We start from the raw sequence: 230,686 nt of genomic DNA on the forward strand, positions 1-230,686 counted from the left end.
GAAGCCGACGGTCTCCTCCTTCAGCGCCTCGAGCATGCCGTTGAACATGTCGAAGCCCTCCCGCTGGTACTCGATCAGCGGGTCGCGCTGGGCCATCGCCCGCAGGCCGATGCCCTCCTTGAGGTAGTCCATCTCGTAGAGGTGCTCACGCCACTTGCGGTCCAGGACGGAGAGCAGGACGCGGCGCTCCAGCTCGCGCATGGCGCCCGGGCCGACCCGGCCGTCGATGTCCGCCTCACGCGCCTCGTAGGCGGCCAGGCCGTCGGCCTGCAGCTTCGCCTTCAGGGACTCGCGGGTGACGTCGTCCTCTTCCTCGAGCACCTTCTTCGGGTCGAGGGTGATCGGGTACAGCGTCTTGAGCGCCGTCCACAGCTGGTCGAGGTCCCAGTCCTCGGCGTAGCCGTCGGCCGTCGCGCCGTCGACGTACGCGCCGACCACGCTGGTGATCATGTGCTCGACCTGCTCGCGCAGGTCCTCGCCGTCGAGGACGCGGCGGCGCTCGGCGTAGATCACCTTGCGCTGCTCGTTCATGACCTCGTCGTACTTGAGGACGTTCTTGCGGATCTCGAAGTTCTGCTGCTCGACCTGCGTCTGCGCGCTGCGGATGGCCCGGGTGACCATCTTGTGCTCGATCGGCACGTCGTCCGGCACCTTCAGCCGGGTCATGACGGTCTCGACCATCGCCGCGTTGAAGCGGCGCATCAGCTCGTCCTTCAACGACAGGTAGAACCGCGACTCGCCGGGGTCGCCCTGACGGCCGGAACGACCGCGCAGCTGGTTGTCGATGCGCCGCGACTCGTGCCGCTCGGTGCCCAGCACGTACAGGCCGCCGGCCGCGCGGACCTCCTCCGACTCGGCCTTGACCTCCTCGGTGATCTCCTCGATCAGCTTCGCCCAGGCGGCTTCGTACTCCTCCGGGTTGTCCACCGGGTCGAGGCCGCGTTCGCGCAGCTCGTGGTCGGCGATGATGTCCGGGTTGCCGCCCAGCACGATGTCCGTGCCTCGGCCGGCCATGTTGGTGGCCACCGTGACGGCGCCCTTGCGGCCGGCCTTCGCGATGATCAGCGCCTCGCGGTCGTGGTGCTTGGCGTTGAGGACCTCGTGCGGGATGCCCTTCTGGATGAGCAGCTTCGACAGGTACTCCGAGCGCTCGACGCTCGTCGTGCCGACCAGCACCGGCTGGCCCTTCTCGTGCCGCTCGGCGATGTCGTCGGCGACCGCGTCGAACTTGGCCTCCTCGGTCTTGTAGACGAGGTCGGCCTGGTCGGAGCGCTGCATCGGGCGGTTCGTCGGGATGGGCACGACGCCGAGCTTGTAGGTCTGGTGGAACTCCGCCGCCTCGGTCTCGGCGGTGCCGGTCATGCCGCCGAGCTTCTCGTAGAGGCGGAAGTAGTTCTGGAGGGTGATCGTGGCGAGCGTCTGGTTCTCCGCCTTGATCTCGACGCCTTCCTTGGCCTCGATCGCCTGGTGCATGCCCTCGTTGTAGCGGCGACCGGACAGCACGCGGCCGGTGAACTCGTCGACGATCATGACCTCGCCGTTGCGGACGATGTAGTCCTTGTCCTTGGCGAAGAGCTCCTTGGCCTTGATCGAGTTCTGGAAGTAGCCGACGAGCGGGGTGTTCGTCGAGTCGTACAGGTTGTCGATGCCGAGCTGGTCCTCGACGTACTGCACGCCCGCCTCGGTGACGCCGACGGTGCGCTTGCGCTCGTCCACCTCGTAGTGGGTGTCGCGGCGCATCTTCGTGGCGAGCCGCGCGAACTCGACGTACCAGCGCGAGGACTGGTCGGCCGGGCCGGAGATGATCAGCGGCGTGCGGGCCTCGTCGATCAGGATCGAGTCGACCTCGTCGACCAGCGCGAAGAAGTGGCCGCGCTGGACCATCTCGTCACGGCTCCAGGCCATGTTGTCGCGCAGGTAGTCGAAGCCGAACTCGTTGTTCGTGCCGTAGGTGATGTCGGCGTTGTAGGCGACGCGGCGCTGCTCGGGCGTCATCTCCGACAGGATCGCGCCGACGGTCAGGCCGAGGAACCGGTGGATGCGGCCCATCCACTCGGCGTCACGTTTGGCCAGGTAGTCGTTGGTCGTGACGACGTGCACGCCCTCGCCCGCGATCGCGTTCAGGTAGGCGGGCAGCACGGAGGTCAGGGTCTTGCCCTCACCGGTGCGCATCTCGGCGATCTGACCGAGGTGCAGCGCCGCGCCGCCCATCAGCTGGACGTCGAAGTGGCGCTGGCCGAGGGTGCGCTTGGCGCCCTCGCGGACGACCGCGAACGCCTCCGGCAGCAGCTCGTCCAGCGACTCGCCGTCGGCGTAGCGCTTGCGGAACTCCTCGGTCTTCGCGCGCAGCTCCGCATCGGAGAGGTCGACGACGTCGTCTTCGAGGTTGTTGATGTGCGCTGCGATGTTGCGCAGGCGCTTGAGCATCTTGCCCTCGCCAGCGCGGAGCAGTCGGGACAGCACCATCCGGGTCGACCTCATTACCTCATCGCGACGCGCCCAGGGGACGGGCGCCTTCCACAGGGGCTCACCACGGCCATGGCGAGCCTTCACCACCGACCATCGTAGGCAAGTCGTGAAGGTGTGTGCACAGACACAGGTAGGAAGCCTTTCCGGAGGGCCCCGCGGGGCGTCCCGGAGACGTCCGGTTCGACCGCTTCGCGAGGGCTCAAGATCGCGTTCCGTGACCGGGGCGGGTCCGCCGCCACCCGGACGGACGCAAGGCCGCCCGCTCCACCCGGCGCACGCGCCGGGATCAGGCCATTCACCTGAATTGGAGAGAAATCCCACGCCGTCGAACCCGACGTCCGCCCACCATCCCGCGCGGTGACCTGTTCGCCGGGTCACACCGAACGTTCGTGACACATTTTCCGACGATCACGGTTCGGCTCACGGTCCCGATCACGAAATGCGGTCCGCGCACGACGGCCCCCGGCGCACAGGAGCGCCGGGGGCCGCGCGAAGTCGAGTGAGGGGACCGTGGTCAGGTGGCTCTCAGGCCAACCTGATCACGCCGTAGTCGAACCCCTTCCGGCGGTAGACGACGCTCGGACGTCCGCTGTCGGCGTCGGAGAACAGGTAGAAGTCGTGGCCGACCAGTTCCATCTCGTAGAGGGCTTGGTCGACGGTCATCGGCTTGGCCGTGTGCTCTTTCTCGCGCACGATCTGGCCGGGCAGGTTGTCCTCTAGGCCGTCTTCCCAGCGCTGCGCGGGCACTTCCGCCATGCCCTCGCGCGAAGGTTGCGGCTCGGCTGCTTCCAGCACCGCGGTGTGGCCCAGCCACATGCCCTGCGCCTGGCCGCCGTCGCTGTCGGTGCGGAGGGGGAGCGACTCCCCGAGTCCGCTGGTCGCCTCGGCGACCGATGCCGGGGCGCGTCGCCCGTGGTGCACGCGCCTGCGGTCGTGCGAGCGCCGCAGCCGGTTCTCGAGCTTGCTCACCGCGGCGTCCAGGGCGGCGTAGAAGTCGCCCGCACATGCTTCGGAACGAACCACCGGACCGCGTCCCTTGCCGGTGATCTCGACCCGCTGGCAGTTCTTCGACTGCCTGCGGTTCGGTTCGTGGAACAGCTCTACGTCGAAGCGGATGACCTTGCGGTCGTAACGCTCAAGCCTGGCCAGCTTTTCGGCGACGTGAACCCTGTAGTGATCGGGCACCTCGACGTTGCGGCCCTTAACGACGATGTCCATACACGACCTCCCTCGCTTTGCTGCGAGCAATGGCTTTGGATCGCTTGGGCGCCGGATTCGCGATCATGTTCGCGGAGTTGGTCGCTGAGGGTGGTCCCTCAACGCCCCACCGGCGCCAGGGTCATGGGCTGTTCGCCTCCTCCCCGCGTGCCGGGAACGCTGATAGCGGTGCACGTTAGCCCGGTATTCGCCGCTGCGACAGCCCCTGGGGCGGGCGAACTCCAAGATTTTCTTGTCGTGACGCAGAGCGACGAAAAATTGCCGCCGGCGGCACGCCACGCGGGCGCGCCGAGACGCCACACCGACGACCGCTCACCCGAACGGCCGAGGCCGGCACAGGCACCCGTCGGCAGAGTGGTTGCGTCGAACGGCCTCTGCGCGGGCGTCATATCCGGCCAACGGGCGAGCGTCCCGGGAGGTTCCCGGTCGGATTCACCCGTGTGGGTGGGTTCTGCGTGCGGTGGTCAGCGTGAGGACTGCGGGTACCCCGTATCCGGCCGCTTTCAACACCGAAACGCAGGCGCGTGCCGTCGATCCGGTCGTCACCACGTCATCCAGCAGGACGAGCGGTGCGCCCGGTGGTGGCAGGCGATCGGGGACGAGCCGGACGCGGCCGGCCAGGTTCGCCCGGCGGGACGCGGCGTCGAGGCGCACCGAGTCGCGGACACCGGGGGTGAAGGCGAGCGCGGGCGCGGTGGAGAAACCGGAGGCCCGTGCCACTCTCAGCACGTGGGAGCCGCCGCGGGCGCGGGCGGCCGACGCGCGCGACGGCGCGGGCACCAGCCAGGGTTCGGGCCCGACGCCGGGCAGCCGGGGCACGGCGGCGGCGACCAGGGCGCCGAACACGGCCGCCAGCTCACGGCGCCCGCGCTCCTTGAACGCGAGCACCAGCTCACGCGCCGCGCCCCCGTACGCGGCCAGCGCGAACACCGGCGGGCCTGCGCCGGGCACGCGCTTCGGCATCCCGAACAGGGCCAGGCAACGGGCGCACAGCCGCACGCCCCACGTCCCGCAGCCGGGACACCGGGGTGGGAACAGCAGGTTGATCAGCACGGCCTCGACGATGCCGGCGGCCACCGACAACCAGGGCCCCTCCGCCGAGGTGCGGGCCGTTCCCGATCGGGTGAAGATGGCTCCGCAGGAGACGACGGCGTCAGCCCGGGTAGAAGGCCTGGGTGCCCGCTTCCGCCTTCGTCGTCGACGCGCGCCACACGTCGCCCACGTCGTTCGCGCTCCACAGCCCGCTCTGGTCCACCGCCAGCACGTTGCGGCCCGGCGCGGCGGTCACGGACGCCACCGGCACGGTCAGGTTCGACGTGTTGTAGCGCTCGACCCGCACCCCGTCGATGTTGACCTTCGCGATCGGCCACGCGGCCAGCGACGTGCTCACCACCAGCACGTCCTGCGCCAGCCAGTCCAGCGACATCGCGCTGGTGCCCAGCTGGGAGGGCTGGAGGTGGCGCGGCGACCGCAGCGACACCGCCGAGTCCTGACCGCGCACGACGGCCGCCACCACCAGCCTGCCGTCCACCACGGCCGCCACCCGGGTGCCGTCGCGCGAGAGCCGCAGCTCGGTGATGCGCCCCAGCTCGGCCAGCTCGGAGGCGTTGACCGCGCTCGCCGTCCACCCGCGGTCGGTGTCGATCACGCGCACCACGTTCGCGCCGTCGGCGACCGTCCACACCTCGGTGCCCGGCTCGCCCTGACGGCCGCTGAGCAGCCACGTCGGCCGGGTCATGGTCGAGGCGCGCAGGTCGACCTCGGCCAGCTGCTCCTGCGCCGGCCCGACCCGCAGCCGCACGGCGTCGCCCGCCACCCGGCTCACCACGGCCAGCCGGCTGCCGTCCAGCGACTGCGCCGCGCCGAGCACCTGGTAGTCGCCGGAGCCGGCGGGGCCGGGCACCGCGTCGCCGTTGACCTGCTTGACCCGCCCGTTGGCGACCAGCATCCCGTTCAGGCCGGCGTTCGGCGTGGCCAGCTCCTCGCCGGTCTGCACGTCGGCCGGCCGCCACTCGAGCTGGTCGGCGATGATCGGCTGACCCTCGACCAGCACCCGGATGCGGCTGCTGGAGACCCCCGCGAGCGACTTCACCACCTGCGCCACGATCTGCTTGCCGGCCTGCACCGTGATGTCGCCGACCTTCGTCAGGTCGACCTCCAGCGCGCCGTCGTCGGCCTCGGAGGTGTTCTTGCGCTGCGCCGCGCCGTTCGGGACGGCCGTGGCCAGCGCGCCGCGCATCCCCACCGACGGTCCCTTGAGCAGCAGGCTCGTCACCCGGCTCGGGATCGACGTGGACGGCGCGATGACCACCCAGCGCGGGTCGGGCACGAGCACGCTGAAGTCCGGGCTGTAGAAGAACAGCGTGACCCGCCGGTAGTTCTGCTGGAACCCGCCCAGCGGCACGTAGACGCCGTCCGGCGGCGCGGAGATGCGCCACTGGCTCTCCGCGTCGCGCTCGATCCCGATCGGGGTGTCGAGGGGGCCGATGAGCTGGATGAACGAGTTGTCCTCCAGCTGCAACCGGCCGACGTTGCGCCCTTGGAGCAGCACGGTGCGGTTCTTGTCGTCGGCCGTCACGCCCGGCGTCGGCACGGTGTTGAACGTGGTGTCGATGATCGTCGGCGTGCCCTTGGTGTTCCACGCCTTCTTCGCGTCGTCGGTCAGGTAGGCCTTGGCCGCCGCGTAGTCGCCCTCCGGGTTGGCCGAGGCGTTGACGAACTCCCGGACCAGCGTCAGCGGGTCGATGTCCTTGACCGGCTCGGGCGCGGCGGCCTCGCTGGCGTTGCCCGCCGACGGGTTCACCGCGATCGGGGACGTCTCGGTGGGGATCGCGGCGCAGCCCGCGGCCACGAGCACGGCCAGGAGCACCGCGAGGAGCCTCACCGGACCTCCTCGCGTTCGCCGGTGACCGGTTGCGCGGGCTGCCACGTGATCTCCTCCTCGGTCAGCTCGACCTCCTCCACCGGCTCCGGCGCACCCGGCTCGGGCTCGACCACGGGCGGCAGGTCGGGCGGCACGAGCGGCAGCGGGCTGGAGGTCAGCTCGTGGCCGTGGCGGCACGGGATGGTGAGCCGGAACACCGCGCCGAGGCCGCGTTCACCCCACGCCTCCAGCCAGCCGCCGTGCAGCCGCGCGTCCTCCAGGCTGATCGACAGGCCGAGGCCGGTGCCGCCGGTGCGGCGGTTGCGGGACGGGTCGGCGCGCCAGAACCGGTTGAACACCAGGTCCGCCTCGCCGGGCCGCAGGCCGACGCCGTGGTCCCGGACGGTCACCGCGACCGCTTCGCCGTCGCTGCGCAGCGTCAGCTCGACCGGCAGGCCCTCGCCGTGGTCGATGGCGTTGGCCAGCAGGTTGCGCAGGATGCGCTCGACGCGGCGGGAGTCCAGCTCGGCGGTGACCTCGTGGTCGGGCAGGTCCATCACGATCGTGGTGTCGCTGCTGTTGGCGATGGCGCGCACGGCGTCGTGGGCGCGCCTGGCCAGCACCCGGATGTCGACGAGCTCGGCGGCCAGCTCCTCCACGCCCGCGTCGAGCCTGCTGATCTCCAGCAGGTCGCCGAGCAGCGACTCGAACCGGTCCAGCTCGTCCACCAGCAGCTCGGTCGAGCGGGCCAGGCCGCCGGGGAACTGCTCGCGCGAGGCGTGCAGCACGTCCGCGGCCATCCGCACGGTCGTCAGCGGCGTGCGCAGCTCGTGCGAGACGTCGGAGGTGAACCGGCGTTGCAGCTGGCCGAACTCCTCCAGCTGGTGGATCTGCCGCTGGATGCTGGCGGCCATCTCGTTGTACGACTCGGCCAGCCGCGCCACGTCGTCCTCGCCGACCACGGGCATCCGCTGGTCGAGGCTGCCGTCGGCGAACCGCTCGGCGATCTCGGCGGCCTGCCGCACGGGCCGGACGACCTGTCGCGTGACCAGGTTCGCGATGAGGGCGAGCAGCACGAGCAGCACGACGCCGCCGATCACCAGCGTGCTCTGCACGACGTCGGCGGTGGCCTGTTCGCTGGTCAGCGGGAACAGCAGGTACAGGTGCATGGCGCGGGCGGAGCTGTTCACCGGTTTGCCGACGACCAGCAGCGTGGTGGGTCCGGTCTCCCGTTCCACGGTGGTGATCTGGTAGCCGACGCTGCCCCGTTCGAGCATCTTGAACAGCCCGTCGGGCACGTCCTCGTACTCGCCGACGGCGACCGGCAGGCCGTCGGAGCCGGTGCCGACGGGGTCGCGGAGCACCGCCTCGAACGCGCCCGCGCCGGAACTGGTCGGGTCGAGGTCCACCCCCGACGTGTTGATCTTGTTCAGGGCGGTGGTGAACCGGGTCTTCACGCTGTCGGGGCCGGGGTTGAGGCCCGCGAGGTCGGGCTGGATCGCCGCCGCGCTCGCCTCGGTCTGCCGGACCGCCGCCTCGATCTTGGTCTCCAGCAGCTGGCCGGTGATCTGCACCTGGAGCACCATGCCGAGCACGAACACCACGGCCGACGACAGCGCGAGCGTGCTCACCACCACGCGCAGCTGCAACGAGCGCCGCCACAGCTCGCCGAACGACAGCGCCTGCCTGCGCGCGCGTTCGACCACGCGGCGCGCTTCACGCACCACGAGGTCGAACCAACGCCGAGTCATGTCCAGCGCGTCCCGATCACGGAGGTCCGGCCTTGTACCCGACGCCGCGCACGGTCAGCACCACCTCGGGGTGCTCCGGGTCGCGCTCGACCTTGGAGCGCAGCCGCTGCACGTGGACGTTCACCAGCCGCGTGTCCGCCGCGTGCCGGTAGCCCCACACCTGCTCCAGCAGCACCTCGCGGGTGAACACCTGGCGCGGCTTGCGGGCCAGGGCCACGAGCAGGTCGAACTCCAGCGGCGTCAGCTGGATCGGCTTGCCCTCGCGCAGCACCTCGTGGCCGGGCACGTCGATGGTCAGGTCGCCGATCTGGAGCACCTCGGCGGGCTCGGCCTCGGTGCGGCGCAGGCGGGCGCGGATGCGCGCCACCAGCTCCTTCGGCTTGAACGGCTTGACCACGTAGTCGTCGGCGCCCGACTCCAGGCCGAGCACCACGTCGACCGTGTCGCTCTTCGCGGTCAGCATCACGATCGGTACGCCCGACTCGGACCTGATCGCCTTGCAGACGTCGATGCCGTTCATCCCGGGCAGCATCAGGTCCAGGAGGACCAGGTCGGGCTTCAACTCGCGCAGCGCGGGCAGCGCGCGGGCGCCGTCGGCGACCACAGCGGTGTCGAAGCCCTCGCCCCGCAGCACGATGGTCAGCATCTCCGCCAGAGCGGGGTCGTCGTCCACGACGAGCACGCGTGCCTTCATGCTCAACATCGTCCCACTAGTGGTCGGGAGTCCACGCACCGCCCAGCGGTCATCGCTGCTGGTCGTCGTGCGCGTCCACTCCGTAGCCAGTCTCTGCCGCCGATCCACGTGCCCACCTCGTCCCGCCGAAACGCGAATCCTCTGCGACTCATCGGCGAACTGGTGACGTTTTGTTACTTTGTTACACTAATGGGTGAACCACCGGTCGAGGATCGCCTCGATCCGCAGGTCAGCGGTGCCGTCCAGCACCTCCCACGGCGACAACCACCCGGCGGCGGCCAACCCGTCGTACACGGCGGCGCAGCGCGCCTGGAGGCCGCCGTCCGACTCGTACAGGTCCCGCCCCCTGGCCTCCTCCACCTCGCGGTGGGCCGCGCGGTCCGCCGCGACGCCCGCGGGCACGCGCAGCAGCAGGTGCAGGTCGGGGATCGGCAACCCGAAGCGCTCCACCTCCAGCGACCGCAGCCACCCGACGAACTCGCCGTCCGCGCCCTGGTGCAGCCGGGCCGCGCCGTAGGCCGCGTTGGACGCGACGTACCGGTCGAGCAGCACCACGTCGTACTGGTCCAGGTCGGCCCGGATCCGGTCGGCCGCGCCGCGCCGGTCCAGCGCGTAGAGGACCGACATGCCGTACACCGAATCCGTCAGGTCACCCAGCCTGCCGTGCAGCGCGTCGCGCACCAGGTCGGCGTGCACGTCCTCGTCGTAACGGGGGAACGCGCCCGTGGCGACCTTCGCGCCCCGCGCGTCCAGCGCGTCGGTCAACGCCTTGGCCAGGGTGCGCTTGCCGGCGCCGTCCAAGCCCTCGATCACGACGAGTTTGCCCACGCGGAACACCCTAAGGGGCACCCCCGTCCACGATCGGCCGCATGACATCGCCCAGTCGGGTGATGAGAGATCCTTTGCGTCACCAGATTGAGTGACTACGGTGAACCCCATTTCCGGTTGCGCGAAAGGGTGGTGCCGCGGTGACCGCGGATTCCGGGCACGCCAGACCGGTTGAGGACCAGGCCACCCACCCCTCCGGGAACCTGCCCGGCGGCCTCGCCGAGACCCTGCGGTACGGCCCGTTCCACCGGGCGCTGCACGACGCCATCGCGCACCGCGGCCTGTCCCTGGCCCGGCTGCGGGCCCACCTGGAGCAGCTCGGCGTGCAGGTCGGGCAGTCGACGCTCAGCTACTGGCAGCGTGGTCTGCGGCACCCCGAAGTGCCCCGCGCCATCGCCACCGTGCGCGCGTTGGAGACCGTGCTGAAGCTGCCGCCGGAGTCGCTGGTGGCGCTCGTCGGCAACCGGCCGCAACCCCGGCTGACCAGGCCCGGCGGCTGGGTGGCGCCCGTGCCGGTGCTCTCGGAGTTCGAGGCCGTCGGCGACGTCGGCGCGAACACCGACATCGAGGTGCTGTCCGTGCACGACACCGTCTTGATCGGGCCGGAACGGGAGCAGCGGTCGATCAGCACCCGGCTGGTGGTGCGCGCGGCGAAGGCCGGGCCGGACCGGTACCTGGCCGTGCACCAGGGCGACGAGGGGTGCCTGATCGACAACGCGCTCGTGCGGCCCGGCGAGGGGTGCCGGCTCGGTCGGCTGCGCCGGCAGCTGGCCACCCGCGGGCTCGCGTTCGAGCTGCTCTTCGACCGCAGGCTCGCCGAGGGCGAGGAGCACGTGTTCAGCTTCACCGTGGTGGACGACACGGGCGGGCCGACCCCGGGCCACCGGCGGGCGTTCCGCGAACCGTGCCGCGGGTACCTGCTGCAACTGGCGTTCAACCGCCGCGCGCTGCCCGCCCGGTGCACCAAGCAGTTCCGGGTCGACGCCGACGCCGTGCCGGTCGACCTGGAGGAGCTGGTCTGCGGGCTGGGCGGGTTCGCCAGCGCCTACTTCGAGGACATCGGCCCCGGCGTCGCCGGGATCAGCGTCGAGTGGACTTGAGCGGGACGGCCGGGACCCGAGGGCCCCGGCCGTCCACCGCCGACGTCAGTACCGGTAGTGCTCGGGCTTGTACGGGCCCTCGACGTCCACGTCGATGTACTCGGCCTGGTCCTTCGACAGCTTGGTGAGCTTGCCGCCCAGCGCCTCGAGGTGGATGCGGGCGACCTTCTCGTCCAGCACCTTCGGCAGGCGGTACACCTCCTTGTCGTACTCCTGGTGCTTGGTGAACAGCTCGACCTGGGCGATCACCTGGTTGGAGAACGAGTTGGACATCACGAAGCTGGGGTGACCGGTGGCGTTGCCCAGGTTGAGCAGGCGGCCCTCCGACAGCACCAGGATCGAGTGGCCGTCCGGGAACACCCACTCGTCGACCTGCGGCTTGATGTTGATCCGCCGGATGCCGGGGAAGCGGGCGAGGCCGGCCATGTCGATCTCGTTGTCGAAGTGGCCGATGTTGCCCACGATCGCCTGGTGCTTCATCTCCGCCATGTGCTCGATGCGCACGACGTCCTTGTTGCCGGTCGTGGTGATCACGATGTCGGCGCGGCCGATCACGTCTTCCAGCGTCGAGACCTCGTAGCCGTCCATCGCCGCCTGCAGGGCGCAGATCGGGTCGATCTCGGTGACGACGATCCGGGCTCCCTGGCCGCGCAGCGACTCCGCCGCGCCCTTGCCGACGTCGCCGTAACCGCAGATCACGGCCACCTTGCCGCCCATGAGCACGTCGGTGCCCCGGTTGATGCCGTCGATCAGCGAGTGCCGGATGCCGTACCGGTTGTCGAACTTCGACTTGGTCACCGCGTCGTTGACGTTGATCGCCGGGAACAGCAGCTCACCGGCGGCGGCCAGCTGGTACAGCCGCATGACGCCGGTGGTGGTCTCCTCGGTGACGCCGCGGATGCCCTCGGCGATCTTGGTCCACTTCCCGCTGTCCGCCGCGAGCGAGGCGCGCAGCGTGCCCAGGAAGACCTGCCACTCCTCCGAGTCGTCCGCCTCGGGCTGCGGCACGACACCGGCCTTCTCGTACTGCAAGCCCTTGTGGACGAGCATGGTGGCGTCGCCGCCGTCGTCCAGGATCATGTTCGGGCCGCCGCCGTCCGGCCAGGTCAGCATGGACTCGGCGGTCCACCAGTACTCCTCCAGCGTCTCGCCCTTCCAGGCGAAGCACGGGATGCCCTTCGGCTCCTCCTCGGTGCCGTGCGGGCCGACCACGACCGCGGCGGCGGCGTGGTCCTGCGTGGAGAAGATGTTGCACGACGCCCAGCGGACCTCGGCGCCCAGGGCGACCAGGGTCTCGATCAGGACGGCCGTCTGCACGGTCATGTGCAGTGAGCCGGAGATCCGCGCGCCCTTGAGCGGGTAGACCTCCGAGTACTCGCGGCGCAACGCCATGAGGCCGGGCATCTCGTGCTCGGCCAGCCGGATCTCTTTGCGGCCGAACTCGGCCAGGGAGAGGTCCGCCACGGCGAAGTCGATGCCGTTGCGGGTCTGGAGCCTCTCGGCGGTCATCGCGGGTTCCTCCATCTTCGGGTAGGACGAGCCCGACACTACCGCCCGCCACGCCGGGCCACGGAGGTCGGCGGCATCTGCGCGCCGATGGACCAGTATGGCGGGGCTCAAGTGATGTTCGCGGGGAGGACCTGTGCTGATTCCCGGCCCCGACACGCGGGTGGTCGAACTGCGGGTGCACGGTGTCCAGGGCACCACCCCGCAGTCGCTGGTCGACGCGGTGGCGGCGGTGGACGTGGCGGGCGACGGGCTCGGCCGCGTCGTCCGCCCGGCCGACCGGCTCCGCAGGCCCGCGCCCGGCCCCGTGCTGCAAGCCGCCGGCCGGCCCGTCACGCGGGTGGTCGAGGGCTACGTCTGGGGCGCGATGACCTCGGGCGGCTGGGCCAAGGCGACGTGGGCGCTGCTGTTCCCGTTCTCCCTGGCGAACGTGGCGCACTGGATGCTGCCGCCCGCGCCGACCGGCTCCGTGCCCGCGCACCTGCTGGGCATCGCGCTGCGCGCGTTGCTCAGGTTGGCCGCGCTGCTGCTGACCGTGCTGCTGGTCGCCCAGCTGGAGGTGATCAGCCTCGACCTGGTGGCCGCCCAGTGCCTCGCGCCCGGCTCGACGTGCCTGTGGGGTCCGTCGTGGCTGAGCACGACGCCGTGGGTGCGCGCCGCGGTGGGCCTGGCGCCGATCGCGCTGGCCGTGCTGGTGCTGCACCGGATGTCCAGTGTGGACTGGCGGATCGAGCGCAAGGAGGTGCCGGCGGCCGAGGGCGTGCGGTCCGGGCTGCCCGGCGCGCACGTGGCCACCGACCCGGACACGCCCGCGCTGCGGGTGCTGCACGTGGTCGCGGGCCTGGGCGCGGCCGTGGTGGTCGCCCTGGGCGGTCCGGCCGGTCCGCTGCTCGCGCCCGGCTGGCACGGCGCCGCGATCACGGCGTGCTGGGCGCTCGGGCTGGCGCTGGTCGCGGTGGCGGCGCTGGGCGCGATGCTGCTGGACGACCCGACCGGCGGCGCGCCGCACCGGGGCGGGCGGTGGCTGCGGGCGGCGTTGGGGCGGCGGCCGAGGCGCATGCTGCAGACCGCGGCGTGGCTGTCGCTGCTGGTCGCGGTAGCGTTGCTGGACCGGCTGCCGGTGCGGCTGCCCGGCGCGGACCTGGCCGTGCAGATGGTGGCCGCGATGGAAGCGCTGGTGTGCGTGGGGATCGCGGTGCTGCTGGCGCCCGCCGCGTTGCTGGCCCGGCGCACGTGGTCGGCGCAGCCGCGCGAGCTGCGGCCGTGGGCGGGCGGGTGGATGGCCGCGCCGGTGGTGGCGGTGGCCGCGCTGCTCGGCGGCGGGTTCGGCGCGGGCGTGGCGCTGACCTTGCAGCGGGTGCTCGGGCACGGCGTCCTGCCGCGCGGGTACGACTACATCGCGCTGCTGTGGGGCGTGGCCGGGGTGCTGGCGTTCCTCGCGGGCGTGGCGATGGCGGCGGCCACCGGGATGATGCGGTGGAGCTCGCTGCGTCGGGACAAGGAGTGGGCGCGTGAGGCGTCCTTGTTGCACGCGGGGCGCGCACGGGACGCGAAGCGCGCTGCGCGGGCGTGGTGGTGGGCGCGGTGGCAGCGGCGGCACAGCCACCACGTGGTGCTGATCATGTCGTCGGTGCTGGCGGTCGGCGCGGTGCCGGCGGCGTTCCTGCGGCTGCGCGAGGTCGACCCGCCCACCTGGGCGCGGCCGGTCGTCGGGCTGGGCGTGGTCGTGCTGGGCGTGCTGGCGTTGTCGCTGCTCCGGGCGGTGTACCTGGCGGCACGGCGGCCGGACAAGGCGCGGCAGGTCGGCGTGCTGGCGGACCTGGCGGCGTTCTGGCCGCGCGAGGCGCACCCCGTGGTGCCGCCGTGCTACGCGTTGAAGGTGGTGCCGGAGCTGGTGGCGCGGGTGCGGGAGCACCTGGCCGACCCCGGCACGCGCGTCGTGCTGGCCGGGCACAGCCAGGGCAGCCTGCTCGCGGCGGTGGCGGCGGCCCGGCTGCTGGAGGAGCTGCCACCGCACGAGGCGGAACGGGTGGGCCTGGTCACGGCGGGCTCGCAGCTGCAGTGGGCGTACCCGCGGGCGTTCCCGGCGGTGGTGCCGCACAGCTCGTTGGAGACGCTGGCCGGCGGGCTGGCCGGGCGGTGGCGCGCGCTGTGCCGCGGCACGGACCCGTTGGGCGGCGCGGTGATGACGTGGGACCGGCAGGTGTTCGACGGGATGCTGCTCGGCGCGGGGTTCCGGCCGGACGGCACGTCGGGCGCGTTGCCGCCGGCGCTGCGCGGTCCCACGGGCGCGCTCGTCCTCGGCGGCGACCACTGGCTGCCGGACCCGCAGCGCGGCCCGTTCACGGGTCGCCGGTGGGCGGCGGGCGTGAACCGGCACGCCGACTACACCTCCGACCCGGAGTGGGACCGGGCCGTCGCCATCGCGGCCGGCCTGGAGACCACGGACCCGCCCGCGCCGCCCGTGCTGCCGACCGCGCGGCAGGCGCCGGTCAGGTCGCCGTCGACCGAACCGAAGTGAGCAGCCGGTCGGCCGCGTCCGCGTGGCCGGCCTCGGCGAGCAGGCCGGCCGGGGCCAGCACGTGGTCGCGGTCGACCGCGACGGCCGCCGTGCGCAGGACCGGGCGCAGGACGGGGTCGGCGCGCAGCACGCGTTCGACCTCGTCGGTCGAGTCGGCGTGCCGGAAGACGCCGCCGGACAGCACGAGCAGGCCCACGCCCTGCGGTCCGAGCCGGCCCTCGACGAGCCCGAGGTGGCGGCGGACGGCCAGCACGGCGGCGAGCGCGGCGAGCCGCCGGTCGACGGTCGGGTCGTCGGGCAGGCCGCCCACGTCGGCGGCCCGCGCGTCGGCTTCCCGCCGCAGCGCGAGGGCCTCGGCCTTGTCGATCAGCTTCTCCGCGAGCGCTTCGGCCACCACGCCCGGCGCGGACCAGCGGACCCCGAGGTCGCCCTCGACGGTGCGGCGGTCCGGCGGCAGCGCCACCGCCCGCTCCGGCCCTTCCACAGTGGACACGGCCGAGTAGACGTCCGTGGTGGCGCCGCCGACGTCCACCACGAGCACCGCGCCTTCCCGGTCCTGCATGGCCAGCCGGGACACGCCGCTCAGCACGGCGTCCGGCGTGACCGCGCGCACGAGCCCGCGGAACCTCCGGCCCCGGGACAGGCCCTTGCCGCCGATCACGTGCCGCAGGAACACCTCGCGGATCGCCGCGCGGGCCGGTCCCGGGGCGAGCTCGCCCACGTCCGGCAGCACGTTCGCGGTCCGCACCACGGTCCGCGCGGCGAGCAGGCCGGCGGCCTCCGGCTGGGCCTCGGCGTTGCCCGCCAGCACGATCGGGCACGCGACCCGGCTCAGCCTGGCCGCGTTGTGCAGGAGCACCGACGCGTCGCCGCCGTCCGTGCCGCCCACCAGGAGCACCAGGTCCGGCGCGGAGGCGCGCAACGCCCGGACGCCCGCGGCGTCGAGCGGACCGGCCGAGACGTGCACCACCTTCGCGCCCGCCGACAGCGCCACCCGGTAGCCGGCCTCGGCGCTGATCAACCGCTCCTGCCCGACGACCGCGAGCCGCAGGCCGCCGCCCGCCGAGGAGCAGGCGAGCGTCCGCCCGGCCGGACCCAGGGCACTGGTGACGGCGTCGATGCCTCGAAGCACCTCCGGCGGGGTAGTCGTGTGCTGTGCGGTGCCGAGCAACTCACCGGTGTGCGACACGAGGGCGCCCTTGGTCCACGTCGAGCCGACGTCCAGGCAGAGCACTGTCATGGGCGGAAACTACCGGTGCGGCCGAATGTCGGCACCCACCTCTAGGCTGAACGGACCAACCTGACGACCAGGCCGCGGAACGCGTCGGAGCAGCGGCGATCAAACGAGGAGGGACCACCGTGCCGGGCAACGGGCTGTGGCGCACGAAGTCGGTCGAGCAGTCGATCGCGGACACCGACGAGCCGGACACCAGACTCCGCAAGGACCTCACCGCGTGGGACCTGACGGTCTTCGGCGTCGCGGTCGTGATCGGCGCGGGCATCTTCACGCTCACCGCGTCCACCGCGGGCAACCTCGCCGGGCCGTCGGTGTCGTTGGCCTTCGTGCTGGCGGCGGTGGCGTGCGCGCTGGCCGCGCTGTGCTACGCGGAGTTCGCGTCCACCGTGCCGGTGGCCGGCAGCGCGTACACGTTCTCGTACGCGACGTTCGGCGAGTTCGCGGCGTGGATCATCGGCTGGGACCTGGTGCTGGAGTTCGCCGTCGGCGCGGCGGCGGTGGCCAAGGGCTGGTCGCTGTACCTGCAGACGGTGCTGGGGCAGTTCGGCGTGGCGGTGAAGACCACCGCGCCGGTCGCCGGCGTCGACGTCGACTGGGGCTCGTTGCTGCTGATCGCGGTGCTCACGACGCTGCTGGTGATCGGCACGAAGCTGTCGTCCCGGGTCAGCGCGGTGATCACGGCGGTGAAGGTGGCCGTGGTGCTGCTCGTGGTCGTGCTCGGGATCGCGTACATCAACACGGCGAACTACCACCCGTTCATCCCGCCCGCCGAGTCCGGCGGCACCGCCGGGTCCGGGTTGGAGCAGTCGCTGTTCTCGCTGCTCACGGGCTTCGAGGGCAGCACTTACGGCGTGCTGGGGCTGCTGGCCGCCGCGTCGCTGGTGTTCTTCGCGTTCATCGGCTTCGACGTGGTCGCCACGACCGCCGAGGAGACCCGCGACCCGCAGCGCGCCGTGCCGCGCGGCATCCTCGCGTCGCTGGCGATCGTGACCGTGCTGTACGTGGCGGTGTCGCTGGTGATCACCGGGATGCTGCCCTACGACCAGCTCAGGACCCAGCCCGACGGCACGCGGGCCACGTTGGCCACGGCGTTCTCGGCCAACGGCGTCGACTGGGCGGCCACGGTGATCTCGGTGGGCGCGCTGGCCGGTCTGACCACGGTGGTGATGGTGCTGATGCTGGGCCAGTCGCGGGTGCTGTTCGCGATGTCGCGCGACGGCCTGCTGCCGCGCGGGCTGGCCCGCACCGGCAAGCGCGGCACGCCGTTCCGGATCACCGCGGTCATCGGTGTGCTGGTCGCCGTGGCGGCGGGCTTCTTCCCGGCGAGCAGGCTGGAGGAGATGGTGAACGTGGGCACGCTGTTCGCGTTCATCCTGGTCTCGGCGGGCGTCCTGGTGCTGCGCAGGACCCGGCCCGACCTGCCGCGCGGCTTCCGCGTCCCCCTCGTGCCGCTGGTGCCGGTGCTGGCGATCCTGGCGTGCCTGTGGCTGATGCTGAACCTGACCGCGTTGACCTGGGTGCGGTTCCTGGTGTGGATGGCCGTGGGCGTCGTCGTGTACTTCGCCTACAGCCGGCGGCACTCCGCCCTGGCCCGCAGGGGGACCACCGCCGTGCCCGTGGTGGAGCACGACGAGATCCCGTGACCGGTGCAGCGGCTCGGCCCCGGGACCGGGGCCGAGCCGCTGCGCGAGGTGGTCACCACCGGCCGAACTTCTGCAGCGCCACCAGGTCGGGCACCAGCACGTCACGCCGCAGGTGGCTGACCACCACCCCCGCCTTGCGCAGGTCGGAGAACGCCTTCTCGGCCGTCCTGGGCTTCATCCCGGCGATCGAGGCCAGTTCCACCTTCGTCAGCGGTATCCCCAACGTCCACCCCTGCGCCTCCTCCCGGCCGTAGGTGAGGACCAGTTCGGCCAGCACCCGGGCGACCCGCTCGGCGGCGGTGTGGGACAGGTAGTCCCGGCGGCGCTGGTTCGCCCAGCGCAACCGGTCGTTGATCATCGCGATCAGCTCGACGAACACGTCGTTGTGCCGGTGCAGGAAGCCCATCAGCTCACCGCTGGTGATCAGCTTCGCGACCACGTCGCCGCACGTGACGACGGTGGCCGAGCGCGGCTTCCGGTCCAGCGCCGCCATCTCGCCGACCAGGTCGCCCGCGACCCGGATCGCGAGCAGCGCCGTGTCACCCGTCTCGTCCGTGGCCTGCACCTTCACCACGCCGTCCAGCAGGAGCAACGCGTGGGTGTCCGTCGCGTCCTGCTCCATGATCTCGCGGTCCGGGCCGTAGCGCACGACCGTGCCGATGTTCAGCAGGGCCTGCCGGGTGTTGTCCCGGAGGCGGCCCAGGAGGCTGTGCCCGGGCCAGCCCGGGGTCGCCTGGGTCACCGCGGCCGCCATCGCCGCGAGCCCGTGCGCCGGTCCGGTCGGGCGCGAGTACCCGACCCTGCGCCGGTCCGGGGTCGGCGTCGCGCCGAGCGCGAACGACTCCCGTGCCGGGAACGCCGCCAGGGCCTGCCGGTTGACCCGGCTCACGATGCCTTCGACCACTTCACGGGGGGCGCGGTCGCGAAGGCCGACCGCGTCGTCCGCGCCGAACGAGGACTCCTCGACGAGGTGCTCGACAGCCGTGGGCTGGTTGGCCACCCGTTCAGACATTGTCACCTCCGCCCCTCGCCGGTCGACCGGTGTTGCGCCGGTGCCTCTCCAGGGCTCCCTTGATCACGCCGTGGGTGGTGTTCAACAGCTCCGCTACTTCTCCGAGGGTGTAGCCGGCTTCCGACAGGATCAACGCCGACTTGGTGTACTCGCTCGGGATGTCGGCGAGCCCGCGCTTGATCTCCAACTTGGTGACCACCACGTCACCCGGGTCGGGTGCGGGGGAAGCGACGTCCGCCAACTCGTCGACGCTCGATAATCGGAAGTGCTCGGCGTCCCGGTGGCGGCGCTCGTTGCTCCACTTGCGGTAGACGTTGGGGAAGGCGAGCACGCAGGCAGTCGCGAAGTACGTCTTCAGGCTCGCCCCGCCGGCCGGGTCCCACCCGCCGGCCAGCAGCGCGTTGCGCCGGAAGTCGCCGATCGCCCGGACCACCGTGTCACCGGCGAGGCTGACCAGGTCGTCGTGTTCCCAGTAGGGCGGCGCCACGCCGACCGGGCGGCCCTTCTCCCGGCACAGGGTGAAGATCAGGCCCGACCTCAGCCACCCCATCATCGAGGCGAAGCCGTACTCGCTGAGCACCCTGGTGAACCGCCGCCACTCGGGCCCTTCGCACCTCTCGGCCACGAGCGCGTCGCGGATCTTGGCGTCAGCCCGGTGTCGATCATCATTGCCAACCAATCGCGGCCCCCTCGGACGCGGCTCATCCGAACGACGGGGTTCTAGGTCGCCGCGGACGACCGGCGGCACGCGTCGACGCCGAACGTGGCGACCACCACTCGGACGGCCCGGCCGGGCGCCGCCGCGGACCGCACCACGACGGAGGGCGACGAGCCGGGAGGCTCGCCGCCCTCTGGGCGTCGGGAGGTCCCTACGACTTGGCGGTCAGCGACCGGTCCAGGTCGGGTTCCAGGTAGATCAGCCGGGCGGCCGGGACCTTGGCCCGGACCCGCTGCTCGGCGGCGTCGATGGCGGCGGCCACCTCGTTGATCGACAAGCCCGGGTTCAGCGCGATCTTCGCCGCCACCAGCAGCTCGTCCGGCCCGATGTACTGCGTCTTGATGTGGATCACGCGCTGCACCTGGTCCGACACCAGCTCGTCGGTGATCACGTCCAGCTCCGCCGGCGCCGCGCCCTCGCCGATCAGCAGCGACTTCATCTCCACGATCAGGATGACCGCGATGACGCCCAGCAGCGCGCCGATGCAGATCGTGCCGATGGCGTCCCACACCGGGTCACCGGTCAACGTCGACAGGCCCACCCCGAGCAGCGCCAGGACCAGGCCGAACAGCGCGCCCGCGTCCTCCAGCAGCACGACCGGCAGCTCCGGCACCTTCGACTGCCGGATGAACTGCCACCACGTGGCGTTGCCCTTGATCGTCCTGGACTCCACGATCGCGGTGCGGAAGCTGTAGGACTCCAGGCCGATCGCGACGAGCAGGATGACCACCGCGACGATCGGGCTGCTCAGCTCCTCGTGCGACTCCAGCTTGTGGATGCCCTCGTACAGGGCGAACACCGAGCCGAGGCTGAACAGCATCAGCGCCACGATGAACGAGTAGAAGTACCGGTCCCGACCGAACCCGAACGGGTGGTTCAGGGTGGCCTTGCGCCGGGCGGTCTTCTGCCCGAGCAGCAGCAGCCCCTGGTTGGACGTGTCCGCCACCGAGTGCACCGACTCGGCCAGCATCGACGACGACCCCGTGATCAGGAAGCCGACGAACTTGGCCACCGCGATCCCGGCATTGGCCACCAGTGCGGCGATGATCGCCTTGGTCCCGCCCCCTGCTGACACGGTTGCTCCCTTTGCGCCCAAGTCCGATTTGTCGGTGTGACCCTACTCAACGCCCGGCGTCGCGCGGAAAAGCTGGGTCTCGACGTCCGCCGAGACCACCACCGCCGGGTCACGCGCGGGTAGCCACACGGACTGGCCGCAAAACACCTCGACGGCCTCCTCGCCGCACGTCAACCGCGCCCGGCCGCGCGTGCAGAGCAGGATCTGGGGCCCGCTGTGGTCCACCCTGACCTCGACCGACGGCCCGACCTCGATCCGCGACAGCTCGAACTCCGGGCACGGCGTCCGGTAGGCCCACAGCCCCGGCGACGTCTCCGCGCCGGTCTGCACGGGCATGTCGCCGCACCCGAAGTCCAGCACGCGCATCAGCTCGGGCACGTCCACGTGCTTGGGCGTCAACCCGCAGCGCAGCACGTTGTCGGAGTTCGCGAGGATCTCCACGCCGGTGCCGTGCAGGTAGGCGTGCAGGTTGCCGGCGGGCAGGTAGATCGCCTCGCCGGGCCGCAGCACGAGCCGGTTGAGCAGCAGCGCCGCCAGCACGCCCGCGTCGCCGGGGTACGCCTCCCCCAGCTCCAGGATCGTGCGGCACTCCAGGTCGAACTCGCCGTGCTCCTTCACGTGCAGCACGCACGCGTCCAGCACCTGCGGCAGCAGCATGTCCAGCGTGGTCTGCGGCAGCGTGATGAGGGTGGTGAACAGGGCGCGCAGCCCGTCGGCGTCCGGCTGGGCGGCCAGCAGCTCGGCGTACGGCGCGAAGTCCGGCGCGTCCAGCGACCGCAGCAACGCGACCGTGCGCGCGGGCTCGCGGAACCCGGCCAGGGCGTGGAACTCGGTCAACGCGCAGATCAGCTCGGGCTTCGCCGACGGGTCCTTGTAGTTGCGGGTCGGCGAGTCCATCGGCACGCCCGCCGCGTCCTCCGCGGCGAACCCGTTCGCCGCCTGCTCGGCCGACGGGTGCGCCTGCAGGCTCAACGGCTCGTCCGCGGCCAGCACCTTGAGCAGGAACGGGAGCCTGCTGCCCCACCGGTCGGCGTGGACGGCGCCGAGCTGGCCGTCCGGGTCGTCGGCGAGCAGGTCGAGCAGCGACCGCGCTTCACCGTCCGGTCCCACCACCCGGGACGGGTCGCCCGGGTGGGCGCCCATCCACAGCTCGGCCTCGGGGTGCGGCGTCGGCACCTCCCTCCCGAGCAGCTCGGCGATGGCGGTGCGTGATCCCCACGCGTACGCGCGCACCGCGTTGTGCAGCAGATCCACAGTCATCCCCTCACACGGCCGGCGCGTACAGCCCGGGCCCGCCCAGCGTGCCCGCCGCCAGACCCAGGTACAGCGCGGCCAGCTCGAACCGCAGGGCGAGCAGCGCGGCGCACAGGGCCTCGCCGCCGCTCACCTCCTCGGCCGGTTCGAGCACGTCGGCCCCGGACAAGGTCTCCATCGCGACCCGCCGGGAGAAGTCGGCCTGCGGGCCGCGCCGCACGGCCACCAGCAGCACGCGGACCAGGCCTTCGTGCTCGTCGTCCGGGTCGGCGAACAGGTCGGCGCCGGACGTGCCGCGCACCGCCCGCCGGTGCAGCACCGACCGGGTCAGGGCCTGGGGGTAGCCGGCCACGTCGCTCACGACGCCCGCGTACGTCGCGAGCACGCCCGCGCCGTGCGCCGCCACCGCGGTGGCCAGGTCGTCCAGGCCCCACAGCAGCGGGGTGCGGTCGGCGATCCGCAACGCGAGCGTCTTGGCCGGGTTGACGAACGACTCGTGCATCGGGTGGCACCGCTCGGCCTCGCGGTCCAGCTCGTCCGCGATGGCCTGCACGTCCGCGTCGAGCAGTCCCAACGACTTCAGCGCCACCACCCACGCGGCGAACCCGCGGGCGAAGCCGAAGCCCTGCGGCACCGGCACGCGCGGCGGGATGAGCAGCGCGTGCTGCGCGGCGGACGCGGCCACCGGGCCGTCCGGCTCGGCGGTCAGCAGCACCCGCGCGCCGCGCCGGGCCGCCCGGTCGATCGACTCGGCCATCCGGACGTCGCCGGGGTCCTCGGTGTGCGCGAGGACCACGTCCAGCGCGCCCACCCACGTCGGCACGTCGTCGGCGACCACGACCGGCACGGGGCAGCGCACGCCGAGCAGCGCGGACACCACCCCGGCGATGGCCTGGCCGACACCGGGCCGCGTGACCAGCACCAACGCCCGCGGGCGTTCCTGGAACGTCCTCGCGACGCCGAGTTCGTCGGCCGCCTCGGCGGTGGCCCGGACCTGCGCGCCCGCCCGTGCCACGGCGCGCAGCAACCCTTCCCGGTCGGCGTCGGTGAGCCGGGACTGGTCGTCGAGGAGGCTGTCGTCAAGCACCCGAGCTCACCCGGCCGTCGGCTCGACAGCCTCGTCCAGGAGCAGCACCGGGATGCCGTCCCGGACCGGGAACGACCGGCCGCACGAGGTGCAGGTCAGGTAGTCCGCGAGCGGGTCGGACGCGGTGCCGGCCCTCAGCGGCGCGTGCTCGGGGCACGGGCAGGCCAGGATCTCCAGCAACTGCGGGTCCAGTCGGACGGCCACGGCGCTCATCCCCTCACGATCGCCAGGACCTCGTCGCGCAGCGCCGCGACGGAGGCCGCGTCGGCGGCTTCGACGTTGAGCCGGAGCAGCGGCTCGGTGTTGGACGCACGGAGGTTGAACCAGGCGCCGTCCGGCAGGTTCACCGTGAGGCCGTCCAGCTCGTCGAGCTCGACGCCCTCGCGACCGCCGAACTCGGCCTTGATCGCGGCCAGCCTGCCCTGCTGGTCCGCCACCGTCGAGTTGATCTCGCCGGAGGCCGCGTAACGCGAGTAGTCGCTGGTCAGAGCGGACAGCGGACCGTCCTGCTCGCCCAGCGCGGCCAGCACGTGCAGCGCGGCCAGCATGCCCGTGTCGGCACGCCAGAAGTCGCGGAAGTAGTAGTGCGCGGAGTGCTCGCCGCCGAAGATGGCGCCGGTCTTGGCCATCTCCTCCTTGATGAACGAGTGCCCCACGCGGGTGCGCACCGGCACGCCGCCGTGCTCGCGGACGATCTCCGGCACGCCGTGCGAGGTGATCAGGTTGTGGATGATCGTGCTGCCCGGGTCCTTGGCCAGCTCGCGCACCGCGACCAGGGCGGTGATGGCGGACGGCGACACCGGCTCGCCGCGCTCGTCGACCACGAAGCAGCGGTCCGCGTCGCCGTCGAACGCCACCCCGGCGTCCGCGCCCTCGGCCCGGACCCGTTCCTGCAGGTCCACGATGTTCTTCGGGTCCAGCGGGTTGGCTTCGTGGTTCGGGAAGTCGCCGTCCAGCTCGAAGTACATGGGCACGATCTCGATGGGCAGGCCCTCGAACACCTTCGGCACGGTGTGGCCGCCCATGCCGTTGCCCGCGTCCACCACGACCTTCAACGGCCGGCTGCCGCTCAGGTCGACCAGTTCCCGCAGGTAGGCGGCGTAGTCGACGAGCATGTCCTGCTCGGTGACGGAGCCCTTCGCGACGCCCTCGGCGTCCGGCACGCCCTGCTCGGCGTCCTCGCGGATCTGCCCGAGGCCGCTGTCCTGGCCGACCGGCGCGGCGCCGGGGCGGCACAGCTTGATGCCGTTGTACTTGGCCGGGTTGTGGCTCGCGGTGAACATGGCGCCGGGCAGGTCGAGCTTGCCGGAGGCGAAGTACAGCATGTCGGTGCTGGCCAGGCCGATGTTGATGACGTCGACGCCCTGCGCGGTGACACCCTCGGCGAACGCCGCGGCCAAGCCGGGCGAGGAGTCGCGCATGTCGTGCCCGATGACCACGGCCGTGCCGCCGACCAGGCGGGCGAACGCCGCGCCGAAGTCGCGCACGACGTCGGCGTCGAGCTGTTCGCCGACGACACCGCGGATGTCGTAAGCCTTGACGATGCCGGACAGATCGCGCACGGCCACACTCCCAAGTTGGCTCTTGACACTGCCTTGGGAAGCCTACCGGCGCGCGCGTGAGCGCCGTGTCCGGTCGAGGTGTCTTCGTTCAGTCTTCGTTCGGATCGGGCAGAACGCGCAGGTGGCCGCGCCGGATCGTGCCCGCGGGCAGCTCCGGCAGCTCGACCTGCGGTGTGGCCCGGCCCGCCTCCCGGACGGCCTCGGCCAACGCGGTCAGGTCGTCCACGGTGGGCTCGGGGGCCCGGAACTCGCCCTGGTGGCGGACGACCTCCCAGCCGCGCGGCGCGGTGAGGCGCAGGGCGTGCTCTTCGCAGAGGTCGTAGGAGTGCGGTTCGGAGTACGTCGCCAGGGGGCCCACGACGGCGGTGGAGTCCGCATAGGCGTACGTGAGCGTGGCGACTGCCGGGTTCGCGCACCCGGTTCGCGAGCACCGTCTCACGCTCCGCACGGCGGGGACGATATCGCGTCCCGCGCGGCGTGTGTTGGATTACCTCCGGCGCGGCGCTGGCGGTGGTGCCGCACTTCGGCAAGTTGCCTGGTGGCGGAGGTCCGGCTGTACGGGCTCCACGGGTGGACAACTACCCTCTACCTCGTGGTGATGGCTCGGGGTTCACGGCGGCAGGGCGCTCCGCGGCGACGCAACCGCGACCGGCACGGTCGGGGGCTGCGCGGTCCGCTCTACCCGGCCACGTTGCCGGCGGCCCGCAGCCGGGCGGAGCGGTTCGACGCGCTGGTGCTGGAGGCGTTGGAGCCGATCGAGGCGCGGTGGCGGACGGAGCTCACGCAGCTGGACGTCGCGGTGGACGACGTGCCGGACGTCCAGTCGGGCGACGACGGCGACGTGGTCGAGGACGGCAACGTGCCCCTGGCCCGGCTCGTGCCGGCGGGCGCCGACCGCCGGGCGCGGATCGTGCTCTACCGGCGGCCGCTGGAGGCGCGGGCCAAGGACGGCGCCGACCTGTCCGACCTGGTGCACGACGTGCTGGTCGAGCAGGTCGCCAACTACCTGGGCCTGGACCCGGACGTCATCGACGGCGACTGACCCGCCTCCCGAGCGCTCGACTCGGGGTGCCGCGACGCAGGACTCCCGCGAGAGTCGTACCTTCGCGTCGCGCGTGTCCTACGTCCGGAACAGGCGTGTCCTGCGTTCGGAACACCCGAGTTGAACGCTCAGCCGCGGCGGCGGGACGGGATCGCGGTCAGCGCGGTGAAGAGCGCGGCGGCGGCCTGGAGCATCAGCAGGAGCTCGCGCAGCGTCGAGGACACCTCCACGCGGACCTCCGAGCCCGTGGTGGGCACCGTCACACCGACCAGGTGGCCCCACGCCCGCACGATCGTCACCTCGCGGCCGTTCACCCACGCCCGCCAGCCCGGCTCCTCCTCCGCCGCCAGCACCAGCAGCCGCCCCTCCGGCCCCTCGGACACCTGGACGCCGACGTCCGGCGGCGCGGCCTCGACCGGGGCGATGCCGGGCGCGCCCAGCTCCACCGGCGGGTTCCCGCCCGTCCGGGCCCGCCGCGCCAGCTCCGGCGACAGCAGCACGGCGTTGCCCGCCGCCAACTGCACCCGCAGCACCGGCCGCCCGTCCGACATCGCCGGCGTCACGGCTACCAGGTCGCCCACCGCGTCACGCACCCGCTGCGCCGTGCCCAGGTCCGGCACCACGACGAACGCCACCCCCGAAGCCGCCGCCTGCGCCAGCGCCACCCGCGCCGCCTCCGACGACCCGCCGGTCAGGTCGCGCGACCACCGCTCCAGCCGCGTGACGGCCGTCGGCACGGGCACGAGGTCGTCGTCGCCGAACGCGGGCAGCCGCCCCGCCACCAGCCGCGTCGGCGTTCCCAGCACCAGCACCGACCGCCCGGTCCGCGGCAGCTCCTGGGCCAACGTCGACGGCAGCCGCGCGCCGTCCGCCGTCAACGCGCCCGACCGCAGCCCGACGAACCCGGCGCACGCCAGCCCGACCACCGACAGCACCCCGACCACCGACACGACCCGCCGCACCGGCACCGTGCCGGCGTCCCGCCGGAACGCCGACAGCACCACCCACAGCAGCCCCCACCCGACCAGCACCAACGGCCCGCCGGTCCACCCGGGCGACGCGTCGCCGCCGGGCAGCGGCGCCACCGGCACGGTCCGCAGCACGATCACCGCGAACCCGCCGAGCACCACCACCGCGAACCCCGCCAGCATCGACCGCGACGGCCGCAGCACCGCCGCCACCAGGGCGAACCCCACCACCAGCAACCCGACGAACGGCAACGCGCCCGTCCCGCCCGGCCGCAGCGACAGCAGGTCCAGCAGCCCGGCGGCCGGCGTCTGCACGAACGCGCCGACCCCGTGCAGCACGACGGTCGGGTGTTGCAGCACCACCGCCGGCCACGGCAACAGCAACGCCATCGGCAGCAGCACGACCATGAACAGCGACGCCACCCGCCGCCGGCCGTCGCCGTGCCGGCCGGGCACCACCACGAACCCGACCAGCGCCGCCAACGCCACCAGCGCGTGCACGAACGGCGAGAACGCGCCCACCGCCGCCACCGCCAACGCCGTCCCCGACGCCACCGGCAGCCACGACGCGCCCGCACCGCCCCGCAGCACGGACGCCACCCCGGCGAACACCACCGGGGCGAGGACGTGCACCACGACGACGTCCAGCCGCCCCTGGCTCACCGCCGACGTCGCCGCCGGCAGCAGCGCGTAGGCCGCCGCGACCACCGCGCGCACGGGCCGCCGCACGGGCACCCGCCGTGACGCCGCGTACGCCAGCAGGCCGGCCAGCGGGGCGTCGCCGAGGAACAGCAACGCCACCAGCGCGGCGGGCGACCCGACCAGCACGCCGACGGTCCCCAGCACGGCCAGCGCCGCCGGCGCGGGCGCGGTCGTCCCGCCCGCCACCGGGTGCCACGGGGCCAGGTAGGACGACCACGTGCTCGCCAAGTCGCCCACCGGCAGCAGCCGGCCGCCGCTCAGGTCGAGCCCGATCCGGGACGCGTTGGCCAGCACGCCGAACACCGCCAGCCCCACGACCAGCAACAACGGCGGTCCGAGCACCAACGACCACAGCACCCGCGCCCGGTCGACCTCCACGAACACGACCCCCGGCGAGCCCGGACCTCGCGGCACCGGCGAAGGACGTGGCCGAGGCGAGGGGCGGGGGCCGGTCGACGCCTCCACCGGCACCGTCACCGCGGGTCGGCGCAGCCCGCCGGTCGCCCGCACGGGACGCCGCCGGGACAGCACGCCGGCCGGCAGCGCCGCCGGGCCGACCGCGGGACGCTCCACTTCGGACGGTAGCGACCACGTGCGGGGCCGCGCGTCGTCCTCGGGCAGCCGCCCCAGCGCCAGGTCCGCCTCCACGCGCCGCCGGACCAGCGCGGCCGACGCGCTGCGGATCGCGTTGCGCAAGCGGGTGACCCGGCTGGTGAACAGCCCGCGCACCACCCCGTGCGCCGGCCGTTCGGCACGTCCGGCCAGCAGCCGCGCCCGTCCGCTCAGCAGGTACCGCAGCGCGCCCAGCTCCGCGCGCGCGTCGGCGAACCGGCGCAGCACCAGGAAGCCGAGGGCGCGCAGGACCGCGAGCACGGCGATCCGCGGCAGCCCGAGGACGAACGACACCGCGCCGCAGTTGACCAGGAACGTGCGCAGCCCGTGCGCCCGGTCCACACCCCGCGACGCCGGTCCCGGCCGGGCCGCCGTCGCGTCCGACCGCCGCACGCCGCGGCCCATCGCGCGCGCGTGCCGCATCCGCGCCACCGGGACGGACAGCACGAGGTGCCCGGCCAGGTTGGCGCGCCAGCCGAAGTCGATGTCGTCGCGCAGCAACGGCATCGTGCGGTCGTAGCCGCCGAGCGACTCCCACGCCGTGCGGCGGATCAGCGACCCGGCCGACGGCACCGCCAACGCCTCGGTGCTCTGCTGGAACGACCCGGCCAGCTCGACCCGGCCCATGCCGGTCTGCCGGTGGCCGGACGCGTCGGTCGACAGCCCCGCCTCCACCACCAGCCGCGGGTCGGCCCAGTCCAGGCTCAGCGGACCGAGCACGGCCGCCGACGGCGACACCTCGGCCGCGGTCAGCAGCGCGGACAGGCAGTCCGGTTCGGGCGCGCAGTCGTCGTGCAGCAGCCACAGCCACGCGCCCGGATCGCCCCACCGCTGCACGGCGTGCTCCACGGCGGCCTGCACGGCCGCGCCGAACCCCGTGCCGCGAGGCAGCGTCAACACACCGTCGATCACCCGATCGGGACCTTCGGCGGCATCGGCCAACAGCTTCGCGGTGCCGTCCAGGGATCCCGTGTCGACCGCGATCACGTGCCGCGGCCGGGGCTGCTGGCGGCGCAGCGACGACAGCGCCGTGCCCAGCCACCGGTCGCCGTCGTGGCACACCAGCACCGCCAGCACGGGCGCGGTGCGCAGCCGCGGAGTGGCCCCGCTCGTCAAGTGCCGCTCCTAGGTTGCTCCGACTACGCCGTGGGACGACCACGGTAAGCCAGAGCGAACGCGCAAGCGATCACCCGTGCGCCTCGGTCACACCGCGCGCTTTTTGAGCTTCCTCCGCTCACGCTCGGACAGCCCGCCCCAAATGCCGAAGCGCTCGTCGTGCTGCAAGGCGTACTCCAGGCATTCGGAGCGAACCTCACAACCGAGGCAGATGCGCTTGGCCTCCCTGGTCGAGCCCCCCTTCTCCGGGAAGAACGCCTCGGGGTCGGTCTGCGCGCACAGGGCGCGCTCCTGCCAGTCCTGCTCATCGGCCGCGTCGAACAGGTCGAGTACGACCGGCTCCGGTGCCGGGACGTCCCCGTCCACGATGCGACCCCCGTCGAATTCCTGCATAGTCCGCCTCCTCGCCTTCCGCTCTCCCCGGTTGGCGGACACCACTCGCCGTCCCCACAACGACGAATGACACCGATGTGATTACACCTGTGTCACAACACGCGGTCAAGCGGAGTCCACAGGACGGGGGATATTCCCGCAGATGGCGCGAAAAGCCTTGACTAGCAGCACAGACGGTGATTGAGGCGGTGCGCCGAGCGATGACCGCTGCGCGGATGGCCTACCGGACGGGCTGTCAGGCACCCGCGCGGAGAGGCCACACTGGAAGGGTGAAGCGATCAGCGGTGCGTCCGAGTCCACTGTTCCTCAGCCTGCTCGCGGTGACGGTGGCAGGCGCCGTGCTGACCCTGTTCGACGACTCCGCGGCTGCGCTGACGGCCGGCACCGTGCTGTTCGTGCTCGGCGGCTGGGCGGTTTCGCTGTGCCTGCACGAGTTCGGCCACGCGATCGTGGCCTACCGCGGCGGCGACCACGCCGTGCGGGCCAAGGGCTACCTGACGCTCGACATCCGCCGCTACACCGACCCGGTCTTCAGCATCGTGCTGCCGTTGGTGCTGCTGGCGTTCGGCGGCATCCCGCTGCCCGGCGGCGCGGTGTGGATCAACCACCACGCCTTGCGCGACAAGCGGGTCGAGTCGATGGTGTCGCTGGCCGGACCGCTGAGCAACCTCGCACTGGGCGTGCTGCTGTCCCTGTCGGTGATCCTTTTCACCCCGCCGGTGGGTTTGGCCGCCGCTTTGTCGTATTTGGCGGCCGTGCAGATCCTCGCGTTCGTGCTCAACATCCTGCCGATCCCCGGGCTGGACGGCTGGGGCGCGATCGAGCCGTACATGTCGTACTCGGCGCGGCAGTTCGGCGCGAAGGCCCGGATGTGGGCGCCGTTCGTGCTCTTCGCGGTGCTGATCGGCTTCCCGACCATCGGCCGGATGTTCTTCGAGGCCGGCTACACCGTGTTCGAGTTGATCGGCGGCGACCGGTGGCTCGCCGGGCGCGGGCAGGGCACCTTCCTGTTCTGGCGCTGAGCACCGGGTGGGAGGATGGCGACTCGTGAAGGTCGTCGCACTGGTTGGCGGAGTTGGCGGGGCGCGGTTCCTGGTCGGGCTGAAGAGCCTGCTGACCGGTCCGGAGCACGAGATCACGGCCGTGGTGAACACGGGTGACGACGTGTGGATGCACGGGTTGCGGATCTGTCCCGACCTGGACACCTGCATGTACACCCTCGGTGACGGGATCGACGCCGAGCGCGGGTGGGGGCGCGCCGGCGAGACGTGGTCGGTCAAGGAGGAGCTGGCCGCCTACGGCGCCGACCCGACGTGGTTCGGGCTGGGCGACCGGGACATCGCGACGCACCTGGTGCGCACCCGGATGCTGCGCGCGGGCTACCCGCTGTCGGCCGTGACGGAGGCGCTGTGCCACCGCTGGGAGCCGGGCGTGCGGCTGCTGCCGATGTCCGACGACCGGGTCGAGACGCACGTGGTGGTGACCACCGACGAGGGCGAGCAGGCGATCCACTTCCAGGAGTGGTGGGTCAAGCACCGGGCCGGGCTGCCCGCGCGGTCGTTCGCGTCGGTCGGGGTGGAGACGGCGACGCCCGCCCCCGGTGTGCTGGACGCCCTGCGCGACGCCGACGCGGTGCTGATCGCGCCGTCCAACCCGGTGGTGAGCGTGAACACGATCCTCGGCGTGCCGGGCGTGCGCGACGCGTTGCGCAAGACCGAGGCCGGTGTCGTGGGGCTGTCGCCGATCATCGGCGGCAAGCCGCTGCGCGGGATGGCGGACGCGTGCCTGTCCGCGATCGGCGTGGAGACCTCCGCGGAGGCCGTCGGCCGGTACTACGGGTCGCGCCGGACCACCGACAGGGGCGTGCTCGACGGTTGGCTCGTGCACACCGGCGACCGGTCCGACGTGCCGGGGGTGGCGGTGCGCGCGGTGCCGCTGCTGATGTCCGATGTGGACGCGACGGCGGCGATGGCGCGGGCGGCGCTGGAACTGGCCGGTGTCGACGTTGGCTGACCACGCGGCCCCGGACGACCACGCGGCGGCGTCCTCGATCACGGTGACGCCGGTGACCGGGCTGCCGGAGTTCCGGCCCGGTGACGACCTCGCGGCCGCCATCGCCGCGGCCGCGCCCTGGTTGGCGGACGGGGACATCGTCGTCGTGACGTCCAAGGTGCTGTCCAAAGTGGAAGGTCGGCTGGTGTCCGTGCCCGCCGACCCCGAGGCGCGCGACGCCGTGCGGCGGCAGTGGGTCGAGGCCGAGTCGGTGCGCGTGCTGGCGCGGCGCGGGCGGACGTTGATCACCGAGAACAAGCTGGGGATCGTGCAGGCGGCGTCCGGTGTGGACGCGTCGAACGTGAACGGCGACGAGATCGCGTTGCTGCCGGTCGACCCGGACGGGTCGGCGGCGGCGCTGCGGGCGGCGCTGGCGCAGCGGTCGGGCGTGTCGGTGGCGGTCGTGGTGACCGACACCATGGGCCGGGCCTGGCGGGTGGGCCAGACGGACGCCGCCATCGGGTCGTCCGGCCTGGCGGTGCTGCACCGGTACGGCGGCTCGGTCGACCGGCACGGCAACCCCCTGGTGGTGACCGAGGTCGCGGTGGCCGACGAGATCGCGGCGGCGGCCGACCTGGTGAAGGGCAAGCTGGGCGCGGTGCCCGTGGCGGTGGTGCGCGGGCTGCCGTTCGCGGACGACGGCTCCACCGCGCGCGACCTGGCCCGGCCCGTGGCGGACGACCTGTTCCGGTTGGGCACGGCCGAGGCGGTGGCGCAGGGGCGGGCCGAGGCGGTGCTGCTGCGCCGTTCGGTCCGGTCGTTCTCCCCGGACCCGGTGCCGGTGGACGCGGTGCGGCGGGCCGTGGCGGCGGCGTTGACCGCGCCCGCGCCGCACCACACGCGGCCCGTGCGGTTCGTGCGGCTGACCGCCCGGCGGGACGCGCTGCTGGACGCGATGGCCGACCGGTGGCGCGCGGACCTGCGTGGCGACGGGTGGTCGGAGGAGCGGATCGCGGCCCGCGTGGGGCGGGGCGACATCCTGCGCGCCGCGCCGGAGGTCCTCGTGCCGTTCCTGGTGCGGTCGGGTGCGCACTCGTACCCGGACGAGCGGCGGGCGACGGCGGAACGGACGATGTTCACCATCGCGGGTGGCGCGGCGGTGCAGGGGCTGCTGGTGGCGCTGGCCGCCGAGGGGCTCGGGTCGTGCTGGGTGTCGTCCACGATCTTCTGCGCGGACGTGGTGCGCGACGTGCTGGGGCTGCCGCGGGAGTGGGAGCCGTTGGGCGCGGTGGCGGTCGGGCGCCCGGAGGCGGAGCTGACGCCGCGGGCCGCGGGCGACTTGGACGAGAGGTACCTGGACCTGTGAGCTCCGCTCTGCACGCCGACGCGGTGGCCACCCTGGGCGCGTGGCGTCCCGCCGACCCGGCGCAGGAGTCGCTGCGGCAGGCCTACCTGGGGTTCCTGGCGGCCCGGGAGGACGCGTGCCGGCGTTCGTGCGAGCCGGGGCACCTCACGGCGTCGGCCCTGGTGGTGTCCGCCGCCGGGGACGCGACGCTGCTCACCCTGCACCCGCGCGTGGGGCGTTGGCTGCAGCTGGGCGGGCACTGCGAGGCTTCGGACACGACGCTGGCGAGTGCGGCGCTGCGTGAGGCGACGGAGGAGTCGGGCATCGAGGGCCTGCGCATCTCACCGGAGCCGATCCACCTCGACGTGCACCCGATCACGTGCTCGCTGGGCAAGCCGACCCGTCACTTCGACGTCCGCTTCCTGGTCCGCGCCCCGGCGGACGCGCAGCCCTCCCGCAGCTCCGAGTCCCTGGACCTGCGCTGGTGGCCGCTGACCGCCCTGCCTCCCGACACCGACGACCTGCACCCCCTCCTCTCCACCCTCCCCTAACCGCGAGAGTCGTACCTCCACGCGGCGTGAGTCCAACGCTCAGGAGCCGAGAGTCCTACGTTCAGGACACCTGAATTCAACACTCAGCCACTCGGCGCAAGTGGTGAGCGTTGAACTCGGGGTGCGTGAACGTAGGACTCTCGCGCTCCGAACGTTGGACTCACGCGGCGTGAAGGTACGACTCACGCGAGGGGTCAGGTGTCGCCGTTCAGGCGTTGGGAGAGGCCCGGGGGGTGTTGGGGCTGGCCGCCGGAGAGGCGTTGGGACAGGGACGGGCGCGAGGTCGGGACCTGTTGGACGGTCGGGACCGGGCCGGGGGCCACCCGCAGCTCCGGTTCGGGTTCCGGGGCCGACTGGGGTGGCGGCGGGGGCGGTGGCGCGGGCTGACCTGCGGCGATGTGCGCGGCCAGGACCATGGTCGAGTCCGGGTCGCCGCCGCGCGGGTCGATCGCGTTGACCATCGCTCGCGGGATCTGCTGGGTCGCCGACGAGTCCATGGGCGACGTCATGTTGTCCGGCGTCACGACGTGGCGGCCACGTGCACGAGCACGGGCCAGCGCCGCGTCGGCCCGAGCGCGGGGGTCCATCCGGATCTCTCCTGCGTGTGCCTTGGGCCGGCTGGGGTGACGCCGGCGTGCCGATCGATGACGCTCGCCGACACGGACCACCGCCCGTGCCGCCTGAGTGCTCATGCCAGAGTATTCGCAAACTACAGGTGGAAGTAAGCGGAGGAGGAAAAACGGCATGTCGGAGCTGCAAGGCGCCGAGGCAGTGGTTCTGGTCGGGGGCAAGGGAACCCGGCTGCGACCACTGACCCTGTCCGCGCCCAAGCCCATGCTGCCGACCGCCGGGGTGCCGTTCCTCACCCACTTGCTGTCGCGGATCCGGGAAGCCGGCATGACGCACGTCGTGCTCGGCACGTCCTACAAGGCCGAGGTCTTCCAGGAGCACTTCGGCGACGGCGCGGCGCTCGGCCTCGAGCTGGAGTACGTGGTCGAGGACGTGCCGCTGGACACGGCGGGCGCGATCCGCAACGTCGCGCACAAGCTGCGCGAACGCGACGTGGTGGTCTTCAACGGCGACATCCTGTCGGGCGTCGACCTGCGCGCCGTGGTCGACACGCACCGCAAGGCCGAAGCCGACGTGACGCTGCACCTGGTCCGGGTGGACGACCCGCGCCGGTTCGGCTGCGTGCCGACCGACGAGGACGGGCGCGTCACGGCGTTCCTGGAGAAGACGGAGAACCCGCCGACGAACCAGATCAACGCGGGCTGCTACGTGTTCCGGCGCGAGGTGATCGAGGGCATTCCCGCAGGTCGGCCGGTGTCGGTGGAGCGGGAGACGTTCCCGGGGCTGCTGGCGGCGGGCGCGCGCGTGCAGGGGTACGTCGACGCGTCGTACTGGCTGGACCTCGGCACGCCGGCCGCGTTCGTGCAGGGCTCGGCGGACCTGGTGCGCGGGATCGCCCCGACCGCCGCGCTCGCGCTCCAGGGTGACGCGGTGATCCTCGACGGGGCGCAGGTGGACGAGACCGCGGTGGTCACGGGCGGTGCGACGATCGGCGCGAACTGCACGGTCGCGGCCGGCGCGGTGGTGGACGGCTCGGTGCTGTTCGACGGCGCGGTGGTCGGCGAGGGTGCGCGCGTGGAGCGCAGCGTGCTCGGGGCGAGCTCGCTGGTGCAGGCGGGCGCGGTCGTGTCGGACGCGGTGATCGGTGACAACGCGGTCGTGGGCGCGCGGTGCGAGCTGATCAACGGGGCCCGGGTGTGGCCGGGTGTCGTGCTGCCCGAGGGAGGGGTGCGGTTCTCCGCGGATGTCTGATGGTCGGTGACGCCCGGTGATGCTCAGCAGGACGTGGGCGCCGACGTTCCCGCTGGACGTCGGCGCGCTGCTGATGCCGTTGCGGCGGGGTGCGGGCGATCCGACGTTCCGCGCCGGCGCCGACGGCGTCTGGCTGGCCGCCACCACGCCGACCGGTCCGGGCACCCTGCGCGTCCGCGTCACCGGCGTGGTGGAGGCGGACGCGTGGGGTGAGGGCGCGGAGTGGCTGCTGGACGGCCTGCCGGCGTTGCTGGGGGCCGAGGACGACGACTCGGCGTTCGAGTGCCACCACCCGTTGGTCGCGGAGACGCGCCGGCGACGTCCCGGTATCCGGCTGGGCACGACGAGCCGGGTGTGGGACGCGGTGCTGCCGTCGATCCTGGAGCAGAAGGTGACGGGCACCGAGGCGTTCCGGTCGTACCGGGAGCTGACGCGGAGGTTCGGCGCGCCGGCGCCGGGACCGGCCGGCCTGTACGTGCCGCCGACGCCGAGGGCGGTCTTGGGCATCACGGACTGGGAGTGGCACAGGGCGGGCGTGGACGGTGGCCGTCGCCGTGCCCTGATCGCGGCGGCCCAGGTGGCGCACCGGCTGGAACGGGCGTGCGAGCTGCGCGGCCAGGAAGGCCGCGACCTGCTGCGGAAGGTGCCGGGCATCGGTGTCTGGACGGCGGCGGAGGTCGCGCAGCGGGCGTGGGGCGACCCGGACGCGGTCAGCTTCGGCGACTACCACCTGGCCGGCGTCGTCGGCTGGGCGCTGGTGGGTGAAGCCGTGGACGACGACCGCATGGCCGACCTCCTCGCCCCCTACACCCCTCAGCGCCATCGCGCCGTCCGCTACATCCTCGCCTCGGGCGTCACCAAACCCCGCCGGGGCCCCCGCTTCTCCCCCCGCGACTACCGGGCGATGTGATTCTCCGACCCGACCCGACCCGACCCGACCCCGACCGCAACGCCCGCCGGAGACGGCAGCGCGGTCGCGGTCAGCGGGTCATCAGGCGCAGGCGCAAGGACAGGCCCAGGCGCACGGCGAGCATCACGGGTGCCCACAGCGGGCCCCGGTGGCGGTCGGCGAGGTAGCGGTAGGCGCTGGAGTGGTGGGCGGCGAGCATGCGCTTCGACGCGCGCTTGGTCGAGTGGCCGCCGATGTGCACGACGTCCGCCTCCGGCACGTACACGTTCAGCCAGCCCGCGCGGCCGAGGCGGTCGCCGAGGTCCACGTCCTCGAAGTACATGAAGTACCGGGGGTCGAAGCCGTCGACCGAGTCGAACGCCTCCCGGCGCATCAGCAGGCACGAGCCGGACAGCCAGCCGGCCGTCCGCTCCTCCGGCGTGGCCGCCGCCTGCCGGTACTCGCGCGACCACGGGTTGGCCGGCCACACGACCGCGAACAGCGCGTGCCCCAGGCCCCGACCCATCGACGGCAGCAGCCGCGCCGACGGGTACACCGCGCCGGACGGCTCCCGGATCAACGGCCCGAACGCCCCGCCGCGGGGCCACCGCTTGGCGGCTTCCAGCAGCTTGTCGAGGCTCCCGACGCCCCAGGACAGGTCCGGGTTGGCGATCACCACCCACCCGACCGACGACGGCAGCGAGGCGACGCCGCGGTTGGCGCCGCCGCCGTAGCCGAGGTTGCCCCCGGTCGGCACGAACGTCACGTGCGGGTGCTCGGCGGCGGCGCGCTCGGGCACGCCGTCGGTGGACCCGTTGTCCGCGAGCACCACCGACACCGGCCGCGTGGTCGCCGCCGACAACGTGGACAGGAAGGTGTCCAGGGTTTCACCGGGCGAGTAGGTGACGGTCACCACCGCCAGCTCGTCTCCGTAACGCGTCACGCCGGCCACCCTAGTGGTGGTGCGCGTGGTGCACGACGGCGTGCCCCTTGCCGCGCGAGATGAGCCACCGGTTCACCGGCACGGTCAGCACGAACGCCACCGCCAACGAGAACGCCAGCGCGCCCCAGAACAGCAGGCCGGCCAGGCCCGCCTCCATCGCGCCCGGCACCAGCAGCATGACCGCGTTGTCGACGACCTCCATCACCGCGATGGACACGGTGTCCGCCGCCAGCGCCACCTTCAGCGCCGCGCCGAAGGCCAGACCGGTCTTCAGCACGCCCCGCAGGGTCAGGGCGTAGCCGAAGACGAACGCGAGCGCCACGGCGAGCACGACGGTGCCCCAGCCGGGCAGCCCGATCGCGGTGCCGATCACCATGCCGAGCACTTCGCCGATGGCGCAGCCGGTGAGGCAGTGCAGCGTCGCCGACACCGCCGTCGACCAGGATGTCTTCATGCCGCGAACTATACCCCTAGGGGGTATCCAGAACGCAAGGGGGAAGAGCGGGTGGGAAGGATCCGGGCTCAACCCCGCCGGTGCGACCGCGCGGCGCGCTCGTAGGCCAACCGGTGCCGGGCCGCCGACGTGGACCAGGAGAAGTCCTTCGCCCGCACGACCGCCGCCGCCGACAGCTCGGCCCGCCGGGCCGGGTCGTCCAGCAGCTCGCCGAGGGCCGCCGCGATGTCACCCGCGCCGACCCCGCAGTACGCCACCGCGTCGCCGCCCACCTCGGGCAGGCTCAGCCGCCGGGTCGTCAGCACGGCCGCGCCGCAGGCCATCGCCTCCAGCACCGGCAGCCCGAACCCCTCGCCCAGCGACGGGTACGCCACCAGCTCCGCGCCGCCGAGGAACCCGGCCAGCGACGGGAACGGCAGGTAGCCGGCCCGGATCACGCGGACCCGGTGCGGCACGGCGTCCAGCGCCCGTTCCACCTGGCTGTCCCAGCCGGGCTGGCCGGCGAGCACGAGCGCGGGCGGGTTCGGCCGGTCGCGGCACGCCTGCGCGAACCCGCGGATCAGCGCCGGCACGTTCTTGCGCGGCTCCAGCGCGCCCAGGAACGCCACGTAGGGCGCGTCACCGAGGGACAGCATCCGCCGGACCTCGGCCACCTGCTCGGGCGTCGGCGGGTGGAACCGCTCGTTCTCCACGCCGTGCTGGGCGATGTGCAGCAGCCGCCGGTCCGCGCCCGCCACCCGGGCCAGCTCGTCGGCGGTCGCCCGCGACGGCACGATGCACAGCGCGGCCCGCCGCAGCGAGGCCCTGGTCCAGGCCCGGAAGAAGCGGGCCTTGACCGACGAGTGCAGCACCGCGTCGGTGAAGAACGTCGCGTCGTGCAGCGTGACCACGGACGCCGCCCGGTTCGCCAGCGGCACGGTGTAGTGCGGCGAGTGCACGACCGCCACGCCGAGCCGGTTCGCCAGCCTCGGCAGGGTCGTCTGCTCCCACGTCAGCCGCGCGGTCCGGGTCGCCACCGCGTCCGCCGCCGGGATGACCCGCGAGCCGGGTGCCAGGGACGTGTAGAGCGCGGCGTCCCGGGGTTGGCACACCACGCTGAGCCGTGCGCCGTCCGCGTCCAGCGCGGCCACCAGGGAGTCCACGTACCGTCCGACGCCACCTCGGTCGGTTGGGACGGCGGTGGCGTCGATCAGCACGCTGGGTTCGACGGGTGACACGCGGTGAAGGGTACGGCCGGCAGCGGACAGGTTGACCGGGAATGGCGCAAACGGTTCATCGACGACACAGCCCCAGGTGGATCGCCCACACCGAACGCGCGGCGTTTTCCCAGGTGAACGCCTCGGCCCGGCGCCGGCCCGCGGCGATCAGACCTTCGGCCGCACCGGGATCGGCCAGCACCGACCGAAGTCCTGTGACGAGCGCCGCACTCTCGCCGCGCGCCACGGTCACCCCGGCGCCGCCGGCGACCTCCACCAGCGCGGGCGCGTCGGAGTGGACCACCGGCACGCCGGCCGCCATCGCCTCCACCACCGGCAGCCCGAACCCCTCGGCCAGGCTCGGCGCGGCCAGCACCGCCGCCCGCCGCAGCACGAACGCCAACTGCGCGTCGCTCAGTCGTCCCAGCAAGTGGACGTGCGGCGCGCGCAGGTCCACCCCGCCCCACCCCTGCGGCCCGACCACGACCAGCGGCACGCCCAGCTCGGCGGTCGCCGCCGCCAGCAGGTCGAAACCCTTGCGCGGCTCGATGGTGCCGATCGCCAGCACGTACCGGGGCGGCACGGCCACCGGCTCCTCCGCCGGGAACGCCGTCACCCCGTTGCCCACCACGTGGACGGGAGCGGGACCGGGCGCGCACCGCCGCAGCTCCTCCCCCACCGCCGACGTCGGCACCACGATCGCGCCCGCGCGCGCCGTCGCGCGGCTGATCACGCGCTGGTGCCAGGCCACGCCGCGCGGCGTCAAGGTCGACGGGTGCGTCCACGGCACCGTGTCGTGCACGGTCACCACCACCCGCCCGCGCGGCGGCGCGAACGGCGTGAACGCGTGCACCGAGTCACCGCCCGGCCAGTACGGCACGCCCCTCTCCCACGCCGCGATCAGCGCACGTCGGGGCAGCGGCAGCACGCGCGGACCCCGCACACCGGGGATCACCGCGGCCGACACGTCCGCGTGCCTGCTCACCGCCCCCGTCACGGTCCACCCGGCGGGCGCGGTGGCGGCCAGCGCGGCGGCCAGCTCGCGCGTGTACCGGCCGGTGCCGCCGGGCACCGGCGCCAGCAACTGCTCGGTCAGCACAACGAGGTCGGGCACGTCGCGTACCGTCTCACGCCGTGTCGATCCCCAGCACGACGGTGGTCGTGGTGACGTGGCGTGGCCGCGAGCACATCACCGCCTGCCTCGACGCCCTCGCCCGTCAGCGTCCACACCGGACGCTGGTGGTCGACAACGCCTCCGACGACGGCACCGCCGACCTCGTCGCCGCGCACCCGAGCCGACCGGAGACCCTGCGCCTGCCGGTGAACCGCGGTTACGCGGGCGGGCTCGCGGCGGCGTTGCCGGGGATCACCACGGAGTACGTGGCCTGGCTCAACGACGACGCGGCCCCCGACGACGGCTGGCTCGCCGCGCTCGAAGACGCCCTGGACGCCGCGCCCGACGCCGCCGCCGCGACCCCGTCCCTGCTGCTGGCCGACGGCTCGACCCAGTCGGTCGGCGTCAGGCTCACCGCCGACGGGCACGGGGCCGACCTGGTGCTGGCCGGTCGCGAGGTGTTCGGCTTCTGCGGCGGCGCGGCGCTGCTGCGGCGGGCGGCGCTGGAACGCGCGGGCGGTGTCCCGGCCGGGTTCTTCTGCTACTACGAGGACACCGACACGGCGTGGCGGCTGCGGCTGGCCGGGCACCGGGTGCTGTCGGTCGGCCCGGCCCGCGTCCACCACCGGCACGGCGCGAGCACCAACCCCGGCTCCCGCCCGTTCCACCGCTGGAACGAGCGCAACCGGCTGCTGATGCTCCTGCGCTGCGCGCCCGCGGGCGCCGCCCTGCGCGAACTGGCCAGGTTCGCGGCCATCACCGCCCTGCTGCCGGTCCGCCGGGGCGCGCCGGACGCGGCCAACTTCCACGTGCCGCTGCGCCTGCGCGTGCTGCTGGAGGTGCTGGTGAGGCTGCCGACCACGCTGGCGCAGCGGTGGCGGATCGGCCGACGTGCGACAGTGGGCCGTCGCGTGGTGTGGCGGGAGTGGGCGGGCCGTTGAGGGAGCCCGGGTGGTCGGACGGGCGCCGGCGCGGATGGTCCGCGGCGAGGAGCCGGTCGGGGTCGGCTTCGCCGCCTCCGCCGACCTGGAAGGGAGAACCGTGACCGAGTACGTCGAGGTGCGCACGGAGGACGGCGACCTGGTGCCGTTCGAGCTGGACGAGGAGTACGACGGCCCGGTGCGCGCGGGCCGCTGGAACCCGGTCGAGCGCGCCGAGGAGACGCTGGAGAACGGCATCGAGCGGGCCAGGAAGGTGGCCAGGTCGGTGGCCGCGAAGATCGGCAGCATGCCGTCGCCGCGGCCGGACAAGGTGGCCGTGGAGATCGGCCTGAAGGTCAGCTCCAGCGCCGCGCTGGCCATCGCCAAGTCCTCCGCCGAGGCCCACGTCAAGATCACCGTCGAGTGGCACCGCGACAGCCTGCCCGCCGAGGCCCCGCCGGAGGAGGCCGACTCGCGGCCGGACGAGGCGAAGCCCGACCGGCAGGCCGACGCCGAGGCGTAGGGCACCTTGGCCGAACGCTGCGGAGCGTGATGAGGCAGAGTTGGCCCGTGGAGCACGGAACCCTGCCTGACGTGTCGGTGGTCGTCGTCAACTACCGCGGCGCCGACGACACCGTCACCTGCCTGCGCGCGCTGTTCGGCGACCTCGACTACCCGGCGGAGAAACTCCAGGTCATCGTGGTCGACAACGCCTCGGGCGACGGCAGCGCGGAGCGCATCCGGGCCGCCGCGCCCGACGCGGAGGTCGTCGAGGCGCCGACCAACCTCGGCTTCGCGGGCGGCTGCAACCTCGGTGTGCGCGCGGCGCGCGGCTCGGTGGTCGCGTTCCTCAACAACGACGCCCGCCCGGACCCGGAGTGGCTGCGCGAGGCGGTGCGGGTGCTGCGCGCCGAGCCCACCGTCGGCGCGGTGGCGAGCAAGGTGCTCGACTGGGACGGCCGCGGGATCGACTTCGTCGACGGCGGCCTCACGTGGTTCGGCATGGGCTACAAGCGGCACGCGGGCCAACCGGACGACGGCTCCCACGACACACCGCGCGACGTGCTGTTCGGCACCGGCTCGGCGCTCGTCGCCCGCACCGCGGTGTTCCGCGAGCTGGGCGGCTTCGACGAGCGGTTCTTCATGTTCTACGAGGACGTCGACCTCGGCTGGCGGATGAACCTGCGCGGCTGGCGCGTCCGCTACGTGCCGACGTCCCTGACCTACCACAAGCACCACGCCTCGATGTCCACTGTGGACACCAGCCGTGAGCTGTACCTGTTGGAGCGCAACGCCCTCGCCGCGCTCTACAAGAACTTCTCCGACGAGACGCTGGCCAAGGTGCTGCCGGCCGCGCTGGCCCTGGTGGTCCGCCGGGCCACCGCGCGCGGCGAGCTGGACGCCACCCAGCTGGAGATCACCCGCCGTCCCGAGAACCCGGCCGACGACCGCGCGCCGGTGCCGGTGTCGCGGCAGGCGCTGGCCGGGTTCCTCGCGATCGACCAGTTCGTGGAGCTGCTGCCGTCGCTGGCCGAGTCGCGCAAGGCCGAGCAGGCCGCGCGGCGGGTGACGGACACCGACCTGGCGCCGTTGATGCGCAAGGCGATGGAACCCGCCTACCCCCTGCCCCGCTACCTGGCCGCGCACGACGTGCTGGTCGAGGTGTTCGGGCTGGAGGAGGTGTTCGGCCGGCCGCGCCGGGTGCTGGTGGTCACCGGTGACGCGCTCGCCGACCGGATGGCCGGCCCCGCGATCCGGGCCTGGAACATGGCCGACGTGCTCTCCGGCGAGCACGACGTCCGGCTCGTCACGATCAACGCGCTGTGCGACCCGCCCGAGTCGTCGTTCCCGGTGAGCCGCGCCACGCCGCGCGAACTGGTCGAGCACGCCGAGTGGGCCGACATCATCGTGCTCCAGGGCCACGTGCTGGAGAACGTCGGCTTCCTGAAGGAGCCGGGAAACACGAAGATCGTCGTCTGCGACATCTACGACCCGATGCACCTCGAACTGCTGGAGCAGGGCAAGGACTCGACCGACGAGCAGCGCTCCCTCGACCTGGTCGGCGTCACCCGGATCATCGACAACCAGCTGCGGCGCGGCGACTTCTTCCTGTGCGCCTCCGAGCGGCAGCGGCACTTCTGGCTGGGCCACCTGACCGCGATCGGCCGCCTCACGCCCGCCCTGTACGACAACGACCCCACCGTGCGCTCGCTGCTGGCCGAGGCGCCGTTCGGGCTGCCGGGCAAGCCGCCGCAGCGCACCGGGCCGGGGCTGCGCTCGACGTTGGGCATCGACGAGTCGGACAAGGTCGTGCTGTGGGCGGGCGGCGTCTACAGCTGGTTCGACCCGCTGACCCTGCTGCACGCGGTGGACCGGCTGCGGACCCGCCGGTCGGACGCGCGGCTGGTGTTCCTCGGCATGAAGCACCCCAACCCCGAGGTGCCGGACATGGACATCGCGGGGCAGACCCGCGCGCTGGCCAAGCGGCTGGACCTCGTGGGCTCGCACGTGTTCTTCAACGAGACCTGGGTGCCCTACCACGACCGGCAGAACTGGCTGCTCGACGCGAACGCCGGCGTGACCACGCACTACGAGCACGTGGAGACGACGTTCGCGTTCCGGACGCGGGTGCTGGACTACCTGTGGGCCGGGCTGCCGATCGTGACCACCGACGGCGACTCGTTCGCCGACCTGGTGCGCCGGGAGAACCTGGGCGTGGTGGTGCCGTCGGAGGACCCGGACGCGTTGGCCGACGCGTTGGAGAAGGTCATGTACGACACCGCGTTCGCCGCCGGGTGCGTCGAGCGGATCGCCGCCGTGCGGGAGCGGTTCACCTGGGAGAACGTGCTCGCGCCGCTGACCGGGTTCTGCCGCAACCCCCGGCCCGCCGCCGACCGGCTGACCGGCACGTCGTTCATGGTGCCCAACCGGGCGCTCGGCCGGCTGGAGAAGGTGCAGCGGGACGTCTCGCTGGTCAAGGAGTACATGACCGCCGGCGGCGCGGGCGAAGTGGCCCGACGGGCGACCGGCCGGGTGCTGAAGAAGTTGCGCGGCCGTGGCTAGGCCGCTGCGGGTGCTGATCGACGGCACCCCGCTGCTCGGGCAGCGGACCGGGATCGGCCGCTACACGGCGGCGTTGGCCGAGGAGCTGGCGTCGATGCTGGACGAGGTCGACGTGCGCGCGGTCGCGTTCACGTTGCGCGGGTGGCGCGCGCTGCGGACCGTGCTGCCGCACGACGTGGTGGCGCGCGGGCTGCCGGTGTCGGCGCGGCTGCTGCGGCAGTTCTGGCTGCGGATGCCGTTCCCGCCGGTGGAGTTCCTGGCCGGGCCGACGGACGTCATGCACGCGACGAACTTCGTCCTGCCGCCCGCGCTGCGGGCCGGCGGCGTGACGACCATCCACGACCTGGCGTTCCTCGACACGCCCGGCGACCTGCCGCCGTCGGACCGCCGGCTGCCCGAGCTGGTGCAGAGGTCGGCCACCCGCGCGGACGTCGTGTGCACGCCGACCCGCGCGGTGGCCGAGGTCGTGATGGAACGCCTCGGCGTGCCCGAGTCGAAGATCGTGGTGACGCCGCTGGGCGTCGACCCGGCGTGGTTCGCGGCCCGGCCGCCGTCGCCCGGGCTGCGCGCCCGGCTCGGGTTGCCGTCGGAGTACCTGCTGTTCGTCGGCGCCGGCGGGCCCCGCAAGGGCCTGGGCACGTTGCTGACCGCGCACGCCGCCCGACCGTCGTTGCCGCCGCTGGTGCTCGCCGGGCCGCACGTGGTCAGCTCGGACGACCGGGTGGTGCGGACCGGGTACCTCAACGACGTCGACCTGCGGAGCGTCGTGGCGGGCGCGGCGGCGTTGGTGCTGCCCTCGCGCGACGAGGGGTTCGGGCTGCCGGTGCTGGAGGCGTTGGCGTGCAACGTGCCCGTGGTGTGCTCGGACGTGGCGGCGTTGCGCGAAGTCGCCGGCGGGCACGCGACGCACGTGCCGGTGGGTGACGTGGAGGCGTTGGCCGCGGCCATGGTGGCCGCGGTCGAGGCCCCGCCCACACCCGCCGACCAGGCGGCGCGGCGGACCCACGCGGCGGAGTTCACGTGGCGGCGGACGGCCGAGAAGACGCTGACGGCCTACCGGCGCGCCGCGGGGCGGTAGCCGGAGCCAGGAATCCGACTGCGGCTACGACGGCGGTGACCGCGGCGGTGGCACGGGCGCGACCCACCACCCCGCCGGCACGCCGTTCACGGTGAAAGGAGCGACCGGTGCAGCACATCCTCCTCCCCGCGGTGCTCACGCTCGGCGGCGTGGTCGTCGGCCTCGCCGGCTACCTCGGCCTGACCGAACGGTTGCCGCGCAACCGCTTCGTCGGCCTGCGCACCCCGACCACCATGCGCGGTGACGCGGCGTTCCGGGCCGCCAACAAGGCGGCAGGCGCGCCGACGCTCCTCGGCGGGGCCATCGCCGTGGCAGGCGGAACAGCGGCGTGGTTCATCCCGACCGACGGCGCACTGCTCGCGGTGGTCATCGGCACCTCGGTCGCGATGCTGCCCCCGATCCTCGTGGGCGTGCTGCGAGGCGTCGACGCCGCGAAGGCCGCCGAGCGGGAGGACTGACCCGTCAGGAGTGCCCGGGTTGCCGGTCGACTTGGGCCGGCTTGAGGACGCTCCACGAGATCTGCCGTGAACCGGTCACGGCACAGACGCGACGCAGGAACCGCTGCCGCTCGCCGTCAGGACGAGGTGCGGTTGCTTCAGGGGATCGCCCGAGCGCGGACATGGCGGAAAGGTTCTCGCACCGCTCGATCGCAAAACCAGTGCGATAAACCTACTCCACCCCAACGGCCCAACCGACCCCTCCGGTGGTCACTCAGCGCGTCCACTGCGATGATGCCGGCCATGAGCTTCACGGCTGTGTGGCCGATCGTGAAAGAGCAGGACGCCGACGCGGCCGACGAGATGACCGTCGACACGCCGGAGGACGTCGACACCCTCCTCACGCGCCTGGCGGAGCCCGGCGCGGGACCCGCCGTGGTCGAGCACCAGGACCGCGAGCTGATCACGGACACCGAGGGCCTGCTCGGCGCGCCCGGCACCACCAAGATCCCCGACCACGACGTGGCCGTCACCCTCCACCAGGGCTACGGCTACCTCACCTACGCCGACCCGGAGCACGACTACTCGACGCTGCAGGGCGACCCGGCCTCGCCCGAGTACCGCTCCGAGTACGTCGACTACCCGGCCGGCGCGGGCGTGCCGGTGGAGGTCCTGGCGACGGCGTTGAAGGAGTTCCTGGCCACCGCGAAGCGGCCCACCGGAGTCGATTGGCAGGCCGCGTAGGCACGTCGGGGTGGAGGTTGGTGCGGCGTCAGGGGTCGCGGGTCAGGCGTCGCGGCGGCGGTCCCGTACCTCGGGGAGTGCCCGGAAACCCGCGGACTCGTAGGTGGCGACGGCGCCCACGTTGGAGCTCGGGGTGCACACCAGCGCGCTGGACGAGCCCAGGTCCCGCAGCGCGGCCGCGGCGGCGATCGTGACGGCCTTGCCGTAGCCGTGGCCGCGGTGGTCCGAGTGCACGCCCATCGGCTCGATCAACCCCGGCCTGCCCGGACCGGCCGACCACACCGTCACGGCCGCCACGGCGTGGTCCTGCTCGTCGTGCGCGACCAGGCAGCGAGCGTCGGCGTAAGGCGTTCCGCCGGCCATAGCGTGCCAGCGCTCGACGGTGAACGTGGAACCGCTGAACGACGCCCGCTGCACGGCGGCCCGCACGGGAGCCCGCTCCGGTCCGACCACCTCGACCCGCACACCCGGGTCCTCCACCGGCTCCGCCAGGTCACGGCGCAGCGGCGTCCACGGGTCGTCGGTGTCCCAGCCGGCCCCGGCCAGCAGGTCCTGGACCACCGCGGTCCTCGGCGCCTCGACGTAGACCTCGCCCGCGACCAGCACACCGCGTTCCGGATCCCGCACGTCCTCGACCACCCGCCCGGCCAGCTCCTCGTCCTGGTGGACGTCCGGCGCGAACGTCATCCGCAGCAGGTCGGGCGAGTCCAGCAGCCCGACGGCGAGGATCCGGCCGTTCCGGCTCCAGGTCCGCACGGCCGCCGCCGTCGCCTCCGCGCCGTACCGCCAGAACCAGCCCAGGTCGCCCGGGTGCAGCTGCATCGGCGCGCCGTCGTGCTGCCACTCCCGCAGCGCGCCGACCGCCTCGTCGAGCCCGTCGACTCCCGGCCTGCCCAATTCGATCACCATTCCCCGATCACACACCACGGCGCCGGTCGGGTGCACATCGGTTTCGGGGGGTGAGGCGGCGGGGTGAGGGGTATGGGGGCGGGGTGAGGGGCGAGGGGCGGGGCGGCTCGATTTGACATGGGGCCCTTACGGGCACTCCAGGCTGGCCAAAGCCGGGCAGGCCTGGCGGGAAGAGCGTCCGCCAAGCCTGCCCGGCTTCGACCAGCCTAAAGCACCCGAACCCATGTCAAATCGGGCCTGGGTGGGGTGGGGGCGGGTCCGTCGGGGTCAGGGGAGGGCGTTGGTTTTGATGGCGGTGGTCAGGGCTTCCTGCCAGTGCCGCAAGGGGGTCAGGCCGGCGTCGGTCCAGGCTTTGTTGGAGAGGACGGAGTAGGCCGGGCGGGGGGCCGGGCGGGGGAAGTCGGCGGTGGTGCAGGGGTGCACGCGGGTCGGGTCGAGGCCCAGTTCGGTGAAGATGGCGCGGGCGAAGCCGCACCAGGTGGTCTCGCCGCCGCCGGTCGCGTGCAGCACCCGGGCCGGGGTGCCGCCCCCGGAGACGGTGGTGGCCAGTTCCAGGAGGCCGTGCGCCAGGTCGAGCGACCACGTCGGCGAGCCGACCTGGTCGTCCACAACGGACAGTGTGTCGTTGGCGCCGGCCAGGCGGGCCATGGTCTTGACGAAGTTGTTGCCGTGCTCGCCGTAGACCCAGGCGGTGCGGACGATCCAGGAACGGTCCCAAGTGGACAGGACGCGCTGTTCGCCGTCGAGCTTGGTGCGCCCGTAGACCGACTTCGGGGCGGTCTCGTCGGTCGGCTCGTACGGGCGCGTGCCGTCGCCGGGGAACACGTAGTCGGTCGACACGTGGATCAGCGGCACGTCGTGGTCGCGGCAGCTCGCGGCCAGGTGCTCCGGCCCGGTGGCGTTGACCTCGGCCGCCCGGTCGGCGTCGGTCTCCGCGGCGTCGACCGCCGTGTAGGCCGCCGTGTTCACGACCACCGGCCGGAAACCGGTGTCGCGGGCGCTGGCGGCGAACACGGCCACCGCGTCCGCCACCGCCGAGGCGTCGGTCAGGTCCAGTTCGGCTGACGACGGCGCGTGCACGAGGCCGTCGTCGGGGGCCGCCGCGACCACGTCCTGCCCGAGCTGGCCGCGGCCGCCGGGCACCAGGAGTGCGAGCGCCATCAGCCCGCCAGGGCCGCGCGCTGCTTGAGCGGCTCCCACCACGACCGGTTGTCCCGGTACCACTGCACGGTCGAGGCCAGGCCCTCGGCGAAGTCGACGCGCGGCGCGTAGCCCAGCTCGGTGCTGATCTTGGTGATGTCCACCGAGTAGCGCCGGTCGTGGCCCTTGCGGTCGGTGACGGGCTCCACGAACGAGTCCCAGTCACGCCCGGTGGCCGCCAGCAGGCGCTCGGTCAGGTCGCGGTTGGTCAGCTCGGTGCCGCCGCCGATGTTGTAGATCTCACCGCCGCGCCCGCCTTCGAGGACGAGCTGGATGCCCCGGCAGTGGTCGTCCACGTGCAGCCAGTCGCGGACGTTGAGGCCGTCGCCGTACAGCGGCACCTTCTTGCCGTCGACCAGGTTGGTGACGAACAGGGGGATGACCTTCTCGGGGAACTGGTACGGACCGTAGTTGTTCGAGCACCGGGTGATGCACACCGGCAACCCGTGGGTGCGGAAGAACGACCTCGCCAGCAGGTCCGACGACGCCTTGGACGCCGAGTAGGGCGAGTTCGGCTCCAGGACGTGGTCCTCGGTCCAGGAACCCTCGTCGATCGTGCCGTAGACCTCGTCGGTCGAGACGTGCACGAACTTGGCCACCCCCGCCTCCAGCGCGCCCTGCAGCAGCGTCTGGGTGCCGAGCACGTTGGTCAGCACGAAGTCGGCCGAACCGGAGATCGAGCGGTCCACATGGGACTCGGCGGCGAAGTGCACCACCACGTCCGTCCGGCTCATCAGGTCCGCGACCAGCTCGCGGTCGCAGATGTCGCCGCGGACGAAGGTCAGCCTCGGATCGTTCGCGACCGGCGCCAGGTTCGCCTCGTTGCCGGCGTAGGTGAGCTTGTCCAGCACCACCACCTCGGCATCGGCGTAGGCCGGGTACGCGCCGGCCACCATCTCCCGCACGTAGTGCGAACCGATGAACCCGGCCCCACCCGTTACCAGTACCCGCATGCTCAGTGTCCTCCTGGAAGCGGTTGCTCATCGCAGTCTGTCACGAGTGCCTTTCGTGCAACCCACCTGGTTGTTACAGCGTCTCCCGTATAAGAGGTATGTCCGGTGCGGTTCCGCACCGCGCCACAGGTCCGGGGGAGGCAGGCAGTGGACTCCAGTCCGCCACGAACAGCCGGTGGATCGGCTGCTCTGCGTGCGCTCGCGCTCACCGCGCGTTCACTGCTGGCATTGGTCTCGGCGGCTGTGCTCGTCGTCACGTGGTACGGCTGGTACTACCTCAGCGACATCGACGACGACATCACCACGACCGACGTCATCGCGTCCTCGGTGACGCAGGACTCCGACGGCGTGGCCCGCAAGCCGCTCGACGGGGCGGTCGACATCCTCCTCGTCGGCGTCGACAGCCGCACCGACGCGCAGGGCAACCCGCTGTCGGACGAGGTGTTGGCGCTGCTCAACGGCGGTGTGGCGGACGGCACGCAGAACACCGACACGATGATCCTGGTGCACATCCCGCAGGACGGCACGCGCGCGGTGGCCATCTCGTTCCCGCGCGACTCGCACGTGGAGATCGCCGACGGGTTCGGCAAGCACAAGCTGAACTCCGCCCTGGCCCGGCAGAAGAACGAGACGGCGCAGGAGCTGCGCGAGCAGGGCGTGACCGACGAGGCCCGCATCGAGCTCCAGTCGACGCTGGCCGGCCGCAAGACGTTGATCAAGACGATCGAAGGGCTGACCGGCGGGTCCGTCACCGTCGACCGGTACGCCGAAGTCAACCTGGCCAGCTTCTACGAGGTGACGAAGGCGCTCGGCGGCGTCGAGGTGTGCCTGAACCAGGCCACCAGCGACCACGACTCGGGCGCGGACTTCCCGGCCGGGCGGCAGACCATCGAGGGCGCGAAGGCGCTGTCGTTCGTCCGCCAGCGCGGCGGGCTGCCCGGCGGGGACCTGGACCGGATCGTGCGGCAGCAGGTGTTCATCGGCGCGCTGGCCCGCAAGGTGCTGTCCACCGGCACGTTGACCGACTTCGACCAGCTCAACCAGCTCGTGACGGCGGTGAAGAAGTCCGTCGTGCTGAGCGAGGGGTGGAACATCACCGAGTTCGCCACGCAGATGCAGGGCCTGGTGGGCGGCAACATCCAGTTCCGCACGATCCCGGTGGGCGACCCGACGGACACGTGGAGCGACGGCAACGTGCTGCCGGTCGACCCGGCCCGGGTGCGGCAGTTCATCAAGGGCCTGGCGAGCGACAACGACCCGTCGAAGGCCCCCGCCACGACCACGACGCCGTCCGGGCCGCCGCCCTCGGCGATCACCGTGCACGTCTACAACTCCGCGGGCGTGAACCGATTGGCGGCGAGCGTGCTGGACGCGTTGGTGGAGAAGGGTTTCCGGCGCGGCCTCGCGGACTCCGGGCCGTACGCGGACACCACGTCCGTGCGGTACGCGCCGGGTGAGCGGGGCAGTGCCGAGAGGGTGATCTCCGCCCTGGGCGGTAACGCCGAGGCCGTCGAGGACGACTCCGTGCCCAGAGGGCAGGTTCTGGTGTACGCCGGCGCCGACTACGAGCCGCCGGACCAGTCCGACCCGGCGTCGGTCGACGTCACCGGCACGGGGAGCGCGCCCTCGACCAGCTCCACCCCGCCGATCACCGCCGACGGTGTGGTCTGCGTCAACTGACACACCCACCTACCGGTGAACCCGGGCGTCCGACCGGCCGAAGGTGGTTAGCCTGGTCGGACACCCACTTGTAGGAGGAACGCCGGTGAGGGCTGCGGTGATCGCCGGACGCGTGCTCGTCGCGCTGCTGTCCGCGGCCGTGCTGGCGGCTGCCGGGTACGGCTGGTCGACGTTGCAGCGCGTGCAGGAGAGCGTGAACACGACGGACGTGCTGACGGCGTTGTCGGACGTGCCGAACGCGCCGCCCGTGGCCGACGGCGCGACGGACATCCTGCTGGTCGGCAGCGACAGCCGCACCGACGCCCAGGGCGTGCAGCTGCCGGACCACGTGCTGCGGAAGCTGCGCACGGAGGCGACGGACACGCTCAACACGGACACGATCATCGTGATGCGCGTGCCGCACGACGGCAGCAAGGCGCACGCCGTGTCGATCCCGCGGGACACCTACGTGCCCATCCCCGGGATCGGCGAGGAGAAGATCAACTCGGCGTACGGGCTGACCAAGTTCTTCACCATGGAGCGGCTGGCCGCGGCCGGCACGTCGGACCTGACCGAGCGCGCCAAGGCGGGCGACCAGGCAGGGCGGCGGGCGCTGGTGCAGGTGGTGCAGGAGCTGACCGGCGTGCGGGTGGACCACTACGCGGAGATCAACCTGTACGGGTTCTACCTGCTCACCGAGGTCATCGGCGGCGTGGAGGTGTGCCTGAAGCAGGGCACGTCGGACCCGGACTCGGGCGCGGACTTCCGCGCGGGCGTGCAGACGATCGCCGGTGGCGACGCGCTGGCGTTCGTGCGGCAGCGCAAGGGCATCCCCGGCGGCGACCTCGGGCGGATCACCCGGCAGCAGGTGTTCATGTCGGCGGCGATGTCGAAGCTGCTGTCGGCGGGCACGCTGGCGGACCCGACGCGGCTGTCCGGGCTGCTGGACGCGGTGAACAAGTCGATCGTGGTGGACGACAACCTGGACCTGGCGACGTTCGCGGGGCAGGCGCGCGGGCTGGCCGGCGGGAACGTCGAGTTCGCCACCATCCCGGTGACCGGCGTGGGCGAGCGCAACGAGCGCGGCCAGAGCGTCGTGACCGTGGACCCGGCGCAGGTGAAGGCGTTCGTGGCGGAGCTGCTGGGCGACAAGACGCCCGCGCCCGTCGCGCCCACGACCACGGCGCCCCCGACTTCGGCTTCGCCGACCCAGCGCTTCGCCGCCGACCGCCCGGTGAGCCTCGACGGCCCGCGCCGGCGTGCCGCCCAGGCCGGCCCGGTCTGCGTCGACTGACGTCCGAAACGTTCAAGACGCGCCGGTGGCCGCGGTGCCACGATCGGCGGCATGGACCACGCCGCCCTCGCCCGCGCACACGCGTTCCTGGACACGCACGCCCGACTGCTCGAACGGCGGCTCGCCCGGCTGTGGTCGCAGCCGGACCCGGTCCCGGCGGTCGCGGTCGTGGACGCGCTCGCGGGCTACCGCAACGCCGACGGCGGGCTGGGTCACGCGCTGGAACCGGACGTGCGCGCGCCGCACAGCCAGCCGCTGGCCGTCGACTTCGCGCTCGGCGTCCTCGGGCAGGTGCTGGACTCGCCCGCGGGCGGCGACGCGGTGGTGCGGCGGACGGTCACCGGGTTCGCCGGGAGCCTGGTGCCGTACCTCGAATCGGTGACGTCACCCGACGGCGGGCTGCCGATCGTGCTGCCGGACATCGCCGACCACGCCCGGGCCGAGCACTGGGGCGACGGCCGGTTCCCGGTCGGGCTCAACCCGACGGCGGGCATCGTCGCGGGCCTGCGGAAGGCCGGCGTGTCCGCCGACTGGCTCGACACGGCCGACGGGTTCTGCCGGGCGCGGATCGAGGACCTGCCCGACATCGTCGACGCGCACACGGGGCTCAACGTGCTGCACTACCTGGCGAGCACCCCGGACCGGGAATGGGCCGGCCGGCACGGGCTGTCGGTCTCGGACCTGACCCTGTTCCACCTCCACCCGGGCGAGGGGTACGGCCTGACCCCGCTCGACTTCGCGCCGTCGCCGACCGACCCGCTGCGCGCCCTGTTCCCGGCCGACGCGATCACCGCGCACCTGGACGCGCTGGTGTCGGCGCAGGGCGACGACGGCGGCTGGTCGGTGCCGTGGCAGCCGCCGGGCCCGGCGGCGGCGCTGGAGTGGCGCGGCGTCGTGACCGCCAACGCCGTGCGCCTCCTGACCACCAACCGCGTGTCCTACACCCGGAACGCGCGTGTCCTGCGTTCCGGTACCCCGAGTTGAGCGCTCAGGACGCCCGGCACGTGGGCTGAGCGTTCAACTCGGGTATCGGGAACGTAGGACACGCGCGTTCCGGACGTAGGACACGCGCGTTCTGGAGGTAGGACACGCGCGTTCTGGAGGTAGGACACGCGGGGGTCGGGGTGGTGGGCGCGGCCGGACGTGGCAAGGTTGGCCCATGACCGTCACGGATGCCCTGTTCGCGCCCCTGTTCGCGGCGAATCCCGGCCGTCCCCTGATCACGCACTACGACGACGCGGCGGGCACCCGGGTCGAGCTGTCGCGCGCCACCATCCGGAACTGGGCGGCCAAGACGGCGAACTGGCTCCGTGACGAGCACGACGTCGAGCCCGGCGACCCGGTGGCCGTGCTGCTGCCCGCGCACTGGCAGACGGCCGGCGTGCTGCTGGGCGCGTGGTGGTGCGGCGCGGCGGTGACGGACGACCCGGCCGGCGCGAAGGTGGCCGTCGTGGCGCCCGGCGGCGAAGCGCCCGGAGCGCTGGTGACGGCCGTGGCGTCGTTGCACCCCATGGGGTTGGGCAGCGGCGCGCCCGTGGACTACAACGACGACGTGCGCGTGTTCGGCGACGACTTCGCGCCGTGGGAGCCCGTTCCCGGCGCCACGCCCGCCCTGCTGAAGTCCACTGTGGACGAGGTGGTGGAGGAGGCGCACCAGCGGGCGGCGACGTTGGGCATCACCACGGCTACCCGCGTGCTGTCCACTGTGGAGTGGGGTCTGCCGGACGGTCTGCTGAACGGTTTCCTGGCCGTGCTGGCGGGCGGAGGCTCGCTGGTGCAGTGCAGCAACGCCGCACCGGACCTGCTGGCCGCGCGCCGCGCCGGCGAGCAGACGACCCTCGACCTGGTCGGCTGACCCCCAGACCGGCTGCTCGGCCCCGCGCCCCCTGGTCAACCTGGCGACGGACAGCGACCCGCCGTTGAACCCGACCGCGAGGGCGGCCACCCCGAGCGCGAGGACCGGCGCGCCGAGCATGTCCAGCGCCGGCAGCACGCCGACGACCGGCGCCGCGACGCCGAGGACCAGCAGCTCGGCGACCTCCTGCCAGGCGTGGGCGGTGAAGACCGCTCCCACGCCGAGCCCGGCCGAAGCTGTCAACCACTTCTCCGGCGTCCGGGACCGGTTGACAGCGACTCGACGGCGGCGTAGAAAACCGGTCAGTTAGATAACCAAGTGGTTAGGTAGCCATGGCGGACGATCCCCTGAGCATCACCTTCGCGGCCCTGGCCGACCCGACGCGCCGGGCCATCCTGGCGCGGCTCGCGAACGGCGCGGCGACCGTGAAGGAACTCTCCGAGCCGTTCGCGATGAGCGGGCCGGCGGTGTCCAAGCACCTGCGCGTGCTGGAACGGGCCGGGCTCATCACGCGCGGCCGTGACGCGCAGTGGCGGCCGTGCGCGCTCGACGCGACCCCGTTGCGCGAGGTCACCGAGTGGGCCGACGGTTTCCGCCGCTTCTGGGACGACAGCTACCGCCGCCTGGACTCCTACCTCGAACGCATGAAGGAGCAGGACGATGACGACTGACACCACCGTGTCGTGGACCACGCCGTCCCCGGTGGAGGTGGCGCTGACCAGGACGTTCGACGCGCCGCAGCAGCTGGTGTTCGAGGCGTTCACCGAGCCGGAGCACGTCGCGCGCTGGATGCTCGGCCCCGAGGGGTGGACGATGCCCGTGTGCGAGATCGACCTGCGGCCGGGCGGGCGGTGGCACATGGTGTGGCGGCGGACCGACGGCAGCGAGATGGCGATGACCGGCGAGTACCTCGAGGTCACGCCCTGGTCGAAGACGGTGCAGACCGAGTCGTGGGGCCCCGGGTGGGCCTCGACGGTCAACACGACCCGGTTCATCGCGGACGGTGACCGCACGACGGTCGTGCAGACGATGGAGTTCCCCTCCCAGGCGGACCGCGACCGCGCCCTCGGGACGGGGATGAAGGACGGGGCCGAGGTCAGCTACGAGCGGCTGGCGGCGCACCTGGCCGCCGCGGGCTGAGCCGGCACGTCCGTTCGGCGGCAACGTTCCCCGATCGGGTTTGGCGTTCACGCGTTGGGGTTACTGAGCGGTTGACCCGCGACCGTGGGACCGCTGAACCGGATCGGTGGAGATGCTCAGTTCGTACCTGGAGTCGATTCGGACCGGCTTCGCGGCGTTCGTCGGCGTCGGCGTGCTCGTCCTGCTGCCGTTGATCGCGTTGCACTACTACCGGTTCGGGCGGGTGGAGCCGCGTCGGGCGGTGGTGCTGTACGGGCTGCTGGCGTACGGGCTGGTGGCGTTGGCGCTGATCTTCCTGCCGTTCCCGTCGTCACTGGTGTGCGACGGCGAGACGATGCTGTCCACCAGGCCGTTCCAGTGGGTGACGGACATGCGCCACAACCTGGCGGCGAACGGGCGCTCCGGGTTGGGGGCCGTGGTCACGTCGACCGCGTTCCTGCAGCAGGCGTTCAACGTCGCGCTGTTCGTGCCGCTGGGCGTGGTGCTGCGGAAGTCGTACGGGCGCGGCGCGTTCGCCGTGGTCGCGATCGGCCTGGGGATCTCGCTGGCGGTCGAGGTGGTGCAGTACACCGGGAACCTGGGCGTGTACCCGTGCCCGTACCGCATCGCCGACGTCGACGACCTGATCTCGAACACCACCGGCGCCCTCGTCGGGTGGATGCTCGCCCCGGTAGCGCTGGTCGTCCCCGCCGTGCCGCACCCGGACGCGTCCACCGCCCCACCGCACACCGTGACCGTGCCGCGCAGGTTCGCCGCGCTGATGGTGGACGTGGTGATCCTGATCGTGGGCACCCACCTGGTCTTCGGCGACAACCTGTGGTGGCTGGTCGCCCTGACCGTGGCGATCCGGGTGGTGCTGCCGTCCGCGACCGGCCGGACGCCGGGCGGGTGGCTGCTGCGCTACCGACTCGGCCGCGCGGACGGCGGCCGGGCCAATCCCCTGCGGGTCTTCCTGCGCGAGCTGCTGGGCGTGACGGGCCTGGTCACCTACGCCGCCGTCGCGCCCAGCGAGTGGTGGTTCGCCCTGGACCTGTGCGTGCTGGCGTTCGTCGTCCTGGGCGCGTTCGCCGTCCCGGTCTTCCGCCGGGACCAGCGGGGCTGGCCGGACCTGCTCGCCGGCACCCGCGCGGTGCCGGCGGCCGGCCGATCCCGGACAGCCCCGCTCGCACCCGTACCGCGGTAGGAGCAGTCCTCCACACCGGTTCCGGGCACGGGGCCACCGGTTCCCGATCAGAAGCAGATACCGGTGTACGCGAGCGCCGAGGCCAGGATGTAACCGTCGCCGAAGTGGGTGTTGCTCTGGTCGTAGAGGTTGCCGTAGTACCAGCTGCCCGACGGGTTGGGCACGTTGAACTTGTCGCCGACGAACGCGTACGCCTTGACCGACCCGCCGGGCGAGTGGCGGAGGGTCGCGTTGCTCGCCAGCACGTACTGCCGGGTGCACTGGATGCCGATCTCACCGGCCGCGGCCTCGACCGGGGCGGCCACCGCCACACCGCCGGACACCGTGAGGCCGACACCCATCGCGAGTGCCACGACAGCGGTCTTGGTCCTGTTCATGAGGCCTGCTCCCATTTTTGCGTCGCCCGCGGCTCGTTCGGCCGAACCGGGACGCAACGGTAGGGGCAGGGAACACCGAACACACTCGACCATCGGAGTAACGCCCCACTACGGCCCGTGATACTCCACCGGGAACCGTGCGGACACCCGCAGGGAAGACCGAAGGCGGCCTGATCACGAAGAACAGACGCTGTCGCTCGGCGACGAGGAGATCCACTGCGCCCGCTGCGGCGGAGGGTGGGGTCAGGCCGACCGGCCGCGGCTGGTGATCGACCTCGACGGCCTGCGCTGCTTCACGTGCCTGCTCCGGGCTGGGCACGACTTCACCGCGGGACTCACCGCGCGCCGACTGCCCGACCCAGAGGAGTTCCGGTCCGCGGTCCGCAGCATGAACACCGACGGCCCAGCAGGAGACGAGGCATCTCGTAACAGCAGCAAGCACCGAACCGACCCATCACTTAGCAACCTCCCGCTTTAGGAGTCCACCGTGTCCGAGCCACAGCCCGGCCCGTTCCAGCCGTTCGTCTCCGTGTACCAGGGCACGCCCGGCACCGGCGCGAACTGGAAGCATCACTTCGCCCAGGCGTCGCTGCACCGCATCCGGAACAGCGCGTCTGTCGAGGAGGCGCAGGCGCAGGCAACGACGGAGGCCGTGGTTCTGTTGCACTCGATCCGCCGCATCCTCATCTGGACCCTGGTGATCGTGCCGCTTGTGCTGGTCGCCGTCGGTGTCGTGGTGATCGTGATGGCCCCGGGCCCGGACAGCAACAGCCTGTACTGAGGCACGACGAAACGCCCCCGCTCCACCGGCTCGGAGGCTGACAGAGCGGGGGCGTCCGTTCACCCGCGCGCAGGTAGGTGCGCCGAGCGACGCAGGGCGTCACGCGATTTGGGGGCGTTCAAATAAGGTTGTCGACGCGCCCCTTCATCATCACGAACGGCGGCATCAACGGGTCGCGGAAGCGGTAGCGGAACCGCCGGGTGGTGCCGATTCGCTTGAGGATGCCACCCCGCCCCTCCGAGGATGAGAAATCCTTGAGGTGCGCGTGAAGGGTGCCCAGGATATCCCGTGGTGCGGGGAGAACGGGCGCATTCGCAATAAGCGGTGGGGAGTCGGCAAGCGCTACCTCGCGGTCTGGCACGACCCCGAAGGGAACGAGCGGACCAAGGCGTTCGCCAAGAAGACACCGGCGGACCTGCACTGGCAGGCGCAGGAGACCGATGTCGAGCGTGGCGACTACCGCGACCCGAAGGCGGGCCGGGAGAAGTTCGCCGAGGTCGCCGAGCGGTGGTTCACGTCCCGCAAGGTCGACCCGTCGAGCGCGATCAAGTACGAGTCCGTCTACCGCTTGCACGTCGAGCCGGTGTTCGGGCGCAAGTCGGTGAAGGCCATCCGGCCGTCCGACGTGTCGACGTTTCAGACGCAGCTCGGCGAGCGGTTCGGTCCGTCGACCGTGGCCGCCGCGCGCCTGGTCATCGTCGGGGTGCTGGACCTGGCGCTAGCCGACGACCTGATCAAGAAGAACCCGGCGACGAACAAGGTCGTCCAGAGCATCGACACGGAGCCCGCGGGCAAGGTCGTCGCCTGGTCCGACGACGTGGTGTTCACCGTCATCGACGCGCACCCGGACCTGCTCCGCGCCATGCCCACACTCGCCGCCACCTGCGGCCTACGAGAGGGCGAACTGTTCGGCATCGCCGAGGAGGACGTCGACTTCGAGGCCGGTGTGGTCCACGTCCGGCGGCAGCTCAAGAAGCTCGGCCGCGACCACGTGTTCGGCTGCCCAAGAACGACTCGGAGCGCACGGTGCCGCTCCCGAAGGGCACGGCGCAGGTGCTCCGCGAGCACATCCGCAAGCACCCACCGCAGCCGCTCACGCTGCCCTGGGAGAAGCCGACCGGCACGCCAGTGACGCACCGGCTCCTGTTCCGCTGGCTCGATGGCGGACACCTCAAGCCGCGCGCCTACTCGGAGACGGTGTGGAAGCCGGCCATCGCTGCGGCCGGCGTCATCCCGGAGCCGACGAAGGACAACCGGGGGCGGAGGCGGTACGTCACCACACGCAAGGAGGGGACGCACCAGCTGCGCCACTACTTCGCGTCGGTGATGCTCGCTGACGGGGTGAACGTCAAGGAGCTCGCCGAGTACATGGGCCACCACGATGCGGCGTACACGCTGAAGAAGTACGTGCACCTGCTGCCGGACTCGCACGACCGCGCCCGATCGGCGATGGACGCCCGCATGTTCCGGCCGCGCGCCGTGGGCTGACGACCGGGTGTCAGGACACCCGGTCAAGCGGTCGGGTTCCGTGGTTCGACGGAGCGGGACGGAATATGGACGGAACACGCGGGGAAACCATGATCGGCACGGTGCGAGGCGACGACCGGTGTCAGACACCAGCCGTCGCTTCTGACCTGCTCGAACTCAGCGGTTCAGGAGTGCGCGGCTCATGACCACGCGCTGGATCTGGTTCGTGCCCTCGTAGATCTGGGTGATCTTGGCGTCGCGCATCATGCGCTCGACCGGGAAGTCGCGGGTGTAGCCGGCGCCGCCGAACAGCTGCACGGCGTCCGTCGTGACCTCCATCGCCACGTCCGACGCGAAGCACTTGGCCGCCGCCGTGATGAAGCCGATGTTCGGCTCGCCCCGCTCGGCCTTCGCCGCGGCCACGTAGACCATGTGCCGGGCGGCTTCGATCTTCATGGCCATGTCGGCCAGCATGAACTGGACGCCCTGGAACTCGGAGATCGACTTGCCGAACTGCTTGCGGTCCTTGACGTAGGCCACGGCGGCTTCCAGGGCGCCCTGGGCGATGCCCACGGCCTGCGCGCCGATGGTCGGGCGCGTGTGGTCCAGGGTGCGCAGCGCGGTCTTCAGGCCGGTGCCCGGTTCGCCGATGACGCGGTCCGCCGGGATCGTGCAGTTCTCGAAGTGGATCTCGCGGGTGGGCGAGCCCTTGATGCCGAGCTTGCGCTCCTTCGAGCCCACGACGAAACCCGGGTCGTCCTTGTGCACCACGAACGCCGAGATGCCCTGCGACTTCTTCGGCGCGTCGGGGTCCGTCACCGCCATGACCGTGTACCAGGTCGACTCGCCGGCGTTGGTGATCCAGCACTTGGTGCCGTTGAGCACCCAGTGGTCGCCGTCGAGCCTGGCCCGCGTGCGCATCGACGCCGTGTCCGAACCGGCCTCCCGCTCGGACAACGCGTAGGACGCCATCGCCTCACCCGCCGCGATGGACGGCAGGACCTGCTGCTTGAGCGACTCCGACGCCGACAGCAGGATCGGCATCGTGCCCAGCTTGTTCACCGCCGGGATCAGGGACGAGGACGCGCACACGCGCGCCACCTCCTCGATCACGATGCACGTGGCCACCGAGTCGGCGCCCTGGCCGTCGTAGTCCTCCGGCACGTGCACGGCCGCGAAACCGGCCTTGACCAGCGCGTTCAACGCCTCGACCGGGAAGCGCTCCTGCTCGTCCACGTCCGCCGCGTGCGGGGCGATCTCCTTGTCGGCCAGCGACCGGACCGCCTCGCGCAGCGCCTCGTGCTCCTCGGCGAGCTGGTAGGTACCGAAGCTCGGGTCCACGTTAAGTTACCTCCCGGTAGGGCGTCCTACCCGGATGTTAGCGCGCGTTCACTCAGTTCGCCGCTGTGCCGTCCGCAACAGCCCGCAGCGCGGCGTCCTTCTCCAGCACCAGGTCCGACAGCGACGCCTGGAACGCCTCCATCCGCTTGCGCAGCTCGTCGTCCCCCGCCGCCAGCACGCGCACGGCCAGCAGCCCGGCGTTGCGCGCCCCGCCCACGGACACCGTGGCCACCGGCACGCCCGCCGGCATCTGCACGATCGACAGCAGCGAGTCCATCCCGTCCAGGTACTTCAACGGCACCGGCACGCCGATCACCGGCAACGCGGTCGCCGACGCCACCATGCCCGGCAGGTGGGCGGCGCCGCCGGCGCCGGCGATGATCACCCGCAGCCCGCGGGACGCGGCCGTGGCGGCGTAGTCCAGCATCCGCTGCGGCGTGCGGTGCGCCGAGTACACGCCCACCTCGTAGGTGACGTCGAACTCCGCCAGCGCCTCGGCCGCGGCCTTCATCACCGGCCAGTCCGAGTCGCTGCCCATGATCACGCCGACGTGCGTCACTGCTGTCCTCCGTGGATGTCGTACCCGTCCAGCCACACGCCGTCGGACAGCCAGTGCGCCGCGAGCCCCGCCCGCTGCCGCACGTCGTCCATCCGCTCACCGAGCAGCGTCACGTGGCCGATCTTGCGCCCCGGCCGCTCCGCCTTGCCGTACAGGTGCACGTGCGCGTCGGGGAACCGGGCGAACAGGTGGTGCAGCCGCTCGTCCGGCCCCATCTCGGGCGCGTCCGCCGCGCCGAGGACGTTCGCCATGACGACGGCGGGCGCGACGAGGTCCGTCGCGCCGAGCGGGTAGTCCAGCACGGCCCGCAGGTGCTGCTCGAACTGCGAGGTGCGGGCGCCCTCGATGGTCCAGTGACCGGAGTTGTGGGGTCGCATGGCGAGCTCGTTGACGACCAGCCCGCCGTCGGTCTCGAACAGCTCCACGGCCAGCAGCCCGACCACGTCCAGCTCGGCGGCGATCTTCAGCGCCAGCTCCTGCGCCTGCTCGGCGAGCGCCGGGTCCACGTCCGGGGCGGGCGCCAGCACCTCGACGCAGATGCCCTCCCGCTGCACGGTCTGCACCAGCGGCCACGCCGCGCCCTGGCCGAACGGGGAGCGCGCGACCAGCGCGGCCAGCTCCCGGCGCATCGGCACGCACTGCTCGACCATCAACGGCGTGCCGGCGGCCAGCAGCTCGGGCACGACCCGCTGCGCGCTCTGCGGCGTGTTGAGCATCCACACACCGCGGCCGTCGTAACCGCCGCGCACCGCCTTCAGCACGCACGGCCAGCCGTGCTCGGCGCCGAACCTGAGCACGTCCGACGCGTCCAGCACGGCGGTGAACGGCGGCACGGGCGCGCCCGTCGCCGCCAGCCGCTCGCGCATGACCAGCTTGTCCTGCGCGTGCACCAGGGCGTCGGGTCCGGGGAGCACCTTCACGCCGTCGGCGACCAGCGCGTGCAGGTGCTCCTGCGGCACGTGCTCGTGGTCGAACGTGATGACGTCGCACGACTTGGCGAACGCGCGCAACGCGTCCAGGTCGGTGTGCTTGCCCAGTTCCACGTCGCGCGCGACGAGCGCGGCCGGGTCGGAGTCCGACTCGGCGAGCACCCGCAGCGACTGGCCGAGCGGGATGGCGGCCTGGTGCGTCATGCGGGCGAGCTGGCCGCCGCCGATCATGCCGACGACGGGGAGACGGGTTCGGGAGTCCACGGTTTCGTGATTCTACCTGCACAAACACCGTGCTCCGGACCGGGTGCGGAAGCCCCGCGCGCCCCGAGGCGCGCGGGACCCCCACGGCAGGGCCGCCGCCGGGTGGAGGCGGCGAGCCCGGTCGGTGGCGACGCCCGGATCAGACCCGGCGGGTCCGGCTCACCCGCGCGAAGGCCAGCGCGAACAGGGCGGCGGCGAGCACGGCGAAGATCGCGAACTCGTACAGCTGGAACGCGCCGAACCGCTCCGCCGGGTGGTAGTCGGTGAAGAACCGCACGTCGCTGTCCTCCATGCACTTCACGTAGGCCGCGCTGTCCTGGATGTCCGCGCACGTCCCCGGGAACGGGATCTCGTTGCCCGCCGCGTCGGCGAAACCGCTGTTCACCGTCCACGAATCCGGGGCCGGACCGTCCCACGAGCTCTGGTAGGCGTCGTACGACTCCACCACGCGCACCGGGTCCTGGAAGTACGGCCGCCACAGCCCCATCACGAGGCCGCGCACCGCGATGAACGAGCCGAGGGCGAGCCCCATCGACAGGACCGTGCGCCGGGTGACCGCGCTGAGCGCCAGGCCGAGCGCGAAGCCGAACGCCGAGTACCCGGCCTGCATCAACGGCGTCACGTCGAACGCGGGCGGCTCGAACGGGCCGAACGGGAGGTACCGGCTCGAGACGGCGTTGACGCTGTTCATCAGCTTGATCGAGGCCAGCCCGAGGCCGACGGACAGGACCACCGCGGGCACGCCGAGCAGCACGACCTTGCCGGTCAGCCAGCGGGCCGGGGTGACGTCCTGGCTCCACACCACGAGGTGCGTGCGCTGCTCGTACTCGCGCGACAGCAGCGGCGCGGCCCAGAACACGGCGACGGCCAGGCCGATCGTCATCGGCGCCAGCAGCAGCACCTGGGCGACGCCGAGGATCCGCCAGCGGCCGAACAGCTCGCCCGCCCGGCCGGCGGCGTCGACGTGCCAGGCGATGCCGAGCGCCGCCACGACGGCCAGCAGGACGGCGACGAGCAGGCCGACGATCGCCCACCGGTGCTGCCGCCAGGTCAGCCACGCCAGGTCACCCCACCCGATGCGAGCGCGTCGGGTCGCGGGCGCGGCTCCGGGAACGGCGTCGGTCGCGGTGGCGGTCATCCGCGGGCCCCCTTCCGGGTGGCTTCGAGCTGGGCGAGCACGTAGTCCTCCAACGTCGGCGGGCGCTCGACCCACGGGCCCGCCACCACCGGCCGCGGCTGCCCCTCGGGCAGCTCGACCAGGAACGTCGACTGGTTGCCGGTGTGCCGCGCCTCCACGATCCCGCCCAGCGCGGGCGGCACGTCCGAGCGCGGACCGGTGTAGCTGACGTGCCGTTCGAGCAGCTCGTCCAGGTCGCCACCGGCCAGCAGCCGGCCGTGGGCGAGCAGCAGCAGGTAGTCGGCGACGCCGGACAGCTCGGCCACCACGTGCGTGGACAGCAGCACGGTCATGCCGGTCTCGCCGACCTCGCCCAGCAGCTCGGCGGTCACCTCGCGACGGGCCAGCGGGTCGAGGTCGGCCAGCGGCTCGTCCAGCATGAGCACGTCCGGTCGCGAGCCGATGGCCAGCGCGAACGCCACCTGCGACGCCTGGCCGCCGGACAGCTTGCCGCACGCCCGGTCCAGCGGGACCTCGAAGCGGGCCAGCCAGCGGCGGGCGCGCGCCTCGTCCCAGACGACGTTGAGCCGCGCGCCGAGGCGCAGCATGTCGGCCGCCGTGAAGTGCCGGTAGACCGGCTTCTCCTGCGACACGAACGCCACCCGGCCCGCCGCGCCCGCCGACCCCTCGTCGGCGTCGAGGAGTCCGGCCAGGACGGTCATCAACGTCGTCTTGCCGGCGCCGTTCGCGCCGACCAGTGCCGCCACGCGGCCCGCGGGCAGCTCGAACGTGCACTCGCGCAACGCCCACTTGGAACGGTAGCGCTTGCCGAGCGCCTGCGCGCGCAGCGCCACCCCGGCCCCTCCGGTGGACTCGACCGCGGTGCTCACCGGATCGCCACCCCCTCCCCTGCCGTTGCCTGGTCGTCGTTGCCGTCGGCGGCGAGGACCGAGCGCACCAGCGCGTCGACGTCCTCGTCGTCCAACCCCGCCGCACGGGCCTCGCGGACCCACGCGGCGAGCCGCGTTCTCAGCGCTTCCATCACCCTGGGGTCGGTCGAGCCGAGACCGGCCTTGACGAACGTCCCCGAGCCCTGACGCCCCTCGACCAGGCCGGACAGCTCCAGTTCGCGGTAGGCCTTGAGCACCGTGTTCGCGTTCACACCACTCCTCGCGACGACGTCGCGGACGGTCGGCAGCCGGTCTCCCGGCCCCAGCCAGCCCAGGCGCAGCGCCTCCCGCACCTGGCGCACGAGCTGGAGGTATGCGGGGAGGCCGCTGGACCGGTCGATGCGGAACTCCACCCGGCGCCTCCGAATTGTGTCACTCGACTAAGACACTGGCACACCGTCCACGAAACGCCCGGGAGTTGTCAAGGGGGTCACCCGCGCGCCCACCGCGCCGCGCACGGTGGGGTGTCGCACATCCCCCGTCCGTGACCGGCACGGCGCCGGAACCGACCGGACCGGGTTGTTCATCACCACCATGGTTGTTCTCGCCGCTCGAAGATCCCCGTCGGCGCTTCTACTGGACGGCGCACCTGATCCGAGCCCGGAAGGAATGCGAATGAAGTTCGGACGAATCCTCGCCGCCGTCGTCGCGGCCGCCTCGGCGCTGCTCGTCGCACCGATCGCCGATGCCGCCCAGCCCGACACGCGACAGGACGAGTGGGTGATCGAGAGCTACACCCGGCCGGGTGATGTGTGGGACCAGACCAACTGGGCGTGGGACCCCGACTACCCGGTCATCCCCCACCCGTACCACGGAGAGGACAACCAGAAGTGGTTCATCTCCGATGACAACACCATCACCGACAAGCGGTACGGGTGGTGCGTCACCGCGATCGGCGACAAGGTCGCGGGCCGGGACTGCGAGGGCGCCGACAGCCAGCGGTGGGTGGGCGCGTCCTACGACGACTACCACACCTGGTTGTTCGAACTGAGGGACACCGGCCTCTGCATCACGCACAACGGCGTCTACAAGGAACTGATCCTCACGGCGTGCGACCCGGAGCGCTCCGACCAGCGCTGGGAGATCCACAAGTAACCGGACGGGAGTGAGGAGCCCGGCGCGCCGGGGAGGCAGGCGCCGGGCTCCTGGGGGGGGAGGGGTGCGCCGGACGCCGGACAGGGGTTCGGCGCCCGGTGTCTCAGCGGCCGAGCCCGGCGATCAGCGCCAGGGCGTCCTCGCAGGTCGGGGGCAGTTCCTCCAGCCAGACCTCGACCGGGCCGGTCGGCGCGACGTGCGGGTCCACGGCCAGCCGGTCCGCGGTGAGCACGCGCAGGTTGCCCACGGCCCGTGCCAGGTGCCGGTCGCGGCGGAGCAGCACGCACGCCACCGAGGACCCGATCGAGGCCACCGTCTCACCGCCGTCGAACACCTCCTTCAGCGCGTCGGCCAGCAGGGTCATCGCCACCACGCGGGACCACCCGGACGTGCGGGTCAGGTCGAGCCCCACGAACACCAGCACGTGCTCCCGGCGACCGGACGCCCGTGCCTCCCCGTACACCTCGCGCAGCCTCGTGCGCAGGTACGCGCACGTGGCCAGGCCGGTCAGCGGGTCCTCCGCGGCGCAGGTCGACGCGCGCGTGCTCATCACCTCGCCCCACCCCAGCGCGGTGGACCGCAGCATCGGCGCCGGGACCGCGTCCGCGCTCGGCGACACGATCCCCGTCGACCCCGGCGGCTCCGCCAGGACCGCGTGCAGCGCCGCCAGGTCGAGCAGCGTCTCCCCCAGCTCGGCGCCCGCCTCGGCACGGGCCGCGCCGAGCCGGTACAGCGCCGCGTCCGCCGCGTCCTCGTCCTCCTCCAGCACCGCCCGGCAGACGTCGTCCACCTCTGCCAACGGCCAGTCCGCCGGGAACGCCCAGCCCGCGGCCATCGTGGCGGTGCGCCACCTCGACCGCAGTGCCCGCGACCCGTCAGCGCCGGAGCGCCGTGTGACCGCTTCCCGAACACCCACCCGGATGCCTCCTCGACGTCGGTTCCACCTACGAGACGTCGCCGCGCTTCAGCCATGACGGCAATAACTCCACCCAGTCGGGGGGTTCCGGGTGACGGTGTGCGACTCCGTACGTCACACTGGCGCCGCGCGAGGAGGGAAGAACACGTGGCGACCGTTCCTGCCGAAGTCCAGGGACCCGGCGACGCGGAGCTGATCGACTCCGTTCGCGCGGGGGACACCGAGGCCTACGGGCAGCTCTACGAACGCCACGTGTCCGCCGCGTACAACCTGGCCCGCCAGCTCGCCAGGTCGTCCGCCGAGGCCGACGACCTGGTCTCCGACGCGTTCGCGAAGGTCCTCGACGCGCTGCGGGCAGGCCGCGGGCCCGACTCGGCGTTCCGCGCCTACCTGCTCACCGCGCTGCGCCACACCGCCTACGACAAGACTCGCCGGGACCGCAAGCTCGAACTGGCCGACGACGTGGCCGAGGTCGCGCCCGAGGCGACCAGCGTGCCGTTCAAGGACACCGCCGTGGCCGGGTTGGAGCGGTCGATGGCGGCGCGGGCGTTCGCCCGGCTGCCCGAGCGCTGGCAGACCGTGCTGTGGCACACCGAGATCGAGGGCCAGTCGCCCGCCGAGGTCGCGCCGCTGCTCGGCCTGACCGCCAACGGCGTGTCCGCCCTGGCCTACCGCGCCCGCGAGGGCCTCAAGCAGGCCTACCTCCAGGTGCACCTGGCCGAGACGCAGACCGAGCGCTGCCGCGCCACCGTGGAGCGGCTCGGCGCGTGGACGCGCGGCGGGCTGTCCAAGCGGGAGACCACGCAGGTCGAGGCTCACCTGGACGAGTGCACGGGCTCCTGCCGGGCGCTGGCCGCCGAGCTGGCCGACGTCAACGGCGCGCTGCGCGGGATCATCGCCCCGCTGGTGCTCGGCGTCGGCGCGTCCGGCTACCTCGCCGCGGCCGGCGCGGGCACCGCCAAGGCGGTCACGGTCGCCGCCGCCGCGGGCACGGGTGGCGCGGCCGGAGCCGCCGCGTCCGTGCCGCGCCAGTTCTTCGTGGCCGCCGCCTCGGCCGCCGCCCTGGTGGTCGCGGTGGCGATCGCCTGGCGTCGGGCGGCGAGCAGGAGGTGCCCGCCGCGCAGACCGCGCCGGTGGCCACCACCCGACCCGCCCAGCCGACGCGGCCGGCGCAGCCGCCGGCGTCCGACCCGCCGCCCGCCACCGTGCCGTCGCCGTCGCCGGCCCCCGCGACGACCACCGAGCCGACGACCACCGAACCCACGACCGCCCCGACCTCGGACCCCACGACGACATCACGGGCCGAACCGGCGCCCGAACCCGCGCCCGAGCCGCCGCCTCCCCCGACGCCGCCGAACTTCGTGCCGGTGGTGCCGAGCGGGTTCGTGCTGACCCCCGGCGAGGACCCGGTCGACCTGCCGATCACCGTGCGCAACTCCGGTGAGTCGGGGTCCGAGCCGGCCAGCGCCGTGCTCGCCCTGCCGCCCGGCGTCCGGTCCGTCGGCCCCGCCTCGTCCTTCGCGGGCGGGCGGCTCCTGCGCCTGGACGGCGCGGCCGACCAGACCGTCGCCTGCCCGGCGGGCACCGGCGCGGTGACGTGCGCCACCACGCAGGGCATCGCGCCCGGCGGCACGGCGACGTTCGTGTTCCGCGTGCAGGCCGACCCGGAGGCGGTGACCGGCCTGATCACCGGCACGGTCAGCGCGGGCGTGTCCCTGAGCGTGGCGATCGCGGTCGACGTGGAGGTGCGCCCGGCGCGGGACGACCTGGAGCTGCTGGTCCACAAGTGGCAGCACGGGTTCTGGGACCCGAGGCTGGACGTCCAGGTCACCAACACCGGCGGCCGGGCGGGCGGGCTGCGCCTGGTCGTGGAGGCCGACGAGCACATCGCGCTGGTCACGCTGTGGCCCGGCTGCGAGCGCTCCTGGAGCCGGGTGGTGTGCGAGGTGCCGCTGGCGCGCGGCGCGTCGTTCCGGCTGGCCGTCTGGGCGATCGGGTCACCGCACCGCGGCGGCGCGGTCCGGGTCTCGGCGACCCTCGGCGACGCCTCCGAGCAGGTCGAGGTGCCGCTCTCCCCGCGTCCCGGCGAACCGCACCAGCCGGAGCCGCCGGTCGACACGCCGCCGACCACCACGCGTGCGACGCCGCCGACCACCACCACCGGCCCGACCACGCCGACGACCACGCCACCACCGACGACGGTTCCGACCGGCCCGACGACCACCCCGACCGAGCCGTCCACCGAGCCTCCCCCGCCGGTCACGACCACGCGCACCTCGGACCCGACGACCGCGCCGACCACGACCACGCCGCCGCCCGCCCGAGACGAGCCGTGCCGCCCGCTGCTGCCCTGGTTGCCGCCGCTGGTGGACGACCTGTTCCCCGGGCACTGCCGCACCCCTTCGTGACCGTCCGATCACGCGGGTGGGTAGCCTGCCCCGGTGCTGCCACTCGTGCGCAGGGTCTTGGGGCTCCTGCCGGAACCGATCCGCTTCCTGATCAACAAGCACCGTGAGCTGATCCGGTTCGCCGTGGTCGGCGGCACGACGTTCCTGATCGACAACGGCGTCTGGTACGCCCTGAAGCTGACCGTGCTGGCGGACAAGGTCGTCACCGCGAAGGCCATCGCGGTGCTGGTGGCGGTCATCTCGTCCTACGTGCTCAGCCGCGAGTGGTCGTTCCACACCCGCGGCGGCCGCGAGCGGCACCACGAGGCCGCGCTGTTCTTCCTCGTCAGCGGCATCGGCATCGGCGTGAACCTGCTGCCGCTGTACGTCTCGCGGCACGTGTTCGACCTGCACTCGGAGGTCGCCGACTTCGCCGCCGGCTCGGTGATCGGCATGCTCCTGGCCACCGGCTTCAAGTACTGGGCGATGCGGAAGTTCGTCTTCCCCCAGGCCGACGCGCGGCCGTCGGTCCAGCCGCTGCACCCCGTGACCGAAACCCGCGAAGTCGCCTGAACAGGCCTTTCACCCGGCTTTCCGTAGACTGCCCGGGTGTCCGCAGTCGAGAACGTCGTCCTCCGCCTGCCCGAACCGCTGCGCTCCCTGGCGCTCAAGCACCGGGAGCTGCTGAAGTTCGCGGTGGTCGGCGGCACCTGCTTCGTGATCGACACGGTGCTCTTCTTCGGGCTCAAGACGCTCGTGCTGAGCGAGAACCCGGTCACCGCGAAGATCGTGGCGACGCTGGTGGCCACGATCGTGTCGTACGTGCTCAACCGCGAGTGGTCGTTCAAGACCAGGGGCGGCCGTGAGCGCCACCACGAGGCCGCGCTGTTCTTCCTCGTCAACGGCATCGGCATCGCGCTCAACTCGCTGCCGCTGTGGGTGTCGCGGTACCTGCTGCACTTCCAGGAGCCGCACGTGAGCCGGATCGGCGAGGAGGTCGCCGACTTCCTCAGCGCGCAGGTCGTCGGCACCCTGATCGCGATGGTGTTCCGCTGGTGGGGCTACAAGAAGTGGGTCTTCCCCGAGGCGGACTTCCGGCCGCGTCGCGTGACGCGGGCCTACGACCGCCCGAAGCAGGACGAGCAGCCGCCCGGCCACCCCTGACCGGCGGTCAGCGGCCGGCGGCCAGCACCTCCAGCGCCGTGTCGTGCAGGTGCCCGTTGCTGGTCAGCACGCTGCCGCCGGTGAAGCTCGCCGCGCCGCCCAGGTCGGTGAACCGGCCACCGGCCTCCGTGACCAGGACCTGGAACGGGGCCACGTCCCAGGCGTTCACGATCGGCTCCGCGGCCAGGTCGATCGCGCCCTCCGCGACCAGGCAGTGCTGCCAGAAGTCGCCGAACGCCCGGTTCTCCCAGCACGCGTCGACCAGCGCCAGGTACGCCTCGCGCGAGTGGTGCTCGACCCACGTGCCCAGGTGGGTGGTGGACAGGTAGGCGTCGGACAGGTCGCGCACCGCCGACACCGAGATCTCCCGCACCCCCGACGCGTCCGACGTGTGCGCGCCGCCGCCCGCCGCGGCCCACCACCGGCGGCCCAACGCGGGCGCGCTCACCACGCCGACCACCGGCACGCCGTCCACGACCAGCGCGATCAGGGTCGCCCAGACGGGTACACCGCGCAGGAAGTTCTTGGTGCCGTCGATCGGGTCGAGCACCCAGGCCCGGCCGTCGCCCGCCGTGCCGCCGCGCTCCTCGCCGGCGACCTGGTCGGCCGGCGCCTCGACCGCGAGCACCGCGCGGATCGCGTCCTCGACCGCCACGTCGGCGTCCGTCACCGGTGTGCGGTCGGGTTTGCGCTCCACCACGAGGTCGCGCGCGCGGAACCGGGCGGTGGTGATCTTGTCGGCCTCGTCCGCCAGTCGGAGGGCCAGGGACAGATCTGCGCGAAGGTCGGACACGCACGCGATCGTGCCACGCCTACGCTGGGTGGTGTGAGCGTGGTCTTGTTGGCCGAGGACGACCCGGCGATCGCCGAACCGCTGTCCCGCGCGTTGCAGCGGGAGGGCTACCAGGTGCAGGTCGTCACCGACGGTCCGAGCGCCTTGGAGGCCGCCGCGCACAGCGGCATCGACCTGCTGGTGCTCGACCTCGGCCTGCCCGGGATGGACGGGCTGGAGGTGTGCCGCCGGCTGCGCGCGGGCGGGCGCGGCCTGCCCGTGCTGATGCTCACCGCGCGCTCCGACGAGGTCGACTTCGTCGTGGGCCTGGACGCGGGCGCGGACGACTACGTGGCCAAGCCGTTCCGGCTGGCCGAGCTGATGGCCCGCATCCGCGCCCTGCTCCGCCGCCGCGCGCCCGGCACGCTGGAGGTCAACGGCGTGCGCATGGACCTCGCCGCCCGGCGCGTCACCGTGGACGGGTTGGAGGTGCAGCTGGCGAACAAGGAGTTCGAGCTGCTGCGCGTGCTGATCCAGCGCGCGGGCCAGGTGGTGCACCGCGACGAGATCCTGTCCGAGGTCTGGAACGACCCGGAGCTCAAGAGCAGCAAGACCCTCGACATGCACATGTCGTGGCTGCGCCGGAAGCTCGGCGACGTGCGCTCGGTGGAGCGGCGCATCGCCACCGTCCGCGGTGTCGGCTTCCGCTTCAACACCGCGGACTGATGCGCAGCCGGATCCTGCGGGCCATCCTGCTCGCCGTCGCGGTCACCGGGTTCGTGCTCGGCCTGCCGCTCGGCTACACGGCGCTGCGGCTGGTGGAGGACGGCGCCCGGACCGACCTGGCGGCGCGGGCCCAGCGGATAGCGGCGTCCATCGACGACCAGATCGCCGGCGGCCGGGAGATCGACCTGGGGCCGGTGGAGGTCGGCGTGCCGGAGGGCGGCCACCTCGTGGTCAGGTCGGCCACCGCGGTCCGCGAGTTCGGCCACCAGCCCGGCGTGGACCCGTTGTCGGTGGAGGTGCCGATCGCGCAGCAGGGCACCGTGCGGCTGGAGGTGTCGTCCGCGCCGATGCGCACGGCGCAGTACCAGGTGGCGGCGCTGGTGGTGCTGCTGGTCGTGCTGTCGGTGAGCACCGGCACGGTGGTGGCCACGGTCACCGCCCGCCGGCTCGCCCAGCCGTTGCGGCACGTGGCGGCGCGCGCGGCCCGGTTGGGCGCCGGCGACTTCCGGCGGGACGACCGGCGGCACGGCGTGCCGGAGCTGGACCTGGTGGCCGAGGCGCTGGACCGGTCGGCGGGCGCGTTGGCGCAGCTCGTGCAGCGGGAGCGGGAGCTGGTCGGCGACGTCTCGCACCAGCTGCGCAGCAGGCTGACCGCGTTGCAGCTGCGGTTGGAGGCGTTGTCGCTGCACCCGGAGCCGGACACGGCGGTCGAGGCGCGGGCCGCGTTGGAGCAGGCCGAACGGCTGGCCGAGGTGCTCAACGAGATGCTGGCCGCGGCACGGGCCGCCCGCGCGGTCGGCGCGGAACCGCTCGACCTCCGCACGGAGTTGACGGCCATCGCCGAGGAGTGGCGCGAGCCGCTGCGGCGGGCCGGGCGCGCGCTGCGGGTGCGGGTGCCGGAGGGCCTGCTGGCGCGTGCCACGCCCGCACGGCTGCGTGAGGCGATCGGCGTGCTGCTGGACAACGCGCTGCGGCACGGTGAAGGCCCGGTCGTCGTCTCCGCGCGCAGCGACGACGGCACGGTGGTCGTGGAGGTGGCCGACGGCGGCGCGGGCGTGCCGGACGAGTTGGCGCACCACATCTTCGAGCGCGGTGTGTCCGGCGGCGGGTCCACCGGGGTGGGGCTGGCGCTGGCGCGGGCCCTGGTGGACGCCGACGGCGGGCGGCTGGAGCTGTCGACCGCCCGGCCGGCGACGTTCGCGCTGTTCCTGCCCGTGCCGAAGGCGGAGGACGTGGTCGGCGTGACCTGGCGGACCGACCTCACGCCTCGCTAGGCGCGGCTTCCCGGGGCTTCGCTTCCCCGGCCCCTGCCTCCTGCGGCTGCGCGGGTTCGACCGCCTGGTCCTCGGGCCGCCGGGGCAGCACGCCGACCGCGCCGCGCACGACCTGCGCCCACACCAGGCGGCCGAACAGGTAGTGGCAGGCGACGTCCTCGCTGGTGAACGCGGCCCAGTCGTACCGGTTTCCCTGCTCGCGCCAGAAGACCTCGACACCCTCGTCGGTCGGCAGCAGGCACCACGTGTTGTCGGCCTCCGCGCCGATCGACACGACCTCGGCCGGCACGCCGACCGCCAGCAGCCAGCCCTGGATCGACTCCGCGTTCATGCCATCTCCTCCAGGTAGCCCAGCGCGACCAGGTCGGCGACCGGGTAGGTGGCGCGGAAGCGGACGCCCCCGCCGGGCTGGCCGAACCACTCGGCGGACAGGGTGAACCACACCGGCAGCACCTGGACCACGCGGTAGCGGTGGTAGCCCGCAGCCACCAGCGCGGGCGGCAGGGAGCGCTCGGCGTAGGCGGTGCCGAGCTGGGACAGCACCCGGCCCTCCGGCCCGCCGAACCGGTCCAGCTCGACGCCGACCGCGAGCACGCCGGGCTGGCCCGCCTCGTAGCCGCCCTCGGGGAACAGCTCGCCGGGCGGCCAGGCGTACTCGGGCGGGTCGGCGCGGACCAGGAACCGGCGGTCCCAGTCGCGTTCGTGCAGGCCCGCCAACGCGTCGTAGCCCTCCAGCAGCACGGGATCGGGCGCGACACCGGGCGTGAGGGCCAGGCGGGGCCGGTTGACCGCGGGCACCGGGTCGGTCGACACCGGACCGGTCAGCTCCGCGCCGGAGAGCCGCGACCGCAGCGCGTCCTGGCTCACCGCGCGCAGGTCGAGGCCGAACCGGGCGGAGGCGTCCACCAGGTGGCCGTCGGGGTGGCCCTGCGGCTCGAAGCGCAGGCCCGCCGCGAACGTCTCGTCCTCCGACGGCGGCGGCAGCTGGCGCGCGGGCGCCGTGCTCGGTGGCGGGAGCGTGCCGCCGGGGAACATGTGCAGCAGGAACAAGGCCGCCGCTTCGGTGGTCGGCTGCGCGGTCCGCGCGGCCGGCACCCGCGCGGCGGGCGGGGTGTCGTCCGGTTCGGTCGGCAGGAGCGCGGACGTGGTCCCGGTCGGGAGCGGCGGCGCGGTGGTGTCGCGACCGCCGAGCGGGACGGGGACGATCGCGAACGCGAGGTCGCCGTCCCGCACCTGCTCCCCGACGGCGGCCAAGGCGTCCTTGAGGTCCTTCTGGACGTCCTTGAGCTCGGGCTTGGCCGAGCCGTCGGCCTTCGCCTGCGCCTCGTTCTTCGGCTGACCCTCGCCCTTCGGCTGGGCCTCGGCCTTGGCCTGGCCCTCGGCCTTCGCGGCGGCTTCGCCCTTGGCCGGCGCGCCCTGGTTCTGGTTCTGGCCCTGGCCCGCTTGCCCCTGGCCGGAGCCCGACTGGCCTTGCGCCTGACCCTGACCCGCCGGGCCCTGGCCGGGCTGCGGCTGACCGGGTTGGGACTGACCGGGTTGGGGCTGGCCCGGTTGCGGCTGACCGGGCTGGGGCTGGACGGCTTGGGCGGCCCGCGCCTCGGCCTTCGCCGCCGGCGATCCCGCCTGCGCGGCCTGCTGGCCCGGGGCCTGGGTGTTCGCGGCGGCGTTCGCGGCCGGGCCCTGCGCGACGGCTGCGGCTGCCGCTGCCGCCGGAGCCGCCGAGGGAGCGCCGCCGACGGACGGACCGCTGAACGACGGTCCCTGCGGCCCGGCCTGGTTCGCGGCCGGGGCCGCGGGCTGGCCCGCGGCGTGCGGCGCTTCGGCGTGCGGGAGCAGCGGACGGTCCAGGACCGCCGCCGCCGACTGGGTGACCGTGCCCTCCGGGCGGGTCACCGCGTCCACGACCGGCCCCGCGGCGCCGAGCACGGGGTTCACCACGTTGCCGACCAGGTTGCCGACCGCGTTGCCCTGACCGGGCACGGCGCCGGACCGGTCGGGGCCGTTGTCCTGGCCCGGGGTCACGGCGCCGGCCAGGCCCTGGGCCGTGTCCGCCGCGCCCTGGACGGTGCGGCCCACGGTGTCGTCCACCGCGCCGCCGGCGGTGTGGACGGCCTCGCCCGCCTTGTCCAACACCGGTTCCACCACGGCGGCGAGCGGCGGCGCGACGGTCTCCACGAGCCCGACGACCGGCTCGGTCACCACGTTCACCGTGTCGGTCACCACGCCGAGGAGACCACCGACCGGACCGGTCGCCTGGCCGTTGCCCGGAGCCGCGCCGGCGCCACCGACCGGCGGTCCTCCGGCGGACCCGGGCGGCTGGGCGCCCGGAGCAGCGCCCTCGGACCCGCCGGGCAGCAGACCGTCGAGCAGACCCCGCCCGCCGCCCGCAGGCAGACCGCCCTGGGGCTGACCGGCGCCGGGACCCTGACCCGGGCCCGCGTCGGGCGCGTGCACGCCGGGGTTGGCGGCGACCGGGGGCTGGTGCCCGCCGATCTGCACGCCGCTGTCCAACCGCACCGCGCTGGTCAGCGCGTCGGTCAGGTGGGCGACGTTCGCCGCCGCGCCGCGCACCGCCGCGTCCAGCCCCAGCAACGCGGTCGGGTGCCCGGCGTTCGCGGCCTGCTGCGCGGCGTCGTTGTTCTTCGCCAGGTTCACCAGCTCGCGCACCAGCTCGACCTTGGCCGCGCCGATCTGCTCGGCCGCGTGGTCCAACCGGTCGGCGGCGGCGTGGCAGCCGCGCAGCACGGAGTTCAGCGTGCCGTCCGGCGCGGTGAACTTGTTCCAGTGCCCTCGGGCCGCGTCACCGGTCGACCCGGTCATCGCGGTCAGCGCCTTGCCCGCGGACCCGTCGGACTCCCCCGCCAACGTGGACAGCTTCGTGCCCGCCTCGCGCCACGCGGTGGCGGACGCGCGCAGCTTGTCCTCGTCGGCCTGGGGCCACGACACCCCCGCTTTCGCGGCGACCTCGGCCAACTCGGCCGGCAGCTCGATCCCCATCACGGCCCCCTGAGTCAGATCGCGCCGAGCGCGGTGCGGTTGCCCTCTTCGACTTCGCGGTACGTGCGGGCCGTGTCGGCGAAGCGCTCGCCGACACCGCCGAACCCGGCGCTCAGCCCGGTCAGCCCGGCCAGCGCCTCGCCGGACGGCCGCACGTGGCTCGCCGCGAAGCTCTGCCCGATCGCGTCACCGCCCCAGCAGTCGCCGAGCGAGCCGAGCACGCCGCCCAGCTCGCCAGCGATCTTCCCGGCCCGCTCGGCGAACGCGGCGAAGTCGTCGGCCCCCTCGGCGAGTCGGGCGAGGTCGGTCTCGAAGCCGGTCATCTCGTTCTCCTCGGAGCCTTGGCGTCGACGTCGGTCATCCACTCGCGCTGCTCGAAGTCCTCGTCGTCGGCGGCGGCGGGACGCCTCCGGGTCGGCTGCGGCGGCTGGAGCCCGTCCGCGCCGATCTCCTCCGGCCGCAGGTCGGCCGTGCCGCGCAACAACGCCTCGGGGTCCGTGCCGGGCGGCAGCACCGGGCTCAACGTCCGGTAGGCGCCCTCGGCGGCCCTGGCCACGGCTTCCCGCGTGGTGCCCACGATCAGCTGGGCGAGCTGCGCCGGCCGCAGCCGGTACGCGTCGTCGCGCAGCTCCAGGTCGGTGAGCGTGCCCCTGGCGTCGACCACGGCGGTCACCGAGCCGTCGGGACTGGTGGCCGAACCGGAGATCCGGGCCAGGTCGCGCTGCACGGACGCCAACTGGTCGCGGCTGCGCCGGTAGTCGGCCAGCAACTCGTCCACCTGGGCGCGGTGATCGGTCGTCACGGCCACCTCCGGTCTTCAGCCGTCGCCGGGCATGGTCGTCGGTCGCGCGTTGGACGTTACGACCCCGACCCCGGTTCCCGACCGCTCCGACGAAATCCCGCTGCGCACGGCGCGGTGCACCGTCCGGGCCAACGCCGAGCCGATCACCGACCGCGGCCCGCCGTAGGGCTCGACCGGGCCGTCCAGCGGGCACAGCAGCACGACCGCGTCGGTGACCGTCCCGGTGCCCGGCACGTCCTCCTCCCCCAACGCCTGCGCCTTGGCCTCGGCGACGGTCGCGACCGCGTTCACCAGAGCCGCGTCCGCCAGCCGAACCGGCAGCACGCACACCGCGTTGATGGTGCCGACGCCCGGCAGTTCCCCGGCGGTCGCGCCGACGGGCGGTCCGGCGGCCCACGTGGGGTGCGCGCCGATCCCGGTCGTCACCCAGGACCGCACGCCGCCGTCGGCCTCCAGCACCACGTCCCGCACGTCGACGGCGGTGAGCAGCCCGGTGCCGGGGCCGCCCAACCCCAGGTCGGCCGCGATCTCGGCGACGTGCGCGTCCGGGTCGGGGCGGGCGTAGTCCTTGGGCACGGTCGCGTTCAACGCCCAGTGCCGCACGCCGAGCCCGCCGCCGTGCGGGCCGGACGAGATCGCCAGCACCGGCTTCGACAGCCGCCACACCAGGACGCCGGGGTGCCGTTCGATCACGGCGCGAGCCGCACGAGCGCCCGGTTCGCGCCCCGGCGCTCCACCAGCTCGAACCCCGCGTCGGTGAACATGCCCAGCGTGCCGTGGTAGAGGTCGCCGGAGGTCTTCTTCGCGCCGCCGGTGTCCACGGGGTAGCCCTCGACGGACCGCGCGCCGTGCTCCCGCGCGTACCCGACGGCGTGCTCCAGCAGCACCGCGCCCAAACCGCGACGGCGTGCCGCGCGGTGGATGAAGAAGCACGTCACCGACCACACGTCGGTCGAGTCGCCGGGCGGGTCCCCGGCCGCCGGCGCGGCCACCTGGGCGCGCGCCAACCTCGGGTAGCCCGGCCGGGGCGCGACCGCGACCCACCCGACCGGCCGATCGTCGTCGTCGATCGCCACCAACCCGACCGGGACACCGGACCGGACGCGGGAGCGCAGCAGCTCCTTGTTGCCCGCCGAACCGTTGGCCCGCACCTCGGCGTTGGTCTGGAAGAACCAGGTGCACCAGCACCCGCCCTGCGCGCCGTTGGGCCCGAACAGCTCCTCCAGCGACGGCCAGGTCCCCGGTGTCAGCTCGACCACCCGCACCGCACTACCCCCGCAACGCCCGGACCACCCGCGACGGGCTCGGCCGGCCGAGCCGCTCGGCCATCCACGCGCTGGTGTCGGCGAGCTTGTCCAGGTCGACGCCGTGCTCGACGCCCAGCCCGTCCAGCATCCACACCAGGTCCTCGGTCGCCAGGTTGCCGGTCGCGGACTCCGCGTACGGGCAGCCGCCGAGCCCGCCCGCCGACGAGTCGATCGTGCGCACGCCCGACCGCATCGCGGCCAGCGTGTTCGCCAACGCCTGCCCGTAGGTGTCGTGGAAGTGCACGGCGAGCCGGTCGACGCCGTCGAAACCGGCCAGCAGCGCGGTCACCTGGCCCGGCGTGGCCACGCCGATCGTGTCGCCCAGCGAGAGCTGGTCGCAGCCCATGTCCAGCAGCCGCTTGCCGACGCCGACGACCTGCTCGCGCGGCACGGCGCCCTCCCACGGGTCGCCGAAGCACATCGAGACGTACCCGCGCACCGCCAGGCCCTCGGCCCTGGCCCGGGACACGACCGGCTCGAACATCGCGAACTGCTCGTCCAACGACCGGTTGAGGTTGCGCCGGGCGAAGGTCTCGGTGGCGCTGGCGAAGATCGCGACGTGGTCCACGCCCGCCCGCAGCGCCCGCTCCAGCCCGCGCTCGTTGGGCACCAGCACCGGGTAGCTCACGCCGGGGCGCTTGACCAGGCCGGCCAGCAGCTCTTCGGCGTCGGCCAACTGCGGCACCCACTTGGGGTGCACGAAGCTCGTCGCCTCCAGCACCGTGCCGCCCGCGTCGGCGAGCCGGTCCAGGAACTCCAGCTTGGTGCCGACCGGCACCACCTCGGACTCGTTCTGCAGGCCGTCGCGCGGCCCGACCTCCCAGATCGTCACGCGATCCGGCAGGCCGTCCGCGCCGACCGTGTCCGGCAGACCGACCTCACGTGCGCCCATCTGCGACCCTGTCCTCCGTCCGGTGGTCGTCGGCCGGGTTGTCGTTGATCTCCCGGTACAGCAGCGAGTGCACCTTCTCCACCCCCGGGATGTCGTCGAACTCCAACGGCTCGTCCGAGGCCGACTCGATGATCAGCGTGCCGCAGCCCAGCATCCGGTCCAGCAGGGTGTGCTCGAAGCGGACGCTGTCCACGCGGCCGAGCGGGATGTCCAGGCCGGTGCGCTTGAGCACGCCGATCCGGTACATCACGCGCTCGCTGGTGATGATGAAGTGCGTGGTGCGCCAGCGGACGAGCGGCGCCAGGGTCAGCCAGGCGACCAGCACCGCGCCGACCACCGCGAGCGCGATCCACGCCGCCGACGCCCAGCCGAAGTCGGACACCAGCACCGCGAGGTAGGCGCCGCCGCCGACCGCGACGAGGAGCACGAGCACCGGGACGACCAGCGTCTTCCAGTGCGGGTGCCGGTGGATCACGACGTGCTCTCCGGTGGTGAGCAGGTCGTCCGGGTAGGCCACGGCGGTCCTTTCGGTGGCTCGGCTCGCCTCGGGTGCGGCTCGCCTCACCGTACCCGGAGGTGCACCACGTCCCCGGCGGAAACCGAGTGGTCGTCGCCCGTGTAGTCGCGCACCACCAGCGTGCCGTCGGTCTCCAGGTACCGGGCCGTGCCGAGCAGGAACTCGCCGCCGGCCAGCTCCACCCGCACCTGGCTGCCGAGCGTCACGCAGTGCCGGCGGTACTCCTCGCGCAACGACGGCTCGTCGCCGCCCGCCCGGCGCCACCGCTCCTCCAGCGCGGCCAGCTCGCGGAGCAGCGCGATCGCCACCTCGGTGCGGTCCAGCGGTCCGGCGTGGTCCTCCAGGCTGGTCGGCCGCAGACCGCCCGCGCCGGGCTCGACGTCGTCGGGCAGCTTCGCCACGTTGACCCCGATGCCGAGGACCACCGCCTGCGCCACGCCCGCGGTCGTCTCGGCCAGCACGCCCGCCGCCTTGGCGTCGCCGACGAGGAGGTCGTTCGGCCACTTCAGGGAAGCCTCGACGCCGACACCCCGGGCCGTGCGGACCAGCGCCACGCCCGCGAGCAGCGTCACCCACGGCAGCCGGGCCGGCGGCACGTTGGTCGGGCGGAACAGCACGCTCAGGTAGAGGCCGCCGGACGGCGACGTCCAGCCCCGGCCCCGGCGCCCCTGGCCGGCCGTCTGCCGATCGGCGATGAGGACGGTGCGGTCGTGCGCGCCCCGGTTCGCCGCGTCGCGCAGGTCGTTGTTCGTGGAACCGGTCTCGGCGACGACGTCGACCGTCGCGTAGGGGCCGACGAGGGCGGCGCGGAGGGCGGTGGCATCCAAGGTCACGGCACGCACCTTAGGAGCGGCGGCGCCGCGCCGCACGGTCCGCCGCGGTGGTCGCGACCCGCCCCGCGCGCTTGTCGGAGCGGTGTGGATCGCGGGGCGGATCGCGTGCCCAAGCTTGCAACCTCCACCGCGCTGGAGGTCAACTTCCCGTCCAGTGACCTGGGCTACTACGCCCGGCCGCACCGGGGCGGACTGGTTAGGCTCCCCGGTCATGAGCAGTGCGACCGCCCCCAATGGCGAGGAGCCGGACGTCCGCACCACGGCCGGGAAGCTGGCCGACCTGCACCGGCGCAACGAGGAGGCCGTGCACGCCGGTTCGGCGCGCATGGTGGAGAAGCAGCACGCCAAGGGCAAGAAGACCGCCCGCGAGCGCATCGAACTGCTGCTGGACCCCGGCTCGTTCGTGGAGCTGGACGAGCTGGCGCGGCACCGCTCGACGAACTTCGGGCAGGAGCGCAACCGGCCCTACGGCGACGGCGTGGTGACCGGCTACGGCACCGTCGACGGCCGCCCGGTGTGCGTGTTCAGCCAGGACGTCACGATCTTCGGCGGCTCGCTCGGCGAGGTGTACGGCGAGAAGATCGTCAAGGTCATGGACCTGGCGATCAAGACCGGCCGACCGATCGTGGGCATCAACGAGGGCGGCGGCGCACGCATCCAGGAAGGCGTCGTCTCGCTCGGCCTCTACGGCGAGATCTTCCGCCGCAACGTGGCCGCGTCCGGCGTCGTGCCGCAGATCTCGCTGATCATGGGCGCGAACGCGGGCGGCCACGTCTACTCGCCCGCGCTGACCGACTTCGTGGTCATGGTCGACCAGACCTCGCACATGTTCATCACCGGCCCGGACGTGATCAAGACCGTCACCGGCGAGGACGTCGGCTTCGAGGAGCTCGGCGGCGGGCGCACGCACAACACCAAGTCGGGCAACGCGCACTACCTCGGCGACAACGAGGAGGACGCCATCTCCTACGTCAAGGAGCTGCTGTCCTACCTGCCCGCCAACAACATGTCCGAGCCGCCCGTCTTCGACGCGCCGGACGACGTGGTGCACGGCTCGGTCGAGGAGTCGGTCACCGACGCCGACCGCGAGCTGGACACCCTGATCCCGGACTCGGCGAACCAGCCCTACGACATGCACGAGGTCATCACCCGCGTGCTGGACGAGGGCGAGTTCCTGGAGGTCCAGCCGCTGTTCGCGCCGAACATCCTGGTCGGCTTCGGCCGGGTCGACGGGCACTCGGTCGGCGTCGTGGCCAACCAGCCGACCCAGTTCGCGGGCTGCCTGGACATCGACGCCTCGGAGAAGGCCGCGCGGTTCGTGCGCACCTGCGACGCGTTCAACATCCCGGTGCTGACGTTCGTGGACGTGCCCGGCTTCCTGCCCGGCACCGACCAGGAGTGGAACGGCATCATCCGGCGCGGCGCGAAGCTGATCTACGCCTACGCCGAGGCGACCGTGCCGCTGGTCACCGTGATCACCCGGAAGGCCTACGGCGGCGCGTACGACGTGATGGGTTCCAAGCACCTGGGCGCGGACATCAACCTGGCGTGGCCGACGGCGCAGATCGCGGTCATGGGCGCGCAGGGCGCGGCCAACATCGTGCACCGCAAGGCGTTGGCGAGCGCGCTGGCCGACGGCGAGGACGTGGACGCGCTGCGGGCCCGTTTGCAGCAAGAGTACGAAGACACCCTCTGCAACCCGTACGTCGCGGCCGAACGCGGTTATGTTGACAGTGTGATCCCTCCCTCTTTCACGCGATCGCACGTCGCCAGGGCGCTGGCGATGCTGCGCGACAAGCGCGAGGTGCTGCCGCCCAAGAAGCACGGGAACATCCCGCTGTGAGCGCGGCGCCGCACCTCCGGGTGGTCCGGGGCAACCCGGACGACGTCGAGTTGGCCGCCGTGACGGCGGTCGTGGTCGGCCTGGCAACGGCCGGCGGTCCCGTCGAGAACGCACCGCGCCGCTCGGCGTGGTCGGACAAGTCGCGGCAGGTGCGGCGCCCGTTGCCGCACGGCCCCGGCGCGTGGCGGACCTCCGGCCTGCCGCACTGAATTGCCGCTGGATTGAATTGCCGCTGCTCCGCAGACGGCGGCTCGGACGCCTGGAAGTCGGTCGTTCGCGCCCTGATTTCCGACGATCGAAGGGCGTGATCGTCGGAAATGAGGACGCGAACGACCGACGCGTCCTCGCGGGGGTCCAAGCGGGGTGGTCCAAGCGGGGTGGTCCAAGCGGGTGGGGCCTCGCGGGGGTCCAAGCGGGGGGTCTGGCGGGTGGGGCCTGGCAGTGGTGGTCAGCAGTCCACTCGACGGGAGTGGACCTGGACGCCGTCGCCCAGCACGGACACCTCGCGGCAGCGCGTCCCGTCCGGCACGCGCACGCGCAACCTCAGCCAGACGGCGCCCGCGCCGACCCGCGCGTCCAGGACCTCGATGCCCTGGGCGACCAGCGCCGAGGGCACCGCGTCGAGCCGCCGCAAGGTCCGCGCGACGGACGTCACCTGGTCCATCACCCGGTGCTCGACGCGGTCGCTGCCGTTCGCGAACGGCCAGAACGGCACGCCGTACCCGACCGGGTCGGTCGACACGACCCGGCCCGTCAGGGCGAGGACCAGGACGGCCGGCGCCACCAAGAGCCACCGGTACCGGCGTCGACCCCGGTCGTGCCGGCGGACCACCAGAGCCAAACGCTGCACACTGCGAGGTTGCCGAACGCCGTCACGGGGCGCATCGGTAGTTCTACGCACCGCCCGCGCGACGGTGTCCCGAAGTCTCCTGAACAGGACTTCCCCCTGCGGCTTCACGCACGGGTCGCGAGTCGACGCCCACCCGGCCGCCGCCCGTTCGGGTGGGCACCGGCCACGCCCTAGGCTGCACGGCGTGCGCTTCGTCCTGGCCTCCCAGTCCCCCGCCCGCCTGGCCGTGCTGCGTGCCGCCGGTGTCGAACCCGTCGTCCGCGTGTCCGGCGTCGACGAGGACGCGCTGGCCGCCTCCCTCGCCGACCCGACCCCGGAAGAGCTGGTCACGGCCCTGGCCACGGCGAAGGCCGAGGCGATCGCCCGGGACGAGGACGACGACGCGGTGATCGTCGGCTGCGACTCGATGCTGCGCACCGCCGACGGCGAGGTGCACGGCAAGCCCGGCACGGTCGAGGTCGCGCGGCAGCGGTGGCAGAAGATGGCCGGCACCACCGGCGCCCTGCTGACCGGGCACGCCGTGCTGCGGGTGCGCGGCGGGCAGGTGGTGGCCCGCGCCGTCGGGCACGAGTCCACGCTGGTCCGGTTCGGCCGGCCCGCCGAGGACGAGCTGGAGGCCTACCTCGCCACCGGCGAGCCGTTGCAGGTCGCGGGGGCGTTCACGCTCGACGGCCTGGGCGGCTGGTTCGTCGAGGGCATCGACGGCGACCCGTCCAGCGTCATCGGCATCAGCCTGCCGCTCACGCGCCGGCTGCTGCGCCAAGTGGACGTCGCCGTGTCCGACATCTGGTAGCCATTGTCACACTTTCCCTGATCCGGGAAGCTCTACGAAGGGCTTTCGGGTTGGGGGAGCTGTGGGTGAACTGCTGACGCGCCGCCGTCACATCGACTTCGGGCGCAGGACGAACACGGGCTGTCGCGGCTGACGCCGCCCCCGTCGTCCACCCCTGCGCAGCCACTCCGGAGCAGTCGTGTCGTTCATCCGCAGTTATACGAAGCCGAAGGTGTTCGGCTTCACCGTCCTCGCCGCCCTCGTCCTCGGCGCCCTGGCCGGGTACGTCGCCAAGAGCACCGACCAGGCGTGGCTCACCACCACCCTCGAGTCCATCGGCGACGTCTTCACCAGCCTCCTGCAGTTCACCGTCATCCCCCTGGTCTTCACCGCCATCGTGGTGGGCATCACGAGCCTGCGCCGCCTCGGCAGCTCGCGCGCCGCGCGCCTGGGCGGCAAGACCCTGCTGTGGTTCGCCGCCACGTCCCTGATCGCCGTGCTGATCGGCCTCGCCATCGGGTTGGTCGTCAAGCCGGGCGCGGGCGTGCAGGTCGAGCCGTCGCAGGCGGCCGTGGAGAAGCTCGCCGCCCGTGACCAGGGCTCCTGGGGCACGCTGCTGGAGACCCTGATCCCGTCGAACCTGTTCAGCGCCTTCACCGAGGGCGAAGTGCTCCAGGTCGTGTTCATCTCGGTGCTCGTCGGCTTCGCCGCGTACGCGCTCGGCGAGAAGGCCACGCCGTTCGTCACGCTGACCCGCTCGGCGTTCGACCTCATCCAGAAGATCGTCGGCTGGATCGTGCTGCTCGCCCCGATCGGCGTGTTCGGCCTGATCGGCACCGCGTTCGCGACGTACGGCAACTCGTTCGTCCGGCCGCTGTTCTCGCTGATCGCGTCGGTCTACGGCGGGTCGCTGCTGGTGCTGTTCGTGGTGTACCCGCTGCTGCTGCGGTTCGTCGGCCGGGTGTCGCCGGTCACGTTCTTCGCGAAGGCGTGGACCGCGATCCAGTTCGCCTTCGTGTCCCGCTCGTCCGGCGCGACGCTGCCGCTGAGCAGGCAGACCGCCGCCAACCTCGGCGTGGACAACGACTACGCGTCCTTCGCCGTGCCGCTGGGCACGACCACGAAGATGGACGGTTGCGCCGCGGTGTACCCGGCCATCGCCACGGTGTTCATCGCGAACCTGTTCGGCGTGCAGCTGGGCGTGTGGCAGTACGTGGCGATCGTCGCGGTCGCCGTGTTCGGCGCGCTGGCCACCGCCGGCACCACCGGCTGGTTCACCATGCTGACGCTGACCCTGGGCGCGGTGAACATGCCGCCGGAGGTCATCGCCACCGGTGTCGCGGTCGTCTACGCGATCGACCCGATCCTGGACATGGTCCGCACGGCCACCAACGTGACCGGCCAGATCACCGTCCCGGTCCTGGTCGCCCGCTCCGAGGGCCTGCTGGACGACGAGATCCTCAACGCCCCGAGCGAGCCCCCGCTGCTGACCACCCCGGCCCGCGAGCCGATCCCCGCCTGAGCGTCCACCCCGCCCGACCTGGACGTAGGACACGCGCGTTCCGAACGTAGGACACGCGCGAGAGTCCTACGTCCAGGTCGCGCGTGTCCTACGTCCGGAACAGGCGTGTCCTACGTCCGGAACACCCGAGTTGAACGCTCGGAACGTCACGCACCGCAGTGACGCAGGTCGGACGGGTCCGGCGTGACGGTCGGCCACCCCGGCAACGACTCCGCCTCGGGCACGACCGGCGTGCACCCCAGCTCACCGCCGCCGCTCGCCGGCGAGAACACCTGCGCGAACCACCGCGAGCAGTCCGCCTCCGCCTGGCACGCCCGCTGCACGGCCACCACGTCCGCGACCCCGTCCCGGTCCACGTCGTGCAGCGCGAGGTACGCCCCGCTCGCCACGTACGGCACCTGTGCCCGCGACCACGCGCCGGACCGGCGCACCAGCACCTCGCCGAGGACCTCGCCGCGCACCTCGCCCCGCACCAGGCACACCGCGACCTCGGCGTTCAGGCACTGCAACGACGATTCGTCGATCCGGGCACCCGAAGAGGCGATGGTCAGCTCGAAGATGTTCGGTCCCGAAGCGCCGCTGGTCCGGATCCGGCCCACTCCCTCGCCGACGACCAATTCCACTGAATCGACCCCGACCACCTGTTTCACCACCGAACGGCACGCCGTCGCCCCGCACCGCAATTCGTCCTGGGGCGCCACGGCGGCGGGGTCGCCGACTGCGGGAGGACGCAGTGACCAGGCGGTGACCAGTCCCGCGATAGTGATGATCACAGCTGCGCAAGCTGTCAGAAGCGCGGCGGTGGGCGGGCGTGTCACGATTCCCCATTGTTCCACTCGAGCGTGAGCTGTCTCTCGGTCTCCGAGTACTGACAGGTCACTAAACTCCCCGACCATTGCCGCTCCAGTCCCAGGGTTGCCAGGAGGTAGGACGTCGTGTCGCTGCGCAAGGTCCTCGTCGCCAACCGGGGCGAGATCGCCGTCCGGGTCATCCGCGCCTGCCGGGACGCCGGTCTGGCCAGCGTCGCCGTGTACGCCGACCCCGACCGGGACGCCCCGTTCGTCCGGCTGGCGGACGAGGCGTTCGCCCTGGGCGGCAGCACGCCCGGTGACAGCTACCTGTCCATCGACAAGCTGCTCGACGTGGCCAAGCGCGCGGGCGCGGACTCGGTGCACCCCGGCTACGGCTTCCTGTCCGAGAACGCCGACTTCGCGCAGGCCGTGCTGGACGCGGGCCTGACCTGGATCGGGCCGACCCCGCAGGCGATCCGCGACCTGGGCGACAAGGTCACCGCGCGGCACATCGCGATGCGCGCGGGCGCGCCGCTGGTCCCCGGCACGAAGGACCCGGTCGCCGGCCCGGACGAGATCATCGCGTTCGCCGAGGAGCACGGCCTGCCGGTCGCGATCAAGGCGGCGTTCGGCGGCGGCGGGCGCGGCCTCAAGGTGGCCCGGACGCTGGAGGAGATCCCCGAGCTGTTCGACAGCGCGGTGCGGGAGGCCGTCACGGCGTTCGGCCGCGGCGAGTGCTTCGTCGAGCGGTACCTGGACAAGCCGCGGCACGTCGAGGCGCAGGTGCTGGCCGACCAGCACGGCAACGTGATCGTCGTCGGCACCCGCGACTGCTCGTTGCAGCGCCGCCACCAGAAGCTGGTCGAGGAGGCGCCCGCGCCGTTCCTGACCGACGAGCAGCGGGCCGAGATCCACCGGTCGGCGCGCGCGATCTGCAAGGAGGCCGGCTACCACGGCGCCGGCACGGTCGAGTACCTGGTCGCGGTGGACGGCACCATCTCGTTCCTGGAGGTCAACACCCGCCTTCAGGTCGAGCACCCGGTCAGCGAGGAGACCTCGGGCCTGGACCTGGTGCGCGAGCAGTTCCGGATCGCCGCCGGCGAGGTGCTGCGGCTCACCGAGGACCCGACCCCGCGCGGCCACTCGATCGAGTTCCGCATCAACGGCGAGGACGCGGGCCGCAACTTCCTGCCCGCGCCGGGCGCGGTCACCACGTTCACCTCGCCGTCCGGCCCCGGTGTCCGGGTGGACGCGGGCGTGGAGAGCGGCACGGTCATCGGCGGCCAGTTCGACTCGTTGCTGGCCAAGCTGATCGTCACCGGCGAGGACCGGGCGCAGGCCCTGGAACGGGCCCGGCGCGCGTTGGACGAGATGGTGGTGGAGGGCATGGCGACCGTGCTGCCGTTCCACCGGGCGATCGTGCGCGACCCGGCGTTCGTCGGGTCCGAGGACGGCTTCACCGTGCACACGCGGTGGATCGAGACCGAGTTCGACAACACCATCGCGCCGTTCACCGACAGCGCGGAGGCCGAGGAGGACGAGCCGCGCCAGACCCTCGTGGTCGAGGTCGGCGGGCGTCGGCTGGAGGTCTCGCTGCCCGGTGACCTGGCGATCGGCGGCGGTGGCGGCGGCGGGGCCAAGGCGGGTGTGAAGGCCAAGCCGCGCAAGCGCGCCGGCGGCAAGGGCGGCGCGGCGGTCTCCGGCGACGCGGTGGCCGCGCCCATGCAGGGCACGATCGTCAAGGTCGCGGTCGAGGACGGGCAGCAGGTCGAGGCGGGCGAGCTGATCGTCGTGCTGGAGGCCATGAAGATGGAGAACCCGGTCACCGCGCACAAGTCCGGCGTCGTCACCGGGCTGGCCGCCGAGCCGGGCGCGGCGGTCACCCAGGGCACGGTCATCTGCGAGATCAAGGAATAGGCTCACCCGTGTGAGCGAGCGGGACATCCGGATCGGCGACGCCGAGCGTGAGCACGCGCTCGAACTGCTCGGCACGCACCTGGGCGAGGGGCGGTTGACCGTGGACGAGTACGGCGACCGCTCCGCCCGGGTGACCACCGCGAAGACCCGCGGTGACCTGTACGCGCTGTTCGCCGACCTGCCCGCGCCCCGGCCGCGGTTCACCTGGGTGGAGCCGCCGGTGACGCCACCGGCGGTGGCCGCCCGGCGCGGCTTCCCGCTGGAGTTCCGGGTCAGCACCGCGGCCGTCACGGCGGTCGCGATCGTCAGCGTGGTGTTGTTCTTCCTGGCCAAGACGCCGCTGGTGTTCCTGCTGATCCCCGCCGTGATGCTGCTGATCGGCCGGATGGGCAGGCGTTGAGCGCGCCGTCGCTGCTGCTGCTCGACCTGGACGGCGTGCTGCGGCGGTTCCCCCCGGACGGGCCGGTCGAGGACGCCTTCGACCTGCCGCGCGGCACGCTGGCGCGGGTGTCGTTCTCCCTGGCCGGTCCCGCGGTCGCCGGCCGGGCCACGGACGGGGCATGGCGCGCGGCCGTGCGGGAGCAGTTGGTCGCCGAAGGGCTGTCGCCGGCACGCGCGGCCGACGCGGTGGCGGCGTGGACGCGGGTCGGCGAGGTGATCCCCGAAGCGCTGGACCTGGTGCGGCGGGTGCGCGAGCGGTGCCGGGTGGCGCTGCTGTCCAACGCGACCGACCGGCTCCCGCGCGACCTGGCCGAGCTGGGGCTGGACCGCGAGGTGGACGCGGTCGTGTCGTCCGCGCGGCTCGGGGTGGCCAAGCCGGCGCCCGAGGCCTTCCGGCGCGCGCTGCGGGTGCTCCAGCACTCGCCTTCGGGGACGTTGTTCTGCGACGACAACCCGGTGAACGCCGACGCGGCGCGGACCATCGGCATCGACGCCGTGCACACGCCCGACTTCCCCGCGCTGCGCGAGGCGTTGTCGTCGCGGGGCTTGCTCGACGACGGCGCCGGCGCCGGACCGTCCGGGACCACCGGTCCGTTGTTGCTGGTCCTGCACGACCGCGCCGACGCGGAAGAAGCCGCGGACGAGCTGGGGGCGGCCGGCTGGTCGCCGTGCGCGGTGCACAAGGACGTGCTGGCCGGCGAGGACGACCTGGAGGACGCCGACTGGGTGGTGGAGCTGGCCACCGGTCCCGACGACCGGCCCGCCTCCGCGCACCGCGGGCTGCTCGAAGAGCTGGCCGGGCGCTACGACGGGTTCGTCACGCACTAGTCTCCCGGCGCATGGAGGCCGTCGAGATCAACGCGGGTGAGTTCTACCTGCGCCAACTCCGCGCGGACGACCGCGTCGACGACCGGCCGGCGCTGGTCGGCGGCGGCCTGTGCCCCGACTTCGACGCGGCCGGCGCGCACATCGCCGAACGCGCCGACCAGTGGCACACCGGAGAAGCCTGTTCCTGGGCCGTGTGCGACCAGCTCACCGGAACGGCCGTCGGCGAGATCTCCCTGACCCGCTCCGGCGACCTGCACTGCTGGACCACACCCGACCTGCGCGGCAACGGCATCGCGACCCACGCGACCGGCGCCGTGCTGCGGTTCGGCTTCGGGTTCCTCGACCTACCGCTGATCACCGCCAGACCCCCGGACGACGCGGCCAGACGGGTGGCCGCCAAGTGCGGCTTCACAGCCGAGGGTCCACTTGGCGTGTGGACCCGGCTACGGTAGGTGTCCATGAGGGGTGCTCGGGTGCTCACCGCCACGCTCTGCGCGATGGCGATGGCCTCCTGCACGCCCGCACCGGACAAGAAGGCCGACGGCCGGGTCGACGAACCGCTGCCGGCCACGACCACCACCATGTCGCCGTTGCCTCCCAGGCCGCTTGAGCTGCGGTTGGACGACGCCGACCCGTGCGAGGTGCTCTCACCCGAACAGCGCATCGCGCTGAGCCTGGACAACCCGCCGAGCGCATATGTGGAAGCGGGCTTCGGCAACGCGAAGGCGTGCACCATGCGCAGCAACATCAGCGGGAACGTCGTGCGCCTCGCGCTCGTCACAGCAGAGGGCGTCGGCGTGTGGCTCAGCGAGAACGCCCAGGTCCGCGCCGAGCAGACCGCGGTGGCCGGTTTCCCCGGCCTGACCGTGCGGACGCCCGGCATGGACAACGTGTGCAACGTCGAGGTGGACGTCGCGGAGGGGCAGTTCCTCGACGTGATGTTCCGCGACGGCGGTAACGAAAAGGCGGCCAAGCAAGACGTTCTGTGCCAAGGAGCGCAACGGGTGGCAGAAGCGGCGGTAGTCGGTTTGCGGCAACGGCGCTGATCCACGCGGGGGATGTGGGCTCCACCCACTCCCCGCTGTCGTACCGGGTGGCTAGAGTGACCTTGCGCGAGAACGCGATGCGTGACGGGAACGAGGAAGGCGGGAGGTTGCCCATGCCGTCGGAAGACCGCGGCCACGGCGCTGACACGGGCTCACCACCGCCCCTGTCGCACACGTTGAACGTCGAACCCAGCGCGATCCCCAGCCTGCGCAGCGCGTTCGCAGGCGCGTTGTCGAAGCTGGACGAGCAGATCGAGCAGGCCATCACCGAGGTCAGGGTCCGTCCCTGGGCGGGCGACCCGGTGAGCCAGGACGCCGCGGAGCGGTTCAACGAGCGGTCGCTCGAGTCGGGAGACTCGGCGCTGATCGCGTTGGAGAACTACCAGCGGCAGCTCAAGTCGGCCATGGACGCGCTCACCCTGGTCGAGCAGCAGTACCAGTCCATCGAAGAAGACAACACCGGGTTGATGGGACAGCAGGGCAGCCGCTGAGCGCCCGGCGCAGGCAAGGGGAGCGTTCATGCCCGATGGACACCGCTGGAGCGGGTACAGCCACGAAGAGCTGTACGAGCAGATCAACTCGGGGCCGGGGCCCAAGGCCTCGCACGCCTCGATGGAGCGGTGGCAGGGCGTCTCCGCCGCGTTGACCGAGATCAACGCCGACCTGCACGCCGGCGTGCTGAAGTCCGGCGCGTCCTGGGAGGGATCGGCCGCGGACAAGGCGCGCACCGGCATCAACCCGCTGGCCGCGTGGGCGGACGACGCCCGCGCCGGCGCGGAGATCATGCGCGTCTCGGCCGAGCGGCAGGCCGACTACATCGCCAAGGCGCGCGCGGACATGCCGCCGCCGGTGAAGGTGACCGCGGAACAGCCGAACCTGCTCGTCAGCGCGTTGACCGCCCTGGTCGGCGGGCAGACGGACTACGAGAAGCAGGAGAAGGCGCAGAACGCGGCCGAGCAGCGGGCGCGCGAGGTCATGACGACCTACGCCTCCAGCACCACGTCCAACACCAGCACGCTGGGGCAGTTCCACCAGCCGCCGCAGCTGGTGATCAACGCGCCCGACCTGGCGCGCAACGACTCGGCGGGGGTGTCCGGGCCCGGTTGGGGCTACGGCGGCCCGCGCGGGTGGCGCGGCGGCGGCGGTCGGGGCGGGTGGCGCGGCGGTCGCGGCGGCAGCAGCGGTCGGGGCGGCTACCCGGCTCCGCGTCCCGTGACGCAGCCCTCGTTCGGCGGGTCGACGGGCACCTCGTCGGCGGGCACGTCCGGATCCACCCGGGCCTCGTCAGCCGCCTTACCGCCGTCGACGTCGAGCACGGGCGCGTTCGGGCCCGGCGGCGTGATCGGCGGCACGGGTGGTCAGCAGGACAAGGACCGGCGCAAGGCCGGCTCGTCCTCTTCTTCGTCCTCGGGCGCCGGCTCGGCCTCCGACACGACCAGCGGGCAGCACGCCGCCGGCGCCAACCAGCACCTGCTGCCCGGCGCGGGCGGTGGGCCGCTGCCCAGCGGCACGACGTCGGTCAGCTCGGTGGAGATCGGGGCGTTCGCGGCCAGCACGCAGCACGCGGCGACGGCGGGACCGGGCGCGGCGACGGGCGCGATGCCCGGCGCCGCCGGTCAGGCCGGCGGCGGCGACACCGTGCACAAGCGCAGCGTCGCGGCGCCGGTGCAGCCCGCGTTCGACCCGTTCGGCGGTCTGGGCGGGCCTCGTGGCGCGGAAGAGGAAGAAGACGCCACGCACGACGCCGCCGACTACCTTCGGGAGACGGACGACATCTACGGCATCGGCGGGATCATCTCGCCTCCGGTGATCGGGGAGAGCACCACCCACTGATGACGACGTTCGGCTTGGACTTGGGCAGCAACGACCTGCGCGAACCCGTGACGATCTCGGCGCTCGAGTTCGACGTGCTGTGGGAGCACCTGCGGCTGGAAACCATGCCGCTGGTGCTCAAGGTGCCGTCACCGGGCAAGACGCACGCCGAACGGGCCGAGCTGGAACAGCAGGCGTGGAGCGGGCTGGACCGGCGCGGCCTGGGTCGACCGGTGTCGTTGGACCCGGTGCTGGAAGACCTGCTGCACCTGCTGAACCGGCCGCAGCAGGAGGTGGACGGCCGGCTGTGGCTCGGGCACAGCGTCCGGGTGCTGGCCGCCGCCAAGGGCCAGTCCGGCGTGCTGGCGGTGCTCGCCCACGACCAGCTGACCCTGCGGCCGGCGTCCGCCGAGGGCCTGCCCCGCGAGGCGCTCTCCGTGCTGCCGCCGCTCGGCGCGGGCCCCGGCCACTCCGTGACGCTGCCCAGCGCGGACCTGGACGCCGCCGCCGCGGGGGCGAACACCCCGGACGACCTGTACCAGGGCCTGCTGGCGCGCGGCATCCGCCAGGAGGACGCCCGCACGTTGGCCGACATGTTCCAGGACGCGGACAACCGGGGCCAGTTCGGCGCCGCGAGCCGTGACAAGTGGGGCAAGCGCGTGCGCCAGGACCGCGTCGTGTCGTTCTTCGACAACCCCCACGGCCGCTACGTGCAGCTCCGCCGTGCCACCGCGGGCCAGGAACCGTGGAGCACCGTCTCCCCCGTCGACACCCGCCGCCTGATCCACCACCTGGAATCCCTCACCACCCCGTGAGTCCAACCTTCACGTCGCGTGAGTCGTACGTTCAGAGCACCTGAATTCAACGCTCACGTACCGCGATGGCCCACGATCAGGTGAACCGTGTACGGGATCGGGGGTCTCGCCACTCGGTTATGCATGATCCAACTGCCTCCTGGCCTGCACGGCGCCTACCCCCGCACGCGGCTGCACGACCGCATCGGCGCCCCAGCGGTGAGCCGAGCCATCCGCGACGGCCACCTGATCAACTACAGCCGCACGGTCGTCATCCAGCGGCAACGCATGACCGACCTGCGCACCCGAGCCGCCGCCGCGCTGCTCATGGCCGGGCCGGACGCCGTGCTGACCGACCACACCGCGGCCTGGCTGCACGGCTGCACGGCCGCCGAGACCAACCGGGTGCACCTCCTCCTGGACTACGACCGCAGGGTCCGACCCCGCCGTGACGTCGCCGTCCACTACCACCAGTACGACCCGGCCGACGTGATCCAGGTCGAGGGCCTGCGCTGCATGGTCCTCGACTACGCCATCGCCGACCTGCTCTGCCGGGCCCGTCACCGCTCCACCGCTCTGGCCTGCGCGGATCAGGCACTCGGCGCCCTCCAGCCGGAGCAGCGGGCCGCGTTCAAGGCCGACCTCGCCGTGCGCCTGGCGACCCGTCGTGATCACCGGGGCCGACGGCAGGGCGCGTTCCTCCTGGACCTCGCCACGGGCCTGCCCGAGTCACCGTCGGAGAGCACGCTCCTGCTCACCATCGCCGAAGCCGGTTTTCCGCTGCCCGAACTCCAGTACTCCGTCCGCGACCTGGACGACCGCGAGGTCTGGCGACTGGACTTCGCCTGGCCGGACGCACGCGTGGCACTGGAGTACGACGGCTACGCGGCGCACGTCGACAAGGCCGAGGCCGACCAGGCCCGTGACGAGGACCTGCGACGGCGCGGCTGGAAGGTGCTCCACGCCGACGCCTCGGACCTGCGCATCCCCACCCGGCTGTTCCGACAGCTGAGTGTTGAACTCGGGGGTCCTGAACGTAGGACTCACGCGTTCTGGGTGTAGGACTCACGCGCCGTGAAGGTTGGACTCTCGCGCGGGGGTCAGGGGCCGATGCCTTGGCACGGGCGGGTGCGGAGGTCGGAGACGTAGTCGTCCGGGGCGCCTGCGGCTTCGGCGGCGTCGGCGACGACGCCGATGTAGCGGGCGGAGGGCAGACCCCCCTCGTAGGCGTCCAGGACGTAGAGCCAGGCGGTCACCGAACCTTCCAGGGTCTGGACGCGCAGGCGGATCTTCTTGTAGAGACCGAGGGCGCCTTCCCAGCGGTCGAGGCGGGACTCGTCACGCGGGCTCACGTCGTAGAGCACGCAGAACACCTGTGAGTCCGGGTCCTCGACGATGGTGGCGAGCGCGCCCTCCCAGCCCAGGTCCTCGCCACCGAACGTCAGACGCCATCCGGCGAGCCACCCGGTCCCCGCCATGGGGGAGTAGGGGGCTCGCTCCATCATCTGGTTCGGGTCCATGTTGGACCCGTACGCGGCATAGAGCGGCACGACGACAGCCTAGCGACCTCGCGATCACCGCGAGGTACCAGAAGACCGGACGACACACCCCGACACCCGACCGCGTACGGTTACCAACGGCCGCGAGCGGCGCAAACAGCGCGAAAAGACGTTGGAGAAGAGCGGTGCGAACAGCGCCGAGACCACGAGGAGGACGTGTCGTGACCCGCATCGTCATCATGGGCGGTGGCCCCGCAGGTTACGAGGCGGCACTGGTCGCGGCCCAGCACGGGGCCGACGTGACCATCGTGGAACGCGAGGGCGTCGGTGGCGCCTGCGTGCTCTACGACTGCGTGCCGTCGAAGACGTTCATCGCCTCCGCGGGTGGCCGCAGCGCCTTCCGCAACGCCGGTGAGCTGGGCATTCGCACGAACAACGCGGAAGCGGCGGTCGAGCTGCCGGTCGTCCACGGACGAGTGAAGGGCCTTGCGCTCGCCCAGTCCGCCGACGTCCGGGCCCGCCTGCAGCGCGAGGGCGTGCGGATCGTCAACGGCATCGGCAAGTTCTGCGACAACGCCCGCGGGCTCGCCCAGCACGAGGTCGTGGCCATCGCCGAGGACGGCACGAAGGAGGTCCTGCCGGCCGACGTGGTGCTGATCGCGACGGGCGCGACCCCGCGGGTGCTGCCCGGCGCCGAGCCGGACGGCAAGCGGATCCTGACGTGGCGGCAGATCTACGAGCTCCCGGAGTTGCCGGAGCACCTGGCCGTCATCGGGTCGGGTGTCACCGGTGTGGAGTTCGCCTCCGCGTACACGGAACTCGGCGTGAAGGTGACCATGGTCTCCAGCCGCGACCGGGTGCTTCCGCACGAGGACGCCGACGCGGCCGTGGTGCTGGAGGACGTGTTCGCCGAACGCGGCACGGCGGTGGTCAAGCACGCCCGCGCGGACCGGGTCGAGAACGTCGGCGACGGTGTCCTGATTCACCTGGAAGACGGTCGCACGATCGAGGCGAGTCATGCGTTGATGACGGTCGGCTCCGTCCCGAACACCACCGACATCGGCCTGGACAAGATCGGTATCGAGCTGGGCCGCGGCGGGTACATCCCGGTCGACCGGGTGTCGCGGACGAACGTCGCCGGCGTCTACGCGGCGGGCGACTGCACGGGCCTGCTGCTGCTCGCGTCCGTCGCCGCCATGCAGGGCCGCATCGCCATGTGGCACGCGCTGGGCCAGGGGGTGAGCCCGATCAGGCTCAAGACGGTCGCGGCGAACGTGTTCACCAACCCGGAGATCGCGTCCGTCGGCATCAGCCAGCAGGCGATCGACTCCGGCGAGGTGCCGGCGCGCACGATCATGCTGCCGCTGGCCACCAACCCGCGGGCCAAGATGGAAGGCCTGCGCCGCGGTTTCGTGAAGCTCTTCTGCCGGCCCGCGACCGGTGTGGTCATCGGCGGCGTCGTCGTCGCGCCCAACGCCAGCGAGCTGATCCTGTCGATCACGCTGGCCGTGCAGAACCAGCTCACGGTGGACGACCTGGCCACCACGTTCTCGGTGTACCCGTCGCTCACCGGGTCGATCACCGAGGCCGGCCGCCAGCTCATGCGCCACGACGACCTGGACTGAGCCGGAGGGGCGCCGCCCGGGGTGGAGCGGCGCCCCGAGGATCACTCGACCCAGTCGAAGGTCCTGGTCACGGCCTTCTTCCACTGCGCGTAAGTGGCCGCGCGGGTGTCGTCGTCCATGGCCGGGTCCCACTGCTTGTCCTGCGCCCAGTTCTGCCGGATGTCGTCCTCCGACGCCCAGAACCCGACCGCCAGGCCCGCCGCGTAGGCGGCGCCGAGCGCGGTGGTCTCGTTGACCACCGGCCGGATCACCGGCACGCCCAGGACGTCCGCCTGGAACTGCATCAGCAGCTCGTTCACGACCATGCCGCCGTCGACCTTCAACGACTTCAGCGGCACGCCCGAGTCGGCGTTCATCGCGTCGATCACCTCACGGGTCTGGAACGCCGTCGCCTCCAGCACCGCGCGGGCCAAGTGGCCCTTGTTCACGAACCGGGTCAGGCCGACGATCGCGCCACGCGCGTCCGACCGCCAGTAGGGCGCGAACAGGCCCGAGAACGCGGGCACGAAGTACGCGCCGCCGTTGTCCTCCACGGTCCGGGCGTGCTCCTCGATCTCGGCGGCCGACGAGATCATCCCGAGGTTGTCGCGCAGCCACTGCACGAGCGAGCCCGTGACCGCGATCGAACCTTCGAGCGCGTACACCGGGGCCTGCGAGCCGATCTTGTAGCAGACCGTGGTGAGCAGGCCGTTCTCGCTCATCACCTTGTCCGTGCCGGTGTTGAGCAGCACGAAGTTGCCGGTGCCGTAGGTGTTCTTGGCCTCGCCCGGCGACAGGCACGCCTGCCCGAACGTCGCGGCCTGCTGGTCGCCCAGGATGCCCGCGATCGGCACACCGGCCAGCGCGCCGCGGGCCCGGACCTTGCCGTACTCCTCGGACGAGGACCGGATCTCCGGCAGCATCGACAGCGGCACGCCCATGTCGGCCGCGATGCCCTCGTCCCAGCTCAGCGTGTCGAGGTCCATCAGCAGCGTGCGGGACGCGTTGGTGGGGTCGGTGACGTGCACGCCGCCGTCCACCCCGCCGGTCATGTTCCACAGCACCCAGGTGTCCATGTTGCCGAACAGCAGGTCGCCGGCCTCGGCCTTCTCCCGCGCGCCCTCGACGTTGTCGAGCACCCAGCGGATCTTCGGGCCGGAGAAGTACGTGGCCAGCGGCAGGCCGGTCTTGTCCCGGTACCGCTCCTGGCCGCTCTGCCCGTCCTCCCGGCTGAGCGCCGCCAGGTCCTGGCAGATCTTGTCGGTGCGGGTGTCCTGCCAGACGATCGCGTTGTACACCGGCTGCCCGGTGGTCCTGTCCCAGACGAGCGCGGTCTCGCGCTGGTTGGTGATGCCGACGGCGACGATGTCGGCGGTGGTCAGGTCGGCCTTCGCCAACGCGCCGGCGGCCACCTGCCTGACGTTGGTCCAGATCTCGTTCGCGTCGTGCTCGACCCACCCGGCCTTGGGGAAGATCTGCTCGTGCTCCTTCTGGTCGACGGCGACCACGCGGCCCGAGTGGTCGAAGATCATGCACCGGGTCGACGTCGTGCCCTGGTCGATCGCGGCCACGTACTTCGTCATGCGCTGGAGTCCTTTCAGACCGGGAGAACCAGGTACAGGAGACCGGCGAGCAGGCCGCCGACCAGCGGGCCGACCACCGGCACCCAGGCGTAGCCCCACTCGGCGCTGCCCTTGTCGCGGATGGGCAGGATCGCGTAGGCGATGCGCGGCGCGAGGTCGCGGGCCGGGTTGATGGCGTAGCCCGTCGGCCCGCCGAGCGAGGCGCCGATGCCGATGACGACGAACGCGACGCCGGCGTAGCCGAGGGCGGAGTTGCCCAGCTGCGGCACGCCGTCCGCGGTCTCCTTCGCGGCGGGGCTCAGCAGGACCCAGGCGACCAGCACGAACGTGCCGATGACCTCGGTGACGACGTTCCAGCCTGCCTTGGGGATGGTCGGGCCGGTGCAGAAGATGCCGCGCGTGCCCGCCGGGTCGTCGTGCGCGTCGAACTGCGCCTTGTAGGCCAGCCACGCGAGCACGGCGCCGATGAACGCGCCGACCATCTGACCGGCGAAGTAGATGGGGACCTGGTCCCACGGGGTCTTGTCCGCGACGGCCAGGCCCAGGGTCACCGCGGGGTTGAGGTGCGCGCCGCTCGGCGCGGCGATGCTGGCGCCCGCGAAGACCGCGAAACCCCAGCCGATGTTGATCAGGAGCCATCCGCCGGTGTTGCCCAACGTGTCCTTGAGGACCACGTTGGCGACGACACCCGCACCCAACAGGATCAGGATCGCGGTGCCCAGCATCTCCCACACGAAGATCGAGCCACTGCTCACTCGCCGACCTCCTCGCCTTGACAGGAGGCAGCACGGTCCGGGTCCGGCGGCGCTGCCCACCCCACAATGGGGCTTGACGCTAGTTCCGGCCTGATCAGTTGTCCACGGGTGGCGTACCGGCGGGTAACGTGGTCGAGTCAGTCCTGGTCCGCCCGGTCGGTTCGAGCATCAGGGAGGCGTCAGTGGTCACTCGCAAGCAGTACCCCGCCACCGCGGGCCGGCTGGGACCGCTCGAACGCGCGGAGTCCTGGGACCGGCTCGGCTCGGAGACGTTCGACCTGGTGATCATCGGTGGTGGCGTGGTCGGCGTCGGCTCCGCGCTGGACGCCGCGACCCGCGGCCTGCGGGTGGCGCTGGTCGAGGCGCGTGACCTGGCCTCGGGCACGTCCAGCCGCTCGTCGAAGCTGTTCCACGGCGGGTTGCGGTACCTGGAGCAACTGGAGTTCGGGCTGGTGCGCGAGGCGCTGCGGGAACGCGAACTCATGCTGACCCGGCTGGCTCCGCACCTGGTCAAGCCGGTGCCGTTCCTGTACCCGCTGACGCGCCGCGGGTGGGAGCGGCCGTACACCGCGGCCGGGCTGCTCATGTACGACACGATGGGCGGCGCGCGGTCCGTGCCCGGGCAGAAGCACCTGACCAGGGCCGGCGCGCTGCGGCTGGTGCCGGCGTTGAAGCCGTCCGCGCTGATCGGCGGCATCCGGTACTACGACGCCCAGGCGGACGACGCGCGGCACACCATGATGGTCGGCCGCACGGCGGCGCACTACGGGGCGGTCGTGCGGACGTCCACGCAGGTCGTGGGCTTCCTGCGGGAAGCGGACCGGGTGTCCGGCGTGCGGGTGCGCGACGTGGAGGACGGGCGGGAGACGTCCGTGCGGGCGCACGCGGTGATCAACGCGACCGGCGTGTGGACCGACGAGCTGCAGCGGCTGTCCGGCAGTCGCGGCCGGTTCCGGGTGCGCGCGTCGAAGGGCGTGCACATCGTCGTGCCGCGGGACCGGATCGTGTCCGAGTCGGGGTTGATCCTGCGCACGGAGAAGTCGGTGCTGTTCGTGATCCCCTGGCGGAATCACTGGATCGTGGGAACGACCGACACCGACTGGAACCTCGACCTGGCGCACCCGGCGGCGACCCGGTCGGACATCGACTACATCCTGGAGCACGTCAACGCGGTCCTGGCGACGCCGTTGACGCACGACGACATCGAGGGCGTCTACGCGGGGCTGCGGCCGTTGCTGGCCGGGGAGAGCGAGTCGACGTCGAAGCTGTCCCGCGAGCACGCGGTGGCCCGGGTGGCGCCCGGGTTGGTCGCCATCGCCGGCGGGAAGTACACGACGTACCGGGTGATGGGCGCCGACGCGGTGGACGCGGCCTCGGTCGACCTGCCGGGGCGGCTCCAGCCGTCGATCACGGACAAGGTGCCGTTGATCGGGGCGGACGGCTACCACGCGCTGGTGAACCAGGCGGACCAACTGGCCGCGCGCTACGGCCTGCACCCCTACCGGGTGCGCCACCTGCTGGACCGCTACGGGTCCCTGGTGCACGAGGTGCTGGGGTCGGCGGACGCGGAACTGCTCAAGCCCGTGCCCGGCGCGCCCGACTACCTCCAGGTGGAGGTGGTCTACGCGGCGTCGCACGAGGGCGCCCTCCACCTCGAGGACGTCCTCACCCGCCGCACCCGCATCTCGATCGAATACCCCCACCGGGGCGTCGAGTGCGCCCTCCCCGTCGCCCGCCTCATGGCCACCGTGCACAACTGGGACGACGCCACGATCGCCCACGAAGTCGCCGTCTACACCGCCCGCGTCGACGCCGAACGCGCCTCCCAAACCGAACCGGACGACCAGGCTGCCGACGCCGTCCGCTCTTCGGCCCCGGAAGCCCGCCCGGAAATCGTCGAGCCCGTCAGCTGACCGACAGCCCCACCAGCGCGCGCCGCAGGTGCCGCTGGTGGTCGCGGAACGCCGTCCGCGAGTGCAGCATTCGCCAGTTGTCCCAGATCAGCAAGGCGTTGGTCTCGACCTTGACGGCCACGTGGTGCTGGTCGAAGAAGCGCACCCCTTCGGCAACATACCGCTGCGACAACTCGTCACGGACCTGGAGGTCCATCGTGCTGAACCGGAGCACCAGACCGTCGGGGTGGTGCTGCAACACCGGGCGCTCCGCGCGTCGGTCCACGCGCTCCGGTGTCCGCCCGGGGTCCGTGCGCCACTCGTAGGCGTTGACGGCCAAGGCCTCCTGCTCGGCTGGTGAGAACGACGCCACCAGTTCGTACCCGTCGGCGAGGGTGGTCTCGCCACCCGGTCCTTCGGCCGCGTGCACCGCCCAGATGGCGACGTAGCGCGGCGGCAGTTCGGGGAACTCGTACCACTCGGTGTGCGGACGCAGTTCCTTGGTGTTGTAGGGGGTGAACTGCTCGTCGTCGAACTCGGAGCTCGGCTTGATGTCGCGCACGAGTTCGCCGGCGTACTGCGGCAGCAGCGGACCGAGCCTGCCGACCTCGGCCGCGTAGTCGACGTCGCGGTCCGACGGAGGAACTACGTGTGCGTAACCCCGCTCCTTCAGAGACTCGCTGATCCTGTCCAAGTCCAGTAAACCCTGCGCCACATCTCCTCCTGTGTGATCACCGCTTCAGACCGCGGGCGGTACGAACGTGAATTGGTAGAGGCCTCCGGAGCTGCCGATGCAGAAGGCCTCTCCATCGGGGAACCACGCCACCGCGTTGGCCCGGCCGTTGGTCCGCATCGCGGCGCCCAACTGCCAGGTCACCGACTCCCAGACGCGGACCGCGACCTCGTGGCTGCTGACCGCGAGCCAGCGGCCATCCGGAGAGAACGCACAACCGGACGCGCCCTGCGTCGAGGGGAGCACCACGGCCTCCGACCAGTCCCCGGTGCTCCACACGCGCACCAGCGCGTCTGTGCCGACCGTGGCCAGCCAAGCGCCGTCTGGGGAGAACGCACCGCAGGTCGCATCGCCGGGATGGGCAACCAGCCTGGTCACCGGCTCCCACGTGCGCGTGTTCCAGACGACGAGCTCACCGCTCGCCGCGCCGGTCGCCAACCACACACCGTCGGGCGAGAACAGGCACCACTTCATGCCCGCGCCGACGGTGGCGACCGCCCGTCCACCTTCGGCGTCCCAGATCCTCAGCCGACCGTCGTCGGTCACTCCGGCGAGCACCGTGTTGTCCGGCGAGAACCCGCAGGACACGAGTGGCGCGGTGCGCTCCAGCAGCAACGGCCCGCCCTTCCAGGTCGGCGCGCGCCACTCGTGGAGCACACCGTCACCGCCCGCGGTCAGCAGGCGTGTGCCGTCCGAGGAGAGCGCGAAGCACGTCACGGCCCCCCGGTGCACGGCGACCACCTCGCGCCGGACCGGCGCGTGGCTCGCCCACACGCACACCACACCGTCGCCGCCCGCGGCCACCAGCCAGGTGCCGTCCGAGGAGACGAGGCACTGGTCGACAGCGCGGTTCTGCTCGTAGCGACCACCGCGCGGGCCGTCCGCGGACAGGTCCCACACCCTGACGCTGTGGTCGTCGCCTGCGGAGGCCAACCACCGCCCGCCGGGCGCGAAGACGCACGAGGTGACCTGTTCGGTGTGCCCGCGCATCACCACTTCCTCCGCCCACGACGCGGTGTTCCAGACCCGTATGGTCCGGTCCGCGCCGGTTGTCACCAGCCGTACCCCGTCGGGGGCGAATGCGCAGCCGGTGATCCGCCCCGCGTGGTTGGCGAGCAGCCGGTCGTCGGTCCAGGTGTCCACGCTCCACACCTGACCGCCCGACTCGCCGAACGCGACCAGCCAGCGACCATCCGGTGAGAATTCGCAGCCCCACATGGGCCCGGCGCCGCGCAGCACGACGGCGTCGGTCCAGTCGGTGTCCCACACCCGCACCGAGCCGTCCACCCCTGTGGACGCCAAGCGCCTGCCGTCGGGAGAGAACGCACAGCCCGTGATGGCACCCACGTGGTCTTCGAGCACCGCGTGCCCGGTCCAGTCCCCGGCTTGCCAGACGTGCACCTGGTCACCACCCGCGGCGGCCAGCCAACGACCGTCCGGCGACCACACGCAGTCCAGCACCGCGGCGGCGTGCCCGCGCAGCGCACCGACCTCGCTCCACGTCAGCGTGTCCCACACGCGCACCACCCCGTCGGCACCCGCGGTTGCGAGCCACCTGCCGTCGGCGGAGAACGCACAACTCTGCGCAGTTCCTCCGGTGCTCTGCAAAGCCACGTGGCCCACCCAGGAGTCGGTGCGCCACACCTGAACGCCACCCGCTCCGGTGACGGCGAGCAGGCGACCGTCCGGCGACACGGCGCAGCGGGATGTGCCGTCGGTCCGCGCGGGCAGCACGCGCAGCAGCGCCGGGTCCACGGCCGGGATGGGCCAGCGGTTGGCGATGCGCGCGACGTTGGTCGACAGCCGGGTGGCGAAGTCCGCCACGACCTGCCGCAGTTCCGGCACGGAACCGAGCCTGCTGACCAACAGGTCGTCGTGCGAGTGCACCGGCTCGATCGCCCCGAGCAGGTGGCCCTTGCGCACGAGTGCGAGCCGCATGGCGGTAGCGGTCGGGTCGTCCACGCGTACCAGGTCGGCCTCCAGCGCGGGAAGGCCCAGCGCCCGGATCTTCTCCGCGCCCCAGCGCAGGTCGCACACCAGGTTGCGCAGTTGCTCGAACTGTCGCGCTTCGGTGAGGTGGTAGGCCAGTTGGCGCCGCAGGTAGCCGGCTGAGGGCGGCAGGTTCCACCACTCGTCGCCGGAGATCGAGTACACCGATCGCAGGGCCTTGAGGAACGTGGAGTTCACCTCGGCGAGGTCGTCGCCGAGTTCGTGGCGGAGGTGGTCGCGGATGACGTCGTGCAGCTGGAGCGTGGCGGAGCCGCGCTCGTAGGCGCGGATCAGCGACAAGTTCGCCAAGTCCTCGCACAGCTGCCTGGTCTCGGCGGCGGTCTCGCCCCACAACACCGACAGGATGGACAGCGGGATGTCGGTGTCCTCGGCGAAGATGCCCAGCTGGAGGTAGCACTTCCGCTGCCAGGGTGTGAGCAGCCGCAGGCTGGCGGCCACCGTGAGCCGCACGGCGTGGTCACGGCTGGCTCCGATGCGCACGTCCAGCACAGAGGGACCCTCGACCTCGAGCTGCTGGGCCAGCAGCGCAGCCGCGTCGGCGGGCGCCGAGCCGTCGCGGACGTGACCGAGGATGGCGCCGTTGACCATGGCCAGCAGCAGCGGCCAGTTGCCCGTGACGTGCAGGAGTCGATCGGTGATCCCCGCCGGCAGGTCGACCAGACCGCGGGAGAGCAATTCGACCGACTCGGCACTGGCCATCTCGTCGATGCGCAGCATGCGGGCGCCGGCGGGCAGGCAGCCGACGTTGCGGGTGGTGACCAGCCTCGTCGTGGTCGAACCGCCGTAGGAGAACGCCTTGTACTGCTCGGCGGTCCAGACGTCGTCCAGGACGAGCAGGATGTTCGCACGCTCATCGAGCAGCCGCCCCAGGTGCAACCCGGCCTGCTCCGGGTCGGAGAACTGAGGCCGCTCCCCGGTGAGCTGAGCCGACAGGTCGTTGACGATGGAAGCGAGTTCGGCGCCATGGCGCTCCTCGCCGACCGTGGCCCACAACAGACCCCCGGTGAAGATCTTGCGCACCTCCGGCCTGCCACAGACCTGCACCGCCAGCGTGGTCTTGCCGAACCCGCCCGCGCCCTGCAGCGCGGTCAGCCCGATGAGCTCGTGCCGGTTCGACACGAGCATCCGCACCAGCGCGTTGCGCAGGGCGGGCCGGTCGACCGACTCGTCGAGCTTGGGCAGCATCCACACCTGAGGTGAGTGCTTGTGGCCCCGCACCGCCCCTACGCTCGAGCCCACGTACTCGAGCGCCACCCACAGGAATCCGAGCAGGAGAACCCCAGCTCCGAGGATCCACCTCAGCGAGCCGCTCACCAGGCCGCCGGTCGCGAGGTTCAGCAATGCCGCGACCACAATGCTGATCATGACCATAACCGCGGCCCGAACCTGGGGTTTGTCGAACATGGCGTCATGATGCCGTTTCCGCCTACCGGGGACTAGAAAGTAACTGAATCGGGACGAGAAGACGCGGTCGACCCCACCCGATCGGGCTACGGAAGCACCTACAAGAGTTGCCTCACACCGCAATCTTGCGGCCTGTTACCTTTACCGTACGGAACAATTCGAAGCCGACTCGAATCACTCACCCGCGCACCGCGAACCACGCTCGGACCGCCGAATCCCGGACCTACCCCGTATGACGGAGAGACACTCGGACGCGCCCGGAGTAAGTTGACCTACGGCTGCGCTTTTGCTTCGTGTCGGCACTCACAACGGGAGGAGATGTCGACCGTGACGGACGGACTTGACGACGCCGAGGGAACCATCGATCCGCCCTTCACCCTCGGGCCGTACTCACCGGCCACCAGGGCGGGCAACCTGGTATTCGCGTCCGCGCAGTCAGGCGTCGACCCGGCGACCAACGAGGTGCCACCCGGCGGGTTCGAAGCCGAGTGTCGACAGGCGTTCGCGAACTTGTCCCGCACCCTCAAGGCGGCCGGGGCGGAGTTGGACGAGGTCGTGAAGGTGACCGTGCTCTACACCGACCTGTCCTACTTGCCTGTCATCAACGAAATATTCACCGAAGTCTTCCCGAACCACCCGCCGGCTCGCACCGCCGCAGTGGTGCGATTGGCGGGCGATCGCCGCATCGCGATCGACGCCATTGCGGCCACCTCCTGACCGGCACACCCGAACACAACGGGAATCCAGTGACACTCATCTCGATCAACGACGTGCGCGAGGCGGCGGAACGCATCCGCCCGGTCGCTCGGCGCACTCCGGTGCTACCCGGCCCGACGGGCATCGGCCGCGATCTGCTGCTCAAGCCGGAAAACCTCCAGACCACTGGCTCATTCAAGATCCGCGGTGCTTGCAACGCGGTCGAATCCATGTCGCCGCACCAGCGCAAGCTCGGTGTGATCACCTATTCGTCGGGCAACCACGCGCAGGCGTTGGCCTACGCCGCCCGCACCCACGGGGTGAAGTGCACGGTCGTCATGCCGGATGACGCGAAACCGGTGAAGGTCGCCGCCACCAAGGCTCTGGGCGCCGATGTGGTGACGGTGCCCCCGGCGGACCGCAAAGCCCACGCCGAGCGGCTCGCCAGCGAGAACGGGTACGCGCTTGTGCCGCCCTACGACCACCCGTTGGTGATCGCGGGCCAGGGCACGGTCGGATTGGAAATCGTCGAGGACGTCCCGGACGTCGACGTCGTCCTAGTTCCCGTCGGTGGTGGCGCGCTGGCCGCCGGTGTGGCCAGCGCGGTCAAATCGCTCCGTCCGACCGCGCGGGTCATCGGCGTGGAGCCGGAGTTGGCTGCCGATGCCGCCGAGGGACTGAGCTCGGGCCGGCGCGCCGAGTGGTCGATGACCCAGACCGGCCGCACGGTGGCCGACGGGCTGCGAACCAACCTGTCGGAGCTGACCTTCGCCCACCTCCAAGCGCACCTGGACGGCATCGTCACCGTTGCCGAGCACGAGTTGCTCGACGCGGTGCGCACCTTGGCCACGGGCGCACACCTGGTGGTGGAGCCGAGCGGCGCGGCCACGGTGGCCGCGTTCCTGCACCACGCCGACCAGTTGCCCACCGGGCGCACGGTGGCCGTGTTGTCCGGTGGCAACGTGGACACATCACTGCTGGCCGACGTGCTGGCGGGGTGAGACTCACGCCTTCCCGTACGGCCGACCGCCGTACGGGAAGGCGGCAGCTCAGGCGAGAGCGGCCAGCGCGGCGTGCACGAGGACCCTCACACCCACCAGCAGAGCGCGCTCGTCCAGGTCGAACGACGACTGGTGCAGGTCGAGCTTCGGACCGTGACCCGGCCACACGCCGAGCCGACCGAACGAGCCGGGCACCTGCTCCAGGTACCAGCCGAAGTCCTCGCCCGCCGAGGACTGCTCGGTACCGGCGAGGGCGTCCTCGCCCAAGGCCGCCTCGACACCGGCCCGCAGCAGCATGGTGCTGTCGCGGTCGTTGACCACCGGCGGCACACCGCGGCGGTGCAGCAGGTCGAAGCCGACGCCAGTGGGCGCCAGCAGCGCGTTGACGAGATCGTGGACCAAGCCGTCCAGCTCGCTCCACACTTCCCGCGTGCCGGTTCGCAACGTGCCGCGGAGGACGCCGTCCCGAGGCACGACGTTCGGCGCCTCGCCGGCGTGCACCGCGCCCCACACCAGGACCGTGCCGGATCGCGGGTCCACGCGCCGGGACAGCAGCACCGGCAGGCCGGTGATGACCGTGCCGAGGGCGTGCACGAGGTCTGCGGTCAGATGCGGCCGTGACGTGTGGCCACCGGGCGAGGTCAGGCGCAGTTCGAGCATGTCGCTCGCGGAGGTGATGGCACCGACCCTGGTACCGACCCGGCCCACCTGCAACCTCGGGTCGCAGTGGAGGCCGAAGATCCGCTCGACCCCGTCCAGGCCTCCCGCCGCGATGACGTCGAGGGCGCCGCCGGGCATGACCTCCTCAGCGGGCTGGAAGATCAGCCGGATGCGACCGGGCAGCTCGGTAGCCGAGGCGAGTGCGAGGGCTGCACCGAGCAGAACCGTGGTGTGCCCATCGTGCCCACAGGCATGGCTGACCTGGTCGACCGTGGAGCGGTACGGCAGGTCGGTCGCTTCGGGCAGCGGCAGCGCGTCCAGGTCGGCCCGCAGCGCCACACAGCGCGGGCCGGTGCCGATGTCGCAGATCAGGCCGACGCCGGTGGGCAGCAGGCGCGGCTTCAACCCGGCGGAGACCAGCAGGTCGTGGACCAGGCGCGTGGTCTCGTGCTCCTGGCGGGACAGCTCCGGGTGGGCGTGAATGTGGCGGCGCCAGCGGACGACCTCGGAGGCGTTGCGCTTGAGCCAGTCGTCCAGCCACCCCGGTCCCCGACCGACTCCCAGGTCCTCTACGGAAATTTCGTCCACGGGGGAGAGCGTGACCCCGTCGAGAGCCGCGAGCACGTTGGTTTCTCCGTTCGGCCGGTCGGGCGAGAGCCCTACACCGGGATCGATGGCGGTCATCAGGCTTCCCCAAAGTGGTTCGAAACGCGGGAGAGGAGCCGAGTTCGCTGCTCCGCACTCGTCGCCGCGTCGATTATGGTCCAGGCGAGTGCGAGCGCCCCGTCGAGGACGGCTCGGTCGGCCGAGGCCGACGCACAGGCGGTCGCGAACTCGATTTGGTGGTTCACCGCGTCTCCGCAGTCGATGGCGATGGTCGGGTGGATGGCCGGCAGCGCACGGGTGATGTTGCCCATGTCGGTGCTGCCGATCTTCTCCTTGAGCTCCTCCTCGGGGCTCAACGGATGCCTGCCCAGCTCGATCGCGGCACGCCGGTAGGCGTCCGCGAGCCACGGGTCCGGGGTCAGCTCGGCGTACACCGGGGAGACCTTCACGACCTCGTGGGTGCAGCCGGTGGCGACGGCGCCGGCCTCGAAGCAGCGGTTCATCCGCTCCTCCAGCCGGCGCAGCGAGTCGAGGTCGTCGGCGCGCAGGTCGAACATCGCCGACGTGCGCGCGGGCACGATGTTGGGCACGGTGCCGCCGCGGGTGACGATGCCGCTGACCATCTGGCCCGGCTCCAGGTGCTGGCGGGCGAGCCCGATGGCGACCTGGGCGACCGTGATCGCGTCGGCGGCGTTCACCCCCAGGTGGGGCGCGGCGGCGGCGTGCGAGGGCTTGCCGGTGTAGTGCACCTCGACGTCGGTGATCGCGAGCGAACGCGCGGCCACGGCCTCGTAGGGGGCCGGGTGCACCATCATCGAGAACGCCACGTCGTCGAATACCCCGCGTTCGAGCATCAGCACCTTGCCGCCGCCGACCTCCTCGGCGGGGGTGCCGATCACCCGGATGGTGAGGCCCAGCTCGTCGGCCAGGTCGCGCAGCGCGAGCGCCGCCCCGGTCGACGCGGCGGCGATGACGTTGTGCCCGCACGCGTGGCCGATCTCGGGCAGCGCGTCGTACTCCGCGCACAGCCCCAGCACCAGCTCGCCGGAGCCGAACGAGGCGGTGAACGCCGTCTCCAGGTCCGCGACGCCGCGGTCCACCTCGAAGCCCTCGGCGGCCAGCAGGTCGGCGACCTTGGCCGCGCTGCGGTGCTCGGCGAACGCCGGCTCGGGCTCCGCGTGGATGCTGCGGGAGAGGCCCACCAGCGCATCCGAGTACCGCTCGACGGCGGAGCGTGTGCTCATCTTGATGTCGGTACCCATTGCGTCCATCCTGCATCACGGTCCGGCGGGCACGTCGCACCCCTGGTTGATCAACCGGCAACCGGTCGCGGCGATGCGCCGAGCGGTGCGCGATTTTCGGTCAGACCGATCACGTCCGCGCGGCCGTGCGCGCTCACGCAGGCCATGCTAAGAGGCGACCACCTGCCGCCTCAGTGTTCCCACTGGCTGGGAATCACCCGGACTTGCGCCCGGCCTTCCACTTCGACCACCGCTTCTTGTTGCGCCAGTACACGAGGGCGAACAGCAGCACCGCGATACCGCCGATCCACAGCTTCCGCCGGGTCTCGTCGCCGGAGGTGGGCTGCTGCTCCTGGGGCGCGTCGAGGTCCGGGCCGGGCGGCACGGTGCCCTCCGGCTGGACGGTGGCACCGGGCTCGAGGGTCTGCGTCGGCTGGGCCGCGAAGTGGGGCGCCGGCGTCTCGGCTACGCCTGTGCCCGACACGGTGAAGACACCGGCCAGCACGAACAGGCACACCGCGAGCACAGATCGCCACATGAACGCCAAGCCTAGCCACCGCCTTTCGTGGTTACCACTGTCGGTGGTCATCCAAACCGGGATTCGTTCACGTGCGGTGAGCGAAAGAACTCGTTCCGTCCCTGCTCCGGGCCCTTATGCCTGCGCGCGGAACGCGGCCAGGATCCGTTCGGCGGCCAGCGTGGCGGTCAGCTCGCCGGCGCGCACCTGCCGTTCCACCTCGGGCACGACCGAGCGCACCCCGGGCGCCGCGCGCAGGCTCGTGAGCAGCTGGTCGTGCACCATGGCCCAGGTCCAGTCGACCTGCTGGCGGCGGCGCCGCTCGGCCAGCCCGCCGTCCTGCTCCAGGGTGTCCCGGTGCCGGGTGACCTGCTCCCACACGGTGTCGAGCCCGGAGCCGTCCAGCCCGCTGCACGTGAGCACGGGCGGGTGCCACGGCGCGTCCGGCGGGCGCAGCAGCCGCAGAGCGCCGGCCAGCTCGCGGGCGGCCTTGCGGGCGTCCGGCTCGTGCGGGCCGTCGGCCTTGTTGACCGCGATCACGTCGGCCAGCTCCAGCACGCCCTTCTTGATGCCCTGGAGCTGGTCGCCGGTGCGGGCGAGGGCGAGCAGCAGCGAGCAGTCGGTCATGTCGGCCACGGCGACCTCGGACTGGCCCACGCCGACCGTCTCGACGAGCACCACGTCGTAGCCCGCGGCTTCGACCAGCACGATCGACTCGCGGGTCGCCTTGGCCACGCCGCCGAGCGTGCCGGAGGTCGGCGACGGCCGGATGAACGCCGCCTCGTCGACCGCGAGCCGCGCCATCCGGGTCTTGTCGCCGAGGATCGAGCCGCCGGTGCGGGTGGACGACGGGTCGACCGCCAGCACCGCCACCCGGTGGCCCCGGGCGGTCAGCATCGACCCGAACGCGTCGATGAACGTCGACTTGCCCACGCCGGGCACGCCGGTGATGCCGACGCGGTGCGCGCGGCCCGAGTGCGGGAGCAGTTCGACCAGCAGCTCCTGCGCCGACGCGCGGTGGTCCGGGCGGGTCGACTCGACCAGCGTGATGGCCCGCGCCAGCGTGCCGCGGTTGCCGGCGAGCACGCCCTCGGCGTACTCGCCGACGTCGACCGGCCTAGCCATCTCGTCCCGGCAGGTCGTCGTGGCCCAGCTGCTCGGCGAGCCTGCGCAGCAGGTCGCCCGCCGCGTCGGCGATGACCGTGCCGGGCGGGAAGATCGCCGACGCGCCCGCCTCGCGCAGCGCGTCGAAGTCCTGGGGCGGGATCACGCCGCCGACCACGATCATGATGTCCTCGCGGTCCAGCTCCGCCAGCGCCGAGCGCAGCGCGGGCACCAGCGTGAGGTGCCCGGCGGCCAGCGACGACACCCCGACGATGTGCACGTCGGCCTCGACGGCCTGGCGCGCGACCTCCTCCGGGGTCTGGAACAGCGGGCCGACGTCCACGTCGAAGCCGAGGTCGGCGAACGCGGTCGCGATCACCTTCTGGCCGCGGTCGTGCCCGTCCTGGCCCATCTTGGCGACCAGGATGCGCGGCCGGCGCCCCTCGGCCTCGGCGAACGCCTCCACCACCTCGCGCGTCGCCTCCACGTCGGACACCGAACCGGCCTCCTCCCGGTACACCCCGGTGATGGTGCGGATCTGCGCGGAGTGCCTGCCCCACACCTTGCCCAGCGCCTCGGAGATCTCGCCGACGGTGGCCTTGGCGCGGGCCGCGGCGATGGCCAGCTCCAGCAGGTTGCCGTCCGAGCCCGCCGCTTCGGTCAGCGCGGTCAGCGCGGAGTCCACACCGGACTGGTCGCGCTCTGCGCGCAACCGGGCCAGCTTCGCCAGCTGCTGGGCGCGCACCCCGGCGTTGTCGACCTTGAGCACGTCGATCTTCTCGTCGAACTCGACCTGGTACTTGTTCACGCCGATCACGGGCTGCCGGCCGGAGTCGATGCGCGCCTGGGTGCGCGCGGCGGCTTCCTCGATGCGCAGCTTCGGGATGCCCGCGTCGATGGCCTGCGCCATCCCGCCCGCGGCCTCGACCTCGGTGATGTGCGACCACGCGCGGCGCGCCAGGTCGTGCGTGAGGCGTTCCACGAACGCGCTGCCGCCCCACGGGTCGATCACCCGCGTGGTGCCGGACTCCTGCTGGAGCAGCAGCTGGGTGTTGCGGGCGATGCGCGCGGAGAAGTCCGTGGGCAGGGCCAGCGCCTCGTCCAGCGCGTTGGTGTGCAACGACTGCGTGTGCCCCTGGGTGGCGGCCATCGCCTCGACGCACGTGCGGGCGACGTTGTTGAACACGTCCTGCGCGGTGAGCGACCAGCCGGACGTCTGGCAGTGCGTGCGCAGCGACAGCGACTTCGGCGACTTGGGGTCGAAGCCCTTCACGAGCTTCGCCCACAGCAGCCGGGCGGCGCGCATCTTGGCGACTTCCATGAAGAAGTTCATGCCGACCGCCCAGAAGAACGACAGCCGGGGCGCGAACGCGTCGATGTCCAGCCCCGCGTCGCGGCCCGCCCGCAGGTACTCCACGCCGTCGGCGAGCGTGTAGGCCAGCTCCAGGTCGGCCGTCGCGCCGGCTTCCTGCATGTGGTAGCCGGAGATGGAGATCGAGTTGAACTTCGGCATCCGCCGCGAGGTGAACGCGAAGATGTCCGAGATGATCCGCATGGACGGCTTCGGCGGGTAGATGTAGGTGTTGCGGACCATGAACTCCTTGAGGATGTCGTTCTGGATGGTCCCGGCGAGCTGCTCGGGCGCCACCCCCTGCTCCTCGGCGGCGACGACGTACAGCGCCAGGATCGGCAGCACCGCGCCGTTCATGGTCATCGACACGCTCATCCGGTCCAGCGGGATGCCGTCGAACAGCTGCCGCATGTCGTAGATCGAGTCGATGGCCACGCCCGCCATGCCGACGTCGCCCGCCACGCGGGGGTGGTCGGAGTCGTAGCCGCGGTGGGTGGCCAGGTCGAACGCGACGGAGAGCCCCTTCTGGCCGGCCGCGAGGTTGCGGCGGTAGAAGGCGTTGGACTCCTCGGCGGTGGAGAACCCGGCGTACTGCCGGATGGTCCACGGCTGGTTGACGTACATCGTCGGGTAGGGGCCGCGCAGGAACGGCGCGATGCCGGGGTAGGTCCCGAGGAAGTCGAGGCCCTCGGTGTCGGCGGCCGTGTAGACGGGTTTGACGCCGATGCCCTCGGGCGTCTCCCACGCCAACGCGTCCGCGCCCTTGCCGGTCGCCTCCTGGAGCGCGGCGTGCCACTGCGCGGCGTCGGCGGTGGCGGCGGGCTGGCCCAGCTCGACGTCGGCGAAGTTCGGGATCATCGCTGGACTCCAAGGGATTCGAACGTGCGCTCCAGCACGTCCAGCGCCGGGCAGCCGGTGAAGACGTGCTCGTCGACTTCCGCGCCCGCGTCGGAGGACGCGGAGGCCTTCCCGGCCAACAGGATCCGCTCCGCGCCCGCTTCGCGCAGCGCGCGCGCCACCGGCGCGGCCAGTTCGGCGTAGCCGGCGTCGCTGCCGCACAGGCACGCGACCCGGGCGCCGCTCTCGCGGAACCTGGCGACCACGTCCCGCACCGTCTCGGTGGGGCCGGCGCTCGGCGTGTCGATGCCGCCCGCCTGGAACAGGTTCGCCGCGAACGTGGCCCGCGCGGTGTGCGCGGCGACCGGGCCGAGGGTGGCGAGGAAGACCTTCGGGCGTTCGGGGCTCGCGTCGGCCGCGTCGCGCAGCGCCTCGAAGTCCTGGGCGTAGCGGATGCGCGGCAGCGGCCGGTGCTCGGGCCCCGGAATTGTCGGACCCCTCTGGGAGGATGGATCCAGGGGACCCCCTGGCGGGGACTCCTGCGGAGCACGTCCTGCCGGAGACTCCCGCGGGGCGCGCCGGTCGCCCGGTTCCGCGGGGGCGGGCGGGCGGATCACCGGCTGCTCGGCCAGGTTCGGGAACTCGCTGACGCCGGTCAGCGCGTCGGTCCGGTCGGCCAGGTTCGCCCGGCGGCGCTCCCAGGTGGCCGCGATCCGGTCGGCGACCAGGTCGAACGCGGCGGGCAGGCCGCCGGCGGCCTCGATCTCGCGGAACCAGGCCCACGCGGCGCGCGCGAGGTCGTCGGTGAGCCGTTCCACGTACCAGGAGCCGCCCGCCGGGTCGATCACGCCGGCCAGCTTCGACTCCTCCAGCAGCAGCGACTGCGTGTTGCGGGCGATGCGGCGGGCGAAGTCGTCGGACAGGCCGATCGCGTGGTCGAACGGCAGCACGGTCACCGCGTCCGCGCCGCCCAGGCCCGCGCCGAAGCAGGCCACGGTGGTGCGCAGCATGTTCACCCACGGGTCGCGGCGGGTCATCATCGCGGGCGAGGTGACGGCGTGCTGGAGCTGCGGGCTCGGCGCGCCGGCGACCTCGGTGACCCGGGCCCAGAGCCGCCGGGCGGCCCGGAACTTGGCGATGGTGAGGAACTGGTCGGCGGTCGCCGCGTACCGGAACTCCAGCAGCCGCGCCGCTTCGGCGACGTCCAGGCCGGCCTCGGTCAGGTGCCGCAGGTACGCCACCCCGGCGGCGAGGGAGGCGCCCAGCTCCTGCGCGTCCGAGCCACCGGCCTCGTGGAACGGCAGGCCGTCCACGACGAGCAGCCGCAGCCCGGGGAACCGGCGGGTCCGGTCGAGCAGGTCGGTCACGGCGGCGAAGTCGGCCGGCTGCCCGGTGCGGGCCCGGACGCCCAGCGGGTCCGCGCCGACGTTGCCCCGCACCTCGTCGGCGAGCACCGGCCGCTCCTCCCAGACCCGCAGCACGGCGCGCCCGGCTTCGAGGAAGTCCGGGCCCGCGTCCACGACCACCGGCGCGAGGTCCAGGTAGACGTCGGCCAGCACGTCGTCGTAGGTCGACGGGTCGAGCCCCTTGAGCCACAGCGACGTGACGCCGTTCTCCAGGTCGGCCGCCACCGCCTCGCGGTCGGGGGCCCGGTGCTGCTGGCGCACGTCCCAGCCCTCGACCGCGCCCTGCGGCCGACCGCCCCGGGTGAACGGGGCCAGGCCGGGGAAACCGGGGTCCGGCGCCTGGTCGGCGGCGGTGTAGAGCGGCTGCACGGCGATGCCGTCGTAGGTGGTGGTGACCAGCGACCCGAAGTCGGCGCCGGACTTGCGCAGCACCCCTCGGACCAGGTCCAGCCACTGCTCGCGGTCAGGGCTGGTGAATTCGGCGGCCAACGCCAACTCGCCTGACGGCTCCATCATGCTCCGCAGTGTTACTCACCAGTAGTGCGACGGCTATGTGAGGTTCACCGCCGTGAACGATGCAGACGCCAGTCTTCCACGCTGGTGAATGATGGCCCAGTGGAATCCGAGCGACTGATCGCCGGCCGCTACCGCCTGCGGCACGTCCTGGGGCGTGGCTCGATGGGCACCGTCTGGGCCGCGCACGACGAGGTGCTGCGGCGGGACGTCGCGGTCAAGGAGATCCTGCGCCCGGCGGGCGGCCCGGACGACGAGGATGAAGTCCTTCGGGAACGCACGCTGCGCGAAGCCCGGTCCGCGGCGGCCCTCGCCCACCCCAACCTGGTGACGTTGTACGACGTGGTGCAGGTCGACGGCGACCCGTACGTGGTGATGGAGCTGGTGCCGTCGTCGTCGCTGGCGGAGGTCGTGCGGCAGCGCGGTCCGCTGACCGACGTGCAGGGCGCGGTGGTGGCGGACGCGGTGGCCGCCGCGCTGGAGGCCGCGCACCGGGCCGGGATCACGCACCGCGACGTGAAGCCGGGCAACGTGCTGGTCGCCGACGACGGCCGGGTGAAGCTGACCGACTTCGGCATCGCCCGCAACGTCGCCGAGGCCACCCTGACCAGCCGCGGGATCACGTTGGGCACGCCCGCGTTCATCGCGCCGGAGGTGGCGGCGGGCGCGGCGGTGTCGTTCGCCGCGGACCAGTGGTCGTTGGGCGCGACGCTGTTCGCCGCGATGACCGGGCAGCAGCCGTACGAGGGCGCGAACGTGCTGCAGACGATCAACCAGGTGGTGCACGGCGACGTGCCGTCGGCGTCGGCCTGCGGCGAGCTGGAGGCGGTGGTCGCGGGGCTGATGGTGAAGGCGCCGGACGAGCGGATGGCGTTGGCCGAGGTGCGGCGGCTGGTCCGGCCGCTGCTGCCCGAACCGGGCACGGACGTGTTCCCGGTGACGGCGGCCACCCGACCGGTGGTGGAGGTGGTGCGGCCGGCGCCGGTCAAGGCGCCGGTGCCGCCGGAGACGCCGCTGGCCGCCGACCCCGGTCCGCTGCCGTTCGCGGTGGCGCACGCCCCGACGCGCGAGCTGACCCGCCGGCCGGGGTTCTCCGCGCTGGTGGCGTTGTCGGCGGCGGTGCTGTTCGCGATCGGCAGCGCGTCCGGCTTCGCCCTGACCAGGACGGTCGCCGGTGCGTCGCTGCTGCCGCCGCCGACCGTGGAGGCCACGTCACCGCCCGCGGTCACCGAGACGCCGTCGTTGCTGCCGACCACGGCGTCGGCCGCGGCGGCGAAGGGCGAGCAGGGCGCGGAGTTCACCATCGAGGTGGGGCCCGACTGGACCAGCTTCCTGGAGCAGCGGACGAACAACGGGCTCGGCCCGAGCACGGCGGTGCACCTGGTCTCGCCGAACGGGTGGTACGAGGTGACCGTGCAGCGGTTCCCGGACTACTACGAGCGCAACGTGATCGACGACTACCTGCGGCTGGTGCGGTCGAGGTGGGCGGAGGACCAGTACTTCGGCGAGACCCTGGAACCGACCGACCCCCTGCCGCCGGGCGGGAAGGAGGCGGCCGTCCAGTACAGCTACCGGACCGTGGAGCGGGCCACCCCGCTGTCCCGCGGCACCGTCTCCCCCGGCCCCGACCTGCGCCGCAGCCGCTACTCGCGGGTGCTGCCCCGCGGCAACGACCTGTGGGTGGTCGAGGTCGTCGTGCCGACCGAGCAGGAGGAGACGGGTCGCAGCCGGCTGTTCGACACGATCGCGCCCACGTTCCGGGTGAACGACTAGGCCCGGCCCACTCCAGCGGCGGGCGGGCGGTTCGAGCACCACGGACGTTCACCGGGATCGACCGCCTGGAGGCCGCGACCCCGGAGCCGGCGGACCGCCGACCGCCCGTCGTCCCGGTGGTCGCGGCACTGCGGGCAACGGGGACAGGCGGCGATTAGGCTCGCGGCGTGACCGGTATCAGTGAGAACACCACCCCCGAGGCCCTGGCCACCGACGCGGCCAAGGCGTTGGCCGAGCGGACCGGGGTCGACAGGCACGACATCGCCGTCGTCCTCGGGTCGGGGTGGCGCCCCGCCGCCGACCTCATCGGCGAGCCCACCGCCGAGGTGCCCATGGGCGAGCTGCCCGGGTTCGAGGCGCCCACCGCCGTCGGCCACGGCGGCACCGTGCGGTCGGTGCGCGTCGGCGACAAGAACGTGCTGGTCATGCTCGGCCGGACCCACGGGTACGAGGGCAAGGGCGTGGCCAAGGTCGTGCACGGCGTGCGCACGGCCGCCGCGGCGGGCGTCGGCACGGTCGTGCTGACCAACGCGGCGGGCGGGCTGCGGCAGGGCATGGCGGTCGGCCAGCCGGTGCTGATCAACGACCACCTGAACCTGACCGCGTCGTCACCGCTGGTCGGCGCGCGGTTCGTGGACCTCACCGACCTCTACTCCCCTCGCCTGCGCGACCTCGCCCGGGAGATCGACCCGTCGTTGGAGGAAGGCGTCTACGCGGGCCTGCCGGGACCGCACTTCGAGACGCCCGCCGAGATCCGGATGCTGCGCACGATGGGCGCGGACCTGGTCGGCATGTCCACCGTGCTGGAGGCCATCGCGGCCCGCGCGGAGGGGGTGGAGGTGTTCGGCCTGTCGCTGGTGACGAACCTGGCCGCGGGCATCACCGGCGAGCCGCTCAACCACGAAGAGGTGCTGGAGGCGGGCCAGGCGGCGGCGAGCCGGATGGGCGCGCTGCTGCGGGAGCTGGTGACGCGGGCATGACCCTCGCCCCGGCACTGCGCGACGCCGCGTTCCGCTGGATCGCCGACGACCCCGACCCGGCGACGCGCCTGGAGCTCCAGACCGTCGTGGCGCGGGCGATGGGCGGCGACGCCGCCGCGGCCGACGAGGTGGCCGACCGGATGGCGGGCCCGCTGACGTTCGGCACGGCGGGGCTGCGCGGCCCCGTGCGGGCCGGGCCGAACGGGATGAACCGGGCCGTGGTCGTCCGCACCACGGCCGGCCTCGCCGCGTGGCTCAAGGCGCACGGGCACGTCGGCACGGTGTTCGTCGGCCGGGACGCGCGGCACGGGTCGGAGGACTTCGCGGCGGCGGCGGCCGGTGTGCTGGCGGGCGCCGGGTTCACCGTGCGGGTGCTGCCGGGGCCGTTGCCGACGCCGGTGCTGGCGTTCCTGGTCAAGCGGCACGGCGCGGTGGCGGGCGTGCAGATCACCGCGTCGCACAACCCGCCCGCGGACAACGGCTACAAGCTGTACCTGGCCGGTGGCGGCCAGATCGTGCCGCCGGAGGACCGCGAGATCGAGGCGGCGATCCGGGGCGTGCCCGCGGCCGTGTCGGTGCCGCTGTCGGACGACCACCTGCCGGTGTCGGACGCCGAGGTGGACGAGTACCTGGAGCGGGTCGCGTCGCTGCCGCGCGGCGTGCACCGCGACCTGCGGGTGGCGCTGACGCCGATGCACGGCGTCGGCGGCGCGACGGCGGTCGACGCGTTGCGGCGCGCCGGGTTCACCGACGTGCGGGTGGTGCGCGAGCAGGCCGTGCCCGACCCGGAGTTCCCGACCGTGGCGTTCCCGAACCCGGAGGAGCCGGGCGCGGCGGACCGGTTGCTCGCGCTGGCGGCGGCGGAGGACGCCGACCTGGCCATCGCCCTGGACCCCGACGCCGACCGGTGCGCGCTGGGCGTCCGCGAGCGGGACGGGTCGTGGCGGATGCTGCGCGGCGACGAGACCGGCGTGCTCCTCGGCTCCCTGGTGCTGTCCACAGTGGAGACCCCGGACCCGTTGGTGGCCACCACGATCGTGTCGTCGTCGTTGCTGAAGTCGATCGCGCGGGCGCACGGCGCGCGTTACGCGGAGACGTTGACCGGGTTCAAGTGGCTGGTGCGCGCGGGCGACGGCCTGGTGTTCGCCTACGAGGAGGCGTTGGGCAACTGCGTCGACCCCGCGCACGTCAACGACAAGGACGGCATCTCGGCGGCCGTGGTCGCGTGCGACCTGGCGGCCGGGCTGAAGGCGTCCGGCCGCACCCTGCTGGACGCGCTGGACCAGCTCGCCGTCGACCACGGCCTGCACCTGACCGACCAGGTGTCGCTGCGGTTCACCGACCTGAGCCGGATCGGCGCGTTGATGGCCCGGTTGCGCGCCGCGCCGCCCGCGGGCTACGCGTTCGAGGACCTGCTGCCCGGGGCCGACGTGGTCCGGCTGACCGGTGAAGGCGTGCGGGTGGTCGTGCGGCCGTCCGGCACCGAACCGAAGCTGAAGGCGTACCTGGAGGTCGTGGAACCGGTGTCCGACGACCTGCCGGCCGCCCGCGCGCGGGCCCGGGACCGGCTGGCCGCGCTGCGGGCTCAGGTGTCCGAGCTGCTCGTGGACTGAGCGGTCACGACGCCAGGGCGATCAGCAGGCACAGCACGGCGACGGCGAGCGCACCGCCCGCCACCAGGTAAGGGCGCCTGGTCGGCGGGCTCACCGGGCGCGACCTGTGCTGCGTGACGGCGGCCACCGAGATGCGGCCGGAGATGTAGCTGGCGGTGCAGAGCGCGACGCCGGTCGCGAGGATCATCGTGTTGACGTCCCACGGGCTGTGGTCGACCCCCGGCCACAGGGCGATGAAGACCAGCGGCAGGCCGATCAACCCCACCCCGATCCCGACCCCCGCGCCCCAGGTGATCCGCCGGTTCCGCTTCATCGTGGCGATGCTGCGAGTTTCCATGACTCCCTCCCGGTCACTACCCACTGTAAGACGTGCGACGGCCCCGCCGGTTCCGCGCACCGCTTGTCGATCTTGCTACGCCGACCGCCGCGCCCGTCACCCGGCCACTCGCCCACCGCGTTGACCAGGTGGAACGGCTCGCCGGACGTGATCGGCGACGCCGAGCGGTTGCCGCGCCGTGCCGATCGCGGCAACCTGGGCCGCGTGCCCCGCCTGCTGATCGTGCACCACACACCGTCGCCCGCCATGCAGGAGCTGTTCGAGGCGGTGCTGGAGGGGGCGACCGACCCCGAGATCGAGGACGTCGAGGTCATCCGGCGGCCCGCGCTCTCGGCCACCGCGTCCGACGTGCTCGAAGCCGACGGCTACCTGCTCGGCACACCCGCCAACATCGGCTACATCAGCGGCGCGCTCAAGCACTTCTTCGACACGATCTACTACCCCTGCCTGGACGCCACGCGCGGTCGGCCGTTCGGGGCCTACGTGCACGGCAACCTGGGCGCGGAGGGCGCGCTGAAGGCGTTGCGGGACATCACGGCCGGGTTGGGGTGGCGGCCGGTGGCGGAGACGCTGAGCCTCGCCGGCGCGCCGGACGCCGACGCCCGGGAGCGGTGCCGGGAACTGGGCGCCACGGTCGCCGCGACGTTGACGTGATCACCGACGGCCCGGTCCACGACACCCCGATGTGATCGGTAACGCCCGGCCTCCCTCCTCCGACAGACTGCCGCGACGAGATGTGGAGGCAGTCGATGACCCAGCCAGTCGGTCCACCGCCGATGTGCGGTTCCTGCGGCGCGTACTTGCAGCCGCCGAGCGTCAACTGCGCCGTGTGCGGTGCGACGCAGTGGCCCGTGACGCAGGCCCCGCCCCCGGTGCACCAGCCCGTGCACCCGCTCGCGCACCCGGCGCCGCACGGGATGCACATGGGCGGTGTGGTCACCGCCAAGAACCCCGGCATCGCGGTGCTGCTGTCCCTGCTGTGGCTCGGGGCGGGCAACCTCTACGCGGGTCAGACGGCGCTCGGCGTGGTTCTGCTGCTGGTCAACTTCCCGCTGATCCTGCTGGCCATGACGGTGCTCGGGCTGATCGTCGCGTTCCCGGTGTGGGTCGTGCTGGTGGTCGTGTCGATCGTGCTGGCCATGCAGGGCGCGAAGGACTTCAACCGGCGCAACGGCATCGTGGTGCGGTAGCGGCGGCGGCTACCGGCCCGGCGTCGGCAGCACCTCGGTCGGGTAGCGGTCGCCGGCGACCGAGCCGGCGGGCACGGCGGCGGCGATGCGGGCCGACTGCGCCTCGGTGAGCTCCAGGTCCGCGGCGGCGGCGTTCTCCTCCACGTACTTCACCCGCTTGGTGCCGGGGATCGGCACCGCGCCCTGGTGGTGGACCCACGCCAGCGCGATCTGCGCCGCCGTCACGTCGTGCTCCCGCGCCACCTCGCGCAGCGACTCGACCAGCGCCAGGTTCCGGTCGAAGTTCCCCGCCGCGAACCGGGGCTGGCCGACCAGGCGGAAGTCACCGGCCGCGAAGTCGTCCTTCGACGTGTAGCGGCCGGTGAGGAAGCCCCGGCCCAGCGGCGAGTAGGCGACGACGCCGATGCCCAGCTCGCGGCACGTGGGCACGACCTCGTCCTCGATGTCGCGCGACCACAGCGACCACTCGGTCTGCACGGCCGCGACGGGGTGCACGGCGTGCGCGCGCCGGATCGTGTCCGCGCCCGCCTCGGACAGGCCGATGTGCCGGACCTTGCCCTGCTCGACCAGCTCGGCCATCGCGCCCACGGTCTCCTCGATCGGCACCTCCGGGTCGACGCGGTGCTGGTAGTACAGGTCGACGTGGTCCGTGCCCAGGCGGCGCAGCGAGGCGTCGGCGGCCTGCCTGACGTACTCCGGGTCACCCCGCAGGCCCCACTCCGACCGGGGCTGCCCGGGTTCGCGGACGACGGCGAACTTCGTCGCCAGCACCACCTCGTCCCGGCGGCCCCGGATCGCCCGGCCGACCAGCTCCTCGTTGGTGAACGGCCCGTACATGTCGGCCGTGTCGAGGAACGTGACGCCCAGGTCCAGGGCGCGGTGGATGGTGGCGGCGGACTCGGCCTCGTCGCCGGGGCCGTAGAAGTCGCTCATGCCCATGCAGCCCAAGCCCTGCGCGCTCACCTCGAGCGCGCCCAACCGGCGCTTCTCCACGGTCGTCCTCCTCAGCTCACTTGTTCGACAGCGCCAGGAACTCCGGCGGGTACCGGTCGCCCGCCACGGTGGGCGCGGCGGCCTCGATCGCGCGGAGCTCGTCCGCGCTCAGCTCCAGGTCGGCGGCGGCGACGTTCTCCTCCAGGTACCCCACCCGCTTGGTGCCCGGGATCGGGACGACGTGCTCACCCCGGTGGTGTACCCACGCCAGCGCCAGTTGCCCGGCCGTGACGCCGCGTTCGGCGGCCAGCGCGCGCAGGGCGTCCACGATGGCTGTGTTGCGGGCGAGGTTCTCCTCGGCGAACCGGGGCAGGCCGCGGCGCATGTCGTCCTCGGCCAGGTCGGCGACGGACGTGACCCGGCCGGTCAGGAAGCCGCGGCCCAGCGGCGAGAACGGCACGATGCCGATGCCCAGCTCGCGGCACGTCGGCGCGACCTCGGCCTCCACGTCGCGCGTCCACAGCGACCACTCGCTCTGCAGGGCGCTGATCGGGTGCACGGCGTGCGCGCGGCGGATCGTCGCGGCGCCCGCCTCGGACAGGCCGAGGTGCCGGACCTTGCCCTCGGCGACCAGCTCGGCCATCGCGCCCACGGTCTCCTCGATCGGCACGTCCGGGTCGACGCGGTGCTGGTAGTACAGGTCCACGTGGTCCGTGCCCAGGCGGCGCAACGACGCCTCGACGGCCCGCTTGACGTAGGCGGCGTCACCGCGCGGCCTGCGGTCCGGGTCGCCGAGCCCGAACTTGGTCGCGAGCACGACCTCGTCCCGGCGGCCCTTGATCGCCCGCCCCACCAGCTCCTCGTTCGCGCCCGCGCCGTAGACGTCCGCGGTGTCGAGGAGCGTGACGCCCAGGTCCAGGGCGCGGTGGACAGTGGCGACCGACTCGGCCTCGTCACCGGCGCCGTAGGACTGGCTCATGCCCATGCAGCCCAGGCCCTGGTCGCCGACCAGGAGCCCGCCCAGCGACCTCACGCGGTCATCCCCTCGATGAACGTGTGCTCGATCTGCTCGTAGTGCGTGATCTTGTACTCGATCACCTCCAGGCACGACTGGAGCTCGGCGACGCGCGCGCGGACCGAGGCGCGGTGCTCGAACAGCATCTGCTTGCGGCGCCCGGCGGTGGCCGCGCCGCTGTGCCTGAGCTGCGCGTACTCGCGCATCATCCGGATGGGCATGCCGGTGGTGCGCAGCCGGGTCAGGAAGACCAGCCAGCCGAGGTCGTCGTCGCTGTAGCTGCGCCGCCCGCCGGAGTCCCGGGCGGGCGGGTCGACCAGGCCGATCCGTTCGTAGTAGCGCAGGGTGTCGATCGACAACCCACTGCGCTCGGCCGCTTGAGCGATCGAGTAAGTCACGGTGTGACCGTAGGAGCTGGAGTGCACTCCAGGTCAACCCGGTTCGGGGTATCCGGCGCCGTCACCCGGTCGTGGGGGCCGGTCGGTCACTCGTCCTTGGGCGTTCCCCATGCTTCCAGGTGGGCGGCCATGCCGCCGACGTCGATCTGCTCCCGGCCGAGCGCGCGCACCAGGTCGAGGGCTTCGTCCTCCTCCGCGTCGACCCACCAGCCGTTGATGTCGCACAAGGTCACGGCGGCGACCCAGCCCAGCCGCCAGTTGCCCTCGGCCAACGGGCGCGTGCGGACGATGGAGTCGAGCAACGCGGAAGCTTTGAGCCAGAGCGTGTCGTACGCCTCGACCCCCAGCACTGTGGCCCTGGGGCGGTGGGCTGCGGAGTCGAGGAGACCTAAGTCGCGCACGACCAGATCCCCGCCGGTGACGGCGGTCGCCAGCACGAGCAAGTCGCCGGCGTCGAGGTAGTTGACCACTGCTTGACGCGCTCCCTGTCCTGAGCGGTGGCGACTCCGGCACGACCACGCCGCGATCTGGGCGTGTTTCGTCCCATCACCCACCCCCTCAGGTCCGTTTCGCCTCCCCGCCCCGCGGGCGGTGAGGATGCTGTCGGCCGCGTTGTGCGCCGAAGCGCAACCTGGACGCAGCCCGATCTTCAACGGCGCACCATACCGGTGTGCTTCGGACCACCGTGGACGTTCACAGAGGTAGAGGGGTGAACGTCCTATGCCGCGCCGGTTGAGCTGCATGGATCGATCTTATCGAACATATGTTCGAACGGCGAGCGCGTGCGGGGGTGTCACCCGAAGGTGTGGCAGTGGGTAATCGGTCGGGCGCCCTCGGTACGGGATCCCGCAATCAGGAGGGACCGGATCAGGCGGAGCCGAGGCGGTCGAGGAGTCCTCGGTACTTGGGGAGCACGCGTCCGAGGACCTCGGAGAGTTGCTCCTCCTTCTGCAGCCGGGCCCACCGCTCGGCCAACGCCAAGCGCACGACCTCCTGCTTCGAACGGCCCTCGGCTGCGGCGAGTTCGTCGAGCCGCCGGTTCTCCTCGTCGCTCAGACGCAGAGTCATCGCCATGGGAAACGACGGTACCAACTTGATACCACGATGGCCAGGCCGCGAATTATAACAGTGTTGCGATACGATGCCCCGGTGCCACGACCGAAGACACACGACGATGCGCTCCGCGGCCGGCTGCTCGAGCGGGCGGGCGAACTGCTGTCCACCGAAGGCCCTGGAGCTCTGAGCTTGCGCAGGCTCGCGGCGGATGTCAACACCTCGACCACGGCCGTGTACTCGCTGTTCGGCGGCAAACCGGCGCTGCTGAACGCCGTGTACGAGGAGGCGTTCCGCCGATTCGGTGAACGCATCGCGACCGTGCCGCAGACCGACGACCCGGTGGAGGACCTCGTCCAGATCGGCCTGGCGTACCGCCAGAGCGCGCTGGCCGACCCGCAGTTCTACCTGGTGATGTTCAGCAAGGTCGTGCCGAACTTCGAGCCGTCCGACGAGACGAAGGAAGCGGCCGTGCAGACGTTCCTGCCGGTGGTGCGGGACGTCGGCCGCGCGGTCGAGTCGGGCGCGTTCACCCAGGAGCCGCCGGAGCGGATCGCGTTGGCGATGTGGGGCATGGTGCACGGCCTCGTCAGCCTGGAGCTCAACGGCAACCTGCCGCCGGGGGTCGAGATCGCCCCGGTCTACGAGCGCGCCCTGCGCGCGCAGGCGGACGGCTGGCGCGTCGTGAAGTAGGTGGGGCCCGGGGAGGTGGCCGCCGCGAAACCTCCCCGGACCCCGTGGACCGTCCCGTCAGGACAGTCCGCTGGTGAGCGCCTTGATCAGCTCGCCGTCGGCGGTGTCGCCGTCGAGCGACCAGATCATCGCGCCGCCAAGGCGCCGGTCGGCCACGTAGCGCCCCTTGCGCTTCATCTCGACCGGGTCGTCCCAGGTCCAGAACGTGGCGCCGTCGAACAACCACGCGTGACCGGCCTTGGCATCCCGGTGCACGGTGAACTTCGCCAGCTGCGCCTTGAGGATCCGGTAGTCCTCGTACCCGGCCTCGTAGGTCGCGGGCGCGGGGCCGGCGGCGGGCTGGAACAGGCCGTCGCCCTCGTTCCGCACGCCGGTCCAGCCCCGGCTGTAGAACGGCACGCCCATCACGACCTTGCTCTTCGGCGCGCCGTTGCGCAGGTAGTGGTCGATCGCGACCTGCGAGCTGAACGGCGGCGCCGTCGGGTCCGCGGCGGGGGTGCGGATCGCCGACTGCTGGTTGGTCACCGGCTCCCAGGCGCCGTGGTAGTCGTAGCCCTGGATCGTGCCGAACGTCAGCAGCTCGAAGACCTTCCGGACCTCGAAGCCCCGGTCGACCTGCGCGGGGTTGGCGGGCAGGAACGCGGTGAGGTCGTAGCGCTCGCCGGTGCGCCGGGTCAGCCTGCCCAGCTGCTCGCGGTACTCCACGAGCAGCGCGGTGAAGTTCCGCTTGTCCTCGGGCCGCACGACGTTGCCGGGCGCGGCCTCGGACGACGGCCACTCCCAGTCGAGGTCGACGCCGTCGAACACACCGGCCGCCGCACCGGGGGCGGCGTCGGGCAGGTTGCCCTTGAGCCACATGTCGAGGCAGGACGCCACGTGCGCGGCGCGCGACTCGGGGGTGAGGGCGGCGTTGGAGAAGTACTTCGACCCGGTCCAGCCGCCGAGCGAGATGTTGATCCGCAGCTTCGGGTACTTGGCCTTGAGCTGCTTGAGCTGGTTGAGGTTGCCCGACAGCGGCTGGCCCGCGACGTCGGCCTTGCCGTTGACGCTCTGCTCGGCGGCGAAGGGCCGCTGGTAGTCCGCCCACGGGTCGGCGCTGACGCACTTGCCGGACTCGTCGAGGAAGCCGAAGGCGTAGTTGAGGTGGGTGAGCCGCGGCGCGGTGCCGTTGGCCACGAGGTCGCGCACCAGGAAGTTGCGGTCGTAGCCGCTCCACTGGGTGTAGTACCCGACGACGCGCTCGCTCCTGCCGTGCCCGTCGCGGCCGTCGTGCCGGTCGTGGGCGACGGCCTGCGGCGCCAGGGACACGGTCATCGCCGTGGCCAGGAGGGCGGGGAGCACCCATCTCCTGCTCGACATGCTTCTCCTCGCGTGACTCCGGGTGTGGTCCAGACCACGGTAGTGATGAGGTCTAGACCACCTCTACGGCCGTTCGGCCGAATCCGGTAATGCGAATTGTTCTCACGTGCGTTGCAAACTTTTGCATGTGCGAGGTCGGTGGTGACCGCGCTAGCTTCGGCGTTGCTCAAGTTTGAACACTACGACCGCAGGGGGAAGTTGTGACGATCCTGGTCACCGGGGCGACGGGCACGACCGGAGGCGCGGTGGTGCGGCAGCTGGCGGCGGCGGGCGTGCCGGTGAAGGCGTTGACGCGCAACCCGGCACGGGCCGCGGTGCCCGAGGGCGTGGAGGTGGTGGGAGGCGACCTGACGCGGCCGGCCGAGCTGCCGTTGGCGGGCGTGACAGGGGTGTTCCTGTTGGCGGCGATCGAGTCGGACGACGCGGTGGCCCACGCGCGGGCGTTCCTGGACCGCGCGCCGGACTTGCGGCGGGTGGTGTTCCTGTCGAGCAGCGCGGTGACCGTCCGGCGGCCGGGCAGCTACGAGCTGCACCACGACGTGGAGCGGGTGGTCGAGGCGTCCGGCGTGGCGTGGACCCACGTGCGGCCGGGCGAGTTCATGGCGAACAAGATGGTGTGGGCGCGGACGATCCGGGAGGAAGGCGTGGTGCGGGCGCCGTTCCCGGAGTCGGTCGGGGCGCCGGTGCACGAGGACGACGTGGCCGAGGTGGCGGTGCACGCGCTGCTGCGCGACGGGCACGCCGGCAAGGCGTACACGTTGAGCGGCCCGGAAGCCCTGACGCACGTCGAACAAGCCGCGGCGATCGGTCGCGGCCTGGGCCGCCCGATCCGCTTCGAACGCCTGACCTACGGCCAGGCCCGCGCGACCCTCATCCGCGACGAGGGCCTGCCCTACGACGTCGCCGAGTACCTGCTCGGCTACATGGCCCAGCACAACGAGGAACCGGCTTCCGTGACCCCCGACTTCACCACCGTCACGGGCCACCCGGGCCGCACCCTCTCCACCTGGGCCGCCGACCACTCCACCACCCTGACCCTCCCTTAACCCCGAGAGTCCAACCTCCAGCTCCCGCGTGTCCTACGTTCGCGTCGCGCGTGTCCTACATTCGGAACACCCGAGTTGAACGCTCAGAACAGTCGATCTTGTCCTGAGCGTTCAACTCGGGGTACCGGAACGTAGGACACGCGCGTTCCGAACGTAGGACACGCGGGGTCAGTGGACGGCGCCGTATTGGCGGTCGCCGGCGTCGCCCAGGCCGGGGACGATGAAGCCCGAGTCGTTGAGGCGCTCGTCGATGCTGGCGGTGACCAGGCGGATCGGGTGGGCCGAGTCTTCGAGGTGCTTGATGCCCTCGGGGGCGGCCAGGGCGCAGATCGCCGTCACGTCGGTCGCGCCCCGGTCGGTCAGCAGGCGGATCGTGTAGGCCATGGAGCCGCCGGTGGCGAGCATCGGGTCCAGCACGAAGACGGGACGGCCGGCCAGCGAGTCCGGCAGCGACTCCATGTACGGCGTCGGCTGGAGGGTCTCCTCGTCCCGCGCCAGGCCGACGAAGCCCATCTGCGCGTCCGGGATCAGCTTGTGCGCCTGGTCCGCCATGCCGAGGCCGGCCCGCAGCACCGGCACCAGCAGCGGCGGGTTGGCCAGGCGGTAGCCGGTGGTCCGGGCGACCGGCGTGTGCACCCGCTCCTCGGCCACGGGCAGGTCGCGCGTGGCCTCGTACACCAGCATCACGGTCAGCTCGTGCAGCGCGGCGCGGAACGCCGCGTTGTCCGTGCGGGCGTCACGCATGGTGGTCAGCCGCGCCCTGGCCAGTGGGTGATCGACAACGAGGACGTCCATGGTCGAACAGTATGTGGTACCTCTGACCGGTGCCCGACGGCTCGTCGCCCCGGCTCGGTGGTCCGCTTCGAGGACGCGGCGGGCCGAACCGCCGGGGCGGGAACGGCAGGCGGTGGGCCGGTTCGGTTCGGGGTTGACGGAGTGCTGCCGGGGGTAACGAACTGACATGGCCGACCACGTGCGGATCGGGGTTCTTGGGGCGGCGCGGATCGTGCCGGCGGCGTTGGTCCGGCCGGGGCGGTCCGTGGCGTCGGTGGAGGTGGCGGCGATCGCGGCGCGGGAGGTCGGGCGGGCGCAGGAGTTCGCTGACCGGTTCGGCATTCCCCAGGTCCACGGGAGCTACGACGAGCTGTTGGACGACCCGAACGTGGACGCGGTCTACGTGCCGCTGCCCAACGGGTTGCACGGGAAGTGGACGTTGGCGGCGTTGGCGGCCGGGAAGCACGTGCTGTGCGAGAAGCCGTTCGCGGCCAACGCGGACGAGGCGGCGGAGGTCGCGGCGGCGGCGAAGAGCAGCGGGCTGGTGGTGATGGAGGCGTTCCACTACCGGTACCACCCGTTGGCGCTGCGGTTGGCGGAAGTGGTCGCGGAGTTGGGCGAGCTGCGGCACGTGGAGGCGCGCCTGGCGTTCCCGATGCCGAAGTTCAAGGACATCCGGTACTCGCTGGACCTGGCCGGCGGGGCGTTGATGGACGCCGGGTGCTACGCGGTGAACATGGTGCGGTACCTGGGCGGTGACGAGCCGGAGGTGAAGTCGGCGCGGGCGTTGCTGAAGGGCGAGGGCGTCGACCGGGCGATGCGGGCGGAGCTGAAGTTCCCCGCCGGGCACACCGGGACCGTGGTGACGTCGATGTGGTCGCGGTCGTTGCTGAGGCTCTCGGCGAAGGTGTTGGGCGCCAACGGCGAGCTGCGCGTGTTCAACCCGTTCTCGCCGCAGCACGGGCACCGGCTCACGGTGAAGCTGGACGGCCACCGGCGGGTCGAGCGGTTCGACCGGCGGCCGTCGTACGAGTACCAGCTGGAGGCGTTCGCCGACGCCGTGCTGCACGGCAAGCCGTTCCCCACGACGGCGGACGACGCGGTGGCCACGATGCGGGTCGTGGACGACATCTACCGGGCCGCCGGCCTGCCGGTCCGTCAGCCGAGCTGACCAGGTCGCCGGTGCGCGTCGCCGGCCTGGCGGGAACCGCGGCGGCCATGCGTTCCTCCAAGGGGAGTACCGCCTGGCGAAGGCCACTGCCCCGAGGAGCACCGGATGGACGTCACGCGAACGAGCAGCCGTTCCCGTCCGCTGCGGTGGCTCGTCGTCCTCGTCGCGGCCGTGGCGTTGGTCGGGTGCCAGGACCGGGCCGAACCGGCGGCGAAGTCCGGGACCGGGGAGCTGCGGACCGACCCGGAACCGCTCGTCGAGCGCTTCCCGGTGCTCGCGGCGCTGGAAGGCGCGCGGTGGATGTCCGGCACGTTCGGCCGTGCCGACGTGCCCGGACCGTCGACCTACTGGATCGACGCGGTCGTGACGCTGCCGGCGGCCGAGGTCGAGCGGGTGCGGTCGGCTTGCGCGCCGGCCGACGAGGGCCGGGCGCCGGACGTGGTGGCAGGCCTGCGCGCCGAGTTGCCGGGCGGGCCGTTCCTGACCGGGGACGCGCTGGACGCGGCGTTCGACCACGAACGCTGGCACGTGTCGGCCTTCCTCGACCCGAAATCCGCCCGACTCGTGCTCATCGCGACAGGAACGTGAGCATCCTCTCCTAGACTCACCCGTGTGAGCGACGAGCTGGTGCCGGACCCCCGTCAGATGCGTGCCTCGGACGCCGACCGCGAGAAGGTGGCCCAGGTGCTCCAGCAGGCGCACGGCGAAGGCAGGCTCGACCTGCACGAGCTGGACGAACGCCTGGCGGCGGTGTACTCGGCCAAGACCTACGGCGAGCTGGTGCCGCTGACCGCCGACCTGGGCGTGCCCGCGCCGTCGGTGATGCCCCTGCCGATGACGCAGAACGCGCCCGCGTCGCGCATCGGCGGCACGCCCGGCTCCACGGTCTCGTTCGCGTTCTGGTCGGGTGTGGAGCGGCGCGGCGAGTGGGTCGTGCCGCCGACGCACACGGCGGTGGCGGTCATGGGCGGTGTCGAGCTGGACCTGACCCGGGCCCGCTTCTCGCAGGGCGAGACGACCATCAACGCCTACGCGCTCATGGGCGCGGTGGAGATCATCGTGCCGGAGGACGTCACCGTCCGCGTGTCCGGCATCGGCTTCATGGGCGCGTTCGAGGACGCCACGCACAAGGGCGCGCCGACTATCCCCGGCGGCCCGATCGTGAACATCACCGGGTTCGCGATGATGGGCGCGGTCGAGGTGAAGCGGCCGAAGAAGAAGAAACTCAAGGGTCGCTCCCACGACGAGCTGGAGGGCTAGCCCGAGCGTGCGGGTGAGGTGGCCGAGCCCTGCTTTTGCCCGCCTGACCTGCCCGAAGTCGCTCACTTAGGACGGCCGTCCCATTCCGCCTAGACTCGGCGGCATGGCTGCTCCATCGACAACGCCGTCGCTGCCCCCGGCGCTCGCGGACGCCGTCCGTGACGACGCGTCGCTGCGCCGGTTCCTGCACGGACTGCCCGGTGTGGACCAGGTCGGCGTCGAACAGCGCGCGGCCGGTCTGGGCACTCGCAGCATCAAGAAGGCCGCCAAGATGTGGGCCATCGACACCGCCATCGGCATGGTCGACCTGACCACGCTGGAAGGCGCGGACACGCACGGCAAGGTGCGGTCGCTCGCGGCGAAGGCGCGGCGGCCCGACCCGGACGACCCGGACGTGCCGAAGGTCGCCGCCGTCTGCGTGTACCCGGACATGGTGGAGACGGCCGTCGAGGAGCTGCGGGGCACCGGGGTCGGCGTCGCCAGCGTCGCGACCGCGTTCCCGTCCGGCCGGTCGAGCCTGAAGGTGAAGCTGGAGGACACCGCCTACGCCGTCGACGCGGGCGCCACCGAGATCGACATGGTGATCGACCGGGGCGCGTTCCTGTCCGGCCGGTACGGGCAGGTGTTCGACGAGATCGCGCAGGTCAAGCGGGCCTGCGGGGACGCGCACCTGAAGGTGATCCTGGAGACCGGCGAGCTCGCGACCTACGACAACGTGCGCCGCGCGTCCTGGCTCGGCCTGCTCGCGGGCGGCGACTTCATCAAGACGTCGACCGGCAAGGTCTCCCCCGCCGCGACGCTGCCGGTCACGCACGTGATGTTGCAGGCCGTCCGCGACTGGCACGCCCAGACCGGCGAGCTCAGGGGTGTGAAGCCCGCCGGCGGCATCCGCACGACCAAGGACGCGATCAAGTACCTGGTCGCGGTGCACGAGGTCGCGGGACCGGAGTGGCTGACCCCGACCCTGTTCCGCTTCGGTGCCTCCACGCTGCTCAACGACCTGCTGATGCAGCGGCGCACCCAGTTGGCCGGCCACTACAGCGGCCCCGATTACGTGACGGTGGACTGACATGTGGGAATACGCGCCCGCGCCCGAATCACGGGACATCGCGAACCTCAAGCCGAACTACCGGATGTTCATCGACGGCCAGTTCGTCGAAGGCGCCGGTGAGCCGCTGAAGACCGTCAACCCCGGCACGGAGGAGGTGCTGGCCGAGGTCTCCACGGCCGCGCCGGCGGACGTCGACAAGGCCGTGAAGGCCGCGCGCCGCGCCTACGACCGGGTCTGGGGCCGGATGCCCGGCGCCGAGCGCGCCAAGTACATCTTCCGCATCGCCCGCCTGATCCAGGAGCGGTCGCGGGAGCTGGCGGTGCTGGAGTCGCTGGACAACGGCAAGCCCATCAAGGAATCACGTGACGTGGACGTGCCGACGGCCGCCGCGCACTTCTTCTACCACGCGGGCTGGGCGGACAAGCTCGGCTACGCGGGCCTCGGCCCCGACCCGCGCCCGCTCGGCGTGGCGGGCCAGGTCATCCCGTGGAACTTCCCGCTGATGATGGCGGCGTGGAAGATCGCGCCCGCGCTGGCGACCGGCAACACGGTGGTGATCAAGCCCGCCGAGACGACGCCGCTGAGCGCGCTGGTGCTGGCCGAGATCATCCAGCAGGCCGACCTGCCGCCCGGGGTGGTGAACATCCTCGCCGGCGCGGGTGACGTCGGCTCGGCCGTCGTGTCGCACCCGGACGTGGACAAGGTGGCGTTCACCGGGTCGACCGAGGTCGGCAAGCTCATCCAGCGGCAGCTGGCCGGCACCGGCCGCAAGCTCACCCTGGAGCTGGGCGGCAAGGCGGCGAACATCGTGTTCGACGACGCGCCGCTGGACCAGGCGGTCGAGGGCATCGTCAACGGCATCTTCTTCAACCAGGGCCACGTGTGCTGCGCGGGCTCGCGGCTGCTGGTGCAGGAGTCGGTGGCCGACGAGCTGCTGGAGAAGCTGCACGCCCGCGTGTCCACGTTGCGCGTCGGCGACCCGCTGGACAAGAACACCGACGTCGGCGCGATCAACTCGCGCGAGCAGCTGACGAAGATCCAGGAACTGGTCGAGACGGGCGAAGCCGAGGGCGCGCAGCGGTGGACGTCCGCGTGCCCGTTGCCGGACAAGGGCTTCTACTTCGCGCCGACGGTGTTCTCCAACGTGTCGCAGGCGATGCGGATCGCGCGCGAGGAGATCTTCGGCCCGGTGCTGTCGGTGCTCACGTTCCGCACGCCGGACGAGGCCGTGGCCAAGGCGAACAACACGCCCTACGGGCTGTCGGCCGGCATCTGGACCGAGAAGGGGTCGCGCATCCTGTGGGCGGCGCAGAGGATGCGCGCCGGCGTGGTGTGGGCCAACACGTTCAACCGCTTCGACCCGACCGCCCCGTTCGGCGGCTACCAGGAGTCGGGCTTCGGCCGCGAAGGCGGTCGCACCGGGCTGGAGGCGTACCTCGATGTCTGAGAACCGGATCGCGGTCACGAAGACGTACAAGCTCTACATCGGCGGCGCGTTCCCCCGGTCGGAGTCCGGCCGGTCCTACCCGGTGGTGGACGCGAAGGGCGCGTTCCTGGCGAACGCGGCGCAGGGTTCGCGCAAGGACGCCCGGGACGCGGTCGCGGCGGCGCGCAAGGCGTTCCCCGGCTGGGCGGGCGCCACGGCGTACAACCGGGGGCAGGTGCTGTTCCGGGTGGCCGAGGTGCTGGAGGGCCGGCGGGAGCAGTTCACCGCCGAGGTCGCCGCGTGCGAGGGCGTCGCGGTGAAGAAGGCGCAGTCGCTGGTGGACGCGGCCATCGACCGGTGGGTCTGGTACGCGGGGTGGACCGACAAGGTCGCCACGGTGCTCGGCGCGTCGAACCCGGTGGCCGGGCCGTACTTCTCGTTCTCCGTGCCGGAGCCGACGGGCGTGGTCGCGGTGCTCGCGCCGCAGCAGTCGTCGCTGCTGGGGCTGATCAGCGCGGTGGCGCCGGTGATCGCGACCGGCAACACGGCGGTGGTCGTGACGTCGCAGGACCGGCCGTTGCCCGCGGTGACGTTGTCGGAGGTGCTGGCGACCTCCGACCTGCCCGGTGGTGTGGTGAACGTGCTGACCGGGCGCACGGCGGAGATCGCGCCGTGGCTGGCGTCGCACGCGGACGTGAACGCGCTGGACCTGACCGGCGCCCCGGAGTCGACGCGGGCCGACCTGGAGCGCGCGGCGGCGGGCACGGTGAAGCGCGTGCTGCGGGCGCGCCCGTCGGAGGACTTCACCCGCGAGCCGGACCTGGCCCGGCTGCGGGCGTTCCTGGAGATGAAGACGGTCTGGCACCCGATCGGCGTTTAGCGCCGGCAGCCGAACCAGCTGTAGGCGAGCAGGCCGGTGCAGCCGAGCACGACCGCGGTGACGGTGGCCGAGGTGGTGCCGGCCGGTTGCACCGGCCAGGTCAGCAGGCGGCTGAGCCAGTGGTCGTCGAAGGACGGGACGACGAGCGTCACGCCGGTCCAGCCGATCGGCAACGCCCACGCGGCGCGGGCGCCGAGCAGCAGCGCGCCGAGCGCGGCCGAGCCGCCCAGGCCGACGACGTCGCGGACCACCAACGCGTCCGGGGCGATCGGGGCGGTGACCCGGCCCGCGGCCAGCAGCAGCGCGACGACGAACGCGCCGCCCAGCAGCAGGTGCGCGGCCCGGCGGGGCGGCCAGCCGAACGCGGCGGTGCGGTCGAGCGCCCGGTCGTGCCCGTCGAGACCGGTCGAGACGGCGGCCACCCCGAGGGCCGCGCCGAACGCGGCGAGCCGCGGGCTGCCGTCGGTCTCGGCGAGGGCGGCCAGCGCCGCCACGCCGACCGCCACGACCGCCGCCGACACCGGGACCCCTCGGGAGCGGGCGTAGAGCGCCACCCACCGCGTCACGTGGTGCCCGCCATCAGGGTGGTGAGGGCGTCGCCCGCGCAGGCCGCCTGCGTGTCGCGCGCCGCCTGGACGCGGGCCGCCTGGTCGGGTCCGGGCAGGGAGCGCAGGTGCTCCCACGCCTCGGCGGCCAGGCCGTCGGTCTCCCTGCTCACCCACGACCGGTACATCGGCAGTGGCTCGAAGCGGCCGGTCAGCCACGCCGTCATCACCGTGCGGGCGGCCAGCTCCCGGGCGCCCGCGGCCGGGACGTACTGGCCGTAGCAGGAGCGCGTGCCCGCGCCCGCGACCAGGTACGCCGTCACCTGCTCGGCCGTCGGCGGCACGCGGCGGAAGTACGTGAACTCGTCCAGGTGCACCCACACCGCCTCCGCCGGCTCGGGACCGCGCCCGTCCACCGGGCGGACGGGCGCGGCCACCTCGCGCACCGACGTCGGCGGGGAGGGCAGCTTCGCCAGCGCCCGCAGCGCCTCCCGCGCGGGCCCCGTCAACGCGGGCCGCTCGTCCTCGTGCGCCCGGGTCAGGCACAGCCCTTCGTGGCAGACCAGCTCCGCGGCCGCCGCGTCGGGCGTCCACACCCCCTCCGGCGCGGAGGGCAGCAACGGCACCGCCACGGCGCCCGCCATCAGCAGCGGCAGCACGCCCGGCCACGCCCGCCGCAGCGCCACCAGCAGGAACCCCGCCGCCGCCACCCCGGCGAACCACACCGCCTGCACCGCGGTCACCGACCACGCCACCGACGCGAACACCGTCACCGGCGACGGCAGCGAAGGCAGCAGCAGCGTCCAGCGGAACGCGCCGGCGGCGGGCTCCAGCCCGAGCACCATCAGCGCGAACCCGGCGACCGCCAGCGCGGGCGGCGTCAACGGCGAGGGCGCCAGCCTGCCCACACCCATGCCCAGCCACGCGCCCCCGACCAGGGCCAGCACGCCGACCAGCGCCACCGGCAGCCACCCGAGGTGGAAGTAGTCCGTCGCCGACGCCACCTGCACCGCGCCGACGGCGGACACCACCGCGTAGCCCGCGGTCAGCGCGACGGCCACCGCGCCGAACGTCCACGCCACCCGCTGCGCGCGGGGCCGCGGCGTGGAGCCGAACAGCTCCTCCACCCCCGACCGCCGGTCCCGCAGCCCCTGCAACCCGCCCGCGCCGAGCGCCAGCGGCCACACGAACAGGAACGTCAGCCTGATGAACTCGGCCGACGTCGTCCACTGCCGCGTCCACGCCGTGCTGTTCTTCATCGACGGGCCCCAGTGCAGCAGCCCCACCATGACCAGCACCGCCAGCACGCCGAGCACCGGCGCCGCGGTGCGCCTCAGCTCGATCCCGAGGATCCTCACCACGCACCGCCCAGCAGCGACGAGTAGCCGCGCTCGATGGGGCTGTCGCCGACGTCGTCCGGCCCGCCCGCCGCCGCCAGCTCGGCGGGCGTGCCCTGGAAGACCAGCTTGCCCGCGGCGACCAGCACGACGTCCGTGCAAGCCGCCGCGACGTCCTCGACCAGGTGCGTGGACACGACCACGCACGAGTCGGCGCCCAGTTCCTGCACCAGCTCCCGGAACCGGACCCGTTGACCGGGGTCCAGGCCGGCGGTCGGCTCGTCGAGCAGCAGCACCTCGGGGTCGTTCACGATCGCCTGCGCGATGCCCGCCCGCCGCACCATGCCGCCGGACAGCGACTTGAGCCGGTCGTCCGCGCGGTCGGCCAGCCCGACCCGTTCGACGGCCCGCTGCACCGCGCCGGGGACCTCGCGCTTCGGCATCTCCTTGAGCCAGGCCACGTACTCGACGAACTCGCGGACCGTGAACCGCTTGTAGTAGCCGAAGTCCTGCGGCAGGTAGCCGAGCGCGCGGCGCACCCGGCGCAGGTCCAGCCGCCCGGACACCGGCGTGCCCAACACCTCCAACGTGCCCGACACGGGCCGCAGCACGGTCGCCAGCGACCGGATCAGCGTGGTCTTGCCCGCGCCGTTCGGCCCGAGCAGCCCGTGCACGCCACGGCCGAGCCGCAGGTCCAGCCCGTCCACCGCCATCGTCCGGCCCGCGCGCACGCGCAGCCCCCTCGCCTCGACCTGCCAGGCGTACCCCGTCGGCGCGACTTCCGCCGCGCTCACCGCACGTGCCACGAGCCTTCCCTCCATCACAGCCGCCCGTAGGCCGCGGACCTCAAGAACACGGCGGCGGCGCCCCCGACGAGCACCGCCGCCCACACCGGCGCCGCGCCCGGCGCGAGCACACCGGGCACGTCGCCGACGACCACCGCCGGACCGATCACCAGCACCGCCCACGCGGACGCGGCGGCGACACCGGCCCGGCGCACCCCGATCAGGCCGCCGAGCGCGAGCGTCACCGCCGTGACGGCGAGGCACGGCAGCAGCCAGTACGCCGGTGACGCGCCGGCCAGCCAACCGCCGGCCAGCAGCACCGGCAGCACGGCCACGAGCACCGCGAACGTGCGGCGCAGCACCAGTTGCAGCCCGGCCCGGGGCGTGGACACGACCAGTTCGTGGGCCGGGTCCATCCCCCGCGACCACGCCGCCGCGACGCCGAGGACGGGCACGATCGGCGCGAGCAGCAGCACGCCGGACGACGCCGAGCCGCCCGGCAGCAGCCCGTCGAGCGACAGCGCCGCCAGCACCGCGAACGCCGTCATGGCCAGCCAGGGCGGCAGCGACGGCGTGGCCCACCGCGCGAGCCGGTGCCGTTGGCGGGCCGTTGTCCCGGTCGGCTCCAGCCCCGCCCACACGGCCGCGGTCAACGCCGTGACCTGCGGTGGGGCCACGTCGGCCAGGCGCAACCGGCACGTCTCGCACGTCTCCAGGTGGGCCTCGACCGCCCACAGCACGTCGGCGGGCAGGTCGTCGCCGGCCGCGTACCGGGCGATCGAGTCGGCGCTCGGGTGCTCGGTCATGACAGTGCCTCCCGCATCGCGATCCGGGCCCGCCGGGCGCGGGTCTTCACGGTGCCCTCGGGCACCCCGAGCAGCACCGCGGTCTCGCGCACGGTCAGCCCGTCCAGCACCATCGCCTGCAGCACCTGCCGCAGCTCGGGCGCCAGGTCGCGCAACGCGCCGCCGACGTCGTCGCCCAGCGCGCCCGCCAGCGCCTCGTCCTCGGCGGCGGGCGCGGTGCCGGCCGCCGGCAGCGGCAGCGCCTGGTGCGCGCGCCGGCGGAACGCGTCGACCAGCCGCCGGGCCGCGATCGTCCACAGCCAGCCGACCGCCGTGCCGTCGACCGCCGCGCCCGCGAAGGACCCCGCCGCCCGCCACACCGCCAGGTACGTCTCCTGCATGACCTCGGCCACGACCTGCTCGTCGGCGCACCGGCGGCGCAGTCGCACGGCCAGCCACGGCGACGTGCGGCGGTAGAGCTCTTCGAAGGCCGCGCGGTCGCCGCGGGCCACCGCGCGCACCAACTGCTCCTCGTTCACACCCGGCAAGACGCCCCGACCGCGGAAAAGGTTCTCACCGGTGAGTGACCTGGGTCACATCAGTACCAGGTGTTCTGGTCCTTGGCGGCGCTCACGTCGGCTTCGGCGGTGGCCCGGTGCGCCAGGGCCGCCACCGCCTCCTCCAACTCCCGCCGCACGTCACCGGGGTCGTCGGTCTCGACGGCGATCACCACCTCGCTGTGGCCCGCGCCGTCGTCGACGACGTCCAGCTCACCCCGGTAGCCGCCCTCCTCCCAGGAGACGCGGCGGCGGTCGTGGTCGATGCGCGGGGTCGCGCCGGACAACCCGGGCAGGTGCTGGGGCAGGCTCTGCGGGCGGGCGAGGAACTCGAACAGCTCCCGCGCGGCCATCTCGACCGGCGCCCGGTACTCGTAGCTGGTCATGGCCACGGGTACCCGGTCAGGCCGGGCTCATGACGATGTCGAACAGGTCGCGCAACGAGTCGTTCGACCTGATCAGGCTCTGCTCGCACGCGTCGATGAACGCGGCCCGGTCCAGCGCGTGCACGGCGACCCGCCAGCCCGCCTCGCGCGCCAGCTGGCGGAAGAACGCCCGCTGCGCGCGCCCGTTGCCCTCGCGGAACGGGTGCACGGCGTTGACCTCGGCGAAGTAGTGCGTGAACCGGTCGAGGAACGCGTCACGGGGCAGCCCGCGCAGGTAGCGCTCCTTCTTCAGGTCGTCGAACACGCCGGCCGAGTAGGGCTCGATCTGCCGCCACGCGGCGAACGACGCGGACTTGGCGATGTCGACCCGCCGGACCTCGCCGGCCCACGGGTAGAGGTCGCCGAAGATGCGGCGGTGGAAGGCACGCAGGTGGGCCAGGTCGTACAGGCCGGGCAGGGGTGACAGGGCGAGCTGCTCGACGCGCACCGTGCTCAGCCGCGCCTCGGCGACGGCGCACTCCAGCGGGTCCGTCAGGCCCAGGTTGTTGCGCAGCACCCCGGACGCCGGGTCCAGGTAGGGGTCTTCGTCCACTACCGGCGCAGCGCCTCGATCTCCCGCGCGATCGCCTCGTCCGCGGTCAGCTCGCCCGCCGCGACGGCCCGCATGGTGGCCACCACGTCGTCCGGGACGGCCAGGCCCTCCAGCCGGGCGCTGCCGACGGCCTCCTCGACGGCCTCCTCGGGACCGCTGGTCAACCGGCGGAAGTAGCGGGCCATCACCTCGTGCGAGAGCGGCGCGCTGCTCGGCTGGGACTCGGCCAGCTCGCCCCGGGCGGCCCGCCACGGTTCCTCGTCGTGCGCCATGTCGCTCAGCTCGTGCCTGCTGAAGTGCGCGTACCGCTCGACCACGGAGCTGACGACCGCGCTTTCCGGCTCGGTGAGCCGGCGCGGGTCGCCCTCTTCCCACGCGCCGACCTCGGACCGGCCTTCGTGGCGGACGTAGACCTCGGGCACCACGGGACCTCGCCGCCACGCCTCGATCCGGGCGTCGAACAGGGGCTCGCCGTGCTCGGCCAGGTACCACGCCTGGGCGTAGTAGAGGAGCTTCTGCAGCTTCATGGGCGACTCGGGCCCGGTGGCGTCGAGAACGGCTGCGGCCACGTCGTGGACGTCCGCCATGCCACCTCCAGCGAGTGCTCTGAGCTGCGACTACTCAGTCTACCGGAGATCGTGGCGCCGAGGGCCGCGCCGGTCGCGCAGCCTGGTCAGGGCCAACGCGGTCGCCCCGGAGAGGAGCAGCAGGCCGCCGAGCGCCGACAGGCCCCGGACCGGGGCGCCGGTGGCGGCCAGGTCGTCGTCCGGGTGGACGGCCGCCGGGTGGCTCGTGGTCCCGGGGGTGGGGGCCGCGGTCGTGGTCGGTTCGGTGGCGGTCGGTCCGGTGGTGCCCGCGGTGGTGGTCGTCGGCTCGGTGGTGGTCGGCCCGGGGGTGGTCGGCTCGGTGGTGGTCGTGGGAGTGGTGGCGCAGTCGGTGAGGACGTCGGCGAAGGGCGCGCTGTGGATCTCGCCGCCGCTGCCGCTCGTCGCGCCGCCCTGCACGAGGGACTTCACGATCACCGCGCCCTCGACGTTGGCCGCGCTGTCGTCGACCAGGGTGGCGTTCGGCGCGTAGACGGTGCCCCACACGGTGCCCGAGTCCGGCGGGAGCGTGATGGTGCCGGAGGTGGTGAAGTTCCACAGCACGTGCCGCGACGGGTCGGTGCCCTGCCAGCTCACGTTCGGCACCGGCCAGGTGTAGTCGCCGGTCACGTCGACGTTGACGATCAACCAGGCCTCGTCGCCGGGTTGCAGCGCGCCGGCGAGCGGGTTGACGGTGTCGAGCGCGGCCATCCGCGCGGCGTCGAGGGTGAGCACGTTCTGGCCCGGTCGCAAGCCGAGCGTGGCGACGGGGTCGGTGCCGTTCCACGGTTCCCCGCCGTTCTGGTCCCTCAACGTCACGGTCGACGCGCACGCGGACATGTCCGCGTTGATCTGCCGGTAGAGCGCGAACAACGAGGCGAAGTCGAAGCCGCTCGGGCCGCCGACCGACTCGGCGGGCTGCGAGGTCTGGACCGCCAGGGCCGGTCGGGTGTTCACGTCGCCGCCGGTGGGCACGACGAACGTCACCCCGCCCGAGGGCAGCACGGTCGCGTTGCCCAGCTCGCCGACCTTGGCGTAGGACTGGTTGAGGACGCCGAGCGTGCCCGTGCCGCTCCGGTCGAAGTCGAGGCCGCCGCCGACGACGAAGCTGGTCGGCCGGTCGTCACCGGGCAGGGTGTACGTGCCGGGGTTGTTGAGGCCCGCGTTGTACAGCCGGAACCTGACGTCGCCGCCGATGGCCATCGGCCCCTCGGTCTCGTTCTCGTACAGCGCCGCGTCGCCCTCCACCAGCACGAGGAACCCGTGGCTCGGGTCGGCGTCGACGTCGTCCGGCGCGACCGGCCGCACCGGGTTCACCGCCGCGAGCCTCGGCTGGGCGCCCGGCGCCCACCCGATCGCGAGGACGGCGACGGCGACCGCCAGACCGACGGCTCCGCTGCGGCTGATCTGCATGTCCGGCTCCCGTGGAGGTCGACTCCCTCCTCGCAGCCAACGTCACGGCGCCCGCTTCAGCGCGCCGACGAGCCGAGGTTTCACCCGCCAGTGTGACCACCCGCGTGTCCTGCGTTCAGCACGCGCGTGTCCTACGTCCAGGACCCCCGAGTTGAACGCCCACGACGAACGGTTCACTAGTTCGTGAACCAGCCCAACCGGCCGTCCGTCGTCACCAGCGGCTCGCAGTGACCGAGCCGGCCGCGGTGCTCCAGGGCCGTGGCGACCTGGTCCAGCATCTCGTCCAGGCTCGTCCACTCCGGTTTGAGCATCTCGCCCGCCTCGCGGTCCCACTCGACCACGCACCCCGACAGCACGCCCGGCCGCAGGTCGACCGCCAGCGCGTCACCGCACCCGTCGAACGCGATCGGCAGCCACATCGGGTGGAACCCGGTCGTCGGCGTGCCCGCCTCGGTGTCGAGGTCCGCGGGCCAGAACCGCTCCTTCAACCGCCACGAGCGCAACGCGTTGGACGGACCGAGCGGCGTGTAGAACGGCGGCAGCACCTCGGCGAACGCCAAGTCGGCGGTGCCGCCGCACACCGCCCACCACGCGCGCAGGTCGGCGGGCGGCTCGAGGCCGCTCGCGACCGCCAACGCCTCGACCGCGGCGCCGTCCTCGGGGGGCACGAACGCCGATCCGGTCAAGGGGGCGTGGTGGTCAAGCCACGCCACTATCCGTTCCCAATGGCGTAAAACACCCACACACACATGATCAGGTGACGACAACAGCCGTGGTACCGCTCATCGGGGCAGGATCTCGCCGAACGCCGCACAACCCGCCGGCGGATGGGGCAGGATCGCGGTCGCACGGCACCAGAAGGGGGACGATGGTGGAGCGGGGTTTCGGCGTCGACACCGCGGCGCTGGCGGCGTACGGCGGCACGGCGGCCGGTCTGGCGGGCGAGGTCGGCGAGGTGGGCACGTCCACGCTGGCGGGCACGACGTCGTTGGCCGCGGGCAGCTTCGGCGCGCTCGGCGACGAGGTCGGTCTCGGCGCGGCCTTCCAGCAGGCGGCACAGGCCCAAGTGGACGGTGTGGCAGCCGCCTCGGCGGGGCTGTCGGCGTTCGCCTCGGAGGTCGCGAAGACCGGCCGGGCGTACACCGGGCAGGAGGCGCGCACCAGCGCCGACCTCGACCGGGCCGCGCAGGTCTGACGTGGACGTCGGCGGCTTCCTGGCGGCTCTGGTCCAGCCGATGAAGGACCACTTGGCCAAGCTGGAGGGCGACACCGGCGGCGCGACGGCCGCGGCCGAGTCGTTCGGCCGGGCGTCCTCGGCGCTGACCGAGCTCGACGGCAGGCACACGGGCGCGGCGAACGCCGCGATGAGCGAGTGGTACGGCGAGAAGGCGACCGCGTTCCAGACGCGCGTCGCCGCGTTCTCCGGTGGCGTCGGCGCGTTGGCGCGCAACGCGACGACCACCCGGCAGGCCGCCACCGCGGCGGTGGACGCGGTGACCTCCGGCAAGTCCGCGATCCAGGGCCTGATCGACGAGTTCACCGGCTGGGCGTGGCCCCGGTTGGCGGCGGCGGTCGCGGCGGGCGCGTTCGGCGGCATCGGCGCGGTGCTCGCGGTGGCGGCGGAGGTCACCGCGAAGGCCCGCGACTACGAGGGCAAGACCGGTCAGGAGCTGGCGAAGGTCCGCACGCAGCTGACCGACGTCGTCACGCAGCTGCGCGGCTTGCCGCACCCGGACTTCGCCGGGATCGGCGACCCGTTGGGCGTGGAGAGCGGCGGCACGACGTCGACGTCGTCGGCGGGTGACACCGGCGGGTCGTCCTCTTCGTCCGACGGCGGCTCCCGCGGTGGCTCCGACGGCGGGTCGGGAAGCGGGTCCGGCGGTGGTTCGGGCGGTGGGTCCGGCGGAGGCAGTGGCGGCGGAGGCGGCGGAGGTCCCACCGGGCCGCGCCTGCCGGTGGCCATCCCGCCGCAGCCCGGCACCGGCGTCGGCGTGAACCTGCCGGACGGCAGCTCCGCCGAAGCGCCCAACGAGACCGCGGCGCGCGCCGTGCGCAACGCGTTGTCCGCCCTGGGCACCCCTTACGTGTGGGGCGGCGCGAACCCGCCGCAGGGCACGGACTGCAGCGGCCTGACCCAGTGGGCGTACGGCGGCGCCGGGTTCGACATCCCGCGCCCCGCGTCGTCGCAGGCGATGGGCGCGTCCGTGCCGGCCGACCAGCTGCTGCCCGGCGACCTGGTGGTGTGGGACGGGCACGTGGCCATGGTCATCGGCAACGGGCAGATGGTGGAGGCGGGCGACCCGGTTCAGGTCAGCCCGATCCGCACGAGCAACAGCGGCATGGGCTTCATGGGCTTCTACCGACCGACCGGCTGAGACGGGCTGAGGACGTGGACGAGACGCAGCGGGCGGCCCAGCGGGTCGCCGACACCGGGCGACGGGTCGCCGAGCACGTGGCGCGCACCGGTCCGGTGCGCGGCCGGGCGTCGTCACCCGACGGCGCGGTCACGGTCGTCACGACGCCCGGCGGACCGCCGCAGGAGGTGCGGGTCTCGCCGTCGGCGTTGAACATGGGACCGCGGGCGTTGGCGGACGAGATCCTGCGCGTGTCGGCGCGGGCGTCCCGTGACGCGGCGTCGCGCGTGCACCGGGCGCTGGAGCGCGTGGCCGACCCGGCGGCGGTGCGGGCGTTGGCCGAGATCGGTTTCGAACGCGGTCCGGACGACGACGACGGGTTCGGCGGCGCGCACCCGAGGGAGTCCCGGTGACGCAGGAACAACGGCTCGCGGCGGCCGAAGGCCTGACCGAAGTGCTGGCCCGCACCACGGGCAGCGCCGAGCACCCCACCCGGCTGGCCCGCGCCACGGCGACCGCGTCGGGTGAGCTGAAGGCGCTCGACCTGCACCCGAACGCGTTGGCGCAGGGTCCGGACGCGGTCGGCAGGCTGGTCGTGGAGACGGCGCGGCTGGCGACGGACGCGGCGGTGCAGAAGAGCTACAACGAGTTGGCGAAGTCGTTGGGCGACGGCCTGGCGATGGCGGTGGAGGCGTTCGCCGGTCCGCCGCCGCTGCGGACGGCGCAGACCCCGCCCGTGCCCGCCGAACCGCAGGTCACGCCACCGGCGGCGCTCCGGCCGAGGACGGCGGGGCCCACCGCGCCGCCGTGGGCCGGGCAGGTCGGGAGCCGTCCCGCGGCCCGTCCCCAACCGGAGGAAACGGACGACGACGACTACTTCGCGGACCCTTTCCGTGGTCAACGGCAGTAGCGCGTGATCGACCCCGTACTCTTGCCCCCGCATCGCAAAGGGGCATGGCGTGACCGGGAGGTCGGATGGCACAGGACATCGTCCCGATCGAGCTGGGGCTCACCCAGGGTGATGTCGTCACCCTGTGGGCCCCGCGCTGGCGGGAAGAGGGCGAGGAGTGGGAAGCCTTCCTCGGCCACGAGGAGGACCTGTACGCGTTCCCCGATGCCGCGCACTTGGCGGCGTTCGTGCGCAAGGCCGAAGAGCACGACCTGACCGACCACCCGGCGTGGCACGTCGTGCCCGCGCTGTCGGTCGGTGAGCTGTCGCCGGACGACAACCACCAGTTCGACCTGGTCGGCGTGCCCGAGCTGGTCTCCGAGGAGCCCGACACCTGGGTCATCGGCGAGCTCGCCGACGTGATCTCCATCGTGCGGTCGCTGGCGGACGTCTGCGAGCTGGAGAAGGTGCACGAGATCCTCGACTCGGCGGAGGGCTTCGCGCTGCTCCCGCAGGGCACGCTGCCGTTCACCGGCCGCGAGGGTCAGGCGTTGTGGACCGAGATCTCCGAGGTCGTCGCGGAGAAGTGGGACGAGGTGCTGGACGCGATCGACGAGGTCGTGGCCACGCCGGAGGTCGACGAGACCGCGCTCAAGGCCGCGCAGGACGAACTGGCCGAGTTCGAGGAGGCCAACGCCGCCGCGGCGGCCGCCGCGGACGAGGACGAAGAGGACGGCGACGAGCCGGTCGGCTTCTGGGGCGAGGTCGGCATCGACCCGATCAAGATCATCAGTGGCGCGGGCGAGTACTACACGCTGCGCTGCTACCTGGACGACCACCCGGTCTTCCTCGGCCGCAAGGGCCGCATCGACGTGTTCGGCTCGCCGCGCGCGCTGGCCCGGTTCATCGTCGAGGCCGACGACAACGACCTGGCCGAGGTGTCGACCTGGGGCGAGCTGGTCACCAAAGCCACCGGCGGCGACCTGGACGTCGAGGTCGACCCGGACAACGTCTACGTGCTCACCGGCCTGGACGAGGACATCGCCGACGGCCCGGACGCGATCGACCCGACGCAGCTCGACCTCGTGGTCGAACTGCTGGAGGACGCGGGCGAGTGGGCCAACGACGACACCGTGAAGGTGGCGCTGAACCAGTCCGAGCGGCTGGGGTGGCTGGTGTCCTACGTGCTCAAGCCGGACCCGACGCGACTGGCGCCCAGCGCGCCGTTCGACGACGAGCAGGTGGCGTGGCGGACGCTCGTGGCGGCGTTCGAGGACCGGCTCAAGGTGCACTAGAGCACGCTGAAGAGCGGTGCTGAGCAGCAGAGGTCGCGGGCAGCCATCGGAGCCCGCGACCTCTGCTGCTTCGTGCGGTCCGCGTTACTTCGCCAGGGCGGCGTACGCCGGCTCGATCACGTCCTGGATCAGCGCGCGGCGCTCGTCGTGCGAGATGAACGCGGCCTTGGCGGCGTTGACGGTGAACTTGCGCAGGTCCTCCCAGCCGAAGCCGAACTGCTCGACCACGGTGGCGAACTCGCCGGTCATCGACACGTCGCTCATCAGGCGGTTGTCGGTGTTCACGGTGACCCGGAAGCCGAGGTCGGCCATCCGCTTGATCGGGTGCTCGGCCAGCGACGCCACCGCGCCGGTGTGCACGTTCGACGTCGGGCACATCTCCAGCGCGATGCGCCGGTCGCGCACGTAGGCGGCCAGCGGGCCGACCTCGTCGCCCTGGATGTCCTCGGCCAGCCGCACGCCGTGGCCCAACCGCTCCGCGCCCGCGAGCTGCACGGCCTCCCACGCCGACTCCGCGCCGGAGGCCTCGGCCGCGTGGATGGTGAAGTGCGCGTTCTGCTGCCGCAGGTACTCGAACGCGGACAGCTCCTTGCTCGGCGGGAACCCGGCCTCGGGGCCCGCGATGTCGAAGCCGACGACGCCCGCGTCCCGGTAGCGGACGACCAGGTCGGCGATGCGCTGCCAGCCGTCGTTCTGGCGCATCGCGCACAGCAGCGTGCCGACCCTGATGCGGCCGCCGGACGCGGCCTCGCCCTGGCGGAAGCCCTCCTGCACCGCCTCGACCGCCTGCTCCATGCTCAGGCCCTTGTCGGTGAACAGCTCGGGCGCGTAGCGGATCTCGGCGTAGACGACACCGTCGGCGGCGAGGTCCTGCACGGCCTCGGAGGCGACGCGCACCAGCGAGGACTCGTCCTGCATGACGCCGCACGTGTGCGCGAAGCCCTCCAGGTAGCGGACCAGCGAGCCGGAGTTGGCGTTGTCGCGGAACCACGCGCCCAGCGCGACCGGGTCCGTGGTGGGCAAGCCCTGGTGGCCGCAGGCCTCGGCGAGTTCGATCACCGTCTGCGGGCGGAGGCCACCGTCGAGGTGGTCGTGCAGGAGCACCTTCGGCGCGCGGCGAAGGTCTTCCTGGGTCAGCGGGGTCGGCATGGGCGTCACCGTATACCGGTGACACGCCGTGTCGTTCCGGTCCGCGTTGATCATCAACCGGTATGATCACCCCGGCGTTACCGGGTGTGTTCATAACCACTCGATCAGGTGCCGCTTTCGCTGCACTGAACCTGTTGTGCACTCGTGATGCAGAACTTTCCGCTACCGCTGACCGGGCTTTAGTCACTCACACGGCGGATGCTTACCGGGAGCAGTCACAAGCACGCTGCCGGTTACCTTGGGGTAAGGTCGGCGACGGTCACTCCAACGGAGTACACGCTAGGTCGATCCAGGCGGTCCCGGTCGGGGGGCGCTACTGCCCACCGCCCCAACCTGGTTAGGCTCCCGGAGGTCTCCCCTCCCCTGGACGAAGGCACCCGAGCCGTGAACGAGAACAACAACTCCACGATGTCCTTCGATCGGATGCGCAACATGCTCACGCGCGCCGCGGAGATCCGTGAGAGCGAACAGCAGCAGATCTTCGACGCACTGGACGAGATCCACGCGCGGATGTCCCCGCTCGAGTCGCTGGGTTCCGTTCGCAAGCGCCTGTCCGAGCTGCCCGACCGGACCGAGGTCAGCGTGCTGGCCGAGCGGCTGGACGAGGCGCTGGCCAAGCTGGAGGCGCAGGACAACGCGGTGCAGGGCATCGGCCGGGCCGTCGAGGGCCTGGTCGACAAGCTCGCCAAGCCGTTCGCGCAGCTCGACGGTCGGCTCGACGGGGTGACGGGCCGGTTCGAGGGTGTCGCCGGGCGGATGGACGGCCTGGAGGACAAGCTCTCCCACATCCACAAGCGCCTCGACGACCTCGACGGCCACCTGGACAAGCAGGACGGCAAGGTCGAGCAGGTGCCGGGCGCGGTGACCGGGCCGTTGCGGGAGCGGATCGAGGCGTTGGAGGCCGCGCTGCGCGGTCGCCTGGACGAGGTCGACGAGGGCGTGCACGAGCACCTCGACGGCACGCGCGAGGCGTTGCAGCGGTCCGTCACGGAGTCGGCGAACGGCCTGAACGGCAAGCTGGACGAGGCCCGGGACAACCTCACCAGCACCCGGGACGGGCTGCACGCGTCGTTGACCGAGACGCGCGAGTCGCTCGTGGCGTCGTTGGCGGACACGCGCAGCACGATGACGGGCAAGCTGGACGAGGCCCGCGAGGCGCTGCACGCGGCGCTGGACGAGACGCGCGACCAGGTCGACGCGACGGACCGGCTGGAGGCGCTGGCGCAGCGCCTGGAGCAGGTGACGTCCCGGCTCGACACCATGGCGACCCGGCTCGACTCGGTGGAGGACGACTTCGCGTCGCGGCTCGGCGAGCTGTCCGGCGTGGTGGAGCAGGGCATCGCCAAGGTCGAGGGCACGCTGTCGACCCGGCCCGACGCCGACTCGCTGGCAGGCCTGGTGCGCAAGAGCAACCAGGAGTCGGAGCTGCGCATCGGCGGCCAGCTGGACGAGGCGATGGCGACCTTCGCCGAGCTGATCCTCGGCGGCGGCTCCCCGACCCCGCCCCCGCCGCCCACCGCCCTGCCGCGGCCTCAGCGGCGGACCCGGAAGAACGGGACCAAGCCCGGCGAGAACCGGAACCTGGACGACGACGACCTGACCGCCGAGGGCGCCTGACCGTGCTGCCCGACGAGGCCCGGTCCGCATCGAGCGGACCGGGCCTCGTCTCGTGCGTGGAGCGCTCGGTTGTCGGCGCTGACAAGGCCCGGTCCGCTCGACGCGGGTCCGGGCCTTGTCGTCGTGCGGCGCTCAGCCCCGGATCGTGTCGATGACCAGGGGTGTCGCGGCAGGTGCGGCGGGACCGATGTCGTAGCCGCCGGACAGCGAGTCCAGGGCGGCGGGGATGGCGTCCGGGGTGTCGGTGCGCAGCAGCAGGAGCGGTTGGCCCTCGGCGAGCCGGTCGCCCGGTTTGGCCAGGCACAGGACGCCGGCGCCCGGTTGGACCGGGTCCTCCTTGCGGGCGCGGCCGGCGCCCAGTCGCCAGGCCGCGACGCCCACGGCGTAGGCGTCCAGCTTGGTCAGGTAGCCGTCCGAAGGTGCCGTGACGACGTGCTCGTGGCGGGCGAGCGGGAGCGGGGCGTCCGGGTCGCCGCCCTGGGCCCTGATCATCCTGGCCCACGTCTCGTAGGCCTCGCCGGAGGCCAGGACCTCGCGCGGTGACGCGGAGATGCCCGCGCGGGACAGCATCTCCTCGGCCAGGGCGACGGTCAGGTCCACCACGTCGGACGGGCCGCCGCCGCGCAGGACCTCGATCGACTCGGCGACCTCGACCGCGTTGCCCACGGCACGGCCCAGTGGCACGGACATGTCGGTCAGCAGGGCCGACACGCGCAGTCCGTGGTCGACGCCGATCGACACCAGCGCCGTGGCCAGCGCACGGGCCTGGTCGAGGGACTTCATGAACGCGCCGGAGCCGACCTTGACGTCCAGGACCAGCGCCTCGGCGCCCTCGGCGATCTTCTTCGACATGATGGACGAGGCGATCAGCGGGATCGCCTCGACGGTCCCGGTCACGTCGCGCAGCGCGTACAGCTTCTTGTCGGCCGGGGCGAGGCCGGAGGTCGCGGCGCAGATGACGGCGCCCACCGAGCGCAGTTGCGCGACGACCTCGTCGACCGAGAGCTGCGCCCGCCAGCCGGGGATGGCTTCGAGCTTGTCGAGCGTGCCGCCGGTGTGGCCGAGGCCGCGGCCGGAGAGCTGGGGCACGGCGGCGCCGCAGGCGGCGACCAGGGGCGCGAGGGGCAGGGTGATCTTGTCGCCCACCCCGCCCGTGGAGTGCTTGTCCACGGTGGGGCGGCCGACGTCCAGCGTCAGCTTCTCCCCGGAGTTGATCATGGCGTGGGTCCACCGGGCGGTCTCGGCGGAGTCCATGCCGTTCAGGAAGATCGCCATGGCCAGCGCCGACATCTGCTCGTCGGCCACCACGCCCCGGGTGTAGGCGTCCACGACCCAGTCGATCTGGGCGTCGGTCAGGCGGTCGCCGTCACGCTTGGCCCGGATCACGTCGACAGCGGTGTGGGTCATGGCAAATCCTCCGGGCCGAACGCGTCGGGCAGCACCCTGCTCATCGGCAGCACCCCGGACGGGGTGTCGATCAGGCACGGCGCGCCGCCCAGCTCGTAGATCACCTGGCGGCACCGGCCGCACGGCATCAGCAGCTCACCCGTGCCGCTGCGGCACGCGAGGGCGACGAGCTTGCCGCCGCCGCTGAGCACGAACTGGCCGGCCAACGTGCACTCGGCGCACAGGCCCACGCCGTAGGCGGCGTTCTCCACGTTGCAGCCGACCACGATGCGGCCGTCGTCGCACAGGGCCGCCGCGCCCACCTGGAGCCCGGAGTAGGGGCAGTAGGCGGACTGCGCGGCCTCGACGGCACGGGTCCGCAGGACGTCCCAGTCGAGGTCAACCACGGCGGTACACCACCCCGTCCGCCGCGGGCATGCGCAATCGCTGGGAGGCGACCGCGAGGACGACCAGCGTCACCAGGTGGGGCGCGTAGGTGGTCAGCTCGCTCGGCACCTCGTCCACCGAGTAGTACACGGCGTAGAGCAGGCCGGCGGCCAGGATGCCGAACGCGGCGGCGAACCAGCGGCGGCGGACCAGCTGCCAGATGACGATCACCACGAGCAGCAGCACCGCGCCGTAGATCAGCGCGAGGAACGTCTTGCCGCCCGACCGCAGCTGCAACCCGTCGGCGTAGCCGAACAGGGCCGCGCCGCCGAGCAGGCCGCCGGGCCGCCAGTTGCCGAAGATCATCGCGGCGAGGCCGATGAACCCGCGGCCGTTGGTCTGGCCCTCGAGGTAGCCGGGTTGGCCGGGGTTGAGCACGAGGGCCGCGCCGCCGATGCCGGCGAGCGCGCCCGAGGAGATCACCGCGACGTACTTGTAGAGGTAGACGTTGACGCCGAGGGACTCCGCGGCCACCGGGTTCTCGCCGCACGACCGCAGCCGCAGGCCGAACCGGGTCCGCCACAGCACCAGGTAGCTGCCGATCACCAGCAGGATCGCCAGCATGGTCAGCGGGGACACACCGGTGACGAGGCCGCGCAGGATGCCGGCGACGTCGGACAGGCCCACTCGCTGCTGCGCCTCGAGCTCGCCGAGCCACTCGGACAGCCCCGACGCGGAGTAGGTGTCGAACTTCGGCACGGCGGGCGACTCGCGCGGGTTGTTCGACAGCGGGAAGAAGATCAGCGTGGAGAGGTACTTGGTCAGGCCCGCGCCGAGCAGGTTGATCGCCACACCGGACACGATGTGGTTGACCCCGAACGTCACCGTGGCGATGGCGTGCAGGAGACCGCCCAGCGCGCCGAACACGGCCGCCGACACCAGCGCCGCCCACGGGCCCCACTGGTAGCCGGCCCACGCCGCACCCCACGTGCCCATGATCATCATGCCTTCGAGGCCGATGTTCACCACGCCCGCGCGTTCCGCCCACAGGCCGCCGAGGGCCGCCAGGAGGATCGGCAGCGCCAACCGCACCGCGGTCTGGATGGTGCCGGTGGACGTCAGCTGCGGCACACCCGTCAGGTACGACGTGGTGGACAGCAGCACGACCGCGCCCGCCACGCCCAGCGCGCCGACGGCCCAGCCGGGGATCCGCCGCGCCTTGCGCGGCGGCGGGACGGTGGAAGGGGCCTCGGACGGGTTCATCAAGGAAGTGCTCATGCCGCATCCACCGTTCCGAGCTGCCGGCCGACCTGCCGCTGCTGCGCGGCCAGTTCGAACCGGCGGACCACCTCGTACGCGACGACGACCGACAGCACGATCGCCCCTTGCATGATCGTCACGATCTCGCGGGGCACGCCCACGTTGTCCAGCGCCAGGCCCGACTTGTCCAGGAACGCCCACAGCAGCGCGCCGAACGCGATGCCGCCGGGGTGGTTGCGCCCGAGCAGCGCGATCGCGATGCCGGAGAAGCCGATGCCCGCCGGGAAGTTCAGGTTGTAGGTGTGGTCGCGGCCCAGGATCTCCGGCATGGAGACGAGGCCCGCGATGCCGCCCGAGAGCAGCATGGCGATCAGCACCATCTTCTTGGCGTTCACGCCACCCGCGGCGGCGGCCGTGGACGACTCACCCGAGGCCCGCAGCTCGAAGCCGAACCGGGTGCGGTTCATCATCACCCAGTAGCCGATGCCCAGCAGCGCGGCCAGGAACACCAGGCCGAACACGGTGCCGGACGAGCCGAGCGGAATGCCGGGCACCCAGCCGCTCTCCGGGATCTCCGGCGTGCGGATGTTGTTGCCGCGCAGCTCGCCGAACACGTCCGCGCCGATCAGGTACGCGGCCAGGCCGAGCGCCAGGCCGTTCATCATGATCGTGGAGATGACCTCGTTGACACCGCGGGTCACCTTGAGGATCGCCGGGATCGCGGCCCACAGCGCGCCCGCGACGGCGGCCGTCAGGATGATCACCAGGGCGTGCAGGCCGGGCGGCAGGGCGATCGAGCCGCCGACCACGGCCGCGACGACCGCCGCGACCCGGTACTGGCCCTCGACGCCGATGTTGAACAGGTTCATCTGGAACCCGATCGCCACCGCCAGCGCCGCGATGTAGTAGGTGCCGGTGCTGTTGACGATGTCGACGGCCGTGGTGCCCTCGCCGACCTGCGCGAACATCGCCCCGAACGCCCGCAGCGGGTTCGCGCCGGACACGACCAGCGCGATACCGCACAGCAGGGCGGAGAACAGGATCGCCAGCACGGGCGGCAGCAGTTTGCCGCGCAGAATTCCCATTACTCGCCTTCCGATTCCGACGCCTGGTCGGCGGCGGCGGCGCTCGTGGCGCCGGTGCCCGCGCCGGTCATGGCGCTGCCGAGGTCTTCCGGGGTGACCGTGGCCGGGTCGGCGTCCGCGACGAGCCGGCCGCGCAGCATCACCCGGATGGTGTCGGACAGGCCGATCAGCTCGTCCAGGTCCGCCGAGATCAGCAGCACGGCGAGGCCGCGGGCGCGGGCGGCGCGGATCTCGTCCCAGATCAAGGCCTGCGCGCCGACGTCGACGCCGCGCGTGGGGTGCGACGCGATGAGCAGCACGGGGTCGCCGGACAGCTCACGGCCGACCACGAGCTTCTGCTGGTTGCCGCCGGACAGCGCGACGGCGGCCACGTCGATGCCCGGCGTCCGCACGTCGAAGTCCTCGACGATGCGCTCGGTGTCCTGCTTCGCGCCCGCGAGGTCGAGCCACTGGCCCTTCGACACGGGGCGGCGGGTCTGGTGGCCGAGGATGCGGTTGGCCCACAGCGGCTGGGTGAGCAGCAGGCCCTGGCGGTGCCGGTCCTCGGGGATGTAGCCGATGCCCGCTTCGCGGCGGGCGAGCGTGCCGAGCCTGGTGAGGTCGCGGTCGCCGAGCAGCACCCGGCCGTGGTGCGCCTTGCGCATGCCCATGATCGTCTCGACCAGCTCGGTCTGCCCGTTGCCCTCGACGCCCGCGATGCCGACGATCTCGCCCGCGCGCACGACCAGGTCGATGTCGTCGAGCACGGGCCGGGTGCCCTCCGCCGCGACCAGGCCCAGGTTCTCCACCTGGAGCACGACGCGGTCGGTGACGGTCGATTCGCGCGTCTCCGGGCTGGGCAGCTCGCTGCCGACCATCATCTCGGCCAGCTGGCGCGAGCTGACGGCCTTCGGGTCGGCGGTGCCGACGGTCGTGCCGCGGCGGATGATCGTGACGGAGTCGGCGATCGAGCGGACCTCGTCGAGCTTGTGCGAGATGAACAGGAACGTGAACCCCTGCCGCTGCATGCCGCGCAGGGTGGCGAACAGCTCGTCCACCTCCTGCGGCACGAGCACCGCGGTCGGCTCGTCCAGGATGATGACCTTGGCGCCCCGGTAGAGCACCTTGAGGATCTCGACCCGCTGCCGGTCGGCCACGCCGAGGCGTTCGACGAGCACGCCGGGGTCGACGGTCAGGCCGGTGGCCTCGGCCAGCTCCAGGATCCGCTTGCGCGCCCTGCCGCCGATGCCGTGCAGCGATTCCGCGCCGAGGACGACGTTCTCCTGCACGGTCAGGTTGTCGGCGAGCATGAAGTGCTGGTGCACCATGCCGATGCCGGCCTTGATCGCGTCGGCGGGGGTGCGGAACCGGACCTGCTCGCCCGCCACCTCGATGGTGCCCTCGTCGGGCTGCTGCATCCCGTACAGGATCTTCATCAGGGTGGACTTGCCGGCGCCGTTCTCGCCGCACAGCGCGTGCACCTCGCCGACCTGCACGCTGAGGTGGACGTCGCTGTTGGCGACGACCCCCGGGAAGCGCTTGGTGATGCCCGACAGGACGACGGCAGGGGTTGTGACGCTCATGGAAGCTCCGTCTGATCTCCGGCTGCGCCGGGGTTAACCACGCACTGGGCCCCGCGAGGGTGCTCGCAGGGCCCAGTGCGCCGGAGGCCGGGTGGTGTCGTTACGGCGTGGACTCGACCTTGATCTTGCCCTCGATGATCTGGGCCTTGTAGCCCTCGAGGACCGCCTTCAGGTTGTCGTCGATCTTGCCGCCGGAGGTGGAGTAGCCGACGCCGTCCACGGACAGGTCGAACACCTTCGGCAGGCTCGCCAGGTCGTTCTGGGCGACCGCCTTGACGAAGTCGTACACCGCGACGTCGACCCGCTTGAGCATGGACGAGACGATGACGTCCTTGGACTCCTCGACCGTCTTCTGGTTGTACTGGTCGGAGTCGACGCCGATGGCGAGCGCGTTGCCCGACTTCGCGGCGGAGAACACGCCCTTACCGGAGGCGCCGGCGGCGTGGTAGAGCACGTCCGCGCCCGCCTCGACCTGGCCGGTCGCGGCCTCCTGGCCCTTGGCCGGGTCCTGGAAACCGGTGAAGTCGCCGGCCGGGGTCAGGTACTTCTTCTCGATCTTGATGTCGGGGGCGGCGGTCTTGGCGCCCTGGGCGAAGCCCGCGTCGAACTTCTGGATCAGCGGGATCTCCACACCGCCGACGAAGCCCACGTGGCAGGCCTTCGACTTGTAGGCGGCGATGACGCCGGCCAGGAAGGAGCCCTGCTCCTCGGCGAACAGCAGCGGCGTGACGTTCGCCGCGCCCTCGACCGCGCCGTCGACGATCGCGAACTTGACGGCCGGGAACTCCGGCGCGACGACCTTCAGCGACTCGGCGTAGGCGAAGCCGACCCCGATGATCGGGTTGAAGCCCTCGCTCGCGAGCTGGCGCAGCCGGGTCTGCTTGGCGTCCTCCGGCTCGTTCGGCGCGGCGGTCAGCTCCTTGACCTCGGCGATGCCGAAGTCCGCCTTGGCCTTGTCCAGGCCCGCCGCCGCGGAGTCGTTGAACGACGCGTCGCCCCGACCGCCGATGTCGTAGGCCAGGCCCACCTTGAGCGCGCTGCCGTCGACCTTCTCGCCCGACGCGGCGCTGCTGGAGGTCGCGGTGGCGGCCGGCGGCTTGTCAGCCAGCTTGCAGCCCTCGGCGGTGTTGGTGGACCCGGTACCGGTGTTGTTGCCACCGGTGTCCTTGGCGCAGGCGGCCATCGTGAGAACGCTGGTCAGCGCGATCGCGGCCACCGCGAGGCCACGCATTCGACGACGCACGGCTCGTCTCCCTCCCTGCTCCGGCTAGGAGCAGACAAATCCCGACGGCGGGGCCGTCAGGGCTTCCGAGTGGCGAACCGTACCCCGTAGTAATGACCCCCGCGCACGCACCGGTCCGCACGTGACCTAATCGTTGGTGCCATCGGGCGACTCCGCCACTCGTAGTGATAGCGCGACTTCCCCGCGTTGTAGCCGATTACTCAGTGTCAATACGCGGACCGGGTGAGGTGGCCGGTCGGTGACCGCGGGCCGACCGGGGTTCGGAGCCCCGCAGGGTTGACCCGTTGGTGAGGCGTTGGAGCGGCGTTGGCGGGCTCCGGTGCACTCCACCCTGCACCGATATCCCCCCCAGGAGGTTGACTTGGACCCCCAGCAGTGGCTCGACAACTTCGAGGCAAAGCTGGCCGATCTCCAGCGGAAGTCGGCCGACCTCCAGGAGAACTTCGAGAACTCGCAGGCCACGGCGTCGAGCCCGGACGGCGCGGTGACCATCACCGTCGGCCCGAACGGCGGCCTGCTGAACATCCAGCTCGGCCACCGGGCGACCGAGCTCGGCTCCGCCCGCCTCACCGCCCTGATCATGCAGACGGCCAAGGTCGCGCAGAAGCAGGCCGCGCAGCAGGTGATGGCGGCGTTCGAGCCGCTCGGCGAGGGCACCGAGGCCATGCGGATGGTCAGCGACGCCATCCCGACCGACGAGGTCGACGACGACGACGATCGCGACGACTACGCCGCGCCCGAGGCCGAGCCCGCGCCGCCGGCCCCGACGGCGACCCACGCCCCGACCCCGGCCCCGTACAGCGGTCAGCCGCAGACCCCGTACGGCGGCCAGCCGCAGACCCCGTCGCGCCCGGCGCGCCCCTCGCGCCCCGGTGACGACGAGGACGACGACAACCAGCCCTGGTGACGAGGAGACCCTGAGCGATGACCGCCCCCGACACCCCGATCGCCTCGCCGCCGGGCATGGAGATCACCGAGCAGAACAAGTTCAAGGGCTCGCTGTTCATCTCGGCCTGGGACGAGATGATCACCACCATCGGCAAGGACGCGGAGACCGAGACCGAGAAGGCGCTGGACATCACGTTCGCCGCGATCGGCACGGCGTCGTCCATGGCCATGCTGGCGGTCGACCCGTTCGGCACGATCCTGGGTGCGGGCATCGGCTGGCTGATCGAGCACGTGTCGTTCCTGAAGGAACCGCTCGACCAGCTCATGGGCGACCCTGACGAGATCAACGCCAACGTCGAGGCGACCAAGAAGCAGGCCGCCGAGCTGCGCGTGCTGGCCGAGGACCACCGGCGCGAGCTGGCCACGTTCGACGGGTGGACCGGCGCGTCGTCCGAGGCGTTCCAGAAGAACATGGAGTCGATGGGCCAGGAGCTGGACGCGCTGGCCAACGCCGTCGAGCAGAAGGCCAAGATCGTCGCCATCTGCGGCGTGCTGGTGTCGGTGCTGCGCGACATCGTGCGCGACCTGATCGCCCAGCTGCTCGGGTCGCTGCTGGCGGGCGCGCTGATCGCCGCCGCCACCGCGGTCATCACCTTCGGCGCGTCGATCGCCGCCTACATCGGCTTCGCGGTCGGCAAGGCCGTGGCGCTGGGCGTGAACATCGCGTCCCGGATCGCTCGGCTCACCGCCGCGCTCGGCAGGCAGATGGGCCGGATCAAGAACCTCGACGACATCACCGAGAGCGTCGGCAAGGGCTGGAACCGGTTCGAGAACATCGCCGACGTGGCCGAGGTCGGCTACGAGTCGTGGAAGGCGCAGAAGGGCGTCGACCGCGAGATCGACAAGGCGTTGGCCAAGGACGTGCAGGACGACAAGGTCAGCGACGCCAACAAGAAGGCCGAGGAGGCCAACGACCGGTACAGCAAGGCCAAGGAGGACGAGGCCAAGGCCGCCGAGGAGGCCAAGAAGGCCAACGAGGACGTGAACGCGGCGGCCACGAAGGCGAGCGAGGCCAACGCCAAGGCCAACTCGTACGTCGAAGAGGCCAACGCCGCCGCCGCGCGCGGTGACCAGGCGGGCCGGGACGCGGCGATGGCCAAGTACGAGGCGGCCAAGGTCGAGGCGGACGCGGCGCGCGGCGAGGCCGCCCAGGCGGCGGAGAAGGCGGCGAAGGAAGCCCGCGACGTGGCCGACGCGGCCAAGGCGAGCAACCAGGCGCTGACCGACGCGAAGCCCTCCGACGAGGCCGCGAAGGCCGCGTACGAGGAGTACAAGCGCAACAACCCGGGCCAGGACGACCCGGCGCGCACGTCCGCCGAGAGCGACATGTCGACCAAGAACGACGCGGCGAAGGCGGCGAACGCCACGTACGAGCAGGCGAACGTGGACTTCGCGGCGGCCAACGCGGCGGCGGCCGAGGCCAATGCCAAGGCGTTCGCCTCCGGCAGCGAGGCCGACATCAAGGCCGCCGAGGAGGCGTCGCGCAAGGCCGAGCAGGCGGGCACGAACGTCGAGCGGGCGGCGGGCGACGCGAAGTCGGCGGGCGAGGCGGCGAAGTCGAGCTACGACTCCTACCAGTCGAAGTTCGCGCAGCCCTCGTCGAGCGAGACGTCAACAAGTTCCGTCCAGGTCTGATCGAAGAACTCCGGAGAACCAGCCATGGCACGCGGTGGTGGCGTCGACGCAAACCCGACCCCGGGCTCCTCGGGCAACCCGTCGTCGCCACCACCGTCCGCGCCACCGCCGCCCGCGGGCGGGCCGACCGGCAACTCCGGCTTCGGCATGAACGAGTCGTCCATGGACGGCTTGCAGAAGCGCGCCGGTGACCTCCAGTCCCGGTTGGCGGCCATCTCCGGCGGATTGCAGGGGCTCAAGCTCGCGCCCAACGCCCTCGGTCCGATCGGGATCGTCGCCGTGCCGGCGTTGAACAGCTCCAACGACGCCTCGGTGAAGCAGGCGAACAACGCGTCGAGCGCCATGGGCAACGTGCAGTCGGGCTTGAAGGCCACGATGCAGACGCACGTGCAGAACGACCAGTTCGCCCGCGACCAGTTCACCAAGATCGACCCGAACTCGAACGCCCAGCGGCCGCCCGGCTCGCCCGGCAACGGACCGCTCGGGGTGAAGGGCCCCGGCGGGCCTTCCGTCACGCCGGTGACCAACGTGCCGGGCGCGTCGGGGCCGAACGGCGCCGGCGGGACCAAGGGCGCGGGCGGGCCTTCCGTCACGCCGGTGAAGAACGTGCCCGGTGCGACCGGCCCGAACGGCACCGGTGGCACGAAGGGCGCGGGCGGGCCCGCGGTCGGACCGGTGAAGAACCTGCCCGGCGCGACCGGGCCGACCGTGCCCGGTGGGGCCAAGGGGCCCGGCGGACCCGCGGTCGGGCCGATCAAGAACCTGCCCGGCGCGACCGGGCCGACCGTGCCCGGTGGGGCCAAGGGGCCAGGTGGACCCGCGGTCGGGCCGATCAAGAACCTGCCCGGCGCGCCCGGCGTGACGCCGCCCGGTGGCTCGCGCGGCACCGGCGGACCGGCCGTGGGGCCGATCACGAACGTCCCCGGCGCGTCCGGACCGAACTCGGGCGGGTCGACCAAGTCGCCCGGCGGACCGGCGGTCGGGCCGGTCAAGAACCTCCCCGGCGCGCCCGGCGTGACGCCGCCCGGCGGACCGCGCGGCACGGGCGGACCGTCCGTGGGGCCGATCTCCGGTGTTCCGGGTGCTCCGGCGTCGACGGGTGGCCCGCGCGGCGGAGGTGTGCCCGGTGGCGGTGTGCCCGGCGGTGGCGTGCCCGGCGTGACGCCGCCTGGTTCGACGCCGTCCGGTGGACCGGCGGTCAAGGGCGGCCCGACGCCGGGCGCAGGCCCGGTGACCGGCGCCACCACGCCGGGCGGGAGCACGGCGGCCCGCACCATCGGCGGCGCGCTGTCCGGCGCGCCCGGTGCGACGCCTCCCCCGATGGCCGGCGCCCCGATGGCCCCTGGCGGCGCTCCGGGTGCGGCGGGCGGGTCGGACCGTTCGAGCAAGTTCACCGGCGGGCCCGGCAAGGGCGTCTTCGACGCACCCAAACCGCCCACCGGCGACGGCAACATCACCAAAGCCCCGACCGGCTCGTCCTCCACGCCGCCGCCCGCGCCGAAGCCGACCATCAGCGCACCCGGCGGCGGCCTCCCGGCCACGCCCACCGCCTCGGCACCCACCACCACCGGGCCAACCACCACCGCGCCCGGCAGCGGCGTACCCGGCAGCGGCGCTCCGAGCACCGCGACGGCCCCTCCCGCGACCGGCCCGAAGCCGACCTCGGGTGCCGCGCCCTCGGTGAGCGCTCCGGCCGTGCCCCCGGTGGCCGGCGCCCCGATGGCCCCTGGCGGCGCTCCCGGTGCCGCGGGCGGGTCGGACCGTTCGAGCAAGTTCACCGGCGGACCCGGCAAGGGCGTCTTCGACGCACCCAAGCCCCCGACCGGCGACGGCAACATCACCAAAGCCCCGACCGCCTCGCCCTCCACGCCGCCGCCCGCGCCGAAGCCGACCATCAGCACGCCTGCGCCCAGCACCCCGGCGGTGGTCGCCCCGACCCCGACCGCGGGCACACCGAACAGCTCCCCGACCACCACGGCTCCGCCCACCACGGCCCAGCCCACCACGGCCCCGCCCGCCGCAGGTCCGGCCACCACCGCTCCGTCCACGACCGGCCCGAAGCCGTCCCCGGCGGTCACACCTCCGGTGAGCGCACCGGCGGCGCCACCGGTCGCCACGCCGCCACCCGCGGCGGCTCCGAGCGCGAGCCCGGCACCGGACCGCCCGAGCAAGGTCCCGGTCGGGTCGGACAAGGGCGTCTTCGACACGCCGAAGCCCCCGACCGGCGACGGCAACATCACCAAGGCCCCGGCCACTTCACCTTCCACACCGCCGCCCGCGCCGAAGCCGACCATCAGCACCCCACCGGCCCCGAGCACGGTCACCACCCCACCCCCGGTCGCCACCCCACCGGTCGCCACTCCGCCAGCCAACCCGGCTGCCACCACACCCCCGGCCACCACACCTCGCGTCACCCCACCCCCCGTCTCCGCACCACCGATCGCAACCCCACCGGTCGCAACCCCGCCGGTCACCGCACCACCGGTCGCGGCCCCGCCGGCTGCCACCACACCCCCGGCCACCACACCTCGCGTCACCCCACCTCCGGTCGCCGCGCCACCAGTCCCGACGCCAACGGTGAACACCCCGCCAGCCGCCAACCCCCCGGTCAGCGCGCCCCCGGTCACCACCCCACCGATCACTGCCCCGCCGGTCACCACCCCACCGGTCACTGCCCCGCCGGTCGCCGGCCCACCAACCAGCACTCCGCCGGCCGGCACGCCGCCAGTCACCACGCCGCCGGTCTCCAGCCCGCCTGCCGCCGCACCGCCGGCCACGCGACCGGCACCCCCTGTCGACACCGCACCGCCGGCCGCAACCCCGCCGGCGCCAACACCACCGGCACCTACACCACCGACGACCCGCCCCGCACCACCCGCCGACACCACACCGCCGGTCGCGACGCCACCTGCCGCGAACGCACCAGCCGCCAACCCGCCGGCCACGCGGCCGGCACCGGCCGCTGACCCCACGACGCCCGGGCAGCAGACCAACCCGCCCGCACCGCCGCCTCCCCCACCACCGCCCGGGTCCGGGGCGGTCGTGCCGCCGCCTCCGCCGCCACCGGGGTTCGGCGCAGCCGTGCCGCCGCCTCCGCCGCCGCCCGGGTTCGGTGCTGCGGTGCCGCCGCCTCCGCCACCACCGGGATTCGGCGCAGCGGTGCCCCCGCCGCCGCCGGGGCCCGGGACCCAGGTGCCGCCGCCCCCGCCGGTGTTCGGGATCCCGGTCCCGCCGCCGCCCGGTGCGCCCGGCGCGCAGACCAGTGCGCCCACCCCGCCGGCCGGACCGTTCTCGCCCCGGCGGGACGCGGCGCTGAAGAACGGCACGCTGAGCCGGCTGCCGGCCGAGTTCCCGTCCGTGCCGCTGACGGTCACCGACGTCGAGATCAACCTCGGGCAGGTGCAGGCCGGGTTCGACGCGATGTTCGGCACCCTGCGCGCCGACCACGGCATCACGACCGTCCCCGACGTGAACCCCGACCTGGTCGTGCAGTTCGACGAGCAGACGTTCGCCAAGCACTTCGCCCTGCAGCAGGAACTGGACACGGCGCTGCACTCCGCCGCCCCCGGCGAGCCGGCCGTCATCCAGCTGCCCAACGGCCAGAGCATCGACGTCCGCCAGGTCCGCGCCGACATCGTGGCCGGCGACTTCATGCACCGCCTCGGCAACGGCGACCGCGCCACCACCGACCGCCTCGACACCCTGCTGGACCAGGTCGTCCAAGCCAAGGTCGGCCCCAACGGCGACGTCGACGCGGCCCGTGACGCGCTGGTCGAGAGCACCCGCACCAACCCGGCCCGCTCGATCAACGGCCACGTGCTGCTCAACACCGGTCACCTCGACGGCCTCACCACCGACCCGACCCGCAAGGCCGACGCGATCCGGCACCTGCTCGTCCACGAGTTCATGCACGTCCACTCGGTCGGCAGCGACATCACCTTCGCCCACCGCGACGGTCAGGGCGGCGTCTACAGCACGAACGTCAACCCCGACGAAGCCGTCACCGAGACGCTCGCCCGCAACGTCACCGACGCCCTGTCCACGCGCCTCGGCGAGACCAGCCAGTACAACCAGGACGAGAACGGCGACAACCGCTACCAGAAGAACGTCGAGTCGCTCAACAAGGAGTTCGACAAGACCCGCGGCAGGTGGGCCGCGCCGTTCGACCCCGACGCCACGTTCCAGGACATGCTCGACGACTACTTCAAGGGCGTCGACCCCGCCGGCCCGACCCAGTCGCGTTCCGCGCCACCGGCCGACGTCGACGCGCCGCCGACGGCCGACCCGGACGTGCCGCCCGCCAAGGACGGCGCGGACGGCAAGGTCGTCAAGGACGTCGCCGCGGACGAGTCCTGGCGGCACAGCACGGCGAGCACCGCGGACTGGTTCGCGCCGAAGGACCCGCAGCCCTCGGCGCAGTGGGACTCGGTGCGGGACAAGGCTCCCGTGCGCACGGTCGACACCGAAGTCGCCGACGTGCAGCGGTCGAGCACGCCGGGCAACGTCGACTCCATCACCGGTCTCGTCCGGCACGACGTGCGCCGGATGGAGGTGGCGCCCGGGAACTGGGTGAAGGAGTACACCCTCAAGGTGCACCTCAAGCCCGGTGAAGGCGTCCCGCAGTCCGATGTGGACGCGGTGGCCCAGAAGACCACCGACGGCGTGAACCGGTTGCTGAACCAGGGTTACCGGCTGCCCTCGGGCGACCAGTTCCACGCCAGGGTCGAGTTCGTCACCGACCCCGCGCAGGCGCACACGACCGTCGACGTGACGACGGCGAAGGCGGCGGACCAGCTCAACTGGGGCACGCAGACCTCGGAGAACGTGCTCGCCCACGAGGTGGCGCACTACTTCGGCCTGCCTGACGAGTACAAGGACGCGGCCGGTCCGAGCGCCCGCATCTTCAACAGCGACGGCAAACCGCTGCCGCCCGGGCACACCCAGTCGAACCTGGTGGTGAACGACGACGGGCTGATGGGCGCGGGCGTGCACGCCGACCCGTCGATCAAGCCGCGCCACCTGTGGACGATCGAGCGCACCACCGACAGCCAGGTGATGGTGCCCGACGCCGACCACGCCACGCTGCACGACCCGGACTCGCCCCGCCAGTCCCCGCCCGCACGTCCGTCGGACCACGGCACCCAGCCGGACTTCCAGACCCGGCCCGTCGGCGACACGGACAGCGACACCGAGGCCGACGCCCAACCCGCCGGTCCGCCCCCGCCACCTCCGCCGCCGCCCCCGCCGGGCGCCACCGCCGCGCAACAGTCGACGCCGCCGCCACCGCCACCGCCGCCACCCGCGCCGACGTTCGGGTCGCAGGCACCGCCGCCACCGCCGCCCCCTCCTGCGCCTGCGCCGACGTTCGGATCGCAAGCGCCCCCGCCGCCCCCGCCACCGGGAGCGCCGCGCGGTCCGCAGGCGCCCCCGCCGCCCGGCCCCCAAGCGCCGCCGCCGCCACCCGGATCCGGCGTGCCCCCGGCGTCGACGAGCACCGCACCGGCGGGCCCGTACTCGAACGTGCGGGACGCGGACCTGAAGAACGGCGTCCTCACCAGGCTGCCCGCCCAGATCACCCCGGTGCCGCTGGACGTCGCGGGCGTCCAGGTCGACCTCGGGCAGGTCAAGGCCGGGTTCGACGCGTTGGCCAGCAAACTCGGCGAGTTCGGCATCACGACCACGCCCGACGTGAACCCCGACCTGGTCGTGCAGCTCGACCAGCAGACGTTCGCCAAGCACTTCGCCGTCCAGCAGGAGCTGGACACGGCGCTGAAGACCACCGACCGCGGCGATTCCGACATCACCGCCGACCAGCTCAACGGGCAGGGCATCGACCCGCGGCAGGTCCGCGACGAGATCCTGGCCGGCGACTTCATGCGCCGGCTCAACGACGGCGACCCGGCCGCCGCGGCCCGCCTCGACACCCTGCTGGACCAGGTCGCCCGGGCCAAGGTCGGCCCGAACGGTGACGTGGACGCCCAGCGGAACGCGCTGGTCGAGAGCACCCTCACCAACCCGGCCCGCTCCATCAACGGCCACGTGCTGCTCAACACCGACCACCTCGACGGCCTCACCACCGACCCCACCCGCAAGGCCGACGCGATCCGGCACCTGCTCGTCCACGAGTTCATGCACGTCCACTCGGTCGGCAGCGACACCACCTTCGCCCACCGCGAAGGACAAGGCGGCGTCTACAACAAGAACCTCAACCCCGACGAGGCCACGACCGAGCTGCTGGCCCGCAACATCACCGACGCGCTCGCCGAACGCCTCGGGCAGTCCAGCCAGTACAACCAGTTCCCCGACGGCAGCGCCCGCTACCAGGCCAACATCGACGCGCTGAACCGGGAGTTCGACCGGCCGCGGTCCAAGTGGGACAGCTTCGACGCCACCACCACGTTCCAGTCCATGCTCGGCGACTACTTCGTCGGCCCGACGCCTCCCACCAACCCGGCCGGCTCGCGTCCCGCCCCGCCGAACCCGGCGCCGACCACGCGCCCCGCCCCGCCGGACACCGCAGCGACCACGCGAGGCGTCGGCAACGACGTCCAGCCGCGGAACGCGCCGTTCCGCAACCCGTTCCGCGCCGCCCCCGCACCGTCCCGGCCGCCGATCTCCGCGCCGATCCCGATGGTCGGCCTGACCAACCCGGCGGCCCCCAACACCACCTCGACCACCCCCAACACCACCGCCAACGCCACCGCCAACACCGCCGCCGCGCCCGCCCCGGGAGCACCGGCGCCCGCGCCCAACCCCACGCCGGGGCCGGTCCTCGGGACGCGGAACCTGCCGGACTTCTTCCAGCAGGGCAAGGCGCTGGGCACGATCGCGCCCACCGACGTGCGCGGCGCGCAGCACGTCACCGGCACGATGACCGGCATCACGCCGGCCGACGCCGCCGTCATCGAGAGCGCGCTGAAGAACAACTTCGAGTCGTTCCTCGGCCAGGGCCGCGACTTCCAGGTCAAGATCGACGGCACCTGGTACGAGGCCAACGTGAAGGCCGTGATGCTGCCGCCGGCCGACGTCGCCGCGGCCACCAGCACGCCGTCCACCACCACCAAGGTGGACATGGCCGCCCAGTCCGCGGCCAACACGGGCACCGCCACGAACCTCACCACCGCCAACGACGTGGGCCTGGCCGCGGCGGCGAGCGCGGGCGTCGGCCCGTACGGCTCGCTGGCCGGCAAGGGGCAGCTCGCCACCCCCGCCACCACGCTGAACACGTCCTCCGGCACGGTGGACCAGCGGTTCATCCGGGGCGGCGAGAGCTCGACCAACGTCGACGTCCCGGTCTCCTTCCAGGTCACGCTGACCGCCGCGAACGGCACCGCGCGCCCGACGCAGGCGGTCAACGGCGGCGTCACCCTCGCCGTGCCGAACGACCTGGAGACGATCGCCAACTCCGGCAACGCCCAACCGGCCGCGGCCCTGCCGCCGGGCTGGGGCGCCAAGCTGGAGCACCCGACGCCGGAAGCGGTCACGGACTTCGACGCGAAGCAGGCGTTCACCGACGTCGCCGCGAAGATGCACCCGTCGATCACCAAGATCGGCGCGCCCGGCCGCACCGCGCTGCAGGACTTCCTCAACCCGACCACCATCCGCGACAACCTCGGCGCGATGCTGGGCGGCTGGGTCACCTCGCCCGACCTGGTCAGCCCGCACGGCAGCAAGGCCAACGCCGTGCAGATGAAGGCCACCCTGCTCAGCGCCGAGCTGGTGGGCACGACCGACGCCGCCCAGCTCCGGCTGCACGAGTCCCAGGCCACCGGCAGCTCCGTGGCCGCCACCACGAAGACCGGTTTCGACATCGCGGCCGGCGTCGGCGGCGGGGTGGGGCTGCCCGGCGTGGTCGGCGGCGCGGCCGGTGTCACCGGCGGGTACTCGGCCCGCACCTCGGAGACCTCGAACGCGGGCACGACCAGCAGCACCCGCACCGGCATCCAGCTCAAGGGCGACACCGGCCTGTACAAGGTGACCGCGAACGTCCACATCCGCACGCCCAACGGCGCGGACGTCGTCATGCCGGTCACCACCTACATGCGGGTCGGGCTGCCCGAGGCCGCCTCGCTGACCCTGCCGGTGCCGCCGGGCACCGACGCCGGGCTGACCAAGCCCGGCACGGCGGGCACCAAGTACCTCCCGCCCTACCTGGCCGCGGACCTGGCGGCGGGCAACGTCAAGGTCGGCGAGTTCGGCCCCGGCGCGCAGGTCCAGGCGCAGGTCCAGGCCACGTTGCGCGACCTGCCCGGCTTCGACAAGTTCCTGCCGGGCTGGAACGACCCGGCCACCGGCAACCGGCGGGGCCAGAGCCTGGCCGACGTCGCGGAGGCCATGGCCAACCAGCGCAAGCTCGACGCGGAGCTGTCGCCGACCGCGCTGAAGACCAAGATGGACAGCCTGCTCGGCCCCGGTGTGCAGGTGCAGCTCAAGAAGCGCGGCCTGGCCACCAACGAGTACGTCAACATCACCGTCCGGGCGCGGCCGGCGGCGGGCGGCCGGCACCTCGGCCAGGTCGACTCGCGCAACGTGCGCGGCTCGGCGAACACCGCGCCGAAGCTCGACAGCACCACCGCGACGCAGAAGTCGGTCTCCGTCGGCGTCGAGGGCAAGGCGGTGTTCCCGGTCAAGACCGGGGCCGCGTCGCTCAGCCCGACGCCGCAGGTGGGCGCGAAGTACACCTACGGGCGGGGCAGCAAGAACACCGGCGGACCGACGGTCACCAGCACCGGCCTCAACGTCGGCAGCCCGAACGCCCAGGTGTTCTCGCAGGACCTGGAGTTCGTCGTCGAGATCACCACGTTCAGCCGCAACCGGTCGTGGGTGAAGCGGGTCACGCCCGGCTCGCCGATCCTCCAGGTGCCCGACCCCAAGCCGGTCGCCAGGACCGGCGGCCCCAACGCGCCCGGCGTGGTGAGCCTGCCGCAGATCTCCGGCCCGGTGCACCTGTGGGTGGCGGACAGCTCGTCGATGGACAACGACCCGTCCGGCTTCGCGCCCGGCAAGCCGGTGGCCACCAGGCTGGACCACCCGCCGTCGATCAAGGAGCTGCTCAACCCGTCGACGCCGCGGCCGGCCGCGCCGGACTTCCTGCACGTCGAGGCCGTCGTCAACACCGAGACGGTGCGCGACCAGGCCATCGAGGCGCTCAACCTGGCCGCGCGGGGCGACTCGTCGCTGACCGTGCCGGGCACGGAGGCGCGCAACCAGATCGACAAGCTGTTCAGCCCGGAGAGCATCAAGGCGAACCTCCGCAAGCTCACCGAGACCGGCATGCAGGAGGGTGGCCTGAAGTACGGCCGCCGGGTCACCGACCGCACCGGCGCCATCGGCATGGCGATCGAGCTGGGCAACCCGAAGCTGGTGTCGATCTCCGACAACACCGGCACGGAGAACGCGGCCACCGGCGGCTACAAGGCCGGTGACGCGCGGACCAGCAGCCACACCGTCGACCTCACCGCCGGCGTCAACCTGCCGGTCAAGCCGAACGTGGCGCCGCCACCCGCGGGCGAGCCGAAGCCCGCGTCGGGTTCGGGCGGTGTCGCCGTGGCGGGCAAGATCACGCCGTACTCGTCGTCCAAGACGAGCGCGACCGAGGTCACCGGCAGCGTCGACCGCAACTTCGTCACCCCGCCCAGCGCGCGGACCGTGCTGATCCAGCTCGACGCGGACGTCACCGTGGTCGGCGAGAGCCGGTCGGGCAACGTCGTCTACGGCGGCACGCCGCGCGTCGAAGGCGCCAAGGTCACGCTGCCCGGTGGCGTGTTCGTGCGGGTCAGCGAGGACGTGGCGCGCGAGCTGGGCGTGCTGCCGAAGGTGCAGCCGAAGACCCCGCCGCCCGCGTTCGGCACGATGGCGCCGCCGGCCACGCTGACCCAGGACCAGCCCAGCTCGCTCGGCCTGAGCACGCTGGACACGGCGCCGAACCTGTCGGGCATGGTCTCCGGGCTGATCACCGACCTGAACGAGCAGACCAGCGGTCGGTTCAAGAGCGACCTGGTGCCGGACTCGGTGCTCAAGGACTCGATGAACAACTTCCAGCGGCTGGTCGACTTCACCTCGCCGACGAGCGTCAAGGCGATGATCGACAGCGCGCTGGACGGCGGCGTGCCGCTGCTGCTGCACCAGCCGGGCACGTTCGGCAAGGACACCTACCAGGTCACGCTCAAGGCGCGGATCACGGACGCGCCGAGCTTCGCCGGCGTCGTCAACGACGGCGTCGACATGGAGCACACCATCGCGGGCGCCCGGAAGGTGACCGACGGCCTCGGCCGGTCGACCGGCTGGGGCGTGGGCCTCAAGTCGCCCGGTCTCGCCCAGCCCGGCAGCGCGAACCCGAACGTGTCCGGCGGCGTCGGCGTGATCGCCGCCGCGAACGTCGGCCAGCAGCACAGCAGCAACATCACCAAGGCCACCACCGAGCAGTTCGGCCACCTGCGCGCCGGCGGCGGACCGGCCGCGAAGTACACCGTGCCCATCGAGTTCGAGCTGGTGGTGGAGAAGGGCGACCAGGTCGTCACCAGCGCCACCGCCCCGCCGCAGGACGTCGTGGTGCGGCTGCACGCGGACAACCAGAAGGTGTTCACCCCGGCCGCCACGCCACCGGCCGGCTACTCGTCGACCACGACCGCGCAGCCGGCCGCGCAGGGCACGCCGCAGGCCGCGGCCGCCTGGCAGCAGAGCGGCGCGCCGGCCACGTTGCCGCCCAAGGCGTCGGTGGAGAACCTGCGCGGCGCCCGGGACCTGCGGGCCGCGGCGATCCAGGCGCTGACCGCGGCGGGCGCGAACCAGGGCATCACCGGCAAGGGCACCGGCCCGCTGAACACCCTGCTGTCGACGCTCAGCTCGGAGAACCTCCAGCCGAGCCTGCCGGGGATGCTGGACGGCCCCTTGGACGTGCCGGGGCTGCACGAGGCCGCGCTCGCGTTCGGCCGGCACGCCGACGTGAAGGTCTACGCCAAGCTGGTCAACCCGAGGCTGGGCGGCCTGAGCGACGGCGTGAACCTGGAGAACCCGAAGACGTCGGTCACCACGACCTCCGGCGAGGCCAAGCACAGCGAGACCGGCGACGTGTCGGCGGGCTGGGCCACCGGCAGCGCCTCGGTCGCGCCGACCCAGGACCCGAAGGACACCGCGAGCTTCGCCACCGGCGGCGTCGAGACCCGGCACGCCGCCGAGGACGCCGAGGCGCTGTCCGGCGGCTCGGCGACCAACAAGGCCAACAACCTCAAGCCCCAGGGCCGCACCGGCCTGGTCGACTTCGACGTGGAGTACCGCGTGGTCGCCACGGTCGGCGGCCGGACCAGCGTGGTCGACCTGGCCGTGCCGGGCTCGGCCTCGGTGCGGATGCCGGCGGCGGAAGCCGAGACGGTGCTCGGGCGTGACTTCGACGCCGGGTTGAGCGACGCGCAGACCGCGGTGAAGGACACCGCCAAGGCGTGGCGCGACGCGGAGCTGGAGGTGGACAAGGCGCGGCACGACGCGCAGGCCGTGATCAACCGGGTGGCCGCCGACGTCGCCCGGCTCCAGAACGACCTGACTACCTCGCAGGTCGGCCACAACACCGCCATCGGCGCCGAGCTCACCGAAGCGGGCCGCGTGCCCGCCCTGGAGCAGGCCGTCCAGGACGCGCAGACCCGGCGCGACACCGTGAACGACGTGGTCACGGACCTGCGCGACCGGATCCCGGGCCTCGACGCGGCCCACCGGGACGCGCAGGCCGCGCTGTCCGACGCCGACGCCGCCGTGCTGGCCACCGGGCGCGACCTGGCGGACGCGAACGCGGAGCTGGACGCGGCACGGGTCAGGCTGGACGACGCGCAGGCGGCGTTGGACGTCGCCCAGGGCGACCTCGACGCGCACCTCGACCACCGTCCCGACGACGCGCCGCCGATCGCCGAGGACAAGGTCGCCAAGGACCTGGTCGGCAAGGTGGACGACGCCCGCGCCGCGCGCGACACCCGGGCGACCGAGGTCGACGCGGCGGTCGAGGTCGCCGAGGCGGCGCAGGTCGCCGACACCAAGGCGATCGAGGCGCAGGGCGCCGCGCGGACCAAGGCCGAGCAGGCCCGGACCGCCGCCGAGCAGGCGCGGACCGATCTCGGCCGGGCCGACGGCGACCTGGACACCGCGCAGGGCGCGCTGGAGACCGCCGAGACCGACCTGGACAACGGCCGTGACGCGGCCCAGCGCGCGGCGGACGCCCGTCAGCACGCGCTGACCGCGCAGCAGCAGGTCGAGAACACCATCGCGGCCCTGGAAGCGGAGATCACCGCCGCCGAGGTGGAGCTGGACAACCGCCGCACCGCCGCCGACGCCCGCCAGCGCGACTGGTGGAACGCCCGCATCGAGGTGGACCAGCGGATCGCCGACTACAACCGCCCGACCCCGCCTCCGCCGCCGCCCGGCGGCACGCCGGTCATCACCATCACCCCGCCGACCGACTCGACGACCAACGGCACCCATCCGGCCGCGTCCACGACGAACGGCACCCAGCCGGCCGCGTCCACGAGGGACGCGACCGCACCACCGCCACCCCTCCCGCCGGCCCCCACCCCGCCCTCCGGCATCCACACCACCACCCCTGCCCCTGCCCCTGTCGCTGTCGCCGTGCCCGGACCGTCCACTTCGCACACGTTCGCCGCGCAGCCACCCCAAGGGCCGGCTCCCGCGCCCCTGCCCCCGCCGCCGGCGACGAGCCCGATGAGCCCGGTGGCCCCGGAGCTCGTCAACGAGGCCCTGACCCACCTCCGGTTCACCGCGAACGACCTCCTGCCCTCCGCCCCGCCACCGGCCCCGGGAGGCCTGTACGCGGCGGTCGCGCAGGTCGCCAACATCCCGCCGGTGGCGCTCCGGCAGGAGGTGGTGACCTCCGCCGCGGGCGTCGCGCAGCACGTCGCGGACTTCACCACCGCCCACCCGATGCGCAAGACCCACCTGTACGGCGCGCTGGTGGAGAACCTGAACTGGTCGCTGCGGGACCAGGCGGAGAACGCCAGGGCGGGCAACGCCCGCGACCTCGCCGGACGGCTCATCGCGACCCGCCTCGGTGTGAACCTGGTCATCCACCTGCCCGGCGTGCCGCAGCCGGTGTGGCTGTCGCCGTTCACCGGACCGGTGCAGCCGGAGGTCCACGTCGACCTGGCCGTGGTGCACGGGGTGGCCACCTACCGACCGCGCTGACCAGCGGACGAGGTCCGCAGTGGACGGTGTCGGTCACCCATCGGGGTGACCGACATCGCACAGTCGGGCGCCCCACCGTGTGAGGCGAATCGATCCAGTGACCACCCGGTGTCTCGTCGCTCACAGACGGGTCGGGCTGTTGGGTCGGGTGGCTCCAGCGGGACTAGCATCCGGGGGTCAAGGTCCGAGTACGCAGGTACCGGAGACCAGTCCACCACTGACGCTGGAGGCCGTTGCGCATGGCCGGCACCACCGCACCCGAGCGGGCGGGCACCTCTAAAGGGGGCGGAACGCTCTACCGCGGCGACCTGGGGATGTGGTCCTGGGTCGCGCACCGCATCACCGGAGTGCTGACGTTCTTCTTCCTGTTCGCGCACGTCCTGGACACCGCGCTGGTGCGGGTGTCGCCGGACGCGTACGACAAGGTCATCGAGACCTACAAGAACCCGATCGTCAACCTGTTCGAGGTCGGCCTGGTCGGCGCGGTCCTCTACCACGCGCTCAACGGCATCCGCGTGATGCTCGTCGACTTCTGGGAGAAGGGCGCGCGCTTCCAGAAGCAGATGCTGTGGGTGGTGCTCGGCGTCTGGGTGCTGGTGATGGTCCCCGGCACCTACTTCATGATGGTCCGCACGGTTACCGACCTGCTCGGTGGGGGTCACTGATCATGAGCGAACTGACCCTGGCCAAGCCGCGCGCACCGCGCCGCCCCGCCGCCCGCCGCAGCAACTTCGAGCTGTACAGCTGGCTGTTCATGCGCATCTCGGGTGTCGCGCTGGTGGTGCTGGTGCTCGGGCACCTGTTCATCATGAACATCCTCGACGGCGGTGTGCACCGCATCAACTTCGGCTTCGTCGCCGGCCGCTGGGCCTCGCCGTTCTGGCAGATGTGGGACCTGGCCATGCTGTGGCTGGCCCAGATCCACGGCGGCAACGGCCTGCGCACCGTGATCAACGACTACGCCCGCAAGGACGCGACCCGGTTCTGGCTCAAGGTGCTGCTCTACGTCTCGATGGTGCTGATCATCGCCCTCGGCACGTACGTGATCTTCACCTTCGACCCGAACATCACCGACTGACCCGCTGCGGGGAGTGCTCAGAGCCATGCAGTTCCACAAGTACGACGTCGTCATCATCGGCGCGGGTGGCGCCGGGATGCGCGCGGCGATCGAGTCCGGCCAGCGCGCCCGCACGGCCGTGCTCACCAAGCTCTACCCCACGCGTTCCCACACGGGCGCCGCGCAGGGCGGCATGTGCGCCGCGCTGGCGAACGTGGAGGAGGACAACTGGGAGTGGCACACCTTCGACACGATCAAGGGCGGTGACTACCTGGTCGACCAGGACGCCGCCGAGATCATGGCGAAGGAGGCCATCGACGCGGTCCTCGACCTGGAGAAGATGGGCCTGCCGTTCAACCGCACGCCCGAGGGCAAGATCGACCAGCGGCGGTTCGGCGGCCACACCCGCAACCACGGCGAGGCGGCCGTGCGCCGGGCGTGCTACGCGGCCGACCGCACCGGCCACATGATCCTGCAGACGCTGTACCAGAACTGCGTCAAGCACGGCATCGAGTTCTTCAACGAGTACTACGTGCTCGACATCTGCATGACCGAGACCGCCGACGGCCCGGTGTGCACCGGCGCGGTGGCCTACGAGCTGGCGACCGGCGAGATCCACGTGTTCCAGGCCAAGTCCGTGGTGTTCGCCACCGGCGGCTTCGGCAAGGTCTTCAAGACCACGTCCAACGCGCACACGCTCACCGGCGACGGCATGGGCATCGTGTTCCGCAAGGGCCTGCCGCTGGAGGACATGGAGTTCTACCAGTTCCACCCGACCGGTCTGGCGGGCCTGGGCATCCTGTTGACCGAGGGCGCGCGCGGTGAGGGCGCGATCCTCCGCAACGGCTCCGGCGAGCGGTTCATGGAGCGCTACGCGCCGACCATCAAGGACCTCGCGCCGCGCGACATCGTGGCCCGGTCCATGGCGCTGGAGGTGCTCGAAGGCCGCGGCGCCGGTCCGAACAAGGACTACGTGCTGCTGGACTGCACCCACCTGGGCGCGGAGGTGCTGGAGACGAAGCTCCCCGACATCACCGAGTTCGCCCGCACGTACCTCGCGGTCGACCCGGTGACCGAGCCGGTGCCGGTCTACCCGACCGCGCACTACGCGATGGGTGGCATCCCGACCAACGTGCACGGCGAGGTGTTGCGGGACAACGACAACGTCGTGCCCGGCCTCTACGCCGCCGGCGAGTGCGCGTGCGTGTCCGTCCACGGCGCGAACCGGCTCGGCACGAACTCGTTGCTGGACATCAACGTGTTCGGCCGCCGCGCGGGCATCGCCGCCGCCGAGTACGCGTTGGCGCACGACCACGTCGACCTGCCCGAGAACCCCGCGGCGCAGGTCGAGGCGCAGGTGGCGCTGGTGCTGTCCGAGCACGGCCAGGAGCGCGTGGCGGACATCCGCACCGAGCTGCAGGCCACCATGGACGCCAACGCGTCGGTGTACCGCACCGAGGACACGCTCAAGACGGCGCTGCACGACGTGCAGGCGTTGAAGGAGCGGTACCAGCGGATCACCGTGCAGGACAAGGGGAAGCGGTTCAACACCGACCTCCTGGAAGCCGTCGAGCTGGGCTTCCTCCTGGAGCTGGCCGAGGTTCTCGTCGTGGGCGCGCTGGCGCGCAAGGAGTCCCGCGGCGGTCACGCGCGCGAGGACTACCCGAACCGCGACGACACGAACTTCATGCGCCACAGCATGTACTACAAGCAGGGCGACGGCTTGGCGGCCGACATCCGGCTCGACTACAAGCCCGTGACGTTCACCCGGTACCAGCCGATGGAGCGCAAGTACTGATGACCGCTACCGCTGAAGTGTCCACCGGCTCGCGCGGCGACCAGCCCCCCGTGCCGGACGGCGCGATCACCGTCACCCTGAAGGTGCGCCGGTTCAACCCCGAGTTCGACGACGAGCCGCGCTGGGACTCGTTCGAGATCCCGGCCCTGCCGTCGGACCGCGTGCTGAACCTGCTGCACTACGTGAAGTGGTACCTCGACGGGACGCTGACGTTCCGCCGGTCGTGCGCGCACGGCATCTGCGGGTCGGACGCGATGCGCATCAACGGCGTGAACCGGCTGGCGTGCAAGGTGCTGCTGAAGGACCTGCTGGCGTCCGGTGGCAAGCCCACCACGATCACCATCGAGCCCATCAAGGGCCTGCCGGTGCACAAGGACCTGCTGGTCGACATGGAGCCGTTCTTCGAGGCGTTCAAGGCGGTCAAGCCGTACCTCATCACGTACGGCAACGAGCCGACGCGTGAGCGGGTCCAGTCCATCGCCGACCGCGAGCGGTTCGACGACACCACCAAGTGCATCCTGTGCGCGGCGTGCACCACGTCGTGCCCGGTGTACTGGACCGAGGGCTCGTACTTCGGCCCGGCGGCGATCGTGAACGCGCACCGGTTCATCTTCGACAGCCGGGACGAGGGCGCCGAGGAGCGGCTGGACATCCTGAACGACGTGGACGGCGTGTGGCGCTGCCGGACGACGTTCAACTGCACCGACGCCTGCCCCCGCGGCATCCAGGTCACCAAGGCCATCCAGGAAGTCAAGCGCGCCCTCCTTTTCAAGCGCACCTGACCCCCGCGCGTGTCCTACGTTCGGAACACGCGTGTCCTACGTTCGTGCACCCCATGTTGAACGCTCAGCACACCGGCTCGGTGTTCTGAGCGTTCAACATGCCTGTTCTGAACGTAGGACACGCGTGACGCGAACGTAGGACACGCGGGTTAGAGGGATTGTTGGCGGGCGCGGGCGGCGCGGGCGGCCTTGGCGCGGCGGTTGCGCAGGTACATCACCAGGCCCAGGAGCAGGCCCAGGCCGGCGACGGCGGTGATCGGGCCGCCGACGTTGCCGAACGCGGTCTCCATGGCGGAGGGCTGGGTGCCGTCCGGCGTGGTGTTGGCGACCTCGCCCACACCCGCGCTGGTCGGCGTCGGCCGGGCCTCGGTGGTCTTCCTCTTGGCCTGCGGCGCGCCCTCGACCAGCCGGCCGACCGGGTTGCCGGACGCGGCCGGTTCCAGGGCGAAGCCGTAGTCGAGCAGGCGGGCGGCCTGGTCGGTCATCCGGATCGGCTGCTGCTGGCCGCGCAGCAGCACGACGACGAGCCGCTTGCCGCCGCGCTCGGCCGCGCCCACGTAGGTGTGCTGCGCGTCGTCGGTGAAGCCGGACTTGCCGCCCAACGCCCCCTCGTACGTGGTCAGCAGCCGGTTGTCGTTGACGACCGGCACGGTCCCGCCGCCGTTGGGCGCCGGGAAGTCGATGCGCTGCGTCATCACGGCCTTGACGAAGTCCGGGTACTTCATCGCCTCGCGGTAGATCAGCGCCACGTCGTAGGCCGAGGTCGACGTGCCCGGCGCGTCCAGCCCGGACGGCGTCACGGCCCGCGTGTCCAGCGCGCCCAGCTCGGCCGCCAGGGCGTTCATCTTCCGGATCGCCGACGGCACCCCGCCCAGCCGACGGGCCAGCGCGTGCGCCACGTCGTTGCCCGAGGCCATCACCAGCGCGTGCAGCATCTGCTCGACGGTGTACTCGGCGCCGCTGCGCAGACCCACGCAGGTGCACTCCTGCGCCAGGTCCTCCGGGGTGGCCGTGACCGTGGCGTCGGGCGGCAGCTCCTTGGCCACCACCATCGCCAGCAGCACCTTGATCACCGACGCGGGCCGCTGCCGGCCGTGCGGGTCGAGGGCCGCCAGCACGGCGCCGCTGTTCATGTCGGCCAGCAGCCAGCTCTCGGCGGTGATGCCGTCCGGGGGCACGGGCGCGTTCGGTGGCAGCACGAGGCCGCACTCACCGAGGCGCTGTCCCCCGATCGGGCTCTCCGGTACCTCGATCGGCGGTGGGGGCTTCTCGCCTGGCGCCACCTGTTCGGACGTGTCCACCGGCGGGGGCGGTGACACCTTGTTCTCGCAGGCCGGCTGTGCCGACGCGACCGGTGCGGCCACGAACGACGCGCCGGCCATCAGCGCGCAAGCAGCCAGGACCAGGGCAACGGGCCGTCGGAACGCGGAGGAACGCACCTGCCCAGGCTAGCCACCCCGGATGAGTGACCTGCACCCGCCACGTCGGATACTGCTCCGGTGAAGCTCTCCCGAGGCATGTCCGTCTTCCTGTCCGCCTTCGGGGTGTGGTCCTGGGTGATCTGGCCGACCTTCCTGCGCAACATCTGGAAGGACCCCCGTTCGTGGGACGGCGGCCCGACCGCGTTCTTCACCGTCCACCTGCTGCTCGTCGTCGCGTCGCTCACGTTCGGCACGGTCATCGGCGTGTTGGGCGTGCGCGGGCTGCGGGCGGCCGGCAGCGCCAAGAGCGAGTAACCCACCACACCTGGAGGCTCCGCCGTGGAGTTCGTGCGCCTACTGCTGGTGTTCCTGCACCTGCTCGGCATGGGCATGCTGATCGCGATGTTCTTCGTCCAGCGCCGGGTGGGGGCCGACGCGCCGCTGAACAAGGGCTGGCTGCACGGCAGCGCGTTGCAGCTGCTCACCGGCGTGGCGCTGATGGGCCTGGCCCCGCTGACCGACCAGGACTACAACAACATCAAGATCGGGGTGAAGCTGCTGGTCCTGGTCGTCATCGCGGCGCTGGTCGCGGTCAACCTGAAGAAGAAGCCCGCCGCCTGGCTCGCGCCCGTCCTGGCCGGCCTGGTCGTGCTGAACGTCGGCATCGCCGTCTTCTGGACCTGAGCCGCCCACTGGGCCTGGGCCGACCGGCTGGGCCTGGGCCGACCGGCGCTCAACGCCGCCGGAACAACGCGCCCAGCAGCAGCCCCGCGCCGACCAGTCCGACGGCGGCGCGGGGGCTGGGACCGGACCGCACCTCCACCACCGGCCGGATCACCGCGGGCGGCGGCGGCACGATCGGGTCGCGCAGCAGGTTCTCCCGCGCGGTGGCCGTCCAGGCGGTGATGAACAGCAGCGACTGGGCCACCAGGTTCGCGAAGAACAGCACACCGATGATCGGGCCGAACGCCGCGCCCGCCGGTGACGAGGTGACCGTGCTCAGGTAGAGCGTCCCGCCCTGCTTGAGCACCTCGAACACGAACGCCGCGGCGGCCGCGCCCTTGGCCGCGCTGCGCAGGCTGAACGGCTTGCGCGGCAGCTTGGCCAGCACCCACAGGAACACCAGCCAGTTCGCCACCAGGCCGAGCACGATCGTGCCGATCTTCAGCAGCGCCTCGGCCCACCAGACGCCGTCCAGGCCGACCCACCGCAGCACCAGCTCGGCCAGTCCGCTGCCCGCCGCCGTCAGACCGAACGACACCACCAGCGCCGCACCCAGGCTGACCAGCGCCAACAGGTCTTTCACCATGGTCTTGAAGAACGGCAGGTCCTCCTTGGCGTGGCCCCACTGCGCGGTCAGGGCGTCACGCAGGTTGCTCATCCACCCCAGGCCGGAGTAGGCGGCGGTGAGCAGGCCGAGCACGCCGACCGTGCCCTTGGAGTCGATGGCCTGCTGCACCACTTCGTTGATGGTGTCGCCGAGCGCGCCCGGCACCGCCTCGGCGATGGAGACCTCCAGCTCGTCGAGCAGCTCGGGCTGCGAGGCGAGCACGAAACCGGCGACCGCGAACCCGATCATGAGCATGGGCACGAGCGACAGCACGCTGAAGTAGGTCACGGCCGCCGCGTAGTGCGCCCCGTAGCTCTCGCTGTACCGGTCGGCGGCGCGGAGCAGGTGGTCCAGCCACGGCTTGCGCCGGCGCAGCCGGTCGAGCTTCGACTCGTCGGTCCCACCCTTTTCCGCCACACGGAAAAGTTAGTGCGTCAGGTGATCAGTCGCCACTCGACAGGAACCCGATCCGGTCGTAGGCCCGCGCCAACGTCTTCGCGGCCACCGCGCGCGCCCGTTCCGCGCCCCGGGCCAGCACCTTGTCCAGCTCGGCGGTGTCGTCCAGGTACTCGGCCACCCGCGCCTGGACGGGCGTGACGAACTCGGTGAACACCTCGCCGAGGTCCTTCTTCAGGTCCCCGTAGCCCTTGCCGTCGTAGTCGGCGACCAGCGACTCGACCGTGCGCCCGGTCAACGCGGAGTAGATCACCAGCAGGTTGCTCACGCCGGCCTTGCGCTCCGGGTCGTACACGATCTCGCGGCCGGTGTCCGTGACCGCCGACCGGATCTTCTTGGCCGACCGCTTCGGGTCCTCCAGCAGCTCGACCACGCCCGCCGGCACGGACTTCGACATCTTCGACGTCGGGTCCTGCAGGTCGTAGATCTTGGCCGTGTCCTTGACGATGTAGGGCTCGGGCAGCCGGAACGTCTTGCCGTAGCGGGTGTTGAACCGCTGCGCCAGGTCGCGGGTCAGCTCCAGGTGCTGCCGCTGGTCCTCGCCGACCGGCACGTGGTGCGCCTGGTAGAGCAGGATGTCCGCGGCCTGCAGGATCGGGTACGTGAACAGGCCGACGCCGATGGCCGCTGTCGTCTGATCGCCGGCTCCGCCCGCGGTCTGCCGCGCGGACTTGTCCTTGAACTGGGTCATCCGGCTGGCCTCGCCGAAGCCGGTCAGGCACTGCATGACCCACGCGAGCTGCGCGTGCTCGGGGACGTGCGACTGCACGAACAGCGACGAGCGGTCCGGGTCGATGCCGAGCGCGAGCAGCTGCGCGGCGGACACGCGGGTGTTGCGGCGCAGCACCTTGGGGTCCTGCTCGACGGTGATGGCGTGCAGGTCGACCACGCAGTAGAACGCCTCGTGCGTCTCCTGCAGCGCCACCCACTGGCGCAGCGCGCCGAGGTAGTTGCCGAGGTGGAACGAGCCCGCGGTCGGCTGGATGCCGGACAGCACGCGGGGGCGGCTCACCGGGGCCTGAGCCGGAGCCGGGTTCTCGGCAGGCAGGCCTGCGACCTCGCCCGCGGTGTTCTCCACAGAGTTTTCGACAGCCACGGGAGGATTCTCCCAGGCCGATCAGACCCCGGTGGTGGCGGGCCGCACGTCGGTCGCGTCGCCGCCGTCGACGACCGGGGTGATGACGACGGGCTGGTTCGCCGCCGTGCGCACCACCGCCGTCCGGCGACGCCGGACCAGGCCGGCCACCAGGCCGATCGCGCCGAACGCCACCGCGGCGATGCCGACCGGCGCCTCGAGGGAGACCGGAGCCGCCACCGCGCCGTCGGCCGCGACCGCGACACCTTCGACGACCAGGGACGACGCCACGCCCAGGACCAGACCCAGGACCGCACCGCGACCGCGCACCGCCCAGCCTCCTCACCAACACCGTGCCACTCCACCGAGGAGTGAACCTGGTTGACGGACGGCCGCGAACCTACCGAAGCTGTTGGACTGGTGTGTCCGGCTCGGGTAAACGCGACCGGCGGCAGACTAACCACAACCGCTCCCGCGCGTCCCCGCAGGGGGTTACCTCACGGCGTCGACTCGGCCATATGTCGTAGTGCGCTGCCGGGCCGGGCGGCCCGCCAGCGCGGCGGTGGCGTGCAGCTCGCCGGCCGTGCGGGCGGAGCCGTGCTCGGAGCCCGCCATGCGGCTGATGGTCTCCTCCATGAGCGTGCCGCCGAGGTCGTTGGCGCCGCCCCGGAGCACCTCGGCGGTGCCCTCGTCGCCCAGCTTGACCCACGAGCACTGGACGTTGTCCACGCGGCCGTGCAGGGCGAGCCGGGCGAACGCGTGCACGGCCCGGTTGTCGCGCCGCGTGGGGCCGGGACGGGCCACGCCCGCCAGGTAGATCGGCGCGTTGCGGTGCACGAACGGCAGGCCGACGAACTCGGTCAGGCCGCCGGTGCGGTCCTGCAGCGCCGCCAGCGCCCGGAAGTGCCCCAGCCAGTGGCCGGGGTGGTCGACGTGGCCGTACATCATCGTGGACGACGAGCGCAGGCCCACCTCGTGCGCGGTGGCGACCACGTCCAGCCAGGTCGCGGCGGGCAGCTTGCCCTTGGTCAGCACCCAGCGCACGTCGTCGTCGAGGATCTCGGCGGCCGTGCCGGGGATGGTGTCCAGGCCCGCGGCGCGCAGCTCGGTCAGCCACTCGCGCACGCTCACGCCCGCCTTGGCCGCCGCGCTGACGATCTCCATCGGGCTGAACGCGTGCACGTGCATGCCCGGCACCCTGGTCTTGATCGCGCGCACGACGTCGGCGTAGTACGTGACCGGCAGCTTCGGGTCGATGCCGCCCTGCATGCAGACCTCGGTGGCGCCCGCGTCCCACGCCTCCTGCGCGCGGTCGGCGACCTCGGCCACGGACAGCCGGAACGCGTCGGCGTCGCGCTCGCGCTGGGCGAACGCGCAGAACCGGCAGCCGACGTAGCAGACGTTCGAGAAGTTGATGTTCCGGTTGACCACGTAGGTGACGTCGTCGCCGACCACCTCGGCGCGCAGCTCGTCGGCGAGCCTGGCCATGGTCTCCAGCGCCGCGCCGTCGGCGGTGAGCAGCGCCATGGCGGCGTCCGTGTCGTCCAGCAGCTTCCCGGGGCTGTCCGCGGCGAGCCTGAGGGCGCGGGCGGTGTCCTCGGGCAGCCGTTCGACCGCCTTGGGGACGGTCAGCGACGCCCAGTCGCCGTAGACGCTGTCGAAGTCGCCGCGCCGGTCCTCCGTGCGGCCCTCGGTGTCGATGGCGGTGTTCAGGTCGGCCCGGCCGTAGGTGTCCAGGCCGCCGTCGGGCTCCTGCCACTCGCGGCCGACGACCGGCGCGTCCGGCTCGGCCAGGCCGTCCTCCCGGGCCAGCGCGGACACGTGCGCGGTGAGGCGGGTGTCGATCCACTGCCCGGCGGTCGCGGTCACGTAGCGCGGGTACACGGCCAGGCGCTCGCGCAGCTCGAACCCGGCCGCGCGGGTGTGCTCGGCCAGCACGTCGACCTGGGGCCACGGCCGCTCGGGGTTGACGTGGTCGGGCGTCACGGGCGAGACGCCGCCCCAGTCGTCGATGCCCGCGCGGAGCATCAGCCCGAACTCGCCGCCGACCAGGTTCGGCGGCGCCTGCACGCTCGTGGACGACGGCATGACCAGCCGCGCCACCGCGATCGTGGCGGCCAGCTCGTGCAGGTCGGCGTCGGGCATGCCGCGCATCGCGGTGTCGGGCTTGGCCCGGAAGTTCTGGATGATCACTTCCTGCACGTGCCCGTACTGGCGCGCGACGCCGCGCATGGCCAGCAGGGACTCGGCGCGCTCGGTGACCGTCTCGCCGATGCCGATCAGGATGCCGGTGGTGAACGGCACGTTCACCCGGCCCGCGTCGGTGAGCACCCGCAGCCGGACCGCGGGCTCCTTGTCGGGGCTGCCGTAGTGCGGGCCGCCCTTCTCGCTCCACAGCCGCTCGGCCGTGGTCTCCAGCATCATCCCCATGCTGGCCGCGACCGGGCGCAGCCGCTGCAGCTCCTCCCAGCTGAGCACGCCGGGGTTGAGGTGCGGCAGCAGGCCGGTCTCCTCCAGCACCGCGATCGCGCTGGCCCGCACGTAGTCGAGCGTCGAGGAGTACCCGCGCGCCTCCAGCCACTCCTTCGCCTGCGGCCACCGCTCCTCCGGCCGGTCGCCCAGCGTGAAGAGGGCTTCCTTGCAGCCCTGCGCGGCGGCCCGGCGGGCGATGTCGAGCACCTCGTCCCGCTCCAGGAACGCGGCGGGCAGCTTGTGCGGGACCGTGGCGAACGTGCAGTAGTGGCAGCGGTCCCGGCACAGGCGGGTCAGCGGGATGAACGCGTTGCGGCTGTAGGTGACGACACCCGGTCGCCCTTCGGCCAGCAGGTGCGCGTCACGCACCCGGCCGGCGGCGGCCAGCAACGACTCCAGGTCGTCACCGCGGGCGTGCAGCAGCACGGCGGCCTCGGTGACGTCGAGCACCGCGCCGTCGGCGGCACGGCGCAAGGCGCGTCGCATCGACGACGCGCTGGGCGTCGGCTCCGGCGGGGTGATCGAGAGGTCCACGGCCACGACAACGACACTAGGTGCGGAAAATTCCTGATCACGCCCAGTGTGATGTGCGACACGAGGCGCGGTCGGGTCCTCTTCGGCGGTCGGCCGGCGGGCTCGTCACCGGACCGGCGACCGCCCGGCGACGAGGAGCTCGGTGTTGCGGTCGGTCACCGCGCCGACGGCGTTCGCGTTGGCGTGCGGGTCGTTGAACGCGAACTCCCGGGCCAGCGACGCGAGGCCGCGCGGCGAGGTGTCGTCGTAGTCGGCCTGGTAGGGCGCGTCACCCTCGACCAAGGTCGTGAACAGGGACAGCGTGCCGTCGCCGTTGTCGGCCAGTTCGATGATCCGGGCGTGCTGCGGGTGGTCGACGTGCGCGGCGGTGTTGATCTTCCAGAACGCGCGGTCGCCCGTGCCGTGCGGGACGATCCGGTTCTCGTGGGTGTGGCCGTTGACCCAGGCGACGACGTTCGGGAACCGGCCGAGGAGGTCGACGAGCGCCCGGCCGTCCAGCCGCGGGTCGAGCGGGCGGCGGCGGTCGGGCAGGACGTTGCCCATGGTCCAGCTGGTGTGGTGGCTGAACAGGATGAACAGCTCGTCGGTGACGTCCTGGCGGTGGGTGAGGCCGAGGACGTCGTAGTAGCGCGAGCTGCCGCGCTTGAGGGTCCGCTCCAGCCAGAGGTACTGGTGCAGGCCGATCGAGCCGTCGGCGAAGCCGCCGGTGGTCGTGGTGTCGAGGCTGACGCCGGTGACGCCGGGCGCGATCGGGAACGTGTAGAAGACGTCCACGCCGTCGGCGTTGTCGTCGGTGAAGCCGTGGCCGTGCGGACCGGGGCCGGTGTGGCGCGGGTCGAGGTGCGCCTGGACGAACTCCGCGGTGGTGAACGGGCGGCGGCGGGCGTCCGGGGTGACCGTGCGGACCAGGCCGCCCTCGGCGACGACGGCTGCCGCGTCCAGCACGTGCGCGGGGTCGGTCATGGCCCTGGCGAGGCGCCGCGCCTGGTCGGCCGAGAAGCCCGTGATCTTGCGGTTGGCGGTGTAGAGGCCGTCGACGAGCGGGATGCCGTCGGGCAGCGTGCCGACCACGCTGTCGTCGTGGTTGCCGAACGTGCAGTACCACGGGACGCGCAGGCCGGGGCTGTCGAACGGGCGGATGGCGGCGTCGAGCAGGCCCGGCAGGTGCGGGAAGCCCTTGGCCTTGTAGTCGTCGAGGAGGGCGGAGCCGGGGTTCCAGTAGGCCGTGACGCCGGAGTCCTGCACGCCTTCGTAGCGGGTGGGGTCGCCGGTGTTCGCGGTGATCCGGCCGCCGTTGAGGACGGTGAGGAACCAGTCGAGCTCGACCAGCTCGTGGTTGTCGGTGTTGTCGCCGGTGGTCATCGTGAAGTCGATCGGGCGGCCGGTGAACGGGCCGGTGCGGATGGCGTTGACCCGCTGGACGAGGGCCGTCGACGTGTGCTGGGCCAGCGTCTCGTGCGCGCGGAAGGCGCCGGCGCCCAGCAGCGGGTGGGTGTACTCGAAGCGGGCCGGGCTCTGCGCGTCGACCATGTGCATGTCGGTGAACTGGACGAAGCAGGCCAGCGCCGTGCGCCGATCCGCCCGTCCGGCACCGGGCGCCGCCAGGTCCGGCCGCACCACCGACGGCCATCCCGGGCCCGCCTGCAACCTGCGGTAGCCCGTGCCGCCGACCGCGGCGGCCGCCGCGTCCACCGTCGTGCCGGTGGTGGCCGCCCACGCGGGCCCACCCCACAGCAACACCGCCCCCGCCGCGCCCGTCGCCTGGAAGAAACGCCGCCGGCTGATCCCCCTCGAACGCTCCCGGTGTCTCGGTGAGGTGAAAATTTCTCACGAACCGGGGAGCGCGTCACCAACTCGGGGTGAAGTGCGGCCGAACGAGCGAAGTCGATCGTCGGGTTGACCGATTCCGTTGCCGTGCAACGGATCAACCTCGCGCCGGACCCACGCCGTCGAACCGGGTCGCCCCGGGATCGCGGCGTGACTCAGCCGTAGACAACCGTCACGGCCGCGTAGTCGGAGCAGCGTTCGGCGTGCGTGGCGGCCCGCTCGACCGCCGACCTCAGCAGTCGAAGCCCGGACCGGCGTCGAACTCCACGAGGTCGAGCCGGCGGACGCCCGACTCGCGGCACAGGTCCTCGACCTCGGACGACCCGGCCGTGATGAGCTCGTGCACGGAGGTCACCTCCCGCTCACGATCGCGCCTGATCCCCGGCCCCGGGCCAGTCGAAGCCCACCGTGACCGGCGCGTGGTCGGACCAGCGCTCGGCGTAGGTCGCGGCACGCTCCACCACGGCGGAGGTCGCCGAAGCGGCGATGCCCTCCGTCGCGCACACCAGGTCGATCCGCCAGCCCGAGTCGTTGTCGAACGCCTTGCCGCGGTAGGACCACCAGGTGTACGGGCCCGTCACGTCCGGGTGCAGGGAGCGGACCACGTCGACGTAGCCCGCCTCGCCGAAGACCCGGTCCAGCCAGGCGCGTTCCTCCGGCAGGAAGCCGGAGGACTTCTGGTTCGTCTTCCACGCCTTCAGGTCCTCGGCCCGGTGGGCGATGTTCCAGTCGCCGCACACCAGCACCTCGCGCCCGTCGGCGGCGGCCTTGTCGCGCAGCTCCACCAGGTACGGCAGGAACGCCGCCATGAACCGGTCCTTCTCGTCCTGCCTCGGCGTGCCGACGTCACCGCTGGGCAGGTACAGCGACGCCACGACCACGTCGGCCAGCTCGACCTCGACGTACCGGCCCGAGTGCTCGAACTCGGGCACCCCGAACCCGATCCGCACGGCCTGCGGCGCCTCGCGCGTCAGCACGGCGACCCCGTTGCGCCCCTTCACCTCGGAGTACGCGTGCGCCACGTGCCAACCCTCCGGCGAACGCACCTCGTCCGGCAGCTGCCCGGGCTCGGCGCGCACCTCCTGCAGGCACACCACGTCGGCCGTCGTCGCGGCCAGCCACTCGAGGTAGCCCTTCTTCGCGGCGGCGCGCAGCCCGTTGACGTTGATCGAGGAGACGGTCAGCACCCGGGCAGCCTAACCGCGATCGGCGACCGCCCAGCCGTGCGGGTACTCGGCGCCGCAGCCCGTGCAGGACGCCGACAGGCCCCACATCAGCACCAACGGGCTGCTGCCCTCGGGTGAGGGCACCCCGGCCAGCTCGTGCCCGTCCACCACGGCCCGCAGGCCGGGCCACTCCGGCTCGCACGCGCAGGTCACCACGCCACGCCGGAACGACCGCCACTTGAAGAACATCGGCCCATCAGATCACGCGCAGCCGCTGTCCGAGGTGGGCGTCACGAACTCGGCCTTCACCCACCGCCCGTCCGACAGCAGCCGGAAGCCGTTCTCGATCCTCGGCTCGGCCCGCACCACCGCGTCACGCGGCATGGTCGCCACGATCGGCTGGGTGTCGGCCGGCCCGGACCGCACGTTGAGGATGTCGGCGATCACCGTCACCCGGCACTCGCCGCCGGCCGTCTCCTCCACCCCGAGCTTCTTGCCGTCGTTGGCGACGTACATCAACCCGGCCGCCGCGAGCACACCCACGACGACCAGGCCGCGCACCGGAATCCCGAACATCACGCCTCCCGACACCTCTGCCGAAGTGCAGATATAGCGCGAGCGGGCAGGTCACGGGCCGGTCGGCGGCACATTCCACCCCACCGGGGATCCGGACGGGTGACACCGTCACGCAACGGCGCGGGAGCAGGAACGGATCAGGGGACCGCCCGGAGGCGGTCCCCTGATCACGCGAGCCGGAGGGCGGGCGTCAGCCGGCCATCTTCTTCTGCAGGTTCTCGTCCAGCGTGCCGAGGAAGTCCTCGGTGGTCAGCCACTCCTGGTCCTTGCCGACGAGCACGGCGAGGTCCTTGGTCATCCGGCCGCTCTCGACGGTCTCGACGATGACCTGCTCCAGCGTCTCCGCGAAGCCCGTCACCTCCGGCGTGCCGTCCAGCTTGCCGCGGTGCTTCAGGCCACCGGTCCACGCGAAGATCGACGCGATCGGGTTGGTGGACGTCGGCTTGCCCGCCTGGTGCTGCCGGTAGTGCCGGGTGACGGTGCCGTGCGCGGCCTCCGCCTCGACGGTCTTGCCGTCCGGCGTCATCAGCACCGACGTCATCAGGCCCAGCGAGCCGAAGCCCTGCGCGACCGTGTCGGACTGGACGTCGCCGTCGTAGTTCTTGCACGCCCAGACGTAGCCGCCCTCCCACTTCATCGCGGCGGCCACCATGTCGTCGATCAGGCGGTGCTCGTAGGTCAGGCCCGCCGCGTCGAACTGCGCCTTGAACTCGGCCTCGAACACCTGCTGGAAGATGTCCTTGAAGGCGCCGTCGTAGGCCTTGAGGATGGTGTTCTTCGTCGACATGTACACCGGGTAGTTGCGCTGCAACCCGTACGAGAACGAGGCCCGCGCGAAGTCCTCGATGGACTTGTTGAAGTTGTACATGCCCATGGCCACGCCGCCGTCGGGGCCGTAGTTGGCCACCACGTGCTTGATCGGCTCGGAGCCGTCCTCGGGCGTGAACGTGATGGTCAGCTCGCCCGCGCCGGGGACCTTGAAGTTGGTCGCCTTGTACTGGTCGCCGTGGGCGTGACGGCCGATGATGATCGGCTTCGTCCAGCCCGGCACCAGCCGCGGGATGTTCGAGATGATGATCGGCTCGCGGAACACCACGCCGCCGAGGATGTTGCGGATCGTGCCGTTCGGCGAGACCCACATCTTCTTCAGGCCGAACTCCTCCACCCGCGCCTCGTCCGGCGTGATGGTGGCGCACTTGACCCCGACGCCGTGCTTCTTGATGGCGTTCGCGGAGTCGATGGTGACCTGGTCGTCGGTGGCGTCCCGGTGCTCGATGCCCAGGTCGTAGTACTCGAGGTCGACGTCCAGGTACGGGTGGATCAGCTTGTCCTTGATGAACTGCCAGATGATCCGCGTCATCTCGTCGCCGTCGAGTTCGACGACGGTCCCCTGAACCTTGATCTTGCCCATACTCAGGGCGCTCCTCTCGCGACAATGCAAGCAAGACAAGCGTACTGCTATGTCGGGTTGCTTGCGGCCACCCGGGCGAAAAAGGGAACGGCGTCACATCTGCGCCGAGGCCGTGACCGCCGGTGGCACGTGTGGTCTCCCGGCCAATACAACCAGCCGGGCCGACGGGCCGCCGCACGGGGACGACCCGCGGCGGCGGCCGGCGACACTCGAACACGCGTTCGCGGAATGCTCCCGCCCGGGGGCCGGACCCGGCTAATCTCGAACCGTACGAGTGATCAAGGGGGCAGCGTTGTCGACGGGTCCGACCCACGCCATGAGCGGTCTGCTGGCCTGGGCGGCGGTGACCGCGATAGCCGAGAACCACCCCATCGGCCAGCTCACCCCGCAGAGCTGGGCGGTCGGCGCGGTGCTCGCCACCGGCGCCGCCCTGCTGCCCGACCTCGACCACCCGTCCTCGACCATCTCGCGCACGTTCGGGCCGGTCAGCGCGGGCGCGTCGGCCCTGATCAACACGATCAGCTCGTTCGTCTACCGCACCACCCGCACCCGCAAGGACTCCAACCGCGACGGCGGGCACCGAGGCCTGACGCACACGCTGGCGTTCGCGCTGGCCTCCGCCGTCGGCACGACCGCCGTGGTGCAGCAGTCGCAGAAGTGGGCGCTGCCCGCGCTGATGTTCGTGTTCGCCGGCCTGGCCGTGCGCGGGATCATGAACGACTGGTGCCCGCAGAAGGACGCCCTGCTCATCACGGGCGTCTCGGCCGCCATCACCGTCGCCTGCGTGGCCTGGACGGCGCAGACGCCGGCCAGCGCGGCGGCGTGCGGCATCGCGGTGGGGGTCGGGTGCTTCGCCCACTACCTCGGCGACGCGATCACCGAGCAGGGCTGCCCGATCCTGTGGCCGATCCCGCTGATGGGCAAGACGTGGTTCCCGGTCGCGCCGCCGAAGATCATGCGGATGAAGACCGGCGGCACGGTCGAGATGGCGATCGTCGGCCCGCTGATCACGATCCTGAGCGTGTGGCTGTCCGCCGCCGCGCTCCAGCAGGCGGGCGCGCTCCCGTTCCTCGAAAGTTTCGACCTGCTGCCCATCTGAGTTTCAGATACCGGCCATTCGGCGGCTACCACTTCATCACCCGAACGGACTAGCCTCCAGCGAAATCCTGTCCCGCGCCGATCGCGCCGAGGAGGACTTCGTGCCCCACCCCACGCACGACAACGTTGTCGAGGCGGCCGGATGACCACCTGGCTCGGCCTCAACGCCGGTCATGACGACCGGTCGACCGCGGACGCCGTCGCCGTGTCGCTGTACGAGACGTTGCTGTTCCACGCCCAGCTGGTGTGCGTCCACGAGGTGGGGGGACGGCACGCGATGTCGTTCCGGCTCACCGAGGAGCCGTCGGAGAACACCGTGTCGACGCTGATCGAACGCGGCTACGGCGTGGCGGTGCACAACGGCTCGCTGCAGACGCTCGCCGGACCCGAGGAGCTGACCCGGGGCGCGCTGCGGGCGGCGCTGGCCCACCGCGACCGGCGGGAGGGCCGGGCGCTGCGGTTCCCCGGCCAGCGCGCGCTGCGCGGCCGGTACGGGGTCTCGGACATCCTCGCGTTCAGCGCGATCGAGGAAGTCCTGCCGCACGGCACGAAGAGCGTGGACGCGCGCGGCGACCTGCAACCGACGTTCGTCAACGGCAGGCTGGTGCTGGACTGCGGCTGAAGCCGGTGGTCAGCCGGGGTGCGCGCCGACGGTGTCCTTGATCTCGGCGCCGAGGCGGTCCGCGCTGCGCGCGCAGTGGGCGCAGCAGAAGAACCGGCCGCGCACCTCGACGCCGTGGCCCAGGATGCGGCAGTCGCAGTGCTCGCAGCGGGGCGCCAGGCGTTGGATCGCGCACTCGAAGCTGTCGAACGTGTGCACGCCACCGCCGACCGTGCGGACCTCGAAGGCCATCCAGTAGTCGTTGCCGCAGACGTCGCAAGTCGCCATGGCCGAAGGGTGCGCCGGCCGGCGGGCACCGGCAACTCGAACCCCGCGCACCGAGCGGACCAGGCCGGACTCGAACCGGCGTCCTCCCTCCCAGGGGGAGGGCGCGTCAACCACTGCGCTACATGGTCCCGAGCCGGGCCGGATTCGAACCGGCGTCCTCCCTCCGAGCAGGAGGGCGCGACAACCACTGCGCTACCGGGCTCGGTCCAACACTAACCATGACCACGGTCCCGGAGACAGGGCCGCTAAGGTCTGCCCTCGTGCGCGGAGTCGACTACTACGAACTCCTCGGGGTCGGCCGCTACGCGTCCGAGGCGGAGATCAAGTCCGCTTACCGCTCCCTGGCCAAGGTCATGCACCCGGACGCGGGCGGGTCCTCCGGCACCTTCCGCATGCTGCAAGAGGCATATGACACCCTGCGCGACCCGGCTCGCCGGCGGGACTACGACCGCGGCTGGTCGTTCACCCGTCCGGGCGCACGGCCGACCTCGCCGACCCGCCCGCCGCGCTCCGGTCGGACCGGCCGGTTGCGCAACTTCGGCGACGACCCCGACTTCGTACCTCCGAAGCCCGTGGTGGACCTCGGCGGCGTCGCGTGGTGGCACCTCGTCGACGTGGCCCAGCGGGTCCGGTACGTGCCGGCCGCCGGTCCGGGGCACGCGCCCGCGCTGGCGGCCATGTGCGGCTGGTTCTTCCTGCTGCTGCCCGTGGTGGTCGTCGACTTCTCGCCGCTGGCGCTCGGCGTCTGGCTGCTGGTGGTGGCCGCCGCGGCGACCGCGGCGTTCCGGCTGGTGCGGCGGTACCTGGCGGCGATCCGGGCCGACCGGTCGTTCACGCTGGACCACGACACCGGCGTGGTGCACGGGACCACGGACGACCGGGTCTGCGAGCGGCTCACCGCCGAGCTGCTCAACCAGTACCTGACCCGGCTGCCCGGCGCGCGGATCTTCCACGGCCTCGCCTGGCCCGGCTCGGTGTTCGCGGACGTCGACCACGCCGTGCTGTGCGGGCGCAAGCTGGTGCTGATCGAGTCGAAGTCGTGGCTGCCCGGGCACTACGAGGCCGAGGACGACGGTTCCGTGTGGCGCAACGGCCACCCGTTCCGGGGCGGCGGCATGCGGATGCCGCGCAGCCTCGCGGTGTACCGGAAACTGCTGCCGTGGCTGGACATCCGGACCGCGCTGCTGGTGTACCCGAGCCGCGAGGGCGTGGTGACCACCGAGGAACCGGCGGACGCCATCGTGCCGCCGATGACGCCCGCCCAGTTCGTCGAGGAGATCGGCGACTGGCTGGCCGAGGACCCGGCCACGGTGGACCGGGAGGCGTTGCGCCTGCTGGTCGGCCAGGTCGTGCCGATCGTGCGGACCGCTAGCTGAACACGCCCATCTCCCACAGCGAGTAGCCGTACGGGGTGGCGCGTTGGAACGCGTACAGCTTCACGTAGCGCGCGCTCGTGTCGAGCACGATCTCGTCCGTGCCGCCGTCGGCGGCGTAGTCCTCGTGCACGGTGGTCCAGGTCGTGCCGTCGGACGAGACCTGGAGCTGGTACTGGCGGGCGTGCGCGGCCTCCCAGTCGAGCCGGACGCGGCGGACCGGTCGCGTCGAGCCGAGGTCGACCCACAGCGAGTGCTGGTCGGTGAACGCGCTGCTCCACCGGGTGGCCGGGTCGCCGTCGAACGCGTGGGCCGACGGGTGGGCGGCGCTCTCGGTGGTGGTCGACCACGACGGGCGGCCGAGGGCGAGGTTGCCGCCGCCGCCGGTGAGCTGCCCCTGGTTGACCGCGCGCGGTGAGGCGTAGGTGGCGCGGACGGCGCTGTCGGGGTTGAGCTTCTTGTCGTCGAAGAACTCCGGCCACGCCATGAAGTACGACCAGTCGGGTTGCGACGCCAGCTCGGCGGGCGACGGGACCTTGCCGACCTCGGCCAGCGCCAGCGGCTTGCCCTGGGCCAGCGACCTGAGCGTGTCGTAGTAGGTGGCGGCGGGCCAGAAGCTGTTCCACGCGTCGAGCGACACGACGTCCGCGTACGCCGGGCCCGGGTAGTAGTCGGCGATGCCGGCCGGGTCCAGGTCCTTGACGTTCCAGACCCACGCCAGGCCGGTCAGGCCGCGGGTCCGGACCAGGTGGTCGTGGGTGAGCTGGTAGAGGCGGCGGCTGCCGTTCGCGCCGGGTCGCCCGCCCCACCAGGACCAGCCGTCGTTCATCTCGTGCAGCGGCCGGAACAGCGGCTGCACGCCCGCGTCGAGGAGTCGGCGCAGGAACGGCACGACCTCGTCGAGGCGCGACTTCCAGGCGTTGTTGAGGGCGGTGCCGTCGGTGACCAGCTGCGCCCACTGCGCGTCGGTGAGGTCGTCGTTCACGCCCGCGTCCCAGCCGCAGGCGGCGGGTCGGGTGGGCGGGCAGACGTGCCAGGTCAACGTGACGAGCGAGCCGTTGCGCCACTCGGTCAGCGCCTGGTCGACCATGGTCTGGCGGTGGGTGACGTCGTCCTGCGCGAAGAGGAAGTCACCTCCCCACAGACCGGGGTAGGCGCCGGTGATCGCGTGGACCTTGGCGGTGTGGCGGGCGGGGTCGGAGTTGGGTTCCTTGTTGTGCATCCCGGTCACCGTGCGGCTGCCGGTGATCCGCTTCAGGTAGTCGACCACGGGGGTCGGCGGCGGTGCGGCCGCGGCGGTGGCGGCGGGTGGGGCGAGGGTCATCAGAAGTAGGGCTGCCAGCGTCATCGCTGTTCGCACTGCGTCCTGCCTCTCGAAGGGTGGCGGCCTTCTGAGCGTGGCGGCGGGTTGGGTGGACGGTAGCGATTAACCGGTTAAGCAGTCAACCGAATGGCGCATGTCCCGGCGGGCGCCGGCGGGCTACGTTTCGGCGAGCCCACGGGAGGAGCCGGCTGTGCAGATCGACGTCTTCAACGAGATCCAGGACCCCCGCCCGTGGCAGGAGGGCCACCAGCACGCGCGCATCACGGAGGCGTTGGCGCAGGCGAGGCTCGCCGACGAGCTCGGCTACGGCTGCTGGTGGCAGGTCGAGCACCACGGGGCCGACGAGTTCAGCCTGTCGTCCGCGCCGGAGCTGATGCTGGCCGCGATCTCGCAGCAGACGACGAGGATCAGGCTGGGTCACGCCGCGGTGCTCGCGCCCGCGCGGTTCAACCACCCGATCAGGGCAGCCGAACGTGCCGCGATGCTCGACCACCTCAGCGGCGGGCGGCTGGAGTTCGGGCTGACCAGGTCCACCGCGCCGGAGTGGCGGCTGTTCGGCGTCGACCCGGCGGACGTGCGGCGGCAGACTCAGCAGGCGTTCGAGATGATCCCGCGGATGTGGACGTCGGAGCGCTTCTCGCACTCCAGCGAGGACTTCGAGATCCGCGACGTGCCGATCGTGCCCAAGCCGCTGCAACAACCCCACCCGCCGCTGTGGCAGGCCGCGGCCAGCCCGGCGTCGTTCGAGGAGGCCGGGCGGCGAGGCGTCGGGGTGCTCGGCACCACCATCTGGGAGTCCGTCGAGCGGGTGCGCCGGATGGTGGGCCTGTACCGGGCGGCGGCCGAGGCGTGCACGTCACCGGTCGGCTCGTACGTCAACAACCAGGTCGCGTTCTTCACCTTCGTGCACTGCGCCGAGACCGACGAGCAGGCGATCCGCAACGGCGCCATCGCCGCGGCGGCCTGGTACACCGTCAAGGCGCTGACGTTCTTCGAGGCGGCGGACGCGTTCGTTGACACCGTCCGGCGGCAGGAAGCGCTGCTGAACGACCCCACCGGCGGCGGCCTGACCGGCGACTTCCTGCGCGCCGAAGCCGCCGTCGCCACCGGCCCGAACCGCGCCCAGGTCGTCATCGGCCGAGTGCTGCAAGGCGACGACGTGGAGCCGGAGGAGATCTTCGAGGCGCTCAACGAGCAGGACTCGCTGATCGTGGGCAGCCCCGAAACGTGCCGCAAGAAGCTGCGCGTCTACGCGGACATGGGCATCGACCGGCTGATGGCCTTCCACCAGGTCGGCAGCCTCAAGCACGAGGACGTCATGCAGAGCCTGCGCCTGGTCGGCGACCTGATCCCCGAGTTCGCCAAGTGAGGTCGCGGGGTGTGGTGGGAGGATGGCGCGCATGCCGAAGAAGCTGCGCCTGACCGGTGACCCGGCCGCCGACAAGCTGTTGAGCGACGACCCGTTCGCCTTGCTGGTGGGCCTGTTGCTGGACCAGCAGTTCCCGATGGAGCACGCCTTCGCCGGACCGCGCAAGATCGCGGACCGGATGGACGGGTTCAGCATCACCAAGATCGCCGAGACCGACGTGGAGGCGTTCGTGGAGCTGTGCGTGCAGCCGCCCGCGATCCACCGGTACGGCGCGTCGATGGCACGTCGGGTCCACGCGCTCGCGCTGCACGTGATCGAGCACTACAAGGGCAAGGCGGCGAACATCTGGAAGGCCGGCAAGCCGGACGGCCGGGAGGTGCTGCGCCGGGTGAAGGAGCTGCCCGGGTTCGGCGACCAGAAGGCGCGGATCTTCGTCGCGCTCCTCGGCAAGCAGCGCGGGGTGACGCCGGACGGGTGGCGGGAGGCGGCCGGGGCGTACGGCGAGGAGGGCTCGCGGCGGTCCATCGCCGACGTGACCAGCGCCGAGACGTTGGCCGAGGTGCGGGCGTTCAAGAAGGCGGCGAAGGCGGAAGGCAAGGCCGGCGGCCCGGTGGAAGCGAAGGCCGGAGCGAAGACCGGAGCGACGGTCGGAGCGAAGACCGAGGTGAAGGCCGGGACGAAGACCGGGGCGACGGCGGCGGTGACGGCGGCGGCCAAGGGCAAGGCGGTGGCGAAGGCGCCCGCCAAGGCCCCGGCGAAGGGGAAAGCGGCGGGTAAGGCGGCGGCGAAGGGCTAGAGTCCCGGCGTGGAGTTGCCTGGTCTGACCGATCTCACGCCGCTGGGCCAGGGTGGTTTCGCCACCGTCTACCGCGCCCGCCAGGTCCAGCTGAACCGCGAGGTCGCGGTGAAGATCGACAACCGGGTGCTGCAGACCGAACGGGACCGGCGGCGGTTCCTGCGCGAGGCGCACGCGGCGGCCCGGCTGTCCGGCCACCCGCACGTGGTGTCGGTGCACGACGCGAACTTCACCCCGCAGGGCACGCCCTACCTGGTCATGGAGCTGTGCACGGGCGGGTCGCTGGCCGACGTGGTGCAGCGCGACGGACCGTTGCCCGCGGCACGGGTGCGCGAGTTGGGCGTGCAGCTCGCGGACGCGTTGGCCGCGGCCCACGCGGAAGGCGTGCTGCACCGCGACATCAAGCCGGGCAACATCCTGCTGGACCGCTACGGCACGGTGAAGCTCGCCGATTTCGGCCTGGCGGCGCTGCTGGACGCCGAAGGTTCCAGCACGGTCACCCGGGACGCGCTGAGCCCCAGCTACGCGCCGCCGGAGGCGTTCGCGATGGCCCAGCCGACGCCGGCGGCGGACGTGTACTCGTTGGCGGCGACGTTGTACGACCTGCTGGCGGGCAAACCGCCCCGGCCGGTGCCGTGGCCCGTCGAGTCGTTCGACCACCTGGGGCAGGTGCTGCGGTCACCCGTGCCGTGGGTGCCCGGGGTCCCGCAAGGGCTGCACGAGGCGCTGGTGCGGGCGTTGGAGCCGGAGGTCGGTCGTCGCACGGCAACGGCGGCTCAGTTGCGCGACGAGTTGAGCCGGGCCGGGGCGGAGCCGTCGACGAGCGGGCCCCGAGCTCCGCGGCCGGTGGCCGGGTCGCCCTGGGCTCCGCAACCGTCCACGGGGTCGCCGTACCGGACCCCGCAACCGGCGACGGGATCGCCGTACCGCACCCCGCAACAGGTGGCGGGGCCGGCGCCGGTCTTCCCGCCGGCGGCGGGGTCGAGTTACGTCCGCCCGCCCACCAAGAAGCCGTGGGGCCTGGTGGTCGGCGCATCGGTGCTGGCCACCGTCGTCGCGCTCGGCACCTGGTGGTGGGCGACGCGCAACCAGGCCCCTTCGTCCGCCGGCACGTCGTCGTCCACCTCGTCCACCTCCGCGTCGGACAACGCGGTGGCGCCGCCCCGGCTGGCGCAGTGCGGGACGGGCTACTGCGTCGCCGAACCCACCTGCTACCACGGCATCAACAACGTGGGCGGGGAACCGGCCACGGCGCGACGGGCCGGCGACTGCTCGGTCGAGCACTTCTGGGAGGCGTTCGCCGGGGGCTGGCTGTCCGGCGCGATCCCCAAGGTGGGCAGCGACGAGCTGGTGAAGGCCACGGAGGTCGCCGACGTGTGCACGGCCGAGGCCATGAAGGCCAACACCCGCCCGACCGTGGACACGTCGACGTGGCGGATCACCGCCGTGGCGTTCGCGGACGGCGACCGCAACTACTTCCACTGCCTGGCGAGCGAGCCGGGGGCGGGCGAGGTCACCACCAGCGCGTTCGGGTCCTGAGCCGGCTTGAGCGCGAAGATCAGCACCACCAGGGCCGCCAGGGCGAGGAGCGCGGCGATCGGGGCCAGCGGGACGAGGCCCACCCAGCTGATCACCAGGCCGCCGAGCACGCCGGACAGGCCCACGCCGAGGTAGATCGCGGAGGCGTTGAGCGACAGCAGCAGACCGCTGTTGGCGGGCGCGAGCTCGATGAGCCAGCTCTGGATGGGCGGGTTCGCCGACCAGGTGAGCGCGCCCCAGGCGAAGAGGGCGACGGCGGCCGACACGGGGGTCGCCATGGTGAGCGGCAACGTCGCCAGCACGGCGGTGAAGCAGCTGAAGAGCACCACGAGCAGCTTGCGGGTGTCGAAGCGGTCCGTGAGCCGGCCGGCGGCCCAGTTGCCGAGCACGGAGCCCAGGCCGTAGGCGACGAGCAGGAGGCCGACTGCGGCGCCTTCGACGTGCGCGGTCTCGGCCAGCAGCGGCGCGATGTAGTTGAAGACGCTGAACACGGCCAGGCACGCGAGCACGGTCAGGCCGAGGACCATCAGCACGCGGCGGTCGGCGGCGGGTGCGAAGCGCTGCCGCAGGCCGACGGCGGGCGGCGCGTCGACGCGGGGCAGCCAGAGGCGCACGGCGATCGCGGCGAGCACCGAGACGGCCGCGATCAGCGCGAACACGCCCTGGTAGCCGAGGGGGCCGCCGAGCAGGTTGCCCGCGGGCACGCCGAGGACCAGCGAGAAGGTCAGGCCGCCGAAGACCAGCGCGACGGCTCGGCCGCGGCGGTCCGGCGGGCTCAGGACGGTGGCGACGAGGGTCGCGGCGGGTGTGTAGACGGCCGCGCCCAGGGCGCTGATGACGCGGGCGACCAGGAGCAGCGGGTAGTTCGGGGCGAGCGCGGCGAGGAGGTTGCCGACCGCGGCGACCCCGAGGGCGACGACGAGGAGCGTGCGGCGTTCCCACCGGCCGGTGAGGGCGGCGAGGACGGGCGACGAGATCGCGTAGGCGATGGCGAACGCGGTGAGCAGCTGCCCTGCCGTGGCGTGCGAGACGTGCAGTTCCTCGCTCACGGCAGGCAGCACGCCGGAGACGATGTACCCGCTCGTGCCGATGGCGAACGCCCCGGCGGCGAGGAGGTAGGTGCGGGCCGACATGCGTGCTCCCCCGGTCGAGTGATGTTACGATCGGGATCGTACTACGACGTCGATCTAAGTTCGATTGATATCGTAGTATGGGCGATATGACCACCTCGCTGGCCCACCCCGAGCGGGACGACATCCGGATAGCGTCGGTGCTGCACGCGCTGGCCGACCCGGTGCGGCTCCAGATCGTGCGCGCGTTGGCGGCGCACGCGGAGGGCCTGTCGTGCGGGGTGCTGCCGTTGGGGGTGACGGCGTCGACGCTCACCCACCACGTGCGGACGTTGCGGGAGGCGGGCGTGGTGCACGTCCGGCCGCAGGGGACGTCGCGGATCAGCTCGTTGCGCCGGGAGGACTTGGATGCGCTGTTCCCAGGACTGCTCGACGGTGTGCTGGCGGCGCGGCGATGAGTGACGCGGCGGCGGGTGACGCCAACGACTGGGAGTGGGTCCGGGTGCTCGCCCAGGGGCGGGTGTACGACGAGGACCGGACCCCGGCGAACCGGTTGGCGTGGGCGGCGGTGGCGTTGGCCGCCTCGCACGGCGGCGAGCGGAGCGGGGTGCGGCGGGCCCGCGCGGTCGCGGACCGGTTCGCGTTGCGGGCACGGGTGACGCGGTCGTTGGGCGCGTGGGCGGCGGACCCGGATGCGCTGGCGGAGGACGTGATGGCGGAGGGCGGGCTGTCCGGACGCTACGAGAAGTCGGTCGCGCGGGCGGTCGAGCCGGTGGTGCCGCGGGTGCGGGACGAAGAGGTGCGGGAACGGCTTTCCGGGTGGGTGCGGACTCGGGTCTAGAACCGTGCTCGGCGGTAATCGGGTTGCACCGGTTCCTAGGGTGAACAGACGTGCGCGCTTACGCCTTTTTGGCGCTGGCAGGATTCCGCAGGTACTCCACCTACCGACAGGCGATGGTCGCCGGAATGGCGACGAACGTGGCGTTCGGGCTGCTCAGAATGGCGGTGCTGGTCGCAGCCGTCGGGCAGGGCCCCATCGCCGGCTACGACATCGCCGCCACCACTACTTATGTCTGGCTCGGCCAGGGGTTGATGGCCGTCGTCGTCCTCTGGGGCGACCAGCGCCTCGCCGATCGGGTGCGCAGCGGTGACGTGGTGGTCGACCTGTACCGCCCGTGGCACCTGCAGTTCGCGTTGTTCGCCGAGGACGTCGGCCGGGCGGGTTATGCCGTGCTGGTCCGGCTCGCGCCGCCGGTGGCGTTCGGCGCGTTGTTCTTCCCGTTCCGGTGGCCTTCGATCGGCACGGCCCCGGTGTTCGCGGTCAGCGTGGCGCTGGCGCTGACCGTCAGCTTCGGCATGCGGTTCCTGCTGAACGCGACCACGTTCTGGCTCTTGGACAACCGCGGCGTCCAAGCTCTCTACACGGCCTTCACCTGGTTGTTCTGCGGACTGGCGGTGCCGCTCGCGTTCTTCCCCGGGTGGGCGCTGCCGATCGTGTGGTCGACGCCGTTCGCGGCCATGTTGCAGGCGCCGATCGACATCTTCCTCGAACGCGGCTCGCCGTGGCCTTTCCTCGCCGGGCAGGCGTTCTGGGCGGTCGCCGTGCTGGCCGCGGGCCACCTGGCGCTGAACCGGGCGGTGCGGAAGGTGGTGGTCCAAGGTGGTTGAGGGCGTGTACGCGAAGCTGGTCGGCGCGCGGCTGCGCGGGCAGATGTCCTATCGCGCGTCGTTCCTCCTGCAGTGCCTCGCGCAGGCCGTCAACCAGCTCGCCGAGTTGGTGATCATCCTGGTGCTGTTCGACCGGGTGAGCGCGTTGGGCGGGTTCTCGGTCTCGGAAGTCGTGCTGGTGTACGCCATCGCGGGCACCGCGTTCGGCATCGCCGACATGGTGGCCGGGCAGTTGGACGAGCTGCCCACCTGCATCCGCACCGGGACGTTCGACGTGCTGCTGCTGCGCCCCTTGAGCACGTTGGCGCAGATGATGGCCTCCGACCTGCACCTGCGGAAGGTCGGGCGCATCGTCGCCGGCGTCGGCGCGCTGGTCTACGCCCTGAGCCACAACGACATCGCGTGGTCGGTGTGGACCGCCGGCCTGGTCGTCCTGGCGCCGCTCAGCGGCGCGGTGATCTTCTCGTCCATCTGGGTGGCGGCCAACGCCCTGTGCTTCTGGATCGTGGACGGCCAGGAGCTGGCCAACACGGTCACGTACGGCAGCAACGCGTTCACCTCCTACCCCGCCACGGTCTACGGGCCGTGGCTGCGGCGGTTCTTCGCGTTCGTCATCCCCGGCGCGTTCGTCGCCTACTACCCCGGCCTCGCGCTGCTGGGCCGGCCCGACCCGCTGGGCGGGCCGGCGTTCCTGGGGTGGATCTCCCCGCTGGTCGCGCTCGCGGCGGCGGTCGTGGCCGGTCTGGTGTGGCGGACGGCCGTTCGGCACTACCGAGGGACTGGGTCATGATCGAAGTGCGCGACCTGCGTCGCGAGTTCACGGTGTCGACCAAGGTCGGCCGGTTCCGGCGGGAGAAGCGGGTGGTGCGGGCCGTCGACGCGGTCGGGTTCGACGTGGCGGCGGGCGAGGCCGTCGGGTACGTCGGCCCCAACGGGGCGGGCAAGTCCACCACCATCAAGGTGCTGACCGGCATCCTGGTCCCCACGTCCGGGCACGTGCGGGTGTGCGGGGTGGAGCCCTCGCGGGGCAGGCGGGAGCTGGCGCGGCGGATCGGCGTGGTGTTCGGCCAGCGCAGCCAGCTCTGGTGGGACCTGCCGCTGCGGGACAGCTTCGAGTTGCTGCGGGCGATCTACCGGGTGCCGAAGGGCGACTACGACGGCCGGTTGCGGGAGTGCGTCGACCTGTTGGACCTCGGGCCGTTCCTGGACACGCCGGTTCGGCAGTTGTCGCTCGGGCAGCGGATGCGCGGCGAGGTCACGGCGTCCCTCCTGCACGGGCCGGAGCTGCTGGTCCTGGACGAGCCGACGATCGGGCTGGACCTGGAGTCCAAGGAGCGGCTGCGGGAGTTCCTGGCCGACCTCAACGCGCAGCGGGGCACCACCCTCCTGCTCACCACGCACGACCTGGACGACATCGAGCGGCTGTGCCCCCGGTTGGTGGTGATCGACCGCGGCACGGTGCTGGCGGACGGCGCGTTGGAGGAGCTGCGCGCCGAGGTCGCCCCGGAGCGGGTGCTGGTGGTCGACCTGGAGCAGCCGAGTGCGGAGCTGGCCGGGCTGCCCGGCGTGACGTCGAGCCGGGTCGAGCTCAACGGTGTGCGACACCACCTCACGTTCCGCCGGGCCGAGACCACGGCGGCGGCACTGATCTCGGCCGTGGCCGCACGGGCGGAGGTGCACGACCTGGTGGTCGTCGAGCCGGAAATCGACGACGTGGTGCGTCGGCTGTACGCGCGTCGGTAGAGTCGGACGAAACGGTCAACTCAGAACTGGAGCACCCCATGCGCGCAGGTCGTCCGGTAGCCACCCTCTTGCTGGCCATGGGACTCGCCGCCGCGGTCTCGGGCTGTGAAGCCGTGCAGCAGGCCTCGGACACCGCCAACCAGGTCGGCGCGGCCGCGGACAAGGCGCAGCTGTGCATCGACGCGCTCAAGCTGGCCGGTTTCACGCCCGACGCCACCGACCCGCAGAAGGCGTTGGAGGAGACCCAGCAGAAGGCCGAGGAGCTGAACGCGCTCGCCGCGAAGGCCGGTGACACCACGCTCCAGGACGCCATCACCGGCGTCTCCGACACCATGGGCAAGGTGACCCTGGAAGACCTGAACCCGGCCAACATCGCGACCTGGTCGCAGCAGAAGCTGGACCGGGTGGCGAAGCTGTCCAGCGCCTGCGCCTGAGCGGAAACGTCAGGCTGTCGGTACCTTCGGAACAGTCCTACGCTGTGACGCACCGGAGGTGTTGCAGATGCACGCGACAGTAGGCGACCGGTTGCACATCCACAGCCGCGCGGTTGGTCTCGACGAGACGGTCGGCGAGATCCTCGAAGTGCGCGGCCGGGAAGGTGCGCCCCCGTATCGGGTCCGCTTCTCCGACGGCCACGAAGGGCTGGTCTACCCCGGCCCCGACAGCCTGGTCGAGCCCCGGACCCCCGAGTCACCCAGGATCAAGGACTCGACCTCGGCGCGGTAGAGCAGCGCCGGGTCGATCCCCATCGGCCCGAACTGGCCGGAGACCTCCAGGCTGAGCACGCCGTGCAGCCTGGTGAACGCACGCACGGCGGTGAGCAGCACGGCGGGGGGCACGTCGCCCTCGCCGCGCGCGCCCGCCCAGCCCGCGAGCTGGGCGTCCAGTGTGGACTGCCCGGCCGTGGCGAAACCCTCGCGCGGCAGGACGACGAGCAGCGCGCTCATGGTGCGGTGCGCGGCGAGGACCGTGTCCTGCGGCGCGTGGTAGCCGGGCAGCGGCGTGCCGAACAGCAGCAGGTACCGGTGCGGTTGGGTGACGGCCCACGACCGGAACCCCTCCGCGAACGCACGCACCCGATCGGGTGGTGAAGCGCCCTCGGAGGCCGTCACCGTCGCCTCGACGGTGTCGGCGAGGTCGTGCCACGCGTCGCGGATCAGATCGTTGAGCAGGTCGTCGCGCCCCGCGAAGTACCGGTAGAGCGCCGGTCCCGTCACGCCCATGCGCTTGGCGATGGCGTTGACCGAGATGCCGGCGATCCCCTGCTCGGCCAGCTGCTCCAGCGCGATGCGCTTGGCCTCGGTCTTCGTTTCCTCGCGGTACCGCTCCCGGCGGACGTTGACCACGGCTGCCCTCCTTGACGCAGGCACTCTAACTTGTGTTAGAACGTCTAACATCAGTGAGAGAGTGATACGAGGGGGCGTCATGACCGCGGTCGTGCTGGGAGCGGGTCGGGGCATCGGCCGGGAGATCGCCCGGCAGTTGGTGGCGGCCGGCCGGGAGGTTCGGGCCGTCACGCGTTCGGGTGGAGTTCCGGACGGCGCGCAGGACGTGCGGGGCGACGTGCTGGACCGGCGGTCGACCATCGAGGCGGTCCGGGGCGCGTCGGTGATCCACCTCGCGGCGAACGTGCCGTACCCGAACTGGCTCGACCTGCTGCCGACGATGGTGGAGAACACCGTCGCCGCGGCGGAGGCCGTGGGGGCGAAGATCGTCTACGCGGACAACCTCTACGCGTACGGGCCGGTGTCCGGCGCGGTGGCGGAGGACACGCCGGAACGGCCCGCGGGCCCGAAGGAGAAGCTGCGCAGCGAGCTGGGCAAGCGCTTGCGGGCGGCGGCCGTGCCGGTGGCGACCGGCCGGTCGTCGGACTACTACGGGCCTGGTGGCACGGGGTCGCTGCCCGGCGAGCTGCTGATCAAGCCGATGGCGGCGGGCAAGGCCGCGATGTGGTTCTGGCCGTTGGACGTGCCGCACACCTTCGCCTACCTGCGCGACACCGCGCGGGCGCAGATCGCGCTCGGCGACGACGAGCGGGCGGACGGGAAGGTCTGGCACGCGCCGGCGGCGGAGACGCTGACCGTGCGGGAGTTCGTGGCGTTGACCGGGAAGGTCCTCGGGAACGCGCGCACACCGGTGCGGCTGCCCGCGTGGGGCGTCAAGGTGGGGTCGCTGTTCGACCGGCGGTTGCGCGGCTCGGGCGAGATGGACCACCAGCGGACCGCGCCGTGGGTGGTGGACCACTCCGCCTTCGAGGCCACGTTCGGGCCGTGGCCGGTGACGCCGCACGAGCAGGCGATCGAGGAGACCGCCCGCTGGTACCGGGGATGAGCGGAACGGCAACCTGGGAACGGTTTCAGCCCAGGATGGTGGTGATCAGCTCGTCGGCGAGGGCGGGCGTGGCGGCGGCGATGCCCGACCAGCGGCGGGACAGGTCGAGGTCGAAGGTCAGCGGCCGGCCGCGCAGGTCGAGCAGCGCTCCCCCGGCGGCGGGCACCGTGACGAGGGCGGCGATCAGGTCCATCAGGCGGTGGGTGTCCGAACCCGGGTCGGCGAACGCGTCCACCGCGCCCTCGGCGACCAGGACCGCTTCCAGGCACGTGGTGGCGAGGATGCGGATGCGCTCCGCCTGGTTCGCCACGCGCATCCAGGCGTCCTCGCTCCCGCGCTTGGGCCGCATCATGCACATCGAGGCGCCCTTGAGGGCCGTGCGGCCGGTGGTGCGGTAGGGCGCGGGCCTGCCCGCGTGCGCCGACCAGGCGCGGCCGGTGTCGAACCAGACGGTGAGCGCCTCGACCGGCTGGTCGTCGATCACCAGGGCGCCCGCGAAGCAGGACAGCGGCACGCCCATGGCGGCGTTCGCGGAACCGTCCACCGGGTCGACCACGAGGGTGGCGGCCGAGCCGTTGTCGATGAACCCGGCCTCCTCGGACAGCAGGTTCGCGCCCGCCTCGGCGGCCGCTTCGGCGATCGCGGCCTCCACGATCGCGTCCACCCGCATCGTGGGCGTGCCGTCCGCGCCGTCGGCGACCTCCTCGCGCAGCTGCCCGCGGGTGAACTCGCGGCGTGCGCCGTCGTAGGCGGCCGAGGCGGCGATGGCGGTGGCGGCGAGCGCGGGGTGCACGTCGGCGGGCAGGTTCGGGAGGGGCACGGGCCACTGGGTCATGCACCGAACATGCCACGAGAGGGCCACCGGCGGCGGCCCTCTCGTGCGGTTCGACTCAGATCAGGCCGAGGGCCTTCACCGCGTCGCGCTCCTCGACCAGCTCGGCCATGGAGGCGTCGATGCGGGCGCGGGAGAAGTCGTCGATCTCCAGGCCCTGCACGATCGAGTACTCGCCGTCGGTCACCGTGACGGGGAACGACGAGATCAGGCCCTCCGGCACGCCGTAGGAGCCGTCCGACGGGATCGCCATCGACACCCAGTCGCCCTCGGCCGTGCCGTTGACCCAGTCGTGGACGTGGTCGATGGCCGCGTTGGCCGCCGACGCCGCCGAGGACGCGCCGCGCGCCTCGATGATCGCCGCGCCGCGCTTGGCGACGGTCGGGATGAACTCGTTCTCCAGCCAGGCCTGGTCGTTCACGGCCTCGGCCGCGACCTGGCCGTTGACCTCGGCGTGGAACAGGTCCGGGTACTGGGTGGCCGAGTGGTTGCCCCAGATGGTGAGCTTCTTGATGTCGGTGACCGACACCCCGAGCTTCTTCGCCAGCTGCGACAGCGCCCGGTTGTGGTCCAGGCGGGTCATCGCGGTGAACCGCTCGGCGGGCACGTCGGGCGCGTGCTGCTGGGCGATCAGGGCGTTGGTGTTGGCCGGGTTGCCGACGACCAGCACGCGCACGTCGTCCGCCGCGCCCGCGTTGATCGCCTCGCCCTGCGGCTTGAAGATGCCGCCGTTGGCCTCCAGCAGGTCGCCGCGCTCCATGCCCTTCGTGCGCGGGCGGGCGCCGACCAGCAGCGCCACGTTCACGCCGTCGAACGCGGTCTTGGCGTCGTCGGTGATGTCGATGCCGGACAGCAGCGGGAACGCGCAGTCGTCCAGCTCCATCGCGGTGCCCTCGGCGGCCTTGACGGCCTGCGGGATCTCCAGCAGGCGAAGGCGGACGGGGACGTCGGGGCCCAGGAGGTGGCCGGAGGCGATGCGGAACAGCAGTGCGTAGCCGATCTGGCCGGCCGCACCGGTGACGGTGACGTTCACGGGCGTGCGGGTCATGTGCCTTCCCGAATGTTGTGGCTTCAGTCCTCGGGCACGACCACTAGGCAGGCTGACGACCTGTCAGCGGCGGTCTCTACTCCGGGACCGCGCACCGGGCGGGTTGCCCGGCAGGTCGGAGGTTACCAACTGGGCGGCGATGACAAGGTGTGACAGTGGACATCATCGGCGAGGACTACTCCGACGCGGTCTTGTGCGGGCAGAAGTGGGAAGGCAGGTCGTTCGTCCGGTGCGACTTCACCGAGGCCGACCTGCGCGGGCTGGCGACCTCGGGGTGCACGTTCACCGACTGCTCGTTCGACCGCGCCGACCTGGGCGGGTCCGCGCACCGGGCGACCGCGTTCCGCTCCTGCCGGTTCACCCGGGCCGTGCTGGCCTCCGCCGAGTTCACGTCGTGCTCGTGGCTCGGGTCGATGTTCCTGGACTGCGCGCTGCGGCCGATCACGGTGACCGAGACCGATCTCACGCTGGTCGGGCTGTCCGGCGCCGTGCTGCGCAAGGCGTCGCTGCGCGGCCTGCGGTTGCGGGAGGCCAACTTCCAGGACGCCGACCTGCGCGACGCGGACCTGCGTGAGGTCGACCTGACCGGCGCGCGGCTGCGCGGGTGCCGGCTGGAGGGCGCGGACCTGCGCGGCGCACGGCTGGACGCCGACGGGCTGGCCCAGGCCACCCTGCGCGGTGCGCGGGTGGACCTGGACACGGCCGTCGCCTTCGCCGCGGCGCACGGGTTGCGCGTCGGCTAGTGACCCGGGGCCTCCTGGCCCGCGACCTCGACCAGCAGGCCGTCGGCGATCATGTCGTCGATCGTCTTCGGCATCAGGTAGGCCGTGCCGCCGCCGGGCTGCTCGAACCACGGCACGGCCACGCCGGTCAGCACCTCGACCGGTCGGCGCAGCCGGTACACGTGGTACGGCCGGTTGATCCACGACGGCACCAGCGAGCGCTGCGCGAACGGCGTGCCCGCCGCGTAGACGAGGTTGCCCTCGCCCTCGCCGAAGCGGTCCACCTCCACGCCGGCGGGCAGCTCGACCATCGTCTTGTGCCGGAACAGGGTCAGCGGCGGCTCGCCGTTCATCGGGTTGATCGGCCACGACCGCTGGGGCCTGGGCTCCTGCGTGGACGTCGTGGCGCCCGAGGGCTGCGGCGCGCCCTGCTGCGCCTGTGCCGGCACGGGCGGTTCGACCGGCGGGCGCTGCGGGGGCGCGGGACGGCGCGGCGGCTCCTCGCGGAAGCCGTTGTTCATCGGCGGGCGCGGGCGCTGCTGCGGCGGCGGGGGCGGCATCGGTCGCTGCGGTCGGCGGCTGGTGAGCACCAGCTTGCCGGTCAGGTACGCGGCGGCGTCCTCCAGCCGGTCGAAGCGGACCGGGTTGGTGGGCCCGTGGTCGAACCACGACACCTCCCAGTCCGGGCCCTCGGTGCGCAGCAGCCAGGCGCGGTCGGCGGGCTCGCCGAAGCGGTAGGCGGCGGGCGGCACGTCGAGCTCGTCCAGCGCGCGGCGGATGCCCGAGAGCTCGCGCTCCTCCTCCGGCGTGACCTGCCGCGGCTCGGCCGGTGGCGGCGGCTGGACCGGGGGTGGCGGCTGGACCGGGGGCGAGGTCAGGCTCGGCACGGGCGCCGGGGCCGGGGACACGTCGTCGAACGGCTGCACGGCCTCGGCGAACCGGGTCGCCTGGTCCGCGAACGGCGGCGGGACCTGTTCCACGAACTGCGGCTGGCCGGCCGGTTCGGGGTGCTCGTCGCGCTCGATGCGGTCGTCGCGCTCGGCGTGGTCGTCGTGGAGGTCCCGGTCGTCCTGGAGGTCCCGGTGGTCGCGGTCGTCCCGGTGGTCGCGGTCGTCCCGGTCATCGTCGTGGTGGTCGCGGTCGGCGAAGTGGGGCTCGGGCTCGTCGTGCCGGTCCTCGTGCCGGACTTCACGCCGGTCGTCGGCCTGCTCGGCGAACAGGGGCTCGTCGGGTTCGGTGAACGCCTGCTCGGCGGGCTCCTCGAACCGCGACTCGTCCCGGTCGGCGAAGCCCTGCTCCTCGACGTGCTCCGGCGTGTAGAGGCGGGCCTGGTCGACCTCGAACTCGGCGGTGACCTCGGCCTCGTCGGCGGGGTGGCGCGCGTCGACCTCGGACGCCCGCTCCTCGACCGGCCGCGGCTCGTGCTCGGCCTGCTCGTGCGGCTGCTGCTCGTACGCCTGCTCGTGCGAGGGCTGGTCGTAGGCGGGCTGGTGCGGCGGCAGGTCGTGCGGCTGGTCGTGGGACACCTGGTCGTGCGGCGGGTGGTCGTGCGGCGCGTGGTCGTGCGCGGGCTCGGCGCCGACCGCCTCGACCTCGCCGGTCCGCTCGGCGGGACCGGACTCCGGCTCCTCGTCGGTGAACGGGTTCCAGGTCTGGGTGTCGTTCAGCTCGCGCTGGTCCTCGTCCGCCTCGCGCTCGTAGGCGCCGGGCGCGAACAGGTCCATCCCGTCCACGTAGGACTCGCGCCGGTACCGGTCGTCGATCACCGGGCCGTCCTCGTCGAACCGCACCCGGTAGGGCGGGCCCTCCTGGGCGTACTCGATCACGTCCGGCTTGAGCTCGGTGAGGTTCGCGGTCTCCTCGACGTCCGCGCGCCCGGACACCGCCTCGGCGGGCCGCGGCTCGTCGGCCAGGAGCTCGGGCAGCGGCGCGGCGACCGTCGCGCCCACCTCGGCGGGCGGCTCGGCGGGCGCGGGCGCGGGTTCGGCGACCGGCAGCTCGGCCCCCTGCGGCGCGGCGGGCGCGCCCAGGTTCGCGGCGGCGGCGACCCGCGCCTCCTCGGTCACCTCGGGCAGCACGAAGTCCAGCGCCTTGGCCCGCTCCACCAGCTCGGGCTCCGGCGGCACGCCGTAGGCGCGCAGGTAGTAGCCGACCGCGGCGGGCCAGATCCAGTGGCCGTCGGTCTGGAACGCCACCGGCACCACCGACGGCGCGTCCGGGTTGAGCACGTCCGCGTCGAACCCGCGCCCGAGCACCGCGACCGGGGCCCGGTCCAGGTAGCTCAGCAGCAGGTCGTGGTCGGCCTCGGCGACCGGCGGGCGGTTCACCGAGGGCCGGCCGCCCGCACCGGCGCCGTCGAACACGCGGGCCGTGCGGAACGCCCGGAGCGGCGGCGACTGGTCGGCCGGCGGCGGCGGGGGCGGCGCCTGCTGGAGCCGTCGGCGCAGCCAGTCCGGCACGTTGTCGTCGGTGCGCGGGAAGAAGCGCATCTCGTCCAGGTACGCCTGCGGTGGCGGTGGCGTGGTCCAGGACGGCTCGGCGCGGTCGAAGTCGAGGTTGTAGCTGGACGGGTGGTCCAGCTGGTAGCGGGCGTTGGACCAGCTGCCCCGGCCGTCGCGGTACATGCCCGCGCGCAGCCGCGAGAACAGCCCGGCCACCTCCTGGGGCGGCGACCAGGAACGCAGGGCGCCGTCGGCGGTGCGCACCTCGGCGGCCAGCTCGAAGTACCGGCCGGTCGCGCGGTACTCCGCGGTCACGTGCCGCCACTCCTCCGGCGCGGCCCGCATCAGCGTCAGGCCGATCTGCTTGACCAGCGCATCCTGCTCGGTCGGGTTCAGCGGCTTCAGCTCGGACACGTGCAACATCTTCCCCCGCGACTCCCCGTGCCCGCACGGGACCCCGCTGAGCCGAACGGAGTAATGACGCCGTGCGACCGTGCCTAGACGCCCGGTTGCGGCTGCTGGACCGGCGGTGGCGGCACCTCGACCAGGCTCCCGTCGGCCAACAGGTCACGCACGGAGCTCGCCAGGAAGAAGCCCGTGCCGCCGCCGACCTGCCCGAACCACGGCACCGCGACGCCCTTCAGCGCGGGCACCGGCTTCTGCACCCGGTACACGTGGTAGCGACGGTTCAGCCAATCCGGTGGCAACGATCGGTGGCCGAACATGGTCCCGGCCGTGTACACGAGGTTGCCGAGCTCGGCGCCGAACCGGTCGATCTCGGCCCCGACGGGGATGACCACGTTCTCGCGGTCGCGGAACAGCGACAGCGGCGGCTCGTCCGGCATCGGCTGGATGTCCGCGACCGGCAGCACCAACGCGCCCGTCTCCGCCGCCGCGCGCGTGCGGTCCAGGTCGGCGCGCCACAGCAGCTCGGCCAGCAGCACCTTCGCCGCGTCCACCGCGTGCTCGTACACGCGCGGCCGGCCGTGCGGGCCGCGGCTCGAGTCCCAGAACTGGACCTGCCAGCCGGTCGGTCCCGGCGCCGGCTCGACGACCAGCGCGTCGGGCTTCGGCTCGACGATCCCGTACTCGGACGGGTCGACCCCGAAGTGGTCCAGCCGCTCCTTGAGGTGGTCGAGCGCGCGCTGGTCGACCTCGGTGACCACGCGAGGCCGGTGCTCCGGCAGGGGCGCGCCCTCGGCCTGCCCCGTGGCGACGGCGGAGGCCGCCCGCTCGGCCTCGGCGGTGACCGGCGGCACGGCGTAGCCGTGGTCCCGGATGTGCTGCACGAGCTGCGGCACCGGCGGCACGTGGTGGTTGCGCAGGTAGTACGCCACCCCGCCGGGCCACACCCACGTGCCGTCGGTGTGGAAGGACAGCGGCACGGACGGCGTGGCGTCCGGCTTGAGCGCGTCCGGGCCGTAGGAGCGCGCGGCCAGCACGACCGGCGCGTTCTCCAGGTAGGCCAGCACGTCGTCCAGCTCCTGCGGGTGCACGGCCGGCCGGTCGTGCGCGACCGGGTCCGGCCCGTCGAACAGCGGCGCGGCGATCACCCCGGCCTCGGCGGAGCCGAGTCCCGCGCGGTCGCGGAGCCAGGCCGGGATCGCGTCGTCGTCGCGCGGGTAGAGCTCCAGTTCCTCGGCGTAGTGCCGCTCGGCGGGCGGCCGCGTCCAGTCCGGCTCGGCGTCCCGGTCGAACTCCGCCGAGTACGTGTCGGGGTGCACGAGGTGGAACTTCAGCGTGAACCACGTGCCGTGACCCGGCCGCGCCATGCCGTCGCGCAGCTGCACGAAGAACGGCAGCGCCTCCGGCGGCAGCTCCCAGTCGAACGACGAGCCGTACATGGTCAGCCCGGAGACCTGCGTCTCCAGGTGGCTGCCCACCATCCGGAAGTCGACGAAGAGCTGCTCCCAGTCGCCGGGCAGTCGCTGCACCAACAGGGTGGTGACGGAGCCGAGGATCGCGTTCTGGTCCTCGACGTCCAGCTGCGGTGCGGTCATGCGTTCTGCTCCTCGGTGCTGGTTCCCGCGGGCCGGTCTTCCCGCGGGTCGCCCGCCGCCTCGACCAGCTTGGCGCGCAGCCAGTCGGGGACGAAGGCCTCGTCGCGGGGGAAGACCTGGAGGTCGCGGGCGAAGTCCGCGGCCGGCACGGGCGGGTCGAACCGCGGGTCGTGGTCGAAGTTGTAGGTGATGTCGATGCGGACCGGCGCGTTCACCACGCAGCGCGCGGAGAACCACGTGCCGCGGCCCGGCTGGTACAGCACCTGCCGCATCTCCTGGAACGCGGCGTTCAGCCCCTCCGGCGGCATCACCTCGGGGGTGGCGCCGTCGGGCAGGTAGACCTTCAGCGTCGCGTCCTGCACGGCCACGGTCATCCGCACCAGCAGGTCGATCCGCCGGAAGCCGTCCGGAGCAGCGTCCAGCAGCATGCCGCCGATGTGCTGGAGCAGCTCGTCGTGGCGCTGCTCAGAACTCGGCCGGCCAGAGGGCTGCGTTGTGCTCATTCGGGTAGCTCCTGACGTAGATCTCGGTCGTGCCGTCGGCGAGCGTCACACGCCACCGCGTCTGGTAGGTGTGCGGGTGGCGTTGCAGCGGGTCGCGCAGGGCGAACGTGTCGATCATCTCGACCGTACCGCCGGACTTCATGAACTTCGCGCGGTCCCGCTCCATCCGGTGCCAGGTCTCGGCGGTGACGAACGCCGGGCGCTCGTTGCCCTGGTTCTGGTCGCGCTGCTGGCTCGACTGGTTCGCCGCCTCACCGGGACCGCCGGTCTCGTTGCCCTGGTGGTGCCCGCCGTCGGACAGCTTCTTGCCGTCCCCGTCGACCTCGCCGTGGTTGCCGACGTCGATCTGGGCGCTCCCGTCGCGCCGGATCGCGCCACCGGACTTCAGGTCGGGCCGGCCGGTCGTGGCGACCGTCTCGCCGTCGCCGTTGGTGCGACCGCGCCACGCGTCGTTGTCGGCGACCAGCACCGCGTTGGGCAGCGGGTTGTTCAGGTCCGGGCTGAACGGCCGGAAGGTGTGCACGTGCGAGGCCGCGCCGTCGGGGCCGGTCTGGAACGTGCCGTAGCCCTGCTTCTTGTGGTCGTCCAGCACGAACCGGGTGTCCGCGGGCAGGTCGGCGCGGCCCGCGAACGGGTCGGCGTTGGAGAACGGCCTCGTCACCGCGGCGCGCTGCTCCGGCGTCCAGCCGCTGGTGTCGCCGCTGACCACGTTCACCGAGTAGACGTACCCGTCGTCGGTCTTGGTGCGCTGCATCGCCAGCCGGACCTCGCCGTTGGCGGGGGTGGGCCAGGTCTGCGCGGGGTGCTCGGCCTTGCCGAGGCCGTAGAAGCCGTCGGACGTCACCCGGGCGTCCGCCGGGGCCTGGGTGATCTCGGTGTTGACCCGGCTGCGCTGCCCCGAGTGGGTGTCCTCGAACACCACGTGACCCGACTCGTCGGTGAGGAACCGGCCCCGGTGCTGGCCGTGCTCGTCGGTGACCACGTACTCGGTGCTCGCGTCGTGCACCTGGCCGGGCCGGCTGAACGGCTCGCCCTGCTTGAGGTCCGTGACCGGGGACTGCCTGGTCGTGGTGGGCTCGGTGCGCTCGACCGCGTGCTGCGGGTGGCCCTCGGCGTTGGTGGTGAACTCCTGGTGCAGGGGGCCGCGGTCGATGTTGTAGTTCGTGCCCTGCGAGGTGTGCTGGACCTCCGGGTTGCGGGCGTCGGTCGACAGGTAGTCCGGCGCGGCCACCCACCTCGGCTTGCCGTCCGCGTCGGTCTGCACCGTGCCGCGGTACGTGCCGTCGGTGTCGTGGACCTCCATGCGCGTGTTCGGCGGGAGGTCGGTGCGCGCGGTGAACGCCTCGTCCGGCCTCGGCGCCAGCGGGTGGTCGCGGTCGATCCTCTGGCGGCCGTTGGCGGGCTCCGGGACGGGCTCGATCATCACCGCGCGGTCGACGGTGACGGTCCGGTCGCCGATCTTGATCGTGTCCTGGGTGGTCTGGCGGGTGCCGTCGGCGTTGCCCACGAACACGTCGTGCCGGTGGCCCAGCTCGACGCGGTAGTGGGCGTTCGGCGCGGGGTGCCGGACCTCGGGGTTGTCACCGAGCCGGGTGTTCGGCGCGATGGCGTCGACGTGGACGTTGCCGTCGGCGTCCACGTGCACGACGGTGCGGACGTTGCCGTCCTCGCCCTGGACCGTGATCCGGGTGTCCCTCGGCAGGTCCTGGCCGCTCTGGAAGAGCGACTGGTCGTCGCGCAGCCGCACCTGCTGCTCGTGCGAGGTCTCGGGCGCCGTCCACGGCTGCTGGACCTGCGGCTCGATGTCGAGCCGGCCGCGGTGATCCTGGCCGTCGGTCGCGAGGTCGCCCTTGGGCTCGTGGCCGGGCGGCATCCCGTTCTCGCCGGCCGGCGCGTGCGTGCCGTCGGGCTCGAACGCGTGCCAGCCGCCGTCGGGCGGGAGCTTCGGGCCGGCGCCCGACTCGTCGGGCCGGCTGGCGTAGACGTTGCCGTCGCGGTCGGACCAGGCCAGGGTGTCCGGCGCGACGACCTGCTGACCGGTCTCGCGGGCGACGTGCGCGGCCAGGCTGTTCTCGCCGCCCGCGCCCGCGTCGCAGCCGACGAGCATGATCGGCCGGCCGGCGAGGTCCGGGTGGTTGTTGATCAGCTCGACCAGCTCGGCGCGGGTGTAGTGCGTGTCGCCGATGCGGACGCCGTCGCCGTCGGTGTGGATGTCGAGGACGACGTGGTTCTCGTTCGCGGGGATCCGGCCGGCCAGGTCGCGCAGGCGGTCCTCGGTGTGCAGCGCGACACCCGAGTCGGTGACCTGGCTGTTGCGGATCGCCTGGTCGACGCGCTGGGAGACCTCGCCGAGCGGGATCGGGCCGTGGTGCGAGACCGGGCCGAGGTCGGGGTTCGGGGTGAGGTTCACCGGCGGGTCGGCCGAGGTGTGGTTGTCGAACGCGCCGTTCTGCGCGTCGGCCACCGACACCGGGTCGGGCGTGCGGACGTTGCCGTCGCCGTCGAACGTGCCGAAGTCGGGCGGCAGCACGCGGCCGTCGGCCGGGGGCACGCTGACCTCGTGCAGGACGCCGAGGTCGATCAGGCGCTGGACGCTCATCTGGCCCGTGGACGGGTCGGCGAGGGCGCCGTCGAGGACGGGCTGGAGCTGGCGCGCGCCGCCGTTCTGGTCGAACGCGGGCGCCACCTGGGCCAGCTCGACGGTGAGCGGGGCGTCCAGGACGTAGACGTGGTAGCCCTTGCCGAGGCTGTCCGGCATGATCGCGCGCTCGCCGAACCCGTACGCCTGGCCGTCCGGGCGCAGCGGGGAGAGGAAGTCGCCGTTGGGGCTGCCGAACCGGTCGAGCACCGTGCCGGCGGGCAGCTCCACGACGACGCGCGGGCCGTCCGCGCCCTGGTTCGGCGGCCAGTCGATGCTGCCGTCGGGCTTGGAGTGGGCGTCGCGGAACGACTGGTAGTCGCCGTACGGGCCGTAGGGCTGGTAGGTCGGTTCGATGAGGGCGGCGGCGCGCTGGTCGTACGTGCCGACGGACTGGTCCGTGGGGCCGGTGCTCTCGTGGACGGGGACGTACGGGCCGTCCTGCGAGAAGCCCGGCACCACGCCCGCGGGCTGGTTCCAGACGTTCTTCTCGGGGAACGGGTCCGCGCCGGCGTCGGTCTTGGTGTCGGTGGCCGGCTTGGTGTCGGTCTCGGCGGGCCACTCGTGACCGGCCGCCGGGGTGTGCTCGTCACCGGGTTCGCCGACCAGGTCGCTCGGCGTCTCGGTGCGGTCGGTCCGGTCGGTGCTGTCGGTTCCGGGGGTGTTGTCCGCGGTGTCGGACGGCGTGGTGTCGGTCGGGGTCCTGTCGGCCGGCGTGCTGCCGACCGGGGCGCTGTCCGGCTTGGGCGCGTCGGCGGCCGGCTTGGGCCCGTCGCTCGACGGCGTCGGACCGTCCGTGCCGCGCGAGGCGGGAGCGGGACCGTCGGTGCGGATCGGAGCCGTCGGCGGTTGCGCGGTGGTCGGCTGGGCCGACCGTGCCGCGGGCTCCGGCGTGCGGGTCGGGGCGGACGCCTCCGGCCGGGCCGGTGCGCCGTGTTGCGGACCTGCGGACGCGGGAGCGGGCGCGCCGGGCTGCGGCCCGAACCCACCGGGCTGCGGCCCGAACCCACCGGGTTGCGGGGCCGGCGCGGAGGTCTGCGGCGGCGTGGTGGACGCGGGCCCACGCTGCTCGGGCAACGACCCGTGACCGGTCGTGGGCAGCGGTTGGACCGGCGCTCCGGTCAAAGAGCTGGCGTTGACGGCGTCGTTCCCGCGCCCGTGCTGATCCCGGGCGGGAGACGAGCCGGAGGACGCGGGAGGAGCGGCCGGGTCGGCGGTGAAGCCACTGGCCGCAGGCGCGGCGGGCCCGCGCCCGCCGGCGGGCGCGCCACCGGCCGGAGGCGCGACACCTCCGGCCGCACCCGCCATCGGCGCGCCCGCCGGCGGCGAACCGGCAGGCGCGGAAGGAGCAGGCGCGGAAGCAGAAGGCGCAGGCGCAGGACCGGCAGGCGCGTGACCCGAAGGCGCGGAACCAGGAGTCGACCCACCCGGAGCAGCCCCACCGGGCACAGCTCCGCCGAGCGGCATCCCACCGGCGACCACACCGCCCGCGACCGGCCCGCCGTGCGCAGCCCCACCACCAGGCACGCCACCCGGCGTCGGACCACCAGCAGCCGGACCACCAGCAGCCGGACCACCAGCAGCCGGGCCGCCAGGCACCGAACCACCGGGCACCGGACCACCGGGCGTCGCGCCACCAGGTGTGGCACCACCGGGAACCGCCCCGGGCGTCGGACCACCCGGCACCGAGCCGGGCGTCGGACCACCCGGTGTGGCACCACCGGGCAGAGCCCCGCCAGGAGTCGAGCCACCAGGCACGGGACCACCCGGCGTGGCACCACCGGGCGTCGGGCCACCGGGCGTCGAACCACCCAGCGGTGAACCACCAGCCGTCGAACCACCAGGCGTGGCACCGCCACCCGGCACACCACTGCCCGGCGAGCCAACCCCCGGCGCACCCGCACCAGGCGTCGGGCCGGCGAACGAAGAAGGACCGAACGGAGCACCACCGGCGGCGGGACCGCCGGGCCGGAGGCCGGGCGCGGCGGACGAACCGGGAGGCGTCGCAGCCGGGGCCGCACTCACCCCGTTCGGCGGACCGCCGTTCGTGCCCGGCGTGAACGCGGGCCCGCCGGCGGGCACCCCACCCGGCACCCGGGCGGCGGCAGCGCCCGGCGTCGAGCCGGGGGCCGAACCCGAACCACCGGGCGCGCTGCTCGGAGTCGGGCCGCCGGAAGTCGGGCCACCGGGAGTCGGGCCGCTGGGAGCCGTGCCCAGCCGGCTGCCGATGGAAGGCCCGGTCGAACCACCACCGGGCGACGTCGGCACCGACGCGCCGCCGCGCCCACCGGGCGCCCCGGTGGTCGGAGCACCGCCGAAGGCCGAAGGCGCCGAAGCGCCACCGGGCGAAGACCCGGCGGAATCCCCGCCGAACGAAGGCGGCGCGCTGACCCTCGGCCCCGGCGCGGGCGGCGCGGCCACGGACGAAGCCGCGGTCGTCCCGGCCGGCTGCCGGTTCAGGCCGTCGCGGCTCACCGGCGGCCCGCTCGGAGCTCCCCCTGGCGAACCTCCCGGCACGCCCCCCGGCACGCCCCCCGGCACACCACCGGGAACGCCACCCGGCGTGGGACCCAGGTTCGGCGGACCGCCGTCCGGTCCACCGGCGTTGATCCGCGGCGCCTCGACGGAGATCCCCTCCTTCGCCCCGCCGATCCCACCGGACACCGCACCGGCCGACGCGCCCATCAGCACGTCCCGCGCCGAGATGTCCTGCCCCATCGCGGCCGCCGTGCCCACCGTGGACACCGCGCCCTCGACCGCGCCGCGCGTCGCGCCGACCGCCACCTGCCCGGCCAGCCCGCCGCCCTGGAACTTCAGCCCGCCCGACACACCGCCGACCAGCCCGGACACCGCGCCCGACACCGCCGCCTCGGTGGTCTTGCCCCAGTCCCACGACTCGCGGTCGCCGCGCGCCACCTGGATCGCCTGGATGGCCGCGTCGATGCCGACCGAGATCGCGACCTCCTTGAGGATCGCGATGATCAGCTGGCGGAAGGTGAACTGCACGATCAGCCGCGTCGCCTGCTGCGCGATCGGGATGCCGGCCGTCGTCGCGCCGAACGTGCCGAACGCCGCGGCGATCAGCGCGGCGATCTCGATCGCCAGCGCGATCAGCGACGCGATGATCGACAGCTTGGTGTACTCCACCTCCAACGCGGTGTTGTCGCAGCTCTCCGCCAACTGCTCGCAGATCTTCTGCAGCTTCGGCAGGTAGGAGTCGTCACCGCCGGAGAACTTCTTCCAGTACTCCTCGAACGCCTTGACGGCCTCGCCGGTCTGGCTCGCGTACACGGTGGACGCCGCGCCGTTGCCGTCGTCGATGACCGACTTCACGCCTTGCGCGGCCGTGCGGTAGGCGTCGGCCATCCGCCGAAGCGCCGTCTCGTCACCTTCCGGCCAGCTCTGCCCGACCACGATCGGGAAGAGCCAGGTGACCTCGCCCGGGATCTCGATGCCCACCGCAGTGCCCCTCAGTAAGTCCGGGAGATCCCGGTCGCGTTGCCCTGGTCGGAACCCTCATAGGCATCGGCGGTCTGCTCGACCCCCGTGCGGATGTCGGAAAGGGCCTTGGCGAGGTTGCCGAAGGCCTCCAACGTCGCTTGCGAATTCGGCACGTACTGCTTGGCGAACGCCTGCCCCGACTCGTCGCCGCCCCAGCACTGGCCCTCGGACTGCAACGCCGAGTTCAACGCCTGCAGCACACCGCTCAGCGAGTCACCCGCCGCACCGAACTGACCCGCGCCTCGGCGCAGGCCGGACACGCTGACATCGAACCCGCTCACCAGCCACTCCTGTCCATGAAGGTGTCGCCGTCGTCGTCGTCCGACCGCGGCGCGGGACGACGCGGCTGCGTCGACGGCTGCGGCACGACGGGCGGCTGGGGGATGAGGTCGGCCAGCGACGGCACGCCGGGCAGCATCTCCGACAAGTCGATGCTCGGACCCGCCTGCGCGGGCGCCAGCACCTCGTTCAGCTCGGTCCTGGCCTTGGCCACGGCCTGCTGCACCGTCTCGGCGGTGAGCCGGGCCAGCTTGTCGGGCGTGGTGCGCTCGAACGCGTTGGCGGAGAACTCCAGGGCCGTCAACGCGCCGGCGGAGTCGACGGTCGCGCGCACCGAGCCGTCCTTCGACACCGCGGTCGCCGTGATCGCCATGGCCTGCGCCTGCGTCTCGCGCAGCTCGTCGGTCTTCTTCCGCAGCTCGGCGAGGAGGGAGTCGACCTGCTCGCGCATGGCCGCGTTCCGCGCCTCCAACTCGGCACGTCGTCCTGTCGGATCGGTCACAGCGGTCCCCTCGTGAGCGCTCTCCAGAGGTGCTGACGCTAACCGAGGCCCGTGGGTTCCCGCGGATATTCGGCGGTGCGTTGTCGGTGGGTGCGGGCAGAGTGTCACCGTGCTCCGTCCGTACCGGGAACTCGCCGCGATACCCCACCTGCCGTCGCTGCTGCTGTGGTCGACGGTCGGCCGCGTCCACCTGCCGGGCACGCCGCTGGCGGTGTCGTTCCTGATAGCCGGGTGGACCGGGTCGTACGCGTTGGCGGGCGTGGTCGGCGGCGCGTTGACGTTGGGCATGGGTGTCGCGGGCCCGCTGCGGGGACGCGCGGCGGACCGGAGCCCGGCCGGGCGGTTGCTGCTGGTCACTTCGGTGGGCTACGGCGTCGGCATCGCGGTGCTGGGCGTGCTGCCGGCCGTCACGCCCGGTGCGGCGTGGCCGTTGGCGGTGGTGGTGGCGTTCCTGACGGGGTTGTCCACACCGCCGGTGACGGCGATGAGCCGGGCGAGCTTCCCCCGGCTGGCGACGGGGTCCGCGCAGTCGGCGGTGTTCACCGTCGAGGCGTCCATGCAGGAGGTCATGTACATCGTCGGCCCGGCGTTGGCGGCGACCGTGGTGGCGGTGTGGAACGCGCAGGTCGCGCTGTGGCTGTGCGGTGCGCTGGCGGTGCTCGGCGCGCTCGGCTTCGGCGGCGCGCTGCGGCGGGCGGGGCTGGACCGGCCGGTGGCCCGGGAGGCCGGGCCCGGTGGTCGGACGCTGCTGCGCGACGGTTCGCTGGTGATGGCGCTGCTGACCGCGCTGTTCCTGGTGGGGTCGCTGGTGTCGATCGACATGGTGATCATCGCGTGGGCCCGTGACCTGGGCAGACCCGCGATGGCCGGGGTGCTGACAGCGGTGTGGGGCGTCGGGTCGGTGGTCGGCGGGTTGATCGCGGGCGGGCTCGTCGGGCAGGCCCGGTTGGCCCGGCGGATGCTGCTGATGGCGCTGGGCGTCGCACCGCTGGTGCTGGTGCTCCCGCCGGTGCTCGACCCCTCCTCGGTGTGGTTGATCGGCGCGGTGCTGGTCGTGGGAGGCATGGCGATCGCGCCCGCCATCGCGGCGAACAACCAGCGGATCAGCGGCCTCGCGCCGGACGAGCGCAAGGCCGAGGCGTTCGGCTGGATGGGCACGTTCACCACGGCGGGCTCGGCGTTGGCGCTGCCGGTCGCCGGGTCGCTGCTGGACCACTCCGGCCCCGCCGCGGCGGCCGGGGCGAGCACGGTGGCGGCGCTGATCGGGGCGTTCCTGGCGAGCCGGGTGCGCGAGCGGAAGGCGGCGGCGGTTGGGTGACCGGGTCCGGGTGGTCGGCGCGCTGCTCGCGTTCGTGGGCGGGGCGTTCCTGGCCGTCCAGGGGCGGTTGAACGGCGAGCTGGGGCACGTGTTCGGCGACGGGTTCCTGGCCGCGCTGGTGTCGTTCGGCGGCGGGTTCGCGTTGTTGCTGCTCGGCGTGCCGACGACGGCGACCGGGCGGGCCGGGTTGAGGCGGCTGCGGTCGTCGGTGCGGACCGGGCGGATCCGCTGGTGGCAGTGCCTCGGCGGGGCGTGCGGCGCGTTCTTCGTGTCCACGCAGGGGTTGACGGTCGCGGCGCTCGGCGTGGCGGTCTTCACCGTGGCGGCGGTGGGCGCGCAGGCGGTGAGCAGCCTGCTGGTGGACCGGGCCGGTGTCGGTCCCGCCGGGCGGGTCGCGTTGACCGCGCCGCGCGTGGCCGGTGCGGCGTTGGCCGTGGTGGCGGTCGCGGTCGCGGTGGCGGACGAGGCCGGTGACCCGTCGGCGCTGTGGCTCGCGCTGCTGCCCGCGGTGGGCGGGTTCGGGCTCGGCTGGCAGCAGGCGGTGAACGGGCTGGTGCGCGAGGCCGCGCGGAGCACCCGCGTGACCACCTTGGTCAACTTCGGCACCGGGACGGCGGTGCTCCTCGTCGTGTGCGCGGTCGACGTGGCGCTCCGCGGGCTGCCCGCGGCCGCGCCGAGCGAACCGTGGTTCTACGCGGGTGGCGCGCTCGGCGTGGTGACCATCGGCTCGGCCGTGCTGGCGGTGCGGTGGCTCGGCGTCCTGCTCGTCGGCCTGTGCCAGGTCGCGGGCCAGCTCGTCGGCGCGCTCGTGGTCGACCTCCTCGCTCCCGCCGCAGGTGAGCACGTGTCCGTGCTCGCGCTGATCGGCACGGCGTTGACGCTGCTCGCCGTGGTGGTCGCCGCGTTGCCCGGCCGGCGGTGATGAGAGGATGAGGCACGTGACTGCGACGATCCTCAACGGCAGGGCCACCCGGGACGCGATCTTCGAAGACCTGCGGGCGCGGGTCGGCGCGTTGCGCGAGCGGGGGGTGACGCCGGGGCTGGCCACCGTGCTGGTCGGTGACGACCCGGGCTCCCACTCGTACGTGCGGGGCAAGCACCTGGCGTGCGAGAAGGTCGGCATCACGTCGATCCGCCGCGACCTGCCCGCGGACATCACGCAGGCACAGCTCGAAGAAGTGATCGACGAGCTGAACGCCGACCCGGCGTGCACCGCGTACATCGTGCAGCTGCCGCTGCCCAAGCACCTCGACCCGAACCCGATCCTGGCGCGCATCGACCCGCGCAAGGACGGCGACGGCCTGCACCCGGTGAACCTGGGCAAGCTCGTGCTCGGCGACGAGGCCCCGCTGCCCGCCACGCCGCGCGGTGTGGTGGAGCTGCTGCGCCGGTACGACGTGCCGCTGTCGGGCGCGAACGTCACCGTCGTCGGTCGCGGTGTGACGGTCGGCCGCCCCATCGGGCTGCTGCTGACCAGGCGTTCCGAGAACGCCACGGTGACGTTGTGCCACACCGGCACCAAGGACTTGGCCGCCGAGGTGCGGCGGGCGGACATCGTCGTCGCGGGCGCGGGCAGCCCCGGGCTGATCACGGCGGACATGGTGAAGCCCGGCGCGGCCGTGGTCGACGTCGGCATCACCCGCACCGAGGCCGGGCTGGTGGGCGACGTGCACCCGTCCGTGGCCGAGGTGGCGGGTTTCCTCGCGCCGATCCCGGGTGGCGCGGGTCCGATGACCATTGCGATGCTGCTGACCAACACGGTCGAGGCAGCCGAGCGCACGGCCTGAGGCGGGGAAGCGGTGGAGTTGTTGCCGGAGCAGCGCTGGCGGTCCGCGGCGGGCAAGCACCTGCCGTTCGCGCTGGTGCTCGTGGTCGCGGGGCTGGGTCTGCTGCGGATCGTCCAGTACCACTGGCGGCAGGGCGCGGTGCTGATCGGCGTCGCGCTGCTGCTCGCCGCGCTGCTGCGGGTGCTGGTGACCGACGAGCAGGCAGGGCTGATCGCGATCCGGGGCCGCAGCGTGGACGCGCTGCTGTACTCGATGCTGGGCTTCGCGGTGATCTTCGTGGCGATGACCATCATCGGCGGTCCGCTGGATCGGTGACCCGGCTCGGGGTGGCTCGGCTCGGGGTGGCGGCCTAGGTCCGCTCGACCAGTGCCGTGATCACCTCCGTCAGCTCCTCTTCCGGCAGCACGTCGGGCAGGGTCAGGTGCTCCACCATCAGGCCGCTCATCGCCAGGTAGAGCGACACCACCGTGGTGCGGTCGCCGGGTAGGCCCGCGTCCAGGTGGAAGCGGACGTTCTGCTCCAGGTTGTCGCTGATCGTCTTGGTCAACGCGGCCTGGAGCTCGGGGCGTCTGGTGGCCTCCAGTCTCAGCTCCAGCAGGGCCAGGTAGCCCGTGCGGTCGACCTGGAGGCGCCCCAGCAGGTCTTGCAGCAGGCGCACCACGAGGCTCTTGTCCGGTGGCGCGTCCATCGTCCTGGCCAGCCGCTGCGCGTCCGGCGTGAGCCGCACGTGGATGTGCTCGCCGACCTGCCGCAGCAAGTCGTCACGACTGGTGAAGTAGTTCGACGCCGTGCCGTTGGGCACCGCCGCCTCTTGGTCCACGGCGCGGAACGTCAGCCCTCTCGCGCCCTCGCGCGCCAACACCTCGATCGCCGCGTCGACCAGCGCCATGCGCCGGTTCGGGTTACGCACCACGATTCCTCCTTGACAACCACTCCGACCATAGTACTACAGTCGGAGTGGTTGCTGAAGCCTCGAATCCATCCGGACCACCCCGAAGGAGCCCCACCATGCGAACCCTCACCTACTTCGTCGCGACCTCGCTCGACGGTTTCATCGCCGACCCCAAGGGCGGTTACGGCGACTTCCTGTTCGAGGGCGACCACCTGACCGCCCAGGTCGAGGAGTACCCCGACACGCTGCCCGCACAGGCCCGGGAAGCCATGGGCATCGACGCGCCGAACCAGCACTTCGACACGGTCCTCATGGGCCGCGCCACCTATCAACTGCCGGACGGCCTGCCGAGCCCCTATCCACATCTGCGCCAGTACGTGGCGTCGACCAGGCTGAACACCACCCCGGACGACGTGGAGGTCGTCGCGGATCCGCTGGCCAAGGTCCGTGAGCTGAAGGCCGAGCCCGGCGACTCGGGCATCTGGCTGTGCGGCGGAGGCAGGCTCGCCGCCGCCTTGCTGCCCGAGATCGACGAACTAATGCTCAAGATCCACCCGATCGTGTTGGGCAAGGGCATTCCGCTGTTCGCGGGCGAGTTCCCGACGGCTCGCTTCGCCAAAGCGTCGACCAGAATCTTCGACTCGGGTGTCGTCTTCGCGTCTTACACCAAGGCGGACGTCGGGTGACCAGGAGCTGAGGGCCGGCGGTTACCGGTCCGCATCGCCGCCCGCCCGGGTCATGCGACCTGGGCGGGCACGGGGTCAGGCGGCGGGGCCAGGCAGCCGAGCCAGGCAGCCGAGCCAGGCGGCCGGGTCAGGCGACCGGGCCAGGCGACCGGGCCAGCCAGCCGAGTCGGGCAGCCGGGCCAGGCGACCGGGCCAGCCAGCCGAGTCGGGCAACCGGGTCGGGCAACCGGGTCGGGCAGCTGGGTCGGGCAGCCGGGCCAGGCAGCCGCGCCAGCCAGCCGGGCCAGGCAACCGGGCCAGGCAACCGGGCCAGGCGGCCGGGTCAGGCGGCCGGGTCAGGCGACCGGGCCAGCCAGCCGAGTCGGGCAGCCGGGCCAGGCGACCGGGCCAGGCGACCGGGCCAGCCAGCCGAGTCGGGCAACCGGGTCGGGCAGCTGGGTCGGGCAGCCGGGCCAGGCAGCCGCGCCAGCCAGCCGGGCCAGGCAACCGGGCCAGGCAACCGGGCCAGGCAACCGGGCCAGGCAGCCGCGCCAGGCAGCCGCGCCAGCCAGCCGAGTCGGGCAGCCGCGCCAGGCAACCGGGCCAGCCAGCCGGGCCAGCCAGCCAGCCGGGAGGCTGGCACGCCGCGGACATCGTCACGTCGACAGCGCTGGATCGGACACCACCGACGCGACACCCGCGACGAGCACGACCACCCACGACGCCCGCGGCGCCGGCAGCGCCTCCCGGCGAAAGCCCGCCACCCCCGCCACAGCGGCTAGCAATACCGGACCGTGCCACAGCGGCGTCCACCACGGCCGGAACCCCGCCGCCACCGGCCACACCGCCGGCACCTGGTGCGGTCCGGCCCGGCCGGAGCGCTCGACGTCGAGTCCGGCGACGACCTCGCGGGCGGGCGTCGCCTCGGCAGGCCACCGAGACTCACCGACGCCCACCCGCCGGTCACCTGGCCGCGGCCCGGGTCGCTGCTCGACTCCACCCGGTCGAGCGCGGCCGGCCCGAGATCGATGAGTGACAGGTGTACCCGGCGGTCTGCTCGCCGATCACGCCGAACTGGTGACCCTTACCGACCAGAGCTGTGCCGCCGCCGAACCGACCACATCCCTGGCCGAGCGCGGCGTCCGGCTGATCCGGCCTCCTGGGGCCTGTTCTCAAAGTCAGATGAGCAAGGTGGCCAGGTCGAGCAGGCCTTGATAGGAGGTGGTGGTCTTGTCGACCACGTTGCGGCGCTTGTAGGTGGTGCGGTCGAAGGCCGGCGGACGCCCGCCAACCCTCACCTTCGCGTTCGGGCCGCTGGTCGCGGCTTCCCGGAATCGATGCCGCGATGCCGCGATGCCGCGATGCCTCGGTGCGCAGGTGGGCGCGGATGGCCCTGGTCGAGCGGCTTGTCCGCGACGACCCGCGAGGGTCTGGCCAAGAGTGCGGTCGTTGAGGTTGCCGCCGGTCAGGACGATCGACCAAGGGTCGACCGCGACCGTCGCACGCGCGGTGGATCCTGCTGGTGGGTTCGCCCCGGGAGCGGCCGATGGCGTGATCACCCGGCTCACCGTGCCCGACTCGTCGGCTGGCTCGTGCCTGCGAGTTACGACACAGGTCAGCGGAAGTCCCGTGAGCGGGAGGGGATGCGCAGGTCCAGTTGTTGCAGTCGCTCCGCGCGGATGCTGATCACGCCTTCCGCGGACTCGACGACGCCTCGCACCAGCAGAGCGGGGCTGGTTCGGGCGACTTTGCGGTAGCGGGCCCACAGGCCCGTGGTGCAGACGACGTTGACCATTCCGGTCTCGTCCTCGATGTTGAGGAACGTGACCCCGCCCGCGGTGCCCGGGCGTTGCCGGTGGGTCACCGCGCCGCCGATCAGGACCTTGGCGCCGTTGGGCACCTTCGCCAGGTCGGCGGTGGCGAGGGCGCCCAGCGCCGTCAAGCGGTCCCGGACGAACTCGGTGGGGAAGCTGTCCGGGGACAACCCCATCGCCCAGACGTCGGCCACCGCCAGCTCGACCTCGTCCATGCCGGGCAGGGCGGGCGCCTCGGTGCCGACCGCGGTCCCCGGCAGGCGGTCGGGCCGGATCTTCGCCACGGCTCCCGCCGACCACAGCGCGGCACGCCGGTCCAGCCCGAAACACCCGAACGCGCCCGCCGTCGCCATGGCCTCGACCTGGGCCGTGGTCAGCCGGACCCGACCGCCGAAGTCCGCCATGTCCCGGAACGGGCCCGACTCGCGTTGCGCGACCACCTCTTCGGCGACCTTCCGACCGATCGTCCGGATACCGCCCAGGCCGATGCGCACGGCTTGCTCACCGTCCACCAACTCCAGGGTGGCGTGCGGGAGGCTGGCGTTCACATCCGGACCGAGCACGAGCACGCCGTGACGGCGGGCGTCCGCGACCAACGACTGAGGGGAGTAGAAGCCCATGGGCTGAGCGCGCAGCAACGCCGCGCAGAACGCGGCCGGGTAGTAGAGCTTGAACCAGGCGCTGACGAACACGAGGTGCGCGAAGCTGAGCGCGTGGCTCTCGGGGAAGCCGAAGTTCGCGAACGCCAACAGCTTCGCGTAGATCTTCTCCGCCAGGTCCGGGCCGATGCCGTTGGCCTTGGCGCCTTCGTAGAAGCGTTCACGGAGGCGTTCCATCCGGTGCGTGGAGCGTTTGGCGCCCATGGCGCGGCGCAGTTCGTCGGCCTCGGCGGGGCTGAAGTCGGCCACGTCGACGGCGATCTGCATGAGCTGCTCCTGGAACAGCGGCACGCCGAGGGTCTTCTTGAGCGCGCCCGCCAGCAGGGGGTGGTCGTAGTCCCACTGCTCCTTGCCGTTGCGCCGGCGGATGTAGGGGTGCACCGAACCGCCCTGGATCGGGCCGGGGCGGATGAGCGCGACCTCCACCACCAGGTCGTAGAACGTCCGCGGCTTGAGCCGGGGCAAGGTCGCCATCTGGGCGCGGCTCTCCACCTGGAACACGCCCACCGAGTCGGCGCGCTGCAACATCCGGTAGACGCGTTGGTCCTCCAGGTCGAGGTCGCCGATGTCGACCTCGACGCCGTGGTGCTCGCGCACCAGGTCGATGGCGTAGTGCAACGCCGAGAGCATGCCGAGGCCGAGCAGGTCGAACTTGACCAACCCGATGGAGGCGCAGTCGTCCTTGTCCCACTGCAACACCGTGCGGTCGGTCATCCGGCCCTTCTCGACCGGGCACACCTCGCTGACCGGCCGGTCGCAGATGACCATGCCACCGGAGTGGATGCCCAGGTGCCGGGGGAAGTTCTCCAGCTCGGCGGCCAGTTCCAGCACCGGCCCCGGGATGCCGCCCTCCTCCACCGCGGACCGCAGCGGGCCCCAGCGGTCGATCTGCTTGCTCCACGCGTCCTGCTGGCCGACCGAGTAGCCGAGTGCCCGCGCCACGTCGCGGATCGCCGACCGGCCGCGGTAGCTGATGACGTTGGCGACCTGCGCGGCGTGCCGCCGGCCGTACTTGCGGTAGACGTACTGGATGGCCTCCTCACGGCGGTCGGACTCGATGTCGAGGTCGATGTCGGGAGGGCCGTCGCGGGCCGGCGCCAGGAAGCGCTCGAAGAGCAGGTCGAAGCGGACCGCGTCGACGTTGGTGATGCCGAGGGCGTAGCAGACCGCGGAGTTCGCGGCCGACCCTCGGCCCTGGCAGAGGATGCCGTTGCGCCGGCAGAACGAGACGATGTCGTGCACCACGAGGAAGTAGCCGGGGAAGTTCAACTCCTTGATGATCTTCAGCTCGTGCTCGACCTGCTGGTACGCGCGGGGGTTCTCGCCGATCGAACGGTAGCGGCGGGCCGCGCCCGCGTAGGTCAGCTCACGCAGGTAGCTGTTCTCGTCGTGCCCCGGCGGCACGTCGAACGGCGGCAGTTCCGGCGCGATCAGCTTGAGGTCGAACTGGCACTGCAGGCCGAGCACGGCCGAGCGGTGCACCGCGCCGGGGAACCGGGCGAACCGGCGGGCCATCTCCTCCCCCGACCGCAAGCACGCCGTCCGGCCGGGCGGCAGCCACCCCGCCATCTCGTCCAGGCTGCGCCGCGCCCGCACCGCCGCCATCGCCGCCGCCAACCGACCCCGCGCGGGCACCGCGTAGTGCACGGCGTTCGTCGCCACGGTCGGCAGCCCCAGGTCGTGGGCCATGCCCCACAGCAGGTCGTTGCGCGGCCCGTCCTCGGGATAGCCGTGGTCGGTCAGCTCCACGAACACCCGGTCCGTCCCGTACAGCTCGACCAGCCTCCGCAGCTGCGCGAACGCCGCCGCCGGCCCTTCCCGCGCCAACGCCCGCCGCACCGCGCCCTTGCGGCAGCCGGTGAGCACGACGCAGTCGTCCCGGGTGTCCGCGACGACCTCCTCCAACCGGTACACCGGCCGGCCCTTCTCGCTGCCCTCCGCGAGCTGGCCGGTGGTGATCGTGCGGCACAGCGCGTGGTAGCCGGCGCGGTTGGCGGCCAGCAGGAGCAGGTGCTCGCCCTCCGGGTCCGGCGCACCGCTCTGCGGCGCGGACAGCCCGAAGCTCAGCTCCGTGCCGAACACCGTGCGCACGCCGAGCTCCTTGGCCGCCTCGGCGAACCTGACCACGCCGTACATGCCGTCGTGGTCGGTCAACGCCACCCCGTCCAGCCCGAGCTGCTGCGCCGCCTCCACTAGCTCCTCCGGGTGGCTCGCGCCGTCGAGGAAGCTGAAGTTGGAGTGGCAGTGCAGCTCGACGTACGGCACGCGGGCGCGGGTCGACCCGAGGTCGTCCACCTTGACCGCGAAGTCGGACGGCGCCTCGTAGCGGTCGCGGTGGCGCGACCACGCCGGGCCGTCGCCGCCGTCGGGCGCGGGAGGCTTGCCCGACAGCGCGCGTTCCAGCTCCGACCACCGGACCGGCGGGTTGTTCCAGCCCATCAGCGCGAGTCGTCCGGTGCTCGCCGGGGCGACGGGATCGCCGGCCCCGCCGCGGGCAGCCGCGCCGGGAGCCAGCCGAAGCTCACCACGTAGGCCGGTTCGCCGCGCTGGTCCGGCACCTCGCGCCGGTCCGGCCCGGCGCAGTCGTCCAGCCACTCGGCCAGGCTCCGGCGATCCTGCTCGGAGAAGTCACCGCTCATCAGTCGTACACCCCTTCCACCGTCCACTTGCCACCCGCGCGGATCAGCAGGAACGCGAGTTCCTCGCCGTCCGCCGCGGTTCCCAGCACTTGCAGTCGGGCGCCGCGCATCGCGGTCTCCGCGTCCCACCAGCGTTCGTCCACCGGCCACGGCCCCGACCACGCCACGACCTGCCGCGCACGGCCGCCGTGCACGATCCGGTGCGGCCGCACGACCAGCTCGGCGTAGCCGGTGACCACGACGTCCGCGCCCGAGGAGTCCAGCAGCGCGACCGGTTCGGGTTCGGCGAACACCGTCGCGGGCGACGGTCCGGGCAGCTGCCCCGGCCACGGCAGGCCCGGGTCCGCCGCCGGGGTGCGCTCGTCGCCCCACGGCACCAGCCGCACCCGCTCCACCGGCCCACGGCCACCGCCGAGCACGGGCGTGAGCACGGCGTCCGGCCCGAGCAGGCCTTGGACGTGCACCATCGCGCGCGCCGCGCGTTCCGCCGCCTCGCCCTGGTCCTGTCCCGCGCCCGGCCACAGGCCCGGTTGCAGCGCGGTGGCGTCGACCACCTCTTCGGGGTCCAGGCGCAGCAGCCGGATGCCGGAGGTGGGGCCGGGCCGGTCGAGGCGAGCCCGGGTGAGCCAGCCGTCGAGCTGCCAGCGGACGCGGTCGGCGATGCCCTGCGGGGTGAGCGGCTCGGCGCAGCGCCACAGCCGGTGCAGCTCCTCGCCGTTCTCGGTGGTGGCCCGGATGCCGAGGCGGGTGCAGGCCAAGCCGCGGTCGGCGAGGCGCGCGTGCAGCTGTTCGGCGAGGCCCTTGGCCGCGAACGCCGCCGCGTCGACCCGGTCGATCGGCGGGTCCAGTTCCCGGGTGACCGACAGCTCGGGCGGCGGGCGGCGACGTGACCTGGCGCGTTCCTCCAGCCCGGCGGCCAGCCGGTGGGCCAGCACGGCGGCGCGGCCGAAGCGGGTGGCGACGTCGCGTTCGGGCACGGCGGCGAACGCGCCCAGGGTGCGCAGGCCGAGGCGGCGCAGCAGGTCGACCAGCGCGGCCCGGTCCTCACGGCGCTCGGCGGGCTGGTCGAGCTCGTGGACGCCCAGCGGCGCGAGGAACTCCCGGGTGCGGCCCGCCGGCACGACCAGCCCCCGGTGCGCGGCCAGGGTCGACGCGAACAGCCCGTCGGCGAACCCGACCTGCGCCTCGACCCCGGCGTGCGCCGCGATGTGGTCGACCAGGCGCTCGGCGGCCGACTCGGCGGACCCGAAGTACCCGACCGGACCCCGGGCGGCGACGACCACCAGCCCCGGCCGGACCACCTCGATCCCGGGCGCGAGCTCCTCCACCGCCGCCGCGACCGGTTCGAAGAGACGGGCGTCGCGCACCTCGTCGTACTCGAAGACGGCCAGCTCGGGACACTGCCCCTGCGCCGCGCGCCGCCGCATCCCGCGCCGCACCCCTTCGGCGCGCGCGACCGCAGAACAGGCGACGACTTCACCCGATCCGACGACGGCGGCGGGGAGGTGCGGTGGGAGGGAGGCCTCGGCGGAGGCCGCCACCACCGGCCAGTCAGGGCACCAGACGGCAAGCGTGTACAGGGGGTTCACCTCTTCGACGACGGATCGGGGACGCGCACGGCTCACACCACCGCTTCGACGGCGGTGGTCGACAAGGGCGACAAGGGCGGGCCGGTGGCCGGCGGTGGGTCGGTGGGCCGGTCGGCGGGCGGGAGGGAGACCAGGGCGGGACGGGCCGGCGCCTCGGCGGCGGGCGCGGGCAGCAGCAGGTTCGTCCGCCGCGGCCTCGCGGCGGCGCCGCGGCCTGTGGCTTGAACGCTGACCGTCCGCGAGGTCAGGAGGCCGTGGCCCTCGGTCAGGCCGGTCCAGTGGCCGGTGGTCGCCGTCAGCTCCACGTCCGCGCCGGGCCACGAGACCGTGAAGGGCAGCAGGACCGCTTTGCGGTGGCGCGCCCGGGCCGAGAGCTTGCGCGAAGTCGCGGGTGTGACCGGCGTGGCGAGCACGACCAGGTCGAACCCGTCCAGCAGGGCCGCCACGGTCTTCTCGACCTCGCCCTGGTCCCGGCCAGGCCGGGGGACCAGGGCGAGCCGGTGGACGGCCACGCCCAACTCGGCCGCCGCGAGTGCCCCGCACCCCGGCAGGCCGACCACGGCCGCCCAGCACCCTTCCGCGGTCGCCGCGGCCATCAGCGCGAACAGCAGCGATGTCGACCCTCGCACCGACACCGTGCTGCCCCGCCGCAGGCCGCCCCACGGGAGGAGCCCTGCCAGTTCCCCGCGAACCGGCAGGGCCCGGACCGGTGCCGTGGTCAGCTCGCCCGCCGCGCCTACCCCGAGCGCGGTCAGCGTCGCCGTTGCCGACCTGGACACCCGCCCTCCTCCCACAGATCCGCGCGCACCCCTGTGCGCGGATCGCCGTGGGAAGTTCGGCGACCTGTCTGTCGAACATCTGTTCGAACGACATGGTGATCTTATCCCGAGAGAACCACCCGCTGTCAATGCCGGCAGCGTCCACGATCGGGTGGCCGGCACACTGCTTCGCGCGCACCGACCGCACCACGGGGGGAACCGTGAACGCACCTCAGCACCCGCAACAGCCCCAGCACCGGCCGCAGCAGCCCGGGTACGGCCAACCGCCCGCCGGGCCGCACCCACCGCCCGGCCACCCACTGCCCAGCCACCCGCAGCCCGGCGGTTACGGCCCGCCGCCACCGCCCCGCAAGAAGCGGACCGGCCTCGTCATCGGGATCGTGGTGGGCGTCGTCGTGCTCGTGGTGGCCGGTGTGGTCGGCTCGATGTACCTCGAGTACGTCGACGAACCCGGTGGCGGCCCCGGCGCGGAACCCATCGCCCAGTGCGAGCTGAGCGCCGAGCTGAGGTCACAGGCCCACGTCAGCAGCTTCCGCCTCGTCCAGGCCCCGACCGACGCGAAGAAGGGCATGAAGCAGACCCACTGCGCGTGGGAGCAGACCAAGGGCGAGGACGGCCGCGACCCGCGCCGCCTCAGCTTCCTCGTCTACGACTTCACCACGTTCTCCGACAAGCCGGACCGCAACCTCGACCAGGCGCGCGACAACTACGCGAGCTTCACCTCGTACGCCACCGGCGAGCAGGCCAAGGCCCTCGGCGTCGGCGACGAGTCGATGATCCTCATCCCGTCCTCGCCGGCCGACCTCACCGAGGTGAACCTGTTGGTGCGCAAGGGCACGGTGGTGTGGAACATCCGCTACCAGGGCCACGACAAGGGTTTCCTCGCCGACTCGGACTTCCCGGTCGCGGACGCCGAGGCGGTGGCCCTCAAGGTCGCCGAGGAAGTGACCGGGTAACGCCGAAGGGGGCTCCTCGCACTCGGCGAAGAGCCCCCCGTCGACCTGTGGCTAGTGCGCGAAGTGCCGCGTGCCGGTGAGGTACACGGTCGCACCGGCCGCTTCCGCCGCCGCGATCACCTCGGCGTCGCGCACCGACCCGCCGGGCTGCACGACCGCGCGCACACCGGCCTCCAGCAGCACCTCGAGCCCGTCCGGGAACGGGAAGAACGCGTCCGACGCGGCCACCGCGCCCCGCGCCCGGTCACCGGCACGCGCCACCGCCAGCCGCGCCGCGTCGACCCGGTTGACCTGGCCCATGCCCGCGCCGACGGTCGCGCCGCCGGACGCCAGCAGGATCGCGTTCGACTTCACCGCCCGGCAGGCCCGCCACGCGAACGCGAGGTCGGCCAAGCCCTCCTCGTCCAACGGCGTGCCGCACACGTGGGTCCACTTGGCCGGGTCGTCGCCCTCGGCCTCGATGGTGTCCGACGTCTGCACCAACAACCCGCCGGACACCGCGCGCATCTCGACCCCGCCGCGCTCGGGCGCCGGCGCGACCAGGATGCGGATGTTCTTCTTGCGGGTGAGCACGTCCACCGCGCCGTCCGCGTACGAGGGCGCGATGATCACCTCGGTGAAGATCTCCGCCACCTGCTCGGCCATCTCCACGGTCACCTCGCGGTTCGCCGCGATCACGCCGCCGAACGCGCTCACCGGGTCGCACGCGTGCGCGTTGCGGTGCGCCTCGGCGATCGCACCCGGACCGTCCACCTTGGACACCGCGATGCCGCACGGGTTGGCGTGCTTGATGATCGCCACGCACGGCAGCTCGTGGTCCCACGCCGCCCGCCAGGCCGCGTCGGCGTCCACGAAGTTGTTGTAGGACATCTCCTTGCCGTGCAGCTGCTCCGCCGTCGCCAGCCCGGAACGCCCGTCGCCCTGCGTGTACAGCGCCGCCCGCTGGTGCGGGTTCTCGCCGTAGCGCAGCACCTGCTTGCGGTTCCACGTCGCGCCGACCCAGCCGGGGAAGCCGGAGCCCTCGTCGTCCGACGCGACCGCGCTGCCCAGCCACGACGCCACGGCCACGTCGTAGGACGCGGTGTGCCGGAACGCGTCCACGGCCAGGCCCTGCCGCTCGGCCAGCGTGAAGCCGCCGGCCTCGACCTGCTCCAGCACCCACGAGTACCGCGACGGGTCCACGACGACGGCCACGCTGGCGTGGTTCTTCGCCGACGCGCGCACCATCGCGGGGCCGCCGATGTCGATCTGCTCCACGCACTCGTCCGCCGACGCGCCCGACGCGACGGTGCGGGCGAACGGGTACAGGTTCACCACGAGCAGGTCGAAGGGCTCGATGCCCAGCTCGCGCAGCTTCGCCAGGTGCTCTTCACGCCGGGTGTCGGCGAGCAGGCCCGCGTGCACGCCGGGGTGCAGCGTCTTCACCCGGCCGTCCAGCGCCTCCGGGAACCCGGTGACCTGCTCGACCGGCGTGACCGGCACGCCCGCGTCGGCCAGCGCGCGCGCCGTGCCGCCGGTGGAGACGATCTCGACTCCGGCCGCGTGCAGGCCGGTGGCCAGTTCCACCAGACCCGACTTGTCGGAAACCCCGATCAGGGCCCGGCGAACCGGTCGCCTCTCGGCAGGAGTGGTCACGGGATGCTCACCTTTCGTCCGTTCACGGTGCAGCCCTCGCGGGCCAGGCGGGCGACCACGTCGACCAGCAGCCGCCGCTCCACCACCTTGATGCGCTCGTGCAGGCTTTCGACGTCGTCGTCATCGGCGACGACGACCGCTTCCTGGGCCAGGATCGGCCCGGTGTCCACACCGCCGTCCACCAGGTGCACGGTCGCGCCGCTCACCTTCACGCCGTAGTCGACGGCGTCCCGGACGCCGTGCGCGCCGGGGAAGGCGGGCAGCAGCGCGGGGTGGGTGTTGACCATCCGGCCGCCGAAGCGGGCCAGGAAGGCGGGTCCGAGGATCTTCATGAACCCGGCGGAGACCACCAGGTCGGGTTCGTGCGACTCGACGGCGTCGGCGAGCGCGGTGTCCCACGCGTCGCGGTCGGCGTGGTCGCGCAGCTTCACCGTGAAGGCGGGGACGCCGGCGCGCTCGGCGCGGCTCAGGCCCTCGATGCCGGCGCGGTCGGCGCCGACGGCGACCACCTCGACCGGGTATCCGGGGTCGGCCGCCGCGTCCAGCAACGCCTGCAACAGGGTGCCGGAACCGGAGACTAGGACGACGACCCTGGCGGGGACGGGAAGCCGGAGTGTGGTCGCGGCGCTCAGCGTGCTCTCCTTGCTGGGGACTGTCACAGCAGCTCAAGAGCAGCCTAGGCGTTGCCTAGCGGGGCTTGTCGGCCAGGTCCTCCGGGTCGACGTCGTCGGCCTCGTCACCCTCGTCGGAGTCGTCGTCCTCGTCCGGTTCGTCCTCGTCGGGCTCGTCGTCTTCGTCGAAGTCGGAGTCGGAGTCGTCGCGGTCGGGGTCGGGGTCGTCGGTGTCGT

213 protein-coding genes, 2 tRNA genes and 2 pseudogenes (2 of these 217 cut by a window edge) are annotated in these 230,686 nt (G+C 72.6%); 99 read left to right on the forward strand and 118 right to left on the reverse strand.

Annotated elements, in window-relative coordinates; all coding sequences use genetic code 11:
- The 7 genes from secA to IOD16_RS32220 all read right to left on the reverse strand — a co-directional run.
- A protein-coding gene (secA, locus tag IOD16_RS32190) for a preprotein translocase subunit SecA (RefSeq protein WP_201437516.1) crosses the window boundary here: on the reverse strand, positions 1–2,466 show its 5' portion. The gene continues 405 nt to the left of window position 1, outside the view; only the first 2,466 of its 2,871 coding nucleotides appear in the window; it begins with the start codon at positions 2,464–2,466; its stop codon lies off the left edge, out of view.
- Positions 2,467–2,994: 528 nt separating this feature from the next.
- Complete coding sequence (hpf, locus tag IOD16_RS32195; RefSeq protein ID WP_123745520.1) at positions 2,995–3,687, reverse strand: ribosome hibernation-promoting factor, HPF/YfiA family; 693 nt, start codon at positions 3,685–3,687, stop codon at positions 2,995–2,997.
- A gap of 432 nt (positions 3,688–4,119) precedes the next feature.
- A complete protein-coding gene (locus tag IOD16_RS32200) occupies positions 4,120–4,764 on the reverse strand; it encodes a ComF family protein (RefSeq protein ID WP_328809499.1) in 645 nt (214 codons plus the stop codon).
- Positions 4,765–4,840: 76 nt separating this feature from the next.
- Positions 4,841–6,571 carry an LpqB family beta-propeller domain-containing protein gene (locus IOD16_RS32205; RefSeq protein ID WP_123745519.1) on the reverse strand — a complete coding sequence of 577 codons (1,731 nt, stop codon included), beginning with the start codon at positions 6,569–6,571 and terminating at the stop codon, positions 4,841–4,843.
- Positions 6,568–8,301: an MtrAB system histidine kinase MtrB gene (mtrB, locus tag IOD16_RS32210; RefSeq protein WP_123745518.1), complete on the reverse strand. Its 1,734-nt coding sequence runs from the start codon at positions 8,299–8,301 to the stop codon at positions 6,568–6,570. The genes IOD16_RS32205 and mtrB overlap by 4 nt, the downstream gene beginning before the upstream one ends.
- 16 nt (positions 8,302–8,317) lie before the next feature.
- Positions 8,318–8,995, reverse strand: coding sequence for an MtrAB system response regulator MtrA (gene mtrA, locus IOD16_RS32215; RefSeq protein WP_015104936.1), 678 nt, complete (start codon positions 8,993–8,995; stop codon positions 8,318–8,320).
- A gap of 186 nt (positions 8,996–9,181) precedes the next feature.
- Positions 9,182–9,823, reverse strand: coding sequence for a dTMP kinase (locus tag IOD16_RS32220; protein ID WP_201437517.1), 642 nt, complete (start codon positions 9,821–9,823; stop codon positions 9,182–9,184).
- 140 nt (positions 9,824–9,963) lie between these two features.
- Here IOD16_RS32220 and IOD16_RS32225 point away from each other — a divergent pair, with 140 nt between their 5' ends.
- Positions 9,964–10,923 carry a hypothetical protein gene (locus IOD16_RS32225; RefSeq protein ID WP_201437518.1) on the forward strand — a complete coding sequence of 320 codons (960 nt, stop codon included), beginning with the start codon at positions 9,964–9,966 and terminating at the stop codon, positions 10,921–10,923.
- 45 nt (positions 10,924–10,968) lie between these two features.
- Here the strand turns inward: IOD16_RS32225 and ahcY are convergent, their stop codons facing one another.
- The gene (gene ahcY, locus IOD16_RS32230; protein ID WP_123748326.1) at positions 10,969–12,432 is read right to left on the reverse strand and encodes an adenosylhomocysteinase; all 1,464 of its coding nucleotides are present in this window, start codon (positions 12,430–12,432) and stop codon (positions 10,969–10,971) included.
- Between the two features lie 133 nt (positions 12,433–12,565).
- On the opposite strand from ahcY, the gene IOD16_RS32235 reads away from it, so the two are divergent.
- Complete coding sequence (locus tag IOD16_RS32235; RefSeq protein ID WP_201437519.1) at positions 12,566–14,950, forward strand: hypothetical protein; 2,385 nt, start codon at positions 12,566–12,568, stop codon at positions 14,948–14,950.
- Here IOD16_RS32235 and IOD16_RS32240 read toward each other — a convergent pair.
- Entirely contained in the window at positions 14,922–16,190 is a 1,269-nt protein-coding gene (locus IOD16_RS32240) for a glutamate mutase L (protein WP_201437520.1), read from the reverse strand. The two genes, IOD16_RS32235 and IOD16_RS32240, sit on opposite strands and share 29 nt — an antisense overlap.
- Positions 16,191–16,309: 119 nt before the next feature.
- Between IOD16_RS32240 and IOD16_RS32245 the strand changes: the two genes are divergently transcribed.
- Positions 16,310–17,830, forward strand: a complete 1,521-nt coding sequence (locus tag IOD16_RS32245) for an amino acid permease (RefSeq protein ID WP_201437521.1) — start codon at positions 16,310–16,312, stop codon at positions 17,828–17,830.
- A gap of 52 nt (positions 17,831–17,882) precedes the next feature.
- Here IOD16_RS32245 and IOD16_RS32250 read toward each other — a convergent pair whose 3' ends face one another.
- The 8 genes from IOD16_RS32250 to IOD16_RS32285 all read right to left on the reverse strand — a co-directional run bounded on the left by IOD16_RS32250 (position 17,883) and on the right by IOD16_RS32285 (position 24,986).
- The gene (locus IOD16_RS32250) at positions 17,883–18,842 is read right to left on the reverse strand and encodes a Crp/Fnr family transcriptional regulator (RefSeq protein ID WP_236594509.1); all 960 of its coding nucleotides are present in this window, start codon (positions 18,840–18,842) and stop codon (positions 17,883–17,885) included.
- The gene (locus IOD16_RS32255; RefSeq protein ID WP_201437522.1) at positions 18,835–19,467 is read right to left on the reverse strand and encodes a sigma-70 family RNA polymerase sigma factor; all 633 of its coding nucleotides are present in this window, start codon (positions 19,465–19,467) and stop codon (positions 18,835–18,837) included. Before IOD16_RS32255 ends, IOD16_RS32250 begins: the two co-directional genes overlap by 8 nt.
- 244 nt (positions 19,468–19,711) lie before the next feature.
- The gene (locus tag IOD16_RS32260; RefSeq protein WP_201437523.1) at positions 19,712–20,635 is read right to left on the reverse strand and encodes a cation diffusion facilitator family transporter; all 924 of its coding nucleotides are present in this window, start codon (positions 20,633–20,635) and stop codon (positions 19,712–19,714) included.
- A gap of 42 nt (positions 20,636–20,677) precedes the next feature.
- Positions 20,678–21,895, reverse strand: a complete 1,218-nt coding sequence (gene manA, locus IOD16_RS32265; RefSeq protein WP_201437524.1) for a mannose-6-phosphate isomerase, class I — start codon at positions 21,893–21,895, stop codon at positions 20,678–20,680.
- A 4-nt stretch (positions 21,896–21,899) separates the two neighbouring features.
- Positions 21,900–22,976 (reverse strand): SIS domain-containing protein, encoded by a 1,077-nt coding sequence (locus IOD16_RS32270; protein ID WP_123745510.1) that lies wholly within the window; start codon positions 22,974–22,976, stop codon positions 21,900–21,902.
- 6 nt (positions 22,977–22,982) lie between these two features.
- A complete protein-coding gene (locus tag IOD16_RS32275) occupies positions 22,983–23,180 on the reverse strand; it encodes a Trm112 family protein (protein ID WP_123748324.1) in 198 nt (65 codons plus the stop codon).
- A gap of 5 nt (positions 23,181–23,185) precedes the next feature.
- On the reverse strand, positions 23,186–24,538 hold the full coding sequence (locus tag IOD16_RS32280; protein WP_201437525.1) for a phosphomannomutase/phosphoglucomutase: 1,353 nt from the start codon (positions 24,536–24,538) through the stop codon (positions 23,186–23,188).
- An 88-nt stretch (positions 24,539–24,626) separates the two neighbouring features.
- Positions 24,627–24,986, reverse strand: a complete 360-nt coding sequence (locus IOD16_RS32285) for a DUF3499 domain-containing protein (protein WP_073885657.1) — start codon at positions 24,984–24,986, stop codon at positions 24,627–24,629.
- A gap of 150 nt (positions 24,987–25,136) precedes the next feature.
- On the opposite strand from IOD16_RS32285, the gene IOD16_RS32290 reads away from it, so the two are divergent.
- A complete protein-coding gene (locus IOD16_RS32290; protein WP_123748322.1) occupies positions 25,137–25,580 on the forward strand; it encodes a metallopeptidase family protein in 444 nt (147 codons plus the stop codon).
- Between the two features lie 128 nt (positions 25,581–25,708).
- Here IOD16_RS32290 and IOD16_RS32295 read toward each other — a convergent pair whose 3' ends face one another.
- Both IOD16_RS32295 and IOD16_RS32300 read right to left on the reverse strand, forming a co-directional pair.
- Positions 25,709–28,978, reverse strand: a complete 3,270-nt coding sequence (locus tag IOD16_RS32295) for a glycosyltransferase family 2 protein (RefSeq protein ID WP_201437526.1) — start codon at positions 28,976–28,978, stop codon at positions 25,709–25,711.
- Positions 28,979–29,065: 87 nt separating this feature from the next.
- On the reverse strand, positions 29,066–29,371 hold the full coding sequence (locus tag IOD16_RS32300) for a WhiB family transcriptional regulator (protein ID WP_053723270.1): 306 nt from the start codon (positions 29,369–29,371) through the stop codon (positions 29,066–29,068).
- 269 nt (positions 29,372–29,640) lie between these two features.
- Here IOD16_RS32300 and IOD16_RS32305 point away from each other — a divergent pair, with 269 nt between their 5' ends.
- The 4 genes from IOD16_RS32305 to IOD16_RS32320 are packed head-to-tail and all read left to right on the forward strand — an operon-like array spanning position 29,641 to position 33,259.
- Positions 29,641–30,393, forward strand: a complete 753-nt coding sequence (locus IOD16_RS32305; protein WP_123745508.1) for a site-2 protease family protein — start codon at positions 29,641–29,643, stop codon at positions 30,391–30,393.
- Between the two features lie 25 nt (positions 30,394–30,418).
- Positions 30,419–31,384: a 2-phospho-L-lactate transferase gene (cofD, locus tag IOD16_RS32310; RefSeq protein ID WP_201437527.1), complete on the forward strand. Its 966-nt coding sequence runs from the start codon at positions 30,419–30,421 to the stop codon at positions 31,382–31,384.
- On the forward strand, positions 31,320–32,729 hold the full coding sequence (locus IOD16_RS32315) for a coenzyme F420-0:L-glutamate ligase (protein ID WP_201437528.1): 1,410 nt from the start codon (positions 31,320–31,322) through the stop codon (positions 32,727–32,729). The genes cofD and IOD16_RS32315 overlap by 65 nt, the downstream gene beginning before the upstream one ends.
- A complete protein-coding gene (locus tag IOD16_RS32320; RefSeq protein ID WP_201437529.1) occupies positions 32,726–33,259 on the forward strand; it encodes an NUDIX hydrolase in 534 nt (177 codons plus the stop codon). Before IOD16_RS32315 ends, IOD16_RS32320 begins: the two co-directional genes overlap by 4 nt.
- Positions 33,260–33,453: 194 nt before the next feature.
- Here the strand turns inward: IOD16_RS32320 and IOD16_RS32325 are convergent, their stop codons facing one another.
- Entirely contained in the window at positions 33,454–33,846 is a 393-nt protein-coding gene (locus tag IOD16_RS32325) for a hypothetical protein (RefSeq protein ID WP_201437530.1), read from the reverse strand.
- 157 nt (positions 33,847–34,003) lie between these two features.
- Between IOD16_RS32325 and IOD16_RS32330 the strand changes: the two genes are divergently transcribed.
- Together IOD16_RS32330 and IOD16_RS32335 are read left to right on the forward strand one after the other, a co-directional pair.
- On the forward strand, positions 34,004–35,080 hold the full coding sequence (locus IOD16_RS32330; protein ID WP_123745503.1) for a sugar phosphate nucleotidyltransferase: 1,077 nt from the start codon (positions 34,004–34,006) through the stop codon (positions 35,078–35,080).
- A 19-nt stretch (positions 35,081–35,099) separates the two neighbouring features.
- Entirely contained in the window at positions 35,100–35,990 is an 891-nt protein-coding gene (locus IOD16_RS32335) for a DNA-3-methyladenine glycosylase family protein (RefSeq protein WP_201441655.1), read from the forward strand.
- A gap of 70 nt (positions 35,991–36,060) precedes the next feature.
- Here the strand turns inward: IOD16_RS32335 and IOD16_RS32340 are convergent, their stop codons facing one another.
- From IOD16_RS32340 to IOD16_RS32355, 4 genes are all read right to left on the reverse strand, one after another.
- Positions 36,061–36,912: a glycosyltransferase gene (locus IOD16_RS32340; protein WP_123748320.1), complete on the reverse strand. Its 852-nt coding sequence runs from the start codon at positions 36,910–36,912 to the stop codon at positions 36,061–36,063.
- A gap of 10 nt (positions 36,913–36,922) precedes the next feature.
- Positions 36,923–37,366, reverse strand: a complete 444-nt coding sequence (locus IOD16_RS32345) for a DUF4396 domain-containing protein (RefSeq protein ID WP_201437531.1) — start codon at positions 37,364–37,366, stop codon at positions 36,923–36,925.
- Between the two features lie 68 nt (positions 37,367–37,434).
- Positions 37,435–38,562, reverse strand: a complete 1,128-nt coding sequence (locus tag IOD16_RS32350; RefSeq protein ID WP_201441656.1) for a glycosyltransferase family 4 protein — start codon at positions 38,560–38,562, stop codon at positions 37,435–37,437.
- Positions 38,563–38,638: 76 nt separating this feature from the next.
- A complete protein-coding gene (locus IOD16_RS32355) occupies positions 38,639–39,676 on the reverse strand; it encodes a glycosyltransferase family 4 protein (protein WP_201437532.1) in 1,038 nt (345 codons plus the stop codon).
- Between the two features lie 26 nt (positions 39,677–39,702).
- Here IOD16_RS32355 and IOD16_RS32360 point away from each other — a divergent pair, with 26 nt between their 5' ends.
- From IOD16_RS32360 to IOD16_RS32385, 6 genes are all read left to right on the forward strand, one after another.
- Positions 39,703–40,617, forward strand: a complete 915-nt coding sequence (locus IOD16_RS32360; RefSeq protein WP_236595246.1) for a glycosyltransferase family 2 protein — start codon at positions 39,703–39,705, stop codon at positions 40,615–40,617.
- Positions 40,618–40,627: 10 nt separating this feature from the next.
- Entirely contained in the window at positions 40,628–41,119 is a 492-nt protein-coding gene (locus tag IOD16_RS32365) for a CU044_2847 family protein (RefSeq protein WP_236594511.1), read from the forward strand.
- 29 nt (positions 41,120–41,148) lie between these two features.
- Complete coding sequence (locus tag IOD16_RS32370; RefSeq protein ID WP_201437533.1) at positions 41,149–43,659, forward strand: glycosyltransferase; 2,511 nt, start codon at positions 41,149–41,151, stop codon at positions 43,657–43,659.
- Positions 43,652–44,737: a glycosyltransferase family 4 protein gene (locus IOD16_RS32375; protein WP_236594512.1), complete on the forward strand. Its 1,086-nt coding sequence runs from the start codon at positions 43,652–43,654 to the stop codon at positions 44,735–44,737. The genes IOD16_RS32370 and IOD16_RS32375 overlap by 8 nt, the downstream gene beginning before the upstream one ends.
- Positions 44,738–44,844: 107 nt before the next feature.
- Complete coding sequence (locus IOD16_RS32380; RefSeq protein ID WP_236594513.1) at positions 44,845–45,195, forward strand: SdpI family protein; 351 nt, start codon at positions 44,845–44,847, stop codon at positions 45,193–45,195.
- A gap of 282 nt (positions 45,196–45,477) precedes the next feature.
- A complete protein-coding gene (locus IOD16_RS32385) occupies positions 45,478–45,918 on the forward strand; it encodes an Imm1 family immunity protein (protein WP_201437534.1) in 441 nt (146 codons plus the stop codon).
- Positions 45,919–45,960: 42 nt separating this feature from the next.
- On the opposite strand, the gene IOD16_RS32390 is transcribed toward IOD16_RS32385, so the two are convergent.
- From IOD16_RS32390 to rfbB, 3 genes are all read right to left on the reverse strand, one after another.
- Entirely contained in the window at positions 45,961–46,827 is an 867-nt protein-coding gene (locus tag IOD16_RS32390; protein WP_201437535.1) for a GNAT family N-acetyltransferase, read from the reverse strand.
- 267 nt (positions 46,828–47,094) lie between these two features.
- Positions 47,095–47,988 carry a dTDP-4-dehydrorhamnose reductase gene (gene rfbD, locus IOD16_RS32395; RefSeq protein ID WP_201437536.1) on the reverse strand — a complete coding sequence of 298 codons (894 nt, stop codon included), beginning with the start codon at positions 47,986–47,988 and terminating at the stop codon, positions 47,095–47,097.
- Positions 47,988–48,980, reverse strand: coding sequence for a dTDP-glucose 4,6-dehydratase (gene rfbB / locus IOD16_RS32400; protein ID WP_123745494.1), 993 nt, complete (start codon positions 48,978–48,980; stop codon positions 47,988–47,990). Before rfbB ends, rfbD begins: the two co-directional genes overlap by 1 nt.
- 228 nt (positions 48,981–49,208) lie before the next feature.
- On the opposite strand from rfbB, the gene IOD16_RS32405 reads away from it, so the two are divergent.
- The 7 genes from IOD16_RS32405 to IOD16_RS32435 all read left to right on the forward strand — a co-directional run bounded on the left by IOD16_RS32405 (position 49,209) and on the right by IOD16_RS32435 (position 56,111).
- Complete coding sequence (locus tag IOD16_RS32405) at positions 49,209–50,660, forward strand: LCP family protein (protein ID WP_236594514.1); 1,452 nt, start codon at positions 49,209–49,211, stop codon at positions 50,658–50,660.
- 85 nt (positions 50,661–50,745) lie between these two features.
- Positions 50,746–51,933, forward strand: a complete 1,188-nt coding sequence (locus IOD16_RS32410; protein WP_201437538.1) for an LCP family protein — start codon at positions 50,746–50,748, stop codon at positions 51,931–51,933.
- 51 nt (positions 51,934–51,984) lie between these two features.
- Positions 51,985–52,917, forward strand: coding sequence for a hypothetical protein (locus IOD16_RS32415; RefSeq protein WP_201437539.1), 933 nt, complete (start codon positions 51,985–51,987; stop codon positions 52,915–52,917).
- A gap of 175 nt (positions 52,918–53,092) precedes the next feature.
- Positions 53,093–53,788 carry a TIGR03089 family protein gene (locus tag IOD16_RS32420; protein ID WP_123745490.1) on the forward strand — a complete coding sequence of 232 codons (696 nt, stop codon included), beginning with the start codon at positions 53,093–53,095 and terminating at the stop codon, positions 53,786–53,788.
- Between the two features lie 332 nt (positions 53,789–54,120).
- Positions 54,121–54,459: an ArsR/SmtB family transcription factor gene (locus tag IOD16_RS32425; RefSeq protein WP_123745489.1), complete on the forward strand. Its 339-nt coding sequence runs from the start codon at positions 54,121–54,123 to the stop codon at positions 54,457–54,459.
- Entirely contained in the window at positions 54,449–54,928 is a 480-nt protein-coding gene (locus tag IOD16_RS32430; RefSeq protein ID WP_123745488.1) for an SRPBCC family protein, read from the forward strand. The genes IOD16_RS32425 and IOD16_RS32430 overlap by 11 nt, the downstream gene beginning before the upstream one ends.
- Before the next feature lie 112 nt (positions 54,929–55,040).
- Positions 55,041–56,111: a VanZ family protein gene (locus IOD16_RS32435; protein WP_201437540.1), complete on the forward strand. Its 1,071-nt coding sequence runs from the start codon at positions 55,041–55,043 to the stop codon at positions 56,109–56,111.
- Between the two features lie 47 nt (positions 56,112–56,158).
- Here IOD16_RS32435 and IOD16_RS32440 read toward each other — a convergent pair whose 3' ends face one another.
- Complete coding sequence (locus tag IOD16_RS32440; protein WP_201437541.1) at positions 56,159–56,488, reverse strand: hypothetical protein; 330 nt, start codon at positions 56,486–56,488, stop codon at positions 56,159–56,161.
- A gap of 487 nt (positions 56,489–56,975) precedes the next feature.
- On the opposite strand from IOD16_RS32440, the gene IOD16_RS32445 reads away from it, so the two are divergent.
- From IOD16_RS32445 to IOD16_RS32455, 3 genes are all read left to right on the forward strand, one after another.
- Positions 56,976–57,269, forward strand: coding sequence for a hypothetical protein (locus tag IOD16_RS32445; RefSeq protein WP_201437542.1), 294 nt, complete (start codon positions 56,976–56,978; stop codon positions 57,267–57,269).
- A 265-nt stretch (positions 57,270–57,534) separates the two neighbouring features.
- Positions 57,535–58,401, forward strand: a complete 867-nt coding sequence (locus IOD16_RS32450; protein ID WP_201437543.1) for a site-specific integrase — start codon at positions 57,535–57,537, stop codon at positions 58,399–58,401.
- Positions 58,323–58,757: a tyrosine-type recombinase/integrase gene (locus IOD16_RS32455; protein WP_442978070.1), complete on the forward strand. Its 435-nt coding sequence runs from the start codon at positions 58,323–58,325 to the stop codon at positions 58,755–58,757. Before IOD16_RS32450 ends, IOD16_RS32455 begins: the two co-directional genes overlap by 79 nt.
- 156 nt (positions 58,758–58,913) lie before the next feature.
- Here the strand turns inward: IOD16_RS32455 and IOD16_RS32460 are convergent, their stop codons facing one another.
- The 6 genes from IOD16_RS32460 to IOD16_RS32485 all read right to left on the reverse strand — a co-directional run bounded on the left by IOD16_RS32460 (position 58,914) and on the right by IOD16_RS32485 (position 64,249).
- The gene (locus IOD16_RS32460) at positions 58,914–60,077 is read right to left on the reverse strand and encodes an acyl-CoA dehydrogenase (protein ID WP_201437544.1); all 1,164 of its coding nucleotides are present in this window, start codon (positions 60,075–60,077) and stop codon (positions 58,914–58,916) included.
- A gap of 52 nt (positions 60,078–60,129) precedes the next feature.
- Positions 60,130–60,615 carry a 5-(carboxyamino)imidazole ribonucleotide mutase gene (gene purE / locus IOD16_RS32465; RefSeq protein ID WP_201441660.1) on the reverse strand — a complete coding sequence of 162 codons (486 nt, stop codon included), beginning with the start codon at positions 60,613–60,615 and terminating at the stop codon, positions 60,130–60,132.
- Positions 60,616–60,632: 17 nt separating this feature from the next.
- Positions 60,633–61,829, reverse strand: a complete 1,197-nt coding sequence (locus IOD16_RS32470; protein ID WP_201437545.1) for a 5-(carboxyamino)imidazole ribonucleotide synthase — start codon at positions 61,827–61,829, stop codon at positions 60,633–60,635.
- 139 nt (positions 61,830–61,968) lie between these two features.
- Entirely contained in the window at positions 61,969–62,967 is a 999-nt protein-coding gene (locus IOD16_RS32475) for a hypothetical protein (protein ID WP_201437546.1), read from the reverse strand.
- Positions 62,964–63,836, reverse strand: coding sequence for an ATP-binding cassette domain-containing protein (locus tag IOD16_RS32480; RefSeq protein WP_201437547.1), 873 nt, complete (start codon positions 63,834–63,836; stop codon positions 62,964–62,966). Before IOD16_RS32480 ends, IOD16_RS32475 begins: the two co-directional genes overlap by 4 nt.
- On the reverse strand, positions 63,833–64,249 hold the full coding sequence (locus IOD16_RS32485; RefSeq protein WP_201437548.1) for a GntR family transcriptional regulator: 417 nt from the start codon (positions 64,247–64,249) through the stop codon (positions 63,833–63,835). Before IOD16_RS32485 ends, IOD16_RS32480 begins: the two co-directional genes overlap by 4 nt.
- Positions 64,250–64,511: 262 nt before the next feature.
- Between IOD16_RS32485 and IOD16_RS32490 the strand changes: the two genes are divergently transcribed.
- Entirely contained in the window at positions 64,512–64,991 is a 480-nt protein-coding gene (locus tag IOD16_RS32490; RefSeq protein WP_201437549.1) for a ricin-type beta-trefoil lectin domain protein, read from the forward strand.
- A 103-nt stretch (positions 64,992–65,094) separates the two neighbouring features.
- On the opposite strand, the gene IOD16_RS32495 is transcribed toward IOD16_RS32490, so the two are convergent.
- On the reverse strand, positions 65,095–65,826 hold the full coding sequence (locus IOD16_RS32495) for a GGDEF domain-containing protein (protein ID WP_236594516.1): 732 nt from the start codon (positions 65,824–65,826) through the stop codon (positions 65,095–65,097).
- 228 nt (positions 65,827–66,054) lie between these two features.
- Here IOD16_RS32495 and IOD16_RS32500 point away from each other — a divergent pair, with 228 nt between their 5' ends.
- Genes IOD16_RS32500 through IOD16_RS32515 form a run of 4 tightly spaced genes read left to right on the forward strand, consistent with a single transcriptional unit; the run spans position 66,055 to position 69,458 of the window.
- Positions 66,055–67,299 carry a sigma-70 family RNA polymerase sigma factor gene (locus IOD16_RS32500; RefSeq protein WP_201437551.1) on the forward strand — a complete coding sequence of 415 codons (1,245 nt, stop codon included), beginning with the start codon at positions 66,055–66,057 and terminating at the stop codon, positions 67,297–67,299.
- Positions 67,275–68,315 (forward strand): hypothetical protein, encoded by a 1,041-nt coding sequence (locus IOD16_RS32505; protein ID WP_201437552.1) that lies wholly within the window; start codon positions 67,275–67,277, stop codon positions 68,313–68,315. The genes IOD16_RS32500 and IOD16_RS32505 overlap by 25 nt, the downstream gene beginning before the upstream one ends.
- A 36-nt stretch (positions 68,316–68,351) precedes the next feature.
- The gene (locus IOD16_RS32510; protein ID WP_201441661.1) at positions 68,352–68,867 is read left to right on the forward strand and encodes a GtrA family protein; all 516 of its coding nucleotides are present in this window, start codon (positions 68,352–68,354) and stop codon (positions 68,865–68,867) included.
- 36 nt (positions 68,868–68,903) lie between these two features.
- Complete coding sequence (locus IOD16_RS32515) at positions 68,904–69,458, forward strand: GtrA family protein (RefSeq protein ID WP_123745478.1); 555 nt, start codon at positions 68,904–68,906, stop codon at positions 69,456–69,458.
- A gap of 7 nt (positions 69,459–69,465) precedes the next feature.
- Here IOD16_RS32515 and hisN read toward each other — a convergent pair whose 3' ends face one another.
- Positions 69,466–70,251: a histidinol-phosphatase gene (hisN, locus tag IOD16_RS32520; protein WP_123745477.1), complete on the reverse strand. Its 786-nt coding sequence runs from the start codon at positions 70,249–70,251 to the stop codon at positions 69,466–69,468.
- Between the two features lie 39 nt (positions 70,252–70,290).
- Here hisN and IOD16_RS32525 point away from each other — a divergent pair, with 39 nt between their 5' ends.
- Positions 70,291–70,956 (forward strand): response regulator transcription factor, encoded by a 666-nt coding sequence (locus IOD16_RS32525; protein ID WP_123745476.1) that lies wholly within the window; start codon positions 70,291–70,293, stop codon positions 70,954–70,956.
- Entirely contained in the window at positions 70,956–72,230 is a 1,275-nt protein-coding gene (locus tag IOD16_RS32530) for an ATP-binding protein (protein ID WP_123745475.1), read from the forward strand. The genes IOD16_RS32525 and IOD16_RS32530 overlap by 1 nt, the downstream gene beginning before the upstream one ends.
- A gap of 82 nt (positions 72,231–72,312) precedes the next feature.
- On the opposite strand, the pseudogene IOD16_RS32535 reads toward IOD16_RS32530, so the two are convergent.
- From IOD16_RS32535 to IOD16_RS32575, 9 genes and pseudogenes are all read right to left on the reverse strand, one after another.
- Positions 72,313–72,561: pseudogene (locus IOD16_RS32535) on the reverse strand (hypothetical protein); the annotation flags it as partial.
- Positions 72,558–75,227: a TNT domain-containing protein gene (locus IOD16_RS32540; protein ID WP_201437553.1), complete on the reverse strand. Its 2,670-nt coding sequence runs from the start codon at positions 75,225–75,227 to the stop codon at positions 72,558–72,560. The gene IOD16_RS32540 and the pseudogene IOD16_RS32535, both read right to left, overlap by 4 nt.
- A 14-nt stretch (positions 75,228–75,241) precedes the next feature.
- Positions 75,242–75,550 (reverse strand): WXG100 family type VII secretion target, encoded by a 309-nt coding sequence (locus tag IOD16_RS32545; RefSeq protein ID WP_123745473.1) that lies wholly within the window; start codon positions 75,548–75,550, stop codon positions 75,242–75,244.
- Entirely contained in the window at positions 75,547–76,029 is a 483-nt protein-coding gene (locus IOD16_RS32550; protein ID WP_201437554.1) for a YbaB/EbfC family nucleoid-associated protein, read from the reverse strand. The genes IOD16_RS32545 and IOD16_RS32550 overlap by 4 nt, the downstream gene beginning before the upstream one ends.
- Before the next feature lie 15 nt (positions 76,030–76,044).
- Positions 76,045–76,722: an adenosylcobinamide amidohydrolase gene (locus IOD16_RS32555; protein WP_201437555.1), complete on the reverse strand. Its 678-nt coding sequence runs from the start codon at positions 76,720–76,722 to the stop codon at positions 76,045–76,047.
- The gene (locus IOD16_RS32560; RefSeq protein WP_201437556.1) at positions 76,719–77,294 is read right to left on the reverse strand and encodes a GNAT family N-acetyltransferase; all 576 of its coding nucleotides are present in this window, start codon (positions 77,292–77,294) and stop codon (positions 76,719–76,721) included. The genes IOD16_RS32555 and IOD16_RS32560 overlap by 4 nt, the downstream gene beginning before the upstream one ends.
- Before the next feature lie 4 nt (positions 77,295–77,298).
- A complete protein-coding gene (locus IOD16_RS32565) occupies positions 77,299–78,228 on the reverse strand; it encodes a hydroxymethylglutaryl-CoA lyase (RefSeq protein ID WP_123745470.1) in 930 nt (309 codons plus the stop codon).
- Positions 78,215–78,745: a PH domain-containing protein gene (locus IOD16_RS32570; RefSeq protein ID WP_201437557.1), complete on the reverse strand. Its 531-nt coding sequence runs from the start codon at positions 78,743–78,745 to the stop codon at positions 78,215–78,217. Before IOD16_RS32570 ends, IOD16_RS32565 begins: the two co-directional genes overlap by 14 nt.
- A gap of 44 nt (positions 78,746–78,789) precedes the next feature.
- Complete coding sequence (locus IOD16_RS32575; RefSeq protein ID WP_236594517.1) at positions 78,790–79,578, reverse strand: biotin--[acetyl-CoA-carboxylase] ligase; 789 nt, start codon at positions 79,576–79,578, stop codon at positions 78,790–78,792.
- Positions 79,579–79,789: 211 nt separating this feature from the next.
- On the opposite strand from IOD16_RS32575, the gene IOD16_RS32580 reads away from it, so the two are divergent.
- Entirely contained in the window at positions 79,790–81,421 is a 1,632-nt protein-coding gene (locus IOD16_RS32580; RefSeq protein ID WP_123745467.1) for an acyl-CoA carboxylase subunit beta, read from the forward strand.
- Positions 81,418–81,630 carry an acyl-CoA carboxylase subunit epsilon gene (locus tag IOD16_RS32585; RefSeq protein ID WP_201437559.1) on the forward strand — a complete coding sequence of 71 codons (213 nt, stop codon included), beginning with the start codon at positions 81,418–81,420 and terminating at the stop codon, positions 81,628–81,630. Before IOD16_RS32580 ends, IOD16_RS32585 begins: the two co-directional genes overlap by 4 nt.
- A gap of 239 nt (positions 81,631–81,869) precedes the next feature.
- On the opposite strand, the gene IOD16_RS32590 is transcribed toward IOD16_RS32585, so the two are convergent.
- Complete coding sequence (locus tag IOD16_RS32590) at positions 81,870–82,271, reverse strand: hypothetical protein (protein WP_201437560.1); 402 nt, start codon at positions 82,269–82,271, stop codon at positions 81,870–81,872.
- Positions 82,272–82,455: 184 nt separating this feature from the next.
- Here IOD16_RS32590 and IOD16_RS32595 point away from each other — a divergent pair, with 184 nt between their 5' ends.
- Positions 82,456–83,064 (forward strand): Maf family protein, encoded by a 609-nt coding sequence (locus tag IOD16_RS32595; protein WP_201437561.1) that lies wholly within the window; start codon positions 82,456–82,458, stop codon positions 83,062–83,064.
- 178 nt (positions 83,065–83,242) lie between these two features.
- A complete protein-coding gene (locus IOD16_RS32600; protein ID WP_201437562.1) occupies positions 83,243–84,565 on the forward strand; it encodes a dicarboxylate/amino acid:cation symporter in 1,323 nt (440 codons plus the stop codon).
- A 146-nt stretch (positions 84,566–84,711) separates the two neighbouring features.
- Here the strand turns inward: IOD16_RS32600 and IOD16_RS32605 are convergent, their stop codons facing one another.
- Positions 84,712–85,188 (reverse strand): hypothetical protein, encoded by a 477-nt coding sequence (locus IOD16_RS32605; RefSeq protein WP_201437563.1) that lies wholly within the window; start codon positions 85,186–85,188, stop codon positions 84,712–84,714.
- A 312-nt stretch (positions 85,189–85,500) separates the two neighbouring features.
- On the opposite strand from IOD16_RS32605, the gene IOD16_RS32610 reads away from it, so the two are divergent.
- The 9 genes from IOD16_RS32610 to IOD16_RS32655 all read left to right on the forward strand — a co-directional run bounded on the left by IOD16_RS32610 (position 85,501) and on the right by IOD16_RS32655 (position 93,256).
- On the forward strand, positions 85,501–87,273 hold the full coding sequence (locus IOD16_RS32610; RefSeq protein ID WP_123745461.1) for an acetyl/propionyl/methylcrotonyl-CoA carboxylase subunit alpha: 1,773 nt from the start codon (positions 85,501–85,503) through the stop codon (positions 87,271–87,273).
- A 10-nt stretch (positions 87,274–87,283) separates the two neighbouring features.
- A complete protein-coding gene (locus IOD16_RS32615) occupies positions 87,284–87,673 on the forward strand; it encodes a DUF1707 SHOCT-like domain-containing protein (protein ID WP_201437564.1) in 390 nt (129 codons plus the stop codon).
- Positions 87,670–88,542: an HAD family hydrolase gene (locus IOD16_RS40730; protein WP_236594518.1), complete on the forward strand. Its 873-nt coding sequence runs from the start codon at positions 87,670–87,672 to the stop codon at positions 88,540–88,542. The genes IOD16_RS32615 and IOD16_RS40730 overlap by 4 nt, the downstream gene beginning before the upstream one ends.
- A gap of 11 nt (positions 88,543–88,553) precedes the next feature.
- A complete protein-coding gene (locus tag IOD16_RS32630; RefSeq protein WP_201437565.1) occupies positions 88,554–88,994 on the forward strand; it encodes a GNAT family N-acetyltransferase in 441 nt (146 codons plus the stop codon).
- Positions 88,995–89,015: 21 nt separating this feature from the next.
- Positions 89,016–89,588 carry a DUF3558 domain-containing protein gene (locus IOD16_RS32635; protein WP_236594519.1) on the forward strand — a complete coding sequence of 191 codons (573 nt, stop codon included), beginning with the start codon at positions 89,016–89,018 and terminating at the stop codon, positions 89,586–89,588.
- Between the two features lie 113 nt (positions 89,589–89,701).
- Positions 89,702–90,079: a transcriptional regulator gene (locus tag IOD16_RS32640; protein ID WP_201437567.1), complete on the forward strand. Its 378-nt coding sequence runs from the start codon at positions 89,702–89,704 to the stop codon at positions 90,077–90,079.
- A 28-nt stretch (positions 90,080–90,107) separates the two neighbouring features.
- Positions 90,108–91,421 (forward strand): PPE domain-containing protein, encoded by a 1,314-nt coding sequence (locus IOD16_RS32645; RefSeq protein ID WP_201437568.1) that lies wholly within the window; start codon positions 90,108–90,110, stop codon positions 91,419–91,421.
- Positions 91,421–92,215 carry an ESX secretion-associated protein EspG gene (locus tag IOD16_RS32650; RefSeq protein ID WP_201437569.1) on the forward strand — a complete coding sequence of 265 codons (795 nt, stop codon included), beginning with the start codon at positions 91,421–91,423 and terminating at the stop codon, positions 92,213–92,215. The genes IOD16_RS32645 and IOD16_RS32650 overlap by 1 nt, the downstream gene beginning before the upstream one ends.
- Positions 92,216–92,338: 123 nt before the next feature.
- Positions 92,339–93,256: a DUF559 domain-containing protein gene (locus IOD16_RS32655; protein ID WP_201437570.1), complete on the forward strand. Its 918-nt coding sequence runs from the start codon at positions 92,339–92,341 to the stop codon at positions 93,254–93,256.
- A 38-nt stretch (positions 93,257–93,294) separates the two neighbouring features.
- Here the strand turns inward: IOD16_RS32655 and IOD16_RS32660 are convergent, their stop codons facing one another.
- Positions 93,295–93,744: a gamma-glutamylcyclotransferase family protein gene (locus IOD16_RS32660; RefSeq protein ID WP_123745455.1), complete on the reverse strand. Its 450-nt coding sequence runs from the start codon at positions 93,742–93,744 to the stop codon at positions 93,295–93,297.
- Between the two features lie 170 nt (positions 93,745–93,914).
- Between IOD16_RS32660 and IOD16_RS32665 the strand changes: the two genes are divergently transcribed.
- Complete coding sequence (locus IOD16_RS32665) at positions 93,915–95,318, forward strand: NAD(P)H-quinone dehydrogenase (protein ID WP_201437571.1); 1,404 nt, start codon at positions 93,915–93,917, stop codon at positions 95,316–95,318.
- Between the two features lie 41 nt (positions 95,319–95,359).
- On the opposite strand, the gene glpK is transcribed toward IOD16_RS32665, so the two are convergent.
- Both glpK and IOD16_RS32675 read right to left on the reverse strand, forming a co-directional pair.
- Positions 95,360–96,880 (reverse strand): glycerol kinase GlpK, encoded by a 1,521-nt coding sequence (gene glpK, locus IOD16_RS32670; RefSeq protein WP_201437572.1) that lies wholly within the window; start codon positions 96,878–96,880, stop codon positions 95,360–95,362.
- A 14-nt stretch (positions 96,881–96,894) separates the two neighbouring features.
- On the reverse strand, positions 96,895–97,635 hold the full coding sequence (locus IOD16_RS32675; protein ID WP_201437573.1) for an MIP/aquaporin family protein: 741 nt from the start codon (positions 97,633–97,635) through the stop codon (positions 96,895–96,897).
- A 182-nt stretch (positions 97,636–97,817) separates the two neighbouring features.
- Between IOD16_RS32675 and IOD16_RS32680 the strand changes: the two genes are divergently transcribed.
- A complete protein-coding gene (locus IOD16_RS32680; protein WP_201437574.1) occupies positions 97,818–99,548 on the forward strand; it encodes a glycerol-3-phosphate dehydrogenase/oxidase in 1,731 nt (576 codons plus the stop codon).
- Here the strand turns inward: IOD16_RS32680 and IOD16_RS32685 are convergent.
- Positions 99,541–100,221, reverse strand: coding sequence for a TauD/TfdA family dioxygenase (locus IOD16_RS32685; protein WP_201437575.1), 681 nt, complete (start codon positions 100,219–100,221; stop codon positions 99,541–99,543). The genes IOD16_RS32680 and IOD16_RS32685 overlap by 8 nt on opposite strands.
- A 45-nt stretch (positions 100,222–100,266) precedes the next feature.
- Positions 100,267–103,635: an NB-ARC domain-containing protein gene (locus IOD16_RS32690; RefSeq protein WP_201437576.1), complete on the reverse strand. Its 3,369-nt coding sequence runs from the start codon at positions 103,633–103,635 to the stop codon at positions 100,267–100,269.
- A gap of 366 nt (positions 103,636–104,001) precedes the next feature.
- Between IOD16_RS32690 and IOD16_RS32695 the strand changes: the two genes are divergently transcribed.
- Both IOD16_RS32695 and IOD16_RS32700 read left to right on the forward strand, forming a co-directional pair.
- Positions 104,002–104,391, forward strand: a complete 390-nt coding sequence (locus tag IOD16_RS32695; protein ID WP_236594520.1) for a RidA family protein — start codon at positions 104,002–104,004, stop codon at positions 104,389–104,391.
- A 29-nt stretch (positions 104,392–104,420) separates the two neighbouring features.
- A complete protein-coding gene (locus IOD16_RS32700; protein WP_201437578.1) occupies positions 104,421–105,371 on the forward strand; it encodes a threonine ammonia-lyase in 951 nt (316 codons plus the stop codon).
- A gap of 48 nt (positions 105,372–105,419) precedes the next feature.
- Here the strand turns inward: IOD16_RS32700 and IOD16_RS32705 are convergent, their stop codons facing one another.
- The 6 genes from IOD16_RS32705 to IOD16_RS32730 form a co-directional block, all read right to left on the reverse strand.
- Positions 105,420–106,715 carry an amidohydrolase gene (locus IOD16_RS32705; RefSeq protein WP_201437579.1) on the reverse strand — a complete coding sequence of 432 codons (1,296 nt, stop codon included), beginning with the start codon at positions 106,713–106,715 and terminating at the stop codon, positions 105,420–105,422.
- On the reverse strand, positions 106,715–107,899 hold the full coding sequence (locus IOD16_RS32710) for a M20 family metallopeptidase (protein ID WP_201437580.1): 1,185 nt from the start codon (positions 107,897–107,899) through the stop codon (positions 106,715–106,717). The genes IOD16_RS32705 and IOD16_RS32710 overlap by 1 nt, the downstream gene beginning before the upstream one ends.
- A 193-nt stretch (positions 107,900–108,092) precedes the next feature.
- On the reverse strand, positions 108,093–108,416 hold the full coding sequence (locus IOD16_RS32715) for a hypothetical protein (RefSeq protein WP_201437581.1): 324 nt from the start codon (positions 108,414–108,416) through the stop codon (positions 108,093–108,095).
- Positions 108,417–108,530: 114 nt separating this feature from the next.
- A complete protein-coding gene (gene meaB, locus IOD16_RS32720; protein WP_201437582.1) occupies positions 108,531–109,520 on the reverse strand; it encodes a methylmalonyl Co-A mutase-associated GTPase MeaB in 990 nt (329 codons plus the stop codon).
- Entirely contained in the window at positions 109,513–111,708 is a 2,196-nt protein-coding gene (scpA, locus tag IOD16_RS32725; protein WP_201437583.1) for a methylmalonyl-CoA mutase, read from the reverse strand. Before scpA ends, meaB begins: the two co-directional genes overlap by 8 nt.
- Positions 111,705–113,609 carry a methylmalonyl-CoA mutase family protein gene (locus IOD16_RS32730; protein ID WP_201437584.1) on the reverse strand — a complete coding sequence of 635 codons (1,905 nt, stop codon included), beginning with the start codon at positions 113,607–113,609 and terminating at the stop codon, positions 111,705–111,707. Before IOD16_RS32730 ends, scpA begins: the two co-directional genes overlap by 4 nt.
- Positions 113,610–113,708: 99 nt before the next feature.
- Here IOD16_RS32730 and IOD16_RS32735 point away from each other — a divergent pair, with 99 nt between their 5' ends.
- The 3 genes from IOD16_RS32735 to IOD16_RS32745 all read left to right on the forward strand — a co-directional run bounded on the left by IOD16_RS32735 (position 113,709) and on the right by IOD16_RS32745 (position 117,972).
- Positions 113,709–115,379: a serine/threonine-protein kinase gene (locus IOD16_RS32735; RefSeq protein ID WP_236594522.1), complete on the forward strand. Its 1,671-nt coding sequence runs from the start codon at positions 113,709–113,711 to the stop codon at positions 115,377–115,379.
- A gap of 167 nt (positions 115,380–115,546) precedes the next feature.
- Positions 115,547–116,359: a purine-nucleoside phosphorylase gene (locus IOD16_RS32740; protein WP_201437585.1), complete on the forward strand. Its 813-nt coding sequence runs from the start codon at positions 115,547–115,549 to the stop codon at positions 116,357–116,359.
- Positions 116,356–117,972 (forward strand): phospho-sugar mutase, encoded by a 1,617-nt coding sequence (locus IOD16_RS32745; protein WP_201437586.1) that lies wholly within the window; start codon positions 116,356–116,358, stop codon positions 117,970–117,972. Before IOD16_RS32740 ends, IOD16_RS32745 begins: the two co-directional genes overlap by 4 nt.
- 4 nt (positions 117,973–117,976) lie before the next feature.
- Here IOD16_RS32745 and IOD16_RS32750 read toward each other — a convergent pair whose 3' ends face one another.
- Positions 117,977–118,309 (reverse strand): hypothetical protein, encoded by a 333-nt coding sequence (locus tag IOD16_RS32750; RefSeq protein ID WP_201437587.1) that lies wholly within the window; start codon positions 118,307–118,309, stop codon positions 117,977–117,979.
- Between the two features lie 204 nt (positions 118,310–118,513).
- On the opposite strand from IOD16_RS32750, the gene IOD16_RS32755 reads away from it, so the two are divergent.
- Positions 118,514–118,963 (forward strand): flavodoxin family protein, encoded by a 450-nt coding sequence (locus tag IOD16_RS32755; RefSeq protein ID WP_201441664.1) that lies wholly within the window; start codon positions 118,514–118,516, stop codon positions 118,961–118,963.
- Between the two features lie 95 nt (positions 118,964–119,058).
- A complete protein-coding gene (locus tag IOD16_RS32760) occupies positions 119,059–119,499 on the forward strand; it encodes a hypothetical protein (RefSeq protein ID WP_201437588.1) in 441 nt (146 codons plus the stop codon).
- A 9-nt stretch (positions 119,500–119,508) separates the two neighbouring features.
- On the opposite strand, the gene IOD16_RS32765 is transcribed toward IOD16_RS32760, so the two are convergent.
- The 5 genes from IOD16_RS32765 to IOD16_RS32785 form a co-directional block, all read right to left on the reverse strand.
- Positions 119,509–120,438: an aldo/keto reductase gene (locus IOD16_RS32765; protein ID WP_201441665.1), complete on the reverse strand. Its 930-nt coding sequence runs from the start codon at positions 120,436–120,438 to the stop codon at positions 119,509–119,511.
- Between the two features lie 70 nt (positions 120,439–120,508).
- The gene (locus IOD16_RS32770) at positions 120,509–121,417 is read right to left on the reverse strand and encodes an aldo/keto reductase (RefSeq protein ID WP_201441666.1); all 909 of its coding nucleotides are present in this window, start codon (positions 121,415–121,417) and stop codon (positions 120,509–120,511) included.
- A gap of 44 nt (positions 121,418–121,461) precedes the next feature.
- The gene (locus IOD16_RS32775) at positions 121,462–121,845 is read right to left on the reverse strand and encodes a MerR family transcriptional regulator (protein WP_201437589.1); all 384 of its coding nucleotides are present in this window, start codon (positions 121,843–121,845) and stop codon (positions 121,462–121,464) included.
- Between the two features lie 86 nt (positions 121,846–121,931).
- Positions 121,932–122,315 (reverse strand): type II toxin-antitoxin system death-on-curing family toxin, encoded by a 384-nt coding sequence (locus IOD16_RS32780; RefSeq protein WP_123745441.1) that lies wholly within the window; start codon positions 122,313–122,315, stop codon positions 121,932–121,934.
- A 397-nt stretch (positions 122,316–122,712) separates the two neighbouring features.
- The gene (locus IOD16_RS32785) at positions 122,713–122,919 is read right to left on the reverse strand and encodes a type II toxin-antitoxin system VapB family antitoxin (protein ID WP_015105038.1); all 207 of its coding nucleotides are present in this window, start codon (positions 122,917–122,919) and stop codon (positions 122,713–122,715) included.
- 75 nt (positions 122,920–122,994) lie between these two features.
- On the opposite strand from IOD16_RS32785, the gene IOD16_RS32790 reads away from it, so the two are divergent.
- Positions 122,995–123,591, forward strand: a complete 597-nt coding sequence (locus tag IOD16_RS32790; protein ID WP_201437590.1) for a TetR/AcrR family transcriptional regulator — start codon at positions 122,995–122,997, stop codon at positions 123,589–123,591.
- A gap of 57 nt (positions 123,592–123,648) precedes the next feature.
- Here the strand turns inward: IOD16_RS32790 and IOD16_RS32795 are convergent, their stop codons facing one another.
- Positions 123,649–124,950 carry a glycoside hydrolase family 18 protein gene (locus IOD16_RS32795; protein WP_201437591.1) on the reverse strand — a complete coding sequence of 434 codons (1,302 nt, stop codon included), beginning with the start codon at positions 124,948–124,950 and terminating at the stop codon, positions 123,649–123,651.
- Positions 124,951–125,150: 200 nt separating this feature from the next.
- On the opposite strand from IOD16_RS32795, the gene IOD16_RS32800 reads away from it, so the two are divergent.
- Complete coding sequence (locus IOD16_RS32800) at positions 125,151–125,996, forward strand: NmrA family NAD(P)-binding protein (protein ID WP_201437592.1); 846 nt, start codon at positions 125,151–125,153, stop codon at positions 125,994–125,996.
- Between the two features lie 168 nt (positions 125,997–126,164).
- On the opposite strand, the gene upp is transcribed toward IOD16_RS32800, so the two are convergent.
- Positions 126,165–126,791: a uracil phosphoribosyltransferase gene (gene upp / locus IOD16_RS32805; RefSeq protein WP_201437593.1), complete on the reverse strand. Its 627-nt coding sequence runs from the start codon at positions 126,789–126,791 to the stop codon at positions 126,165–126,167.
- Between the two features lie 166 nt (positions 126,792–126,957).
- Between upp and IOD16_RS32810 the strand changes: the two genes are divergently transcribed.
- The 6 genes from IOD16_RS32810 (at position 126,958) to IOD16_RS32835 (ending at position 132,558) form a co-directional block, all read left to right on the forward strand.
- Positions 126,958–127,941, forward strand: coding sequence for a Gfo/Idh/MocA family protein (locus IOD16_RS32810; protein ID WP_201437594.1), 984 nt, complete (start codon positions 126,958–126,960; stop codon positions 127,939–127,941).
- A gap of 105 nt (positions 127,942–128,046) precedes the next feature.
- Positions 128,047–128,529: a hypothetical protein gene (locus tag IOD16_RS32815; protein ID WP_201437595.1), complete on the forward strand. Its 483-nt coding sequence runs from the start codon at positions 128,047–128,049 to the stop codon at positions 128,527–128,529.
- A 24-nt stretch (positions 128,530–128,553) separates the two neighbouring features.
- On the forward strand, positions 128,554–129,201 hold the full coding sequence (locus IOD16_RS32820) for a DUF1707 SHOCT-like domain-containing protein (protein ID WP_236594523.1): 648 nt from the start codon (positions 128,554–128,556) through the stop codon (positions 129,199–129,201).
- 103 nt (positions 129,202–129,304) lie between these two features.
- Positions 129,305–130,270: a deoxyribose-phosphate aldolase gene (gene deoC, locus IOD16_RS32825; RefSeq protein ID WP_201437596.1), complete on the forward strand. Its 966-nt coding sequence runs from the start codon at positions 129,305–129,307 to the stop codon at positions 130,268–130,270.
- Position 130,271: 1 nt separating this feature from the next.
- Positions 130,272–131,699, forward strand: a complete 1,428-nt coding sequence (locus IOD16_RS32830; protein ID WP_201437597.1) for an aldehyde dehydrogenase family protein — start codon at positions 130,272–130,274, stop codon at positions 131,697–131,699.
- Entirely contained in the window at positions 131,692–132,558 is an 867-nt protein-coding gene (locus tag IOD16_RS32835; protein WP_123745432.1) for an aldehyde dehydrogenase family protein, read from the forward strand. Before IOD16_RS32830 ends, IOD16_RS32835 begins: the two co-directional genes overlap by 8 nt.
- Here IOD16_RS32835 and IOD16_RS32840 read toward each other — a convergent pair.
- From IOD16_RS32840 to IOD16_RS32885, 10 genes are all read right to left on the reverse strand, one after another.
- Complete coding sequence (locus IOD16_RS32840; protein ID WP_201437598.1) at positions 132,555–133,124, reverse strand: hypothetical protein; 570 nt, start codon at positions 133,122–133,124, stop codon at positions 132,555–132,557. The genes IOD16_RS32835 and IOD16_RS32840 overlap by 4 nt on opposite strands.
- Positions 133,121–134,461 carry a hypothetical protein gene (locus IOD16_RS32845; protein WP_201437599.1) on the reverse strand — a complete coding sequence of 447 codons (1,341 nt, stop codon included), beginning with the start codon at positions 134,459–134,461 and terminating at the stop codon, positions 133,121–133,123. Before IOD16_RS32845 ends, IOD16_RS32840 begins: the two co-directional genes overlap by 4 nt.
- On the reverse strand, positions 134,458–135,261 hold the full coding sequence (locus IOD16_RS32850; protein WP_201437600.1) for an ABC transporter ATP-binding protein: 804 nt from the start codon (positions 135,259–135,261) through the stop codon (positions 134,458–134,460). The genes IOD16_RS32845 and IOD16_RS32850 overlap by 4 nt, the downstream gene beginning before the upstream one ends.
- On the reverse strand, positions 135,261–136,031 hold the full coding sequence (locus IOD16_RS32855) for a zf-HC2 domain-containing protein (protein WP_201437601.1): 771 nt from the start codon (positions 136,029–136,031) through the stop codon (positions 135,261–135,263). Before IOD16_RS32855 ends, IOD16_RS32850 begins: the two co-directional genes overlap by 1 nt.
- On the reverse strand, positions 136,028–136,549 hold the full coding sequence (locus tag IOD16_RS32860; protein ID WP_236594524.1) for an RNA polymerase sigma factor: 522 nt from the start codon (positions 136,547–136,549) through the stop codon (positions 136,028–136,030). Before IOD16_RS32860 ends, IOD16_RS32855 begins: the two co-directional genes overlap by 4 nt.
- 59 nt (positions 136,550–136,608) lie before the next feature.
- Entirely contained in the window at positions 136,609–136,953 is a 345-nt protein-coding gene (locus IOD16_RS32865; RefSeq protein WP_201437603.1) for an SRPBCC family protein, read from the reverse strand.
- Between the two features lie 16 nt (positions 136,954–136,969).
- Positions 136,970–137,545 carry a Fic/DOC family protein gene (locus IOD16_RS32870; RefSeq protein ID WP_201437604.1) on the reverse strand — a complete coding sequence of 192 codons (576 nt, stop codon included), beginning with the start codon at positions 137,543–137,545 and terminating at the stop codon, positions 136,970–136,972.
- Positions 137,545–138,132, reverse strand: coding sequence for a type II toxin-antitoxin system antitoxin SocA domain-containing protein (locus IOD16_RS32875; RefSeq protein ID WP_201437605.1), 588 nt, complete (start codon positions 138,130–138,132; stop codon positions 137,545–137,547). Before IOD16_RS32875 ends, IOD16_RS32870 begins: the two co-directional genes overlap by 1 nt.
- Before the next feature lie 39 nt (positions 138,133–138,171).
- A complete protein-coding gene (locus IOD16_RS32880; protein ID WP_201437606.1) occupies positions 138,172–139,542 on the reverse strand; it encodes a collagen-binding domain-containing protein in 1,371 nt (456 codons plus the stop codon).
- 176 nt (positions 139,543–139,718) lie between these two features.
- Positions 139,719–140,228, reverse strand: a complete 510-nt coding sequence (locus IOD16_RS32885; RefSeq protein WP_170185211.1) for an SMI1/KNR4 family protein — start codon at positions 140,226–140,228, stop codon at positions 139,719–139,721.
- A 182-nt stretch (positions 140,229–140,410) separates the two neighbouring features.
- Between IOD16_RS32885 and IOD16_RS32890 the strand changes: the two genes are divergently transcribed.
- The 5 genes from IOD16_RS32890 to IOD16_RS32910 all read left to right on the forward strand — a co-directional run bounded on the left by IOD16_RS32890 (position 140,411) and on the right by IOD16_RS32910 (position 144,080).
- Positions 140,411–140,737 (forward strand): hypothetical protein, encoded by a 327-nt coding sequence (locus tag IOD16_RS32890; RefSeq protein WP_236594525.1) that lies wholly within the window; start codon positions 140,411–140,413, stop codon positions 140,735–140,737.
- 1 nt (position 140,738) lies between these two features.
- Positions 140,739–141,917, forward strand: a complete 1,179-nt coding sequence (locus tag IOD16_RS32895; protein WP_201437607.1) for a C40 family peptidase — start codon at positions 140,739–140,741, stop codon at positions 141,915–141,917.
- A gap of 14 nt (positions 141,918–141,931) precedes the next feature.
- Complete coding sequence (locus tag IOD16_RS32900; RefSeq protein ID WP_201437608.1) at positions 141,932–142,309, forward strand: YbaB/EbfC family nucleoid-associated protein; 378 nt, start codon at positions 141,932–141,934, stop codon at positions 142,307–142,309.
- Complete coding sequence (locus tag IOD16_RS32905; RefSeq protein ID WP_201437609.1) at positions 142,306–142,806, forward strand: YbaB/EbfC family nucleoid-associated protein; 501 nt, start codon at positions 142,306–142,308, stop codon at positions 142,804–142,806. The genes IOD16_RS32900 and IOD16_RS32905 overlap by 4 nt, the downstream gene beginning before the upstream one ends.
- Before the next feature lie 65 nt (positions 142,807–142,871).
- Complete coding sequence (locus IOD16_RS32910) at positions 142,872–144,080, forward strand: primosomal protein (protein WP_123745419.1); 1,209 nt, start codon at positions 142,872–142,874, stop codon at positions 144,078–144,080.
- Between the two features lie 84 nt (positions 144,081–144,164).
- On the opposite strand, the gene IOD16_RS32915 is transcribed toward IOD16_RS32910, so the two are convergent.
- Positions 144,165–145,229: an adenosine deaminase gene (locus IOD16_RS32915; protein ID WP_201437610.1), complete on the reverse strand. Its 1,065-nt coding sequence runs from the start codon at positions 145,227–145,229 to the stop codon at positions 144,165–144,167.
- A 408-nt stretch (positions 145,230–145,637) separates the two neighbouring features.
- On the opposite strand from IOD16_RS32915, the gene IOD16_RS32920 reads away from it, so the two are divergent.
- Positions 145,638–146,846: an apolipoprotein A1/A4/E family protein gene (locus tag IOD16_RS32920; protein WP_236594526.1), complete on the forward strand. Its 1,209-nt coding sequence runs from the start codon at positions 145,638–145,640 to the stop codon at positions 146,844–146,846.
- Between the two features lie 132 nt (positions 146,847–146,978).
- On the opposite strand, the gene IOD16_RS32925 is transcribed toward IOD16_RS32920, so the two are convergent.
- From IOD16_RS32925 to IOD16_RS32950, 6 genes are all read right to left on the reverse strand, one after another.
- Positions 146,979–148,253 carry a thymidine phosphorylase gene (locus tag IOD16_RS32925; RefSeq protein WP_201437611.1) on the reverse strand — a complete coding sequence of 425 codons (1,275 nt, stop codon included), beginning with the start codon at positions 148,251–148,253 and terminating at the stop codon, positions 146,979–146,981.
- Positions 148,250–148,639, reverse strand: coding sequence for a cytidine deaminase (locus IOD16_RS32930; protein WP_123745415.1), 390 nt, complete (start codon positions 148,637–148,639; stop codon positions 148,250–148,252). Before IOD16_RS32930 ends, IOD16_RS32925 begins: the two co-directional genes overlap by 4 nt.
- Positions 148,632–149,897 carry an ABC transporter permease gene (locus IOD16_RS32935; protein WP_123745414.1) on the reverse strand — a complete coding sequence of 422 codons (1,266 nt, stop codon included), beginning with the start codon at positions 149,895–149,897 and terminating at the stop codon, positions 148,632–148,634. The genes IOD16_RS32930 and IOD16_RS32935 overlap by 8 nt, the downstream gene beginning before the upstream one ends.
- The gene (locus IOD16_RS32940) at positions 149,894–150,964 is read right to left on the reverse strand and encodes an ABC transporter permease (RefSeq protein ID WP_123745413.1); all 1,071 of its coding nucleotides are present in this window, start codon (positions 150,962–150,964) and stop codon (positions 149,894–149,896) included. Before IOD16_RS32940 ends, IOD16_RS32935 begins: the two co-directional genes overlap by 4 nt.
- Positions 150,964–152,526, reverse strand: coding sequence for an ABC transporter ATP-binding protein (locus tag IOD16_RS32945; RefSeq protein WP_123745412.1), 1,563 nt, complete (start codon positions 152,524–152,526; stop codon positions 150,964–150,966). The genes IOD16_RS32940 and IOD16_RS32945 overlap by 1 nt, the downstream gene beginning before the upstream one ends.
- 100 nt (positions 152,527–152,626) lie before the next feature.
- A complete protein-coding gene (locus IOD16_RS32950) occupies positions 152,627–153,757 on the reverse strand; it encodes a BMP family lipoprotein (RefSeq protein WP_123745411.1) in 1,131 nt (376 codons plus the stop codon).
- A 373-nt stretch (positions 153,758–154,130) separates the two neighbouring features.
- Here IOD16_RS32950 and IOD16_RS32955 point away from each other — a divergent pair, with 373 nt between their 5' ends.
- Together IOD16_RS32955 and IOD16_RS32960 are read left to right on the forward strand one after the other, a co-directional pair.
- Positions 154,131–154,676 carry a YbaB/EbfC family nucleoid-associated protein gene (locus tag IOD16_RS32955; protein ID WP_201437612.1) on the forward strand — a complete coding sequence of 182 codons (546 nt, stop codon included), beginning with the start codon at positions 154,131–154,133 and terminating at the stop codon, positions 154,674–154,676.
- Between the two features lie 17 nt (positions 154,677–154,693).
- On the forward strand, positions 154,694–156,352 hold the full coding sequence (locus tag IOD16_RS32960; RefSeq protein WP_201437613.1) for a hypothetical protein: 1,659 nt from the start codon (positions 154,694–154,696) through the stop codon (positions 156,350–156,352).
- Here the strand turns inward: IOD16_RS32960 and IOD16_RS32965 are convergent.
- Complete coding sequence (locus tag IOD16_RS32965; RefSeq protein WP_201437614.1) at positions 156,289–158,676, reverse strand: hypothetical protein; 2,388 nt, start codon at positions 158,674–158,676, stop codon at positions 156,289–156,291. The two genes, IOD16_RS32960 and IOD16_RS32965, sit on opposite strands and share 64 nt — an antisense overlap.
- 868 nt (positions 158,677–159,544) lie before the next feature.
- Here IOD16_RS32965 and IOD16_RS32970 point away from each other — a divergent pair.
- From IOD16_RS32970 to IOD16_RS32990, 5 genes are all read left to right on the forward strand, one after another.
- Positions 159,545–169,534 carry a hypothetical protein gene (locus tag IOD16_RS32970; protein ID WP_201437615.1) on the forward strand — a complete coding sequence of 3,330 codons (9,990 nt, stop codon included), beginning with the start codon at positions 159,545–159,547 and terminating at the stop codon, positions 169,532–169,534.
- A gap of 239 nt (positions 169,535–169,773) precedes the next feature.
- Positions 169,774–170,199, forward strand: a complete 426-nt coding sequence (gene sdhC / locus IOD16_RS32975) for a succinate dehydrogenase, cytochrome b556 subunit (protein ID WP_123745405.1) — start codon at positions 169,774–169,776, stop codon at positions 170,197–170,199.
- Positions 170,200–170,201: 2 nt separating this feature from the next.
- Positions 170,202–170,612: a succinate dehydrogenase hydrophobic membrane anchor subunit gene (locus IOD16_RS32980; RefSeq protein ID WP_123745404.1), complete on the forward strand. Its 411-nt coding sequence runs from the start codon at positions 170,202–170,204 to the stop codon at positions 170,610–170,612.
- Between the two features lie 25 nt (positions 170,613–170,637).
- Positions 170,638–172,389, forward strand: coding sequence for a succinate dehydrogenase flavoprotein subunit (gene sdhA, locus IOD16_RS32985; protein ID WP_201437616.1), 1,752 nt, complete (start codon positions 170,638–170,640; stop codon positions 172,387–172,389).
- Complete coding sequence (locus IOD16_RS32990; protein WP_123745402.1) at positions 172,389–173,171, forward strand: succinate dehydrogenase iron-sulfur subunit; 783 nt, start codon at positions 172,389–172,391, stop codon at positions 173,169–173,171. The genes sdhA and IOD16_RS32990 overlap by 1 nt, the downstream gene beginning before the upstream one ends.
- A 149-nt stretch (positions 173,172–173,320) precedes the next feature.
- Here the strand turns inward: IOD16_RS32990 and IOD16_RS32995 are convergent, their stop codons facing one another.
- The gene (locus IOD16_RS32995) at positions 173,321–174,610 is read right to left on the reverse strand and encodes a D-alanyl-D-alanine carboxypeptidase family protein (protein WP_201437617.1); all 1,290 of its coding nucleotides are present in this window, start codon (positions 174,608–174,610) and stop codon (positions 173,321–173,323) included.
- 60 nt (positions 174,611–174,670) lie between these two features.
- Here IOD16_RS32995 and IOD16_RS33000 point away from each other — a divergent pair, with 60 nt between their 5' ends.
- Entirely contained in the window at positions 174,671–174,907 is a 237-nt protein-coding gene (locus IOD16_RS33000) for an SCO4848 family membrane protein (protein WP_123745400.1), read from the forward strand.
- Positions 174,908–174,931: 24 nt separating this feature from the next.
- On the forward strand, positions 174,932–175,276 hold the full coding sequence (locus IOD16_RS33005; RefSeq protein WP_123745399.1) for a hypothetical protein: 345 nt from the start codon (positions 174,932–174,934) through the stop codon (positions 175,274–175,276).
- 49 nt (positions 175,277–175,325) lie between these two features.
- On the opposite strand, the gene yhjD is transcribed toward IOD16_RS33005, so the two are convergent.
- The 9 genes from yhjD to IOD16_RS33050 all read right to left on the reverse strand — a co-directional run bounded on the left by yhjD (position 175,326) and on the right by IOD16_RS33050 (position 185,439).
- Positions 175,326–176,339, reverse strand: a complete 1,014-nt coding sequence (yhjD, locus tag IOD16_RS33010) for an inner membrane protein YhjD (protein ID WP_123745398.1) — start codon at positions 176,337–176,339, stop codon at positions 175,326–175,328.
- A gap of 25 nt (positions 176,340–176,364) precedes the next feature.
- Positions 176,365–177,426: a tryptophan--tRNA ligase gene (gene trpS, locus IOD16_RS33015; RefSeq protein WP_170185461.1), complete on the reverse strand. Its 1,062-nt coding sequence runs from the start codon at positions 177,424–177,426 to the stop codon at positions 176,365–176,367.
- Between the two features lie 69 nt (positions 177,427–177,495).
- Complete coding sequence (locus tag IOD16_RS33020; RefSeq protein WP_123745397.1) at positions 177,496–177,783, reverse strand: hypothetical protein; 288 nt, start codon at positions 177,781–177,783, stop codon at positions 177,496–177,498.
- Positions 177,784–177,945: 162 nt separating this feature from the next.
- Entirely contained in the window at positions 177,946–180,465 is a 2,520-nt protein-coding gene (locus tag IOD16_RS33025; RefSeq protein WP_123745396.1) for a bifunctional FO biosynthesis protein CofGH, read from the reverse strand.
- Between the two features lie 99 nt (positions 180,466–180,564).
- Positions 180,565–182,199 (reverse strand): TIGR03767 family metallophosphoesterase, encoded by a 1,635-nt coding sequence (locus IOD16_RS33030; protein WP_236594527.1) that lies wholly within the window; start codon positions 182,197–182,199, stop codon positions 180,565–180,567.
- A gap of 449 nt (positions 182,200–182,648) precedes the next feature.
- Positions 182,649–183,473 (reverse strand): exodeoxyribonuclease III, encoded by an 825-nt coding sequence (locus IOD16_RS33035; RefSeq protein ID WP_201437618.1) that lies wholly within the window; start codon positions 183,471–183,473, stop codon positions 182,649–182,651.
- Between the two features lie 9 nt (positions 183,474–183,482).
- The gene (locus tag IOD16_RS33040; RefSeq protein WP_123745393.1) at positions 183,483–183,701 is read right to left on the reverse strand and encodes a hypothetical protein; all 219 of its coding nucleotides are present in this window, start codon (positions 183,699–183,701) and stop codon (positions 183,483–183,485) included.
- 12 nt (positions 183,702–183,713) lie between these two features.
- A complete protein-coding gene (locus IOD16_RS33045) occupies positions 183,714–184,028 on the reverse strand; it encodes an SH3 domain-containing protein (RefSeq protein WP_201437619.1) in 315 nt (104 codons plus the stop codon).
- A 190-nt stretch (positions 184,029–184,218) separates the two neighbouring features.
- Positions 184,219–185,439 (reverse strand): NADP-dependent isocitrate dehydrogenase, encoded by a 1,221-nt coding sequence (locus tag IOD16_RS33050; RefSeq protein WP_123745391.1) that lies wholly within the window; start codon positions 185,437–185,439, stop codon positions 184,219–184,221.
- 292 nt (positions 185,440–185,731) lie between these two features.
- Between IOD16_RS33050 and IOD16_RS33055 the strand changes: the two genes are divergently transcribed.
- Both IOD16_RS33055 and IOD16_RS33060 read left to right on the forward strand, forming a co-directional pair.
- Complete coding sequence (locus IOD16_RS33055; RefSeq protein ID WP_201437620.1) at positions 185,732–186,538, forward strand: metal-dependent hydrolase; 807 nt, start codon at positions 185,732–185,734, stop codon at positions 186,536–186,538.
- Positions 186,539–186,679: 141 nt separating this feature from the next.
- Positions 186,680–187,159 carry a hypothetical protein gene (locus IOD16_RS33060; protein WP_201437621.1) on the forward strand — a complete coding sequence of 160 codons (480 nt, stop codon included), beginning with the start codon at positions 186,680–186,682 and terminating at the stop codon, positions 187,157–187,159.
- A gap of 9 nt (positions 187,160–187,168) precedes the next feature.
- On the opposite strand, the gene IOD16_RS33065 is transcribed toward IOD16_RS33060, so the two are convergent.
- From IOD16_RS33065 to IOD16_RS33075, 3 genes are all read right to left on the reverse strand, one after another.
- Positions 187,169–187,426: a Prokaryotic metallothionein gene (locus tag IOD16_RS33065; protein WP_123745389.1), complete on the reverse strand. Its 258-nt coding sequence runs from the start codon at positions 187,424–187,426 to the stop codon at positions 187,169–187,171.
- A 55-nt stretch (positions 187,427–187,481) separates the two neighbouring features.
- Positions 187,482–187,555 (reverse strand) — tRNA-Pro (locus tag IOD16_RS33070).
- Positions 187,556–187,629, reverse strand: a tRNA-Ser gene (locus IOD16_RS33075). It abuts the tRNA gene before it with no gap.
- 57 nt (positions 187,630–187,686) lie between these two features.
- On the opposite strand from IOD16_RS33075, the gene IOD16_RS33080 reads away from it, so the two are divergent.
- Positions 187,687–188,802: a J domain-containing protein gene (locus IOD16_RS33080; protein ID WP_123745388.1), complete on the forward strand. Its 1,116-nt coding sequence runs from the start codon at positions 187,687–187,689 to the stop codon at positions 188,800–188,802.
- On the opposite strand, the gene IOD16_RS33085 is transcribed toward IOD16_RS33080, so the two are convergent.
- Positions 188,795–190,123 (reverse strand): glycosyl hydrolase, encoded by a 1,329-nt coding sequence (locus tag IOD16_RS33085; RefSeq protein WP_201437622.1) that lies wholly within the window; start codon positions 190,121–190,123, stop codon positions 188,795–188,797. The genes IOD16_RS33080 and IOD16_RS33085 overlap by 8 nt on opposite strands.
- Before the next feature lie 190 nt (positions 190,124–190,313).
- On the opposite strand from IOD16_RS33085, the gene IOD16_RS33090 reads away from it, so the two are divergent.
- From IOD16_RS33090 to IOD16_RS33100, 3 genes and pseudogenes are all read left to right on the forward strand, one after another.
- Positions 190,314–191,492, forward strand: a complete 1,179-nt coding sequence (locus tag IOD16_RS33090; protein ID WP_123745387.1) for an LLM class flavin-dependent oxidoreductase — start codon at positions 190,314–190,316, stop codon at positions 191,490–191,492.
- Positions 191,493–191,523: 31 nt separating this feature from the next.
- Positions 191,524–192,093 (forward strand): annotated as a pseudogene (locus IOD16_RS33095) (HhH-GPD-type base excision DNA repair protein); the annotation flags it as partial.
- A gap of 204 nt (positions 192,094–192,297) precedes the next feature.
- On the forward strand, positions 192,298–193,827 hold the full coding sequence (locus IOD16_RS33100) for a serine/threonine-protein kinase (RefSeq protein WP_201437623.1): 1,530 nt from the start codon (positions 192,298–192,300) through the stop codon (positions 193,825–193,827).
- Here the strand turns inward: IOD16_RS33100 and IOD16_RS33105 are convergent.
- Entirely contained in the window at positions 193,761–194,960 is a 1,200-nt protein-coding gene (locus IOD16_RS33105) for an MFS transporter (RefSeq protein ID WP_201437624.1), read from the reverse strand. The genes IOD16_RS33100 and IOD16_RS33105 overlap by 67 nt on opposite strands.
- A 77-nt stretch (positions 194,961–195,037) precedes the next feature.
- Between IOD16_RS33105 and IOD16_RS33110 the strand changes: the two genes are divergently transcribed.
- The 7 genes from IOD16_RS33110 to IOD16_RS33140 all read left to right on the forward strand — a co-directional run bounded on the left by IOD16_RS33110 (position 195,038) and on the right by IOD16_RS33140 (position 199,034).
- Entirely contained in the window at positions 195,038–195,355 is a 318-nt protein-coding gene (locus tag IOD16_RS33110; protein WP_442978071.1) for an ArsR/SmtB family transcription factor, read from the forward strand.
- Positions 195,352–195,738 (forward strand): hypothetical protein, encoded by a 387-nt coding sequence (locus tag IOD16_RS33115; RefSeq protein ID WP_201437626.1) that lies wholly within the window; start codon positions 195,352–195,354, stop codon positions 195,736–195,738. The genes IOD16_RS33110 and IOD16_RS33115 overlap by 4 nt, the downstream gene beginning before the upstream one ends.
- 50 nt (positions 195,739–195,788) lie before the next feature.
- Positions 195,789–196,565: an ABC transporter permease gene (locus IOD16_RS33120; protein ID WP_201437627.1), complete on the forward strand. Its 777-nt coding sequence runs from the start codon at positions 195,789–195,791 to the stop codon at positions 196,563–196,565.
- Complete coding sequence (locus tag IOD16_RS33125) at positions 196,558–197,355, forward strand: ABC transporter permease (RefSeq protein WP_201437628.1); 798 nt, start codon at positions 196,558–196,560, stop codon at positions 197,353–197,355. Before IOD16_RS33120 ends, IOD16_RS33125 begins: the two co-directional genes overlap by 8 nt.
- A complete protein-coding gene (locus IOD16_RS33130; RefSeq protein WP_201437629.1) occupies positions 197,352–198,308 on the forward strand; it encodes an ABC transporter ATP-binding protein in 957 nt (318 codons plus the stop codon). Before IOD16_RS33125 ends, IOD16_RS33130 begins: the two co-directional genes overlap by 4 nt.
- Positions 198,309–198,346: 38 nt before the next feature.
- Positions 198,347–198,742 (forward strand): bacteriophage spanin2 family protein, encoded by a 396-nt coding sequence (locus tag IOD16_RS33135; protein WP_201437630.1) that lies wholly within the window; start codon positions 198,347–198,349, stop codon positions 198,740–198,742.
- Positions 198,743–198,809: 67 nt separating this feature from the next.
- The gene (locus tag IOD16_RS33140) at positions 198,810–199,034 is read left to right on the forward strand and encodes a DUF1918 domain-containing protein (RefSeq protein WP_123745377.1); all 225 of its coding nucleotides are present in this window, start codon (positions 198,810–198,812) and stop codon (positions 199,032–199,034) included.
- Here the strand turns inward: IOD16_RS33140 and IOD16_RS33145 are convergent.
- On the reverse strand, positions 198,956–199,654 hold the full coding sequence (locus IOD16_RS33145; RefSeq protein WP_236594528.1) for a TetR/AcrR family transcriptional regulator: 699 nt from the start codon (positions 199,652–199,654) through the stop codon (positions 198,956–198,958). The genes IOD16_RS33140 and IOD16_RS33145 overlap by 79 nt on opposite strands.
- A gap of 79 nt (positions 199,655–199,733) precedes the next feature.
- Between IOD16_RS33145 and IOD16_RS33150 the strand changes: the two genes are divergently transcribed.
- Positions 199,734–200,639 (forward strand): NAD-dependent epimerase/dehydratase family protein, encoded by a 906-nt coding sequence (locus IOD16_RS33150; RefSeq protein ID WP_201437632.1) that lies wholly within the window; start codon positions 199,734–199,736, stop codon positions 200,637–200,639.
- A gap of 25 nt (positions 200,640–200,664) precedes the next feature.
- Here IOD16_RS33150 and IOD16_RS33155 read toward each other — a convergent pair whose 3' ends face one another.
- Complete coding sequence (locus tag IOD16_RS33155) at positions 200,665–201,474, reverse strand: inositol monophosphatase family protein (protein ID WP_201437633.1); 810 nt, start codon at positions 201,472–201,474, stop codon at positions 200,665–200,667.
- Between the two features lie 55 nt (positions 201,475–201,529).
- Complete coding sequence (locus IOD16_RS33160; protein WP_201437634.1) at positions 201,530–202,519, reverse strand: malate dehydrogenase; 990 nt, start codon at positions 202,517–202,519, stop codon at positions 201,530–201,532.
- A gap of 155 nt (positions 202,520–202,674) precedes the next feature.
- Here IOD16_RS33160 and IOD16_RS33165 point away from each other — a divergent pair, with 155 nt between their 5' ends.
- Positions 202,675–203,262 carry a pentapeptide repeat-containing protein gene (locus tag IOD16_RS33165; protein ID WP_201437635.1) on the forward strand — a complete coding sequence of 196 codons (588 nt, stop codon included), beginning with the start codon at positions 202,675–202,677 and terminating at the stop codon, positions 203,260–203,262.
- Here the strand turns inward: IOD16_RS33165 and IOD16_RS33170 are convergent.
- The 6 genes from IOD16_RS33170 to IOD16_RS33195 form a co-directional block, all read right to left on the reverse strand.
- Positions 203,259–206,096 (reverse strand): TNT domain-containing protein, encoded by a 2,838-nt coding sequence (locus tag IOD16_RS33170; RefSeq protein ID WP_201437636.1) that lies wholly within the window; start codon positions 206,094–206,096, stop codon positions 203,259–203,261. The two genes, IOD16_RS33165 and IOD16_RS33170, sit on opposite strands and share 4 nt — an antisense overlap.
- 83 nt (positions 206,097–206,179) lie before the next feature.
- Entirely contained in the window at positions 206,180–207,682 is a 1,503-nt protein-coding gene (locus tag IOD16_RS33175) for a TNT domain-containing protein (protein WP_123745371.1), read from the reverse strand.
- Positions 207,679–208,185, reverse strand: coding sequence for a hypothetical protein (locus IOD16_RS33180; protein ID WP_201437637.1), 507 nt, complete (start codon positions 208,183–208,185; stop codon positions 207,679–207,681). Before IOD16_RS33180 ends, IOD16_RS33175 begins: the two co-directional genes overlap by 4 nt.
- Positions 208,148–214,282: a WXG100-like domain-containing protein gene (locus IOD16_RS41345; protein WP_201437638.1), complete on the reverse strand. Its 6,135-nt coding sequence runs from the start codon at positions 214,280–214,282 to the stop codon at positions 208,148–208,150. The genes IOD16_RS33180 and IOD16_RS41345 overlap by 38 nt, the downstream gene beginning before the upstream one ends.
- A gap of 11 nt (positions 214,283–214,293) precedes the next feature.
- Positions 214,294–214,605 (reverse strand): WXG100 family type VII secretion target, encoded by a 312-nt coding sequence (locus IOD16_RS33190; RefSeq protein WP_236594529.1) that lies wholly within the window; start codon positions 214,603–214,605, stop codon positions 214,294–214,296.
- Positions 214,602–215,105 (reverse strand): YbaB/EbfC family nucleoid-associated protein, encoded by a 504-nt coding sequence (locus IOD16_RS33195; RefSeq protein WP_170185207.1) that lies wholly within the window; start codon positions 215,103–215,105, stop codon positions 214,602–214,604. Before IOD16_RS33195 ends, IOD16_RS33190 begins: the two co-directional genes overlap by 4 nt.
- A 109-nt stretch (positions 215,106–215,214) precedes the next feature.
- Here IOD16_RS33195 and IOD16_RS33200 point away from each other — a divergent pair, with 109 nt between their 5' ends.
- Genes IOD16_RS33200 through IOD16_RS33215 form a run of 4 tightly spaced genes read left to right on the forward strand, consistent with a single transcriptional unit; the run spans position 215,215 to position 218,525 of the window.
- Positions 215,215–216,423: an MFS transporter gene (locus IOD16_RS33200; RefSeq protein WP_201437639.1), complete on the forward strand. Its 1,209-nt coding sequence runs from the start codon at positions 215,215–215,217 to the stop codon at positions 216,421–216,423.
- The gene (locus IOD16_RS33205) at positions 216,416–217,345 is read left to right on the forward strand and encodes a DMT family transporter (protein ID WP_201437640.1); all 930 of its coding nucleotides are present in this window, start codon (positions 216,416–216,418) and stop codon (positions 217,343–217,345) included. Before IOD16_RS33200 ends, IOD16_RS33205 begins: the two co-directional genes overlap by 8 nt.
- Positions 217,346–217,361: 16 nt before the next feature.
- Positions 217,362–218,210: a bifunctional methylenetetrahydrofolate dehydrogenase/methenyltetrahydrofolate cyclohydrolase gene (locus tag IOD16_RS33210; RefSeq protein ID WP_201437641.1), complete on the forward strand. Its 849-nt coding sequence runs from the start codon at positions 217,362–217,364 to the stop codon at positions 218,208–218,210.
- 21 nt (positions 218,211–218,231) lie between these two features.
- Entirely contained in the window at positions 218,232–218,525 is a 294-nt protein-coding gene (locus IOD16_RS33215; RefSeq protein WP_201441671.1) for a DUF3017 domain-containing protein, read from the forward strand.
- A 34-nt stretch (positions 218,526–218,559) separates the two neighbouring features.
- Here the strand turns inward: IOD16_RS33215 and IOD16_RS33220 are convergent, their stop codons facing one another.
- Positions 218,560–219,123 (reverse strand): TetR/AcrR family transcriptional regulator, encoded by a 564-nt coding sequence (locus tag IOD16_RS33220; RefSeq protein ID WP_201437642.1) that lies wholly within the window; start codon positions 219,121–219,123, stop codon positions 218,560–218,562.
- Positions 219,124–219,218: 95 nt separating this feature from the next.
- Here IOD16_RS33220 and IOD16_RS33225 point away from each other — a divergent pair, with 95 nt between their 5' ends.
- Entirely contained in the window at positions 219,219–219,788 is a 570-nt protein-coding gene (locus tag IOD16_RS33225) for a dihydrofolate reductase family protein (RefSeq protein WP_201437643.1), read from the forward strand.
- A 635-nt stretch (positions 219,789–220,423) separates the two neighbouring features.
- Here IOD16_RS33225 and IOD16_RS33230 read toward each other — a convergent pair.
- From IOD16_RS33230 to IOD16_RS33255, 6 genes are all read right to left on the reverse strand, one after another.
- A complete protein-coding gene (locus IOD16_RS33230) occupies positions 220,424–220,723 on the reverse strand; it encodes a hypothetical protein (protein WP_201437644.1) in 300 nt (99 codons plus the stop codon).
- A 222-nt stretch (positions 220,724–220,945) separates the two neighbouring features.
- Positions 220,946–221,326, reverse strand: a complete 381-nt coding sequence (locus IOD16_RS33235; protein ID WP_201437645.1) for a hypothetical protein — start codon at positions 221,324–221,326, stop codon at positions 220,946–220,948.
- A 56-nt stretch (positions 221,327–221,382) separates the two neighbouring features.
- Positions 221,383–224,679 carry an error-prone DNA polymerase gene (locus IOD16_RS33240; RefSeq protein ID WP_201437646.1) on the reverse strand — a complete coding sequence of 1,099 codons (3,297 nt, stop codon included), beginning with the start codon at positions 224,677–224,679 and terminating at the stop codon, positions 221,383–221,385.
- Positions 224,679–224,879: a hypothetical protein gene (locus IOD16_RS33245; RefSeq protein ID WP_123745361.1), complete on the reverse strand. Its 201-nt coding sequence runs from the start codon at positions 224,877–224,879 to the stop codon at positions 224,679–224,681. Before IOD16_RS33245 ends, IOD16_RS33240 begins: the two co-directional genes overlap by 1 nt.
- On the reverse strand, positions 224,879–226,468 hold the full coding sequence (locus IOD16_RS33250; protein WP_201437647.1) for a DNA polymerase Y family protein: 1,590 nt from the start codon (positions 226,466–226,468) through the stop codon (positions 224,879–224,881). Before IOD16_RS33250 ends, IOD16_RS33245 begins: the two co-directional genes overlap by 1 nt.
- 32 nt (positions 226,469–226,500) lie before the next feature.
- Positions 226,501–227,247, reverse strand: a complete 747-nt coding sequence (locus IOD16_RS33255) for a hypothetical protein (RefSeq protein ID WP_201437648.1) — start codon at positions 227,245–227,247, stop codon at positions 226,501–226,503.
- A gap of 200 nt (positions 227,248–227,447) precedes the next feature.
- On the opposite strand from IOD16_RS33255, the gene IOD16_RS33260 reads away from it, so the two are divergent.
- Positions 227,448–228,203 (forward strand): hypothetical protein, encoded by a 756-nt coding sequence (locus IOD16_RS33260; protein ID WP_201437649.1) that lies wholly within the window; start codon positions 227,448–227,450, stop codon positions 228,201–228,203.
- Positions 228,204–228,254: 51 nt separating this feature from the next.
- On the opposite strand, the gene purH is transcribed toward IOD16_RS33260, so the two are convergent.
- The 3 genes in view from purH to IOD16_RS33275 are tightly spaced (at most 28 nt apart) and all read right to left on the reverse strand, a layout consistent with a single transcriptional unit that may run on beyond the window.
- Complete coding sequence (gene purH / locus IOD16_RS33265) at positions 228,255–229,838, reverse strand: bifunctional phosphoribosylaminoimidazolecarboxamide formyltransferase/IMP cyclohydrolase (protein ID WP_123745357.1); 1,584 nt, start codon at positions 229,836–229,838, stop codon at positions 228,255–228,257.
- Positions 229,835–230,497, reverse strand: coding sequence for a phosphoribosylglycinamide formyltransferase (purN, locus tag IOD16_RS33270; RefSeq protein ID WP_236594530.1), 663 nt, complete (start codon positions 230,495–230,497; stop codon positions 229,835–229,837). The genes purH and purN overlap by 4 nt, the downstream gene beginning before the upstream one ends.
- Before the next feature lie 28 nt (positions 230,498–230,525).
- Positions 230,526–230,686, reverse strand: the end of a protein-coding gene (locus IOD16_RS33275) for a cell division protein PerM (RefSeq protein WP_201437650.1). Its footprint extends 1,405 nt past the window's final position; only the last 161 of its 1,566 coding nucleotides appear in the window; its start codon lies off the right edge, out of view; the stop codon is at positions 230,526–230,528.

Source organism: Saccharothrix sp. 6-C (assembly GCF_016695385.1).
In the GTDB taxonomy this organism is placed as follows: domain Bacteria; phylum Actinomycetota; class Actinomycetes; order Mycobacteriales; family Pseudonocardiaceae; genus Actinosynnema; species Actinosynnema texasense.

Coding starts and splice junctions, on each gene's coding strand:
- IOD16_RS32760 (WP_201437588.1), top strand. CDS start 119,059: ATGACCCAGCCAGTCGGTCCACCGCCGATGTGCGGTTCCTGCGGCGCG.
- IOD16_RS32250 (WP_236594509.1), bottom strand. CDS start 18,842: ATGTCTGAACGGGTGGCCAACCAGCCCACGGCTGTCGAGCACCTCGTC.
- mtrB (WP_123745518.1), bottom strand. CDS start 8,301: ATGACTCGGCGTTGGTTCGACCTCGTGGTGCGTGAAGCGCGCCGCGTG.
- IOD16_RS32710 (WP_201437580.1), bottom strand. CDS start 107,899: ATGGGTACCGACATCAAGATGAGCACACGCTCCGCCGTCGAGCGGTAC.
- IOD16_RS32325 (WP_201437530.1), bottom strand. CDS start 33,846: ATGGACCCCCGCGCTCGGGCCGACGCGGCGCTGGCCCGTGCTCGTGCA.
- hpf (WP_123745520.1), bottom strand. CDS start 3,687: ATGGACATCGTCGTTAAGGGCCGCAACGTCGAGGTGCCCGATCACTAC.
- IOD16_RS32940 (WP_123745413.1), bottom strand. CDS start 150,964: ATGGGAATTCTGCGCGGCAAACTGCTGCCGCCCGTGCTGGCGATCCTG.
- IOD16_RS33105 (WP_201437624.1), bottom strand. CDS start 194,960: ATGTCGGCCCGCACCTACCTCCTCGCCGCCGGGGCGTTCGCCATCGGC.
- IOD16_RS32475 (WP_201437546.1), bottom strand. CDS start 62,967: ATGACCGCCACCGCGACCGACGCCGTTCCCGGAGCCGCGCCCGCGACC.
- IOD16_RS32705 (WP_201437579.1), bottom strand. CDS start 106,715: ATGACCGCCATCGATCCCGGTGTAGGGCTCTCGCCCGACCGGCCGAAC.
- IOD16_RS32415 (WP_201437539.1), top strand. CDS start 51,985: ATGGACCACGCCGCCCTCGCCCGCGCACACGCGTTCCTGGACACGCAC.
- sdhA (WP_201437616.1), top strand. CDS start 170,638: ATGCAGTTCCACAAGTACGACGTCGTCATCATCGGCGCGGGTGGCGCC.
- IOD16_RS32530 (WP_123745475.1), top strand. CDS start 70,956: ATGCGCAGCCGGATCCTGCGGGCCATCCTGCTCGCCGTCGCGGTCACC.
- IOD16_RS32490 (WP_201437549.1), top strand. CDS start 64,512: ATGAAGTTCGGACGAATCCTCGCCGCCGTCGTCGCGGCCGCCTCGGCG.
- IOD16_RS32750 (WP_201437587.1), bottom strand. CDS start 118,309: ATGGAAACTCGCAGCATCGCCACGATGAAGCGGAACCGGCGGATCACC.
- IOD16_RS32960 (WP_201437613.1), top strand. CDS start 154,694: ATGACCGCCCCCGACACCCCGATCGCCTCGCCGCCGGGCATGGAGATC.
- IOD16_RS32990 (WP_123745402.1), top strand. CDS start 172,389: ATGACCGCTACCGCTGAAGTGTCCACCGGCTCGCGCGGCGACCAGCCC.
- IOD16_RS32565 (WP_123745470.1), bottom strand. CDS start 78,228: ATGGGCGCACGTGAGGTCGGTCTGCCGGACACGGTCGGCGCGGACGGC.
- IOD16_RS33245 (WP_123745361.1), bottom strand. CDS start 224,879: ATGAGCGGTGACTTCTCCGAGCAGGATCGCCGGAGCCTGGCCGAGTGG.
- IOD16_RS32690 (WP_201437576.1), bottom strand. CDS start 103,635: ATGATCAGCATTGTGGTCGCGGCATTGCTGAACCTCGCGACCGGCGGC.
- IOD16_RS33110 (WP_442978071.1), top strand. CDS start 195,038: ATGGGCGATATGACCACCTCGCTGGCCCACCCCGAGCGGGACGACATC.
- IOD16_RS32655 (WP_201437570.1), top strand. CDS start 92,339: ATGATCCAACTGCCTCCTGGCCTGCACGGCGCCTACCCCCGCACGCGG.
- IOD16_RS32855 (WP_201437601.1), bottom strand. CDS start 136,031: ATGACCGAGCACCCGAGCGCCGACTCGATCGCCCGGTACGCGGCCGGC.
- IOD16_RS32920 (WP_236594526.1), top strand. CDS start 145,638: ATGTCCTTCGATCGGATGCGCAACATGCTCACGCGCGCCGCGGAGATC.
- IOD16_RS33180 (WP_201437637.1), bottom strand. CDS start 208,185: ATGAGCACAACGCAGCCCTCTGGCCGGCCGAGTTCTGAGCAGCGCCAC.
- IOD16_RS32545 (WP_123745473.1), bottom strand. CDS start 75,550: ATGACCGGCTTCGAGACCGACCTCGCCCGACTCGCCGAGGGGGCCGAC.
- ahcY (WP_123748326.1), bottom strand. CDS start 12,432: ATGACCGCCGAGAGGCTCCAGACCCGCAACGGCATCGACTTCGCCGTG.
- IOD16_RS32495 (WP_236594516.1), bottom strand. CDS start 65,826: ATGGCCGCGGGCTGGGCGTTCCCGGCGGACTGGCCGTTGGCAGAGGTG.
- IOD16_RS32430 (WP_123745488.1), top strand. CDS start 54,449: ATGACGACTGACACCACCGTGTCGTGGACCACGCCGTCCCCGGTGGAG.
- IOD16_RS33150 (WP_201437632.1), top strand. CDS start 199,734: ATGACCGCGGTCGTGCTGGGAGCGGGTCGGGGCATCGGCCGGGAGATC.
- IOD16_RS33160 (WP_201437634.1), bottom strand. CDS start 202,519: ATGACCCGCACGCCCGTGAACGTCACCGTCACCGGTGCGGCCGGCCAG.
- IOD16_RS32910 (WP_123745419.1), top strand. CDS start 142,872: ATGGCACAGGACATCGTCCCGATCGAGCTGGGGCTCACCCAGGGTGAT.
- IOD16_RS32435 (WP_201437540.1), top strand. CDS start 55,041: ATGCTCAGTTCGTACCTGGAGTCGATTCGGACCGGCTTCGCGGCGTTC.
- IOD16_RS32540 (WP_201437553.1), bottom strand. CDS start 75,227: ATGGGGATCGAGCTGCCGGCCGAGTTGGCCGAGGTCGCCGCGAAAGCG.
- IOD16_RS32240 (WP_201437520.1), bottom strand. CDS start 16,190: ATGACAGTGCTCTGCCTGGACGTCGGCTCGACGTGGACCAAGGGCGCC.
- purE (WP_201441660.1), bottom strand. CDS start 60,615: ATGGGCAGCGACTCGGACTGGCCGGTGATGAAGGCCGCGGCCGAGGCG.
- IOD16_RS33140 (WP_123745377.1), top strand. CDS start 198,810: ATGCACGCGACAGTAGGCGACCGGTTGCACATCCACAGCCGCGCGGTT.
- IOD16_RS32980 (WP_123745404.1), top strand. CDS start 170,202: ATGAGCGAACTGACCCTGGCCAAGCCGCGCGCACCGCGCCGCCCCGCC.
- IOD16_RS32385 (WP_201437534.1), top strand. CDS start 45,478: ATGAGCTTCACGGCTGTGTGGCCGATCGTGAAAGAGCAGGACGCCGAC.
- IOD16_RS32765 (WP_201441665.1), bottom strand. CDS start 120,438: ATGGGCATGAGCGACTTCTACGGCCCCGGCGACGAGGCCGAGTCCGCC.
- IOD16_RS32945 (WP_123745412.1), bottom strand. CDS start 152,526: ATGAGCGTCACAACCCCTGCCGTCGTCCTGTCGGGCATCACCAAGCGC.
- IOD16_RS32300 (WP_053723270.1), bottom strand. CDS start 29,371: ATGCAGGAATTCGACGGGGGTCGCATCGTGGACGGGGACGTCCCGGCA.
- IOD16_RS32835 (WP_123745432.1), top strand. CDS start 131,692: ATGTCTGAGAACCGGATCGCGGTCACGAAGACGTACAAGCTCTACATC.
- manA (WP_201437524.1), bottom strand. CDS start 21,895: ATGACTGTGGATCTGCTGCACAACGCGGTGCGCGCGTACGCGTGGGGA.
- IOD16_RS32795 (WP_201437591.1), bottom strand. CDS start 124,950: ATGTCGAGCAGGAGATGGGTGCTCCCCGCCCTCCTGGCCACGGCGATG.
- IOD16_RS33045 (WP_201437619.1), bottom strand. CDS start 184,028: ATGTTCGGGATTCCGGTGCGCGGCCTGGTCGTCGTGGGTGTGCTCGCG.
- IOD16_RS32950 (WP_123745411.1), bottom strand. CDS start 153,757: ATGCGTGGCCTCGCGGTGGCCGCGATCGCGCTGACCAGCGTTCTCACG.
- mtrA (WP_015104936.1), bottom strand. CDS start 8,995: ATGAAGGCACGCGTGCTCGTCGTGGACGACGACCCCGCTCTGGCGGAG.
- IOD16_RS33130 (WP_201437629.1), top strand. CDS start 197,352: ATGATCGAAGTGCGCGACCTGCGTCGCGAGTTCACGGTGTCGACCAAG.
- IOD16_RS32390 (WP_201437535.1), bottom strand. CDS start 46,827: ATGGTGATCGAATTGGGCAGGCCGGGAGTCGACGGGCTCGACGAGGCG.
- IOD16_RS32925 (WP_201437611.1), bottom strand. CDS start 148,253: ATGACCCACACCGCTGTCGACGTGATCCGGGCCAAGCGTGACGGCGAC.
- deoC (WP_201437596.1), top strand. CDS start 129,305: ATGGCTGCTCCATCGACAACGCCGTCGCTGCCCCCGGCGCTCGCGGAC.
- IOD16_RS32915 (WP_201437610.1), bottom strand. CDS start 145,229: ATGCCGACCCCGCTGACCCAGGAAGACCTTCGCCGCGCGCCGAAGGTG.
- IOD16_RS32810 (WP_201437594.1), top strand. CDS start 126,958: ATGGCCGACCACGTGCGGATCGGGGTTCTTGGGGCGGCGCGGATCGTG.
- IOD16_RS33155 (WP_201437633.1), bottom strand. CDS start 201,474: ATGACCCAGTGGCCCGTGCCCCTCCCGAACCTGCCCGCCGACGTGCAC.
- glpK (WP_201437572.1), bottom strand. CDS start 96,880: ATGACGAAGTACGTGGCCGCGATCGACCAGGGCACGACGTCGACCCGG.
- IOD16_RS32875 (WP_201437605.1), bottom strand. CDS start 138,132: ATGGCGGACGTCCACGACGTGGCCGCAGCCGTTCTCGACGCCACCGGG.
- IOD16_RS32830 (WP_201437597.1), top strand. CDS start 130,272: ATGTGGGAATACGCGCCCGCGCCCGAATCACGGGACATCGCGAACCTC.
- IOD16_RS33060 (WP_201437621.1), top strand. CDS start 186,680: ATGACCACCTGGCTCGGCCTCAACGCCGGTCATGACGACCGGTCGACC.
- sdhC (WP_123745405.1), top strand. CDS start 169,774: ATGGCCGGCACCACCGCACCCGAGCGGGCGGGCACCTCTAAAGGGGGC.
- IOD16_RS33115 (WP_201437626.1), top strand. CDS start 195,352: ATGAGTGACGCGGCGGCGGGTGACGCCAACGACTGGGAGTGGGTCCGG.
- IOD16_RS32640 (WP_201437567.1), top strand. CDS start 89,702: ATGCCGTCGGAAGACCGCGGCCACGGCGCTGACACGGGCTCACCACCG.
- IOD16_RS32745 (WP_201437586.1), top strand. CDS start 116,356: ATGACCCTCGCCCCGGCACTGCGCGACGCCGCGTTCCGCTGGATCGCC.
- IOD16_RS32345 (WP_201437531.1), bottom strand. CDS start 37,366: ATGAAGACATCCTGGTCGACGGCGGTGTCGGCGACGCTGCACTGCCTC.
- scpA (WP_201437583.1), bottom strand. CDS start 111,708: ATGATCCCGAACTTCGCCGACGTCGAGCTGGGCCAGCCCGCCGCCACC.
- IOD16_RS33040 (WP_123745393.1), bottom strand. CDS start 183,701: ATGTTCTTCAAGTGGCGGTCGTTCCGGCGTGGCGTGGTGACCTGCGCG.
- rfbB (WP_123745494.1), bottom strand. CDS start 48,980: ATGCGGGTACTGGTAACGGGTGGGGCCGGGTTCATCGGTTCGCACTAC.
- IOD16_RS32580 (WP_123745467.1), top strand. CDS start 79,790: ATGAGCAGTGCGACCGCCCCCAATGGCGAGGAGCCGGACGTCCGCACC.
- IOD16_RS32850 (WP_201437600.1), bottom strand. CDS start 135,261: ATGGAGGGAAGGCTCGTGGCACGTGCGGTGAGCGCGGCGGAAGTCGCG.
- IOD16_RS32370 (WP_201437533.1), top strand. CDS start 41,149: ATGAGGCAGAGTTGGCCCGTGGAGCACGGAACCCTGCCTGACGTGTCG.
- IOD16_RS33085 (WP_201437622.1), bottom strand. CDS start 190,123: ATGACCCTCGCCCCACCCGCCGCCACCGCCGCGGCCGCACCGCCGCCG.
- IOD16_RS33225 (WP_201437643.1), top strand. CDS start 219,219: ATGCGAACCCTCACCTACTTCGTCGCGACCTCGCTCGACGGTTTCATC.
- IOD16_RS33050 (WP_123745391.1), bottom strand. CDS start 185,439: ATGGGCAAGATCAAGGTTCAGGGGACCGTCGTCGAACTCGACGGCGAC.
- IOD16_RS32730 (WP_201437584.1), bottom strand. CDS start 113,609: ATGATGGAGCCGTCAGGCGAGTTGGCGTTGGCCGCCGAATTCACCAGC.
- IOD16_RS32330 (WP_123745503.1), top strand. CDS start 34,004: ATGTCGGAGCTGCAAGGCGCCGAGGCAGTGGTTCTGGTCGGGGGCAAG.
- IOD16_RS33135 (WP_201437630.1), top strand. CDS start 198,347: ATGCGCGCAGGTCGTCCGGTAGCCACCCTCTTGCTGGCCATGGGACTC.
- upp (WP_201437593.1), bottom strand. CDS start 126,791: ATGGACGTCCTCGTTGTCGATCACCCACTGGCCAGGGCGCGGCTGACC.
- meaB (WP_201437582.1), bottom strand. CDS start 109,520: ATGGCTAGGCCGGTCGACGTCGGCGAGTACGCCGAGGGCGTGCTCGCC.
- IOD16_RS33175 (WP_123745371.1), bottom strand. CDS start 207,682: ATGACCGCACCGCAGCTGGACGTCGAGGACCAGAACGCGATCCTCGGC.
- IOD16_RS32935 (WP_123745414.1), bottom strand. CDS start 149,897: ATGAGCACTTCCTTGATGAACCCGTCCGAGGCCCCTTCCACCGTCCCG.
- IOD16_RS32335 (WP_201441655.1), top strand. CDS start 35,100: ATGCTCAGCAGGACGTGGGCGCCGACGTTCCCGCTGGACGTCGGCGCG.
- IOD16_RS32715 (WP_201437581.1), bottom strand. CDS start 108,416: ATGTGGCGATCTGTGCTCGCGGTGTGCCTGTTCGTGCTGGCCGGTGTC.
- IOD16_RS32315 (WP_201437528.1), top strand. CDS start 31,320: ATGTGGACGCGACGGCGGCGATGGCGCGGGCGGCGCTGGAACTGGCCG.
- IOD16_RS32645 (WP_201437568.1), top strand. CDS start 90,108: ATGCCCGATGGACACCGCTGGAGCGGGTACAGCCACGAAGAGCTGTAC.
- IOD16_RS32425 (WP_123745489.1), top strand. CDS start 54,121: ATGGCGGACGATCCCCTGAGCATCACCTTCGCGGCCCTGGCCGACCCG.
- IOD16_RS32865 (WP_201437603.1), bottom strand. CDS start 136,953: ATGACCAGCTACGAGTACCGGGCGCCGGTCGAGATGGCCGCGCGGGAG.
- IOD16_RS32770 (WP_201441666.1), bottom strand. CDS start 121,417: ATGGGCATGAGCCAGTCCTACGGCGCCGGTGACGAGGCCGAGTCGGTC.
- IOD16_RS32890 (WP_236594525.1), top strand. CDS start 140,411: ATGGTGGAGCGGGGTTTCGGCGTCGACACCGCGGCGCTGGCGGCGTAC.
- IOD16_RS33240 (WP_201437646.1), bottom strand. CDS start 224,679: ATGGGCTGGAACAACCCGCCGGTCCGGTGGTCGGAGCTGGAACGCGCG.
- IOD16_RS32420 (WP_123745490.1), top strand. CDS start 53,093: ATGACCGTCACGGATGCCCTGTTCGCGCCCCTGTTCGCGGCGAATCCC.
- IOD16_RS32880 (WP_201437606.1), bottom strand. CDS start 139,542: ATGCAGATCAGCCGCAGCGGAGCCGTCGGTCTGGCGGTCGCCGTCGCC.
- IOD16_RS32630 (WP_201437565.1), top strand. CDS start 88,554: ATGGAGGCCGTCGAGATCAACGCGGGTGAGTTCTACCTGCGCCAACTC.
- IOD16_RS32290 (WP_123748322.1), top strand. CDS start 25,137: ATGGCTCGGGGTTCACGGCGGCAGGGCGCTCCGCGGCGACGCAACCGC.
- IOD16_RS32815 (WP_201437595.1), top strand. CDS start 128,047: ATGGACGTCACGCGAACGAGCAGCCGTTCCCGTCCGCTGCGGTGGCTC.
- IOD16_RS32440 (WP_201437541.1), bottom strand. CDS start 56,488: ATGAACAGGACCAAGACCGCTGTCGTGGCACTCGCGATGGGTGTCGGC.
- IOD16_RS32785 (WP_015105038.1), bottom strand. CDS start 122,919: ATGGCGATGACTCTGCGTCTGAGCGACGAGGAGAACCGGCGGCTCGAC.
- IOD16_RS33065 (WP_123745389.1), bottom strand. CDS start 187,426: ATGGCGACTTGCGACGTCTGCGGCAACGACTACTGGATGGCCTTCGAG.
- rfbD (WP_201437536.1), bottom strand. CDS start 47,988: ATGGCGCTCGCACTCCTGGTGCCCGGCGGCCGCGGCCAGCTCGGGCAG.
- IOD16_RS32650 (WP_201437569.1), top strand. CDS start 91,421: ATGACGACGTTCGGCTTGGACTTGGGCAGCAACGACCTGCGCGAACCC.